This window comes from Cutibacterium modestum (assembly GCF_008326345.1).
Lineage (GTDB): Bacteria > Actinomycetota > Actinomycetes > Propionibacteriales > Propionibacteriaceae > Cutibacterium > Cutibacterium modestum.
Genome location: NZ_BJEN01000002.1, coordinates 173,015 through 403,700, shown reverse-complemented (window position 1 = coordinate 403,700; position 230,686 = coordinate 173,015). Strand labels below are relative to the sequence as shown.

Here is a 230,686-nt window from a genome sequence, read left to right as displayed (position 1 = left end):
CGTTAGCCAGGTCAGCACCTGTCATGCCAGGGGTACGACGGGCAATCGACGCCAGGTCGACATTGTCGGCCATGGGCTTGCCGTGGGCGTGAACCTGGAGGATCTTGAGACGACCATCGAGGTCTGGAGCCTCCACCGCGATCTGGCGGTCGAAGCGCCCAGGACGCAGCAGGGCCGGGTCAAGAACGTCGGGGCGGTTCGTCGCCGCGATAAGAATGACGCCACCGTGAACGTCGAAGCCGTCCATTTCGACGAGCAACTGGTTCAAGGTCTGCTCGCGCTCGTCATGGCCGCCGCCCATGCCGGCTCCACGGTGACGACCGACAGCGTCAATCTCATCAATGAAGATGATGGCCGGAGCGGCCTCCTTGGCCTGTTCGAAGAGGTCGCGCACACGGGAGGCACCGACGCCGACGAACATCTCGACGAAGTCCGAACCCGAGATGGAGAAGAACGGCACTCCAGCCTCCCCGGCCACTGCACGGGCCAGCAGGGTCTTGCCGGTACCAGGAGGGCCATACAGCAGTACTCCTTTGGGGATCTTGGCACCGACCCGTTGGAATTTCGCCGGCTCGGCGAGGAATTCACGGATCTCTTGCAGCTCGTCGATCGCCTCCTGGCAACCCGCGACGTCGGCGAAGGTTGATTTGGGGGTGTCCTTGCTGCCCACCTTGGCCCTGGATTTACCAAATCCCATGACGCCACCGCGGCCACCCATGCCCTGCGACGCATTCATAGCCCACAAGAAAAACAGCAGGATGATGACGAAGGGCAAGAAGTTGATGAGCAGAGCCTTCCAGATGCTCTGCCCGGGGTTTTCTCCCTGCCACGACTTCAGCGTCTTCGCCTTGACCCGTTCGTTGAGCTTGTCAACGAGCTGATCGGACTGGTTGCCGACCCAGTACGAGCGATACTTTTTGTCGTCGTTCTCAGTGATCTTGATGACCTGGTCGCCGTCAGTTAGCGTGACGTTATCCAGCTTCCTGGAGCTATTGATGATGCTGACGGCCTCAGAGGTCGGAATGTCCTTGTAACCGTTCCCCGATTCGGCGAACCGAAGGAACACAATGATCAAGCCGATGCACAACACGATCCAGATAAGAGGACCTTTGAAGATGCGGGACGCGTTTTTCATGGACTACCTAGGGGCACGGTGGGCAGGACTCAGAGCGTCACGATACCAGCGCATGACAACATCACGCCCTCGCAACGTTCCGCGGACAGCTCAGAGCACAAACAGACCACCCGCGCGGTGTCCGGGCTTGGGATCGCATCCTCAGGACTGGTAAACGTGCGGCGCCAACGTCGCAACATCCGTAAGGTTGCGGTACCTATCGGCATAGTCAAGGCCATATCCGACGACAAACTCGTTGGGGATATCGAAGCCGACGTACTTGACGTCCAGCGGGCACGTAACAGCCTCGGGCTTGCGGAACATCGCCATGATCTCAATCGAGTTCGGGTTGCGGCTACGTAAATTCTGCACCAAGTAGCTCAGTGTCAGCCCGGTGTCGATGATGTCCTCAACAATGAGGATGTCGCGACCATCAATGTCCTTAGTGAGGTCCTTGAGGATGCGCACGACACCGCTGGACTTTGTCCCAGCCCCGTAGGACGAAACAGCCATCCAGTCCATAGACATATGGGAGGTCATCGCGCGGCATAGATCCGCCATTGTCATGACAGCACCATTGAGCACCCCGACCATGAGGATCTCTCGTCCGGCGTAGTCAGCGTCGATCTGGGAAGCAACCTCGCGGATACGGGAGGCCACCTGCTCCTCGGTATACAGAACGTGGTCGAAATCTCCAGGAATGTCAGAAACTCGCACATCATCAGCCTACCGACTCATATGCCGTCCCAAGCGCCGGGTGAGATACAGCGTTCCTCGCCTCACCTCGACGCGGCCTCCTGGGACGTCCACCCCTGCACCCCCAGGCCCTTCCAGCAAGCCCAAGACGGAGTCGACATGCACCATCCTCGCCTCCGGCAGCCACTCTTTGACGACCCTGCGCGCCAAGCCGGCCTCAACCCCACACAAACCGGAAAGCTCGTCGGAACTCACCCCGTGCTCATCCGCCCACACCCGCGCGGCGCGAGCGACGACCTGGTCCTCCCCCGCCAACAAGGCCGCACTGCGAGCCAGAGACTCCGCCACCCCTGGGCCCAGCACCTCCGCCATGACCGGCATGAGTTCAGTGCGCACCCGGGAGCGCAGGAATCGTGGGTCACCGTTGTGAGGATCCTGCCACGGCTCGACCTCCCACTCTCGACACGCCTGCACCGTCTGGGCCCGTCGAATTTCTAGCAGTGGGTGCCAAAACTGACCGGAACGCGGACGAATACCTGCCAGTGACGTCGCCCCCGAACCTCTTGCCAGAGAGAGCAGCACCTGCTCAGCCTGGTCGTCAAGGGTGTGACCGAGCAGCACCGGCTCATCTCCAGCGACGTCGAGCAGTGCTGCCCGACGAGCAGTACGGGCCGCGGCCTCGGGTCCGTCGGGGTCTTCGGCGTCGACATCGACACGGCGCACACGTGCATCCATGCCTCGACTCGCCAGCAACTGCCGCGTCCGCTCGGCTACGTCGTCGGACCCCTGCTGCAACCGATGGTCGACAATGACGACCCTTACGTCAGATCTGCACCGCCGCGACGCCCACCTTGACGCCAACGCTAGAGCCAGCGAGTCTGGACCGCCAGAGCACCCAACAACGAACCGATCGACCCCGCGCACCATCCGCTCGACGGCCTGAGCTACTGCCAGGGCTGCTGGCCCTAATTCACGCCGTGCCATTAGCGGGTGCAGCCGCACCCGGCCAGGTTGCTGTAGACAACGTCGAGCCACGACCGGGCTCTGATGTCAGTCTTGTTGAGGATGAAGGAGGCCACCAGAATTCGTCCGTCGGCGTCACGTAGCCACCCTGACATCGAAATGACTCCGTCCAAGGTGCCCGTCTTAGCATGGACGACACCGCGCCCGGCCGCCGTGCTCGGATCGGAAAACCGATTGTGGAGGGTCCCAGAGACCCGCCCCACTGGCACCGCATTCGCGACCGGCTGGAGCTTTGGGGTCGACAGGATTTTCTGCCAGGCGCGGGAAAGCATCGAGGCGGTGATCCGATTGCCCTTTGACAATCCCGATCCGTCCTGAACAACCGCGCCGTCCTGCCAAACACCCAAGTTCTTAAGGTGTTCTTCAAGCGCTTGAGAACCACCAGCAAAGGACCCCGGCTTACCACTAACAAGCGCCATCTGTCGGCTCAAGACCTCGGCGGCAGAGTTGTCCGACTCCTGTAATGTGCGGGTGACGAGGTCCTCCACCGGAAGGGACTGCACCGCCGCAATCTCTTTGGCTGACGCGTCAGCTTTGTGGCGAGTAACCGAGCCATTCACCGTGATCCCGGCGCTACGAAGCGAGCCAATGAAGGTGTTCGTGGCAAGTACAGCGGGCGTCTTGCTGCGATCCCATGGGCTGTTGTTGATCATTCCTTCATCGACCCATAACGAGGTAATCGGCGTGACCTCGTCGAAGTAGTTGTCGACCGGCCAAGCTTTGTTCCAATCCGGTCCAGTAAACAGGGTGTCATCGAAGTTGACGGTGACCGTCGTCGTCCCCGCCTTCTTGAGTGCCGCGGCCGTGCGTTTGGCAAGGTCTTCCACCGACGGGTACTCGGGCTGCTTGGTCGAGGGCTTCGAGCGCAGGTACGGGTCGCCACCACCGATCAGAGTCAATGCGGACCCATTGGCGACGACCTTTGTCGTGTAGCGATGCCCGGCGTCAGTGCAATCCAACAGCGCAATCGCGGTAAGGACTTTGAGGTTTGAAGCTGGAGTCAGGAAGGAATCCTGACCCGACTGGTAGAGGGTCTCGCCGGTCGCCGCGTCCATAATGTCAGCGCCCAGCACGCCCGGGGCCGCGCCTGCAGATTTGACGCGATTGGCGATCGCGGCAGCGACCGGCTTGGCCGACGGCGTCGTCGGCACCGCTGCCGCGACAATCCCTCGACCCGGCACTGCCTGGGCGGTGTTGTCATGGTGATAAGGGAGGATACCTCCTCCGATCTGTCCCGCAGGTGACCCGCTCCGCAGGGAGCTGACGATAACCGCAAAGACGACAATGACGGTCACTGCGACGCCGACAGTAACTGGTACCCATGCCGGCATGCGCCGTCGTGGCGCCGACATGGCTCGTTTCGGCTTAGGTTGGTCTGGGTGTAGCACGAAAATCCCTCCTGCAAACGGATACAGTGTCGATCATCACCGTGTCCAATACAAGAAGAGGGGCCCCTCGTGACCGACGATTTCACCAATCCCTTCCAGGGAGAACAGCCCGAGAGCTTGCACTTTGATGTGACGATCGAGATTCCACGTGGCAACAAGAACAAGTACGAGATGGACCATGAGACTGGCCGCATCCGTCTCGACCGCACTTTGTTCACCTCGACGCAGTACCCGTATGACTACGGGTACATCGAGGGCACTCTTGGCGAAGACGGCGACCCACTAGACGCCCTTGTTTTGCTGCCTGAGCCCACTTTCCCCGGCTGTCTCATCGAGTGCCGTGCATTGGCTATGTTCCAGATGCAGGACGAGATGGGTGGCGACGACAAAGTGCTGTGTGTGCCCGCCGATGACCCCCGCCGTGCCGGCCTCATTGACCTTGATGACGTCGGCAGCATGACCCTCATGGAAATCGAGCATTTCTTCACCGTCTACAAAGACCTGGAGCCTGGAAAGTCGGTCGAGGGCGCCACCTGGACCAGTCGCGACGAGGCTGAGGCTGAGATCAAAGCCTCCTTCGAGCGCGCCAAGGGCACCTCCTATGAGAACTCGCACACCGCCTGAGTCACTACACCCCGGCACTGCCCCGATTCCGGGCCGCGAATCGTGACGTCGCAAGCATTCGGAAACCGCATCGCCGCGGTTGCCGATTGCTGTTCATGACACAATGTCACCCATGTCCGAATCCCTCGTTCTGCTCGCCCCTGCGGCAAATCACGTCTATGCCGGGCAGGCAGGACGGCTGTGCGCCGCAGAGCTGTCCCTCACCTGCCCCAATGCCACGTTAGTTGTTCCGCTGGCCGTGGCCGGGGTCGAGTACCTAGCAGTTCGCAGCGAGGGGCCCCTACAGTCGACAGATCTGGCCGCGGTGGCGCGATCGTCGGCGGCTCTGGCCTGTTTCGAGTACCGCGGCGACCTGCTTGCCCCTATTGAGCTGCCGCAGGTTGACGTCGTGGACGAGGACCTCGTTACCATCCCCAAGTACCGCGGAAAGACCAACGAGCAGTTCACCCGACTACTGCTCAACCTCACTCTCGCCAGCTTGGAGGGTCGCTGTGCAACCCGTCGTGACGAGGGCCAACGGTTGGCTATCTTCGACCCGCTGGCCGGGCGCGGCACTACCTTGGAATGCGCCTGGAGGGCCGGACACAACGGTTTCGGTGTCGAGCAGGATGCCAAGGCCGTCGAGGCGCTTGCTGCCCACATCACCACGTGGCTGCGTCGCAAACGCATCAAGCACAGCTGCGGCACCCATCCAGTGCGTCGTGACGGTCGCTCGCTTGGCAAGCGGTTTGACGCTGAGGCGCGCCTGCCGAAAGTTGAACCGTTGACCATGGGCGTTTTCACTGGCGACGCCATCGATTCAGCAGTGTTGTGGGGACGCAAGACCTTCGACGCCATCGTTACCGACACCCCCTATGGCATCGTGCATAGCTCCCGCAGCGGAACGTCTCGACGCCGCTCCCCTACCGACCTGTTGCGCGAAGCCATCCCGGTATGGGCCGGGCAGCTACGTCGCGGTGGCGCCTTAGGTATGTCGTGGAACACCCTGGGTTTGTCTCGAGAACACCTCGTCGCGATGCTGTCTGCCGCCGGTCTCATGCCCCTTGACGACGACCTGTGGCATCAGTTCAGTCACCGCGTTGATTCCTCAATCCATCGCGACCTCATCGTCGCCGTCAAACCGTGAACGGGCTTAGACTCGTCACGAATACAGCCGAGCTAATACCCCGAGTTGATTTCAGCGCTGGACGTCCTGCCCAGCCGAATGACCGGCAACGGGGTAGACGGCAATCTGGAGGCAACGGAAAGCGTCGGTGAATAGCCGAAGGATCTGACGGTTATTGAGGGGGCACCGCCGTCAGATCGTGGGGAACGCCGGCACAATCACGAGGGTCGGTCCAAAGGGAGTCGAAACCATCGGGTTCGGGGACATTCGGGTGGTATTACGCACCTCGTCAACGCCCATATCCGTCAGCGGCATGCCGAGCATCGTAAGACTGCAGCAACCACGAGGTGCAACGATGGACCCATGCACACCCTGTTCCTCATGAGACACGCACAGCCCGCATCTCACACTCCCGGCGGGGATCGGGAACGTCCGCTCACTGATGTGGGGCGACGTCAGGCCCGCGAGGTCGGCATGCGTTTAGGACTGCGCAATGTTGGACACGCTCTGGTTTCTGACGCCCTACGCACCCGCCAGACCTGGGACTGTCTCCAACTGGATTGTCCGGTCGAATTCATGCGAGCCCTCTACTACTGCGGCACTGACACCATGCGTCAGCGCATCGCAGAAATCGGCGACGAGGTGGACAACCTGCTCGTCATCGCCCATGCCCCGACCATCCCCGGGTTAGCAGCACAGCTTGCCGCCATGAGTGGAGCTGAGGACGAGGTCGGCTGCTGGTATCCGCCCGCAACCCTCACTGAGGTAGAGGTCGACGGCACATGGGCCGACCTCATGGACGAATACTTCGACAAGGTGAGGCTCGTCGGAGTCCAGCGACCGATGTAATTTCAGGGCCCCAACCCCTCAGCGCAGAATATGAACCTCCGCAGCGACGCCACCGGTGCAGATGGTGTAGCTCTTCTGCGTCTTGCACTTCATGGTGTACGTCTTGCCCGTCACTGGGCTGTGTGCCTGCACCTCGTAGTGGTCCTGGGCGCCCGCCGGGATGGCATCAGCCACCTCAAGGGCGAACGGGCACGATGTCGTGCCGACGGCACCAACTGACGAGGAACAGATAGTGTCTCCATCAGGCAGTTTGTCAGTCACCTGGTGGGCGCTCGACGCCGGAGCCGTCGGCGACGGGAATGGACTTGACGATGTTTGACCCGACGGGGCCAGACTCGGTGAGGCGGGCGAGGACGTCAGGAAGCTCGGGGTGGCATCAATCGAGGTAGCACCCCGCTGCGGATCCTCCGAGGCAGACTGTTTAGGCTGTGAACTTGTCGACGGCGTCGCGACCGGGGCAGGCTCGCCACCTGATCGCCCCTTGAGACCGCCCGCGAAGAACAGCACAGCTCCTAGAGCAGCCAGTACCAACAAGCCCACCACTAAACCGATCAGCACCTTGCGGTGACGTGAGAAGTCATCCGCAAGTGGCGGCGAGTACGCCATTGCTGGCGTCGACGGCGGAGGTGGCGGGGTGAAAACGGGATTGTCAGGAACCGTCGCCATCGCCCGGGTGCGCTCAGCCTCCGGGTCACGAAACCAATCGTCGGGCATTTGGGAGCCCCCAGGACCCCGGCGTTGCCCTTGAAGGGGTTGCTGCGGACCCGGCTGGCTGTTGGTGGTCCATTGTTGGGTTGGCGTTGAATCCACAACCTGCCATTGTTGGGTTGGCGTGGAATCTTGCCAGTCCACCGGTTCTGACGGCGTTTGCACCCGCGGGATCTCCCGTGTCGGGGTCTCTCCCTCGCTCACCGAGCTCTGGGCACGCGTCTCGTCATAGGAACCGGGATCGGTCATGCGCACGGCACCGGGCAAGCGCAAATTCAGCCCGCATTGTCGGCAGACTGCGTCGTGCGCACCCACTTGGGTGCCGCATCGCGCACAAAACATTCTCATCTCCATTCATGAGTGGCTGCTCAAGGATATGGCATTTTCCCAAAGTTTCCCGTCACGTTGCAGCTATCGACGTAACACTGTCGTCACACAGCGGCGTGATTTTCACATATCAGTAACGCCGGCCAAACGGTTCCGCAACGTGACCAGTGAACGATTGACACCATGACGCCACTGCTTGAAATTAACGCCGGCGACACCGGGTGCTCGCCAGCGCTTGCCCGGTACTCTCGAAAGCCCACCCCCGCCACGCGGACACTCGCCCCAGGGTGAGCCGGCCCACGCCGCCTACCGCGTCGCCGACAAGGAAAAAGGTTTCGGCATGAAATTCATCGCCGTCATCATCCAGCCGTCAGCCCTCGACACCGTCCGTCTCGAGCTCGTCCAGGCCGGGGCACCGGACTAACGATCCCGGAGAGCGCCGGGTTCGCTCGTCAGAAGGGCCACGTCGTCACGGGCCATCCCGGTCACGTGGCGGCGGATTTGCTCGCCGATGGCCCTCATGTCGTCAATCGCCACCGCGCGCAAATCAGGGCCGCCCTCAAGCCAGTTAGCGGCCACCGCCCAGGAGGCGGCCCCGTTCGGCCCCTGTAGGTGGCCGACATCAATACGGGCCGTCGGGATCGATCCGGTCTTGTGGCGTAAGACCATCCCCTGATATTCAGGTTCGACGTGAGCAAGCGGATCGAGGAGGAAAGCGTCGGAGAGCATTGAGGTGTCGACGTCGGCAGCCAGCCAGGCGCGTACCCACTGCCTCACCCCATCGGTAAGAACCTCGTCGGGGTCATCAGAACCGATCCGGTGGGCGAGCTCGCACAGCTCCGCAGCGCACCCGTACGACGTCGTCTCAGGGTCGTCGGGGCCCCGGTCAGCGCGGATGTAATCAAGCATGAGGGTGTTGGAGAAGCCGAGTCGTTTAGCCACCTCATGTACCGACGACAACCCGACCAAGCGCACCAGGGCATTCGTTGCAAGGTTGTCGCTTACCGCACCGACGAGCAGGGCAGCGTCAGCAACCGGCACGTGTTGGTCGCGCATCCGGTAGAGCAGCCCGGAATCGGCCACCCAGTGGTCGGCAGGGATCTTGATGCGTTGATCAGGGCTGAGCCGGCCGTCGCACAGCTGTGTCGCTACCTCCACCAGTAGGAAAAGCTTCCCGACGCTGGCCGTCAGACAGACCACCTCGGGGGTATGCTCGGCCAGCACCGACCCGTCGGCGTCTGTAATCCGCACCGACCACGTTAGGCGGGGATCCAGGTCTGGAAGCTCAAAATCACGCATCGATTCGTCCTCACGCTGAGGCCAGCGACGGTACTGCCGCCAGCAAGGTACGGGTGTAGTCGTCGGAGGGGTCCAAGAGGACCTTCTCCGTCGCACCGTACTCGACGACTCTCCCTCGGTGCATGACGGCGACGGTGTCAGCGATATTCCATGCCAGGCCGAGATCGTGGGTGATGACAAGTGCTGATACTCCGAGACGATCACGCAGGGACTGCAATAGGGACAGAATTTCCCCGCGCACCGACGAATCAAGGGATGCCACCGGCTCATCGGCGACGATCAATTCCGGATCCAGCGCCAGAGCGCCGGCAATGACAACCCTCTGACGCTGACCGCCTGAAAGCTCCTGGGGAACATCCCCGAAGAATTGCTCGGGTGGGGTGAGCTCGACGTCGCGGAGTGCCTGAGCCACCCTTGCCGACTCGTCGCCCCGATACTTCTGCACCCGCAAACCCTCCGCCACCGACTCATAGACGGTGAGCTTGGGGTTCAATACAGCCGCTGGATCCTGCATCACCAATTGGGCCCTATGGCGGAAATCACGCAGTTCCTTCCCTCTGGTCGGTAGCGGTTTGCCCTCGAAAGTCACCCCGGACCCGTCGTCCATGAGTTGTAGGCCTAGCAGAGCACGCGCCAGGGTCGTCTTTCCTGAACCCGATTGCCCCACCAGGGCAAGGATTTCGCCGCGATGGATCGTCAAGTCGACGTTACGGACGGCACGGACCGTCCGCCTGCCACTGTGACGAGTCACGCTGACCCCTCGTGCGCACAACAGCTCCTCACCCTGGGCCGGGTCAGATGTGGGGCGAAAGGCTTCGCGGGGTTGACGACGACTAGTCGGGCGATACCGGGAAGACTCCTCGCCGATCGTTGGGAAGGCCTCGGCTAGCCGCTGGGTGTACGGGTGTTCGGGAGCCGTACAGATCTGGTGGGCTGGCCCCTCTTCGACGACCTCGCCGTCTTTCATGACCGCGATCCGCTCGCAGGAGGTCCCCAGCACCGACAAATCGTGGCTGATCATAAACAGAGAAATACCCAGCTCGGTCACCAGCTCGGCGATCATGTCGAGGATCTGCTTCTGGACGATGACGTCGAGGGATGTGGTGGGCTCGTCAGCGATGATGACCTCTGGGTCGCAGGCCAAGGCCATAGCAATCATGACTCGCTGACGCTGACCACCGGATAGCTCATGCGGGTAGGCCTTCGCGGTAGGAAGATCGACCAGGTTCAGTAGCTCGGCGACCCGGTCCTGCCGCTCCTGTCCGGTATTCCACGAGTGGCAGGCATGGAGCTTCAGTGCCTCTTCAATCTGCCAACCGACCGTCTTGACCGGGTTGAGCGAGTGCATGGCCCCCTGGAAGATGATCGACGCCTTAGCCCAGCGCACTGCGCGAAGTCGTCCCCACGACAGCTCGGAAATGTCGGTGTCGCCAAGTCTCACTGACCCGGTCAGCGTGGCGTTACTGGGAAGCAAGCGCAGGGCGCTCGAGATTAGAGTTGACTTACCCGAACCGGACTCCCCTGCCACCCCGAGGGTGTGGCCTGACGGCAGGGTAAGGCTGACATGACGCACGGCGTGGACCTCGCTGCGGGCAGTTTCATCGCCAACGCGTCGACCACTCGTTCGGTAGGTGATCGAGACGTCATCAAAAACGAGATCGGTCATCTCAGCGGCTCCTCATGGTGGAATTGGCGATGGACTCGACGGCCCGGCCGACGAGGGTAAAGGCGAGCACGACGACCAGGATCGCCACACCGGGAATGAGCACGTACCACCAGTAACCACTGGTCGCAGCCGAGACGTCCATGGCGTTCTTGAGGATGGTGCCCCACGATTGTTGGGTGGCATCCCCTAGCCCGAGGAAAGACAAGGTGGACTCGGCGATAATGGCCGATCCGACCGTCAAGGTGGTGTTGGCCAGCACCAATGGTATGACGGCGGGGAATAGGTGCTTGACGATGATGTGCCAGTTACCGGCCCCCAAGACCCGCGCGCGTTCCACGTAGTCACGTTGAGATACCGACAGGGTCTGGGAGCGCACCACGCGAGCGGTACCGGCCCACGACGTCAGACCAATGGCGATAACGATGGTCCAGACGCTTCTGGAGAGCACCGCCGAGAGCACGATCGCCAGGATCAAAGAGGGCAGCACGAGGAAGAAGTCGATGATCCTCATGACAAGCCCGCCAACCCAGCCATGGAAGTGACCAGCGCAGATACCCAGGATAGTGCCTATAAGCATGGACATCACGGTGGCAGCGAAACCGACGAGCAAAGATACCCGCGCACCCCACAGCATCCGCACCCATAGTTCACGGCCCTGGTGATCGGTGCCCAAGAGGTGGGCCCCTGACGGTGGGGCGAATCGCGGGTTGTCGAGCAAGGTGGTGACGTCGAGGAGATGAGCCGGAGCGATCACCGGGGCTAGCAGGGCCGCAATGATGATGAGAAGAAGCACCACCAGGCCGGCCATGCCACCACGGTTGGCGCAGAACTGGCGTCGGAAGGCTTTGCTGGCGGCACGACGGCGGGCTCGGGTAACGGACCGGGGAGAGGTCGCAGGGACGGTGGCACTCATGACGTCCTCACTCTCGGGTCGAGTACACGGTAGACGAGGTCTGCTAGCAAATTCATGACGATAATGATCGAGGAGAACACCACGAAGGTGCCTTGCAGCAGCGGCAAATCAGGGCCCTGGATGGCGTCGAAAGTGAGCTTTCCGAGCCCCGGCCAGGAAAACACCGTCTCGACGGTCACAGCTCCCGCGATGAGGCCACCCAGGTGCAAAAAGACCAGGGTCACCGTCGGCAGCAGGGCGTTGGGAACAGCGTGGCGGGACCGCACCAGATCCTCACGCAGACCCTTAGCCCGGGCTGTTGTCAGGTAGTCGCCCCCCATCTCCTCGACCAAGGAAGCCCGCATCACCATGAGGTATTGGGCGTAGACGACAGCGACCATCGTCAGCACCGGTAGCACCATGTGGGCCATAACGTCAAGGATTCGTGCTCCCGTACCATCAGGCGGGTCAGGGCTCATCATGCCGGCTGTCGGGAACCAGTGCAGGATGCCCGCGAAGACCATGAGCAGCAGCAGGGCAAGCCAGAACGTCGGTACCGACCAGAACACCAACGCGATGGCTGAGGAGATGTTGTCGAAGGTGGTGCCGTGCTTCCACCCGGCCCGCGCTCCGAGCCACAGGCCCAAGGCGATGGCAATGACGGCGGCAGTGCCCGTCAGCAGGATGGTGTTCCAGAAGTATTGGCCGATAAGGCTAGCCACCGACTGTTTATAGACGTAGGATTCACCGAGGTTTCCAGTGAAGATATCGGCAAGATAGCGGCAGAACTGGGACCACCACGGCCGGTCCAAGCCGAGCTGGGACCGCATCTGGTCCATCTGGGCTGCCGTCATGGGTCGCTGCTTGGCCATCGCGAGGACAGGGTCGCCGGGCATGATACGGAAGGCAAAGAATCCGAGGATGACCACGAGGACCAGGGAGATGACGGCACCGCCGACTTTTCGGCCAAGGAATGCCCATCCGCTACCTCCGTGGGCCCCGGCTGCAGCCTCCAGATTCGGATCTGTGGCGACGACGACGTCACTCATGCGACCTCCTCACGATTGCGACGGTGCACCAAGTGCACCGCTATCCCTACCACCACGAGCGCCACGAAAAGTTCGCCTGTGACGGCTAGCCCGGTCATCGGAGTGCCATTGGTGGCAGTGCGGGCGCCAGCAGGGGCGACGTCGAGGAATCCCCAATACCCGACCTGCTTGGCGATAATTCCGCCGTCTTTCGGCTGTAGTCCGAAACCACTGAACCGGTCAGACCGGTAAGCCTCCAGAGACTTGGCGTACCACAGCGTCACCTGCGAGGCATCTTGGTAATTGCGTTCCAACATGGTGCGCACGATGGTTTGGCGCTTAGTCGGATCGGTCTCGTCGCGCTGCTGCTGATACAGCTTGTCGAACTCGCGACTGCACCAACCGTCCTGGCTCGTCCCACCCGATCCGTCAGGGTGGGTGGGACGAGTCGCGCAGGTGTTGATCGACAGCTGGTAATCCGGATCGGGGTTGATGCTCCACCCGGAGAAATACATGTCGTAGTCACCCGAGGTGCTGCGCGTGCTGATCGAATCTGAATCCGTGGCATCGATGCTTACAGCGATCCCGACGTTGCGTAGCCATGGCCGTAGGTACTCAGCAGCTGACTGTTGGGATGAGTCGGTGGAGTCGACCATGAGGCGCAAGGCAAGTTTCTTACCGTCCTTGACACGTACCCCGTCGGTGCCGACCTGCCAGCCAGCATCGTCAAGGGTCTTCCGGGCCGCCGCCGGGTCGAACTTCGCGAGTACCGGGTCGTCGGTAGGCAGGGACCACTTCGGAAACGCGTCTGGGATGAAACTCGTCGCCGGGGTTGCCTGGCCGTCCAGCACCTTGTTAGTGAGGGTCTTGATGTCGATGGCTTGCCGGATCGCCCGTCTGACGTTGACGTCTTTAAGGGCCGGGTTGCCAGTACCGAAGGGCTTGCCGGTGACGGTTCGTACGCCGGAATTGAGGACAACCGCGGTATAGCGACGTCCTGTCCCGGCATGGACGGTCACCCCTTTGACCCTTGACAAGGCGTCAAACTGGGATGCTGATAGGCCCGTGACGAAATCGACGTCACCAGACTTGAGGGCCTGAACCTGAGCATCGGAGTTGGTGTAATAGATGTATTGCAGTCCGGAGATTTTCGGTGCTCCTCGCCAATAGTGCGGGTTGGCTCGGAAGGTGATCCGCTGATTGGCCCGGTAGCTGTCGAGGATGTATGGCCCCGAACCGACGGCATTGGAGGAATTCGGGTACTTCCACGGCTCTTTGATTTTGGACCAGACGTGCTTGGGCACCACCGGGATTTCCACACCTGGGTTGGGGGCTTGGGGCTTCTTGAGAATGATGATGACGGTGTGCTCGTCGGGCGCAGTAACTTTTGAGAAATTGGCGACAAGGCTGCCGTTGGCCTGACCCATCTGCGTATTAGTCATCATCTGGGTATAGGTCCACACGACATCCTCGGCGGTAATCGGTTTCCCGTCAGACCATGTAAGCCCGTCTTGCAGACGAAACGTCCAGGTGCGACCATCTTCGGCGGTTGTCCAGCGGTCCGCCAAACCTGTCGTCGGAGAGCCGTCGGTCTGGTCATAGGCGACGAGATTCTCGTACATGTAGCGGAAGGTGCTCGTCGGTAGCAGGTAGATAGACGTGAACGGGTTAAAGGAGTCAACGAACCCAGAGGTGGCAATGCGCAGGGCCGGCCGGGCCGGGGCCGAGGCTGGCCGGGCGTGAGCGGGCCGGGGCACCGCGGTGAGAATTACCAGCAGAGCTGTCACAACGACGGCTCGCACTCTTCGGAATGGCACGAAATCTTCGCCTCCTCAATGATTCGATCGAGGTTCATTACATCCTGGATTCGATTCACGTGAGCGCCAATCTGCCGCGCGGCGCCCGAACCGTTACCAGATTGATACATCGATGCTCTTAAGCTGGACACACGACGAGCGCAGAAAGGAAAACGAGATGGTTGTCTGGCCCAGCGTCGAATATCAGCTAGCCACCCAGGATGGGTGGGACGCGGACCACGCCGTGTGGACGTCCCCTACGGTCGATGCCGGTTTCCGAGCTGACGAGGCCATCATCTCCTGGAATCTTCCCGCCGACGTCACTGCGTCCTGGCAGGTGCGTCCTGGCGATCAGTGGCTCGACCTCGCCATCTGGGACGCCAAGCCCGGTAGCTCCTCCCGCCGCACCAGCTATTCGGCTAGTCACGGCCCATTCCGTGTGAACGTCGACACCATCATCGGGTCAATGAGCAAACTCGAGGTACGTGCGACCTTCTCGCGACCCATCTCTACCGACGAGATCCGGGTGTGGGTGAATTTCAGCGGCCCTGCTTTTACTGCGCCCCTTCCTGATAAGCCTGCTGTTGGGGATAATCTCGTCGGCATCGCAGCCCAGGTAAAGCCGCTGTCTCAACGCGAACTAGCCCACCGCACTGATCTGGGTGGCGGCGGTAAAGCGTGGTGCGCGGCGACCTCTTTGACGATGGTCTGCCTGGCCTATGGCGTTGACATTCCCACTGATTCCCCAGAGCCCCAAGGCGACCCTCGGGTGGCGTGGGTGGCCTCTCGGGTGTGGGATTCCAGCTATGACGGCACCGGGAATTGGGTATTCAACGCTGCCTTGGCTGGGACTTTTGGACTTTCGGCGCGGGTCGTGAGGTTGCGCAGCCTCGACGACATGGCCACGTTCACGTCGGCCGGCACCCCGCTGATTTGCTCGCTGCGCTTTCACAAGGATGAGATGCCAGGGGCCGACTACTCCACTGCTGGCCACCTGCTCGTCGTGCTCGGTTTGACCCCCAATGGTGACGTCCGGGTCGCTGATCCGGCATGCACAACCCCACAGAAAGGCCTACGCACGTATCCTCGAGAGTCGTTTGACCGAGCGTGGCGTCGGTCTCGCCGCAGCGTCATCATCGTCGAAAGGAGCAGCCATGATCGGTGTCATTGACGGCCACAACGACCTCGCCTGGGCCTCCCGCGAGAAGCGTGGCTACCGGGTCGACGGGCTCGATGGCCACCTTGACGGCTTCCACACCGACATTCCACGACTACGTGCCGGCGGGGTCACCGCCCAGTTTTGGAGCCTGTGGGTAGACCCGGTGCTCCAGGGTGCCGAGCAGGTGACGGCAACCTTAGAGCAGATCGACTTCGTGCATCGGTTGGTGGCGGCTTACCCCAGGGACTTCGTCTTTGCCCGTACTGCTCACGATGTCCGCGAGGCGACGGCCTCAGCCCGGATCGGCTGTCTTATGGGGGCTGAGGGTGGCGACCAGATCGACGGGTCCCTAGCCACCCTGCGCAGTTACGCGCGAATGGGCGTGCGCTACATGACGCTGACGTGGTCGCAGACGACGCCGTGGGCCGATTCTGCCACTGATATCCCGCGCCACGGGGGACTAAGCGGGTTTGGGCAGCAGGTCGTCGCGGAGATGAACCGGATCGGCATGGTCGTCGACTTGGCCCACGTCGCCCCCACCACGATGCGTGACGCGCTGGACTGTTCGGCCCTGCCGGTGATGGTCTCCCATTCCTGCGCCAGTGCCTTGTCCAACCATCCGCGCAATGTTCCCGACGACGTCATTTCCCGCATCGGCTCCGATGGTGGGGTCGTCATGGTGGCTTTTGTGCGCGGATTCGTTAGCCAGGATGCCCGCGACTGGTACGGGGACGGCAAACAGGACCCTGCCCCCGCCGTCACCGCTAGCCAGGTAGCCGATCACATGGACCACATCCGCGAGGTAGCCGGGATTGAGGCGGTCGGTATCGGGGCTGATTTCGACGGCACCGACACCGTTCCAGATGATCTTCCCGATGTCTCCCACTACCAGGAGCTGCTCGATGAACTGTCGCGTCGAGGATGGTCCTACGCTGACCTTGAGGCCGCCGCTCATGGCAACGTGCTGCGAGTATTGGAAGCCAATGACGACGCCCATCGTGCTTTCCTGGCCGGGGATGCCCCTGAGCCACCGCGAACTGCCTTGGTGCCCCGCGTCGACGCCAATGACCGTCCCGAATCCCACTGACTCCCGGAGGCCCTCATGAGCGCGGCTGTGCTCGTCATTGTCAATTCACCCACCTCGGGGCCGCGTCGGCTACGTCGTTGGCTATCCGAAGCTGGAATCGAGGTCATCGAAAAACTGGGCCAGGATGGCTTGCCCGAGACCCTCGATGGTGTCAATGGCCTGGTCATGCTGGGCGGGGGGTTCATGCCCGATGACGACTCTCGGGCACCATGGCTGGCTCAGGAACGCGAATTGGCCCGGGAAGCGATCCTTCGTGATCTTCCAACCTTGGGGATTTGCCTAGGGGCCCAAATCCTCACCCATGTCGCGGGTGGCAAGGTGCGCGCGAAATACGGCCCGGCCGAACGAGGAGCAGTCATCATTACTGCCACCGCCGAAGGGCGCCACGACGCGGTGATGGGAAGCCTCGCCAAGGGCGCACCAATGATCGAGAACCACCAGGACCAAATGACTGAACTACCGCCTGATGCCGTGCTGTTGGCTACCTCTGACGCGGTGGCTCACCAAGCCTTTCGGTTAGGCAAACACGTCCGCGCGGTACAGTTCCACCCAGAGGCTAGTTCTCAGGACCTTCGCGCCTGGGACGAAACCGCGCTGGCCGATCAAGGTTTGACTTTGACAGACCTCATCACCGCTGCCGACAACGTCAACGAGGAGAACACCGCTGCGGCCGCTGACCTCGTGCGGCGGTTCGCCGCCGAGGTCGGCGTCTGATCGACTTGGCTGTGAGCGGGCTTAGAGCAGGTCAACGGCCTCCTGAGCAGCGCGGGCTCCAGCACGTAGTGCGCCCTCCATATACCCGTTAAAGGAAGAAGCGTACTCAGCTCCAGCGAAGAGCACCCGGCCTAGCGGCTCAGCCAGGATCGGTCCTGTGGTCGTCCACAGGCTGGGAGCAAAATGAGCTCCGTGGCATCCGCCGGTGTAGGGCTCGGAGAGCCAGTCGCGGTCGAGATACTCGATCGGCGAGCTGGGGGCCTTACCGAAAGCGGACTCGACGACCTCTTCGAAGGCACGTTGGCGCAGGCCGGTGGAAAGCTTCCCGTAGCTAGAGGCCTCGGTGCCCTCGAAGAAGCCCATGAGGATTCCCTTGCCGGTCTCGTCGTCGGAGGTATCGAAAATGACGCGGACAGCGCCTTCGTCAGCACCCATCTGGCCGGAAGCACCAGTGGTGCGCCACCACGGGCTGTCGTAGACAAGATAGGCCTTGATGACATTGCCGGCCGGCACCTTCTCGGCCATCTTGAGACGTTCGGCAGGTAGCGCTGGCTCGAATTCGATGTCCTTAAGTAGCCGCGGTGGCACGGTGACGATGACGCTGCGTCCTTGATACTGCGTGCCGTCGGAAGTGGTGACGGTGACGCCGTCATCGTCACTATGAACGGATCGTACTGGGCTGGAGAGTTTAAGATCGTCGCCGAGGTGCTCGGCGAGGTTGCGGGCAACCTGAGCAACCCCGCCCTTGACACGCTGCTGCTTGAGGCCGCCGTTGACAGCGACAAGGGATTCCAAGTCCACACCGGCGTTAGCTTTGGCCAGACCGTCCAGAAGGGTGGTGTCATCGGAAGACACACCGAAGGCTCGACGGAAAAGACTCGTGATGTAGCCACGACCAGCGTCGGTACGAACGTTCGAGACTGTCCACTGGCTCACCGACTGGTTCAGCCACGTGGCATTGGCAGCCGCCCAGCCCTTGTTATTGGCAACACGATCGGCCAGACGGCGGAACCTCAGCAGCCCTTGGCCGAGGTCAGCCAATTCGAAGGGGCTAAGGGAGTGAGCGGATGGCTTGGACGAATTAGTGACGTGAGAGACCCTGCCCCTGGCCTTGACGACAACGTCGCCGTCGGTGGAATCAACTAGTTCTAGTCCTTGTGAAGAGAGGAGACAATGAAGTTCCTCATGGCCCTCTCCCACCCATTGACCACCCAGTTCAACGACTTGCCCGTCGGACAATTCGGCGTTCTCCACACGGCCGCCTACCCGGGCGCGGGCCTCCAGGGCCACCACCGAGTGTCCTGCGGATGCGAGTTCTTCGGCAGCCGTGAGTCCGGCTAGACCCGCGCCAATGATGATGCTGTCGTACATGTGTCCCCTTGCAATTCCGCTGGACAAACCGAACCTTATGGCCGGACCGTAACCATGAATCGTGGTGAATTGATCGTACCTGGCGCCTCTGACGGGCTAAGCGTCGACCCTGTCCGATCCACAGGTTTGTCCTCTTGAGACGAGCGGTCGCAAATCGAGGTTGAGCGGACTGCTGCGGTACCTTGTCAGCAATGCTTTACCAGTTCAATTCCTGGCTGCCCGAAATCTTTCGCGCCATCGACCTCACCGGTGTACTCCTCAACGGAGTGCTGGGAGGTCGGCTGGCTCGTATGAAGCGTTTTGACGCTGTGGGTTTCTGTGTTTTGGCAATCACCAGTGCTCTGGGTGGTGGGATGGTTCGGGATGTCTTGTTGGGAGCAGCTCCGCCGGTGGCGCTGACCGATCCGCGCTACTTAACGGTCGCTCTCGCTGGGGCGGGTGTGGCGATGTTGTGGAAGTTGGACTCACGTCCGTGGCGCATCGCGTTGATCCTTGCTGATGGCATGGTGCTCGGATGTTGGGCAGCTACCGGCGCACTCAAGACCTTGGTTGCCGGGTTCGGCATTTTGCCAGCCCTGCTGCTGGGGCTCATGACGGCTGTCGGCGGCGGGATGATCCGTGACGTCTGCGCGGGGAATGTGCCGCAAGTCCTCGGTGGAAACCACCTCTACGCGACTCCAGCGCTAGCCTCAGCAATTGTCATGGTTGTAGCGTACAAGTGCGGGTTCCCTTCCCTTGGGATGGTTTTGGCGACTCTTATCGGGTTGGGATTTACAGCATTGGCACATCGTCGTCGGTGGGTACTGCCCCAGAATTCGGAGTGGACGTTGCAGTTATCGTCTTCTCAGGTGCAGAAGATGCTGCGAATGCGGGCAGCGCGACGGGCAGACAAGCTGCGAAACCGGCATGAGAAAAATGCCGAGATGCCACCAGAATGAGAAGAACGGCCCCTAGAGTCCCGGAAAACCTTCGCAGGAGCGTCATGCCCCTCATTCACACTATCGCCCACGCCAAGCCGTCAGAAGATGCCGGTCGCATCGATGACTGGCTGCTGGCCATTCCCGTCCACAACAACCGTCAGCGGGTCAATGACCTGCTCGATCACGCGATCGGAGCAAAAAGGGCTGCACCACTTTGTGGGCGAAGCAAGCATAATCGGTCACTGTGATCGTCTAGCGCTGGTCATCCAACGTATTACAGTGTCCTCACAACCCGGTTCGGGATGCTGTTCTCCCTGCTGGAATGTGCTTCGACCCTCGTGCGGACAATTTTGTGAGTAACTGCGAATCTCGCCTCGGGCTGCAACTCGCCAAATGTGTCCCTGACTTGGACCGTCATGGAGCCAACTACGGGAATCGAACCCGTGACCTACGCTTTACGAGAGCGTCGCTCTACCGACTGAGCTAAGTTGGCACGCCTGCCGTGGCAAGCCTCCAAAACTATACCGGCACGATGACCTCTTCACGAAACCAACACGCTTTTTGCTGGAACATCGCATGCCACGTAGCCGTCGGTGACTCGGTATAGCGTCAGTTGTGTGACCACGAACGATGCACACACCACCCACCAGATGGGATCAGAGGTCGACGAAGCTGCCGACCGCTACTGGGATGCCCTCGTCCAGTCCAGCCCCATGCTCGCCACAGCTCTCGGACTGGACCTCAACCAGGATGAATACGATGACCTGTCCCCCGACGGCCTGGACGCCCAATATCGCCTCACCATGGACGCCCTCGACCGGCTCGACCAGGCTATGCCCGCCGACGGCACTGATCAGATCACTGTCGCCGCGATGCGCTCCAACCTGGGCTTAGAGGCAGAGAGTCATGACAAGGGGTACGACCTGCTGTCTCTCAACGGCATCGCGTCGGGGGCCCACGCGATCCGTGAGGTTTATGACGCCATGCCGGCCGAGACTCCCGCCCAGGTCTCGACGATCGCGCATCGCCTTCATGCGACCGGCCCGGCGCTGGACGGCTGGTTGGAGAGCCAGCGCGCCGCCGTCGACGCCGGGACTTTGCCGGCCATCCGCCAGGTCGACCTCCTCGTCGAACAGATCACCGCATGGGCTTCCGACGGTGGGTTTTTCGATGACTACCTCAAGCGGACCGCCTCCCGTGACCTACCCGACGCTGTGAAGACCGCGCTCGCCGAGGGGATCGACGCTGCCAAGGCTAATTTCCGTCACGCCGCCGAGACTCTCTCGTCTGAAATTGCCCCGCTGGCTACCACTACCGACGCCGTCGGCCTCGACCGCTATCGGCTGGCCTCTCGCCAATTCGTCGGCGCCACCGTTGATCTCGCTGAAACCTACGAATGGGGAAAGCAGGAGCTCGCCCGTATCGAACAGTTGCAGCGCGAGACGGCTGAGCGCATCCGCCCGGGAGCGGGCATCAAGGAGGTCATGGCCATCCTCGACGCTGACCCCGCCTACCAGATCACCGGCACCGAAGCCCTCAAAGCTTGGATGCAGGAGCGCGCAGACGAGGCCATCTCTTCTCTGGACTGTGCCCACTTCGAGGTCCCCGCACAGGCTCGTCGCATCGAGGGAATGATTGCTCCCACCCACGACGGCGGCGTCTATTACACTCCTCCGTCCGATGATTTCTCCCGTCCCGGCCGTATGTGGTGGTCGGTGCCCGACGGCGTCAACACCTTCACCACCTGGCGTGAGCTCACCACCGTCTACCACGAGGGCGCTCCGGGCCACCACCTGCAAACCTCGTCGGCCATCGCGGCCCGCGACGAGCTCAACTCCTGGCGCCGCAACTATTGGACGTCAGGTTATGGGGAAGGTTGGGCCCTCTACGCTGAGTGGCTCATGACCGATTTGGGCTACATGGACGATCCCGGCCACTTCATGGGCTTGCTTGACGGGCAGTCTATGCGCGCCGCCCGCGTCGTGCTCGACATCGGCCTGCACTGCCAGTTCGAAGCCCCAGACGAGGTTGGCGGCGGCGAGTGGAATTGGGATAAAGCGTGGACCTTCTTCAATAATCACGTTTTGATGGAGGAAGGTTCGGCCCGCTTTGAGGTCAACCGTTATTTCGGTTGGCCCGGACAGGCACCATCCTACAAGCTCGGCGAGCGGACCTGGCTGGAGCTACGCGAGGCAGCGAAGGCCACGGATCCGAACTTCGACCTCAAAGAGTTCCACACTAAAGTGCTGCGGATGGGAGCCCTTCCACTGGACGTGCTGCGTCAAGCGGTGCTCTCCTAACTTGTTCCGGCGCATGGGGGAGCCCGGGAATTTTTCCCGGGGTCTGATAGCGTCGCTGTCCCTGTGCGTGTATGTGATCAAGGATTGCGCACACACAAAGCCCCAACGTACCCGGTGTCGTGGCTCAACTCGTGGCGTACCGACACCCGGGTTAATCCCTCGGGGCACTTTGATGAAGGCTTGACAACGTCTTTGACGTACCGGGCGCCATTTTCCTGGCATCCCACCATCGGGACACGCCCGTCGTCAACTCTCGCGCCTACGAGGACGCACCGCCCGTCCACAGCCTTGAGATCGTTCCACGCGTGTGAGCGCCACGCCCATTCCAGCGCGAGCAAAACACCCGCGAGCAGGGCAAGGCCCACAACGCGCATCACGATGCCGATGGCGTGGCGCTGACCCAGAGTCATGAGCAATCCCTCCCCACGACGACAAGGGTAACGACGCCTCCCAAACCTCTCGACGCTCGCGCATGATTCACGCCCCCATCACTCAGGGCAAGCTGCATTTAGCACACCGTGTTGTCCTCGGGGATTTTTCCATCATTAACGTACCCTTCAACAGCCTTCTTGACACATTGGTTACCCAGTTCCCACGCGGAGTGGCCGGATCCTCGCCACGTCAACAACACGCCAGACTTCAGCTGGTCAGCCATCCATTGGGCCTGCTCATAAGGGGTCGCAGGGTCACCGGTAGCACCCAGCACAAGAATCGGAGCTGCACCCCGAGCAGTCAGGTACAGCTGCCGGGCCGGGCGGGCCGTCCATACCTCACAGGTCGGCGTTGCTCCCAAAGCTTTACCTAATGTCGGGGCCTTGGCGACCTCTTTAGACCACTCTTGACGCGCGTGCTTCAGACCAAAATCCGCTTGGTCGAGGCAGGAGATTGCGGGAAACGCCGAAGCGATCGTCTCCCATTGACCGTCTTTTCCGCGGCCGTTGAGGTAATCGGAAGCCGTCAATAGATAGCCGCCATTGCCATCCTTCATGGCTCCGACGAGGGCAGCAGTCAGATACGAGTAGGCCTGCTTGCCCGAATACAGGAACAAAGCGATGCCGGTGGCCGCCAGGCTCTGCGTCAGCTCTCGACCATCAACCTTCAAGGGGTGTGCATCGAGACGGTTTAAGAAATTCAACGTTGCTTTGCGAATCTGCGCCTCGCTCGTTCCCAATGCGCACTGCTTTCCCCGTTTGGCACACCACTTCGCGAAATCACCAAATGCTCGATCGAATCCAACCACCTGGCTGACGGTGTCGTGATTCGTGATGTTCACCGTCGAGTCCAGCACCATGCGTCCGACCCGACCAGGATACAGCTCGGCGTATGTAGCTCCGAGGAATGTGCCATACGAGATGCCGAGGTAATCGAGCTTTTTATCGCCCACCAGATACCTCAAGTAGTCGAGGTCACGAGCGGTGTCGATCGTCGAAACGTGGTCCAGCAGCCGTCCCGAGTGCGCTCGGCAATTACGCGCAAAATTCCTGGTGCCGCGGATAAGCGCATTCCACTCGGCCTCGTCGTCGGGGGATGCATCCAGGTTGAACAGGTTATCCATCGTCTTCGCCGGGCCGCAGTCGACGTGAGTCGACGCCCCCGTACCGCGCAGATCCCACCCAATGACGTCATGGCCGGGGAAGGCTGATGACTGGAAGGAATCCACCATTTCCTGGCCGGAACCCCCCGGGCCTCCAGGATTGATGAAGAGGGTGGCCTTCTTGGCAGCGCCTTTGGCCGATTTGCGCTTGAGTGCCAAGGTGAGTGCTGGACCATCCGGGTCATCCCAGTCCAACGGCACCGGGATGTCTGAGCACTGGAACTCTCCGCACCTGTGCCACGAAATCTTGCGCGACAGGTACCGCTTCATTCCTTTACCCGCAGGTGCCTTACTAAAGAGTTTGTTGTCCCCAGCTGGGTGCATGGTCTGCCGATCAGGGCTCTGCGGGCCCTCCATGAAAGCGTGCGCTTTCGGGTCAAAGAAGGCTACCGGCGGATTGGCATCAGCCTTACCCTGGGCAGGTGCGATCGAAGCTGTCACCGATGGCGAAGCGCTTGGTTTATCCGCCGCAGGCTGCCGACTCGCCGAAGCCGACTGGGTAGGCTCAGCTTCCCCGGCGGTACATGCGGTGACGGCGAACAGGGAGCTAGCAACCAAGGCTGCGGCAATCATCCGTCGTCGCGAATCGTGTCGTGTCATTGAGTCCCTCCCGGGTCAGGCGTCTTAGTGCTCCTGGTGCCGCCTGTGAGAACACGCCGACGCCAGCGGGCATCCCGGGCCATCCGGGACGCTGGCCTCTCCGAGGACAGCCTCGAAGTCAGCGTAATAAGGCGACTCGTAGCGCAGGCAGCACATGAGTTTGCCGCATGCGCCGGTCACTGCCAAGGGGTTAGCAGCCATCCCTTGCTCGCTGACAAGGCGATTAGGCACCAGCAACGGCTCGGGCAGGAAGGTCGAACAGCACAGCGGATGACCGCACACTCCGACACCACCGACGACCCGAGCCGTATCGCGGCCACGAAGCTGACGCAGGTCGATTCTGGCGCGTAGCCGCCGGGCGAGGGGCTCAACGATGGCGGCAAACTCCACTCGGTGTGGGGCACGGAAATACACCGCGATGAGACGGCTATCGCCGGACTCGACAAGGTCGATCGCCAATACCTCCATGTCGACTCCCACATCCTCGACGGTGCGCCGAGCGGTTTCGAAGATCTCAGTTCGGGTGCGTCGATTATGCGCTGCAGCGGCAACCGCGGCATCGTCGGCCGTCCCGGGACACCTCGGTAACGCCCCGTCGAGATCGACTTCTTCAGGACCCCACACGCACCGGCATACCAGTGGCCCGTCTGGGGTGGGATACAGCAACCATGAACCCACCTCGACGTCGAGGGCCCCGACGTCGAGGTGGAAAAGTTGACCGTATTCGCGGAAGGCGACCGCTGCGACTCGGCTCAGTAGCCGACCTCCTCTGCCTTGGCAGCGGCACGGCTACGCCGGTAGGCGGCGTCAATAGACCATCCGCCGCCCCCTAGGAAGAGCAACAGCACGCCGCATCCAGCCAGCAACAGCTCCAGCTCTCCCTTAAAGCCCATTGTCTTGAAGATGGCAAAATTGCCCCAGAAGATGAAGGTCAACGCCAGCACCATGATCGCGATGACGCCGACTCCCGCGACGCGGGTAAACAAGCCAAGGATGATGCACACCGCGGCAATGCACTCGCAGATACCCAACACCCACACGCCGGTCTGGGCGTATCCGCTGGGCAGAGGAAGGGTCTGCACCGCGCGCAAGGTGAGGTCTCGCTGGGTGAGGTGCTGGAATCCGTGAACCCCAAGAATCGCGCCTACGACGAGGCGGAACAGGAACAGGCCTAGGGATGCCACGGCCTTGTCGGTGGTGCGCTTGGGGGCTGGTTCAGCAATCGGCTCCGGATCCGGCTCGGGCGCGGCATGGGCGGCACGACGCTGACGCTCGGCCTCGATGGCCTGACGGTCAGCACGCTCACGGGCACGCTGCTCGGCCAGTTCGCGACGGCGGCGCTCCTCCTCAAACTCGCGATCGTCCACAACGCGAGTCGTCTCGGAGCCAGGACGGAAAACGTTGTCGTCAATGACACTGGTGCGCTCCGAGTCCGCCGAATCACTGGGCTTGATGACTTCAGTGGGGTTGGCATCGGCATCCACGCGGGAGGCCCCCGTCCGGATGACCCGGGTGGTCTCGGCGTCGGTGGAGTCCGCTGCAGTCCTCTTGATCGCCTTGCTCACGCTCAATCCTCACGACTTGGGGACCGCACCGAGGATACGGCACGGCACATTCACACTGTGCCACGAAACTCGCTGCCCCAGCGGCGCAACACACCGTTGTTATTCACTTCGTCATGCCTTGGCAGGGGGATTCACCACCGTGCATGGTCTGCTCCGGTCATGGCAATCAGGAGGGTTTCCATCACGAGCAACGGGGCCACGCCATGTTCCAGGCTCTTGCGCGCCTCCAGGATCGCATCGATTGTGGCAACGGTGTGTTCAGGATTCTGCGAATCTGCGACCCGATGAAGCGACGCCGACCAGCCCGAATTGACAAGGCGAGCTCCTCGTAATGCGTTCTCCTCAAGACGCACCGCTCCGATTTGGATAGCCAACACGTCACGATGGTAGGCCGTCAACTCGGTTAATACGCGGTCCAAGGCGTCGCGCTGTAACCGTTTCAACCGCGCGGATTGCTGTTTTTCAAGGTCCCGGATAGCAGCTTGAGCATTGCGCGGTCGAGCACCAGAGGAACCAAATCCCAAGGCCTTCTCCAGGTCGGCCCGCTCGGCCGCATCAACCTCGGCGGTAGCAGCTGCGGCTTCCTCACGAGCCTGAGTGACGAGGTCTTCGGCTGCTTGCAGACAGTCCCCCAAGCTCCGCAACCGAGTGGGGAGCTCACCGATAGCGTTGCGTCGAGTGCGAGCCTCCTCGTCCCAGGCCAGGCGCCGCGCCCGTCCAATGTGACCTTGACCAGCGCGAACAGCTTCAGCAGCGACTTCCGGGGCAATGCCGTCACGGCAGGTGAGCAAATCTGCCACAGCCTCGTCACGCGGCGTAGCCAAATGGAGGCGCCGACACCTCGACCTGATTGTAACGATGACGTCCTCGGGAGTAGGGGCACACAGCAGCCAGACGGTTTTCGGCGCAGGCTCCTCGATGGCTTTGAGCAGGGCGTCACCCCCGCGTTCAGTGATGCGGTCGGCATCTTCGACGACGACAACCTGGTGACGCCCATGGACCGGATTCATCGCCGCTCGACGGACCAGTTCGCGCACCTCGTCGACGCCGATAGACAGTGCCTCGGTACGCACTAAAGTCACGTCTGGATGGGCTCCCGACAAGGCGGTTCGACACGCATTGCACCGGCCGCATCCGTGGTCGACGCATTGTAGGGCAGCTGCAAAGGACTTCGCGGCATTCGACCGACCCGATCCGGGCGGGCCCGTAATGAGCCATGCGTGACTCATGGCATGGGAGGAGCGCTTCGGCTGTGACTCGACGGCACGACGTAGCACCTCGACAGCCTTCTCTTGGCCCACGAGCTCGGCCCACACGCCGGTCAACACATCACTCACACCATCATCGTTGCAGATCAGCCCGACACTGCAACAAGTTGATTCCTCACCGGTTGAGTAGACCAGCTACCCGGTGACAGATGGCTTCGCTGATCTCCTCGCGAGTCTTCCGCGCGTTGAGCACGAGGTATCGCTGTGGTCGACGCATTGTAGGGCAGCTGCAAAGGACTTCGCGGCATTCGACCGACCCGATCCGGGCGGGCCCGTAATGAGCCATGCGTGACTCATGGCATGGGAGGAGCGCTTCGGCTGTGACTCGACGGCACGACGTAGCACCTCGACAGCCTTCTCTTGGCCCACGAGCTCGGCCCACACGCCGGTCAACACATCACTCACACCATCATCGTTGCAGATCAGCCCGACACTGCAACAAGTTGATTCCTCACCGGTTGAGTAGACCAGCTACCCGGTGACAGATGGCTTCGCTGATCTCCTCGCGAGTCTTCCGCGCGTTGAGCACGAGGTATCGCTGTGGGTGGGCCGCAGCGAGGCTAAGGAAATGCTGACGCACCCGAAGGTGAAACTCGTCACCAGCAGCTTCCAGACGATCCTTGGCGGCGATCTTGGCAGTACCTTCGCAGGGGTCGACGTCGAGCAGAACGGTCACATCAGGTACCAGGCCGACCGTCGCCCAGCTTGCGAGCTGGGCGACCTCGTTAGGGTCGAGGACCCTACCAGCCCCCTGATAGGCGATAGTCGAATCAACGTAACGGTCACAGACGACGACCCTGCCCTCTCGCAGGGCCGGAATGACAACCTCATCAACGTGTTGGGCCTTGTCGGCGTTGTACAGCAACGCCTCGGCGCGCGAGCAGATCGGTCCCGAATCAGGAGAAAGCACTAGTTCGCGGATCCGCTGTCCAAGCCAGGAATCTCCGGGCTCACGAGTCATCAGGTGGGGGACTCCCTCGGCCGTCAACCACTGGTCAAGCAGTCGGGACTGGGTCGTCTTACCAGCACCGTCCCCGCCCTCGAGAACAACGAATACTCCGCCCAGATCACAGCCGGTCATTGTCTGCCGGTCAGTCATGGATAGCCTTAAGAATCTTGCGGCGATGCTGTGGCCAGTCCTCCCTAAACGACTGTCGGGCCACAGACAACGATGCCCAGGCACGTTCTACCTCGCGGCCCGCATCAAAAGCTTCCTGAGGAGACATCTCCGAGACGTCAACAACCTCAGTTACCCTGCGCTTAGTCCGCGCTATCTCCTTGACAACGGGTCGCAGCCGCTTGGCCACCTTACCGGCGCGACCAGTGTCGAGGATTCCGGCGACCGCTGCGGCGTGACGAACTGCAACCTCAGCTGTCGACCATCCCTGCAAACCCTTTACGTCATCACACTTGGCCACTGCATCAGCGACCGACTCTCGAAGCATGCACTTCATGGTAGGACGAGCAGGTTGATCAGGATCAACAGTGAGACGCGGGGACCGCACCGCCGCCGTGACCTCCTCGAGTAACTGGTAATACTCCCGAGAAAGGTTATGAATGCTGACGCGGCTGGGATTCAGATCCATCACCCGCAAGCACAAGTTCTGGGCACGTCCAACCCAGGCCTGATCGAGCAGACCCGACATTGCGTCCAGGGCCTCCAACAGCGTCCGAATCGCCTTCTGAACCGGCCGAATAGATCCGTGATTCCTGTCGTGGATACTGGGGGCTGACGCCGTCACCGGGTCATAGCCCATCCCCACAGGACCAGTGCGATCTGGGGACTCCGGAAGAACACGCGGCTCCGTCCGCTTAGTCTCGGTGAGGCCTAAATCCATCCCCTGGCAACGCGCTGCCAGATCGGCCTCGATAACGTCCCGCAATTGCCCGGCCAGCTGAGCCGATACCCACGTCTGTACCCCGGCATCATCACGAAGAAGCGGACGCGGGTAGTCGGTGAGCGCGCCAGCCCCCGGGCCGAGACGTCGCAAAACTGAAGGATGTCGGGAGACTGGCACAGCCCCAAGAGCCAGGATGCGGAGGGTGAGCCACTCCCGCTGACCCTCAGTGAGACCCTGTCGTGGGATGATCGTCAACTCGCGAACCCGCGATGTTGTCACCCCTGACTGGACGACAGCAATGCGGTCGTCGCGGATGAGGGCAAGTTTAGTGGAGTTAGGGGCTTCCAAGACCGTCTCGTTGCGCTCCCAGGACAGGGCTGCGACAGGGCAGAGGGTCGCCCCGCGCAAGAAGGGACGGGCCAGGCAGGCAAAGTCTTCCGGCAGTTCGCCGGCGGCGTCGAGGGCTACTGACCGGGCCACCGGTAGCCACGGGGACCATTCGGGAGCGTCCATGTACCACTCCCCCAGCCCATCCACGACGCGGTGGGCGACAACGATCCCTGACCTCAGCAGCCGGTGGTCCGACGAGTCCAGCAAGGTAACCTCGCACTCGATGGTCCGACAAGCTCCGACAGTCGCGACGGTAGTGCGTAGATCGACTGGAACCGGCCGAGCAGCCGTCCACGCCAATTCGAAGTACAACGGTTCGGTGCTGCCCGAACGCCCCGCCGTCATCATCTCAGCCTTCCGTCGAGGTTTTTGCGATCGTCTTGGCCTTCTTCGCGGACTTCGAGGTCGCCGTCGACTTCTTGGTGGTGGTCTTGCGAGCGGTCGTCTTCTTCGTCGTTTTCTTCGTGGTTGGGCTCTTAGCCCTCTTCTCGGCCAGCAATTCCTGGGCACGCTCGGGGGTGATGTCCTTGACCGAGTCGCCCTTGCGGAGGGTGGCGTTGGTCTGGCCGTCAGTGACGTAGGGGCCGAAACGCCCATCTTTGACGACGATCGGGCGCCCCGATGTCGGATCCTCACCGAGTTCGCGCAGCGGCGGTTTAGCCGCGGCACGGCCTCGCTGCTTGGGCTGGGCATACACAGCCTCAGCCTGCTCCAGGGTGATGGAGAAGATCTCGTCTTCACTGCTTAAGGAGCGCGAGTCGGTTCCCTTCTTGAGATATGGGCCGTAGCGACCATTCTGGGCCGTGATCTCGGTGCCATCGGCGGCCGTCCCAACCACCCGGGGCAGCGAGAGCAGCTTGAGGGCCTCGTCAAGGGTGACAGTCTCAAGGCTCATCGATCTGAACAAGCTGGCGGTGCGCGGCTTCACCTTGCGCTTGGTGCGACGCTTCTTGCCGTCCTTGGTCGTCGTCTCGACGATCTCAGTGGCCTCGTCGTCGTCAAGGGCCTCAGTGACGTAAGGGCCGAAGCGACCGCTACGGGCCACGATCGGGCGATGGCTGTGCGGATCCAGACCGAGCTCGCGATCCTGGCCGTTCGGGCTTGCCAGCAGCTCCTTGGCGGCCTCGACGGTGAGCTCGTCGGGGGGCAGAGCGTCATCGACGTTGGCCCGGTTGCCCCCGGAATCCTCGACGTAGGTGCCGTAGCGACCCACCCGGACAACGACGCTAGAGTCCTCGAGCGGGAAGGTGCAGATCGTACGCGCGTCGATGTCGCCGAGCTCAGTGACGAGCTGGTGCAGACCCTCGTGGCCCTCCGTGGGGGTTGGGACGTCACCGTCGTCGGATTTCGTCTGACCGAAGTAGAAGGCTGAAAGCACTGCCACCCGATCAGCATTGCCACGGGCTATCTGGTCGAGGGTTTCCTCCATGTCAGCGGTAAACTGGTAGTCGACAAGGTTGGAAAAGTGCTCCTCTAACAACCTTGTGACGGCAAAGGCGAGCCAGGTCGGCACCAAGGCCGAACCTTTCTTAAAGACGTAGTCGCGGCTGGTGATAGTGCGGATGATAGACGCGTAGGTCGACGGGCGGCCGATCTCTAGCTCCTCCAGCTTCGCCACCAAGCTGGGCTCGGTGTAGCGGGCCGGCGGGCGGGTGTCGTGCCCGTTGGCTGCCACCTCGCGCGGATCTACGTCCTGCCCCTGCGATAACTGAGGCAGACGTTTCTGGGCGTCATCGGAGGCTCCTTCGTCGACAGACTCGACGTAAGCGCGCAGGAAGCCGTGGAAGGTGATGGTGCGCCCAGATGCGGTGAAGGTGACGGTGGTGACGTCACCGTCGGGCAGGCTCACCGGCGAGGCCGGAGTGGCGTCGATAATCACTGAAAGAGTCTCGCCCTTGGCATCGGCCATCTGGGAGGCGAGGGTCCGCATCCAGACCAGCTCGTAAAGCTTGAACTCGTCGCCGGTCAGGCCGGTCTCAGCGGGGGTGCGGAAGTGCTCACCGGCAGGACGGATGGCCTCGTGGGCTTCTTGGGCGTTTTTCACCTTCGAGGTGTAGATACGCGGTTTGTCCGGGATGTGGTCGGAACCATAGAGTTCGGCAGCCTGGCTACGGGCAGCATGAATGGCTTCCTGGGACAGGGCCACCGAGTCGGTACGCATGTAAGTGATGTAGCCACCCTCGTAGAGATTCTGGGCCACCGACATGGTGCGCTGGGAAGTGAAGCCAAGCTTGCGACCTGCCTCCTGTTGCAGGGTCGTGGTGCGGAAGGGAGCGTAGGGGCGGCGGGTATACGGCTTGGACTCCACCTTGGTGACGACGAACGGGGCCTTCTCGAGGGCCTTGGCCAAGGTGGTGGTGGTGACCTCATCGAGGCGACGCACCTTGGAGGTGAGGTTGCCGTGGGAGTCGAAGCCGCGGCCGGTCGCGATCTTGGTGCCGTCGAGGGAGACCAAGCGGGCCTGGAACTCGTCCGAGTTGGCGACCAGAGTGGCCTCCATGTCCCAGTAGTTCGCGCTGGTGAAGGCCATCCGCTCGCGCTCACGATCGACGATTAGACGGGTAGCCACCGATTGCACGCGGCCCGCCGACAGTCTCGGCAGCACCTTCTTCCACAACACCGGGGACACCTCGTAACCGTAGAGACGGTCAAGGATGCGTCGGGTCTCTTGGGCGTCAACGAGGTCCGTGTCGAGCTCGCGGGTATGAGCGACAGCCTCATTGATGGCCTTCTCGGTGATCTCGTTGAACACCATGCGGCGCACCGGCACCTTCGGCTTGAGCTCGTCAAGCAGATGCCAGGCGATGGCCTCTCCTTCGCGGTCACCATCGGTGGCGAGCAAGAGCTCATCGGAGTCCTTGAGCAGGCTTTTGAGCTCGCGGATCGTCGACCGCTTTTCGGGGGAGACGACGTAGATCGGGGTGAACTTGTCGTCGACATTGACTCCGGTACGCGCCCATGATTTCCCCTTGTACTTGGCGGGAACCTCAGACGCGCTGGTGGGCAGGTCGCGCACGTGACCCTGGCTGGCTCGCACGGTGTACGTGGGTCCCAGGTGCCCGGCGATCATCGTGGCCTTATGGGGGGACTCGACGATGACGAGGCTCTTGGTCGGTGACATTCCTGCCTTCTCCGTTGACGTGATGTGGACTGCCGGGCCGCCCGAAGTGGACAGTCCGCGGCCCAATGTAGCGGCACCGTCGCCGGTGGTCGCGCGTCAACCGTAACAACAGCCGCCGCATCTGGCACCTCGAACTCGTTCAGGAAGAGAGCAATTCGCCCCCAACATGCCCGACGGGTCTGATACTCCGGGCTAGACTGTACAGTGGCGAGTTAGGGGCGAGGAGGCGTTCACACAAGGCGCGTCCCGCAAGCGTCAGGACTGCTTGGTGAGCTTAATATGCCACTCCTGTGGCCCCTCGGCCAGGTACTCAATGTCGAAGGCGCCGTTGATTTGCTCGAGCTGGCTCAGCAGAGGCAGCGGGTTGTGCGGGGCAATAAGAACCATCGAGGCACCTGGCTGTAGCTGCGCGAAGGCGCCGATGACGGCACCGTGACGGATAGCGTGCGGAATGGTGCGCACATCGAGCTCGGGTAGCCCGGCGTCGCTTTCACCACAGCCGCAGTGGTGGGTCTCGGTGAGCGGGATCTCCTGGTGGCCGGTCATCGGTTCTCCTTTTTAACGATTGCTTCGCCAAAAATAGCGCACTGGTGATCGAAGCGTGGCATCGAGGGTTATGACGGTCAGCGTCCACCCACTCAGGTAGCTTCGAGGATGCCGTGACGCAGACACTCGCGAACCAGCGGCAGCACCTCGGCCAGCAAGGAATCATGGTCGACCTCAAGGATCGCGGACACGGCACCGGTAATCTGGGCCAACGCAAGTTCCCCGTCACAGGCACCCAGCACCCCACCGGAAGCCGTCGTCATCTCGACGGCACGGCACAGCCCGCGACGCTGACGCAGCACGATGTGCTCGGGATCGGTGGCGCCAGGGCGTCCGGTAGTTTCGTTGTCAACGTCGGGAGCGATGCGCCAGCGCCGGGCCAGCAGATCCTCGTCATTGAGACACGCCCAGGTGGCAGCCTGAGAACGCCGCGCCATCGTCTCACCAATGGGTTGTGCCACCTGCCAGGGCCATTGTTCGAAGCAGAGATCGGGATCGTTCCGGCCGGCCTTGGTCAAGGTGATCCATCCCAGGGACACACCAGTAACGTCGAAGGAGTCGAAGTAGGACAGCCACTCGTTGTAGCGGGACCGCCACTGGGCAGACCCATCCAGACCGGCGTCGGTGAGCCAGGTCTCGATGTATTCGTAGACGTCGAGGTGCTCGCGTTGGACCACCCACAGATCGCAGCCGGTCCCCTCGGCCCAGGTGGCGAGCCTCTCGGACCAGGGCTGATCTCCGATGTGGGCCCAGTTGGCAAGAACTTGGAGCACCCCGCCGTCATTGAGGCGGGCAGGGGCGCCACGGACCACGGCCTCCACCAAGCCGTCCCCGGCGAACCCGCCCTCCCGGTAGACCAAACGTTGACCGTCACGGCTAGGCGGGGCCATGACGTAGGGCGGATTGGTGACAATGAGGTCGAAGGTGTCTCCCCGGCAAGGGTCATAGAGGGATCCGTCCCGGATGTCCACGTCGGCGTGGCAGAGACGGCAAGTGAGCCGAGCCATTTCGAGGGCTCGAGGGTTGACATCAGTGGCGACAACATAGTCGGCGTGACGCGACAGGTGCAGCGACTGAACGCCGCACCCGCAACCCATGTCGAGGGCGCGTTCCACGTGGGTAGGGATGGTTATCTGGGTCAGCGACACTGATGCCGGAGACACGCCTAGTACGTAGTCAGGGCGAATTTTGGTGATGGTCTTGTCCAAGCCCGGGGTGAGGTCGCAGACCGTCCATCCTGAGGCTCCGTCATCGGAGGATCCGTAGGGGCGCAGGTCGACCAGGGCGCGCACTGCCGATCCTGCAATGCTCACGATGCCGGCCTCGGTGAGGGCTTGCAGCGGCAACGATGCCAGCTGTTCGACGGGGACGGGCTGCTGCAATAGCCATAGCCGGATAGTGCCAGCCAGGGCATCGGTACGTCCTGCCAAGGCCCGCAAGGCTGGTGTGGTGCTATTTCTGGTCAACCCGAGCTGCCCCGAGTCCCCGATGGCGGCCATGACGGGGTCGGTAAGGTACCCGATATCGGTGAAGGTGTTCCGCAGCTGTTCGATCTCGTCGACGGTGAGGTGTCTGCCCATGGTGGCAATCTTGGCGCGTGGTCGTTCCATCTGTCCTGTCAACTCGCGACGCCGTGTCGCGGCTGTTGGCCAGTCGCCAGGTGGTTTACCTCGATCATCGCGAGGCTGCAACAGGGCGCACCGGTGAGTGGCCGTCGTGGCTTCCCGAGGATTGCCTTCAAGCTGTCGAGACGGCGGGGATCCATCAGCCTTGGGAGCACCAAGCCCGATTTGCCGAGCTGGCAAGGGCGGGCAATCACGCAGCGATTTGCACCGCGACAGCATCAGGTAAGACCCTGGCCTACTTGTTGCCGATCATGGCTGCGACGGCATCAACCACTCCCGTCGTGCCGGAGCCGCCGACTCCTGATCGACCGGCATCTCTGCGGGATTCCCTCCACCGCAACAGCGCCTTGTACCTAGCCCCTACGAAGGCCCTGGCTCACGACCAGGAACGCGTCTGTCGCGAAGTTGGGCCAAGAGATTGGCTGGTCTCCACCCTCGATGGCGACTCCGACGAGGCCGAGCGTCGCTTCGCCCGGGAGCAGGCCCGATACATCCTGACGAACCCGGACATGTTGCACCACACCGTATTGCCATCTCATTCGCGGTGGGCATCCTTGCTGGGGAGTCTGCGATATGTCGTCATTGACGAAGCCCACCGATATCGCGGGGTCTTCGGGGCACATGTAGCTCAGGTAATCCGCCGACTGCGCCGGCTTTGTCGGATGCATGGTGCAGACCCGGTCTTCCTGCTTTCCAGTGCGACCTCAACGAACGCAGCCGAGGCCGGAACCCGTCTGCTCGGAGTAGAGAAGGTAGAGGTCGTTGACGAGGACTGTTCCCCGCACCCGGGCCGTGATGTCGTCTTGTGGCAGCCAGCGGAGTCGGTATCCAGCGATGCCACAGGGCTAGTGGCTAACCTGACCGATGCCGGATTGCAAACGATCTGTTTCGTCTCTTCACGCTCCCTGGCAGAGGTCATCTCTGCCCATGCCCAGGACCGGGTGACCAGCGGGGCCCGGGTCGCCTCGTATCGGGCCGGGTACCTTCCCGAAGACCGACGGCGTATCGAGGCCAGCCTGCAAAACGGTTCAGTGCGGGCTGTCGTCGCGACGAATGCCCTGGAATTGGGCGTAGACATTTCGGGGATGGACGCCGTTATCATCGCTGGGTATCCGGGACGACTGTCAGCCTTGTGGCAGCAGGTTGGCCGCGCCGGACGGTCAGGACGTGACGCGTTGGTGGTGCTCCTGGCCCGGGAGAATCCGCTGGATCAATACCTCTTTGAGCACCCGGAGTTGCTGTTCTCATCATCGGTGGAAGCGACTGTCCTATACCCGGATAACCCGTATGTGCTCGGCCCGCATCTGGCTGCAGCTGCCCAGGAGGCGTACCTTTCCCCTGCCGATCAGGAGTTTTATGGGTCGACCTTCGCCGGAATGTGCGAGATGCTGGCAAGCCAAAACGTACTGCGGCGTCGCGGGAATCAGCTGTTCTGGACTCGTTCGGAGCGGGCTGTCGACGCGATCGACCTGCGATCGGCGGCAAGCAAGGGGGTTGACATCGTCGATGTGTCCACCGGCAGGGTCATCGGGGTAGTTGACGAAGCCGCCGCAGACCGCACTGTGCATCCAGGCGCGGTGTACCTGCATCAGGGGGATCAGTGGCTGGTCGACGAATACAACCCGGTCGAGCACCACGCCCTAGTGCACCAGGACCTGCCGGGATACTGGACTCAACCGCAGTCGGCGTCGACAGTGAGGATCATCCGAGAGGAGAGACGTCGCGATTTTGGGCCCGGGTATGTGGCATGCGGGCAGGTGGAACTGACCGAGCAGGTCGTTGGGTATCTGCGTCGCGACGAAATCACTAATGACGTGTGGGACTCTGTCGCCCTGGAGATGCCCACCCACACTATGATCACCCAGGCGTGCTGGTGGGTTATTCCGGATGCCGTCGTGGATGAGCTAGGGCTGGACGCCGTGCGTCTGGCAGGGGCGGCCCATGGCGCTGAGCACACCGCTATTGGGCTACTGCCAATGTTCTCACCGTGTGATCGATGGGATGTTGGTGGGGTGTCGACGGTGATGCTGCCCGACACTGGAGCCTGCACCATCGTTGTCCATGATGGTCAGAGCGGTGGAGCTGGATTTGCCGAGGCCGGGTTTGAGAAAGCCGAGGAATGGTGGCATGCCACGACGATGCGCCTGGCTCAATGTGCGTGCGAATCTGGATGCCCTGCTTGTGTCGTTTCACCCAAGTGCGGCAACGCCAACCAGATGCTCGACAAGACCGCTGCCGCCACGCTGACGGCAGCAATGGATCAATTAGCCTAAGCGGTCGGTCCATATGATCGAAGTTGTGGCTTCGATATCCCTTTATGGCTCGTCAGGTGCCTGTCAGTCACCACCCTTGCGTTTGCCCCAGGACCATTCCGGGCAGCTCAACACCTCTTAGCCGGCGATTCGCGTCAGTGTCCCCAAACTCGTGGTGGACTCGCGCCCTACCGTCGGTTTCTCCGTGAGTCTCCATTAGCGCCATGTTGTGGGAGACCACCAGGTTCTGGGTACGTTCGGAGGCGACCCGGACTAAGCTGGCTAAGGTTGGGATAACGCAAGCACGCAGGCCCGCCTCGGGCTCGTTGAGGACCAGCAAGGCCGATGGCCTCGGCGAGAGCAGAACCGCAGCCAGCATAATGGCAGGTTGCCGTCGGATATCTCGGCGGTAGCCAGGACAGGCAGTAGACCGTGCTGACCGACAAGTTAGCCAAGGTCGTCAGCCACCAAACCGGTCATGAGACTCACCTGGGCATGTCGACCAGTGATTCCCTGAACCGGTAATGACGGTGATACGCCCTAGCTCCATCATGGGATCCCGAATACTGCTGTACCCGTGCCCGGCCACCTGGCTAATCATGGCCTCGATGCTAGGACGGATCACCGACGTCCTCAGGACCATCCATGTTCGCCCACCGGCAGTTCTGGCCGGAGTTCTCACTCCACTGGGCCAGCCCGAGACGACTTCACCACCGTGGTAGGCATTACCGGCAACTCCCATCCACGGTGAAGCTTCACCCCCACCTCGACGGTCACGGACAACCCCTTCTCCGTGGTGTGCACTACGCATGACGTCAGTTCAGCCCCGTTGGCTCTGGCGGTCCGCTCGGCCACCGGGCAGCCGGGTTCCCCCAACAGCCTGGGCTCCTCCAGCAGCCAGTGCAACGATGTCGGACGTCTCCTCTGCACGGTGAGCAGCTGACCACCATCCGGTGAGCAACAATGACATCCATACTGCCGCAACAAACCCCACTCCGACAGCCGCCAACAGCAGGGTTCCCGAACCTCGTTCCCGTCCCGCCAGACCACCTCGAGGCCGGATGCGGAAACAGTTGAAATCCCTCATGATTGCCCCGGTTCCATCGGAGAACGGGCCTGCCCTCGTAGATGTACCGGGCCGATCTTTCCCAACGACCTGTCAACCTGAACAGTCACGGTCACCCAGCCGCCAGTTGTGGTGGTCAAGATCCTGGCCCCGGTGGGCGCTGTGCTCTCGGCCTGTCGAGCCGACGCCGTATCCCCACGAGCCATCTGACGAGCCACCTGGGCGGCCGTCGTGCGGCAGGCATCTTCGACGACTACCAGCCCCACTACCCACACCAGGGTGGCTGCGATGAGGCTTACCGCCATCTCAACCGTCACCATGCCCCGTGACACACACTGCCGGGATCGCCGCGGGGAGCGACCCGGCGTGGCGGAAGCCCGTGAGCACCCGCCACGACGAGTCAGCTCGGTCACGGCAGCATGCCTCCTGCCTTGCCAATGATGCTGACAACCAGCTTGAGCAGCTTCGCGAACACCTCCTGATGGGTGATGATCTTGAGCAAGACCAGTGCGAGCGCGACCGCGGCAAGCATGCCGACGGCATATTCCGCAGTGGCCATGCCACGATCAACGAACTTGCTGCGTACTGCTCGGTAACGCCCTCGATGAGGGGGTTGTGCCACATCAGTAGCGCCGACCAGGTCAAGAGACCTAGCAGAGATGACGGGTTCTGTCGTTGGATCGGTGTTCTCAGGCACTGTCGCCTCCTGTCTGTTTATCCGGCCGGGCCATTCCCGACCTCTGTGAGGCCCGCGCCTCACACCTTCAGTTGTCGTCTGAACTCCCCAAATCCGTCAGCCAGTTTTGCTTCTGTGGATAACCTCTCTGCGGTCGCCTAAACCCCCTGTGGACAACCGATGCCGGGCAGCACGATGCGGGCCGTGCCCTCATGGCACAGCCCGCATCGTCATAGCACCCCCAACACCATTCCGGCGATAATCGGCACCACCCCGACTAGCAGGAAAGCTGGCAGGTGACAGCACCCCAGCGGACCGATAGCGTCAACTCCCGCCTTGCGCGCTTTCTTCTCGGCCTTTTCGGCGGCTGCGACCTGCAGCTGCGCAGCGTGGGCCGACAGCAGTTCACTAATCCCCTCGCCAGAGTCCACAGCTCGTGAAACGTCCTGAGCAGGATCACGCCACACCGTTACCGCCGCAAGATCGTTCCAAGCCTTTGAGTCCGGCACTCCTGCTGCCAGGGCCGACGCCAATCGGCGCAAATCCTCAGCACATGGCCCTTCCAACGACTCAGCCACCGTCGTTACTGCCGCCCGCAATGGCAGACCAGCCTCCATCGTACTCGAGAGCATCAGGAGGGTCTCAGGCAGTTGCGCCGCCCGGCGCTGTTTCACCCGTCTATGTCCCGAGGACTCAAGTCGACCAGACCCCCACCACACCACCGCTCCCACAAGCACGGATAACCCGGCCGTCACTGGAAGCGGCCACGGCACCCCACGAGAATCGCGCAAGCCGCAACCAGCCCTGCCAGCACCCGCATCTGCGATGCTGGGGGCACCAGGGCGAGGGGCCAGCCAAGGGGAGGTGGTTTCCGATCCTTGATGCGTGTTGACGCTGTCGGCGGGACGACCAACCACACTGCGATCCCTGCCATGATCATCGCCGGAAGGAGGGTTCCTGTCACATCGATGTCGCTCATGGGAGGGCCTCCCTCGCCACTCGATCAGCCAGAGTTTCACTCCACAGCACCCCAGCGCATGCCAACAGGGTCGATCCCAACAAGCAGGCTCTCCCTAGCCATGTAGTGGTGAGGAACACCGTCGGACGCGCCCCGACGACATGGCCCATGAGCAGTCCGACTAGAGGTAGGAGACCCATAATCCGGCCCGAGGCCCGAGCCGCCGCGAGTTCAGAGTCCAGGGTGGCTTCAAGGCGGGCTCGTCGAGCTGTCCCTTCCGCCACGGATCTCGCTGCTGGGGCGAGGGGCGCGCCTGTCGTCGCAGCCAAGTGCCACGCATGGGCTAGCGGCACCAGACCAGCCATCCCTGGTTGCTGGGAGGTCACAATAAGGGCGTCGGAAACGCTTCCGCCCACCGTCTGAGCCCGCCTAGCCAGTGCCAAGACCTCGACGTCACCGGCCACGTGCTCTAAAGCAACCGAGGGGATCTCCCCCACCGACACCCGTCCAGCCAACACCCTTGTCGCCCGGGCAACCTCGCGGCCACCCTTGAGAATCTGGGCTCTTTGACGCTGACGACGCACGACGACGAGCACCGTCTCGCCCACAGCCACCGCCATAACAGCCCACACCACACCGCTCGCACCAAAGACTAACCAGGCCGCCACGAACCCCACCGGGATCCCCAACCATGTTGGTAGATGCCGCCCCTGCTGCCTCCTCGTGGCGGATGGCATCACCATCCATGCTGCTAGACCCATGAGCAGAGCGGCCCCAATGACTCTCATCGCGCCACCCCCATTCCGAGCAGCTGTGACAATCTCCCCGCACCGTCACCAGGGGCCATCACACCGTCGGCATCCCACTTCACGGCAGGGAGAACCACGGCTCGACCTTCGACGTCGGCAAAGACCCCGATCTCCGCCACCCGTCGTTCCCGTTCTCCCCTTTCCACATGGATGACGGCATGGAGGGCTGCGGTGATCTGGGCCGACGCTGCCTCCCGAGATAGCCCACCCAACGCCGCGAGGGCTTCCAGGCGAGCCGGCACCTCAGCTACCCCGTTAGCGTGCACCGTCCCACAACCACCCTCGTGACCGGTATTGAGGGCCATGAGGAGATCTCGCAGTTCCGCCCCTCGCACCTCTCCCAGGACGATCCGGTCAGGCCTCATTCGTAAGCACTGACGGACCAAATCAGTCAGAGTCACCGATCCTTTACCCTCAGAGTTGGCTGCGCGGGCCTCCATCGAAACCCAGTGCGGATGGTCGATCCAGATCTCCCGGGAGTCTTCCACGATGACCAGTCTTTGGTCCGGCGGCAAACTCGTCAGCATCGCTGACAGCAGGGTCGTCTTGCCGGTTCCAGTGCCCCCAGTCACCAAGAAGGCTAACTTCCGGCTCAAGATCGTGTCGATCATCCGTCGACACCCCGGTGCCATCGATCCCCCGGCCACCCAGTCGTCGAGGGAGAGGCAGCGTCGGGACGGCACTCGCAAACTGAGGCAGGTTCCCGGCCTGGCCAGCACATCCAAGACAGCGTGAACCCGGGTGCCGTCAGGCAGCCTGGCATCCACCCATGGATTGCCGTCATCGAACCGACGCCCCACAGCCGCAGCCAGTCGTACTGCGAGAGCCCTCACCTCCTCAGGTCCACTGAAGGTGACGTCGGTCAGTTCCAAACCTTGTCCGCGGTCGATAAACACCTGACCGGGACCGTTGACGAGAACGTCGGTGACCCCGTCCATGACCAGCAGAGAATCCAGTCTCCCGGCCCCCGTGCTGGTGCGGTGCAGCTCTTCGACAACCGCTAGCACGGTTTTGTCGGAAGCCACCCGACCACAGTCGAGAATGGCGTGGGCGACGTCCATCGGCGTCCAGTCTCGTGCGAGGCCAGCCAGTCGGCGCCGCACCTGCTCGACGAGCCCGAGATCCGGCTCCTCCTCGCTCATGAACCCATCACCTGTTCCATGAGCTCTACACACCCGCGACGCCATCGTCGAGAAGCCACCACCCATGGTGCTTCCCCGTCCCCGTGACCACGAGCCAGCCGCCGGTCATCCTTGATCACCAGGTCTGGCCGAACCCCCAACACCGACTCGACGTCCCCGTCAAGCATGGACCGTCCGGGCCCCCGCCGCGCTACGAGGAGGTTCGGGAGGTCCCGTCCTCTGGCCGTCATCACGGATCTAAGGTCAGCAGCTACCACCCCCACCTTGACGTCCACCGTGGCCTCCGGAGCATCAAGACCTCCTGGATCCACGACGACAAGTTCGTGATCGCCAGCCAAAGAATTGACCACAGCTCTACGAGCCGCTGGAGGCACGTCAACCCCCACCCTGCCTGCACTTACCACCTCGACGCCGTCAGGGGAGGGCAAGTGCGACCCCAAATCAGTCGTCACCCCGCGGGCCGACGCCAACTCGGGCCACCGCCACCCGTCCTTTCTCTCGATACCTAACAGCTAACAGCAGGTCGATCCCGCCGACGCTGGGATCAAGTTCAACCAGCCCAACTTTTATCCCCGACCTCGCAGCAGCCCATGCCAGGCCCGCTGCCAAGGTGCTCACCCCGGTTCCGCCTGCGCTGGAACTCACCTGTATCACTGTGGCCCTCGACGTTGTAGCCAATTCGTCATGAAGAATCTCGGTAAGTACCTGGTTGGCTTGTGGCACGACGATGACGCTGGCTGTTAGTCCCGCCGACCAACGTGCCGCCTCCTCAGCGTCGAAACCGACGACATAGCTGCCTGGCCTCGGCGACAGCCCCCATGTCATTACTGAGCCAGCCATATCGGCTCCCACGAGCAACGGGCCATGCTTCGACCACGCCCGCGACACGGCTTCGCGGCTCCCCACGACATCAACACCAACCCCACCGCTGGCAGCCACTGACCCGACGACCTCCGCCAGTCGACCATCCCGGGTCACCAAAGCGACCGCTGTCTCCTCCCGGGTAGCGCTAGGCGCAGGCCGACGCGTCTCAGCGCCCCGTCCCTGTCCACGAATCTTCATACCTTCAGTTATCGTCAGAAGCCGCAAAGTCCGTCATCCAATTTCAGATCTGTGGAAAACCGCGCCAACTCGCCGACGAACCCCTGTGGACAACCCCGACCACAGCGATTCCCCCCTACAATCAGGGCCATGGCAGTCTCCTCTACACCGCATCTCCCCAGCGGCATATTCGAATGGCTGACTGCCGGACGCGTGGATCCAGGTAGTCGAATTATCGTGCTGTGCCCAACCGTCTCCCATTGCCGAGTCGTCGCCTCTCACGGGGCTGATGTCCTGGCCGTTCACCGCGATCTCGACACCGCAGCGAGACTCAACCGCATCCCGGGAGTGATGGCCGTCTGCGGGTCTCCCGAATCGCTGCCTTTCAATCCCTCCAGTTTCGACGCGGTCTTGGTGCACCAGGGCTTTCACGAATTGGCTCCCGGTCTCGTCCTGCCCGAAATCGCCCGTGTCCTGCGCCCGGGCAGCGTTCTCGGCGTCTCCTGGCTCGTACGCGATGACACCGTCCCGTGGGTCAAACGGCTTGCGACGCTACTGCGCACCGTCGACAGGAACGCCATGCGCGGTGACTACGGCACCAAGTCAGTGCATGAACTCATCTCCAGCAAGTACTTTCCGGAGGACGAGCACATCACCAAGCGCCTGTGGGTGCCGGTCGACCGCGACTCTCTCATTGCCATGGCCGCGGCCCGCCCGGCAGTGCGAACCCTCGACTCTGACGCCCGCTCTGACTTGCTCGCGAAAGTTGCCGCACTCGCCGATGATTCCGCCGGGACTAGCGGGTTGCGCCTGCCCTACCAGCTCGAATGCTGGCGGGCCTGGGTCGACCACGATGAGCTCACCACCCCTATTCGTCCCCACGACGACGGCCTGACGATCACTGTCTGAGCCCTCCCAAACTGTGCTTCGACAAGGCCGGCCTACCACGTGAACACCGATCGGTGACGTCACACCCATTTGCTACGCTTCTCAACAGGGTGTGCTGGGAAGTCTGGTCGGCGTGACGCTGTTCCCTATCCCGCCGGGCCCACGCCGCGGTTACCCGAGAGGCATTCATGACGGATTCCCACAAGATCAAGCGGCCTCGCAAGAGCATCCTTCGACCGGTGACAGGCCCAAACGCCCTTCACCTGTCCGGCATCTTTCGAAACGAGACCACTGGCGGCATGCTGATGCTGGCAGCCACCGTCACAGCCCTCTTGTGGGCCAATCTCGGTCACGACTCTTACCACTTTTTCCGTGAGTTAACTCTTGGCCCGCTCACAATTGAGCAGTGGGCGGCCGACGGCCTCTTGACGATCTTCTTCTTCATCGCCGGCCTTGAGCTCAAGCGAGAGTTCGTTGAAGGTTCGCTATCGCGACCGGCTGACGCTTTAGCCCCCATCGTTGCTGCCGTATGCGGAATGGTGTTTCCTGCCGGCATCTACACGCTCTTCAACGTATTAGCCAGCGATGGGCATCCGGCAGGTTGGGCTATCCCGATGGCAACCGACATCGCCTTTGCCCTGGCGGTGCTAGCCATCGTCGGGTCAGGCTTGCCACAGGCAGTGCGAGCCTTCCTGCTCACCTTGGCCATTGCCGATGATCTCGGTTCGATCATTGTGATTGCAGTCTTTTTCTCCGAGGGGCTGGACATCTGGTGGCTCGCCGGCGCGATCGCCTGCATCGCCTTGTGGGGAGTGATGCAGCACTTCCACGTCGATAACGGCTGGTGGTACGTACCGATCTTCATCGCCGGATGGTGGTGCATGCTGCACTCGGGCATCCATGCCACCATCGCCGGCGTTGCTTTTGGCCTCCTGGCCCGCACCGAGGAAGACGTCCTCGACGACCCTGTTGATCGCTGGCAGCACAAAGTGGAGCCATGGTCGGCCGGCGCCGTCGTCCCTTTCTTCGCCTTAATGAGTGCTGGTGTCCAAGTCAGCGGTGAAACCTTCCTAGTCCTGTGGACTCACCCGATTTCACTGGGCATCATCTGTGGTCTCATCCTCGGAAAGGTCATCGGAATCACCCTCGGATCCTGGCTCACCGCCCGATTCACCTCGGCTGAACTCGGTCGCGGTGTCGTGTGGCGTGACATCGTCGCGGTGGCTATGTTGGCGGGCATCGGATTTACCGTCTCGATGCTCATGACCGACCTGTCCTTTCCGAAGAACCACGACTTCGCGGACGAGGCCAAGGCATCCGTGCTTGTGGCATCTTTTTTAGCGGCCATCCTTGGTGGTGGCATGCTGCACCATCGCGGCAAGAGGCATGCCATGTGGGCAGCTAAGCATCCCCATGAGGTGCCGGGAGCTACCGGCACTTCCCCCGACTGAGGCCAGCTCCCCCGGCGACAACTCCACCCGCATACAGCAGATCGAACCTATTCCCGTTAGGCTGAGATCACCACATTCATCACGCGGAGGCATCCCATGGCAGACAAGCTCCCGGTTGGCGACACGATCGACAACCTCAAGACGGACGGCCAAAAGTTCGTCCAGGACTCCAAGGCCTTGGTGACGGCGGAGATCAAGCCTGCCGCCAAGCACGCCGGGATTGGTGCCGGCATGTTCGGAGGCGCTGGTTACTTCGGCATTGTCGGCGCACTGTTGCTGTGGCTGTGCGGCGCCTTTGCCTTCTCCCTCATGTGGCAGCGCATTGGCGACTGGAGCATCCTGCTCTCATTAATCGTCGGTTTTGCGACGATGGCTGTCGTCTTGTTCATCCTGGCTGGCATCCTCGCCCTGATCGGCAAGGGGCAGATCTCTCAGGTCAAGGCCCCGACCGGCGTCGTCGAGGAGGCTAAGTCGACCCTTGAGGCTGTCAAGTCGGCTATCGCCCGCGGCAAGTACAACGCCACCGCCCGCAGCAGCATCGACGCCAACGAAGCTCCTTCCCATGCCGCTCCGGTGGCCCCTGACGCCGCATCCGCTCCTCGCCGCGCTAGCGATGGGGCCACAGCCGCCCGCTGAGCTAAACGTTGCAGCTCTCACAACGCTGTGGGGGCCGTTGCACATTACCTAGCCTCAAAGCGTGCCTCCCAGCAGGCGTTGAGCGCCTAGATATTCCTCTGGGATCTCCACCATGCGCTCCCGATCCCACGACCGAGACCATCCGCCGTAATCCAACAAAGCGTCAAGGACGTGAGCGGTGAATCCCCATACGAATAGGTCGGGCAAGACGAAGGCCGGACCACGATACCCCGAGGGGTGACGCGTGGTGGCACGAGCCGACGGATTTGCCAGATCAGCCAGCCTGACGCGTTGCACCAGGGCCACCTCAGCGGGGTCGACAACTCCGACTGTCCCCGCCCCGCCCCAGGTGGCGACAACGGTGGTGACATCAGAGCTGCTGGCAGCCACGTGGGCAGTCGGCAACGTCCCTCTGACGGTGACGAGACGTTCGTCTAACCCCACTTCCTCGTGAGCCTCCCGCAGGGCGGTATCGACGATCGTCTGGTCGGTGTCCTCAGCCCGACCTCCGGGTAAAGCTACCTGGCCGGCATGGTGACGCAAGGACAGCGGCCGTCGCGTCAGGACGATGTTGTTGCCTGCCTCGCTAACAAGGGCTAACACAGCCGAGGACCGTCCTCCGCCAGGTCGTCGTCCCACGGAGAAATCAGGGTCGTCATGGCCGAGACTTGCGATGAGGGTACTCAGGTGACTCATGGCGTTCTCTCAATGGCCTTGTCAATGGCAGAATTAAGCTCCTGTTGGGAGCGCCACTGGCCACTGTGGCGGGTAACGATGGTTCCGTCGCGCACAATGAAGGTGACGGGAACTCCATTAATCTGCCAAGCGCCTCGGATAGTGCTGTCAGGATCCTGAAGGTGGGGGAACGTCAAACCCGCATCTCCCGCAAACGAGATGGCCTCGGATGCGTCAGATTCGGCATAGTCGATGCCGAGAAAGTGCACCCTGTCGTGGTACCTGCGGTACGCGTCGGCAATGAGTGGAGCCTCACTACGGCATGGTCGACACCATGACGCCCAGATCGTCACGGCGGTCACGCCCTTCAACGTCGCCCGGGACATGGAGATCGTCGGTCCCTCGCCCAGGCATTGCAAGCCGTGATCGGGCATCGGCTGACCCTCCGCGGCCGTGCCGGAACTTTTCGCAATTGGCCCCGACGGCAGATGAGAGCACCCCGGTATCCCCGCATTCTCGCGCTGATTAGCCATGTCCGCATCTTCCCCGCAGCCAGCAAATATGATGGCGGCCATCACTGCGCCGAGAACTTTCATCCCCGTCATCGACGCGGCTCCCGGACGAGTACGGCGGCTTTCTCGGGATCCGTCGGACCTTCCCCGAATGAGGGACACCACTCAGCGACCGGGCACACCCCACAGGCGGGACGGCGGGAATGACAGCTCCGCCGCCCGTGCCAGATCAGGCGGTGGCATAACATCACCCACTCGGAAGGGTCGAAAAGCTCAGCAAGGTCGACTTCCACCTTGGCGGGGGTCGTCGCGTCGGTCCAGCCGAGGCGACGAGATACCCGCATGACATGGGTGTCCGGAGTAATTCCGGGGACGCCGTAGGCATTACCTAACACGACATTGGCGGTTTTACGGCCTACTCCGGGCAGAGTCACGAGCGAGTCAAGATCGTCGGGGACGACGCCATCGAAGTCGTCAACGAGCTGTGTGGCCATCGACACCAGGCGCTCGGCTCGGGTGGGTCCGAATCCCAGCGGGGCCACTACTGCCTCAACCTCACCGACGTCGGCATCAGCGAGTGTCTGGGTGTCAGGCCAACGGTTGAACAACGTGGGGGTGACGGTATTGACCCGCCGATCCGTCGTCTGGGCCGACAACACTGTAGCAACAAGTAATTGGTATGGACCATCGTAATGCAGCTCACAGCAAGCGTCCGGATAGGCTTTGGCAAGGACTGATACCACCTTGTTGGCACAGGCTCGGCAGCCTTCCCGACGAGGTCGTGATGCGGTAAAGGATGCTGCCATGAGCCTAAGCATAGGAGGAGAATCAGGGCCCGGTGTCGTCACAGAATGTGACACCTGCCACAATGTAGGCACATGCTCGGCCATGAATGGCCGAACGATGCAGGTGCTCTTGAGGGGAGATGTTCGGATGGCAAATGTGGTGGCAACGGCGGCGACCCAACCGTTCCTCGCAGCTCTCGGCCCCGCCTCGGCTGCCCGAATCATGGCCATGTGCGAGACCTTGGTCTGCCCGCGAAATACGGTGATCTTCGAGGCCGGAGATCTGGCTGACAACCTGTACCTCGTCGTCGAGGGAAAGGTGAAGCTCACTCGCTCCACAACAGCTGAAGACCTCACTCCTCGCGACTCCCTGTTATGGCTTATGGGCCCCGGTGACATGTTCGGGGAGCTATCACTGGTTGACGGCGGCACCCGTTCCACGACGGCCACCACTCTCACCCGCTGCAGCCTGCTCAAAGCTCCGGGGGCGCAGATGCGCGAGCTCGTTGAAAGCCGTCACGACGTCGCCCTGGCTATGTTGGGACGCCTGTCGGAGCGCCTGCGTCGAGCCGACGACAACACCGCCCATTTCGTCTCCGGTGATGTCCCAAGTCGGCTGGCGTACACCCTGCTCGACCTGGCACGACGCTTCGGCACCGCGAACCCGTCAACGGGACACATCGTAGTGCGTCATGACCTTACTCAGCATGAGCTCGCCCAGGCCGTCGGCTCCTCACGGGAGACCGTCAACAAGGCGCTGACTGACTTCGCCGCTCGCGGATGGCTCGTGGCACGACCCAAGGTCATCACCATCATGGAGCCGGGGAAACTGGCCGCGCGGGCCAACTGAGTTCGCCGCATCTCGTACCCATAAGGCACTCGAACCCGCAAGAACAAGGCCAGGCGTTAACACCTGGCCCACAAGCTCTGTTTTAAATACTTCTGTTTTAAAGGTGGAATCGCATCGTTTTGGAATCGGCGCGATCAGACTTCGACGGTCAACTCGACCTCGACGGCTGATCCGAGCGGCAATGTAGCCACCCCAACGGCGCTGCGAGCGTGATGGCCATGCTCACCAAAAACTTGGCCAAGCAATTGAGAGGCACCGTTAGCAACCCCAGCCTGACCAGTGAAGTCTGGAGCGGAGTTGACGAAGACGACCACCCGGACGACCCGCTTGATGGCATCCAACCCACCGGCAACATCAGCTGCGGCTGCGATGGCATTGAGGGTAGCGGTGCGAGCGGCCTCAGCGGCCTGCTCAGCGGAGATAGCGTCTCCTACCTTGCCGACGGCAGTCAGCTCACCGTCAACAAGCGGTAGCTGTCCGGAGGTAAGAATCTGCGATCCCGCTTGGATGGCTGGCACGTAGTCGGCGACCGGAGCCGCGACCGGAGGAAGAGCAATCCCCAGTTCGGCACACCTCGTTGTGGCACTCATCGGGACTGCTCCTGGTCAGGCAGTGGACGTTTGAAGTAGCCCACTAGCGACTCAGGGTTGGGGCCGGGAACGATCTGGACAAGTTCCCAACCGTCCGCTCCAAAATTGTTGAGGATCTGCTGCGAGGTGTGCACCAGAATCGGTGCCGTGAAGTACTCCCATCGGGTCATGACTTCACCTTAGCCGTTTTCGCCATGGTTCCTTGACCGGCAAGCAGCACGTCACGCCAACTCGTCACGTCTGGACGCTCACGCAGTAGACGTCGCCTCTCACGCTCGGTCATGCCGCCCCAGACGCCCCATTCAAGCCGGTTATCCAGGGCCTCAGCAAGGCATTCCGGGCGGACGCGGCAGTCAGCACAGATGCGCCGAGCTCGGCGTTGCTCTTTCCCGTCCGGGAAGAGGGCATCTGCCATACCGCGGCAATTTGCCTGGAGTGTCCAATCGTCAGCTTCACTGCTTCCCACAAATTTCACGTTACGCGATACAGATGCCTTTCGACAAGGGATGAAACACCCAAACCGGCTGCACAGTGGGCGAAACCGTGGTATCGCTCACAGCTGCACCTAGCGTTATCCCACGGACACCACGGCCACTATCGGTTGGGGAATCGCAGGTGTACTGGACGTATCGCCCACACGGTTCTTGACGACTTCGCACACGTCCCGGCAGCACGCATCTGTGCCATCGCGTCAAGGTCGGCCGCGTGCCGATGCCTTCGCCGATCTGGTTACCCAGAACCTCAATTGCCCCCGCCCGGACGGTCACGATCCGTATGTCGACATGATCGCCAACCCCGCCGTTGACGTCGTTTACGTAGCAACCCCGCACCCTCAGCATCGCCCAATTGCTCTAGCTGCGATCGAGGCCGGAAAAACCTTTTCCGTCGAGAATTCCTTCACCGCAACCTCCCTTGCCACCACCGAAATAGCTGAGGATGCCCGGGCCAAAAGATCTTTGCAATGGAAAAGAGGTGGACCCGCTCCTTACCCGTCGTCACCGAGATGATCGACACCGTCAATGGTGGCGCGATCAGCGAGCAAACAGATGCCCAGGGAGATTTGTTCGCCCTACGCGGGACCCCTAGGACCGTCTCTTCTCCCCCGCGCTAGGTGGTGGAGCGGCCCTCGACTTCGGCGTCTACGCCCTCGACTTCACCATTCATCTCTTTGGAGAGCCCACCGAGGTCATTGCCCGTGGCAACCACTTCCCCAACGGAGTGGACTCCGACGCTTCGATGCTGCTGACCTTCCCCAGGAACAAATTCGCCACACCGGCCATCTCGTTCACCTCCGAAGGTCCGGGACGCATGACCATTCAGGGCACTGACGGCTGGATCGAGGTTGGGCCGAGGTTCCATCACCCCAGCCGTATCCTCTATTCACCGCCGCGGGGGCATCCCGGAGGTCCACAGTACCCTCGCTTTGGGGCGCGGCTACGCTCTACGAACTCATTGAGGTCTGCGAATGTCTGCGAGCCCGACGCACCGAGAGCCTGACGATGCCACTCGACAACACCCTGGCGGTGGCCAGGACGATTTCTCGGGTCCTCGACCAGCTCGGCGTGGAAAATTACGACGACGCTGAGTTTCCCAAGGATTCGGGTGATCTCTGCCTTGACGGTGGCAACCGACAGATATTCCTGCTCGGAAATCTGCGAGTTGGTCAACCCCTGTCCAACGGCCAGGGCCACTGCACGCTCACGCTCGGTGAACTGTTCCAGAAGCCGACGAGCACTGGCCGTTGTTTTGGTAGCACTGTCGGTCCTAGCCGGCACAGCCATTAACGCCTCCGCGACCCTCACCGAGGCCAAGTGGAAGGCACTGCTCGCCTCCACCGCCGCCACCCTCATTTACGTCCTCGTCGGCTTCGCTCTGGGTCTGGCTTTCCTGAACGCACCCGCTGCGATCGTCGTCACGCTGGTCGTCCCGACGACAGTCCTACCCCCGACCGCCCTCGTCAAGCAGCTTCACCCCAACCATCCCGTGGATCAATTACCTGCAAGCAGGGGCGCCACTGACCGCCGGGAGTATTCACGGCGTCGAATGGGGTCGTCTAGCTACCAGCACCGCGCTGTGCGTCGTCCTACCGATCATCATTGGGCTGTGGCGTCAGCACGTGCGCGAGCCGTAAATCAAATACACCCTCGATGTCCAGTCATTTTGACCGAGTACTCACGGTCAAAATGACTGGACTTCAACTCATGCCTTCTCAATCCTCACAGCTAAGCCGAGGTCCGCGTCACGGAACCACTTGTCGTCAGCTTCTCCGCGGCTGACTGTGGTGGCGAGCACCTCGCCGGCGATCTCGTCGAGATGCTCGCCAACGGCCTTGACGAGATCTCCGTCGGCCTGCCAGGACAGGTTAATCCGGTCGGAGACGTCAAGCCCAGCCTTCTTGCGGCTGTCCTGAATAAAACGGATGACCTCACGGGCCTGCCCGGCACGAGCCAACTCGGGGGTGATCTCCAGGTCGAGGGCCACCGTCTCGCCCTGTTCGTTGATGACGCTCCAGCCTTCTCGAGGATGCTCGGAGACGATCACGTCGTCAACGGTCACGACGGCCTTACCTCCCTCGACCTCTGGTACCCCCAACTCGACGGACCCATTGGTGGCCAGTTCAGAGGCAAGCCACTCGGGATCGGCAGCAGCAATAGCGGCTGCTACCTTCGGAGTGGCTTTAGCATACTTCTTGCCGAGGGCCCGGAAGTTACCCTTCGCGCAATGATCGACGAGGTCGCCAGCCGCAGTAAAAGAATCCAGGGCCATGACGTTCAGCTCGGACCGGATCTCAGCCTGCAAATCCTCGTCCAGTTTAGCCAAAGCAGCACCGGAGATGAGGGCACGAGACAAAGGCTGACGGATCTTGACCTTAGCCTCTGCACGGGCACCGCGTCCTAGTTCGACGATGCGTCGGGCCAGGTCCATCGATTCGGACAGGGACTCGTCGATGACCGAGTCGTCGGCCACCGGCCAGCTCGCCAAATGGACCGATTCCGGGCCCTCCGGATCCGTCGTCACGAAGAGGTCCTGCCAGACCCGTTCGGTGATGAACGGAACTACCGGAGCCATCAGCTTAGTAAGGGTCTCGAGGGTCTCGTGGAGGGTCCACAAGGCGTTTTGATCGCCGTCCCAAAAGCGACGACGGGAGCGGCGCACATACCAGTTAGACAGCTCGTCGACGAACTGGGCGATGAGGTTGCCGACACGCTGGGTGTCGAAATTGTTCAATGCCTCGGTGACATCGCGCACCAGCACGTTGGTGGCGCTGACGAGCCAGCGATCCAGCACGTGGCGCTGTGCTACAGCGAGGGGGACAACCCCCCCGGACCCCCTCGAATCCACAGCGGGGGGGACAACCCCCCCGAGCTCCTTCACGGGGACGGCATCACGCTGCAGACCTGTGTCGGGGGACCACCTATTGGCGCGGGCGTACAGGGCCTGGAAGCTCACGGTATTCCAGTACGTCAATAGGACCTTGCGGACCGTCTCCTGAATGGTCTCGTCACCGACGCGCCGCGCACTCCACGGGGATCCGTCGGCGGCCATAAACCAACGCACGGCATCGGCACCGTGCTTGTCCATCAGCGGGATAGGCAACAGGATATTGCCTAGGTGTTTGCTCATCTTGCGCCCATCCTCCGCGAGGATGTGGCCCAGGCACAGCACGTTGCGATACGAGGACTCGTCAAACACCAGGGTTCCGACAGCCATCATGGTGTAAAACCAGCCACGGGTCTGATCGATGGCCTCACAGATGAAGTCACCCGGGTAGTGAGACTCGAATTTCTCCTTCGAGCCTGGCACATGCGGGTATCCCCACTGCGCAAAGGGCATCGAACCCGAATCGAGCCAAGCATCAGCCACCTCGGGTACCCGGTGATAGGTATGGCCATCCCGAGTGAACGTCACCTCGTCAATGAATGGACGGTGCGGATCCATTCCGGTGAGATCACGCCCAGCGTACTGGGACAATTCGGCCAAAGACTCCACACAGATGATGTCGGAGCGGTCGTCGTCGTTGCGCCATAACGGCAACGGAGTACCCCAGTAGCGCGACCGGCTGACGGCCCAGTCGATGTTGTTTTCAAGCCAGTCGCCAAAACGGCCATGCTTGATCGTGTCAGGATACCACGTGGTGCCCTCGTTTTGCTCCAGTAGGCGTTCCTTAACCTTCGTGGTGCGGATGTACCACGAAGGCTGGGCATAGTAAATCAAGTGGGTATCGCATCGCCAGCAGTGCGGGTAGGAGTGCCAGTGCATCTCCAGGCGGAAGAGGACTCCGCGCCTATCGAGGTCCTCGCACAATGGCTTGTCGGCGGTTTTGAAGAACATCCCGCCCACCAGCGGCACGGACTCCTCGAAGGTACCATCGGGGCGAATCGGGTTGACCAACGGCAACCCGTAACGGCGGCAGGTCTGTAGGTCGTCGGCACCGAATGCCGGGGCCTGATGCACCAGCCCGGTGCCATCCTCAACGGTGACATAGTCGGCCAAGATGACGAAGTTAGCGTCGGCCGAGGTGGGACGTCCATCAACCGTCGTCCGCTCAGTTTTCGGCCACTCCAAGAAGTCGTACGGGCGCTCGTAGGTCCAAAATTCCATCTGCGAGCCCATGAAGGACTCGCCGGTAAGGCTCCATCCCTCACCCAGCACTTTTTCGAACAGCGGCTCGGCAATGACGAGGTCCTGGGAGGCCGGATCTGCTGGGGACGCAGTGGCGACGGCGTCGGAGCCCTCCGGAACCGGGTCCTGGTGGACGACGACGTAACGCACCTCGGGGTGGACGGCCACGGCAGTATTCGAGACGAGGGTCCACGGGGTGGTCGTCCACACCAGAAGCTTGGCGCGTCCCGCCAGCGGGCCCGACGTCACCGGGAATCGCACATAGATCGACGGGTCGTGGTCATCCTGGTAACCCTGGGCTAGCTCGTGGTCGGACAAAGTCGTGCCGCAGCGCGGGCAGTACGGGGCCACGCGATGGTCCTCACCGAGCAGCTCCTTCTCCCAGATCCGCTTGAGCCCCCACCACACCGACTCGACGTAGGACGGATCCATCGTCCAATACGCCTCGTCCATGTTGACCCAGTAGCCCATCCGTTCTGTGAGCTCGCTGAAGGCGTCAACGTGACGAGTGACCGACTCGCGGCATTTGGCGTTGAAGGGCTCAACGCCATACTTCTCAATGTCGGGCTTGCCAGAGAACCCTAGCTCTTTCTCGACGGCCAGTTCGACGGGCAGGCCGTGGCAGTCCCAACCGGCCTTGCGGTCGACGTGGAACCCCTGCATGGTCTTGAAGCGGGGAAAGATGTCCTTAAATACCCGGGCCTCGACGTGGTGGGTGCCGGGCTGTCCGTTGGCGGTCGGCGGCCCCTCAAAGAAGGTCCACGGCTGACCATCCTTGGTGGCTTCTAAAGTCTTGTCAAAAGTGTGCCGACGGGCCCATAGATCAATGATCTCGTGGTCCATCGCGGGCAGGTCAATCTGCGGCGGCACGTTGTTGTACTGCCTGCAGCCATCGGGGCGAGCTGGGTTCACATCGGTCATCGCAGTGGGTGGTCCTTCGTCTTGGGTCACCGAGGGACGAGTACACCGGATTCTCCGGAGACCCGCGGTACCACCCTCCTTGCACGACGTCGCCGACGCCGGCCTCTCGGTTCGTCGATCGCTGCCGGTTCTACTGAGGCAGTGTATGCACTCGCCTGTTCTTCCGGCGGCTCCGGGGTGATCGCCCCATCACTGCCTTGCGGTCGCATGCATCCTACTCCAACCGGAGCCAAGTGTGGCGGGCCTAGGAGGCTCTGGCGCGGTGACAACTACGTCGCTGTGCGGCACCGTTGCCACCACTGACGCCACAACTCACCATCACACACCGAAATGCCACACGACTCCACGAGGGACTTCCTACGGCCCACAGACGCTTGGTCGGGGCCCTCCTGTACCACAAGCCCCGGCAGCACTTACTTTCGGAACCGACAACGGACGCCTGGGAATGCCCTCACAACGATAGCCACGTGGAAATTCCGACAGGTCGTGGAGACGGTCCTAGACGCACGCCATAGGACCGTCGGAGCAAAAGACGCCACGCCGTCGCGACCCCACTGGCTTACCCACGACATCGAGAAATGCCTCCTCTGCTGCGCGAGGACATGCCCCACCACGTATCAGGAACTCATCGGTAGGTCCGTCACAGGCAATGCATCCCTTGTCCAGCAAAGAGCAGTACCTCATATATCCCCGCGATCCGCAGATCACCAAGGGGGGCCAATAATGAGGTGAGGCTGTTTATGGCACCACCGGTAGAAGCCACTAACAAGTACACGGCTGAGTATGTGGCCCCCGCCGAAGAGGGGCAACAACTAGATCCTCGACACCGTCATAGGTCATCAGCCCGGACCGGTGTCACACTCGTCAGTCACACTCTTGGACTCCCGAATCGTGCTTCACATTCCTCTCGCCGTAAGCAGCTTCTCGACGACCCGGGCCACTCCGTCGTCGGCATTCGACGGCGCCTGGTGCCGGGCCACTTCAAGCGCCGACGGCACCGCATTAGCCATCGCATAAGAGTCCCCTGCCCAGGCGAGCATCTCGACGTCGTTAGCCCCGTCACCAAAGGCCACCGTGTCCCCTTGGTCGATGCCCAGGTGATCACACAGCATTGACAGACCGGAGTCCTTGGTGACCCCCTTCGCGCTGATCTCCAGCATCGGTTTTCCTGAGGTGGTGACGTGCACCTCGTCAGCCATACCGACACTCGCGGCGCAGGCAGTGAGTTCCTCAATGGGCAAATCTGGATGGCGGGCGACCATCTTGAGGCAGTCCCCGTCAAGCACTTCTCCGAGCTCCAGGGCGGGCATCTCGGATGGCTCGCGGGAATGGTCAGCGAAAGTCGTCAGCTCTGCATAGCCGCGCTGAGAGGCGAAGGCGAAACCGTCGTCCTTGATCGTCAGGAAGCGGATGCCAGGAGCCGCAGCAAGGAGGCGATGAGCAAACTCATTCGCCACGGCTGCCGACATGAGCTGACGAAAAAGCACAGTGTGGGCCTGGAGGTCCCAACAAATAGCGCCGTTAGAGCATAGTGCCCAGCGGCCCAGCCCGTCACGCCATTTCTCAATGCCATAGATTTGCCGCGCAGTGACCGGCACCACCTGTACCCCTGCCTTCTTTGCGGCACGGATGGCATCGTAAGTACGAGGGCTGATGGTGCCATCAGGGGCCAAAAGGGTTCCGTCAAGGTCTGTTGCGATGAGCACACCGCAAGATTATCGAGATGCCAGCAGCTCCTCGACGACAACGGCGAAACCATCCTCGTCACAGGAAGGAGCACATCTGTCCGCGGCGGTGATCGCCTCCGGCTTGGCGCCGCCCATCGCATACGAGGTCCCGGCCCACTGCAACATCTCTACATCATTGGCCCCATCTCCCAAGGCAACGACGTCGGCACGGTCCTCTCCGAGGAGCTGGCAGATGCGTTCTAGACCGCTAGCCTTCGTCACGTCAACCGGTCCAGCCTCCGCCACTGTGAACCCGGCCCACGTGGCGTGAACCCCGGGCACCCGCAAACGCCTGGACAGCTGGTAGATGTCTGGGGCGGGCACCGTCGGGTGCACGATCATGAGCTTGACGGCCTCACTGGAACACAGTTCCTCACGACTGACGAGGACGTGCTCGGCAGGATCATTCTCGGACTCGAAAGCAGGGACGATGTCGTCATACCCCTCCTCAACGAGAAACACCGAGGAATCCCCGACCTCCGCACAGAACACGACCTCCGGAAGCTCGGCAGTGATGTGGTCAACGTAGGACTTCACAGTACGGGCCGACATCGTCTCGGTGAAGAGGGTCTCGCCGGTGGACATGTCTATCCCGACGGCACCGTTGCAAACCAGGGCATGCTGGTGAAAGACCGGCCCGATGATGCGCAGCCCACCAATAGCCCGGCCCGTTACCGGAACGACGCGAATCCCAGCTGCTTCGGCGGCCTCCACGGCAGCCCGGTTCCGGGGAGACACAGTGGCATCGGGGCTGAGGAAAGTTCCGTCGAGATCGGTCGCGATGAGCACCCCGCCACCCTACCGAGAAGTCAGGAATCCGTCCCCGTTTGGGTACCGTCGGTGACGGCGACCACAATAGTCGTGCAGGGCATTCCTGCACGGCGCAAGGAGGGTGTCAGATGGCGGAGAAGAGGCCGGGTGCTCGTGGCGGATCCGCGTCCCGAAACCATCCGCGACTCTGGCGCAACGACGACCCCATCCCACGAACTGCTGACGGCATCGACGCCCGCATTTTTCGTCCCGGCCAGGCTTCCGCCCAACCTGCTACCTCACCTCGACCGGGCGCCACCCCTCCCGAGCCCCCGATCGAGGAGGACGGCCCGACGCGAATGGCCTCGCTGCGCAATGTCTCGACGTCATGGCCCCTGACCCGCACTGGGACGATCTCTCCCCAGAACGGCAAAGCCAAAACCCGCCATTCCAGGCCGCCCAGGGCACACCGAACTCGACGTGTCCCGCTGGAGAAACTTTTTCGGGCCGAGACGCCTGTGGAGCCAACTCTGGCTCTCAACCTGGGCGACTCCGAGATGGCAACCATGCAGGCCCGGCGCGTCGTCGACCTCGTCACCCGGATCGCGGTCATAGCGATCTCGGTAGGAGGGTCAGCCTCTGAGGCCGTCGCGATGGCGCTGCGCATCACCGCAACATACGGGGTCACCGTCCACATCGATATTACGAATACCTCAGTTATCGTCACCCAGCATCGTGGACTGGACGAGGACCCCATCACCGCATTGCGGGTGGTTCGTTCGCGCAGCAACGATTACCAGCGCCTCGGTGAACTGCAACTCCTCGTCGACGACATCTGTGACAAAACCGTCGGGCTTGAGGAGGCCGCGGACCGTCTGGCGGCCATCACGCGCAGCCCCCGTCTATACCGTCAGTGGTTCGTCACAATGAACATGGGTCTCATGGGGGCGGGACTGTCCACCCTGTTCGGCGGTACCGCCTTGGACGGTGTGCTGAGCTTCTTCTCGACGTGCATCGTCGACGCCGCTGTCCAGGCGATGGCGCGCAAGCGAATCACGAATTTCTTCGCCCAGGCAGCCGGTGGCGCCATCGCGACCGCATTCGCCCTCATCGTCATGGTGTACATGGCGGCTTCCGATCACCCTCTGCCCCTGTCCCCATCCCTCATCGTCGCCTCTGGAATCGTTTCTCTGCTAGCCGGTAGCTCCTTCGTCGCGGCCTCCCAGGACGCCCTCGACGGCTACGTCGTCACAAGCTCCGGACGGTTCTTGGAAGGGTTTGTACAAACCGGTGGGATCATTCTCGGCGTCATCACGGCGATGTGGATCGGACTGAGGCTCGGGGTGCCCGGGTACATCTCGCCCTCCCTGAGATTCTCCACCGATCCGATCCTGCAAATGGTCGCTGCCGCAGTCATTGCCGTAACCTTCGGCATCTCCTCCCACGCTGGGTATCGCACCCTGGCCATTTGCGCAGTACTGGGCGCGGCCGCCTGGGCGGGATACCTGCTGGGCATGGAACTGACGAGATCGGTGTCGGCAGCCTCAGGGCTCGGAGCCATGGTGGCGGGCCTCATCGCGGGCCTGGGGGCGAAGCGCTGGAAGGTGCCCCAACTTGGCTTGGTGACGATCGCCATCGTCCCCCTGATGCCCGGCGTCATGATGTATCGGGCCCTATACATGATCGTCAATGCACAGAACGACGCCGGCGGCACCTCGGGCAACGGCTGGGCCCTCTTTCTGGAGGCCCTTTTCGTCGGCGTCGCGCTGGCCGTTGGTGGCAGTTTCGGCGCGCTGTTAGCCCGTCCCTTCACTCTCCCGAAAGATCTGCGGTCCCGGTTGGCAACCCTTGCTTCCTGGGGTGCCGGTCAGGCGGTCCCGCGTGAGCAGCGTCGGCGGCGGTCCCTGCCTCCTGCGGACCCCCACCATCCGGCCCTCAACAACACCGAGACCGACCCGTCTATGACGGGAACGTGGGCGCGGTAGGCTTCAGTCCAGTCGCTGCATCCGCGGTCGCGGCACCGGCACGGCGACCATCATCACCAAGGCCAGCAACACCGGGGGGACCAGCACGATGAGCGCTAACCACAGCAGCGGCATCGGCGCTGGCCGATTGGAGCCGAGCCACGTCATGACGGCAACCGGCACGAATCCCACCAGGAAACCAAGAATCTGACCAAGGCCTGTCGTCACGAGGGTTTGTACTGCCACCATTCGTCTGAGGGTCGCCTTCGACGCCCCCATCGACGCGATAGCAGTACGCGACCCCCTCGAGTCGGACAGGGTCAAGGCCACCACCACGGCGCCGACGCACACCGCCAACACCGTGCCCACCACCGCCGCCCAACGCATCACAGTCCCAGCAGTGTCCGAGTAGCCTTTCTCCCACATGAACCTCGAGGGCGACCCGGTGACGTCCATGAGGGAACGTTGCAGATGCTCCCCCTCCCTCGCGGTCGGAGTGTGTGGCAGCCGCAACCACACCGTCGACGATTGAGTTTTCATCTTGTCGGGGCTTACTCCGAGCACCTTGGCAGCCGTCCTACGGCTGATGAGGTTGGGCACACCGTATCCCAGGGCATGGCGGGGAGCCTGAATAGCTGGAAGCACGGTGGTTCCGGTATTGGGAAGTTCGCCGCTGTTAGAGATGATGGCCTGCGAAACCCGTGTGGCATCAGGCGAGAACAGGACGACTCCGTCGTTGAGGGCCTTCATCACCCTGCCGTCTGCTTTCTCCCCGGTCAGCAGCTTATAGAAGGTACCGTCGTCAATGACCACCGTCGACGACATCGCTCCGTTAGGTATCTTGGGGGCGACTTCGAGACTGCTAGTGCAGTACTTCCCGTCCTGTCCGCACGTCACCGGCATCTCCGGCCGTAGATATTTCACGTGCGGCCCGAAAACCGCAGTGACCCGTTTGATCTCCCCTGCGACACGATCGTCCGAAGCCCTGACCCCATCATCTCGTTCGCCAGCGAGAACCCCAATGTGGTCTCCGAACTCCGGGAGGTAATCAGCCCTGTCCTGGATGGCGACGCTGTCGCAGAGCGTGACGGCGGCGCACGCCAACACGGCGACAGCCATGGATGCGGCAACCCCAGGCACCGCCCTTCCCCGGTTGCGGTTGAGATCGCGCAGCGCAAATCGGACCGGCAGCCGCGACGATTTGCGCCCCGAAGTCTTTTCCACCAACCAGGGCATGGCGCACACGGCGGCCAGGTACAGCACGACGATGGTGATGACCGCACCGATATTAGTCAGACGCACCATCGCGTCGCGCGTCGACCCGCGATGGCCGTACATGACGCCACCGACGCCGACGAGCAGACCGATCACCGCAATGATGATTGCCGATGTCGGTCGTTGCGTGGGCCGCGCCGCAGCTTCAGCATGCTTGACTCCCATGAGGACGTCTTGACGGGCAACGTCACGAGCCGGGAACCAACAAGCGGCCAGCGCCGCGAGGAGACCGACGATGAACCCGGCGGTGGCATATCCCCAATCGGCCCCATAGGCGATGTAACCAGGATTCAACATTCGAATGATGGCCACCGCACCATTGCCCAGGCCCACACCAAGGCCCACGCCGAGCAGCGCTCCAGCCAGGCCTAGCAGCAGTCCCTGATAGATCATCACAGCCATGAGGTCACGTCGAGCAGCCCCGGTGATGCCCAGCAGGGCTAGCATCCGCCGCTGCTGGCGAGCACCAATAGCAAATGCTGCGGCTGCGATGGTGGCCACGACGATGGCCGAGAGCACCCCAGCGGCCAGGGTCAGGGCAAACATGTCCCGTTCGGAGGTGTCGTCTTGATTGACGCTCTCCTCGGCACGGCGGTCGGCGACGCCCAACCCTGACGCGTTGAGCTGCTTGACCTGCTGCTTGGTGAGCGATACGCCATTGACGTAGTAGCTGAGCTCTCCGCCACGGGCCAACGGGCTGTCGGGAGCCACCCAGATGACTGGGCCGGGCCCCGACCATCCTTCCCGAACTACCCCAGTGACGGTGTACCGGTGCCGGTTGACGGTTACTCGGGACCCCACTGACCAGCCGTAATCCTTCGCAGCGCGGGTGGTCACCCAGATGTTGTTGCCGGTAGGCATGGGTCCGCGAGGGAGCTCCATGCGGTGGGGACGCATGGTCGCCAGGTCCATCGCTTTGACCGTGGCTGGCAAGGTGGCGAGCCGCCAGGAGACGCTAGCCTCGATGGTCCTCAAGAGGTGCAATTCATGGCCGGGAAGCTTCAGGTTGGTCAGTGCTTCCTGTTGCAGGGCTCGTTGGTGCGCATCTGGCTCGGCACTGTCGGCGCAGTACGCGTTGGTCAGCCCTTGCTGGGAACAGTGACCATCCCAATTCGACATCGGGCTAATGATCATGTCGGCATCACCGTAGTTGGTGAGAACCTGGTTGGCAGAGATACTGCCATCCGAACGCAGGAGCACCCCTAACCCAGACATGACGGCTACCGGCAGGGCTATGAGCATCACGATGAGCAGGGAGCGCATCTTGTGCCTGCCGATGTCACGCACGGCTAAACGATTGATGACACGGCGGTGGGGTCGTCCACGGGCGATAGCTTCTCCGGAGAGGCGAACCCTACTCGTCGAAGAACTGTCAGGCGTTGCCCGGTTTGGCGTCACCATTGGCCATGCTTCGGGTTGTCGTTAAGCAGCTCCATAGGATCGCTGACGACTTGAGACTCATCGACAAGCCTGCCGTCACGCAGGAAGACCACCCGGTCGGCCCACGCCGCGTGACGGGCCTCGTGGGTCACCAGGATGACGGCAACTCCCTCGTCAGCGAGAGCCCGGACGAGGGCCATGATTTCGTCGCCGGTGGCCGAGTCTAGGGCGCCGGTAGGCTCATCGGCCAGCAAAACACGGCGATCCCCGACGATGCCGCGTGCGATAGCTACCCGTTGACGCTGCCCACCCGACATCTCCTCAATGTGGCGATCAACTAACTCCGGGACGCCGACACGATCAAGGGCGATCTCGGCGGCCTTTCGGGCACGGATAGCCGAGACCCCGTCAAGTTCCAGCGGCAGGGATACGTTCTCGACGGCGGTAAGGGTAGGTACGAGGTTGTAGTCCTGGAAGACGAAGCCGAGCTGACGACGTCGCACCCGCGCTAGGTCGTCGCGAGGCATGCCACCAAGAGGCTCACCGCACACCGACACCGTTCCAGCGGTGGGCTGGTCCAACCCGCCAGCCAGGCCCAGGAGGGTGGACTTACCGGACCCCGACGGCCCCATGACGGCGGCGAAGGCGCCAGGGTTGACACCCAAGCTGACGTCAACGATGGCGTCGACTCGTTGCTCACCCTCACCAAAAGAACGACTCACGTGGTCCAAAGACAACACAGTGCGCCGAGCGGTAGGAGCGATCTGATCAGCGGCGCGCGACGGGCTCGACGCCATCCGATTCAGGCCTCCTGGACGGCCTTAGAACCCTCGGCCATTAGCTCGACGGGCTGATGAGCGCAGGCATGAGAAGCCTGTACCGCCTTGGATTCGCAGTGGTCAAGCCACCGGACTTCTGCCTCTGCGACGAAGATCATCCCGTCAACAAGTAGCTGGCCGGCGAGGTCGTCCTCTGCGACGCCACGGCGGGCCTGACGGAACTCTTGCAATTGGTGTATGGTGGCGTGACGTTGATCCTGGATGAGGGCGGCGACATCAATGTCTTTCGAGGTAGCCGCTAGGGCGATCTTGATGGCCAATTCATTGCGAGGCGGGTTGGCTGGTGCGATCGGAGTAGTGAACCATTGGCGCACCTCCTCCCGACCCTTCGAGCTAATGGTGGCGATAACCCTGCCATCAGGAGTCTCATCACCGCGGTAACACAACCCGTCACGCTCAAGGCGGTCCAACGTCGTGTAAACCTGCCCAATGTTTAAGGGCCAAGTGTGATTTGTGCGTCGATCAAACTCATTTTTGATCTCATACCCATGACGAGGCTTCTCAGCCAGTAACGCGAGGATGGCGAACTTGATGGACATATGGCCTCCAGGTGCCGTGCTTCAATCTCGCTCAATAGTCGCATACGCAATATCCGTCAGTCAAGGAGTTATCCGATCTTTGGCCACTTGGCGAAACACGGCGCTCGTCACGCGCCGACCCCTACATGGAGGCGACCCTCGAAGGCGCGTCCCAGGGTGACCTCGTCGGCGTATTCCAGGTCACCACCGACCGGGAGGCCAGAGGCTAGCCGGGATACCGTCACGCCCATGGGGCCAATGAGGCGGGAAAGATACGTCGCCGTCGCTTCCCCCTCAAGGTTTGGGTTGGTGGCCAGGATCACCTCGGTGACGGTTTCGTCAGCCAGTCGTTGGCACAACTCGCGGATGTGGAGATCGGCTGGGCCTTTTCCATCCAGCGGCGAGATCACTCCACCAAGAACGTGATACAGGCCGCGGAACTGCCGGGTGCGCTCCACAGCAATGACGTCTTTGGATTCCTCGACAACGCAAATCATCGACCGGTCACGACGTGGGTCGCGGCAGTACTGGCACACCTCATCGGAGGACACATTGAAACAAACCTTACAGAATTTAGCCTTCTCCTTGACCTCGCGCAGGGCGTCGGCCAGTTCATTGATCTCCTCGGTGGGAGCGTCAAGGATGTGGAAGGCGATCCGCTGCGCACCCTTCGGCCCGATCCCCGGCAGCCGAGAAAGGGCGTCAATGAGTTCTTGCAACGGACCGTCGTACATCGATTTTCCTGTCTAGTGTGCTGGGGTAGCTCACAGCCCAAGGCCGGGCATCTGCGGCATGAGAGCCTGCTGCATGGTGTGGGCCTGTCCGGTGGCGTCCTTGACAGCAGCCACCACGAGGTCGGCGAGGGTTTCGGCATCGGTGTCTTCGAGGACCTCAGGCGCAATCGTCAGTGCATCGAGTTCACCGGTTCCAGTGACAGTGGCGCGAACGAGACCGCCTCCAGCGGTGCCCTCAAAACTGCTCTCCGCGAGCCGGTTCTGGGCCGCTTCGAGCTGACTCTGAACGGACTGGGCCTGCGCGAGCAAGGCACCCATGTCGAGTCCCCCGAGGTCGAATCCTCCAGTGGTCATAGTGTCTCCCGTATGTGTGGCCCCTGATCCTCACCGGTGGGGCGTGTCGTCACCCACAGTAGCCGTCGGTAACGACGAGATCTTGGGTCGATACGTCCACACGCATTCATCTGGCGGTTGGGTCACCATCAGTGTCGATGACGACCCCACCAAGCTCGCGCATGATGAGGTCAATCGGGCTCTCGGTGGACTCTTCCAAGACGGCGTCGTCCCACCCCCCATCGTCATCCAGTGGCTCCTCGACTTGAGCTGGTCGCGAAGTCGCCTCAAGGGGGCGCACGCTTCCTTTAGCGCGCTCGCTCCAACGGTGAGCGGGTCTACCCCCAGCAGCGGAGGATGCGACCGACGATGGCGCGCCGCCAGAGGTGCTCTGCCGCGGCGACATCCCGTTGGTCTCGGCACGCTCGGCAGCCTCGATGTGACCCTCGCCTGGCATTAGGTCAGGCTCAGGATCGGCTGCTTCACCGCTACCAGAGTCTGGCGCGCCAGCTACTGACCTAGATCCGACGACCTTGTCGCGGACATCTCCGGACTGGTCCGCAGCCGTGGTATCAGAGGTGGAATCGTCATCCGTCGATTCATTGGGATGGGAGCTGGTCACCGGCGGGTTTGGCGCCTCCGGTGAGGCGTCATCAAAACTCGATTGACAGCTACCCGGCCGGCCCTGGGAATCCCGGCCGGGACGAGTAGGGTCCGGCGGGCCGTCACCCCGATTCGGACCTTGATCGTGTGACCCCCGCTCCCAGGGGTCATCGACCGGTGGTTCCTGAGCAACTGGCTCATTATGGGGCTCAGGACGGACGGCGGCCGGAGGTTCCCCAACGACCGCAGTGAAAGCCAGGTCCACACCCAACACCTTCACGACGGCGTCGTGTAAGACCTTGGGATAATTACCGGCAGCGAAGTTTTCCCGGGCCCCGGTATTGGTGAATCCTAGGGTGGCTTGATTGCCGTGGACCTCAAGCACCTGCGCGTACTTGTTGAGAACCATCCACGCGACACGTCCGCCATCCTTGACGGCTTCGAGGACCTGCGGCCACTCGCGACGTAACGTCGTGATGTCTACAGCGCTATCAGGGCGTTCGTTCTGTTGAGTGGAAGGTTGCTGGAGTTGGCCCGGTGAGGAGTCCTGATGATCCCGCTGGGGCGGCTGGTGGCCCTGTGGCTTGGGCTGCTGACGCTGACTAGTTGACGAGCCGCCCTGCTGTCCTGGCCTCTGCGTCACTTGGCCCTGCTCGCCGCGATGGTGCTGGCTGGACGGCGGCTGTTCAACAGGCTGATTGCCGGGCCGGTAATCCTTACGACTGGGACGCGGTCGCCCGGATGGACGCTGCCTTGCCAATGGGGCGTCGTGGTGCTCCGGCTCGGACCGGTTCTCCGGGCCTGAGGGGTGCTCCGCTAGCCAGTGCTGAGGAGGAGCAGCCTGCTGTGGTGTACCCGCATTACGGGAGGCAAGCTGGGCAACGACCGGACGTTCGGCGAGTTCAGCCTCGTCGACGGGGCCAGAGACGCCGATTCTTCTCTCTAAGCGCTCCAGACGTGCATGGATGCCACGACCGTCCGTGTCGGCTCCGGGTAGCAGAATCCGCGAGCACATTAGCTCTAGGTGGAGCCTGGGGGCGGTAGTGCCACGCATATTAGTCAGCCCAGTAGCCAATACCTCGGCAGCACGCGTGAGTTCACCCGCGCCAAAACCGGCCACCTGATGAGTCAGTCGGGTGGCTTGCTCCGGTGAGACATCGATGAGTCCGGTCCGGCAGGCGTCAGGAACCGCCGAGAGGATGACGAGATCCCGCATCCGACGCAGCAGGTCCTCAGCGAAACGGCGAGGATCTTGACCCACTTCAATGACCTTGTCGATCGTGACAAAAACCTGGTGGGCGTCCCCAGCAGCGAAGGCGTCAACGATCTCGTCGAGGAGGGCCTGCGGGGTGTAGCCGAGTAGGGCTGCTGCTTGCTCGTAGCTAACATGGCCGTCAGCGGCACCACCGAGAAGCTGGTCGAGCACCGAAAGACTGTCTCGCACCGACCCACCACCGGCACGCACCACCAGCGGTAGGACGGCATGGTCGACGTCGATCCCCTCCTTGCTGCATAGCCCAGCCAGATATTCGACAAGTACCTTCGGCGGCACAAGGCGGAACGGGTAGTGGTGGGTCCGGGAGCGAATCGTCCCGATGACTTTTTCTGGTTCTGTGGTCGCGAAGATGAATTTGACGTGTGGCGGGGGCTCCTCGACGAGTTTCAGCAAGGCGTTAAAGCCCTGTGGGGTGACCATGTGAGCCTCGTCAATGATGTAAATCTTGTAGCGCGAGTGCACTGGGGCAAAAAAGGCGCGCTCCCGTAAGTCACGGGCATCATCGACTCCACCGTGTGAAGCAGCGTCAATTTCGATGACGTCAATTGATCCGGGGCCGCCACAGGCCAAGTCGCGACAGGACTGACACTTTCCGCAGGGTGTCAGCGTCGGACCCTGATCACAGTTCAGCGCTCGGGCGAGGATGCGGGCGGTCGTCGTCTTACCACAGCCACGCGGCCCTGAGAATAGATACGCGTGGTTGACGCGGTTATTGAGGATGGCGCGCTTAAGAGGCTCAATGACGTGATCCTCACCGATGACCTCGTCGAAGGTCTCCGGACGGTAACGCCGATAGAGGGCCAGTGGAGGCTCTGGGAGATCGTCATCGGGGATGCTGTCAGGATCTTCCACGATGAGCTCCTGAACCCGCTCGATGACGTCGGTGGAATCCTTTTCATCCTCGCCAGTCTCAAGACCGTCAGGCTCCTCAGGGGTCTCGGGACCGTCCAACAGTCCCGGATCGTGCGGATCCGCAAGAAGGTCATCGTCAGGGGTCGCCTCGTCGGGAGGCATGACCGGACGCGGCGGCTCCTCGTCGCCGAAAAGATCCGGACCGCCCTGTTCAAAGCCCCGAGGCTCGACGACCTCGCCCTCCATGCCCGGCTCAGACACCCTCTCATCCACGAAGAGAACCCTAGTTGACGACCGCGACACAGTCTCATCGGCCCGGCGAGCTTCGCACGGAACACACTCGGCCTGGAACTCAGCCAAAAAAGACCAGTAAGAAACTGATCACCGTAACAACGGCAAAGGTGACCCATGCGATCTGGACCGCAGAGCGTACCGGGTGGCCGAGCCGCTTAGCTTTACGGCCACACGACGTGGTCACGAGCGGGGGGATGAAGAAGGCCACAACATCTAGGCCAACGACTGTCCAGGTTAGCCAGGCCGGCACCCCGCTGTCATGAAGCTGGGGGTAACCGAGATTGGCCGGCAACATCGTTTGGGCCATCATTCCGACGATGCCGGCAACAACAAATAGCAGCAGCGAACACCAGGTGATACCTGCCCAGATGGAACCGGCACGGTCGGTCGTGATGATGCGTCGCTGATCGTCCATAGCGACCCTCCTTCCGGGCATTGATCAAAACCTCATAAGGCACGGCTGCCGCGGACATGAAAAGGGGCTCCCCGCGCACCCGGTAGAGCCAACCTACCCTTGCTACCTCTCGGTCCTGGGGGAGTTCAGTCAGGTGCCGCCGCACGGGGAACCGAACTCCAGTGTAACCGACGGACCATTGCGGGAACAACCTGTGGCAGCACTGCGCGAATCACACCTCCTGCTATGGCGCGTAGCTCGCCGTAGCATTACTGACACGTTTTCCACGGCGGAGGAGGCATGATGGCGAGGATCGACGTGTGGCTCTGGTCGGTGCGCGTCTATAAATCCCGATCGTTGGCCACCGCCGCCGTCAGGGGCGGCCACATTCGCCTCAATGGGGACACAGTCAAGCCCTCCCACAACGTGAGGCCCGGCGATATCGTCACCATCCACACCCCCGGATGGGACCGAGTCTTCAAGGTCGTCAACCCGATCGCGAAGAGGATTGGCGCCAAACTCGCAGTCGAGGCCTATGAGGATCTGTCAGCTCCTCGTCCCGCCTACCTGTCCGCTCCCCTTGCCCGCCGCGATCGTGGGGCTGGACGACCCACCAAGAAGGACCGCCGAGAGATCGATCGGCTCCGAGGCCGGGACTCTCACTATTGATGACTCTTCGCCCGGCCTAACACACCACAATTCGCGGCCGAATTGGCGCCACGCACCAAGTCCATGTACTCTGCTCGATGGAGGATTCGCCTAGAGGCCTATGGCGCTCGCTTGGAAAGCGGGTTGGGTTCACGCCCTCACGAGTTCGAATCTCGTATCCTCCGCGGTAAGTCCGTCTTTCGGCCCACCCGGGGTGGACATTTTCATTATGAGTCCACTGCACCTTTTCAGGGACCATCCCGGGGTAGTACCTCGGGTTCTCGACCCGCGCCATTCGCGCACCCCTCAAGGTCGGTGACTATACCCCGGCATAAAGAGCGGGTATATTTCTCGGCGCATAAATCAGACGGCGCAAAGGTGACCCCAGAATGACCAAGAAATTGACGAAAACCTGCTTGCTGGGCATGGTCGGCATCATGACGATCGGCCTTGCAGCGTGCGGGGATAAGACGAACTCGTCATCCGATACCCCTGCAAACCCCTCACCGTCCACCAAGACAGTCAAGCGAATTAGCAAGAATGACTTCACCAAGGCGTTCTCCCACAAGAAGATCGATGGCCACACATTTGTCATCCAGGACAACTCCCAGCTCAAGGCCGTCGTGGACGAGCTCGACAAGATGCTCAGCCAAGCGAGGGTCTCCCCGGCTGGATGCGACGCGGCCCTCAGGCAGTCCTCCATTGGCCTCACTTCACACGAGATCAGCGACACTCTCGTGGCCGTCAGTGACAAACCATCTACACGAATCATCGTCACTACGGCCATGTCCGACCGCCAGAAGAAGGCATACAAATCACAAGAAGAACAGACTTCCAAGTGTGGCCATACCACGTTGTCTACGCAAGGTGTCAACCACAGCCTAGGAATAAACATCAAGGCGTCACCCATCAAAGGATACGAAAATATCTCCAAGCAAGCCGCTCTTTTCGATGTCTCCGTCAAAAGGAGTACCGGAACCTCTGGTCACGGCTATCAGGCATACATCTGGCTCAACAATGATCAGGCGATCCGCATCTTCGGACGAGACGCCGGAATAGTCAAGTCCACGCTGCAGTCAGCCACCAGTGCGCTGGGAATCGTTAAGAAGTGACACAGGGCGTATAGCAGCCTCAAAAGTCTAGTGCCTGCTGACTGCGCTCAGGACATGTCAGCAGGCCGGACAGCGGGGCATCACGCTGCACTTTGCTCAAAGAGCAAAGGATCATTCAGTGGTCGACGCCCATGGTGGCCAGGTTTCGATGACCTATGATTCTTTCGGCAATATGGTGCGTTGCGTCGATCGGGCTGGAAACGTTACCTCACACCGCTATGACCAGCGAGGGAGGCTGACGCACACGGACCTTCCCACTGGGGGCACGATCGACTGTTCGTGGGACGATCTGGATCGGCTTGTGAGCACGACCTTGGCCAATGGCGCCCGCACCACGCTTGACTACGACAGCACTAACCGTGATCCGGTGCGTGTCACGGATCCGTGCGGTGGCGTCACCTGCTTAGAGTGGAAGGATGGGTTGCTCCTGCGCGCCACAAATCCCGTCGGGGTGAGCCTGAGGTTTTCCTATGATCATCACGCGGACCTGGTGTCTATTGAGAATGCCCATGGGGAGGCTTCTCATCTCATCCGTGACGATGCGGGACGTATTGTCGAGACGATCTCACCGGGCGGTGTAACGACGCGGTTCGGCTACGATGACGCTGGTCACCTGGCCACCGTGGTCACGCCGGATGGTGCGACATGGGCACATCGTCATGATGTGGCCGGTCGTCTGATCGAGTTGGTTGCTCCCGATAGCGGGGTCACAAAGTGGGAGTATCGCCCAGACGGTCAGATCGCCAGGGTCATTGATCCTCTCGGGCGCGTCATTGAACGCTCCTACGATGATTTAGGCAATGTGGCAGGCATGCAGCTTCCTGACGGCAGCGCTTGGGGCTTCGCCTATGACGCGCTGTCGCGGTTGACACATGTGATGGCCCCGGATGCGGCCCAGTGGACGTATGCCTATGACGTTGACGGCAACCTTTCCGGCGTCACTGATCCGGCCGGTTTCACCAGACTTTTTACCGATGGCCTCACTGCCAGCATCACCTCGGACGGTCACGGGCGCCAGCTCCACCGCGTAGATGTCGATCCCTACGGTCTTCCTGCTGCCGTCACCGATGTCACCGGCGCCCAGCAGATCGTCACACGCGATTTATGTGGCCGACCGGTTGAGTTCCAGGACGAATCTGGCGCGGTGACCCATGTGGAGCGCGATCTGGCAGGCCGCATTGTGGCCCTCGTCAGCCCCACCGGACTGCGCACGAGTTACAGCTATGATGCGTGTGGGCGAATGGTTGACGTCACCGATCCCGTAGGCCGCGTGACGCGTTATTCCTACACCCCGGATTTCCAGGTGGCAACAGTGACCGATCCAACTGGCGAGACCGCGCGCTATGAGTATGACGTCATGGGACGTGTTGTGCTCAGTCATGTTCCCGGTGCCGGAGTGAGCCAGTACCGATATGACCCATGCGGCAGGCTCGTGTTCAGTTGCGATCTGGTGCACGGACCACGTCACTTCAGTTACGACCGCGCTGGCCAGCTCGTAACAGCGACTAACCCAGCTGGTGGCGTCTCGCGGTACGACTACGATCGGTGTGGCCGACTCGTCACCCGCACCGATCCGACTGGTGGCCTCACCATGTATCGGCATGACGAGTGCGGGCGGATGATTTCCGTCATCGACCCGCTGGGGCGAGTCACCGAATATACCTGGGACAAGACTGGGGACCTGGCCGCCATCACCCGCCCGGATGGCACGGTTGTCAGCCATCGTCTCAGCCCTAAGGGCGTCGAGGAATACATTGATGACCAGCTGGTCAGTCGTACCCTCGTCACGTCGACCACCCGCACGGTCACTATTGATGACTACACCAATCCCACTTCACCGTGGCGCCACCTGTTTGAGTACGACCCTCGTGGGCTGCTCTTGACCCACAACATCGTCCCGGTACCAGGCAACGAATCGATTGTGGATGAGGAGCCAATCACCTCGTCCGAACAATGGTGGTATGACGCCGAGGGCCGTCGTGTACGTCATCTCACGTTGACCGGTGATTCCATCGATTACGCGTACACCAACACCGGTGAATTGGGGTCGATTCGCCATTCTCGATTGGGCGAGGTGAGCTTGGAATGGGACGCGGCCGGTCGTCTCGCGAAGCTGGGCAGTCCTCTGGGCCAGCAGCAGTGGGGGTACACCAACGGTTTCGTCACCAGCCACACCTCCTCCCGCGGGTCCACGACCATCAGTCGTGATGAGATGGGCCGAGTACTCCAGGTGAACGCACCGCACGGTGATTTCCGGTACGGGTATGACGATTCCGGCTCACTCACGTCCGCCGACGGCCCTGATGGATCGAGCCGCCGATGGGTTTATGACACGGCGGGACGGCTCGTCACCACTACGTGTCAGGACGCCGGGACCAGCCAGACCTGTCACTACGACTACGACCTCGCCGGCGAACTCGTCGCCAGGGTGATGCAATTAGAGCCTAGTGACAGCACGGTAGAGACATACTACCGGTACGATCCATGCGGCCGACGAACCGAGGCTGCGTCCTCGGCTGGGATGCGCGAGGAGTTCAGGTGGGATTCACGGGGCTGGCTCGCAGGGGTGCGAATCGTCGATCCCACACGATCCCAGGAATTTATCACTCATGTTGACACTTTCGGATGCCTGACCGACGTATCTAGTCCTACTGGACGAACTCCCATTACTTGGGATCTCGCAGCCGATGAGCCGGGACTAGTGCAGGTTGGCGGCATATCAGCATTGCCGCTTCCCGACGGTGGTGTTCTGACCCCACTGAGTGCAGACAGCGATCAGGCTAGGCCGTGGCGTCAACCGGCCATCAACCCCCTCGACCCGTATACGTTGATCCAGGAACCCCTGACGGCAGACGTCAGTATGGCGGGAGGTCATCTTGGTGTAGCTGATTTGGTATGGATGGGAGCGCGCGTTTACGACTCCGCCACGGCAAGTTTCCTGACCACCGACCCGCTTGCGGCACCACCAGGATCCTTGTGGGAGGCCACCAGTTACGGATATGCCGCCACCAATCCCCTCGCGCTAGCCGATCCACTGGGTCTGCGTCCCGTCACCGATGCCCAGATGCGACAATTCGCCGGCACTATCGACACCCGAAACCTCTGGGACCGCCACATCCGCAACGTGTTCTCGTGGGAGACCCTAGGGGGTGTTGGCCTGGCCACCATCGGAGGAGCCCTGATGTGTTTTGGGGCCGAGGTACCCGGGGCAATGCTGATCGGCGCCGGAGGCAATATGGTTTTCCAGCAGGTCGTACACGGTCACGTCGACTATGGGGAGGTTGCCTTGTCGGGGGCGTTAGCACCTGTGGGAGGCTCGGGACTCAGCGAAATCGCAGGTCTCGGAACTCGAACTCTACTCACCCGCGGCATAGAAGCCGGCGCAACCCAAGTCTACGTGATGGGCAACTACCACTGGGCAACATCACCCGGGCCCCATAACGCCGAAACTTATCTAGAGCAAGTAGGTGGGGAAACACTCAGCGGCGCCGTCTTCGGAGGCATCACCGCCACGATGGGAGGAAAAGCATACGACGCCCTCCCAGACTCAATACCCACCGGACACTTCGGCCCCATAACACAATCCTTGGGGCTAGGAAAGAGCCAACATCCTTCGTCGCACGGTACCATAGAAATGGCCAGTTAAACCTGAATCAGGCAACCTCATTCCGCGGGGCTACATTCACAAGCAAAATCGCCATAAAACCCATCAAGATATATCGTAGCTGGACGAATCCCAAATATAAATTTGGGGGATATGTTTCACGAATCCAACCAGCTGGCCCATTTCAGACTCAACTCGACTTGGCGCTTGCCCCACAATGGGGGAATACAGCCGAAAATGTGACAGAACTCGAAATACCCCGATTCGCGCCGTTCTTTGAGGGTGCGGCCGGAGCGCAGCCTGTAAAGGCCATTGAAGGCTCAGACACCCTGGGCCAGTTGCCCGGTGGCGGAAATTCAGATACTCGTTAACGACAAGCAGGTACTAGACCAATGGAAATCGACGAAATGACACCTCCAATTATGCGAATTGACTTATCAATGGTGGAGCCATTGATTCTAAATAAGATGGTGCAGATACGGCTCGACACCGGATATCTTGGTAGACCGGGCGATCAATTTGTTACGGTATCAACATGCAAGTACACCCCCAACACCAATCTAACTATAGAAATGTCCGACCCTTTCGTTTTAGAGATCGTGAATCCACGATACGCACTCATATCACAATGGCAACTACGAATATATGCCGGGGGTCCGATATCTTATTTTTCCGTCCCCAAAGAAAACGAAAATGATGAAATAATAGGATTATTATATGTCGACATTAGAGATTACACAAAACGAAGCTTCTTTAATATATGGTCCTGGGCCTTCAGCCACGAACCCATCGAACCCAAATGGTGGCACCACCTCGTCCCCCAAAAATGGCTACACTAACCGTAAACCAGACACCAAACAACGGAAAACGGCTCCCTAGCCGAAGAAAAACACTAGAACAGCAAAATCCACCAGAAGATCACAACAGAGCACATCGACGACCAAGAAGCCGCTCTATTGGATCCACTACTACTGGTGGACGAACCCGAACCCAACTCCCCCACGACAGACAAGCCGGCACACCCCAAGAACTCATCGTGAAAGACTCACCATAGACCACACTAGGGCGAGCAACGACCACCTGTGCGCCCTATCTTGGATTGGACTTCTGGTCTGGCGTTGAAACGTTCGTCGAATCCGTACTCCACGGGTCCCCGATGTAACGACCATCCTGCATATAAGGTTAGTTGCCCCCGGAATTCATCGATTCCCCATACTGGTGACCTTCCTGACCCGGAGCCTGCCATTCTTGGGGCTGCGGCTGCCCGTATCCCGGGTACTGCGTGGTCGCGGCTGCCCCGCCAGACTTCGCCCGCTTCTTCTTCGCGCGTCGCTTATTACCAAAGTAGGAGGCGATACCCGCAATGAGGCCAATGATCGCCCCTCTGATGCCATGCCTCCAGAAGCCCTTCCAGAATGACGGACCCGCCGCCGCAGCACCGGTAGGTCGCTCGCCCACAGCCTTCAACCCCGATGCAGAGTCCTTGATATCGGTCCACGTGACAGTATTGCCGTCAACACTGCTTGAACCCGAGTGACTGATCACCTTACCAGGGAACGTCACCGAGACTTTAAAGGCACCTACCGTGATTTTATCAAGCCGAACATCCTTGAAAAACTTCCTACCAATGGACAGTGACACCTTGTCCGCATCAAAAGTCAATCCCAATCCAACGCTCCGCGCGTCATCTGCAGTGGTAGTCACCGTGTATTTGCAGCCAACGTATTCCTTATCCTCGACGAACTCAATTTTTGCGCCGTGTTGCTTGTCGGAGGCAGACACATCAAACGTCTTGTCGCAATTGGAGAAATCTGAGGGCTTCTTCCCTGCCTCCTCTATATCTGCTCTAGAGACACCGTAGACGAACGTCGAGCGGACGTGATTCTCATCTCCAATCTCCATACCATAGTTGAATTTCGCGGCACCCATGACGACAGGAGCAAGCAGAACCACCAAACAGCACCTCACCGGGCGCGGCAGATTGAACATAGCCATATTAAATCATGAACGGGAGACCTGTGCCTTCAGGTTTGAGCGTGGCGCTCATAGCTCGATCTGGCAAGCAGTCGACGGCCACCAGGACAATCCCCTTGTCATCGCAATGATCAGGTGACGGAATCATGGCACTGAGATAAGTGAGCGCCTCAACATGGATATCAAAAATTTCTGATGTTCCGAACACAAACGCTGTCCAGTCGTACTACGGCCTACTTGGGCCTCGTGTTCTCAGTCAACATCAGTGATGGCAGCTTCAGGAGGCGCAAAGCGACGATGACACAACTCCTCGAATATACGAGAGCACGCCAACCCACAGCCAAAGCGAACTCCTCGATAAAACATATCACCACAAACTGGGGCCACGCGCTGTCCTAATCGACTCCGAATCGGCCCGTGGGAACCTTTCCCGAAGACCACAAACTTCACTTTTCAGCAGACGCCGTCACGATCCACCAGCAACAATGGTGATCGGACTTTCCTGTACCTGGTAATTCCCGATCTCTGCACCGATGCTGCACGATGCCGGATGTAAGGCGCTCACGTCGTGGCCATCCGGGGTGATAGACACGGCACCCGAGCAGCGATCCGTCAACCGAACGTTCTCCAATTTGCCGCCGGTGATATCGGTGAGGATACTCGTCGGATTTGAGCTAAAGGGCGTAGTGTAAATTGGCGTCATCTCGTTTTCCCCACCCGGCCAGGTACCCAGGATCGTCACCGGGATCGCCGATCCTTCCTTGACCCGCGAGGGTATCTTGACCCGCATCGTCTGTAACCGTTGCAAGGAGTACGCCGTCGAGGTCGCAGCGTCATTGTAAAGTGCCTTGTCGGTAGCCTGCTGCTGGCTCTGAAGCCACGTCTGCAAGTTCGCCTGATTACTGATCGCCGCTTCCTTCGCAGGGAATGTCGCCGTCACGGTCACCGGCTGCTGCTGTGGGACGGCCTTCAACGAGATCGTCCACCCACACCTGGCATCAATAGAGGTCAGTGCCGGACTGTGCGGCGTAACTTTGACAGTCTCGTCCCATGTAGCATTGGGACAGGAGTGGGCCGAGGTGACCACCTCGAGCACGTCTCCGCTCAGCGGCTGCTTGATAGTGCGATAGGTGAGGGTGTATTTCAGCGTTCCCTTGCTGACCGTCGCCGCCCGAGTAACATTCAGCCCAGACGGATACGTCTGCATCGGCAATGAGGCACTCAGCCCATCAACGACCTCCGGCTCCTGCCCGCCAGCCCCTCGGGACCTACCGCCGATCACTATCCACACGACAACCACTACTGCGATGACGAGAAAGCCAGCAGCACAGACACTGATCCGATGCGTGCGGCTCGACCACCACGACTCCTCGGCTTCCTCCCCCACCGACGGGTCATCTAAGACCTCCACGTCTAGCTCCGGGCCAGCCTTGAGAATAGTGGCCGACGCAGATCTGCCCAAGGCGCGAAGATTTTCCAGGTCGATGGGAACCGGGGCATCGTCGGTCGCCGCGGCCGGCTCCTCGTCGCCCTCAGGCGTCGTCAAGGACGTCGATTGCCGGAGCATGGTCATGGCGTGGGGAACCAATGTCCCCTCGGGCACGGTAAGCGGCGGCTGGCCCTCAACATTGACAATGATGTCACCGGCCAGACTGACCACGTCGTCGTCGGACAGACGATCTGCCGGATCCTTGGAAAGCATTCCCCGGATGAGGCCCCACACCTGATCGTCAAGTCCCGGTATCACCGCCGGCATAGAGTGCAGATGATGCTGCACGACGGCGTACGGATTGTCATCACCCGCACCAAAGGGCAACTGGCCTGACACCATCTGGTACAGCGTCACGCCCAAGGCATACACATCAACACTCGGGCTCAACACGTTGCCACGGACAAGTTCGGGTGCCAGGTAGTGCGCTGTGCCGACCAGGTGTGTAGCCGTCGACGACTCGCCAAGGATCTTCGCGATACCGAAGTCTGCGACCTTCACTCCAGGTTCATCGACATCCCCAGGATTGGTGAGAATGATGTTGTCCGGTTTGATGTCGCGATGTACCACGCCACGCCCATGGGCGTAAGACAAGGCCTCGGCCACCTGTCGCGCCACCGCCAGGGCGGCCGCAGGGGTCATTGCCCCGCTCGTCGCCAGCCGCTCACCGAGAGTAGGCCCGCTCGCCAGCTCCATAACGATTCCGAGCATGCCCTGGTCGACGATGAGGTCACGAACGGTAATAATGCGCGGATGCTCGAGCTCGGTGAGAGTGCGACGCTCGTTGACAAACCGCTGCACCAGTTGCGCGTCATCGTCGAGGTCGGAACGCAAAATCTTAATCGCAACATAGTCCCCACGAACTCGATCGATTCCCTCAAATACGCGCCCAGAAGCACCCTGACCAATTTTACGAATGGCCTGGTAGCTGGACCCGAAATCGAAGGGTAGAGCGATGCTCACCGGTGTCCCTCCGTACTTACCGTGACGCCTTGGATAAGGGTGGCAGCACCATTCTGGCATCCGTACCCGCGCGCCTCACTCATTGTCGCCGCGGGATGTCTCGGCAGACGCACACCCAACAGGTCCCCGTCATAGTCAGCATCCGGCACGAGCAAAACTCCAAGCCGAGACTTGCGGATCTGCCCCGTCCAGTGGCTGTACAGGGTGCGCAGATCGTTGTTGCGACCAGCCACGATAAACATCAAAGGGGTGTCCGGAAGGGTCAGCACTCGTGCCAGGACCTGACTCTCGTCGGCAACCAGGTGCGCATCATCAATCATGACGATGCATGGCTCGGGGGCAGCGCTCTGAGTTTCCACGACGTCCACGAGTTGCTCGGGGGACATGACACCAGGCAGCATCTGGCACAGCGGCGAACGACGCGGAGCACCTACGAGAATCTTGGTGTTCGGGGACTGTTGCACCAGCATTTGGTGAATTGCGGCGAGCATCGTTGACTTGCCACTGCGAGCCGGGCCGCTAACGAGCACGTGCTCTCCCGCGAAAGCCTCCAGAACATACGGAGTGAGGTCAGCCTCATTGATGCCGACTGGTATCTGCCAGGCCTCGTTGCCCGAGGCGAGGTAGCCGGCTACCTGTTCGGGACCCACACGTTTCGGAAATTCCTGCACCAGGGGAGTTAGCCCATCGATTCCCCAGAACTCGTTGATCGCCGTCACGGCAGCGTCGATGTCGTCAGGAAGTCCGACATGACCGTGGTGCGCCCGGCTTGTGGAGACAAACCGTCCAGGCAAATTGGCTGGGTGATTGTCCTTGTCAACGGTCGGGTGATACTCCGAGGTGTCGGCTAGTTGGTACAACCATTTTTGACCGGTCAGGTCGCTGATGGCTGGCGGCAGCGCCTTGAGACGGGTCGTCGTCGCGACGCAGTGAATACCCATTGCCGGACCCTTGGCCCAGGCCTGATAGAAACTCTCAAGTAACGGCGTATCGGCCACATCGCTGTAACCCTCACGCAAGGTGGCAAACCCATCAACAAGGACGAATAGTGGCGGGAAGGCGTCATGAGGACGCGCGCTGCGTCGCTCCAGTTCTGCCGCGATGTAGCGCAACACTCGCTTCTGAAGTTGACGACTCTCGTTGGTGCTGCCCGGTCCGGCATAGCCGCGCACATGGGCAAGCTTCTCTAACCTATCCAGTGACGCTGTAAAGACGTCCAAGATGACGATGTCGGCCTCGCCGGGGGCATAGGTGTCGGCAATCCTCAGCGCTAGTGCAGCCAAGGTGCTGGAGGTACCAGATCCCGGCATACCTGCCAGGACCAGATTCTCGGTGGCGAATCTCCATCCGGAGACGTATTGACGCTGGTGCTCTGGGTCGTCGAAGAGGGCTACGTCAAGGATGGTCGACCCTGAACTTGACGCCACCTGCTGTTCCCGATGCGTGGTGGGACGGCAATGCTCCAGAACGAGTTCGACATGATCGGACAGGGGCTCAGGCCACACCCGACGTGCCGAACCGAATCCGAGTTGTTCATTGGCCTCGGTAATCCATTGGATGAGAACATCCATGTCACTAGCCTCACCGCTACTGGCACGGATAGCGTGCTCCTCAGGAGCGTTCCCCAAAACCATTGGATCGACGTGAAGGTCCTGGGAGCAACCAGACCCGCTGACACCGGTAACCAGTGCCGTCTGGATGGGGGTGATGTCCTCCTCGCCCAACTTGATGTAAGCGCGCCCCTTCTGTTCTCGCCCAATGCTGGCCGCCAAGGGCACCCCAATGACATTGGATGACTGTTCCCGACTCTGGACGCGCAATGCGGTACGCATGTTGGTGTTGGCCAAAATGTCGTCATTGACGACGCCGTCGGGACGCTGGGTGGCCAGGATCATATGGACGCCCAGAGTACGACCAACGGCACCCAACGAGACTAGTCCGGACAGCACATCCGGGTACTCCTTGGCTAACTGGGCAAACTCGTCAATAACCAGAAGCAGACGTGGCATTGGCTCGGCCGGGTTCGTGGCCAGATAGGCGTCGATATTGTCGATACCCTCGCCTGCGTCAGCAAAACACTGCTGACGACGCTTGAGCTCGGCGTTCAGGGCCTGCAGCGCCCGAAACGCCAACGAGGGCTCAAGGTTCGACAAAGTACCGATTGTGTGGGGCAACTGGTCAAGAGTGGTGAATGCAGCACCGCCCTTAAAGTCGATAAGTATGAAAGTGAGATGCTGTGGGTCAACTCGGGCTGCCAATCCCGCGACCAACGACCGCAGCAACTCAGACTTGCCCGAACCGGTGGTTCCCCCGACCAGGCCGTGTGGACCACAGGAAATAGGCCACGGCTTACTCGGTTCTGACGATACACCCCTACCGAAAGCGACTCCCCCCGCCTCTCGGTGGGTGAAGCCTCCTGAGACGAAGCCACGGCAGGCGAACCAGGGGTTGCGTGGGCCTTCCGGGGGTGTCTCGAGCGCGGTTCCGGCGAATCTGACCGGTGGGGCCCGGCTGATTCATGGAGCAAATCGGGGGTTGATGCCCGCGTCGGCGCTGGAAGCACTGTACGAGCACTTCTGCGCGAGTTGCCAGTATGGATCATTGACTGTGGGGGGCTTGTTTGGCCAGTACCAGCGGTGGATGGGCCTCAACGACGCTGATGTGGCGTGGTTAGAGGCAGTATGCTGTGCATTTGCTGCCGCTGGTGGCTCCGGATCGGTGATATTGGCCGATGTGGCCTTGGAGGCCGGACTGCGATCTGCCGGGGTGAGTATGACGCGGGCAGATATTCAGGTGTCCTCGCCCACCTTGAGTGGGATTGATCCTGCCACTGGTTACATCGAGGACCCGGTGAACTCGGCAACCGGGAACTTCGTGCTCCCGGAAACGGATGTGGTCTTTGGCGGGCCGAGCCAAGGGCTGGCGATCTCCCGGATGTATAACTCGACGCTGGCCGCCGCCTACGATGAGCCCGAGACGTGTGGGGTGTTGGGGCCCGGCTGGTCGACCATCCTGGATCAGCGTTTGATCATCGATGATGAGCAAGTGCGTTGGGTGCGCGATGATGGCCGCGAGATCGTTTTCCCTCTCACGGACCACGATGGCGCCAACGGCTCCGCCGCTGCTGAGGGCTGCCATACCGTCGCGGGGCCTTGGCGGGCCATCCAGGACAATGTGTGGATTTCCCGCGGCGATGCCGCTGATCCGGCCGTTCAGGCTGCTGACGTAGCTGGGCCTGTGTGGATCGTTGCCGACAACACTGGTAGCCGGTGGGTTTTCACCACTGAGGGAGCGTGGGTGGCCTCGGGGACCGGTGCTGTGGATCGAACGCCATGATGGCGTGATCACTTCTATGCACTCCGAGTGGGGCCGGTCGGTGGATCTGTTCTACGCGCAGGGCCGTCTGGCTAAGGCCGTGGCCAGTGATGGCCGTAGCGTAAGCTATGCCTACGATTCCCAGGGTCGACTGGTAGAGGTAACCCGTCCTGACGGGGTTCACCACTACCAGTGGGACGGCTGGCTACTCAGCCAGGTTATCGATGCGTCTGGTGTAGCGCAGTGCGTCAACACCTTCGATGCGCTCGGCCGGATCCGCACCCAGCGCGATGCCACAGGACACCTAACACGGTTCACGTATCTTCCTGGTGGGGTAACCGTCGCCGATGACGGGCAGGGTCACCATTCCAATACGTGGATTAGTGATGCCCGGGGCCGTACCGTCGGGATCATTGATGCTGACGGGCAGCGCACTTCTATGCGGTATGACCGCTACGGCAACCTTGTGGGGGCTACTGATCGGGCAGGCAAGGTTATCCGTCACACCTATAACGAGCGGGGACACCGCACCCGCACCACACTGCCCACTGGCGGGGTCATTGATTACGGCTGGGATGAGGCTGACCGGCTCACCACCATCTCAACCGCCGGCACACTCCGGGTGCGCCTGGGCTACGACGGCACGCAACTCACCCCGGTGCGCCTCGCTGATCCCCAGGGCACTACGGTGACGATGTCGTGGGATCGGGGCCTACTACGCCACCTAGCCGACGCTACCGGCGCCAGCATCAGTGTCGACTATGACGAGTATGGCCAGATCGTGGCCATCACAAATGGGGTCGGTGCCACATGGCAGATCAGCCACGATGAGGCCGGACAGATCAGCCAGATCCTCACCCCGCTGGGGTACCGCACCGAAGTGACCCATGACCAGGCAGGCCGCCTGGTCGAGCGTATCGACCCAGACGGGGCCTGTTGGCGCTACAGCTACGACGAGGCCGGACACCTTGAGACAGCCACAGCCCCTGATGGTGGATGCACCCGCTACACCTGGGGCCCTGATGGCCAGATCACCACGATTACCGATCCCACCGGCGCCACGACCACCCTGTCGTATGACGAGGTGGGGGATCTGGCGGGGATCGGTCTACCCGACGGGGCCAGCTGGGGATTCCTGCGTGACGCGATGGCCCGGCTGTGCGGAGTGAAGGACCCGGATGGAGCCCACTGGCGCGCCTCCTACAACATCATCGGAGAACTGACCTCGCTCACCGATCCCACCGGGGTGAGTCTGCACGCCACTACCACCGCCCACCAGGCTCAGGTCACGAACGCCGCGGGTCGGGTGATAGCCGCCAATCAGTTCGATGACTACGGGCGCATCGTCTCACGCACCGATGTTTTCGGTGCCACCAGTAGCATCGACTACAACACAGCCGGTCTGCCAGCCGTGCTTACCGACCCCCTCGGTGCACCCACCCAGTTCGACTATGACCGGGTAGGACACCTGTCCGCCATCACGAGCCCCACCGGGCTGCAAGAGCGCTACTCCTACGACGCAGCTGGGCGCTTGGCTAGCACAACCGATCCGACCGGCGCGGTTACCCGCTACCTTCTTTACGATGCCGATTCCCGACTAACTGGCATCATCGACCCCACCGGGGTTACCACCGAATACAGCTGGGACCCTGTGGGTCGGCTCGTCGAAACGCGTGCCGGTGAGGTCGTCACCTTCACCACTGACTATGACGTGTGCGGACGACCCACGCGCACCTGGGATCCGGTCGCCGGAAACCGGCACTTCCGTTACAACACCGCTGGCCGCCTCGTCAGCGCAGTCGATGCTGCCGGTCAGGTCCACCGCTACACCTGGGACAAGCGTGGACGCCTCGTCACAGCGACCACTGGCACTGACGCTATATCCACCTACCGGTACAACCAGCTCGACCAGATCGTCGAATCCACCGATCCCACTGGCGGAACCCACCGTTACACCTGGAACCCGGCCGGGCGTCTCACCAGCCACACCGGCTCTGATGGCACCACGACCAGCTACGACACGCGCGGCGGGACAGAAACAGTCACCATTGACGGGCAGGTCTCTACCCGCAAGTGGTGGGACCTTGAGGCTCGCCAGCTTCACATCGACGACCACACCGACCCTGCGGCCCCTCTGCACCACACCATCAGTGTCGATGCGCGCGGGCTTGTTTGCGACCACACCACTACTGACCGTGTCGGTAAAGTCATCAGCCGCCACTACTGGGATTGGGATGGTGAGGGTCGTCTGACCCGCGCCGACGATACGCGCTCCACCGTGTCATATACCTACCGGGGCGATGGGCTACCCACCCGTATTACTCATTCCGCCTTAGGCGCGGCGAGTCTGGCGTGGGATAGTGCCGGGCGACTCACCGACGTCACCACCCCCGACCATCACGACCACTGGGATCATGATGGCGGCCTGGTGTGTGGGTATGTCCACGATGGGCACGTCACGCGTGTCGCCCGTGATGCTCAGGGGCGGGTTACCGGGATAGAGGGGCCATCAGGGCGTTGGAGTTACGGCTACAACGAGGCTGGGTCACTCATCAGCGCGACCGGGCCCCGCGCACAACACACCTGGACTCATGACGCCTATGGCCGACTCACCAGCCACGCCACATCCGGAACCGACACCACCTTCACCTGGGATCAGGAAGGCCACCTGACACAAACATGTACGCGTGCGCACGGACATGCCACTGCCACCCAGTATGGCTATGACGCGGCGGGACGGCGTATCAGTGCGACCAGCCCAGACGGCCAGGAGGAGCGTTACTCCTGGGATAGGCGGGGTTGTCTGTCTGGTATCACCACCGACGCCACGACCGTATCGACTCACGTCGATGCATTGGGGTGCGCCAGTCGTATCACCACTAAGGGCCAGCAGGTACTAGTGGACTGGGACCTCGTGACCGGAGCCCCCACCTCGATTGATGGTCATCCTGTGCTTCCCCTGCCCGGAGGACGCATCCTCGGTGCCACACCCATCGGCGATACCAACCTATGGCGTGAGGTCATGCCCACCGACCCTGACAACCCCTACGAGCCAGCTACGGTCACTATTGAGGGCATTCCCGAGACGATCAGGATGGCCGGGAACGCGCTAGTGGTTGATGGTCACCCTTGGTGGGGGGCGCGCCTCTACGACCCAACTACCGCCACCTTCTTGTCTCCTGACCCGTTAACCCCGCCCACCGGCGCACTATGGGCCAACAACCCCTACGACTACGCCAACAACAACCCCCTCACCCTCACCGACCCCCTCGGCACCCACCCCGTTACCGACGACCAACTGGCACTCCTCACCCACCCCATCGGCACACTCGCACACTACGTCGCCAACTCCGTCAGCACACTCGTGCATCACATCACCGATCCGATCAGCCACTGGTGGGCCATCCACAAAGACCGGATCCTGTCTCCAGAATTCATCGGCGGAGCTTTAGCTATCGGTCTCGGTATTGCTGTGTCAGCGACCGGTGTCGGTGGCCCCATTGGGGCTGCAATCATCTCCGGAGCCCTTTTCGGCGCTGGCTCGACGACGGCCATAGAAAAGTGCGCCACCGGTCACGTCAACTGGCGGGACGTCGCAATGTCTGGCCTTGTCGGAGGTTTCACAAACGGCCTTGGTAGCTGGGTGAGTAAAACAGCTCTCTTGACAAAAAATGCGGGACAAACAGTTGCAGGTCTCCGAGCGATGGCTGGTGTCAATGCGTTCACGGGTTCGATAGGATCGACAATCTCCTACACTTTTTCCTCGGGACCAAAGAGTCTGCGTGGGTACGCTGGGGCTCTCATCTCCGGAGGAGCTGCAGGAGGTCTTGACGGTATGGCAGGACCAACCGCGGGATCAATAAGCAGGAATCTATCCAAGGAATCCTCACCGTTTACAGAGAAAGTCATTGAGCATACGATAGGGTTCGGCGCCTCAACAAGTGGATCAGTCATAAATAGCCTCGTCAGCGGAGAACACGTCTCCCTCGCTGATATCGGTAAAACAAGTGTAGTAAACCAGGCGGTATCATCTGCTGGATCCAGGCTTTTCCCGGGCCAGCATGGAGTGGAGTCGATAGAAAGCAGTAGTTTTGGCGTGCGATCATTGCACGGCATCATCAAGCCAACCGGAAAAAACGCACGGCGTCTTTGGGCTGGATCAGCAGGCAGAGCGACCCTTGGGATAGGGGCAAACTATTTATTAGATACGTTCTCCGAAACATCCCAACGTTAGAAATCCACTATCCCGAAAGTCAAATTCGCGTGAATATAAAATTAACTTGGTTCAACGAAAAAAATAGGCTTCGAACCACACTCATCTACACCGCTATTCTTGTTGTCACCCTCTTAGCCATACCAGCGTTCCAAAATGACATGTTACGGCTAAAGTCGTGGGTTATAATCTTACTTGCAGATTTCGCACTGGGCGCCGTTTTGCTCTACGTTCCCGGAGTCTGGTCTTACGAGATTATTATCATGTATATACTTTGTGGCAGGGCGGTTCTCGTGAGATCGGGTAGCCCAGTTTCAGATCTACTGTGGTTAACCATAGTCTGGGCGTTAATTCAACCGTGGTATTACTTCATTGCACGGAGAACAATACGCCGCTGCAACTCTAAGCTAGGGAGACAATGCTGGAAAAGTAAAAATATTTCAGTATGGGAAATTCAAAAATTCTTCATACCATCCTATGTCTGTATTTTGGTCGTCATTGCGATTTTCGGTATAGCTTTTCCTATGTTCGTGGGCGTCTCTCGGCACGAAATTATCCGAGATCTGTGGATAGGGCTACCCTGCGGATTTATCCTTGGCCTACTCCGCTACCACGAATTTCCTCTTATACTCGTTCTTATTTTCGGGCCTCTCATTCTACTGCCATTTACCGGAAACTCTTACTCTCAAAACTCTTTGACCACCATGATGATAGCGTGCGGTAGCTTTATCACTGCATGCCTTCGGGGCTACGCTACGGCGTTTCCTTCGTTCTACGAAAGTCGAATGATCAACAACAGGCTATTCCGCCGGAGGGTATAAGATATACCCTCCGGCGGAATCACATATATGCCCCCACCGCAGTAATGCACCAAGAATATCATACGCCGCGATATCATCGCACAGAAAACGAAGGCCGTGTCATGAGTGTCAAACCCCGCTACCTTTCCCCGAACATGGAGAATCCACCGACTCCCTTGGTAAAGCGTCCATACTCCTGGAAGCAACGTCGACTACGAGCCATGAGTCCGGACCCGACCCAGCCGCGCGTTTTTTCCTACGCACCGCTCAATGCGCCAATATGGCTCCCCTTCGCGGCAATGGCGACGGGGATTATTCTCTGGTTTATCGTCAGCAACACCGGCGGATTCAGAAGCAGCCTTACAGGCTGGCTTATGAGTATCATACTGCTCGCCATATCTTACAGCTGTCTGGCGGGCTGTCTGTGGCACAGATTTGGCGTTGATCAAGACAAGGTATGGACGCAGTTTGGCCATCTCGGCCACCGCGAAATCCGCTTCAACGAGATCACCCATTTCGACGCGGATGCATACAACTTCAAACTGCGGGCAGGAAAACTAAGATCACCGCTAACTACCACTACTTCGATTACGCTTTGCTTTGCTTGCGTCTATTAGAGGAACTCCACCACCGTCGGATACATCTACCGCAAGCCCGTGCGGATGACCCCAACTGGGAGCAAGAAGCACAGAAATGGCGCAACATCCTCGCTGGAACCGTGTGGATGGAGCACCGCGATTTCTACGACAACCACCCTGAGGCCTCGGCACAACTCAACACCCTTATCGCACCACCTACAATGTACCAAGCGTCGTCTGGCTCTTCGTTGGACGATCCATCTTATGGTGCCTTACAACAAGCGCGCGCAGAGCACGACGACAACCGACTCCTGGACTTCAACAGCGCTTCACAAGTTGCACAATCACTTCCGCCACTTCACCTGTCGAACGTACGCGTCAGTGCACAGCCCACTAGCGCTGAGGCTAGGCACCTGTTCCGCGACACCGAGTATGGATACACTTTGAGGATTCGATTTGACACCGCCGATGGCGACAGCGTCGTATTCGACGGTAATGAGTTCGAACCCTTGGACGAACTCCTCATGGACCCAGCACACGTCGTCATTGGGACAGGCCCATACCTTACAGGGACCGACTTCCCCGACACCCCGGCTTCCGAGTTGGCCAAAAAACACCACATTACTGTAGATTGTCTCATACTTTACGACGTAGAAGATTACGCCATGACAGGCCATGATCAACTGATCGCAACCATCAACCCTGATGAAATACCACAGCTACACGCCTGGGTGGATCGATTTCTAGAACTTGTCAAATAATGCTGACAATAACTACCCACAGAATGTCGCACATGGGGCATTTCTACACCACACCAACCATGAATATTTTCCTCCGCCTAAATCGTGATCCCATATATTCCTGACTTTGGGCAGGAATATATGCAGAATTGCGACGACGCTACTCAAGGATCCTGACGGCACATTGGGGAATTTCGGATAAGCCGTCAGCCCAATTCAGCCTTGGCCTATGCCAAGGTCGAGAACTCGGACCTGGCGTTAATCACAACAACACGTGAATCTCGATTTGCGCGCCTATTCCACCACACAAACCTTATCCAGGTCAGCTTGGGGATGCCGAGAGCCTCTAGGCAGAGATGTGGTAGGCGAATGCTGGGCCATTACCGGTGGCGATCGACCGGACCGGCAGGCCGGTACCCTCAACCCAAGGAAGCAAAACCCTCCACGTAATGACTTGAACACTCACACGCTAGAAGGTGTTGCACTTCCCCCTAGAACCTAGGTACCGCCACGATGACCGTGCCGTGAACTATCGTATGGGCCAGGGTCACAAGGAGGCGTCCATGAAACCGTCACGAGTCCGCTGGGATCAGCTACCTGATTCGGTTCACCATCGGGTCGCCGAGATCCTAGGGTCCCCGGTTTCCGTCGATACCGTCCAGACACACGGCACCACCCCTGGCGTGGCATCGCGAGTCGTCACCGCTGACGGCTCCCACGCGTTCGTCAAGGTTGGCCACCCCGCCATTAACGAGGACATCCCCGGCCTCAATCGTCGCGAAACCACCTTGCTGTCCTTCCTCCCCGACACTGCGCCCGCTCCACGCCTACTCGGTCGCATCGACGTCGATGGATGGGTGGGCATGGTCACCTCGGACATCGAGTGGTCTCACCCCAAGCTTCCCTGGTCTGACGACGACATCGACACCACCCTTGCGAGCCTGTCCCGCTTAGCTGAGGTGACGGCTGGTTTTCATGAACCGTGGGAGTCATTCTCAGCACGCCTACAAAACACCCCATCAGTGTGGGAACAGTTCATGGCCGACCCCCCCGCTGACCTCGACCCCTGGCTTATCGAGCGCCTACCCGACCTCGCCGGACGCGTCGAACGGCTCGCCCACCACGCCCCCGGTGACACCGTCATCCATGGCGCAGTCCAATCCGACAACGTACTGTTGCGAACCAGCGGAGCTGTCTTCGTCGATTGGTCCCACGCCGTGATCGGCCCGGCATGGGTAGACGCTGCTGGCCTCATCATTGACATCATCCACACCGATCCGATTGACGCCCCACGGTGGAATCGCGCCGACAACCTAGTCAAGCGCGTCGCGGCGGAGTTCTCCCCCTCCACCCATGGCGAACCAGCCGTCGAACCCATCGTTGACCTTCTCGTCGCCGTATTAGGGCTTTCAGAACGCGAGTGCCGCAAGCCAGACCCCGCTGGAATGCCGCAATTCCGCGAATTCCAACGCGAGAGGGCAAGCCGCCTACGCGCCTGGTTGTGGGCCTCCGAACATCTCGCGTGACCGCCGAACTGACCTCCCGATTCGGAACACAAAAACACGCCAATTTATCTGAGAGCCCCTTTAAGTGGATAATGTGACGACTCCCAAGTCCCCGCCCGCCTCAGCGTACCGTCTTCAGTTCAACGAGGACTTCACTTTCACCAACGCCGTTGTGACGCAACTCCGCGTTGTGGAGACCCGAGACATTCCCGCCCGCGACGCACTACTCACGCCGAGCACGTCGTCATTTATCACGATACCGATGAGCACCCAGATCGGAACCTTCAAGTGGAAAACCGCCGTCTGTCTGCATCGCCTCGAGCAATACACAATAAATCACTCGCCAAAAGCCTAATAAACCCGACGATAGTTGCCATCATTGCCCCTCGATACAGGTCCAGCACAGCCGGAAAACCCCTACGTCGACGGGTTGGATGAACTTCCAAGAAATCTTGAACTCGCGTCGACTCCATGAGCCCTCGTCGCACGGCAGAATAAGCACCATGCACCTCGATCTCGGTCTCGCCAAGACCATCAATCGCGCAACCCACGTCACCCGCGGATTCCGCCGCATTGTCATGGTGACCGCCGCAGGCGATGACTGCCCTAACCGCCTCGTCGCCGATCTCACTGAGGAGTTCTCCCGGCGCGGAATCGAGGTGTCGCAGCTTCCACTTGTGGGAGCCGAGGAGCCCATCTCGTCAATGGCTACCCCGGCACACAAGGTGCTGGCGAAATGGTCGCGGCACCGTCAGGAGAATGCGCGCCACGAACTCGGTGAAAGCCTCGACCACCAGTCCGCAATTATCGTGGCTGATCCCTGTCGTCTCGACGAGGTCGTCGACCTTCGGGGGGCTGACCGGTCAGACCGCCCGGTCGTCGTCCTGCTCGCGACTGATCCTGACAAGGCTCCTGGCGACCGTCCCAAACGAATCGTCCTGCTCGGCCCATACACCGATGAGCAGCTTGCTGACGTCCTCGTCGCCTTCGACCGCGCCTGCCAAGTTGTGCCTGGCTGGTCCTTGGAAGTGTGCCTTGACGACGAGTCAAGGGCCCGTTCGGCAGTAGCGGCCCGTCGCGACGTCGGTATTTACCCGGCTGGGTCCGAGGAAACAATCATGAATCAGAGCGAGCTGGCCCTCGTCGTAACCCGCAAGGAGGATCAGGCCTCCCGAATTCTCGACGCTGCTAGCGCCGGTCTGCCCGCAGTCGCTCACGCCGATACCCCCGCCGCAGCTGACATTTTGTCACGGTGCGGCTATCTCGCCACCGCTGAATTGTCTAGCGCGCTGGCCCAGGGCATGGCTGACGCTCCGCTGCGCCGGATCCAACGGAATCTGTCGCTGAAGTCCTTTCCGATCACGCTAGCGCGAAGACCGGCAATGCATGGCTCGACCTCATGTTCAATGTTGGGCGTAGCCGCCGCTGAGACCCTTCGCAACGGTGCGTGACGTGTCTAAAACACATTCGCTCCCCACCACACACGCCACGCGGAACACGGTCTGCGCGGGGCGTCGTCCAACCTTCTGGGTACACTCGCATGGTGGTCACCTGTGCGAAACGGGTGCCCAACCCGACATGAAGCCGGAAGGAGGAGCCGGGTGGGATTCCTGGACAAGGTCGAGAAATCGATCGGAGGTGCCGTCAGTGGCGTCTTCGCGCGCGCCTTCCGGGGCGAGGTTGAACCAGTTGAGATCGCCGGTCGGCTACAGCGCGAGCTCGACTCCGAGGCACAAATCCTGTCCCGCGACAAGTCACTAGTCCCGAATGACTTCGTCGTCCGGCTGTCGAGCCGTGATTATGAGCGTTTGGTCCCTTATACCAAGACCCTTAACGCCGAGATCATCCCGACCCTACGCGACCACGCCAGTGAACGTCATTACGTGTTCAACGGGCCTATCCACATTCGGTACGACTTGGACGATTCCCTTCCGGTAGGTAAGTTCACTGTCTTGACCGGGGAAAACAACGCGAAGGCCGTCTCAGATCGGCGTGCACCACTCGTGCTGGAAGTCAACGGGGTGCGCCACCCCCTCACCCCTCCAGGGCTGACGATTGGCCGTGGTTCTGACGCCGACATCCGCATCAACGATCCAGGTATCTCTCGTCTCCACGCTCGTATCAACGTCTGGCCCCAGGGCAACGGCATCGGCTTGTCCATTGAGGACCTCAACTCCACTAATGGCGTGACAGTCAATGGCGTCAAGGTCGCCAGCACCGAGCTCGGCGATGGGTCACGTATCGAGATTGGCTCGACGAGGATGCTGGTTCACTCGCCAACGAGGATGTGACCGTGAGCGAATTTCTCGTCATACTATTACGTGTTGCTTATCTGGCGGTGCTGTGGGGCTTCATCCTGCTTGCCACCAATGTCATTCGTACCGATATCTACGGTCACCGGGTTCCTCTCAACACTGGAGCGGCCGTCGTGGAATCCGGACGACGCAGCAAAGGCCGCAAAGCTCGTCGTCGTGAGCCGGCCCCGGCGCCAACCGGCTTGCAGGTCATCTCGGGGAGTCGGGCTGGCACGTATGTTCCGCTGGCCAACGGCGTCACGGTAGGGCGCGGCAACGACTGCACCCTACCGATTGACGACGACTACGCCTCCTCCCACCACGCCGAATTCAGCTCAGGGATCGACGGCGCATGGTTCGTTGAGGATCTGGCTTCGACCAATGGCACCCATGTCAACGGTGAGCGCATCGACGATCCGACGCGCCTGTCGGTGGGGGACGAGGTGCGAATCGGCAGGACCACCATGACTGTCACCGGCGGGCGGTGAGCTATGGTCTTCTCTCTCGATATTCGATGCCATTCCGAAATCGGTCTGGTCCGACGCAACAATCAGGACTCGGGATACGTTTCCCCAAGGATGCTCGTCGTCGCTGACGGCATGGGAGGCGCAGCCGCAGGTGACCTTGCCTCGACCGTCGCGGTGCGTCACGTCGCTAAGGCCGACCGAAGGTTCTACGGCAAAGACTCCCCCGCCTGCCCTCAAGGTGAGGAGATGCTCACCGTGTTGTCTGGTGCGGTAGCCGACGCCAATGACGAGCTGGCCGACCTCGTCGCGTGGGATTCCTCCCTTGAGGGAATGGGAACGACCTTCTGCGGCGCGATGTTCTCTGGCACTCAACTCGGCATCGTTCACATCGGTGACTCCCGTGGTTACTTGCTGCGTCAAGGCCGGATGAAGCGGATGACCCATGACCACTCATGGGTGCAGTCCCTCATTGACGATGGGCGGATTACCCCTGAGGAGGCCGCTGTGCACCCGCACCGCTCCCTCCTGCTCAAGGTGCTCAATGGTCAACCTCAGCACATCCCGGACACCCAAATCGTGGATCTTCGGCTGGGCGACCGCATCCTCTTCTGCTCCGACGGGCTATGCGGTCTCGTCAATGACGACACGATCGCCGAGCACCTCAGCACCACCAATCTCGAAGACGTCGTCGATCTGCTCACAACAGATGCCCACGCTGGCGGCGGGACTGACAACATCACCATCGTTGTTGCCGAGGTCGTCGAGGCTGACCCCACCCTGGACGCTTCCGAACCGCACATCATTGGCGCAGCCACGACTCGCAAGGTACCCGAGCATGAGGCCACCGCCCCGTTGCCCCTCGATCAACCTCCATCCGCGCCGAAGAACGACGGCAAGTCAACCGTGTTGTTTGATTCCGAGGCCGAAGAGTCGATGCGTTATGCCCCGGTTGACTCCACGCACCGTCACCGCCGCCATTGGTTGTGGCCCGTCGTCATCCTGGCCCTCGTCGCTGTGGTGGCCGGAGGTGTCTTCGGCACTCGCGCCTACCTCAACACGCAGTACTACGTCGGTACCTACGACGACACAGTAGCCATCTACCAGGGGTCACCCGACAACCTAGCCTGGATCCGGCTATCCCACGTTGCCGAGAAAACCAACATCAAGACTGCTGATCTTCCCCGCTACTACCGAGACCGCGTCTCGGGAAACATACGGGTCTCTTCTATGGATTCAGCCCATGCCACGGTTGCTGAGCTGCATACTGGGGCCCAGCAGTGCAAGGCGATTAGGGAAGCGGCTACCGCTGCGCCGACTCCTGCTAAACCCTCAACGGCCCCCCCGGTACCCCGGCCTTCTGCCAACGGGCCCGCTGCGAGCGCTTATCGCACGACCCAGCCGTCTGCTGTACCAACGCCGGCTATACCGACGCCGACTTCCGCGATGCCCTCGCCAAGCGCATCAGATCATGAGGTCGACCTCCCGGCCGTCAACTCAGGGGATTGCCAATGAGCATCGGACAGGAATTTGATGATGGCACCGTCGTCGTCCAGGCCAAGAGGCGCTGGACAGAACTCTTCATGCTCCTTATCGCCTGGTCTATCGGCTTTGGCGGTTGGGTTCTCACCGAACTCAACATCAACCACGTTCTGCCAGTTACCTGGACGATCGTCGGTGGTGTGTGGTTAGCAGTTGCAGTCATCGCGCACATCTTCGTGAGGATTGTCATCCCCTATGCCGACCCGGTAGTCCTGCCCATCGTCTTCGCTCTCAATGGGCTCGGGCTAGCGATGATTCATCGCATCGACTACATCCCTAACCCGCACCATCACCGCATGGAAACCCAGGCTTTGTGGACGGCCATGGGCATTATCCTCTTCGTGGCGACGTTGCTCATCCTGCGTGACCATCGCAACTTGCAGCGATACCCGTACGTGTTGTTCATCATTGGTCTCGCTTTCCTCATGTTACCCCTGGTACCAGGCCTGGGCATGGAGAAATTGGGATCACGGGTATGGATCCACGTTAGTTCCTATACCTTCCAACCAGCCGAGGTTTCCAAGGTCGTGCTAGCTATCGCATTTGCTGGCTACCTCGTCGATAATCGTGACGTCCTGTCCCGCGCCGGGCACAAGATCGTCGGAATTACTCTGCCGAGAGCCCGCGACCTTGGGCCGATTGCCGTCATGTGGGTAGCGACGATGCTCGTCATCGTCTACCAAAACGACCTGGGCACTGGAATGCTGTTCTACGGCATGTTCGTCGTGATGCTCTACATCACCACCGAGCGAGTTGGATGGGCCATTCTGGGAGCGGTGAGCTTCTTCGGCGGGGCTGTTCTGGCCTATGCCTTCTTCGGCCACGTACGAATTCGCTTCGACTCATGGCTACATCCCTTCACCAATTACGGCCAGAACTACCAGATCATCCAGGCACAATTCGGGCTCGCCTGGGGAGGGCTAGCCGGGCGTGGCTGGGGGTTGGGGCGTCCCGGTATGGTTCCGCTGGCGTGGAGTGACTTCATTGCTACGTCCATAGGCGAGGAACTCGGGGTCACGGGTCTCATGGCTGTCATCGTGCTCTTCTTCATCCTCACCGCTCGCGGAATGCGTACCAGCCTCGGTTGCCGTGATGACTTCGGCAAACTCATGGTTGCTGGCTTGTCCTTCACCCTCGCCCTACAGGTCTTCGCCATCATCGGTGGTGTCACTCGTCTCCTGCCGTTGACCGGCCTAACAACGCCATTTATGAGCCAAGGTGGTTCCTCGTTGATCGCAAACTGGGTCATCGTCGCAATCATCATGATTGTCTCGCACCGGAACCGAAAGCCTGCCGACGATTTTGTCGCCACCATCCCGGCATCTGATCCGCCACAAGCAATCACCTCGAATGGAGACACACGATGAATAAGCAGATTCGCGCAGTCTCTTTGCTTGCCGGGCTGATGTTCCTGGCCCTCATGGTTAACCTCACGGGTTCGGCTATGTTCCGCCAGGCCGGTCTCAACAACGATCCCCGCAACGTTCGGGTGCGTGATGCGGAGTTTTCCCAAAACCGCGGAAATATCCTCGTCGGCTCGATGCCGATCGCCACCACAACGTCAAGCAATGGCAAGTTCGCCTATCAACGCGTGTACCCTTCGGGGCCGAAGTACGCCCCGATCACTGGGTATTACTCCTACTACTACGGACGCTCCATGCTGGAGCAAACTCAAAACGCCCAGCTCACCGGAACTTCCGACGCCCAGTGGCTCTCCCGCATCACGGGTACCTTATCTGGTCACAAGCCTGAGGGCGGCTCCATCACTACGACGATTAACGCTAAAGCGCAGGATGCCGCGTGGAGCGGGCTCAAGGGTAAGAAGGGCGCCGTTGTTGCGATGGACTACACCACCGGCGCAGTGCTGGCTATGGCGTCTTCCCCCTCTTATAATCCCAACGACCTTGCCTCCCACTATCTCGATGACACCACCCGGGCCTGGAAGGACCTCGTCGCGGATAAGTCGTCTCCATTGTCGAACCGGGCGACCCGAGAGATCTACGCTCCGGGCTCGACATTTAAGCTAGTGACGGCCGCAGCAGCTCTCCAGAACGGGTATAACCCGAATTCCAAAGTCGACGCACCGGAAAACTGGATTCTGCCGGGCACTCGCACCCCGCTGACGAACGACTCCAACTGCGGGGGCAGCCAGATCACCCTGACCCATGCCCTCGATGTCTCGTGCAATACCGCCTTCGGCAAGCTCGGTGTACGTCTGGGTCAGGACAAGGTTCGGGATCAAGCTGAGCGATTTGGGTTTGGCAAGACGGTCGGCTCCGATATTTCGTCAGTCGCATCGAAGTTCCCCCAGGACCTCACCGATGCCCAGTTGGCGCAAAGTTCCATCGGTCAGTTTGACGTCGCGGCCTCTCCGCTGCAGATGGCGATGGTGACTGCCGGCATTGCCAATAACGGCAAACTCATGACCCCCTACCTCACCGCACAAGTACGAGCATCGAACTTGCAAGTAGTCTCTGAGCATCACCCGAAACAGATGTCTCAGCCGATGACGAAGGAGTCGGCCGAGCAGTTGAAGTCGATGATGGTCTCAGTGGTCAACAACGGCACTGGCAAGAGGGCACGCATTGACGGCGTCAACGTCGGCGGCAAGACCGGTACCGCTCAGACGGTGAAAGGTAAGGCCCCGTACGCGTGGTTCGTCGGGTGGTCGGACAACCCACACGTCGCAGTAGCGGTCTTTATTCAGTCTTCAGACACCGACATCGACGAAGTCTCAGGAGGCCGACTCGCGGCTCCCGTCGCCAGAGATGTCATCGAGGCGATGAGATGACGAGCAGACAAACACCCAGCACCCACTACGTCAACACAAAGGAGATCCCTCAATGAGCGCTGAGAGTTGGCTCTCCGGGCGTTACGAACTGCAAAACCTCATCGGTCGTGGCGGCATGGCCGATGTCTGGAAGGCCCGCGACCACCGTCTCGGCCGCGACGTCGCGGTCAAAAAGCTGCGCACCGACCTCGCCAGTGACGACACCTTCCAGGCGAGGTTTCAGCGCGAGGCGCAGTCGGCTGCGCGGCTCAATCACCCCAATATCGTCGCCGTGTACGACACCGGTGAAACAAAGGACCCGACCACCCGCCTGCAGGTGCCGTATATCGTCATGGAGCTCATTGACGGTCATACCCTGCGCGACGTGCTGCGTGACGGTCGCAAGATCCTCCCCCGTCGCGCCCTGGAATTCACTCAAGGTGTGCTCGATGCACTGAGCTACTCCCACGCGGCCGGCATCGTCCATCGCGACATTAAACCAGCCAACGTCATGCTCACCCGCGAAGGCTACGTCAAGGTGATGGACTTCGGTATCGCACGAGCGGTAGCTGATACCTCCGCCACCATGACCCAAACGGCCGCTGTCATTGGCACCGCCCAGTACCTCTCCCCTGAGCAGGCTCGCGGCGAGACCGTCGATAATCGCGCTGATATTTATGCCACCGGCTGTCTGCTCTACGAGCTACTGGTGGGGCGCCCGCCGTTCGTCGGTGACTCTCCGGTTTCGGTAGCCTATCAGCACGTTCGCGAGGTTCCAGCCCCGCCATCCTCTCTGGACACCGAGATCACTTCTCAGATGGATGCCATCACGCTCAAAGCGCTCGCCAAAGATCCGGCGGATCGCTACCAGACTGCCAAGCAGATGCGTGACGACATCGATCGCCTGCTTTCGGGGCGCGAGCCGTTTGCGATGCAGGCTAACGCCGATCCTGAAGCTGATACCGAGGAGCAGACTCACCTCATTCCGACCGCTACGGCGGCTGCCGCTGCAACCCGTCCCGTCCCTGCCACTGCTGATCAGCAAGACCAGGCCAGCCCCGCTCGCGCTGACAGCCCCCAGGAGCCTGAGGAGCCGCGTCGTAGACGTTGGCCAGTTGTGGTCGTAACGATCGTGGTCGTGGTGTTGCTTGCCCTGCTCGGATTCGGGTTACACAAAATGTTTAATTCGTCCTCGGAGCCGTCTGCACCTCCCACGCCGTCCCGCGCGGTGAAGATGGTCAACGTTCCGGCCGTCACCGGTTTGAGCCAGCAAGGAGCAACCTCAACCCTGGAAAATGCCGGTCTGAAGGTCAAGGTCAACCACGTTCAAAGAGACGAGTCAACCGCCAACCAGGTTGTCTCGCAGAGTCCCGCTGCTAATCAAAAGGTTCCTGCGGGCAGCAACGTGACGATCACGGTTAACGATGGCCCGAAGCAGCTAACGATCCCGCAAGGTATCATCGGCTCGTCTAAAGGCGACGCCATTAAAGCCCTCAAGGATGCCGGGTTCTCAGACGGCCAGATCAAGATGACCAACGACGACCCCAAGACTGAGTCGAGTTCAGCGAAGGCTGGAACCGTCGACGCTGTCAGCCCAGGGGCCGGAACGTCGCTGACCCCGGATCAGCAGGTCACCTTGACGATCGCTACCGGCAAGTCCGTGGTGCCGAACCTCAAGGGCATGAGCGTCGAAGAGGCTAATTCAGCCGCCGAATCGAGTGGATTCTCCATCTCGGTGGAGCGGGAGAGGACGTCCTCTGCCGCTCCGGGCACGGTCTTTAGTCAGGATCCGGATTACGGGGCTATCGCCAACAGATCGACGGCCATCAAGGTACTCGTTGCCGTGGCGCCGCCAGAACCGACTCGCGAGCCTCCGACGAGCTCTATCCCGTCCAAAGAACCGACCTCGTCGTCAATCGCTCCGGTTCCGACGACCTCGGTGCCCTCGACGACCGTAATGCCCACGGCTAGCCCGTCGTCGAGCCGCTAAAGCCCGGCGCGCTCATCAGCGGGCTCATCTGACTGGCGCGCGCCGGGGCCTCAACATCTCCACATTCCACCAGCCAGGTGGCGAGCATCTGGTGACCGTGCTGGGACAGAACCGACTCGGGATGGAATTGCACTCCCTCGACCGGCAGGCCGCGGTGACGCAACCCCATGATGACGCCGGTATCCGTACGTGCCGTCACCTCCAACTCGGCGGGAACCTCATCCACTGCCAGGGCCATGGCCTGCATTCCAAGACACACGCCGAAGATAGGATGGCAGGCACCGCGCAGGATGCCGACGCATACCCCAGCGTCCTCTGGATGCCCCGGCCCGGGTGACAGCAGGATGCCATCAAAGGGTTGCTACCACTGCGGATCTTCGAAGAGGGGGTCATCATTACGAACGACCGTAGTGCCGGCACCGATCTGACCTAGATAGGAGACAAGGTTCCACACGAAAGAGTCATAGTTGTCGACGACGAGGATCCTGGCTGTCGTGGGGTCATTGTGGCGCAAGTTGACGTCGAGACTCCATCATTCCCGCGTTGCGCCTGCGTGCGGTGCCCCGGCTCAACGCGGCGTGGCGTGGTTCATGACAAGAGTACCGGTGTAGGCGGGCATGGTAACTTCGCCAGCCCTCTCGACCGACCACCCAAGCTGATAGGCTCCCACATACTCTTTGTAAATGCGCACCGCCTCCGAGGTGTCGAGAGTCTTCTGCACGGCATCGGGGTCGCCAATTGCCTCGATGACGTAGGGCGGGGCGTAGGCCACACCATGCAGGACGATAGTGTTGCCGACGCACTTTACAGCTGTGGTAGAAACGACACGCTGCCCCTGGATGGTCATGGCTTCTGCTCCCCCAGACCACAAAGTGTTGACAACCATCTGGATGTCCTGCTGGTGGACAACCAACATGTTGGCGTCGACTCCGTCTAGATTCTCGCTGAGGGGTGCGTCGTCGAGGGTAACGCGCAAGGCTTTCCCGCTGACAGCTCCCAAGCCAACGGACGGCGCTAAGGCCGACGCTGACGAGACGGTCGAGGAGGTGACGCCCGGGGTCTGATCGGCCTTAGAAAGGTTGTCTACCCGGGCTCGCAGACCGGCTGCCTCTTTCTGTAAGGCTGCGTTGTGGCTGGCCTGGGAGCGCACCAGGGTGGCCATGTCGGTGTCACGCTCGGGCCGGAGATCGCGACCGCGTGAATTGATAGCAGCTGTCGTCATCATGAGCCCAGCTAGGGCCATAACAATCACGGTGGCGAGTCTAGCCAGACGGGGGTGACGCGAATCCGACCGGATGTTCTGAATAGAGGGGTCTGTCGTAGCCTGCACTTCGTCGGTATCGAAGGAGGCGTCGTCAGGGTCGTTATCGTCGCTCATCGTCCCTCCTGGCAGGCTGACCCGTGTCGCCGGAATTGGCGAACGTCCTCTAGGCTAGTCAAGCAAGACTTGTCCCATCACGCTCGGTGGGCGTGTCCTCGAACCCCAGGAGTAGTCACCGTGCCCGAATCGAAGGTCAGACCGCAAGCTAAGAAGAAGGCCCAGGCCAAGAACCGGGCCACAATGGCCGAGCACCGGGCCGAGAAGAAGACTGCCTCGGTAGATCGGGCCTGGGTTCCGAAAGTCTTCGTCCCTCTCTTTCTGCTCGGAGTGCTGTGGCTGATCGTCTACTACATCGCGGGTAATCAGATCCCCGGCATAAGCGACCTGGGCGATTGGAACGTTCTCATCGGCATGGGCCTCATGGCCGCCGGATTTGGCATCGCCACCTTGTGGAAGTAAACGGGCCAACCATCGGCGCCTTCATCCGTACCTAGACGCATCCACACATCAGCTACAAACACAAAGTTGTGCCGGTTGTGTCACAGGCCCGACACAACCGGCACAGGCACCTGGGCGACAAGAAGCAAGGAGTCTACCGGAGTCCCGGCGGACCTTCGAGTCAGTGTTCTGGTTTGAGCAGCGGGAAGAGGATCGTCTCGCGGATACCCGCGTTGGTAAAGAGCATCACCAGCCGGTCAACACCAAGTCCCAGACCGCCCATAGGTGGGCAGCCGAATTCCAGGGCCTCAAGAAAATCCTCATCAAGCTGCATGGCCTCAAGGTCACCTGCGGCAGCAGCGAGGGACTGCTTGGTCAGCACCTCGCGCTGAATGACCGGGTCGACGAGCTCGGAGAACCCGGTACCGCGCTCCATGCCGCCAATGATGAGGTCCCAGGCCTCAACCATACGGGGATCGTCGCGGTGTGGGCGGGCCAGCGGCTGGGCGATGGCCGGGTAGTCACAGACGAAGGTGGGATTGATGAGGTCAGGCTCGACGAGTTCGCCGAACAGCTCCATGACGACCTTGCCGGCTTCCCAAGACGGGTCTATTTCGATCTCGTGCTCAGCCGCGATGGCCTGAAGCTCCTCCAACGGGGTGTCGAGGGTGACCTCGCGTCCCAGCTTCTCGGATAGGCCTGGGTAAACGCTCACCCAACGCCACTCGCCGTCGAGATTAATAGTGCCCTTGGGGGCCTCAATCTGGTGGATGTCAAGAGCGTCAGCCACCGCCATGATGATGTCCTTGATTACCTCGGCAATGGTGAACTGGTTACCCCAGCTCATGTAAGCCTCAAGCATGGAAAACTCGGCCGAGTGGCTGGAGTCGATGCCTTCGTTGCGAAAGACCCGACCCATCTCGTAGACCCGATCAGTACCACCGACCATCGCCCGCTTGAGATAAAGCTCAAGGGCGATGCGCAAGCTCATGTCAAGGTCGAAGGCGTTGAGGTGGGTGTTGAAGGGGCGGGCCGCGGCACCGCCATGGACCAGCTGCAGAATCGGAGTTTCGATCTCAAGGAAACCACGCTCATCGAGGGCGCGACGCACCGCGCGGGTGATGGCGGCACGGGTGCGTACCATCTGACGGGACTCCTCCCGAACCACGAGGTCCACGTAACGACGGCGCACTCGGGTCTCCTCCGAGAGCTCTTTATGCAGAGTCGGCAGCGGACGCAGCGCCTTAGCGGCCATTCGCCACTCAGCAGCCATGATGGACAGCTCGCCGCGACGCGAGACAACGACCCGGCCGCGCACCCAGACATGATCTCCGAGGTCAACGTCGGACTTCCACGCAGCCAGGGACTCATCGCCCACCTCAGCCTTGGAAAGCATGACCTGCAGCCGCTCACCATTGGACGTTTCAGTAAACCCGTCTTGCAAACTGGCGAAGCAGAGCTTGCCGGTGTTGCGAACGAAGACGACGCGCCCGCCGACAGTGACCTCATCGGCGGTTTCCTCGCCGGGGGCCAAGATCAGCTTGCCGTTACCATCGGTGTATTTCTGACGGATCTGCGCCAGGGTGTGGTCGCGCAGCAAGTCGACCGGATAGGCCTGACCACCATCAGCGATGATCCGGGCTCGCTTGTCGAGGCGAACCTGCATCTGCTCGGAGACGTCAGGAGACTGGCTGGATGCGGTGTCAGAATTCACCGGGGAATTCTATCGAAAAAGCGGAGAAGCGACGAGATCAGATAGACCAGGAGCCACGGACATCCGAGGCCACACCTTGACGGAACCGTCAGAGCTGAGATGAGTCAACCGGGACGAAATTTGCGCGCAAACAGCTGTGATTGCTAGCAGAGTCCCCGCCACCAGAAGGGCCGACTTCGGTCTCATATCTCCTCGCAACAGCCCCGCTTCCTGCGGCGCATAGTCTACCGGCCTGTCAGGCCACGCAGGAGACCGACCTCGAACTCCACTAGGGTGAAGGTCGTGTCGTTTACGCTCCGTCGGCAAACTGGTGGCGGTTGCGCACGTCCCCGTCTGAGGAGCACTCGTGCTGACAAAACTCGTGGCCCGACACCTGAGGGCCTACCGACTGCAGGTAGCGATCATCATCGTCACGCAAGTCTGTGCCCAAATCGCGGCCCTGACCTTGCCTACCATCAACGCAGACATCATCAATAAGGGTGTCGTGAAGGTGGACACCAGCTATGTCACCTCCCATTCCCTTCTCATGCTGGCAGTTGCTTTAGGACAGACTATCTGCCAGGTCAGTGCAGTCTTCCTCGCCGCTCAGGTAGCGATGGGAATGGGCCGTGACATCCGCGACGCCGTATTTACCCGCACTCTTGACTTCTCGGCCCGAGAGATCAACACATTCGGAGCACCATCACTCATCACCCGGACGACCAACGACGTCCAGCAGGTGCAGATGCTGGTCTTCATGACTCTGGCGGTGCTCATCGGGGCGCCGATCATGATGGTGGTCGGGGTCATTATGGCAGTACGTGCCGAGATCGCCCTGTCGTGGATCATTGTGGCAGCGGTCATCCTACTGGCCATTAGCGCGGGGTTGATCGTCTCCCGGATGGGGCCACTTTTCAAGCGTCAACAAAAACGCATTGACGACCTCAACCGGGTAGTGCGTGAGCAAGTCACCGGCATCCGCGTCGTGCGGGCCTTCGCCCGGGAACGCCACGAAGCAGTCCGCTTCGACGCCACCAACTCTTCCCTGCGTGACGTCCAGGTGAGCGTCGGACGCACTATGGCGGCGATGTTCCCCCTCGTCATGCTCATCATGAACCTGTCCCAGATCGCGGTGTTCTGGTTTGCGGCTACGCGGATCGATAACGGACAGACCGAAGTCGGCGTTTTAGCCTCATTCACCACATACCTCATGCAGATTCTCATCAGCGTCATGATGGCGGTTGTACTTGTCGTCATGTGGCCACGAGCCTCGGTATGCGCGAACCGCATCGAGGAAGTGTTGCACACCTCCTCGTCTCTCACCATTGATCCCGAACCCGTGACGGCCTTGCCCGATGATCCCACCCTGCTGGAATTCCACGACGTGACATTCAGCTACCCCGGCGCTTCTGAACCGGTCCTCCACAACATCTCCTTCACCTTGGCCCGTGGCACGACGACAGCCATCATCGGATCCACTGGGTCGGGGAAATCCACCCTGGTTAACCTCATCCCCAGGCTTGTTGACGTCACTGGCGGACAAGTACTCGTCAGGGGAACTGACGTCCGCCGCTATGATCCCGAAACCCTGTGGAACTGCATCGGCCTGGTGCCGCAGCGACCCTATCTCTTCAGTGGCACGGTGGCGTCGAACCTGCGTGACGGCCGCTCTGACGCTACCGACGAGGAGCTCTGGGACGCCCTGCGCGTCGCACAATCTGACGATTTCGTCTCCCAGATGAACGGAGACATTGGTGCCACCATCACCCAAGGTGGCACCAATGTCTCCGGCGGTCAACGGCAACGCCTATCCATCGCCCGTGCTTTGGTCAAAGACCCCCAAATTTATATTTTTGACGACTCCTTCAGCGCCCTTGACGTGGCCACCGATTCCCGACTCAGAGCCGCTCTCGAAGCCAACTGCGGTGACGCCGCGATGCTCATCGTCGCCCAGCGGGTCTCGACGATCCGCAATGCCGATCAGATCCTGGTCCTCGACGCCGGACGCATCGTTGGTAAGGGAACTCACGACGAGCTTATTAGGTCATGCCCCACCTATATCGAGATTGTCGACTCCCAGCTATCGATCGAGGAGGCGGCATGACCGGCAAAGGCTCCCCACAGGCACCAACCAGGAACGAACACGCCGAGATCGCCCGAGCCTCGTCACGACGAGGCCACAGTGGTGGTCGGGTTGCCGAAAAACCCATTTCCTTTGGGCCCTCCCTCAAACGACTGCTCGGCCAACTCAAACCCCATCGCGTCACCCTGACGCTCGTCGTTATCATGGCAGCGGTTTCAGTGGCCTTCAATGTCATTGGTCCGAAGATCCTGGGACGCGCCACCGACGTCATTTTCGGTGGCATCGTCGGAAAGCAACTGGGCAGGCACGTTCCCGAGGCCCGGGGCATGACAGCTGCCGAATTCATCAACAAGCTCGGACAGGCCGGCCAAGGTGGGGATCGAGGGAAGATCATCACCCTATTGCAGCAATACCCTGACGTCGTCATCGGTTCCGGCGTCGATTTCCACCGACTCGGCGTCATCATGGGTTGGGCTCTGGGCCTGTACGCCTGCGCAGCCTTCTTAATGTTCCTGCAAGGGTTCCTGCTCAACACCGCCATCCAACGATCCATGTACGACCTGCGCCGTCAGGTCAGTGCCAAGTTGGAAAAGCTGCCGCTGTCCTACTTTGACGGCCAGCCCCACGGCGAACTCATGAGCCGCATGACCAACGACATCGACAATGTCTCCCAAGCCTTGTTGCAAACCTTGCAGCAGCTTCTCAACGCCCTGCTGACGGTCATCGGCGTGTTGATCATGATGTTCTGGATCTCACCGCTGCTAGCCGTCATTTCCCTAGTTGTGATCCCGATCGCCGGGGTCGTCGCGGGACTCATCGGTAAAAAAGCCCAGGGGCAATTTGCCCAGATGTGGAAGGCCACCGGCGAGCTCAACGCCCGGGTGGAGGAGGCGTACTCCGGCTATGCCCTCGTCAAGACTTTCGGCCGCAGCCGGGCCGTTGCCCAGGAATTCCACGAGCGGAACGAAGAATTGCGTCGGGCGACCGCCAAAGCCCAATTTGTCTCCGGTCTCATCCACCCGGTGATGTTCCTGCTCGGCAACGCCAACTACGCCATCATCGTCCTCATCGGATGCCTACGGGTGGCGAAGGGCCAAATGCCGCTAGGCAATGTGCAGGCCTTCATCCAATATTCCCGAATGTTCACCCAGCCGATCACCCAGATCGCATCCATGGCAAATCTGCTGCAGTCCGGGGTTGCCTCCGCAGAACGGGTGTTCCAGGTCCTTGACGCCGACGAATTATCCGCCGAGGCCAACGGGAGCCTCCCAGCCACCAGGGGACGCGTCGTCTTCGACCGCGTTCACTTCTCCTACAACCCGAACAATCCCCTCATCACCGACCTATCCCTGGTCGCAGAACCGGGGCAGACGATTGCAATCGTCGGACCCACCGGGGCCGGCAAGACAACGCTAGTTAATCTCCTCATGAGGTTTTACGAGATTGACGGCGGAGCCATCACCCTCGACGGCGTCGATATTTCCACCGTCCCTCGCGCCGAACTGCGCTCCCGACTCGGCATGGTGCTACAAGACACCTGGCTATTCAGCGGAACGATCCACGACAACATCGCCTACGGCTGCCCTGACGCCCCCGAAGACGACATCCTTGACGCCGCTCGGGCCGCCCACGTCGACCACTTCGTCCACACCTTGCCCGACGGTTATGACACCGTTATTGATGAGGACGGATCCAATGTTTCGGTGGGTCAAAAGCAGCTCATCACCATCGCTAGGGCCTTCCTAACGGCCCCGGACCTACTCATCCTTGACGAAGCCACGAGTTCGGTGGACACCCGAACTGAAATGCTCGTCCAAGAGGCCATGGCAAACCTGCGCAAGGGACGCACCAGCTTCGTCATCGCACATCGCCTCTCCACGATCCGGGACGCCGATCTCATCCTCGTCATGGAGCACGGCAACATTGTCGAGCAGGGAAGCCATAGTCAGTTGCTGGAACGCAAGGGTCACTACTACGAGCTCTACCAAGCGCAGTTCGACGCGGCGAGTCACGAATGAGACACTGCACCCGTTGTCAGCGCCAAGCTCTAAGGTGAGTTGGGTGTCCACCAGGGCACAGCGCCCGGCCAGCCCCCAGCCGGTCGTTCTCATCGACGAAAGAGACCCATGGCCGAGGTCAAGAATTTCCAGCTCACTGCCCACAACGACACCGACATGGCGAAGGACCAGACGAAGGTCCTACAACGCACCCTCAACCGATTCGACATCGTCTTCCTCATCGTCTCGGCGGTGGTCGGGTTGGAGATGCTGGGATCGGTTTCAGCTGAAGGCCCTGAAACCTTCACCTGGCTGGTCTTCCTCATCATCGTCTTCCTCATCCCCTATTCCCTGATCTTTGCCGAGACCGGCTCGGCTTTCGTCGGAGAGGGAGGGGTGTACCTATGGACCCGACGTGCCTTTGGGCGACCGGCTGCCGCTATCACCAGCATCTTCACCTGGATCACCCAACCGGTGTGGGTGGGCGGCTCGATGGCCTTCCTCAACGCAGAAGCTGCCCGCAACCACCTCGTCCACTTTTCCCCAGGATCTGCCGGTGACTACCTGTTTAAGCTGGCCTTCATCTGGTTGACGGTGTTCGCCGCTATCCTTTCCCTGGCTAAGGCCAAGTGGATTCCGACCGCTGGTGCTTTCTTTAAGATTTCTTTCCTGTGCCTGTTCTTAGTCACTGCAACCGTGTATGCGGTCCAACACGGCGTCCAACCCCTCGGACTTGGCAGCTTCTCTCCCACCCTGAGTGGATTCATCACCCTGACGCCTTTGCTACTCTTCGCTTTCCTTGGTTTTGAGGGCGGATCAAGCGCGTCGGGAGAGATGCACAACGCCCAGCACGACGTTTCGGTCTCAATACTCCGCTCAGCCACTATGGCAGGCGTCTTTTACCTGCTTCCGGTAGCGACAATTCTGCTCGTCCTGCCTCCCTCCGATATTGACGGAGTCTCCGGATTGCTAAACGCCGTCAACACCGTCTTCTCGGTATATGGCCCGGCGGCAGAGCCGATGATGGTGCTAGCCGTCGTCATGTTCACCTTGGCGAATATCGGTCAAGGCGCGGCGTGGATGATCATGTCCGATCGTATGCAAGCCATGGCCGCTGCTGACGGTTCCTTCTTCGGTGGATTCTTCGGGAAGTTCCACCCCCGGCTCGGGACGCCGGTACACGTCAATCTGCTATCAGGTATCGTTTCTACCTTTTTCATGCTCGCCGCGATGGAGCTGACGGGTTCCAGTGCTGACCTCTTTAATGTCGTCCTTGGGGTGGCGGTGACGACTTACTTGTTCAGCTATCTGCTTATCATTCCTTCCGCGGCCAAATTGCGGCTAAGCGAGCCCGATGTCGAACGGCCTTTCCGAGCCGGGCCGAACTGGTTCTTCATCCTCATGTGCGTAGTGACGACGGCATTTGTCGCCTTGGGGTCATGGGTGAGCATCTTTCCAGGCACCCTGGAAGCCCTTGTCGGAATGCCGCACGACTTCTCTCAGGCTCAGGGGGTCTCCTATGCCTCCTTCGAAGCACTGACGCTCGGCACCCTGGCGTTCATCGTCGTCATGGCACTACTCGGCTACTGGCGTGGAGCTCCACTACGTCAAGCGCATATCCCCACCGAGCCGTGATCGGGGCGTGAACCGATATACCGTCAAGTGCCTCCGATGTCCTTACGGTTGCGATCCGACCACCACTCGCTACTCGACATCGCAACTGGACTATTGGACAGTTTTCACTCAACACCCCTTATTCCAACCAAACTGGGGACGCCAGATAGTATGGTGCGCGTCATGGATGCCCAACTGATCGCCCGATGGCAATTCGGGATCACGACGGTCTACCACTTCTTCTTCGTCCCGATCACGATCGCATTGTCGATGCTCGTGGCAGTGATGGAGACGGTGTGGCTTAAGACCCGCAACGACCGCTACCTCCGTCTCACCAAGTTCTACGGCAAGCTCTTCCTCATCAACTTCGCTCTCGGCCTCGTCACCGGAATCGTGCAGGAATTCCAGTTCGGCATGAACTGGTCCGAGTACTCGCGATTCGTCGGCGACATCTTCGGCGCTCCACTGGCCCTCGAGGCCTTGGTAGCTTTCTTCATGGAGTCGACCTTCATCGGCCTGTGGATCTTCGGCTGGGAGAAGCTACCCAAGGGAGTACATCTGGCCTGCATCTACCTGACTGCGATCGGCACGATGATCTCCGCGGTATTCATCCTTGCGGCCAATTCGTGGATGCAAAACCCCGTCGGTGCTACGTACAACCCCACAACCCACCGGGCCGAGTTGACCGACTTCGGTGCTGTTCTCACCAATCCGGTCTTCAAGGCGACCTTCCTACACCAGATCTCCTCCTCCTACATGGTGGCCGGAGCCCTCATTGCTGCGATCGCGTTCTGGCATTTGGCCAAGGTCGCACGGGGACGCTCCACCTCACAGATCTCCGACGCCGAAGAGGTCGAGGGCGTGCGCACCTGGCGCTGGGCTTCGAAGTTCGGCGCCTGGGTGCTCATTGTCGCCTGTGTCGGCGTCGTACTGAGTGGCGACTACCAAGGCAAGGTCATGACCGACGCGCAGCCCATGAAGATGGCCGCCGCCGAGGGCGCCTACCATAAGACGTCGGATCTTTCGGTGCTGACTATTGGCAACAAGGAAGGCACGGAAGAGGTGTGGGCCCTCAAGATCCCCGGTATGCTCGGTTTCCTTGGAAACGGCAAGTGGGGCTCGCAAATCGCGGGCATCAACGAGCTCAAGAACTACCAGGTTCACGAGTACATCTACCACCGCAAGGACGGCTCGCAAACCTCCCTGCAATCCTCTTACCAGAATGTGCTGCGCCAGAAGATCGACGCCAACGGCATCAAGCTCGAACCGAACGTCCCGCTGTCCTATTGGACCTTCCGCATCATGATCGCCTTCGGCATGATCGGCGCCGTCATCGGCATCATCATGCTCATCGCGATGCGTGGTGGCCGCAACCCGAAACCGCACGGCTGGTTGACCTTCTCTATGATCGTCCTGCCCCTGCTGCCACTGTTCGGCATTTCTTTCGGCTGGATCTTTACAGAGATGGGACGCCAGCCTTGGATCGTCGCGGGTGTGTTGCCCACTACGGCAGCCGTATCCCCCGGTGTCTCAGCCGGGAGCGTGCTTTTCTCGACCATCGCCTACACGGTGATTTACGGCATCCTAGCTGTCGTTGAGGTGGGCCTGTTCTGGAAGGCCCTCAAGGCAGGACTGCCCGAGCTCCCCACCGGTAGCCAACCTGTTATCGAGGGCGAGGACACTCCGTTGTCCTTCGCGTACTGAGGAGGTCATCGACATGCTTCCCATTCTTGAAACCGCTGCTCACTCGCCGCTGACAATCGTCTGGTTCATCCTCATCACCGTCCTGTGGGTTGGGTTCTTCTTCTTGGAGGGCTTCGACTTCGGCGTCGCCATGCTGCTTCCCTTCCTGGGACGTGACGACAAGGACCGTCGCCTCATGGTCAACACCATCGGCCCGACCTGGGACGGCAACGAGGTGTGGCTGCTGACCGCCGGTGGTGCCACCTTCGCCGCCTTCCCCGGCTGGTACGCAACGATGTTCTCGGGTCTTTATCTGCCGCTGCTGCTCGTACTACTCGGCCTCATCATTCGTGGTGTCTCCTTCGAGTACCGCTCGAAGCACCCGTCCTCCTCGTGGCGTAACACCTTCGACTGGATGGCCACCATCGGATCCTTCCTACCCACCCTCGTGCTTGGCGTCGGCTTCGCGAACTTCGTCCGCGGCTTGGCCGTCGGCCCACATCTGACCCCTGACGGCAGCACCGCACCGCTGGTGACAACCTCCTTCTGGGGCCTCTTCACCCCGTTCGCCCTCATCGGCGGCGTCCTGTTCGTGGTGCTCTTCTGCGCACACGGCGCTAACTTCATCGCGCTCAAGACGATGGGCGCCATGCACGATCGCGCTCGCAAGACCTCGGCCAGGCTAGGTTGGACCGCCACCGTCATCGCCCTCGTGTGGGCTTTGATGTTTAACATCATGTACGTCACCGATGACGGGCGTCAGGCGCTTACCTGGGCCTTCTGCCTGCTCGTCGTCGTGCTACTGGCCGCCGGCTCGGCAGTCGTTGACAAGGGACGCGAGGGCTTGGCCTTCCTGTGCACGGGTTTGGGTATCGCCCTCATGATCGTGGCGTGCATGGTCGCCATGTACGGCAATCTGGGGTACCGCCCGTCGGGGATCCCCTTCGACATGTGGATCGCCGCCGCAACCCCCATGACACTGAAGATCATGACGATCAGCGCATGCGTCTTCGTGCCGATCGTGCTGGCCTACCAGATCTGGAGCTACTGGGTGTTCCGCAAGCGCCTCACCCGGGAGGCCATCCCGGACACTGCGGTGGCTGCTTGATCCGTGGCAGCTCCACTTGACCCGCGCCTGGTTCGCCGGGCGCGGGTCACTCTTCCCTTCCTCGTAGGTCTGTGTGTGGTGGGTGTGGCTGTAGCCTTGCTTATCCTCGCACAGGCCTGGTTGTTGTCCTGTGGCATCTCGTCGGTCTTCGCCACCCATCGTCTCGCCGGTGTGGCGATCTGGTGCGGGCTGCTTGCAGCAGTATTCTGTGGCCGAGCCTGCCTCACCTGGTTGCAGGACTCCCTGGCACATCGGGCTTCAGCGTCAGTCAAGTCACAGTTGCGACGCGACATCCTGCAAGCCAGGTTGTCGCGTCCCACTGACGCCACTATGCCGTCGGGAACCCTCATTAGCTTGGTGACAACGGGCCTGGACGCCCTCGACGGTTATTACTCGAAATACCTTCCCCAACTTGTGCTTGCCGTCATCGTGCCAGTGGTGCTGGCCACCGCGATTGGCTTGAGCAATCTCACCAGCCTCGTCATCGTTGTCGTGACGATCCCGCTCATCCCTATCTTCATGGCACTCATCGGCTGGCGGACCGAGGCGGCAGTGACGAAGCGATTCAAGGTGGCCACCCGACTGGCCAATCACTTCGCCGATCTGGTCGCTGGACTGCCAACATTGCAGGTCTTCGGACGAGCTCGCGCCCAACTTGAGGGGCTGCGCCGCACCGAGGCAGCCAACCGATCCGAGACAATGCGCACCCTGCGCATTAGCTTCCTGTCCTCTTTCGTGCTCGAACTGCTGGCGACCCTCTCGGTGGCCCTGGTGGCCGTGACCGTCGGTTTCCGGGTAGCTGCCGGCGAGATGAACCTGCGGACCTCTCTGTTCGTCCTCATCCTCGCCCCCGAGGTTTTCCTGCCAGTGCGACAGGTGGGAGTGCTCTTCCACGATGCCGCTGACGGAATGGCCGCCGCAGAGGTCTCCTTCGAGCTTATTGAGTCCGGACGGGCGGCAGCCTCCAGCACCGACGTCAAGATCGCCTCGCCTCGCGAGGTGCCGGTGGTCGTCAATGGGTTGACGCACACCTATGAGGACGCCGATCGTCCCGCCCCCGACGGGTTATCCCTACGCATCGACCCCGGGAGCCTCGTCGCTCTCGTCGGGCACTCCGGTGGCGGCAAGACCACCGCCCTGTCTTGCTTGCTCGGGTTCATCGACCCCGATTCCGGGTCGATCCTCGTCGGCGATCGCGAACTCATCGGGGCCGACGAGTCGGTGTGGCAGGCGTGGCGGCGTCAGTTAGCGTACGTACCCCAAGTGCCTGCGATGATGGCCGGGACGGTGGCCGAGAACATTCGTCTGGGGTGCCCGGACGCACCCGACTCCGTGCTGCGCGACGCCTTGGACCGCTGTGGGGCCGCATCAATCTCGTTGGGTAAACGAGTCGACGACGACGCCGAGGGTCTGTCCGCCGGGGAGCGTCGTCGTGTAGCTTTGGCGCGCGCTCTGGTGCGGGTGGGACAAACCAAAGCTGGTCTGCTGGTCCTTGATGAGCCGACCGCAGGCCTTGATGCCAGCACCGAGGCGGTCGTGTTGGAGGCAGTACGTGCGTTAGGTGCATCGGTGCTCGTCGTGACCCATCGTCGCAATGTCATCGACGCGGCCGACGTGGTCGTCGACCTGGAGGTGATGGCATGAACGCGCGAGCCACCCAGTTGCTCAGGACTCTGTTGCGGGATGTCCCGCGCGGCCGCTGGCTGCTGGTCATCTCAACCCTGCTCGCTGCGTGTGCGTCTGGGGCGTCGGTAGCCCTCATGGGTGTGTCAGCCTGGTTACTGTCACGAGCAGCAGAGATGCCACCGGTGCTGTACCTGGAGGCCGCGGCCGTCGGGGTGCGATTCTTCGGTATCTCCCGCGGTGTCTTTCGCTACGCCGAGCGTCTGGTCGGCCATAACCTGGCGCTGCGGATGCAGGGGGCATTGCGGATGCGGGTCTACGATCGGCTGTCCCGCACCACCCTACTGGGACATCGCCGCGGTGACCTGCTAGTACGGGTTACCGCCGACGTCGACGCGGTGCTGGACATGGTCGTGCGGGTAATCGTTCCAGCGTGTGCGTCGAGCCTCGTCATCATCGGGACGACGGCCCTGCTCGCCCGGTTCTCATTGGCCTCGGCTGCAATCCTGCTGTTATCGGCCCTGCTGGCGGCCGTCGTCATGCCGGCAATCACTCAACGCTTATCCCGGACTGCCGACTCTTCTTTAGTGCCACTGCGTGGTGAGCTGGCCGACCGCACCCGCGAGCTGGCCCATTGCGCGCCGGATCTGGTGGCCTACGGTGCTCAGGATGCGATCCTGGCCGATGTACTGGACGTCGACGCCCGGCTTCGTACCGCAGAACGCAAGGCGGCTTGGGGGCGCGGCCTCGGTACTGCAGGTCAGATTCTGGCGGCCGGGTTAGCAGTCGTCTCGGCCCTGTGGATCGGCGGCAATGCTGTTGCCGACGGCCGGATCGGCGGGCGAATACTGGCTGTGTTGGTGCTCACCCCGCTGGCCCTCCACGAGGTCTTCGGAGCATTCACTGGGGCCGCCCAGACTCACACCCGGGCCAAGGCTGCCCTGTTACGGGTGGCAGAGGTGTTGGATGCTCCACAAATCGGGGTGGGGGACTCCCCCACGGCCGGTGGTTCTCAGGAAGAACCGTCCTTGGTTATCGAGAAGTTGGTTGTCGGATGGCCAGGTGGTAAACTGGTGCTGTCCGAGGTGAGTCTGAGTGTGGCAGCTGGGGAATCGGTGGCCATCGTCGGGCGGTCAGGTATCGGGAAGACAACCTTGGCCGCAACCGTCATGGGGCTCATCCCACCGCTAGGTGGCACGGTGAAGACGACCGGACGGGTGAGGTATCTGGCCCAGAACGCCCACGTCTTCGCGACGTCAATCAGCGAAAACGTGCGGATCGGCTGCAAGGAGGCCACCGAGTCGGAGGTGCTCGCGGCCCTGGATCGGGCCGGACTCTCCATGCCCCCGGGGCGAGTTATTGCCGAGGACGGTGGGACATTGTCCGGCGGGGAGGCTCAGCGCCTCGCCCTGGCCCGGGTACTCGTCAGCCACGACGCCACTGTCGATCCAGCGGCGCACGACCTACTCATCCTCGACGAACCCACCGAACACCTCGACGTCGAGACCTCCGAGGCCCTCATGGACGACCTGTGGGCGACAACGACCAATGCAGCAAAAGTCGTCATCACCCACGATCCCCTCGTCATGGCACGCTGCGACCGGGTATGGCGAATCGGGTAAGAATCGTAAGGATCATTTAACCCGTGCCGTAGTGCACCACTCCACGAACCGCCTGTCACCACTGAATCACCTGCCCCAGACGTGGTAATCCGGTGTGGAAGACCGATCACTACCATCCTCCGTAGCCACAGAACCGAAAAGCCACCAACCCAATCCACCCCACAACCGCCAAACCACCGAAAACCAGCCAATACAACCACGCACCCTCAGCCACATTGACTACTCTTCAACGACTCTTCCCCGAGCACACCTAACACACACCCACCTGCAAACCAACAGCCACCTCGACCGCAGAGCAACAGGAACCGCTATTCTGCATCCATGCTCTGATCCCGCGGAGCACGAAGTCATAGGCCGCTGAGTTACTGCGACACGTCCCCGCAGTCGAGCTAGAAGGAGCCCGCCAAGTCGGTAAATCCACTCTCGCGTTCATGGTGGCGCAGGATTATCCCGATGCCGACCACTACTCCTTCGATGACGCGCAGACGCGACATACGGCCCTCACCGATTCCATCGCCTTCCTGGATCAACATGGCGACGGCTTGATGGTTATCGACGAATTTCAGCGCGCTCCGGATTTCATCCTGCCGCCCAAAGCCGAGGTCGACACGCATCGGGGCACGGGCCGTTTCCTGTCCACGAGAAGGTCCCGCACCGCCACCGGAAACGCATCGCCAGACAACCTGGCCGGACGAATCGTCGGCTGCTGGGTCCGAGGTTTGAGCCAAAAGGAACTGGCAGGAGTCCGGGAGGCTTCGTCCACCCGGTATTAGAAGGTCCGCGTCCGGCAGCCGTCACCTCGCCCCCTCACCCGCGCCGGTTACGTCGACATACTGGTCACCGGCTCGATGCCCGAAGTACGGCGGTACCCGAGCGGATCCGCAAGGCGTGGTTCACATCCTACCTGGATCGCAGACCACCAAGGATGTGCAAGAACTCAGCTGAGTGTGGGGCACCGGACGCATGGGCTGAAGTCCCGACGAGAAATCGACTTGGCTGTGGAACTCGACGATCAGCGGGTAATCGCCACCGAAGTCAAGGCAGCCGCGTCAATGCAACTAGCCGATGCGAAGCACCTGATCTGATTGCGCAACATCGTAGGGGAAAGGTTCATCGCTGGAATCGTGCTTACTTGGGCAGAACGGGGCCAGCTCATCGGCACCCGGGTGATGGCCCCGTGCCGACCCTGTGGCGGCCTTGAGCCTTCTCAACCTTAATACGACTCAGTTCAGTTTCCTCCCGCTCGAGTCGGAATTGCCAAGGCCAGCATACCAAGGCTCATTGAAGCAATGACCCACCCTCGGCTCACCACTCCCGATGGCTTGGCGACTGGCCAGTTCCACCACGCCTCCCCGTCGTAGGCACGCCCAGCCAGAATACCGACAAAGAAAAATGCGATCGACGGCAACGCGGCAAGGTTCCGCGGCATCCAACGCGCCGCAACCATTGTGATTCCCAAGAAGACCGGCACGTCGCGAACAACACTGGAATTACCCGGCCCACCCAACAACCCCAGCAGCATAATCACCGAGATGGCCACCCCCAAGGCGGCATCGAGGATTCCGGTATGGCGTAGCGATCTGTCCTCCACACCCAAGTTTGCCCGCGACAAACCAACGGCATAGATGATTGCCAGCACCAGTCCGAACAGGTTGTTGAACACCACCAAAGAGCCGATGCTGCCGAAGATGGCGGGCACTGACAAGCCCCCAGGATCGGTAAGAGCGCACACCCCGGAAAACAGACATGCCGCCGCCACCTGCATCCATACCAGCCGATTGCGTACCCAATACCTCATCGAGGACAACCTTGCAGGTATTCCTGCATCTTCCTGATCTCGACGGTCTGCGCCGCCGCACCTTTAGTGCGTGTCTGCCTGGCCCATGTGGCGTCCTCGCCAGTCACTCCTTCCCCAGTGACCTTGATCCCGCCGGCGCGGGTCACCTCCCGCAACCAGGCGTCAATACGCCCGCCGTACTGCATGATCTCTGCCGGCTGCGTCCTATCGTTCGAAGCCGGACAAAAATGATTACCCGTGGCAGCAGCGAGCCGTGCGGTGGCCAGCGACTCCCCTGACATCCCTGGGGCGACGCTCAGCGCAGCAACGTCCCTCCGCCCGGGAAGGGCCTGCTCGGAATACCACCTCGGCACATCAACCCCTGCACGTTTCCAGATCGGAAGCACCCGTTTTGCGGTCGAATCCAGCAATGCCCGCTCCGACTCGTGTTCGGGAAGTAGACATAGCTGAGTGCCTCGACCTACAACCGCATGACATTCCACGACCATACCCCGCGGAATAGTCGAAAACGCGTCAAGATGCCGAACCTGCGCGACACCCGCAATGGATCCCGCAATCAAGGGGAGGGTAGCCACGGACAACATCGTCCGGCGCCGATGCGGTGTGGTACGGGCGGAGACCGCAATGATGGCTGCTGCTAGCAGGCCGAGCTGGACGGCCAAAGTGCCAGTGATAACAACGGGGTTGAGCGTGTCGGTGATGACACAACAGTCAACCCAGGTCCCAGTGAGGTGACGCAACCAGTAGATCGACATTCCGGGCGGAAAAATCATCCACACCATTGGCGCCGCCAAAGCCAACGGTGCCGCCACAGCCACGTGTAACCACAAACCCAACGTAACCCCGGTGATGGTCCACGACCATACGGACAACAGGGTGACGCCAAGAATGGCCCATCCCAAGGGGTACGAGGCAAATCCATGCCTCGCCATGAAGACCATCGTCAACACTGTGGCTGCCGCAGCCGATGCCACCACAGGACCGAGGAGGACGCACCCCCACGCTCTGACACGATTACATGTCAAGACCGCCTTGAGTCGTCGGCCCTCGAGGACTCCGGCAAGGGCACATAAGGCATTGGCGACCATGGTCTTGGCAGTGTCGCCCACAACCTGGGAAAGCCAATACGGCTCGCTGGAAGCGTTCTGGTCGACCATCACGAAAATCACGGCAACCAAAGGCGCAAGCCACACGCCCGGCGCAGTCCGGAGTCGAGTCGTGAACCTCATTCGTCGACCATCAGACTCAGGTAGGCCGCCTCTGCGCGGTGCGGTGCATCCTCCGGGGCAAGGTCGAGGAACTCCTCGGGAGAGCCATCGAAGACGATTCGCCCAGCCGACAGCACGATCACTCTGTCGTATCCATCGGTGAGATCATCGACCTGGTGGGTGGATACGACGGTGACCCGGTTGTCGGGAATCCGCTCGAGCACCTCCCGGAAACGCATTCTCTGAGCAGGGTCGAGACCGGCGGTCGGCTCGTCGAGCAGCAATACCTCCGGCTGTCCGATGAGTACCTGGGCCAGCCCCACCCGGCGCAACTGACCACCAGAAATCCGCGAGGCTCGGTCATCGGCCTTGTCGGCCAGATCGACGTCCGCGATCATCTTATCTGCTCTGGCTACAGCTTCACGGGTGCTCAGTCCCATCAGCCATCCGCAATAGGCGACCTGCTCGCGCACCGTCAACCCAGCCATAGCTCGGACAGTCTGAGCCATGAGCCCCACCCGGCGACGCAATGTCCGCGGTGACGCCTCGGCCGTCCCCAGTATGATCCTCCCTGATCTCGGAGCAGAGGCTCCCGAACATAGTGAGAACAGGGTGGACTTTCCGGCTCCATTGGGGCCCAACAAAGCGGTCTTGCCCAGAGCAAACTCAATACTCACCCCGTGTAAGACCTCATGGTGCCGTCGATAGGAATACGCGACATTCTCAATAATCATGGTGTGGCTAGTTGTCAGTAGTCGATTCGGAAGTCGTTCACCGACACCGACGGCCTTCCGCCAATACCCCGAATGACCACGTGGTAACCGCCTTCAACCTGACGCCCCCAATATACGGAACCTCTCTTCGAACAAGAAAGCGTCAGGGTACCCAACTTGACGTCCGGACGCCACGAATACTCGTGCATAAGCTCATAGCTAACCGACTTGGCATTGCACTTCGAGTAATGTGAAACGCTCGTTGAGGTTCTATCGGAGTCGTTATCCCGCCAACTCCGAGTTTCAAACCCTACCCTCCCATTCGATATATGAGAGTCGATCTTACCCTCGGCTAACACGGGAACGGCCATCGATGCAGTTAAAACAAGACCGGCAGCAGCGGCCACCATTATCGTCCTGAAATTTTTATGAGAGAACACAGTACACCATCGTCGTATCAGGGATTTCTATATGGCACCATATCATCAATAAATATCGGAGATATGATGTCATGCTATCTTGTTGGACTTATAATGGGAGGTATAAATCCTTCGCAAAGGCTGGAGTTATACCCGCGCGTGAAAGTTTAGCATAACCTGACGATGCACAATACGCCAACCGCCTATCACCACTGAAACCTGCCCCAGACGTGGTAATCCGGTGTGGAAGACCGATCACTACCATCCTCCGTAGCCACAGAACCGAAAAGCCACCAAATCACCACAGACCCAATCCACCCCACAACCGCCAAACCACCGAAAACCAGCCAATACAACCACGCACCCTCAGCCACATTGACTACTCTTCAACGACTCTTCCCCGAGCACACCTAACACACACCCACCTGCAACCCGACGACGAAGCCAGCTTCGCGGAGTTCCGGTAATCGTCCTGGACGCCGACGTCGAACTCCCTGGGGACAGGAGTAATGGTGGTGAACCTGCAGCAACCGTGACTCATTCCGCACCCTATCCATGCCGCCGCCACTAAAAACTAGTCATAGAAACATTGCCATCGCCGACTTCGGCTGTTTTGGCAACTACGAACGAGCGGGTAGGCAGGCCTTATAACGCGACCAGGCGGCCCCGGAGAACCCGGAACCGCCTAGCTTGGACGCTTGGCGCTCCTTATCGCGCCGCAATGGACTTCACTGGTCGTCAACAACGACGACGTAGAGCTGACGGGGCCCATGGACGCCATCGACACGTGCCAACTCAATGTCGGAGGTAGCCGAACCACCGGAGATGAAGGTCAATGGGTGACCGTCATGCACCGCCGGTTTGACGATCTGAATGGCCTCCGGGACGTCGGAGACCACCTGGTTAGCGTTCATGACGCAGACATGGCGATCGGGAACGAGGGTAATAGCCCTGCGCCCCTGGTCCTCGACGTGGGTCAGGACGATCGACCCGGTGTCGGCAATGCCGCACGCTGCCGCGGTGACGACGGCGTCGGTGCCGTTGAGCTCCTCCTTGGACAGCTGAGGATCGTCAACGCGGACGTCAATACCGGCACCCTTGATCGCCTCGACCCAGGACTTATCCAGACCGACCGGCACGACGACACTGTGCTCGGCCCCGGTGGCCTTGAGTCCCTCAGCGACGGCATTGGGAACGTCAGCCCCCTTGACTCGCACAACGGTAGCCTTGTAGTCGATAACCTTCTCGACGAAGGTTCCGACGACGTCGTCCATCTCGATACCGGTGCCGTACTCCCACTCGATCGGCACATCCGCGACCGGGTCAGAAGTGGTGATGTCCGAGCTGGCGCGACGAATCCGGGCAAGGATTTCGGTACGCGCCACCGGATCAGTGCTGATGGTGGTCATCGCTTCTCCTCCCTGTTCTTCTTCCACCAGGTGCGGAACGTGTCGGTCGGCGGCGCATCGACGTCGCGGTACTTCAGCCACCGCTCAGCCACCGGCACCGGGACCGGTCCCATCTTCTTGCCACGCAGGACACGTCCCACACCCCGTGAGCCAACCTGGATCGCCTCGAAGTGCTTGTGGTCGCTAAACGCCCACGAGGCTGTCTTCATAAGGCCCATCTCACCGGCCACTTCGTAGTCTTGCGGGATGCGGTCGGCTTTCTCGGACTCGACCACCTTGTTGCGCAGCTTGAGGAGGATATCGGTGAAGGGGATCTTCACCGGGCATACCTCGTTGCAGGCACCGCATAGTGAACACGCATAGGGCAGGCCACGATCGACGGGATGCTCAACCCCCCGTAACTGTGGATTGAGGACAGCTCCAATCGGCCCGGGATACACCGAACCGTAGGCGTGGCCACCGGCACGCTCGTAAACCGGGCAAATGTTGATACACGAAGCGCACCGGATGCACCGTAGTACCTCGCGGCCGAGCGTATCGGCTAGGACATCGGTACGACCGTTGTCGAGGAAGATGACGTGCTGCTCCTGCGGCCCGTCGCCATCGGTCACACCGCTCCACACCGAGTTGTACGGGTTCATCCGCTCGCCAGTCGCGGAGCGTGGCAGCAGTTTGAGAAAGACCTCGAGGTCGTCGAAGCTCGGCAGTACCTTCTCGACGCCGACGATCGACACCAGGGTGTCCGGCAGGGTCAGGCACATCCGGCCATTGCCCTCAGACTCGACGATCACCAGGGACCCGGTGTCGGCGAGCACGAAGTTACCACCCGAGACAGCCATCTCGGCACGCAGGAACTTCTCACGCAGGTGCAGACGAGCCGCGTTAGCCAGCTCCGGCGGGTTCTCTGAGATATCCTCGGGAGCCGCCCGGCCGTAGTTCTTCATCTCGTGGAGAAAGATCTCGCGGACCTCGGAGCGGTTGCGATGGATGGCCGGCACGACGATGTGCGAGGGGCGGTCGTGGCCTAGTTGCACGATGAGCTCGGCCAGATCGGTCTCCCATGCCGCGATGCCCTGTTCTTCGAGGTACTCGTTAAGGTCGGTCTCCTGACTGGTGATCGACTTGATCTTGACGACCTCATCAACCCCTTTGTCCTTGGCGATCTGGGCAACGATGTGGTTAGCCTCCTCGCCATCGCGGGCCCAGTGAACGTTAACGCCGTTCGCAGTGAGGTTCTTCTCCGCCTCAACTAGATAGTGGTCGAGGTGGCGGCCGACGCGACTCTTGATGGATTCGGCAGCATTGCGCAGTTCCTGCCAATCCGGTGACTCAGAGACCCGCATGGCGCGCTTGTTACGAATCGTCATGGTGGCATTGCGCATGTTCTTGCGCTGCACCGACAGGTTCAACTCACTTTTGACGGCCTTCGAAAACTTCGGCATGCCCATGTACGGGCCGGGCTTGTCGGGAGCTGGGGTCAGCCGGGCGACGCCGTGATTTCCGTATGTGACGCGACGCAGTTCGGTACTCATGGGTCAGTCCTCCTCAGTGTTAGCGAGGATTTCGGCGATGTGGATCGGCTTAACGCCCGAGTTCTGACGCGACAACACACCGCCAATATTCATGAGGCACGAGTTGTCGCCGGCGATGACATACTCGGCCTCGGTCTCGCGCACGTGACGGGCCTTGTCATTAGCCATCGCCGCGCTCATATCGGGGTTCTTGATGCAGAAGGTGCCGCCGAAGCCACAGCATTGCTCGGCCATCGGCAGGTCGACCAACGTCATGCCCTTGACGTGCTTGAGCAACTCGTAAGGACGATCGCCAAGGTGGAGCAGCCGCTTGCCGTGGCAGGACGGGTGGTACGTCACCCGGTGCGGGAAGTATGCGCCGACGTCTGTGACGCCGAGAATGTCGATGAGGAATTCCGGCAGGTCGTAAGTGCGTCGGCTAGTGTGCTCGACCTCCTTGGCCAGACCGGAGTCTCCGGCGTGCTCGGCGAGCATCGGGTGCTGATCACGCACCGCGGCGACACAGGAGCCCGACGGGGCAACGATGTAGTCGTAGCCCCCAAAAGCTCGCACGTATTGGCGGACGGTGGGAATACCCTCATCAAAGTATCCGGTGTTGGTCGTCATCTGGCCGCAACAGGTTTGCTCTCGCGGGAACTCGACCTTGCAACCCAGTCGCTCCAACAGGGTGGTGACGGCCACGCCCGTCTGGGGGAACATCACGTCATTGATGCACGTGATGAACAGCCCAACGGTCATGCCCACCCCCGGCAAGCCGGGCGAGGCGGCCCTGGTGCCAAAGCTCGTAGTGGTTGTCATGGTGACCTCCATCGATGATGAACGGATGCCAAGCGGTGTCAACCGTCAGCAGATTCAGGGGACCATCCATCCGAGCACCGGGGTCGACATGAGGCCGACGATGATGCACATCAGGACGAGAAGGACGATCGAGAACTTGAAAACTTTGCGCAGAATAACCGACTCGCCGCCAGCCAGACCGATGGCAGTAGCCGCGATAGTCAGCGATTGCGGGGAGATCATCTTGCCGACGACACCACCGGATGCGCCCGCACCAACCAACAAGTGCCGCATGCCGTCAACGGCAAGATACGACCCGGCACCGACTTGCTGTCCGACGCTGCTCTGCAGGCTGGAAAACAGGATGTTGGCGGAGGTATCGGATCCGGTGACGTAAGTGCCGATCCAGCCGAGGATCGGAGCCAGGAACGGGTAGACCGCCCCCGCCCCAGCAATGAACATACCAAGAGCAAGGGTCTGACCGGAATCACCCATCACATAGGCCAGGGCGACGACCAACCCGATGGTCAGCATCGAAAACTTCATCTTCTTGGCGTTGACCCACAGTTCCTTGAAGACGTCGGAGAGGGATACCCGATAGATGAGGCCAACGAGAATTGCGACGATAGCGAGCAGGAAGCCCGGCTGAGACAACCACTGCCAGGTGTAGGCCTGGTGGGCAGCAGCCTTACCACTGGTGGCCATGAGTCCGGACAGACCAGGCCAGGTCATCTTGACATCAGCAGCCTTCACACCCTCCTTGACAGCGGGGATAGCAGCGATACCGAAGACTATGATGACCAGGATGTAGGGAACCAGGGCCATAAATATGCGGTTGCCAGAAAGGTCAGAAGTGTCGACTTCCTGAGCCTCGACCCACTCGGTCTCAACGGCCGGATCCATCGGGATGCCAATGCGCTCGGCAGCTTCGCGGCCGCCTTCGGGCTTCCACATTTTGAGAAAGAGCAGGGAGAGGGCGACGGTGACAACAGCGGCGAAAATCTCGGTGAGGTTGTAGACCGGGGTGCCACCGATGATGACTTTCGTCACACCGAAGACAACGCCGACAAACAGACCGAAGGGCCAGCATTCGCGAACACCTTTACGGCCGTCCATGATCGCCAGCATGAGGAAGGGGACCACGAGGCAGAGCACCGCGCAGACGCGGGCGGTGACCGGGGCCACCATAGCGACGTCCAGGCCACCAGTCTTGGCGGCCATAAGGACCGGAAGACCGACGGCACCGAAGGCCACCGGGACGGTATTAGCGACCAGAGCTGTGACGGCACCGCGTAGCTTGCCGAAACCAATGGCGATCAACATCGCGGCGGCGATAGCGACGGGAGCGCCGAAACCGGCCAGGGCCTCCAACAGACCGCCGAAGCAGAACGCAATGAGGATGCCCAGCACACGTGGGTCGTCACTGATGAGGAAGAAGGTGCGACGCAGGTCGTCGAAACGGCCGGAAATGACGGTCACCTGGTACATCCAGATGGCACCCAGCAGGATCCACGAGATCGGGAAGAGGCCGTACAGGAAGCCTTGGACACTTGAGGAGAACGCCATGCCGATCGGCATATGGAAGGCGGTGATCGCCACGATAAGGGCGACACCCCACGAAACGAGGCCGGCCAGGTGAGCCTTCCAACGCAGCGCGCCAAGGATAATGAGCATGGCCAGCACCGGCAAGACGGCCAAGAGAGCCGACAGCCACTGCGCCCCCAGCGGATTGGCCGATGGGGTGAAGGTCTGGAGAAGAACCATCGAAGAACTCCGTTGTTCAACTACTGCCTACGGTCGGCTAACCGCTGGCGAGATCGAACCGATTTGGTCCGACCAATAATACGGTAGGCCCGTTTTAGGTGTCCGTCAAGCACTTCCGTTCAATTCGTAGCTAATTTCACAATCATTTGTGCATAAATTGAGGTTTACCTAACCTCTTTATGTCTTTATAGGTATTCTCATCGTTTCCCTGGAACCCATCCGCCGACTCACAGGCACGTCGTGGTGTGCGCCCCACCCCCGGAACTGAAACACCATCAGATCTCCTCCGGAGAACCCACGAGGCGGGCATAAAATGGTCGCTTGGCCCCTATACATCAACTCACTGACGAGGACCCCAGCCATGACACAGACCCGCGACGCCGGCTCCGGTCGGTCGGACTCACATGCTGGACATCGGGCATTAGCGGCGCAGTCGAGTGCCGCCTCGAAATCGGGAGGGTTCTCGGTCGCCATACGCCACATTGACGACGAGATCCTCACGGGACGGTGGGTTAACGGTTCTCGCCTTCCCCCCGAGCGCGAACTCGCGACTTCCCTCGGCGTCAGTCGAGGGGCGGTCCGGGAAGCCATTCGGGCTCTGGAGGCCCAAGGGATCTTGTCCTCAGGCACCGGACGTGGCAATGGAACCCGCGTCGATGCCCGCCCCTCAGACGCCATCGGACGCATTCTGCGGCTGCGATTGGCCCTTAACGTCGTCTCGTTCGCCGATCTCACCGAAACTCGTGTGGCGCTCGAAAGAGCAGCCTGCGCTGCAGCCGCGAAGGTACGTGCCTCTGGGCCCTTAGCCCGAGCGACAGACCTCCTCACTCAAATGCACGACGCAATGCAGCCTGATTCTTTTAACGCCCTCGACACCGCCTTCCACGTCGCTTTAGCCGAGGCCGGAGACAATCGCCTCATGAGCAACCTGACGGTGGCCATTCGCGAGGCGGTACACCTACCCATCCTGGAGGCAGAGCATTCTCTTATCGGGTGGAAAGTCTGGCGTGACGGTCTCGTCCGCGATCATAAGGAAATGCTCGCTGCGATCGAGAAGGGCGATGCCGAGCGAGCTGCCGAGGTCACCGAAGCGCACATCCGCAATACTTACAAAACCCTGCTCGTCGGCAGAGATTGAACAGCTTTCCTTCCGTCTTGGCAATGCACGCTCTGGTCAGCCTCCAACCGAGTCACCCAGGTCTCCATCGTCCACGCGCTGGCTCGCCCGAGGGTGACGTCATCAGGACTCATGAGCCACTATTTGCAGCCCATCCATAACAGCGACGATCGCGTTTGCCGTGTCTACCACGGCTTTTTCGTCGGCGTTCGGGGCGACAACCTCTATATCCTCGACCCATCTACTGCGGGCGCTCTCGGTAACGGTGAGCAGACCATCGAGTCCCCGTTTCGACTCATCGGCCCCAGCGGCCACTCTGCCCTGGGCCCCGCCACGAGCCAGCCGGACGCGTGCGACTACTTCCCCGCTCTCATGAGCGAGGCCCACGCAATCCACCAGGACGTCCGGATCGGCCTTGAGCCAGAATTTCTCTCAACTTGCACTGAGCCTCCGAAGTTACGATCTTGCTAGCGCGCCTGGTTTAGGGTGAAGGAATCCCTACTTCATCAACCACCAGCGCTATGTATGTGGTGTTTTGTTTATAGCGATGACAGTACACCATTAACGAGATGGATATCGCGTGTATACGAAAAGGTCATCAACACCCTTGCGTTCAGTATTTATCTGTCAAAGACAGGCAGCCTAGACACCCAATAGGCGGAGCTTTCATCCACCATTCCAATACACATAGACTTGCCATCAGAAAAACTACAGACAAGTGATATCGATCTCCTGAATCACATCACCAAAATTGATGTGGAATATGCATCTGTCTAAGGATTACATTTCCTTGTATTCACTGCGGATAGAGACCCCTCAGGGCAGATCGCGGCTTACCGAATAAATACTGCTACACGAGCCCATACGAAACATAAACAGATGGCGATCTATTCGGATATTCATGCGTGCAGCACATGGGGCTGGGCTAGGCGCGCTACCTAATTTGCAGCATTTGTTGTGAGTTCGTTCACTAGAAAGGCAGGAGTCGTGGCCGTCAAGACGGTGATCATCGTAAAGGGGCGTGGCAGTAAAAGGGCCATTGATATCCTCAAAATGTCGTAGCCTGAGGGGCGCCGAGGCGAAGGATGCAGCAGAATCGGTTGCAGCGATCGTTGGTCTCGACTTCTTGAAGCCCTGCAAAGCAGTCATGGGACTTTGATTCTTCATACGACTCATCAATCTCTGATAAGCAATCCGGAAACAAAATATGCGCATTATTTCCAAGACTTTAACACGGCTACCCGCCGCTGTCGCCATTGGGATACCTATCCTCGAATGGGTTATCACAGGACGCATGATCCAGTCTACCTACTGGGATCATTACTTTTAGGACTTCTGGCACCTATACTCGCTTTCCTCGGCATCAAGAATCTCTTCCGCGAATTCAGTAGTTTCCGAAAAATAAACACATCGAGAGCGCAGGTGAATAATACGCCCGGATTCCGCCGTGCGGAGGTAATTCCGGAGGCCAGCAGTAGCCGTGCTACCGTTCGCGTTCTTCCCGTTCTTTATGAGCGCGAGCGGTGCTCCGTAGCTAGCTGAAGGTGAGAGCCGATCGGCCGGCCCGGGCAAGCAGTGTTGCGCACCTTCTCAATGCGGCCGCGCCCGGCCGGCGGCTGGGGCAGGTGAGGTGTTCGGTTTGCACGTGCCCCACATCGCCACATCATCCCTGGCCACCTACCACGAAATATTTTGCCGCGAAATAGCCCCTACAACCTAGCGCTCGTCATCAACTACTAAACCACCTACAAATTCACAGAAGTCATGAGAGGCGCCCGTCTTAAATGTGGTGATGCACGACGCCCATCCCTCTCCCTCTGCTTCAGGAGCAAGATGACATCAGGTACCGGCCATTTCGGGAACGAAGTCGCATGCCGCCACAGAAAGCGGGGCCAAGGTGGCTAAGGCATCGATAGCACGGCAAGCGACCCCCGGCTTCAACCCTGCTGCTTGTCCAACTCCCCCTGGAGCCGCTCCAGCTTAGCGGTCATCTCACTAGTATGCCCGGGACGAATATCGGCCTTGAGCACCAGTGACACTCGGGTGCCATACTGCGCAACCGCTTCAGTGGCCCGTTTGACGACGTCCATGACCTCATCCCATGAGCCTTCAATCTCGGTGAACATCGACGAAGTGTGGTTGGGCAGCCCGGAATCGCGAATCACCCTTACGGCAGCGGCAACGGCGTCGGCGACGCCACCGTCCTCCCGTGAAGCTCGACCACCACTGGGAACAAGACTGAAGGCAACAATCATGGTTCCAGTCTTGCACCATCAGCTAGCAACCCCGCGGGGTCCAGCGCCGGGGAACGCACCATCATATTTCGATAACAAAATGGTTCATAATTCCAGAATCTCGGACGAGGTTTAGACAAATATTCCTGCACCAAATTTCATCCCCCATACCCTCCCCTGCACGCTCTTTCAGATGTGGTCTAACATCGGTTCCAGGTTCGCTTGTGGACCCCACATTCGCAATCTAAAATGCCGCATTTCCAACAGGAAGAGCTAGGTATGAGCGCCGAGACTACGACGAGTGACACCACCGACCTAAATGGGTACGTCATCAGGGAAAACCAGGACATTACTGCACGTCCTGATCTAGCCCGCACTACCGGTCGCGTCACCCCCACCCGTACCCGCAGACCCGTCTACCTCGACATGCTCCCTCCCTGTAATGCTGGGTGTCCGGCCGGCGAAAACATTCAGGAATGGCTGCGCCTCATCAAGGCCCACGAAGAAGAGAAGGCATGGCGTCAACTGACCGCCGACAACCCCTTCCCTGCCATCCACGGCCGCGTCTGTTACCACCCCTGCGAAGTCGCCTGTAACCGCGCCGACCTCGATGGTGCCGTGTCCATCCACTCCGTCGAGCGCTACCTCGGTGACCTCGGCATTGAAAAGGGTTGGAAGTTCACCAAACCCACCGAGCCCTCCGGACATCGCGTCCTCGTCATCGGTGCTGGCCCGGCAGGCTTGTCCGCTGCCTATCACCTGGCGATGCTTGGCCATGACGTCGAGATCCATGACGCGGGCGACAAAGTTGGCGGCATGATGCGCTACGGCATCCCCGAGTATCGGCTACCGCGCGAGGTCCTCGACGCAGAGGTGGCACGCCTCACCGACCTCGGCATCAAAATCGTCCTCAACCACCCCGTCAACGACCTCATGGAAGAGAAGGCCAAGGGACGTTTTGACGCCGTCTTCGTGGCCATCGGTGCCCATCTGTCCAAGCGCGTCGACATTCCGACCGTCGATGCCTCCCGAATGGTCGACGCCGTCAGTTTCTTGCACAATGTCGCTGCCGGCGAGAAACCGATCATTGGACGACGCGTCGCTGTTTATGGTGGCGGTAACACCGCCATGGACGCCGCCCGCGTGGCCAAGCGTCTGGGCGCCGAGGAGTCCATCGTCGTATACCGGCGCACCGCCGAACAGATGCCGGCCCATGCCGAGGAGCGCAAGGAAGCCGAGCGTGAGGGCGTTCAGATGAACTGGCTACGCACCATTACTGACGTCGGTGACGACCTCACTGTCGAGGTCATGGAGCTCGACGAGGACGGCAAGCCGCACGGTACCGGACGCTACGAGAAACTCGAGGCTGACACCGTCATCCTCGCCGTCGGCCAGGACGCCGACACTAGCTTCCTGCACAAGATGCCCGGTATGAGGTTCCGCAACGACGTCGTCGACGTCAACCCCTCAACCCTCATGACCGATGTCCCCGGTATCTTCGCCGGTGGCGACACCGTTCCCTCCGAGCGCACTGTGACGATCGGCGTTGGCCACGGCAAGCGCGCCGCCCGCCAGATCGACCTGTGGCTGAACCGTCAGTCCGGCTACCCCGCCGCTAAGAACACCACGGTGAGCTTCAACGACCTCAACCTCTGGTACTTCGGGGACCACCTGCGTCGTCACCAGCCCGAACTCGACCCAACCCAGCGCGTCGGATTCGACGAGGTCGTCGGTGGACTTACCGACGAACAGGCCCACTTCGAGGCTGGACGATGCCTGTCCTGCGGTAACTGCTTCGAGTGTGATGGTTGCTACGGATCTTGCCCCGAGGACGCCATCATCAAGCTCGGTAAAGGCCACCGCTACGAATTCAACTACGACAAATGCATCGGATGCGCCACCTGCTTCGACCAGTGCCCAGTTCATGCCATCGAGATGATCCCCGAAGGCGTGGATCCAGCCACCGTTCCAGGATCCGGTAACCCCACACCCGGCTGGGCGGTGCGTCCTGAACCCAATCCACAACGGTCAGCTTCGCTGAAGTTCACCGTCGACTCCGAGAACTGAGAAGGAGGATTGACCATGGCGAATAGCTCTAACTCCCGCGTCCGCACCATTGCCGACGGTAACACCGCCGCTGCCTCGGTCGCCTACCGCTGTAACGAACTGTGCTCGATCTATCCGATCACCCCGTCCTCCCCCATGGCTGAGACCGCCGACGAGTGGTCTGCCGCCGGACGCAAGAACATCTGGGGAGACATCCCCACAGTCATGGAAATGCAGTCCGAGGGTGGAGCCGCCGGGGCCATGCACGGCGCTCTGCAAGGTGGCGCCTTGAGCACCACCTTCACCGCCTCCCAAGGCCTGCTGCTCATGATCCCGAATATGTACAAGATCGCTGGTGAACTCACCAGCACGGTCTTCCATGTGGCCGCCCGTTCGCTGGCCGCCCAAGGCCTATCCATCTTCGGCGATCACCAGGACGTCATGGCCTGCCGTCAGACCGGCTTCGCCATGTTGTGCTCGTCGACGGTGCAGGAATGTCACGACTTGGCCCTCATCAGCCAGGCCGCGACGATGCACTCCCGCGTACCCTTTATGCACTTTTTTGAGGGCTTCCGCACCTCCCACGAACTCAACGTGCTTGAGATGCTCTCAGACGACGACATCCGTCACTTCATCACCGACGACCTTGTCCACGCCCACCGGGATCGTGCCTTGTCTCCGGCTCACCCATTCATTCGCGGCACCGCCCAGAACCCGGACACTCATTTCCAGGCTCGTGAGGCCGCAAACAAGTACTACGCGAAGGTGCCGGGCATCGTCCAGTCCCTTATGGACGAGTTCGCCCAGGTCGTCGGACGCCAGTACCACCTCGTCGAGTACCACGGTGATCCCGAGGCCACCGAGGTTATGGTCTGCATGGGCTCCGGCGCCCGCACTATCGAGCACACCATCGACCACCTCAACGCCCAGGGACACAAGCTCGGCCTCGTCGAGTTGCACCTGTTTCGCCCCTTCCCGGCCGTCGAGGTCGTCAAGGCCATCCCGGAGACGGCTCGCACCGTCGCCATTCTGGACCGCACCAAGGAGCCCGGTTCGAGCGGCGAGCCTCTCTTCCTCGACGTGCTGGCCGCCCTTTCCGAGGCGCATTCCCGCGGTACCCGTAACTCCATGCCGATCGTCTCGGGTGGTCGCTACGGCATTTCATCGAAGGAGTTCACCCCCGGCATGGTGGCCGGGATCGCCGCCGAACTCGAGTTGGAAAGCCCGCGTCCCCGCTTCACCATCGGCATCGACGACGACATCACCGGCATATCCTTGCCATGGGAGCCCCTCGACATCGAGGATCCCAAGACGATCCGCGCGGTGTTCTACGGTATGGGTTCCGACGGCACCGTCGGCGCCAACAAAAACACCATCAAGATCCTCGGATCGGACCCCGACACCTATGCCCAGGGCTACTTCGTCTACGACTCCAAGAAGTCCGGGTCAAGGACCACCTCCCACCTGCGTTTCGGCCCCAAGCCGATCGAGGCCCCTTATCTGGTCAGCCAGGCCGGATTCATCGGCATTCATGCTTGGGGGATTCTGGAGTCCATCGACGTTCTAACGATGGCTCGCGAGGGCACCACAGTGCTGCTGAACTCTCCCTACAACGCCTACGAGGTGTGGGACAAGCTGCCCGACACCATGCAACGTCAGGTCCTCGACAAGCACCTCGACCTGTGGACCATCGACGCCCTGTCCGTTGCCCGCAAGGTGGGTTTGCGTAACCGCACCAACACCATCCTGCAGACGTGCTTCTTCGCGATCTCTGGGGTGCTGCCCAAGGATGAGGCCATCGCGAAGATCAAGGACTCGATCCAGAAGACATACGGCAAGAAGTCTCAGAAGATCGTCGAGATGAACCACGCGGCCGTCGATGCCTCCCTAGAGCATCTGCACCAGGTCAAGGTTCCTGACCAGATGACTGCCAACCACAGCCTCATCCCAGCGGTGCGCAAGGACTCCCCTGAGTTCGTCAAGAATGTCACCGCTCGGATGATCGAAGGCTTCGGCGACCTGCTGCCCGTCTCGGCCCTGCCTGACGACGGCACCTACCCCGCCGGGACTACAAAGTACGAGCAGCGGACGCTGTCGGACGTCATTGCCACTTGGGAGCCCAACGCCTGCATCCAGTGCGGCAACTGCGCCTTCGTCTGCCCGCACGGCGTTATCCGCGCCAAATACTACCCGCAGTCTCAGCTCGAGGGTGCCCCGGAATCCTTCCAGTCCGCAGAGCTCAATGCCGCCGGCTTGCCAGAGTCCTGCTACACCCTGCAGATCGTCCCCGACCAGTGCACCGGCTGCGGACTGTGCGTCGAGGCTTGCCCGGCGCACCCGATCGGCGAGCCTGACCGCAAGGCCATCAACCTTGAGGAACACCTTGACAAGACCGTCCAGCGCGAGAACGTGAAGTTCTTCGAGACGATTCCCGTTAACGATCGCTCCCGCGTCGACTTCGCCACCGTGCGCGGCACCCAGTTCCTGGAGCCCCTCTTCGAGTTCTCCGGGGCCTGCTCGGGATGTGGCGAGACGCCGTACGTCAAGCTCATTACCCAGCTCTTCGGCGACCGCGCCGAAGTTGCCAATGCCACCGGCTGCTCCTCTATCTACGGCGGCAACCTACCGACGACACCGTGGGGCAAGAATGCGTCGGGACGTGGCCCGGCATGGTCGAACTCACTATTCGAGGACAACGCCGAGTTTGGCCTGGGCATGCGGATGGCCGCCAACGTCCAGACCGACCTGGCCAAACGTCGCCTCCAGGAGGTCTCCAGTCAGCTCGACCCGGAACTCGTCAAGGATCTGCTACACGCCCCGCAGCTGACCGAGCACGACCTGCAGAGCCAGCAGCACCGCGTCAAAGAGCTGCAAGCCAAGCTCGCCGATATGGAGCAGACCCCGGCAGTGCGCGACCTCATGAGTGTCGCCGACCACTTGCTACGCCGGTCGGTGTGGATCATCGGCGGTGACGGTTGGGCCTACGACATTGGTTCCGGCGGCGTCGACCACGTGCTTGCCTCCGGCCGCGACGTCAACGTCCTGGTCCTCGATACCGAGGTGTACTCCAATACCGGTGGTCAGGCGTCGAAGTCGACACCGCTAGGCGCCGTCGCCAAATTCGCCTCGGCTGGCAAGCCCACCGCCAAGAAGGATATCGCTCTGCAAGCCATCGCCTACGGGTCGGTATATGTCGCCCGCGTGGCCCTGGGCGCCGATCCACAGCAAACCCTGCGAGCCTTCCGCGAGGCCGAGGCCTACCCTGGCCCGAGCCTCATCATCGCCTACAGCCACTGCATCGCCCACGGCTACGATCTGCGCAACGGCCTGGACCAGCAGTACAAGGCGGTCCACTGTGGGCACTGGCCGCTGATGCGTTACAACCCGGTGCTAGCCGACGAAGGACGCAACCCATTCCTGCTCGACTCCCCGAAGCCCGACGAGACGTGGCGGGAGTACACCAAGCTCGAGCTGCGCTACCGGATGCTCCAGAAGGCTCATCCGGAAGAGGCCGAACGTATGCTGGACCTGGGCCAGCGCCAGGTAGAGCGCCGCTACGCCGAGTATGCCGAGATGGCATCTCGCGCCGCCGAGGACTTTGCTGTCGATGCCCGTATGTCCGAATTCGCCGCTTCATCCAACCGCGCCTGACAGCCACGAAGGAATGACGTGTCATGAGTGATCTTCACACCAACTACATGGGGCTAAGCCTGAGGTCGCCACTGGTTGCCTCCGCTGGCCCCATCCAGCAGAAAGTCGACGGGGTCAAGGCCCTCGCCGACGCCGGGGTCGGAGCCATCGTCATGTACTCCCTGTTCGAGGAGCAGGTGAGGCACGAGGAGGCCCGGCAGGCAGAGATCGAGCTCGAGTACATGGACTCGTTCGCCGAGTCGCTGAGCTTCTTCCCGATCGTGGCCAGCAACCAGGGTGGTATCACCGAGCGCTACCTCGCCCATCTGGAGGCCAGCGCCAATGCCGTTGACATCCCCGTCATTGCATCCCTCAACGGGGCGACGAACGGCGGATGGGTCAATACTGCCAAACGCATGGAAAGGGCCGGCGCGGCAGGCATCGAGTGCAACGTCTACATGGTGCCCGGTGATCTTGAACAATCGGCTGAGGAGGTCGAGGACCGACATGTCGAGATCGTCCAGGCCGTCAAGGACGCTGTGAGTGTGCCGGTTGCCGTCAAGCTCTCGCCGTTCTTCTCGGCCCTGGGTAATATGGCCACCCGTCTGGATGCCGCCGGTGCCGACGCCCTGGTAATGTTCAACCGGTTTCTGCAGCCCGACATCAACGTCGAGACGATGCAGGTGGAGCCCGGAGTGTGGCTGTCGTCTCCGGCTGACGCTCGGCTGCCATTGACGTGGATTGCTGCACTGTCGGGCCGCATTAACGCCTCGCTGGCCGCGTCCTCGGGTGTTGAGAGCTCCGACGAAGTCGTCAAGTATCTCCTCGCCGGAGCCGACGTCGTCATGACCACGTCGGCGTTAGTGCGTCACGGCACGGGGTACGCGATCGAGCTACAGAAGGGGCTGGAATCCTACCTGCAGCGCAAGGAGGTCAACCTCGACACGTTACGTGGCATGCTCGCCGTCCCGAATGATGCGTCAACCGCCGAGTACGAGCGCAACGGTTACGTCGCGGCTCTTGAGAAGGCCAAAACGACCTACGGATCCTGATCCTCGAATTCGCAGAGGGGCCGGTGGCGATCGTCACCGGCCCCTTACCGTGTCTGTCACATATCGCTGGTCGAGGAGCACACCGGCTGGAAAGCGACGCGATCCGTCCGGAAGAACATTTCCTCTCTGTCTTTCTTCAAGCATGATCTCCCCAACCCCACGCTCTTCCCAGCTTTCCCCAACCGCGTGTGGTAATCGAGGTGACGATGATGTCCGGTGCCACCTCAGGTTGCTCACTCGTTGATCACCGACCGAATTGCCACAGCAACATCTCGAGCCCGCGTCTCAGGCAAACAGCCGTATCCAATGACCAGACCGCTCGCTGTTGCGGACAGGCAGCTGTCGCTGACCGGATCCACCTGATAACCACGGCCAACAAGCTTCTGGGCCACCCGGCGATCATCCGGAAGGTCAACCCGCACGTGAAGGCCGGCATCAATCCCGCCGACCACCACCCGGGGCATTGTGCGTCGCAATGCAGCAATGAGGGCGATGCGACGAGCCGAATAGGTCCGTGCGGCACGGGCAAGGTGCCGGTCAAGGCAACCCGTGGAGACGAAGTGGGCAAGGGCCGTCGCGGTCATAGTTGCAACCCCAGATCGACGCAGAGCTAGCTCATGACGCAACGAATCGGCGATGGCTGCCGGAGAAATGATCCAGGCGGCCTGAAGAGATGGAGTGAGGATTTTAGAGGAAGTGCCGACGTATGTGACAACGTCGGCAGCCCCGGGCAGAGAACGCAGAGCCGGCAGAGGGGCAACGCCATATCGGAACTCGCCGTCGTAATCGTCTTCAATGAGTTGAGACCCAGTGTCGTGAGCCCATTCAATAATCCGCTGACGCCGAGGAAGACTCATACGAGTCCCCATCGGAAACTGATGGGCAGGACTCAGGTACACTACACAGGCGTGGTCCGGCAGGGGGTCAACGCACAGGCCATCATCGTCGACGGGGCAGGGAAGCGGTGGCGAACCGGCTAGTTGAAAGGCGTCTCGGGCACGACGGTAGCCGGGGTCTTCGATGACGGCGGGAAGGCCAGTGGCAGCTCCCATCGTCGTAATTGCTGCGCTCGTTCCAGCAGCCAGCAACACCCGGTCGGTGACAATTCCACGGTGGCGTCGTACGTGGTCGATGATGGCCGACTCCAAAGCGGTACTAGGGCACTCCCAGGACGTGTCACCCGAGATGGGTTGTCGGGCGGCAAATCGCCAAGATCGCCTCCAGTCTGCCGAGTTGATGAGAGTGGCGTCGGGCCTGCCAGCGCGCAAAGGAAAGGGGTCGTCAAGACCCTGAATGGCGGTACTAGGGGTCGCTGATTCCGTGGGGGTGACACGGGTGGCGATCCGCTCACGTGCGGCCGAAGTGGCCCCAGGAGCTACCACCGTCCGCGAGCCCGCGACGGCAACCGCGTAACCGGCAGCAGCCAGCTCGTCGTACGCGGCTACAGTCGTGGTACGCGAACACCCCAGTTGAGCTGCAAGCCCACGAGTGCTGGGCAAGGGGTCGGACTCCGCCAGACGACCGTCGGAGATCGCGGCCACAATGGCATCCACAATCCCAGGGATCGTGACGGCGTCAGGGGTGAGGACGAGGTCAGAAACCGGGTGCCGCACGACATCAGGTTACTGGACTCGTGATTTCTCCAGGTTCTGGATCTTCTTAGCAGGCCGGTATCGCGCAAGGGTCGTCGCATGATCGCCACTATTCGACGTCATCCTGAACGAGCAAGCCACGACCGCGATCTCCTCAACGGTCTACTGGAAACCCAATCTTGTGGTGTCTTATCCAGCATCTCTGACAACGGCGAACCTTGGGCTGTCCCCATACTCCATGCCCTCGACGGGGATCGCATTCTCTTCCACGGATCGACCGGAGCCGGATTGCTCTCCCACCTGGTTGCCGGAGCACCAACGGTGTACACGGTCTTCGTCCTTGACGGCTGGGTCGTGGGCCACACCCGGTTCCACTCCAGCGCCATGTACCGCTCAGCAACCGTCCACGGCAGCCTCGCCGACCTGGGCGGTCATGAGAAAGAGGACGCTCTTACCGCATTCCTCGAAAGCATCTTCCCGGGCCGGAGCACGGAAGTAAGGCACCACTCTCGCAAAGAGTTCGCCGCCACCCGCATCTGCGCGTTACCAATCACCTCCGATAACTGGTTGTACAAGGCACGCAGCCACGGCGCGAACGAACCTCAGGAGGAGACTGACGCCTGGGCTGGATTGATCCCGGTCAACCACACCCTCGGGGAACCGGTCCGGGCGCCATGGTCGAATGCGCCGCTACCGGACTCGGTCAAACGACTAATCGGGGGTCTTGATGACCAGCCGTGGTAAACGGGTTCCAGATCGGGTCTCGCGCTACCTTAACTGGCCCCGTGGCGATAAGGAACCAGGATTTCCACGAGTTATCATCGATTGGGTACCACTTCCAGTCGTCAGGAGGATCGATGTCCCACCCATCACACTTCACCACTCCTTCGCCGTCAAAGCGCCACCCGCTGCGCACCCTGAGCCGCCTCGGCGTGGGCGGTCTACTGGCCTACGCCGGTGTCGGTCACCTCACCTTCGTCCGTGAAGAGTTCCAAGCTCAGGTACCCGATTGGGTACCCATGGACGACGATACGGTTGTCCTGCTGTCTGGCGTCGCCGAGATCGTCCTCGGGGCCGCCTTGTTGTCGGGCCGTCACAAGAAATTCTGGGGACGTGGCGCAGCCGCTTTCTTCGCCGCGATTTTCCCTGGCAACGTCGCCCAGTTCGTCGAGCACAAGGACGGATTCGGCCTCAACGATGACCACAAACGCGCGATTCGCTTGCTCTTCCAGCCCATCCTGGTGGGTCTGGCCCTGGAGGGCACCCGCGAGGACTGATCTTCCGCGGGCTGCGGCTCTGGTCGCGGCACTGCCCACGGACAGCAGCCGTGCCCGGTAAGGTTGGTTTGCGCCCAAACCCAGGAGGAAAGATGCCGCAACGCAAGGTCAGCGTTATCAACCACTACGCCTTTCCACCGGGATCGGGTGGCATCACCCGTAATTTCGACATGTTTTCCCGGCTGCACGGCTGGCAGCCCCATTTCTACGCCGCCAACATCAATCACACCTCCGGTGAGCGTATGACGGTCGACGACCCGCGCTACACCCTCGTTCCGATCCCGGAGTACAAGGGCAACGGGGGCAAGCGGGTCCTCGGCTGGATCGCCTTCGCCGCTGGTGCCGGAGCGCGCGCCCTAGTCCGCCCAGCCGACGTCATTTTCGCTTCCTCCCCACAGATTTTGGCTCCCGCCGCCGGAATGGTCGTCGCCGCTCTACGTCGCAAGCCATTCGTCGTTGAAGTCCGCGACCTGTGGCCGGAATCTTTGGTATCAGGCGGCGCCCTCAAGGAAGGGTCAGCCCTGCATAAGGTGCTGCAGGGGTTGGAGAAAACCATTTACGCCCACGCTCGCCAGATCGTCGTCGTGACGAAGGGCTGGGAGGACCACTTCCGCGAACTCGGCATCAACGTCGACAAGGTCACCGTCGTCCCAAATGGTGCCGACCTGACCGAATATGAGGTCGAAGAGTCTCGCGAGGAACTGCGCAAGGAGTACGGCATTTCCGGATTCACCGCGGTATTCTCAGGGACCCACGCCAACTACGTCGGGCTGGACCTCATCATTGACGCCGCCCGTCGCCTGCCCGACGTCAACTTTCTGCTGGTCGGAGCCGGGGCGCGTAAGCAGTGGGCCATCGACGAAGTCGCCAGGCTAGGCCTGACCAACGTCACCTTCCACAACCAAGTGCCGAAGTCAGAGTTGGTGCGCATCCTGTCGGCCTGCGACGTGGGCCTGCACACGGTGTCTCCGCAGTCGGTCTTTGACAAGGGCATGAGCCCCAACAAGCTCTACGACTACATGGCTGCCGGGCTAGCCGTCGTCTCCAACGCTAAGGTACCGATTCGCGATGTCATCAGCGACGACGAGGTGGGCGCCTGCGTCAATCCGACCGATCTGGTCGCCGGCATTGAGCGGGTACGTGACGCCGATGAGGCCACCATGAAGCGCTGGCACGACCGGGCCCGCGAGCTCATGACGAACAGGTTTTCCCTTCAGGCATCCGTCGACAAGCTGGCGACGGTGCTGGAGAAAGCATTGTATCGCTGAGTGCGTGAACGGCCGGGAGAGATCGCCACCTGGCGGGGAGGCCACAAACACGTTCAGCCGAGCAGCGCGGCCGCCAAGGCTGGAACCGCAACGACGAAGGCTGCAAGCCCCGCTCCCCACAGGTCACGGGCACGCCAACGCGACTCTACCGCGTAGGTTCGGCGGGTTGCCGTCGCAAATCCGCGGGAATCCATCGCCCGACTCAGGACTTCCGAGGACCTCATGGCATACAGCATCATCGCGAAGGTCATTGACGACAAGTACTTGATCCGCGAAGTCAGGGACCGCTTGGGGCCCAACCCACGCAGGTTGCGTACATCAGACTGGATGCGCCACTGGTCACCGAGGTGTCCCATCCGCACTACACCAGCCACCGAGGCCACCACCGGACGTTGCGGCAGGTGAGTTTGCTGGGCCAACGCGTCACCCAACCGAGTGGGGTCGACGGCCGCTGAGGCCAGTGCGCCCGGCAGAACGAAGACCAGGATCCTCAACCCCTGACGGGTCGCTTCGCTCCACGCTGCTGGGTCGGTAAACCCGCTGTGCAATAGCAGCGTCGTCCACACCAGCATCACCGCAGCGATGAGAACGGGCACTGTCCGCACCACGAGGGGTTTGATGTGGCGGGAGCACATCGGGGCCATCACGGCGGCAGGGACCAGACTAATAGCCCCAATAAGAGGGGAGCGCACCAAAAGGGACCCAAAAATGCCAGCAATGGCAATGAGAAGGGCAACAAGGGGGTTGATCGTCGCCATGAAGGCTGGTTTTTCCTCCGGATGCTCTTCCGGAGGGAGATCCGGGACGCGGTAGGAGGCGACGTTGACGACCTCGTCGGCCATGTCGATGACCTGACGATCGTGAGAGGAAACGACGACGGCGACACCCGAATCGGCCGCAGCACGGATCGCTGATAGCACGCTCGCGCCGCGGTCGTCGTCGAGGCCGACAGTCGGCTCATCGACGAGGAGAAGGTCGGGGCGCTGGGCCAGGGCTGCCGCAATGGCAAGTCGCCGCTTCTCACCCCCGGAGCATGTCATGGGGTGCGAGTTCAGAATCGGCTTGAGCCCGAAGGTCCTCACCAGGTCCCTGAGATCGGCATCTTCAGGGACCATGGGCGAGGCAAACAATTCATCGGCAACCGTCCGGGCGACCAGGTAGTTCTCTGGGTTCTGCGGTACCCAGGCGGCCTGACCCGGCAGAGTGAGTTCGCCGGATGCGGGGGCGTCAAGGCCGGCGAGCAGCCTCAGTAGGGTGGATTTGCCGACCCCACTTGGGCCCGACAGGACGGTGATGTGACCGCGCCGGGCAGACATAGTGACGCCGCGCAGCAGCACGTCGTCGGACTGGGGACGGTGAGCATCAAGAGCGCTGACCCAGGCAACCGTCTCGCCGGCGGTAGAGGTGTGCGGCGGCAACGACGTTGCCTCACGCGAATCCAGGAAGTCCTCAAAATCCCAGATCTTCTTAAGGGTGCCATGATCGGTCAGCTCAACAACTTGGTCGAGGACGCCCCGCCATCGGTTGGGATGGTGATCGACGACGAGCACCGTCCGGTCGTGGACCATTCTGGCAACCTCGTCACGGATTGCCGTAGCTGACTCGTCGTCGAGCATGGAGACAGGCTCGTCGAGCAGCAACAGGCCAGGATTGGTAGCGAGAATCCCCGCGATAGCCAGACGCTGCATTTGTCCTCCGGACATCTTTGTAGTCGAGTGGTCCTTGAGCATGGTGAACCGGGCTCGTCGCCGGGAATCCTCGACAATCGGCCAGATGTCCTCTCGCGGGACACGATGGTTTTCTGGGCCAAAAGCGATGTCTCGTCCGCATGTGGCAGCGACGACGGAGTGGATCGGCTCCTGCTGCAGCAGGCCGACGTTCACGTCACTAGACCACGTGTTCACCCGTCCGGCCAGGTCGTGGCTCTCTTCCTCGAGTAAGCCGCCGATAGCGTGCAGCAGAGTCGTTTTACCAGCCCCCGACGGTCCAGCAACAAGTACTCGGGCCCCCGCCGCCAAATAAAGGTTGATGGGGCCAAGGATAGGTTCGTCACGATCGGGGACGCCGACCATCAACCCCTCGACATCCACTGGCACCGCCTGGTGGCCGGAGACCTCGTCAGCCTGCTCTGCACGGGTCAAGACATCAGTCATGACAGGTTCCGAGCTGATGTTGTACTCCGGGTTGACTTCCCACCTCGCAGCTCGCGAGAAACCGCGAAGGGGTTGAGGGCGCCAGCAGCCGCGAGGCCGCGGACGATGCCTGACGCCACTAAGCCGCCGAGCAGCGCCCCAGAAGCGACCATGAAAATGAAGTAGACGATGGTGTCGCCGAAGCGGAACATTGGGTAGTAGGAGATGCGCTCGTAGATACCTTCGGCGACACCGGTGAGAGCTCCGGCCACCATGGCGAGCTTTGGACCGGCCTTGCGGTAGGCGACGACTAATAAGCACAGTTCCATCGGCAGACCTTGAATGACACCGGAGATGATGGTGCCAGCTCCCCACTGGCCGCCAAGAGCCGCCTCGATGGAGGCTGCCAGAATCTCGGAGAGTAAGGCTGCGCCGGGTTTACGGACGATGAGTCCGGCAAGAAGTGCTGGCAGAAACCAGATGCCGGAAAGGATGCCCTCGACGGGTAGATATACCGAGGTGAGCGGCTTGAGGAAGCTATATACCGCTCCGTAGCCGAGGAAGATGACGCCAAATGCCACGGCAATCATCACCGGGGTGACGATGTCGATGGTGCGGTACCGCACGGCGAGGTTATTATTGGTCATGGAAGTCCTTCCGCTCATTCGGAAGGGGCGCGAAAGCGCGAAGAGCCCGACTCCCTACGCCGGTCCTAACCGGTTCAGGTTCGAGGGTCTGGGCGGTGCCCACTCTCAGCATCCAACGATGCTCCCCTGTCGTTGTCCCCGATCATAGCCACGGGGTCGGGAGTCCACCACCCGCGTCGAACCACCGCCCGAAGGCACTCGATGTCCTCGGACCATCTGTGGCAATCATGGTCATGAACTACCTGAGAACCTCTCCAGGTGGTTGTTCATGACATCGAAAACCAATTCACCACACGCGCCCAGCCCCAAACGACGCCACGTCAGTCCACCTACAAAGAACGGTTGGTGCGCTTGGTAGGGATCGCCGTCATGGGGTCCTCCGGCCAGGGGTGTTTGGAGTAGCGTCCACGGTTCTCAGCTCTCACCGTGGGATACACATTGGCCCAGAAACTCGCCAGGTCGTCAGTGACGGCCAATGGTCGCCGAGCTGGAGATAGCAGATGGAGGACCACCCTCACCTGGCCATCACAAACCGTCGGGCCGTCGGTCCAGCCAAAACACTCCTGGAGTTTGACTGCAAGAACCGGGAAGGTGTCGCTGTCAGGCTCGGGGTAGTCGACGCGGATCCGCGATCCGCTCGGGACAGTGATGGTCTCGGGGTCGACCTCGTCGAAACGCGCGGACTCTTGCCAACCCAGCAGCCCCCGCAAACCCGAAGTTGCGTCACTTCCCCGTCCTGCCGCCAGCGCGTCGAAGTCAAGCCACTCCTCGGCGCGCGCTAGCAGGGCCTCCTCACTGACATCGGGCCAGGGATCGCCAAGTATCCGATGGGCGAGGGCGAGACGGCGTCGCAGAGCTTCACCGTTCTTCGTCCATCCCACCGCATCGAGCCCCCGCGACTGCACCGCATCTAGGACCGCGTGGCGTGCCTGCACCGGGTCCGGGCGAACTGGGGTCGACGATAACTCGATGGCACCGAGCCGCGACACCCGCCTACCCCGTACTTCCCGACCGTCCCAGGTCACCGTCGTGTCGTTCGTCAGCATCGTCGCACCGGAATCCAGGGCAGCCGACTCCGAGAGCGGGGCAGCGGCCCGAATGAGGGCACCGTTGGTAACGCGAGAGGTACGTGCCACCGCTAGCCACGACTGGTCAAGCAACTCTGGCGGGCAATGACGAGGCAGTTCTACCCCCGTGCCGCAGGCCAGCAAATATGACGTGGCGCCCTCCCCTCGGCTGCGAGCGATCCATCCCGGGCGGGCGAGGGAGATGACGGTGGCGACAGCATCGTCATCGGTAATGCCGGTAGGGGAACTTCGCCAATAAGTCGAGCCAGCCGATCAGCTTCGCGGCGCCACATCGTGGCCTGTGGGTGTCGCTCGGACCGCAACTGACGCCATTGCCCGACGAGGTCGACCTGACCGTCATCCAGACCAAGCATGGCGGCTATCTCAGCACAGCGGCGCGAACCGACGATGGCGGCACTGTCGGTCAAAGCCCTTGCCAGACGCGGATCCAGGGGAAACGTGGCAAGATAACGTCCCCTGGCCGTGATTCGCCCCTCCGCGTCGACGGCCCCCCAGATCTCGCAATTCTGCTTCGGCCGCCGCCACCCGATCTTGTGGCAATGGTGTTGGCAGTGCCATCCCCTCGCCACGAGGAGAGCCCCACATCGCTAAGGACAGCAGGGGTGCCACAAGGTCGGCGTGGTCGACCTCGGGAGCAGGGTCGGCGTCCATAGCCGCCCAGTCCTGGGCACACAGGCAGCGCACTGCCACCCCCGGGCCCAGACGAGCTGCACGTCCGGCCCGCTGCACCGCTGAGGCGCGGGATTCCCGGACCGTCACTAGACCCGTCATGTCTCGACCACGATCAAGTCTCGGTTCCCGGGACAGCCCGGAATCGACGACAAGCCTCACGCCAGGTACCGTCAAGGAAGATTCCGCGGCAGCCGTCGAGACGATGACGCGACGCACGTTCCCCGGATCTGACAAGGCGTGGTCCTGTTCTCGTGTCGACATCGACCCGGACAACCCGACCACCTCGATGCACGTCTCAGAGAGGCGGGAACGCAGATCCGTAACAACGTGGTCGACCTCGCGAGCACCCGGAACAAAAACAAGTGCCGAGCCTTCGGTGTGGTGATTAAGCGCGTTAACGGTCACGGTGCCAAGATGGCCGAGAAATTCGCGACTCACTCCCCAAGATTCCACAGCGGTACCAGCCGCCGGTGCCCACTCCACCTCGAGTTCGTGCAAAGCGGAGGCCACCTCGACGACTGGGGCTGGCTCAGCGCCACCGAGAAGGGTCGCCCACCCAGAACTGTCAACGGTCGCCGACATCGCGACAATGATCAGATCGTCGCGCAATTGGGCGACCTCGCACACCATTGCCACGACAAGGTCAGCGTCGAGGTGACGCTCGTGGATCTCGTCGAGGATGACGGCATCCACCCCAGTCAGGTCGGGGTCGTTAAGTAGGCGGCGCAGCAACACCCCGGTGGTGACGAACTCTACCTTGGTGTCGCGGGTCATCGTCGACTCGCCGCGCACGGTGTGTGAGGCGAATTCTCCAGGGTGGGTTCCGGTCAGTGTGGCAAGTCGGCGAGCAGCGGCCCTCGCTGCCACTCGGCGTGGCTGGGTGACGATAACCCGGCCAGAACACCTCGAGGCCACCAGGGGTGGGACGAATGTTGTCTTACCGGTGCCCGGCGGCGCAATGATGATCGCTCGTCCACGGTGTAAAACCGTGGTGATCTCGTCACGGTATGCGGCAACCGGATGGCCAGCCCCCACTCTTGCAAGGTCTGGGCTACAGTCCCACGTCACTGAGCGGTCCCCCACCCCAGCGTCTCCCTGTCATCGAGGGGATCAGGGGCGGTGGCCTCGGCAACGGAACGATCGGTCATCGCCTCAGCGGGAGCGTCAGCCAGTGACCACTGCGTCGCAGGAATCTGCAGCCACGAGTCAGCCACCCTCTCAACGATCATCGTCATGATCATGACAGCGTCAGGTTCGGCGCCCGGAAGCGTGGCAAATTCGTCTGGGCTGACCCATTGCAGCTCCTGAGACTCCCCTGGACGCGGTTTCTCCGCCGGATCACCATAGGCGACCATAGCCATGACAATGTCGGAGTGGAAATGGCCCGGATAAGGGCTATGGGTGTTGAGGAGCACCGGGGTGGGGTGCATGAGGTCGTGCACACCATCGGGCAGCCGGTTCCAGGGCTGCAAAACACTCAATTGGTCGACGTGGTAGCCCGTCTCCTCATGGAGTTCGTGTGTCAGAGCCTGCCAGGGATTCTCGGTATGTTCGATGTGTCCCCCCGGCTGAATCCACAGGTTCATCTTGCGGTGCTTGTGCACTAGTGCTTTCCACTGCCGACGATGCGGGCCGTCAGACGGAAATTGTCTGAGAATCCATGCACTGATCGTCACGTCATGTCCGTGCGGCTGAATGTGGAGGTGTGGCATGACCCCAGCCTGTCACGCTGGAAGCGGAAGTGCCCCTTCCATACCCTTTAATGAGACCTAATTCATTGCGAGTTACCACACATCTTTGGGAGGATTGTCACATTACAACATCATTCGGAGGATCAGATGGACATCAATGCTCTGTTGTCGGACATCGGTCTGCCGGGACTGGGTCGCAAACCGGTTCTGGCAGACTCCAAGCCTCGGGTAGTCATCGTCGGCGCCGGATTCGGCGGTTTGGCTGCTGCTGAGAAGACTGCCGAAGCAGGGTGCGACGTCACCCTCATCGACCGCAACCCTTACACCACATTCCAGCCGCTGCTGTACCAGGTTGCAACCGGTGGTCTCAACCCTGGTGATGTCACCTACCGACTTCGCTCCTTTGCTGCCCAAAACGGTCCTGGCACCCACTTCCGTCGTGCTTCCGTGACTGGCATCGACACCGAAAACCGGATTGTCGAGGTCGACAACGGCGACCCGCTCCCCTACGACTACCTCGTCCTATCTCAAGGTGTGGGGGCCAACTTCTTCGGGACCCCTGGCGCCGCCGAGAATTCGTACACCATCTACACCCGTGCCTCCTCGCTGCGCGCTCGCGACGCCATCTTCACCTATCTTGAGGATCTCGACACCCAGCGTGACAAGACCGTCGATGTCATCATCGTTGGTGGCGGTCCGACCGGCGTTGAGATGGCCGGCACTCTCGCCGAGATGAAGTCCATCGGCATCCCGGCGATCTTCCCGAATGTGTCCACCGACCGAGTCCACGTGACCCTCGTCGAAATGGCCGACCACCTCCTTATGCCTTTCGACCCGGCGCTGCGCCACTACACTCGCCGTCAGCTACAGAAGCGCGGCGTGGACGTGCGCACCAAAACCGCTATCGCCGAAGTACGCGACGACTCCGTGCTCCTCAAGGATGGCCAGACCCTCCCGGCCGACATGGTCATCTGGGCCGCCGGCGTCGGCGCCCACGAGTCCGTTGCGAATTGGGGATTTGAGCAGGGCCACGGTGGCCGCATCGCCACCAACGGCACCCTCCTCGTCAACGGCCAGGATCGCGTCTTCGCTGTTGGCGACGGTGCCATCAACACCGAGGATCCCACGCCCCAGCTCGCCCAGCCCGCCATCCAGGGTGGTGAGTGCGTTGCTCGCCAGATCATTCACCTCGAACTCGGCGAGCCGCTGGAGAAGTTCGAGTACAACGACAAGGGCACCATGGCGACGATCGGCCGCAACTCAGCCGTAGTCCAGCTGTCCGAGAAACTCAAGTTCACCGGGATAGGTGCATGGCTGACGTGGGTCACTGTGCACATCTACACCCTGCTAGGCGGACGCAACCGTCTGCAGGCCATGATTAACCTCGGCGCCCGCTACATCGCCTTCCACCGCGAGGCCGGAGCCATCGTTGGCGATGTCCTCACCGAGGAGGGTAAAGAGGACATGAACAAGAATGCCCTTCGCGACGATGATGAGAAGGGCGCCAAGCCCATCGACGGGAAGAAGTGAGGAGCATGAGAAGAACCGAAACCAACCCTGAAGAGATCGACAAGGGCACCTTGATTGCCGTCACGGTGGCCGTTGTCGCCATGGTCGGGATCGCGCTAGTGGCTCTGCGCAAGGGCCCGAAAGACAAGAAGACGGGTTCTCAAGATCCGTCCTTGTTCGAGAATCTCGCTCAGCGCAAACCCTCCGGAGGCCGAGTGACCCAACGCCGCGATCCGCGAGCTGATGGCCACGCGACCCCGATGGGTGGCACCGGGCGAGTGTCAACAGCTCCGGATTTCTACTCCTACAAGTGACAATTCGCTATCAGTGACGATTCGGTGGGCTGATGCGAGAGTGTCGCCCCACCGTTCACCGTAGTGAGACGTGACCGGGGGAGCAGCACAATCATCGATTCACGGTGGCGCCACCCGTCGGGGCTCCCGGAAAGGGGCCAGACCCCACCGCTTCCTGGTTTGACCTAGCTGGCTCTGCGCTATTCTCCCCGAGATCTTCTCATGTCCTGTGGCAATCGGGTATCTGTATGTCGGCCATGCTTCGTGAAGTTGCAGCTGGGTTGATCATCACCCTGATTTCCACAGCAGGTCAGGGGGAATACAGAGGACAGGCCAGAGTCAGGTCTTGTTCCAACACGTAAATCATGTGTTAGGCGGCGCCCCTCAAACTGAGGCGCCGTTCATGATCCATCGCAGAACGGACTCGGTGAACATTGTTTTGGGTCGATGACGCCGGTGAAGGTGGGAAGCAAGCCAGTCCAGGACAAACCTCGGGTTCTCACGGAGCATCGTTGGGGTGACGTGAAGCACCTTCCAACCGTGACGATCCAAATGCGCTGAGCGCATCATAGTCGCCTCAAACCCGTCGATAGTCCCATGTACTGATCCGCCATCGATTTCCAAAGCAACCTTCTCAGCCTCGAAAGCCTGGTCCAGGTAGTAGTAGTGCTCACCCACACGAACCTTGTGATTCGGTTTGTGCCCCGTGATCCCAGTAGCACGCAGCACCCTACCCATCTCTAGCTCTGGAATCGACCACGCGGCCAGACAAATATCCGCCACAGCAGCATCAACCTTGGCCTTGGGATACCGGCCTGTAAGGCTCTTACGAGTTTGTCGGCATGACTCGGGCGTCACGACTCGTTGCCGGAGGGCCTCACACACCCATTCCCACTCGCCCTGAATGGCCAGTATGAGAACCGACACTTCAGCAGCGGCGATGCGGACTTGCTCCCGCTCGGTAATAAACGGGTGAGGCATATGCCACCGATGCACCCGAATTCTCGGACGAGTGAGACGACGAGTTGTGGAGAAAGCTTCCACCTCGTTAACGCCATGGAAGTCCATGGGCCGGTGTGTACCCGGGGCTTTCATCCCGAGCATGATGAGGGCAGCCTTTCCGACTAGCACAACGTCACGGTGCCACAGCAATAACGCCCGGATAATGATCCTCGGGTCTCGGGCCAGAGCGGTCACGACGACAACCCCCGGCAGGATGCGGACGGCGTCCCCTCGAGTTACCGCCCGGTCAGCCTGGCCTCGGACAAAGCTGTGCCGGTGGATACGGGCAACGCCGCGTCGGTCGAGTTGTTCTCCAAGATTCCTCATGCCAAAAGTTGTCGTCGGAAGAGCTGATTTCCGCCAACTATTTTCGGTTCTGTGGATAACCCCAGTCACGGTACTCAACCAGCCTGTGGAAAATCATCTCGTGACCCCGGCACCTACCACCGGGAATGGCTCTGGGACCGATTATTATCCCGATCACCACACGGAAGCTGGAGAAAGGGGAGGCTGTGTATCGAGTGGAAAGTGGTAGCAGAGTACTAAGTCAAGAGGGGAAGCTATGTGTAAAGAAGCTGGGGCTAGACGCACGGAGGATGCTGGTAACGATGGCAAGCAAAAGCCGGGAAGGTCAGCGGCGGGGATGCCACCAGTCGTTGGCCCAGGTCCGAAACCGGCAATCAGCCCGCGAGCAGACCGGCTACCAGATCAGTCAAGGCCTTAGCCTGAGACTCGAAGTTGAGCCCCGACTCAATCGCCCGCCGCCCGGCACTGCCCATCTCCCGGCACCGCTGCGGGTCAGCCAACAGCTCGCTCAGGGTATTCGCCGTAGCGGCAGTGTCCTCGGTATCCACAAAGACCCCAGCCCCGTAACCGTCGAACATCTCGCGCCAGGCCGGAAAGTCTGAGGCCGCAAACGGCACTCGGGAAGCCATATACTCGAACAGCTTCGTCGGCAACGACGCCACATAATTCGGCAGCGGTTTGAGGAAAACCAGCCCCACCTCCGCGCTAGCTAACACCTGCGGCACCTCAGTAGGAGCCACCAGCCCGAGATGTTCCACGAACCCTTCCACCACAGCACGCTCTACTGTCTCTTGACAGCGCGGCAACACCCGTCCTGCAAGCACCAAATGCGCTTGTGGCACCTGCTGGCGGACCTTGCGCGTCACCTCGATCATGAAGGAAAGCTTGCGCTCCTCTGACAGGTCCCCAACGTACGCCAGACGCCCGGACACCGGGGTCGGCGCTGCATCGTAGTTGCCCAGCCACGGGTAATTGCGCACTACGGCCACCTGGGCGTGGTGAAACCTCTCTGCCACGGTCGGCGTGGCAGCAACGACGGCGTCGGCGCTACGCTCGGCCAACCCCACGAGCCCGCGAGCGGCCATTCTGGCCAGCGGCCGCGTCACCACGCCCAGGTATGGCTTAGTGTCGACCTGGCCGATGAGGTCCTCGTGAGCATCGTAAATCACCTTACAGTGGTGTCGCCGACGCCACGCCAGTGCTAGCGGAATGAGTTCCGGGTCGTGAATATGCAACACCTCCGGCTGGAGGGCTTGCAGGTGACGCCATGCCTCCCACTGACTGACGGCAAGTCGGCGGATCCGGCCTTCCTCGCGGTGCAGAGCGATGACAGGGACCCCTTGGTCAATCCCGTCATGATCGGCGGAAATGACGAGGTGGTAGTCATGACCGGCCGCAACAAGCGCCTTGGCTTCCTTGTTGAAGACCCGGTTGTCGTGGCCGTGATGAACTGTCGAAAGGGAGACGACCCTGCCGGTCCGGGAGGAATTCGCCATCAGGAGCGGTCTCGCTCGCCGGCTTTCAACAACACTGCGGCGACGCTGCGAGCGGCCTTGCCGTCACCGTAAGGATGCCCCGGATCGCCCTTAGGCTGTGGACGCGTGGCGTACTCGCCCAGGCGCTCGGCGTCAGGATCGAGTACGTTCCAGCCGTTCTCGACGGTCTCCACCCACTCGGTCTCGGTACGCACCGTCGTGCAGATGGTGCCGAGTAAGAAGGCTTCTTTCTGCAAGCCACCCGAGTCGGTGACGACGCCAGCGGCGTTGATGACGGCGTTGACCATGTCGGGGTAGGCCAACGGGTCGATGGTAGTGAGGTTGCCTCGGGCGATGGTGATGCCGTCGGCCTCGGCACGGGCGCGCAGACGCGGATGCACCGGCAAGATGACCTTGCAATCCAGGCTCCCGAGGGCGTCAAGGATGTGGGCCAGGCGCTCGGGGTCGTCAGTGTTGTCGGCACGGTGGATCGTCGCCATGACGTACCCCTCACCCTCCTCGACTCCGGGCACCGGGCGCGGATTGGCGAGGACGGAATCGCGCACCTGCAGGCACACGTCGGTCATGACGTCCCCGACGAGAACCGTACGGGAGGCCAGCCCCTCCTCGGCAAGATGATCCATGGCCACCTTGGTTGGGGCAAGACACAGGTCGGCAGCGTGGTCCGTGAGGACGCGGTTATGCTCCTCGGGCATGCGGCGGTTGAAGGAGCGTAAACCAGCCTCCAAATGGGCCACAGGCAGGTGCATCTTGACCGCCGAGAGCGTGCCAGCAATGGTCGAGTTGGTGTCGCCATAAACAAGCACCCAATCTGGGTCCATCTCCTCAAACACCGGATCGAGCTGCTCAAGCATCCGACCAGTCATCACGCCGTGGGAGCCACCACCTACACCGAGATGCAGGTCCGGGTTCGGGATCCCGAGTTCGATGAAAAAAGAGTCAGACATGTTGACGTCGTAGTGCTGCCCGGTGTGGATGATCTTGTGGTCGATCCCCTCGGCCGAGAAAGCTTTGGCCACCGGGGCCAACTTCACGAACTGGGGACGAGCCCCGACGATGCTCACGACGCGCACGACGCAATCCTCTCGATGAGATGGTCAGCCTCTCCCCGAGGCCACATGACAGCGCCCGAATCGGGGACTGGGCGCACCGCTGGCACTCTACCTTCCGCTACCCGCCGTGACGACCCGAACGACGCTGGCGCGCCGCATCATCGATGGTCTCTCGATACGCCTGCTCCATGAGATCGAGGCTATGCCCCCACGAATACGTCTCGACGACGTGGTCGCGACCAGCCCCGCCCATGCGCCGACGCAACTCGGCATCATCAACCAACCGCATCAGTGCAGCAGCGCTGGTAATGACGTCACCACGGGGGACGATCAGGCCGGTAACACCGTTCTCGACAACCTCCGCCGGACCATCCACATCGCTGACAACTACTGGGAGCCCACAAGCCCCCGCCTCAATGATCGCCACCCCGAAGGACTCCGAGTCCAGGGTCGACAATGCGGCAAAGATGTCCGAACTCCCCAAAGCATCTCTGACGCCAGAGTGATCAATGGCCCCACAGAATTCCACTGAGTTATCCGGGACGAGGCGGCGAGCCAAGACTTTGAGGGGGTTCTCGTCTGGGCCATCACCCCAGATACGAAGGACGGTATTGGGCCGCTCGTCATGAACCCGACTGAAAGCGCGGATGAGTTCGCCGATCCCGTACTTGGAGTGGAGGGCCTTGATAGTCCCGATTTGCACCACTCCGTCACCATCATTCGCGTCACGCCGCTCATCAGGGGGCGTGAGGGTTTCCGTATCGACGCCGAAGGGGGTGATGGATATGGGTTTGTCCGTCAGACCACGGGTGACACGCGCCATGCAGTGGCTTGTTGACGCGATCCGAGTAGCCGAGGCCAGATTGGATTGGACTATGTGACACATAAAGGGGTTTGCGCGGGGGGAATCGTAGACGTCACTTCCCCACACCGAAAGCAGAGTCGGAGCACCGATATGGGCGAGACGAGTAAGCAGACCATAACCGGTCGCATAGTGCACGTTGACGATGTCAGGTTGCACCTTGACCGCCACCGAGCGCAGCCAGCCGGCATTGACGACGTATTTTGCCTTTCCGCTATGGGGGGCCAAATGGATCTGAACTCGGGGATCAATGGAGTGACGACCCACCGGGTGAACTGAAGCCAGGTGAACCTCGTGACCTCGCTTGACCAGTCCATTGACCCATCGAACGGTGTGGATGGACAATGCCGCACTGACGATAAGTACTCGCACACCTCCCCCTTTCATACCGCGCTGCACACGGATACCCATTTCCCCCTCAAGGCGCCGGTATCCCTCCACTCTACCGTGACCCACATCGCGACCGGCGGGGATTAGTCAACTACGACGCGTTTCCTGACGGGACAAACTCGCTACTAGGACACACACTAGCCACCCAAGCTGGCTCACCGACTGTACCAAGTAGGTACTATTGGCCAAGGAGAGCAGCGGCATCGCAGTAATGAAAGCCGCCCCCCACCATCGTCGTAACCGCCAGCATCGACCAATGGCCACGCACCAACAAACTGCCAAGAGGGCAGTGACGACTAAACCGTATTGGGAGGCGATCTCCAGGACTCCATTATGGGGATCGGTCTTGCCATGCGGAAACCATCGCCGTGGCATAGCCAGGATACTGGCCCGGTACCCTCCCGGACCTGCCCCTAGCAGAGGGTGGTCCACGACGAGCGCAAGACCCCAAGCCAACAACGTAGTCCTCACCGCGAAGGAGGATGGGCCCTCGTTGTTGTGGTGAGTCACCACACCGATGAACCTGTGCCATGTCAACTCAGCTTGGGGGAGGTGTGTCACCACGATTACCACAGCGCCGCCCACGACCACACCAAGTAGCACCCATCGCCATCGTCGAACCGCCCACAACCGCACCAAGACAGCCAACAGCAGCGCCGCGTAGACCACGCGACCGTCTGTCGCAAATAACAGACCCAAACCGACCGCTGTCGTGACCACGGCTGCGATCCGCACCCACCGGGCAGCGCTTCGTACGCCAATCACACCGACCCACAGGGAGCCTACGGCCAGGAATACCGCGTAGAGGTTGGGGTTAGTGAGCCATGTTGCCGGCTGACGGTAAAGCCCCAAATGGTTCCGCCATGCCCCATCGGTATAAGTGCCCAAGTGTCGGGCGGTCAGGATTTCCCAGACGGCCAGCGGCACCCCCATCCAGACCGCAACTGCCCACCCGATCGCAACGCCGCGCAGAGCACGCTCACGGCGCAGGTATCCGTCTGACATGAGTCTCGCCACCGACCATGCCCCCGCCAAGGCTAGACCGGCCCCCATCAGGCTCGAGAGATCCCGAGACGTGCCCAACCGAATGGCGCCTACCGTGCCGATCACGGCCCACGCCACCGCAATAATCACGATGGCGCAGGCTGCGCAGCTGAATCGTCGCACCTGCACGGGGCGAATCCATCCCGTCAATGCGCACCCGGCTAGCAGCACCACCAGGATGCGGTAGCCAAATACGCCCCCAACGCCAACCCAGGGGCCCAAAAGGGCTGCTGAGGGTAACAGCACCAGCAGCCCCTCGACAGTCCTGCTGAGGAAGCTGCCGGGGTGCTCAGGCCTCTCCGTCACCAACGACGATGACCTCGACGTCTCCCCACGCGGCCGGATTGACGACGTGACGACCATCGACGAGCACCTTAATACCTGGCAGGTCGGCCGGGGCCAGTTCGGCGTACTCAGGGTGGTCTGCCTGAAGCAGGGCGCCGTCGACAGGCTCGCCCATGTGATACGCCTTGAAGCCGAACTTGCCGAGCTCCTCGTCGGTGAACATCGGATCGTGGACGCTGACGTCGGCGCCAGCCTTGGCAAGGATGTCAACAGTCTGGAAGACACCGGAGAAAGCAGTTTCCTGAACCTTGCCTCGGTAGGACGCGCCGAGGACGACAACCTTCTTGCCGGACAGGTCACCGAGTACCGAGGCAGCCTGATCGACGCAGTACTGCGGCATCGTCATGTTGGCTTCACGAGCGGTGCGAACGATAGTGGCGTCCGGGTCGGTCCACAGGTAGAGGCGCGGGTAGACGGGGATGCAGTGACCGCCAACGGCGATACCAGGCCGGTGGATGTGGGAGTAAGGCTGCGAGTTGCAGGCGTCAATAACCTTGTAAACGTCAATACCGTTGGCCGCAGCGTACTTACCAAACTGGTTGGCCAGGCCGATGTTGACGTCACGGTAGGTGGTCTCGGCGAGCTTGGCCATCTCGGCAGCCTCGGCGGTGCCCATGTCCCAGACGCCGTTGGCGCGTGGAAGGTCGTCGCGGTCGTCGAAGTCGAGAACCTGTTGGTAGAACTCGATGCCTTTGGCAGTGCCCTCGTCATTCAAGCCACCGACGAGCTTTGGGTAACGGCGCAGGTCAGCGAAGACGCGACCAGTGAGAACGCGTTCCGGAGAAAAGACTAGGTGGAAGTCCTTGCCCTCGGTCAAGCCGGAGATCTCCTCGATCATGGGCTTCCAGCGATTGCGGGTGGTGCCGACCGGCAGAGTGGTCTCGTAGGAAATGAGGGTATCGGGGGTTAGATGCTCGGCCAGCGACTTGGTGGCGTCTTCCATCCAGCCAAAGTCCGGCTCCCAGGTCTCGTCGTTAACGAAGAGCGGGACGACGAGAACAATCGCGTCTGCGCCGGGGATGGCCTTGGAGTAATCGGTGGTGGCGGTGAGCCTGCCTGCCGGGACGAGCTTTTTCAACTTCTCGTCGAGAAAAGCCTCACCGGGGAAGGGCTCGTTACCCTTGTTGATCTCGTCCACGACGCGCTGTTGCACGTCGACGCCGATGACGTCATGGCCCTTCTCGGCGAACTGCACGGCCAGGGGAAGCCCGATCTTACCCATGGCGACGACGGCAATTTTCATTCCTGAACTCCTTGGAATACGCGGATACCCCGTCAGTCTATCCGGGCACGGCACCCAGACGAGTCCGTGTTATGCTCACGCCATCGCAAAGATGCTCACACTAGGCCCCGACAAGGCCTTCCGCAGTCTGCGGTTGCGTCGATATGGAATTCTCCAAGGAGGGCCCATGTATCCCGCTGAAAGACACAAGTGGCTGATCGATATTGCCCGCGAGACTGGTCGGATATCGGTCGCCGAGGCATCTACTGCGCTGGGAGTCGTCCCCGAGACCATCCGCCGTGACCTCGACCAGTTGTGCAATCAAAAGATGCTGCGGCGAGTGCATGGTGGCGCCATCCCGATCGAGTTCGACTTGCTGGGCGACCAGCCCCTCGACACTCGGGACTCCTCAGCCGTGACACAGAAGGAACAAATCGCTCGGGCCGCGCTAGCCCATCTACCTAGCGACATGGGGTCAATCATCCTCGACGCCGGGTCGACGACCGGTCGGTTAGCGTCAATCATGCCATCTGCAAGGCGATTCACTGTTTTTACGAACTCATCACCTATCGCCAGTACGGTGGCTACCCACAGCAACTGTGACGTCCACCTGCTAGGAGGACGGCTGCGCCCCACCACCCAGGCCACCGTCGGTAACGTCGACGCCATTTCACGACTCCGCGTCGACGTCGCGTTCATGGGCACCAACGGCATTTCCCCGGCGCACGGCCTATCCACTCCCGACGCCGACGAGGTTGCAACCAAAGCGGCAATGATAGCGAGTGCCCATCACGTCGTGGTTCTGGCCGACTCCCGGAAGATGGGCGCGGAATCGACAATGAGGTTCGCAGAACTAAGCGACGTTGATGTCATCATCACCGACTCTGGGGTGACCTCTCACCAAGTCGAGATGCTGCACAAAACCGGCATCGAAATCGTTATCGCCTGATATCGATCGCGGCTCGCCGGCGTCACAGGCCCGTTTGCCACCACGGGGCAGCCCCACACCGGACCCCGTGAACATCGCCTCGAGAGGTTCCATCGCACAGTGTGGAAATCTGGGTGACAACCGCACCAACAACCACCGTCCATGGCAGGGGCGACCGTCATAACCCGGATTACCACACCGATGTCTGAGTCACCCGCGCCAGCCCTCATCCAGAGGAACCCACACCATAAATGTCTGAATTAGTGTGTTCATGTCTTTTCCCCTGTACTTGTGGTCTAAAGTGTCACACAGTCCAACACCGATGGTGCTCTCAAACCCGCAAGACCGTTGGGCAACGCGACGAAGGAGTCCACGTGATCGTCACCGTCACGCTCAACCCGAGCATCGACCGCACAGCGCCCATAGCTGAGCCGCTGCAGCGCGGCCAGGTGAACCGATTAGGCAGTTCCAATGAGGTTGCCGCCGGTAAAGGGGTCAACATCTCCCGAGTCCTTCAAGGTGCCGGAATTGACACCTGCGCCATAGTGCCAGCCGGAGCTGAGGATCGCCTTACTCTCGGCCTAAACCACGACGATATCCCGCACCTAGCTGTGCCCATTGCAGCGGCGGTAAGGGCCAACCTCACCATCACCGAGCCCGACGGCACCACAACCAAGATCAACCAGCCCGGGGCCTACCTCAACCCCGAGGAGCTGAATGCCGTCGAGAAGGCCGCCATCGAGAGGTCATCCGGCGCGCAGTGGGTCGTCCTGTCAGGATCTCTGCCCCCGGGCGTACCCACACATTGGTATGCCACCATGACCGGCCGTCTCCATGACGCCGGCCGCAAGGTCGCCGTCGACACCTCCGATCAGCCCCTCAAGGAACTGGCAGCTCGCCTCCCCGACCTTGCCCCCGACCTCGTCAAGCCGAACTCCGTCGAGCTCGGCCAGCTCTGCGGAGCCGACGGCGACTCCCTCGAGTCTGCCGCCAAGCAGGGACAATTCGACGATATTGTCGCCGCCGCCCGGGGTCTGCACGGCATCGGCGAGGTGATCGTCACTTTGGGCGGGGCTGGCGCTCTGCTCATCACCGAACACGACGCCTGGCACGCGTGGCCAGAACCGGTCGAAGTGAAATCGACTGTCGGCGCCGGAGACTCCTCCCTCGCGGGATTCCTGCTGGCGCGCACTCGCGGCGACCAGCCCAAGAACTGTCTGCGCGCCGCCGTTGCCTGGGGCACAGCAGCCGCAGCCCTTCCAGGATCAACTATGCCAGTCCCGTCTCAGGCCGACGCCATCCGCGTCAGCCTCACCCACCTATAAGGAGAACCGATGAACGCCCCTCTCATCACCCCAGAACTGGTATCACTTGACGCCAACCTCGGCTCGACCAAGGCCGAGGTCATCTCCTCGGTCGCCAGAATCATTGCCGCCGCTGGACGCGCCGACGCTGACGGCCTCACCCATGACGCGCTGGACCGCGAGTCCAAGAGCCCAACCGGTATGCCTGGAGGGTTCGCTATCCCCCATTGCCGCTCAGCCGCAGTGTCCCAGCCCTCGCTGGGATTCGCTCGGCTATCCCCCGCCGTCGACTTCAATGGACCTGACGGCCCAGCTGACCTGGTCTTTATGATTGCAGCCTCCGAAGATGGGGGCGCCGACCATATGAAGCTTCTTACCAAGCTGGCTCGCGCCCTCGTCAAGCCTGAATTCGTCGAGCAGTTGCGTCAAGCCCCCGACGCTCAGACCGTCGTCGACCTCATCAGCGGGGTCGTCGAGTCAGAGAAAAAGGCTACCTCGACCGCGTCTGCAACCACCGCCCCTGCTCCGCCGCATACCGGGGTGACCAACGCTGCCACCGACACGACCCACATCGTCGCCATCACGGCCTGTCCCACCGGCATCGCCCACACCTACATGGCAGCTGACTATCTGACAGCCGCTGGAAAGAAGATGGGTATTGACGTCAAAGTCGAGGCCCAAGGATCCACCACCACCGAACCCCTCAGCGCCGCCGACATCGAGACTGCCGACGCTGTTATCTTTGCCACCGACGTCGGCGTCAAGGGCCGGGAGCGTTTCACCGGCAAGCCGCTCATTGAATCCGGGGTTAAGCGGGCCGTCAACGAGCCCGAGAAGATGGTCTCTGAGGCCGTCGCGGCCTCGAAGGACCCGCACGCTCATCGGGTCCCCGCTGGCCACAGTGAACAGCAGGAGCCCGAGCAGGCCGAATCTCACCTTGGTTGGGGTAAGCGCATCCAACAGGCCCTTATGACGGGCGTGTCCTACATGATCCCGTTCGTCGCCGCAGGTGGTCTGCTCATCGCCCTAGGATTCCTCTTCGGCGGCTATGAGATCGCCAAGAACGGCATGGACATCGCCCTGCACAACACCTTCAGCAACCTGCCGTCACCAACCGCCCACGCTCTAGGTGGATCAGCCACCATGACCTACATCGGCGCGGTCCTTTTCGCCGTCGGGCAGGCCGCCTTCGGCTTCCTGCTACCTGCCCTCGCTGGGTACATCGGTTTCGGCCTGGCGGACCGACCCGGCATCGCCCCCGGTTTCGTAGCGGGTGCTGTCGCCGGGATAACCGGGGCGGGCTTTATCGGCGCCATCGTCGGTGGTCTGCTCGGCGGACTCGTCGCCTACTGGTTCACCCGCCTCAACCCGCCACGCTGGCTGCGTGGCCTCATGCCGGTCGTCATCATCCCGCTCATCGGGTCCTTGGTCGCCGGTGGATTGATGTACGTCGTGCTAGGACGTCCGCTGGCAGCCCTGACGAACGCCCTCAACAACTGGCTCGGCGGCATGAGCGGAGCCTCGGCCGTCATCCTCGGAATCATCCTGGGACTCATGATGTGCTCTGACCTTGGTGGCCCCATCAACAAGGCGGCTTACCTTTTCGCGACGACGAACCTCGCCGTCACCAACGTCGGATCCCTCAAAGTGATGGCCGCCGTCATGGCTGCCGGGATGGTTCCCCCGCTGGCCATGGCACTATCGACGACCCTGCGTCCAAAGCTCTACCAGCCTGCCGAGCGTGAGAACGGCACTGCTGCCTGGCTGCTGGGAGCCTCCTTCATCTCCGAGGGGGCCATCCCGTTTGCGGCTGCGGATCCACTACGAGTGATCCCCTCAATGATGGTCGGAGGTGCGACCACGGGTGCTCTATCAATGGCTCTGGGTGCCGCTTCTAAGGCTCCCCACGGCGGAATCTTCATCTTCTTTGCCATTGACCGAGTTTGGGCCTTCATTCTGGCTATTGTCGTCGGCACCCTTGTGGCAGCCTTGCTTGTAACCGCTCTTAAGGCCTCAGCCCGGCGTAAAGCCGCATCTGCCGCCTGAAATCCACACCACCACCCCGAAAGGCACGCCATCATGACTAGCAGAACCGTCAAGGTCGGATCCTCCGTCGGACTCCATGCCCGTCCCGCCGCTGTCATCTCGCAGGAGGCTGCCACGCTCGGCTCAACCGTCACCCTCGCTATCGAGGGAGGCGAGCCAATCGATGCCAAGTCCGTGCTGCTCATCATGACCCTCGGCGCCAGCGCCGGTGACCTGGTGACGGTCACCGGCGATAACGAGGTCGACGTCAACACGATTGCCGACTTGGTCGCTTCTGACCTCGACGCCTAGCCAAACTTCCGCGATGGGGCCGCTGTCATCACGACAACGCCCCCATTGATCTTGACCAACCTCAGAAGGTCGCCACCGACCCAGAGTCGACGCGGTAGTTCGATCCATTAACGAAGGAGGCCTTGTCCGAGCAGAGGAAGGCGATGACGGCAGCCACCTCCTCAGGCTCGCCACGACGCTTAAGCTCCATATAAGGGCGCTCCTCGTCAAGGAAGGACTCGATGGCCTCGTCAAAGCTGACGCCAAACTCCTTAGACCGTTTATTCATCATGGCGTCAGTCATCGGAGTATGGATAAAGGCCGGAGAGACGGCGTTGACGAGTAGCCCCTCGCGGGCGTAGGTCCGCGACAGCCCCTTGGCTAGGGCCAATACTCCAGCCTTGGCGGCACAGTAGGGGATCTCGTCATCGTAAGGCTGGACGCCATCCTCTGAGGCCAGCAGCACGACGCGACCCCAGCCGCCCCTGCGCAACTCGTCGAGGAACTCGAGCAATACTCGCACCGGGCCCATGAGGTCAATGTCGAGGGTGGAACGCCAGCCCTCCTCATCGATCTCGTGGAACTTGCCCTGGGCCCCGGTTACACCGGCCGACTGGACGAGAATGTCGATCGGTCCGAGCGCGTCCTTCACCTGTTGGTGCAGCTTCGCTAGGGAATCGGCGTCGGTAACGTCGGCTGGGAAGGCGATGAGACGGCCGTCGGGGGCCTCGAGAGACCGTGCAGCCTGAGTGAGCTCGTCACGGTCGAGGTCGGTGATGGCGACTTTGGCCCCCTCGGCGAGAAGGAGTTTCGCGGTGTGCCAGCCGATACCTGAATCGGCGCCGGTGATGAGCGCGATGCGCCCGTTGAGTCCGAGATCCATGGGTTGCTCCTAGTGGTTAGTTGATGGCGGTTGAGAGATCTTCGGGCGGATCGGCTAACACTGTGACGGCCTCGTCAGTGCGGCCGGGAAGGTTCCACAGCAATATGCCGACCGGCTTGCCATCGGACAGGTAGTAAACAACCTGCCCATCACCGACTTTCACCGAGGTGGTCTCGAGACTGGAGTCGAGGGTGCCGACGGCTTCCCAACGCACTCCGAAAACTTGTGAATACATCATCGGGGTATGGGTGTAGGGCTCTTCTGATCCCGCCATAGAGCGGCCGGCCACCTTGCCCATCGTGATGGCGTTGTCCACATGCTCGACGCGGATGCGGCCCAGCACCGAGTCCGGGTAGTTGGCGATGTCCCCCGCGGCCCAGATGGCCGGATCGCTGGTACGCAACTGCTCATCAACGACGACCCCGTCATCAACGGTAAGACCGGCTTCCTCAGCCAGGTTGGTGACCGGGGACGCCCCCAGGCCCGCGATGACATCGTCAGCCTGGAGGATGGTGCCGTCATCGAGGGTGACCTCGGCGACCTCATGCTTGCTCACCGAGGACACGTGTTTCCCAGTGACTAAGTGCACCCCAGCATCGGCGAAAAGCTTCTGATACTCAGACGCTACCTGGGCCGGGAACTGTGAACCACCCAGCGTCGGATCAGGCGTCACGAGGCTAACCTTGCAACCCTGCTGGACGAGACCTGCGGCAAGCTCGGCACCGATGTACCCGCCTCCGACCACCACGAACCGGTGACCGGGCTGAGCCAGGGCACGCAGTTTCTGGTAGTCGCGAGCGGATCGGAAGTAAAGGACGGCATCGCCGTCATCATCAATGCGCGAGGGGGTAAGGCCGGTAACGAGCAATAGCTTTTGGTAGCCGAATACTTGGCCGGAGGTAGCCAGGACGGTCTTGGCGTCGCGGTCGATGCTAAGCACCTCGGTGCCAAGCCGCAGTTCTGCTCCGGTGTCAGTAACGGTGCCGAGGTCGGTCTGGTCCCAGGTGAACTCAGGGTCGGTCCACAGCTTCTTACTCAGCGCTGGCCGAGGATATGGAGCGTCGACGTCGGCGCTGAAAATGGCGATCGACCCTTCCTTGTCGATGTCACGGATACCGCGGGCGGCAGCATCAGCGGCCATCCCGCCACCGACGATAAGGTACTGGTACGTCGTCATATGTGCTCCCAAGGTGGGGTTTATCGCCGAAATGATGCGACACAAACCACGGTAACCAGCCAATCCCGATTCTTCGAGAGTTCCGGCGAGCTTTCGCACTGGGCCAAGTTGTGGCATATCGGCGTACAACGGCACGCCATGCCACGTGGGTGGCACCCGTCGACACCAGAAACCCGATTACCACACCGCCGGGAAAGCCCCTGACAAGACACGAGGCCCGCCCGCGGACGGACCTCGCAATAGGGTGAGAGGTGGGTCAGGCGCCACCCTCCTCGGCAACCGAGTCGACATCCTTCATTTTTGCCTGGGTCCACGGGGCAATCACGAAAAGCACCACCGCTACGAGAATCGTCACGATTCCTAAACCGGAGTAGAACACCACATCGCCTAGGTTCTTGGTGCGCTCGATCATCACCGAGGCGAGGCCCTGGCCACAGGCTGAGGCGAGCAACCACAAGGTCATGTTCTGGGATGCGAACTTCTTCGGGGCCAGTTTAGTCGCGGTCGACAGACCGATCGGATTCATGAACAGCTCGGCAACGGTCTGAATGACGAAGACCACCGCCAGGAACCACCACGGTGCGAGCTTGTTCCCGCCTGGCCAACTCTGGAAACCGAACCCCATTATGAGGGCGGTTACACCGATGATGAACACCGAGATGGCGAACTTCTGTGGGGTATTGGGGAACTTCCCCTCCCTGCGCCGGAACCACATGCCTAGCAGGCCGGCCAGGACCAAGACTGCGGCCGGGTTGATCGTCTGGTACTGCTCGGGCTCCACTGACCACGACCCGAAGATGCGTCCGTCGGTGTTGTCCTTGGCAAAGGTAGCCATCTTGCCAGCCGCCTGCTCGAAGATCATGGTGAAGAGCACTTGGCCAATCCACAACGGTACAAATGCCCACAAATGGCCACGCTCACGATTCGTGACCTTCGAGGAGCGAAACATTGTCACGAAGTAACCCAATGCCGTTACCGAGGCAAAGGCGAACAGGGCGTAGGCGATGGCCGAGGTCCACTCCCCCAGCAGGGCTTTGAACCCGATGGCAAGGACGGCACCGATGACGGCAATGCCCAGCGCGCGGAGCACCATCCGGCGGCCTTCGCCGGGGGCCAGCGGATTAGGGATATCGAAGGCGAACTCACGCAATTTGGAACGCCCGTGGAAGAATGCGATCAGGCCCAAGGCCATGCCGATGGCAGCGGCGATGAAGCCTACGTGGTAGCCGTAACGATCCTTGAGCAGTCCGGTAACGACCGGCGCGAACAGGGATCCAATATTGATCGACATGTAGAAGTACAGGAATCCCTGATCACGGCGGGGGTCGCCGTCATCGTAAAGACCGCCTACCACCGTGGATAAATTCGGCTTGATAAAGCCCGTGCCAATGGCGATGCAGATGAGGCCGATCCACGACGTCACCACCTGCGGAATGGTCAGGATGACGTGACCCGTCATGATGATGAGGCCACCGCACAGGGTGGACATCCACGGTCCAAGGATGCGGTCGGCAAAGACCCCGCCAGGAATCGTCATCAACAACACTGCGGCACCATACGAAGCCATTACAACCTGGCCGGCGTTGATCGGCAATCCCAGCCCACCGTGGGCCAAGGTGTCGGTAATGAAGTAGACGAGGATAGCCCGCATACCATACCACGAGAACCGCTCCCACATTTCGACCTGGAGCATCCACGGCAAACCTCCGGGGTGGCCCAGGAATGACTTGTCGTCACGCGACGATCCTGTCACCAGATGCTTAGGCCGAAAGCCTCGTGCTTTGGTGATGGCGGCGACGCCTTCTGCGTCGGCATCAAGCGGTTCAAGGGACATTTTCCCTTCCTTTCCGATGGTTTAGGCGCTACGAAGCCCTCCAAGGCAATGGATTCGGAGCTCCCCTGGGGAAATGCCCAACCTGTGCCCAAGTGGTCGCACCTGTGTTCATCGCATCGCAACAGCGTCGTCACAAGTGTGAATTAATGACGGGGATAGGCTAGTACTGAGTACTACTCGCGCGCGACCAGGGGCTATTTATCATCCGGCACGCTTGTCCTCGTGGTGGCCCGAATCACCCCCGATGACCGCCCTACCGGTTGTCACCAGCCGGCAGAGCGCCAAGGTGAAAATCCACCAGAACAGCGCCACAGGGAAGTTTTTGATGAGGTAGGTGTCCATGAGGAACGCCGGCATCGTCGCCAGCACGCCCAAGGACAAGACGGGATATCCCCCATGAATTCCCCTAACACATATCGCGATGACAGTCCCCAGACAGACCAAGAGCAGGGCAAGCCCGATGACACCAAGCTCACCGACAACCTGGACGACGAGGTTGTGGGCGTGTGGAAGGCTGTAACCATAAAGAGTCAGGCGCATCCCGTGAGATGATTCAGGCATAAACGTGGACTCGACAGCGAACCATGGCCAAATTGTTCCGTAGCCGGTCCCCACCAGGAAATGGCTCGGCGAATCCAAAACGACGTGTCCAGCCAATGCCCAGGTTCGCGCACGCGCCGGATCAACGAGAGACCCTGTGCGGACCGTCGACACCAACCATATGGCCACCCCTGATGCCACAATTGCCGACGTTGCGATGATGGCACACTGTTTCCGCGTCCGATGGGAGCGCCCGAAAAGCACCAGCCCGACGATAAATAACGCCAGACTGATGATTCCGGCACGAGACCCCGATGCCGCCAAGCAGGCAAGATGACTGACGGCAGCCATACTGGAGACGATCCGGTGGCGGTTTCGTATCGCAGCATCCACGACCACGGCCAGGGCCAAGATGAGAAGGACGTGCCCGATCGCGGCGCCACCGAGTCTGGTAGCTACCCGCCACCCGGTGGTATTGCCTTCGACGTACTCGCGAACGAGATCAATCGGGTTGGCGATGGCCATCAGCATCGACAGCCGCCACAGCGCACTTCCTAGGTTTCCCACTGCGATCAACCGGCACGCGAAAATGGCCACAAGCAGGGTCACGGTCGCCTCCGCCAAGGGCATCACTAAGGCATATAGCGGAAGATCCCGGATAATTCCCATGGAATCGTCGTAGATGACATGGTCGTGGAACGGGAGTGAGGCCGCAGCCCATGCCAACAGGGCCAGGAAACTGCATGTCACGAGGGTGAGGGATCGGGACCACTCGCGCGGCGCTGGTACCCCTCTCAGATCCCGCAGGATGCACAATAGTTCGAGCACCAGGGCCGCTACAGCAAAGAGCGGGAGCATCAGCTGACATGCACCATTGTCGAAGACGGGCTGGGCCACCGTTATGAAAGTGCAGGTGATGAAAAGGCATGCGACGACCGCCTCGGCCGCCCCGCTGAACCACTGAGCGGGGGCAACTGAGCGCCATGACGTTACGGCCGGCGAGCCGTCAGGGGAATCGTGGAAACGAAAGATGGACGTCATTCTATCTGTGGGGCAGCTGGCCACTCCAGGGCCTAGGGAAACCGACCGGAGGTGAACACGAGTCGGGCCGGACCTTAGCGGCCCGGCCCGACGATGACCGTTACATCAGGAGATCTTGACGAACTCGCTGGTAGCGGCGGAGGTGATCATCGCCTCGCACACCTGGACGACCTTGGCGCCCTGAGCCATCGTCACGATGTCGGACTCCTTACCCAGAACGGCATCACGGAAGTTCTCGTGCTCGGTACGCAGCGGCTCGGGCTTCGGGATCGCGAACCTGGTGACGTCACCCTCGGCGACACCGCGGAAATTGGCGATGTCGTCCCAAACCGTCGCAACCTTGGCGTTGGAGTAGAAGGTGAGGTCGGCGGTTAGGGTGTCCGCGACGAACATGCCCTTCTCGCCGGTCACGAAGGTGCGACGCTCCTTGGTCGGGGTCAGCCAGTTGACGAGGTGGTTGCTCATGAGCCCACCGGAGAGCTGGCAAGTCGCCGAAACCATGTCCTCGTAATCACGTCCGGCCTTGAACATGGTGCGGGCAGCGACCAGCTCGAACTCACGCTGGGTGACCCAAGCAGTGAGGTCAATGTCGTGGCTAGCGAGGTCCTTGACGACACCGACATCAGCGATACGGGCTGGGAACGGTCCCTGGCGGCGGGTGGCCACCTGGTAGAGGTCACCGAGGTCACCATTCTCCAGACGCTTGCGCAGCGACTGCAAAGCTGGGTTGTACCGCTCGATGTGTCCGACCGCGCCAACCAGACCTTTACTCTCGAAAGCCTCGGCCAGACGCGTCGCAGCCGCAGTGTCGTAGGCCAGCGGCTTTTCGATGAGGGCGTGGACTCCTGCCTCGGCCAGCTTGAGGCCGATTTCCTCGTGGAATTTCGTCGGGGCGGCAACGACGCAGTAGTCGACACCCGCCTCGATGACTGCATCGACGTCGGGAAGGACGGGCAGGCCACCGGAGACCCCAAACGGGTCCTTGCCGGAGGCATCCGCGATCGCGACCAGATCGACGCCGTCAATGGCGCGCAGGTTGCGGACGTGATTCTTACCCATCGATCCGATGCCGACCATGCCGGCGCGCAAATTCGCCATCAGGCACCTGCCTTCGCACAGGCGTTGACGCCGGCGATGATGCGCTCGAGGTCAGCCTGGGACAGCGAGGGGTGAACCGGCAGCGAGACACACTCCGCAGCGACCTTCTCAGTGTTCGGCAGCTCCAGGCCCGGGGCGTAGGGGGCCAGCGACGGCAGACGGTGGTTCGGAATCGGGTAGTAGACACCCGAGCCAACCTGATGCTCCTCCTTGAGGGCGGTGACGAAGCGGTCACGCTCCTCGCCGGTGGCTCCCTCAAGACGGATCGTGTACTGGTGATACACGTGCACGTAACCCTCCGGCACGGCAGGGGTGACGACCTCAGTAATGTTCTGGGACAGGAATACCGCGTTCTCCTGGCGGGTCTTCGTCCAGCCGGCCAGCTTGGTCAGCTGTACCCGACCGATGGCGGCGTGGATATCGGTCATGCGGTTGTTAAGACCGACGTACTCGTTAGCGTAACGCTTCTCCATGCCCTGGTTGCGGAGCATGGCGGCCTTGCGGGCGACCTCCGGGTCGGAGGTGGTGATCATGCCGCCTTCACCCGAAGTCATGTTCTTGGTCGGGTAGAAGGAGAAGGCTCCGAAGGTGCCAAAGGTGCCAACGTGTTTACCGTCGATGTTGGCAGCGTGGGCCTGAGCGCAGTCCTCGAAGATTTTGAGGTCGTGCCTGTCGGCGATCGCGCGGATCTCCGACATATTGGCTGGCAGGCCGTAGAGGTGCACCGGCATGATCGCGGCGGTCTTGTCAGTGATGGAAGCCTCAATGGAAGCCGGGTCAAGAGTGAACGTGACCGGGTCAACGTCAGCGAAGACTGGTTTGGCGCCGGAGAGGGCCACCGAGTTGCCGGTAGCGGCGAAGGTGAAGGAAGGGACGATGACCTCGTCACCCTCACCAATGCCCGAGGCCAGCAGGCCGATATGAAGGGCCGAGGTCCCCGAGTTGACGGCGACGCAGTGAACCCCGTCGACGACCTGGGAGGAGAACTCGTCCTCGAAGGCGTGGACCTGGGGGCCTTGGGCAACCATGCCGGAGGCAATGACCTCGTCGACGGCCTTGCGCTCGTCGTCGCCGAGAATCGGCTTGGCGGGAGGAATGAACTGGGCGGTCATGTGAAAGCTCCTAACTGTTCGGACGGGGGTCCGGTCTGTGGGCACCGCGGCGCCCACGAAGGGGGTACTTGGGGGACGACGGCCTCAGGCCTGCCCGCCCTCGCTAACCAGGGTCAGCGTATCGGTAGCAGGATCCTCGACGAACCGGTCTCCGGTGCGCGAGTCGATCCACTTATTCTCGCCGTCGGGATCCAGAGGGAACCCAGAACGGCCCACCCACTTAATGCGACGAGCCGGAACACCAGCCACTAGAGCATATGCCGGGACATCCTTAGTGACGACGGAACCGGCAGCCACCGTGGCCCACTCACCAATTGTGACGGGCGCAATGCACACCGAGCGGGCGCCAACCGAGCAACCACGCTTGCAGGTCACACCCACCTGCTCCCAGTCGTCGACAGATTTGAGGGAGCCGTCAGGATTGATAGCGCGTGGGAAATGGTCGTTGGTCAGCACCACCGCTGGGCCGATGAAGACACCGTCTTCCAGCTTCGCGGGCTCGTAGACCAGTGCGTAGTTCTGGATCTTGCAGTTGCCGCCAACGTGAACACCCTCGCCGATGTAGGCACCACGGCCCACGACGACGTTCTGCCCGAGGACGGCCTCGCTACGAACTTGGGAAAGATGCCAGATCGACGAACCGTCGCCGATGGTCACACCGTCATCTAGGTCGGCGGTGTCGATGATCCGTGGTTCACCCATGTGGGACGCCTTTCATGCCGGTTACATCAGGGCCAGACTACTCGCGCGGACACCTAAGGCCCGCCACCCCCACGCGGCAATGGCGAAAAAACCGCTGCGGTCGCGCACCTTTCAACCAATTCAACACGCGGGTATCACCGGTCTACCTAGCTGCGCTGTGTAGCATGCACTGACGTGAACAGCCTTCCCTCCGAATCTACCGTCGCGCAATCTGGGTCTTCCGCCATTGAGCGGGGGGCCACTGCGGATTCCTCTCACCAGCCAACGAGCCCACACGACCCTGGCCAGCCGATCGATCTACTCGGATTCTTTAAGGGATTGGGGCGCCACTGGCTCGCTGGCCTCATAACCTTAATTGTCACCGCCGGGCTTCTCGTCGGCTATTCCCTCCTCATGGCACCCAAGGACACCGTCGGAACGGTCGCCGCCCACGCCCATGTAATGGTCACGCTGCCCGAACCACGCACCGAAGCCCAGGCCACCGTCGAATCGGCTACCGTCGGCCAGATCATGAGCAACTACGTCGCTCTCACGACCCCTGACCCCATCGTCAACACCGCCGTGAAGTATCTCCACGACGGAACAACCGCAGACGACCTTAAGGCGTCCGCCTCGCTGTACTGGGGTGGAGGCGGCACCGTCATTGCCGTCTACTCGATGGGAACAAACCAGGAGCAGGCGACCGAGCGCGCCAACGCCTACGCCCGCGCGTTCACCGAAAAGGCGAACGATCTGGTCCCCACTTCCCTCGACGGTCTTCCACAGCCGAAGCTAACCATCGTTCAGCAAGCCTTTCCTTCCGATCCCAACCCACACGCTCCTGTCACTACCACGAGCAGCAACAAGCTCCTGTCCCCGGCGGTGGGGGTACTCGTCGGTCTAGTTCTCGGACTTGTTGTCATGGGCGTCCTGGAGTATCGCTCCTCACGCCGCTCCATGGCCTCCCACTGACCGCTCGACGTGCGCCGCAGCATACGGGGCACATGCCGCTGCGGGACATCCGACACGGTTCGCTGCGACAGTTTCTGCAGTAATGCAGCTAGCGGCAACAAGGTAGAGCCAGGTCACGTGATACCGCAGAGTTGATGACGGAACGACCCCGAGCACAGGGAAGAGCATCACAACGGTGAGTCCAAAGGCTGCCTGCCAATCGGCCACGGGTCGACGCGGCAAGAACCCACGGACCAGAATCCACAGCCAACAGGCTACGAAAAGGATCATCGCGATCACTCCGTAGCGCAGGATGATCTCCAACAACAGGTTGTGCGGGTCCATGAGGACGTTGCCGAACAGAGCCGACGCCCGGGCTTGGTACTCCGACAGCGAGCCGTATCCGAGGAACAGCGCCACTGGATCGGACAGCGTCATTGATAATGCGTTGGCCATGATGGTGCCACGCTCCGCGGTGGAGTGGTCTTGCACATAGGGGCTCATCCACAGCCCGGCGCCCAGCACGAGGACGAGTGCTCCCCCCCAGAAGAAGGCACGCACCCCCATAGCTGCGGTGTGGAGACGGCGGACATTAAGCACGAACAACAGGATGACGGCACAGATGCAACCAAACAGGGCACCTCGAGACCCGCCAATGAGGACCATCGCCAGACACGTCGCCAGGATAAACAACCGACCGAGACGAACCGCACCACCCTTCGGGTTAAACCACAACCGGGCCAACACAGCAGTAAAAAGCATCGCCATAACGACGCCGTAGTCGTTGTAGTTCGGGTAGGTCGCAGTGACAATCCATCGACTCTTCGACACCGCACCCAGCGTATTGGCCCCCGGATAGAGCAACGGCAGCAGCTTAACGCCGGTCGCGATCTCCCCCATTCCAATGAGCCAGACGAGGATCGCACCCCAATACAGGCCGTTAAGGACCTGGCGAGCCACCCTCCCCGGATTAGCCGACCGGAACACCACGAGGGTCACACCGATCACTGCGAGCATGATGGAGGCGCTGTTGCCAGTGTCAGCTATCACCCCGAGGTGGAACAGCACCACGGCAACCCCGGAAGCCACCACGCAGCACGCCTCGACCGCGACGAGAGGGGTCACCCTGAGACGAGAGGGAAACCGCGTCTGCGCCATCAGGATGATCCACGGCGCGATGAGCAAGAATAGGAAGCTCATAGGCAGACGCATTACCAGCAACGCGGCAACCACCCCCAGCCAGACCCCCGCGGTGGACCGGCTCGCCACCACTTGACAGTCCAACGGCGTTCCTGCCTCCGCGACACTCATCGTCGATCCACCGCAGCAAGGGCCGTGGCCAATTCCTCCACCCGGGCTGACCAGGTGTGCTGGTCACGTGCAGCCATGACCCTGTCAAAGGCTGCATCGACCTGCTCGGGATGCCGGGTGAGCTGCTCAAGGAGAGTGGCGAACTCATCCACCGACGCCTTCACCGTCCATCCAAGTTTGTCGTGCGTCACGACATCCCCGACGAATGTGCCTTCGGTGGCGATGATCGGCTTACCGTTGCCGATGTACTCGAAGAGTTTGAGAGGAGCTGCAAAGCCTCGGTACTCGTGCGGGGCCATCGCCAGGACCGCCACATTGGCTGCCGCGAAGTAGGGCTCCAACTCCTTCTTGCCGTTGGCGTGAACAACCTTGATGTTGTCCCCCATAAGCGGCCCGTAGTCTTTGCGGGCCTGTTCCCACTCCTTGGGCCGGGTACAGATCGTCAAAGATGTCTCGGGGACACTGGCCACTGCCTCGCAGAAGTCACTCAGGTCGTAGAGGGAACCCAGTCCACCGACGTAGAACATCGACAGCGGCGATGACGGGGGTGCCGTCGGGGTCTCGTCAATATCGTGGCCGGGGGGTAGGGCAACCTTCTTCACCCGATCACCGACGTCAACCCACTCTCCCATACGCAGTGAAGGCAAGAACAAGACGTCGAGGCACTGCCGGTAAGCGAGCAGGTCGTAACGGTACATCGTCTGGGCCACAAGCTGTTTGGCCTTCGGGACGCCTTCACCGTAGAGCGGGAACTTCCAGTACACGTCACGATAGAACAGGCCTACCGGAATGCCATGCCGACGCAGACGGGTCAGGAAGGCGAAGTCTTGTACGGGGTGAGTCGGCAGGTGGTGAGGCTCGGTAAGAGTCGTGGGCATCGTCGAGGACTCGGAATAGCAAAACTCGAACCGGGTACCAGCCCTGACGGCATCCATCACGACCTTCATCCGACGGCGTCGCTGGTTCGCATTTCCCGCAACTAACCATACTTCTCCCCACTCGACTAAGGCCTTGAACATCGCCACTGCTCGCTTCTGCCCTCCGAACGTCGTGTTCGGGTCGAGCGGGTAGGGAACGTGGTAGATGCAGCGTCGGACCTCGCGGGCTGGTCCGGTTTGTGACATGGCTTGTCCTCCGATTCGCCGAGCTATTCACCGTAACCGTACCCGAGGCCTAGGACTGCTTCAGGCGTGCAACAGCGCAATCCCCCAACCGCTGTGGCAATCACGTTAGGGAACCGCCGCCTAGCGATCCTGGATAGCATGGACCCCCTGTGCCAACCGTATTGCCACACGTGGTCGACCTGGGCACTACTCCGCACCCTCGCGAGGACGACGAACCTGACAGGTTAGGATCACCACATGGCACATCGAGAGTCGACGTTGATCCTCCTGACGAATACCTATCCGCTGTCGCGCGGAGAAGAGTTCCTCGAGAATGAGATCGACCATGTGGGACGTGCTTTCGACCGAGTGGTGGTCATCCCAATCCAGGCCGGTCCGGACGATGCACAGACACGGGTCATCCCGAGCAACGCCGAGGTAATGCGAATTGCCCGGACTACGCCCCGGAGCCTCGACCGGACCCTCACTACCGCCAAGGGGTTGTTTCTGCTGCCACCCACCGGAGTGGACTGGGCAGAAACTCGACGCCACCCGCGCCTGCTCATCTCTGACGCCCACTTCGAGGGTCGCGCCCAAACAGCTCTTGACGGCATCCTTGCCAAAATCCCGAACCTCAGGCTGACCCCGGAGACCCACGTCACGATCTACTCCTTCTGGCTCCACCTTACGGCCCGCACCGCAACCCTGTTGGCTGACCAGTTGCGCGCTCAAGGAGTCACCGTGGACCGCGTGGTCTCCCGCGCCCATCGCTACGATCTTTACCCCAACATCGCCCCTCGTAATCACATCCCAGAACGTCGCCTTCTACTACAGTCTCTTGACGAGATCTGCCCGGTCTCGGAACAGGGGACTCGGGAACTACAGACAACGTGGCCGCAGTTCGCCGATAAAATCGAAACCCGTTACCTGGGAACCGCTGACCCCGGTCCGACAGCCCAATGTTGGCGCTCACCCTTCACCATCGTCAGCTGCGCCCACCTGAGTGCCGTCAAGAGGATGACCCGAATGCCGGCGATCCTCGCCAGGGTGCGGGCAACTGGCATCGACGCCAGGTGGACTCACCTAGGCGACGGCCCAGAGATGGACGCCCTGCGCCAGGAGGTCGCCGCTCACGGCGTCAAGGAAGCCGTCACCCTGCTCGGCCACGTCGACAACACCCAGGTCATGGCGACCCAGCGTGATCTCAAACCATCGGTCTTCATCAACCTGTCAGCCTCCGAGGGGCTACCCGTCTCCATGATGGAAGTAGCCTCCCTCGGCATCCCGATCGTGGCCACCGACGTCGGTGGGGTGGGCGAGATCGTCTCGTCCGACAACGGTCATCTACTACCCGCCGAATTCACCGACGCCCAGGCGTCCGACGCCTTGGTGCAGCTGGCACATCTGTCCGACGACGAATATTCACAGGTGTGTCAGGCATCACGCCAAGTATGGGAGGACCGGTTCCGCGCTTCCGTGGTCTACCCCGAATTCTGTCGCGAGGTGCTGGGCGGACGCTGATCGCTCCACACTACGACTGACAAAGCCACCGCCCACCACCACATGCTCACGCCAAAGTTCTTAATGAGATAGGTGTCAAGAAGGAAAGCCGGCAGCGTAGCAACGACCGCCCACCGCAATACGACCTCCGCAGAAGAGCAAATACCGTCAAGCAGATGGCGAACCAACTCCACCACGGGAACTAGCAGAACCGGGATAAGCAGGACAAGCCCCAGCAAACCAAGCTCCACGAGGACCGCCAACACGGTGGAGTGCGCGCTGGTGAGGGTGGGCCCCCACTCCGTCATCATCAACCCACGCCAAGGCTCGCGTCGAGCATGAGAGTCGTAGAGATACCATGGCCACAAACGCCCCGACCCGAATCCGAAAAATACATGGTTGAGGTCGCTCGACCACACCTCTATCCCGGTTCGCAACGTGCGGGACCTCATCGGATCGGACGGATTCAACATGCGCCGAAGCCCGGGGACCAAGACCACCATGCCGACGACGACTACAGCCAGTGCTGCGAGTCCCCCCCAGACTACTCGCCCATGACCCGCCCCTCTCGCTACCCAGGAGCGGCGCCATACCACCGAGCCGATCGCGCATCCGAGCACGAACAGGGTTGCACAAGCCAGCCCGGCTCGCGAACCTGTCAATATCACAGCGACAAGGGCGCCAACAGCCAGCACCCCACTTGCGACACGCTGGTAACCGGCCAGCGCAGCCGCCACCAACACACCACAGGCCAGCAACAACGCAACGTGGAGTACCGCAGAACCACCCATACCAGTCGCGAGTCGGGCGGATCCGTGCACCTTCATGGCACGAGGCCACTGCAGATAGGACGCGCACGTCATGACCACGGCAGGCCACCACAGTCGCTCGATGACCACCCGTTGGGATGACCCGATCGTCAGCCCCGCGGCCACTGACAGGCCAGCGAGGAGAGTCACAACCGCAGTAAGGGGAGCCATAACTAGTAAGGACCTGGTCACCGGCTCCATCCCGAGACGAGGTAGCGGACACATGGACGCCGAGGCGATAGCCCACATCATGAGGCCCAAAGCCCCGCCAAGAATCCACCGTCCCGCCGGTCCAAGCTCATGACGACGCAGCCACAACGCCGGTCCACAAGCCAGGATGACCAAAACATCAACGATGAGGTAGCTACTGACGATCCATGGCGGCGAAGTGAGCCCATGCCGGAAATCAGCGAAAGCCTCGACGACCACGAGTATCGACAGTCCCCAGGAGGTCAGCGGACCGATATCCCGCCGGTAGCGTTCCAGCCCGATTAAGGTCACATGACTCAACTGGCCCACCCCCCGGTAAAGAATCGCCAGCCCCACCACACCATGACAGCGAGATCAACAGCGACAATGATGCCCATAATTCCCCGCCACAGCAGCACCAGACCGGGCGGCTTAGACGGGCCGCGACTCGCCTCACCAAGGGCGACGAAGAGCGGAAACCACAACAAGGTGGCACGATTAACACTCATATACCAGTAGCCGATCGAAAAGGCCACTACTTGAATGCCCACCCAGGATGCCGAGGCCCAACGACATCGGATAAGGCAGTAGAGGAACACCAGGATGCCCACCGCCACCGAAACCAACTCGAGCCGAAACATGATCGCTACGCCCATAGCCCCAGCGCCATAGGTGGACTGCCAAGCCTCGGCGTGGGTAGCCGGCAAGGTGTGTCTCAGAGTCTCTACCGGAGTCGTGAAACCACGCCCCCAACCCTTCGTCTGTGCCCTGGACCATGCGGTCCACGACCCTGTCAGCCGATGTAGCCACACCACGAACGCCGCCAACACAGCGGTGGGCACCAGCAAAATGGACAATCGATTGACGACATCTGTGATGCGACTCCGTCGGGCAGCCCGGCTCGTCGGACGACGCTTATCCCCATCACCGACAACTGCCAAAACTGCCAGCGCTCCTATTAGAAAGAGGCCAGAAACTCGGAACGTGCATGCCACACCGGCAAGGAAGGCTGCCGGCCACCACCGCCCAGCACGAGCGCGCTCCCAGGCCCAGAAAGCGGCAGCGCAGAAAGGTGCCTCAGTGTAACCGACAACGGTGAATACGGCTGTCGGAGCGATGAGCCACAGACAGGCAGGAAGCATCCCGCCAATCCGGAAGAGAGCCCAGGCGGCCAGGGCCGAACCAATCAGACCGAGAAGTACCCCGGTGACCTCCATGGGAATACCAAGAAGGTTGCCACCTTTCAGCAAGGCCGGAAGCCCGGGAAAGAACGCCATTTCAAGAGGCTCAGCGTACCCGTTGCGCGCGATCGACATGTAGTGCTGTACGTCCCAGTTCCCCGTCACCTGAGACAAAGTGCGGTGGTACCCGGCCATAACGACCACGGCGACAACCAACAGGATCGCACGGCTTCCCAACCAGGTCTGGGCCACCAGGCGTCCGTCAGCATTAGGAGCGAACCGCCTAACCGCCGAGCATCCGGCGCGCGTCATCGAGCAGCCTCCGCGCGGGCACCCTCAACAGGTTCAGGAGCCGGATCCGGGGCGTGATCGAGGACACCACCGGTGGGATCGTCGGTATACCTCACCCTGACGACGTCATTCCAGGGCCGTCGGATATCATCCACAACACCCCACGCGAACCACATTTCGCAGGCCAGCCGCAACACTATCGACGCCCAATACACGACGTCAGCGTCAGAGCCACCAGGCAGCGAGAGCCCACCCAGATGGGCCCACACAGCTAAGGAGTAGAAGCACTCCCCCACCATGAGCACAGCCCAGTCCCGCAGGTCGGGGCGGGCCAGGGCCGCCAGCGGGACAAGAAGGAGTATCCACTGCGGTGAATAGACCTTGTTGGTGATGAACAGAATCAACAGGGCCACGCAGGCCACTTGAGCGATGCGTGGGCGCCTCGGCACCGTCATCGACAGCCACGCCAGGCCGAGCAAACCGCCGACCGTCAAGGTGCCCGTAATCCAACCAACACCCGGAATTGTGCCACCGGAAGAGTCCTGAATGACGTACCAGATCGTTCCCAAACCAGTACCTGACCAGAAAGCTGAGCGCAAATAAGTCCACCAGGTAGTAAGGCTCAGACAGGCCGCGATGAGGTGACACACCATCAGCACCAAAAACCCTGACAGAAGGCACCGACCCAATTCCGGCAACCGCGTCGCACGCAAACAACACACCAAGACAGCGAAGGCCACCACGGCCGCCTGGAGGCTCCCCGCGCACGCCAGGCCCATAAGAATTCCAGCCAGCCACGGGCGACGACGAGCCCAGGCCAGCATGGACGTCGTCGCTAGGGCAACCGGGACCATGGAGAAGTCGATGAGACCGGCGAGGTACACCACCGGGCACAGCACCACCCAGAAAACGTCCCAGGATCGCCGCCGGGCCTGAGTCGGATGATCCTTATCATCGACCGGAAGGTTCGTGTCCGATCCGCGCCCCAGCAGCATGACTGAGATGACGACCGCCAGAAAAGCCACGAAGAGCACAACCTGGGCCACCCCCCAGTAGGCATTGGCGGCGTCCAGGACTTGCTGATCCGTGGCCTTCGGGGAGACTTCTGCACCAAAAGCCCACACCATTCGACGGCAGAACGCCATGAAAACGGTTATAAGGGGGGTCTGGGCAATACCAGGGTTCGCGAACAACGACCCGCCGTGACCCATCCCTGAGGAGCGATATATCGTCGGGATATCCGAGTAGCACTGCCGCTGATACGGATCGACGATTTTAGTTACGTTGTACTGCACACACGGGGTAACGCGATAGATCGTCAATAACCAAACCACGATAGCGCTCATGATGGCCCAGGGCCCCGGATCAAAGAAGATGCCACGCGGCCAGGCATGTCGGCCCATACGCCCACCGATACGACGGTCCAGTCCCAGTTGAGACACCCAGGATCCTCTCGGTGCATCAAGGGCGCGGCGAGCCACGTAACCCGTGGATCCGTCATTTGGGTATACGTCAACACGCCTCCCAGCAGCGAGGGCGTCGTCGTTTGGATCGGGGATAGTCACGTGGTCAGGCTACCTATTGTGTGCCCGGCCACTTGGTTGGCTCCCACCGCGCGTCGTCTCACCCGAGGTGGGACGAGAGGTGTGCGTGGATGTATGGGTCGGCATGGGAGTGTGCCTGTGTGTCAGTATGGAGGTCGGCGTGGGCGTACGGTCCGGCGCGGTCCCCGTTGAGGAGGGCTTGGAGGACCTAGAAGGTGCCGATGATGGCTCTGGACTAGAAGTCCGAGTAGAAGTCGGTTTTGGCGGCTCGTCCGACGACTCTGGGTCGTCCTGGCTCGATCGGTCCGAATCGCTACGGGAATCATCCTCGACCGACACCTGCGGACGCTTCGTGGAGCCATAGTGTTTGCCTGACAGATTCACCCAGTCTGGATCGGCGAAGGGCTCGTTGGGCATCCCCCTCATCGCCGTCTGCATGTAGTCAAGCCAGGTGAGAGCCGGGTAATCACCACCGTGGAAACCGGTTGCCCCTTCACGGGCGTAGGGATCGAGGTTCTCATTGCCGCTATCGCCGGCCACGAACATGACAGCCGTCGAGATCTGCTTGGTGTAGGCGACGAACCACGCCGCTGTCACCCCGTCGCCGACTCCCGACGTACCCGTTTTTCCAGCCACCTGGTGGTCGAAATCGGCAACAATTCGCCCAGTGCCCTCATCAACCACGGATTGCAAGGCGTAACTGACGTCATGGCTGATATCGGCCTCAATGGCTTGCTTCGACGGCGCAGGAGCGTGGTAGACGACCTTGCCGGACTGGTCAACAACCTTCTCCACAATGTGTGGGATGACCAATTTGCCGTCATTGGCAATCGTCGCATAGCCACCCGCCTGGGCCAGTGGACTCACCTCAGCAGTGCCCAAAGCGATGCGGTTGTTCAAATCCCATCCATTCCCCTTAGGCAAACCAGCGTCAGTGGCAGCCTGAACAACAGCCTTCGGACCATTCTTCGTCCGCGACACCATGTCAACGAAAGCGGTGTTGATCGACTTCGCAATGGCCCGACGCAAACTGACGGTGCCGTAGTTTGCGTCGCTATCGTTATGAACCTCAGTGCTGTCACCGTCAGGTGTGAAAGCGTTGCCGTCCAGCCGAGAGCGCAAGCTGAATCCATGGCGCATTCCTGCTACGACCGCATAGGTCTTGAAGGTGGACGCCGCCGGACGCGCAGTACGCGCCCAATTGCGGGTGTTGGAGATATAGTCGTCGCCACCGTAAAGGGCCACGATGCCACCGGAACTAACGTCGACTGAGGCGAGCGCAGGGTGCAGATTCTTGGCTCCCTTAGGACCAGCGTTGCGGCCCGCGATCTTCTTGTACTTCTGACCTGCAGCCACAGCAGCTTTCTGGTCTTTAGGATCCAGGGTGGTCGTCACCTTGAGGCCACCACCCTTGATCTGTTCATCAGAGAACCCTCTAGCGATGAGCTCGTCGTGAACCATCTTCATGAGGTAACCGTCGGTTCCCGCCCATCGGTTGTAGTCGGGAACCTTAGGGAATCTCGGCAGCTGCCGATAAGCCTCATCGTGCTGGGCCTGAGTGATATTGCCAGCCTCCCGCATGCCGTCGAGGACGTACCGGTACCGCTGGAGCAACCTCTATCGAGCGGCCACACCACCACTAGGATCGAAGTTCGATGGGCTGTTGAGCACCGCGGCCAACACCGCCGACTGAGACAGGGTGAGCTTAGAGGCATCAGTGTAGAAGAAAGCCTTAGCGGCGGCCTGGACCCCGTAAGCTCCCCGGCCAAAGTAAATGGTGTTGAGGTATCCGGCGAGAATGTCCTCTTTAGAGACCTCCTTGCCCATCTTCATGGCCAGGAGGAGTTCCTTGAACTTGCGGCCCATAGTGCGTTCTTGTGACAGGTACAACACCTTGATGTACTGCTGGGTAATCGTCAAACCGCCCTGCATCTCCCCGCCGCGTGCGATCGCCCACGCGGCGCGCGTCATGCCCTTGACTGAGATACCCGGATCGGACCAGAAAGTGCGATTCTCCGCCGAGACGACGGCATCACGCAGGGTCTTCGGCATCGCCTTGTAAGGAATCGATTGACGGTTCTGCACCGAGAAAGACCCGAGGCGGCTGCCGTCCCGGTAGTAGATGAACGAGGTGTTCGTTTGGAAGTCGCGGTTGGGGTCGGGGAGCTCCGTGCGCTGATAGGCGACAAAGATCCCGATGACGGCGATGATCGTCAACGACAGGAGCGCGATTAGCAGGCCCCGGAGGAACTTTCCCAGCCTAGGTGACGGCGGGGCTTTCTGGCGGCCCGACGAGCCCTTCTGGCGCCGCCTCCAGTCGCGGGGTCCTGGCGCCTCGGTAATCTCCGGGCGGGTTTGTGCTCAGCCATAAATGTCCTCCACGGTCGGCTGATGGCGAGGTGGGCGACGGCGTCGACCGTCACCCAGGACGTAGTCGACGAGGATGTGGTTCCACAGACAGTCGGGGCAGACCTCGACCTCGTAGACGTGGAATTCGCCGAACTGGTGCTCCATCTCCTCTAGTTCGTCAAGGGTGCGGATGCGTCCCGAATATTGGCCCAGTTGGTGGCCGAGCAGGGCTAGCCGGGGGGACTCGCAGACCGGGCACTTGTGGTCGAGGGGCTCGCCATGGTGCATGGCGGTGCGCATCAGCATGGGGTCGGCATCGCACGCCGTCGGGGCGTTGAGGTCGACCTGGGGGCTGCGCAACGCCTCCAGGGTGTGACGGCGTTGCAGGGCGTGAGAGACCACGTTTCGCTGCGTCTGCATGCCTTCTAGAGTACGGCGTAGCTCAGACGACTCCGCAGCACCAGTGTTCGACGGCGCGTTCTCGAAGAGTCCATCGCACCTGCTTCGAGCCCCGTATGGCAATCGGGTTGGGAAGGGTGGGTACCATCCCTACTGGCACCAAACCCCGTCCTCAGCACATTCACCACACCGGTCTCGTGGAAGGTTCGTGGAGGTGCACCACACCGGTCTCGTGGAGGAGCCCGAGCCACTACCCCTATGCTCGGACCTATGTCCGAAGCCCTCCAGTTACACCGCGCAACCCTCGATAACGGGATGCGCGTGGTCGTCAACCCCGACACCACCTCCCCCGGAGTTGCCGTCAATATGTGGTACCGGGTGGGGTCGGCCGACGAAGGGGTCGGCCATTTTGGGTTCGCCCACCTCTTTGAGCACCTGATGTTCTCAGGCACGACGAGCGGCATCGCATCGAGCGAACATCTAGCGACGATCGAGTCGGTAGGCGGTTCAGCGAATGCGTCTACCAGCTTCGACCGCACCAACTACTTCGAAACGGTGCCAGCCGGGGCGCTGGAACTGGCACTGTGGTTGGAGGCTGAGCGGCAAGCGCACTTGGCCGTCACCGATCAGAACCTCGCGACCCAGCGCGAGGTCGTCAAGGAGGAGAAGCGGCAACGCTACGACAACACTCCTTATGGAGATCTGCTCGACCTACTCCTTGACGGAAGGTTTGGGGACGAGCATCCCTACGGCCACCCGACCATCGGTTCAGTACCCGACCTCGACGCCGCCCGCCTCGACGACGTCACCACCTTTCATTCCACCTGGTATCGGCCTGACAACGCTGTTCTCGTCATCTCCGGGTGCGTCGAGGCCGACAAAGGGTTGACCCTGGCCAATAAGCACTTCGGGGCGGTTCCCGCTGCCACCGGAGACGTCCCCGAGCGCATTCAGGGACCAGTTCGCCACGACAATCCTCGGGTAGTCATGGTGCGTCCCGTCCCGCGGACCGCAGTGACCCGGGCGTGGGTCACCCCGCCCATCACCGACCCCGACAATCTCGCCGTTGCGATGGCCGTCGACGTCCTCGGGTCGGGGATGAGCTCCCGACTTATTCGCAGCTTGGAACGAGAGCGCCACCTCGTCGACGGGGTGGGTATGAACGACTTCGGTCTGGCGCGAGGAACGTCGGCGGCGCTAGTGTCGGCGCATCTCAAACCGGGGGTCTCTGAGGAGGAGCTGACCGGGGCCGTCGACGAGATTATCACTGAACTCGCCGCCAACGGTCCGAGCCAAGCGGAGTTAGAGCGGGTGCGCGCCCAAGTGGAACGGGGTTGGTTGGAGTCACTGTCCGTCGTTGACGAGCGAGCTGACATACTTAATATGCACGAGTCGCTGTTGGGAGACGCCACCCTCGTCAATACTCACCTCGACCGGGTCCGGGCCATCACCGCAGACCACATCGCCGAAGCTACAAGACGGTGGCTATCTCCCCATCAGGCGTCGACCGTCGTCCACCAGGAGGCGTGATGAACATTCGCAAAGATCGTCCTCTCACCGATCGGCCCATCGTGCGCCCCGGTTCGCCGTGGTCGTTCCCGCAGTGCATCGTCGAGACCCTGCCGACCGGCCTTACGGTGGTACGCGTCCCGATGCCCGGCCAGCGGATTGTCACTATGGAAATCGGGTTGCAAGCGCCACTGGATGCCGAGCCTGCTGGCTTCGAGGGTCTTGCTGGACTCGTTGTCCGCACGGCCGACGAATCCACCGGCCCCCACCCCGGTGCAACCTTCGCTGAGGCCATGGAATCGATCGGGGCCAGTTACGACGGCTCGGCCGGGTTGGCCGGAAGTCATGTCGGCGTTGATGTGCCCGTAACGAGGTTCGACGCTGCCGCCCAACTCTTCGTCGAATTATTAACGGCCACCAGCCTCACTGAGGAAGACGTCGCTCGTCAGATCGACGTGGCGCGAGCCTCCCTGGCTCAGACCAGCCAGCACGGATCAGCCCTGGCCGGGATCGCGGCAGCACGGGCGTTATGGCCGGTGGGGTCACGGTCATCCCTGCCCACGATCGGTACCCTCCCATCAGTAGAAAACCTGAGTGCCACAGCCGCGCGGGAGTTCTGGGCCGCACACTGGACGATCTGCGGCGCCGTGCTGGTGGTGGCCGGAGAGGGAGTCGAGGGCCTCGATCTATCAATCTTCGAGGGGTGGACAGCCAGCGGTTCCCCCACGCAGGTAGCTCCATCCCAGCCGCGCCTCGATGGACCGCGGGTGATCCTTATTGATCGCCCCGACGCCGTGCAGGCCGATGTGCAGATCCAGCAAGCCACTGTTGGACGCGCCCACCCAGGTTGGCCAGCCCTCAAAGTCGCATGCGGCGCTCTCGGCGGAACGTTCGGGTCGCGCCTCAACCAAGTGTTGCGCGAAGCCAAAGGGTGGTCTTATGGGGTCGGAATGTCGGCCCGGCCACTCTCCGATAGCGGCCTAGCGACCGTCGCGGGATCCTTCCGCACCGAGGTCGGAGCCGACGCTGTGGCCGAGACACTACGCATCCTTACCTCCAACGACGACCTGCGAGCCGACGAAGTGGATGCCGCCCGCGACCACTCAGTTGGCATCGCCCCATTGCAGTACGACACTGCCGGTGCGGTAGCCCATCAAGTGGCTGCTCTGGTCGGGGTCGGCCTGGAACCGAATTGGGTCGACAATCACCTCGCCGCGGTGGCGTCGACGAGGGCGAATACAGGGAAATGGTCGGTAAACCGGGCCTGGCGGGAGCTGCTAAACCCCGACAGTTGGCGAGTCGGGATCTGCGGTCGAGCCGAGGAATTGACTCCCGCACTGGCTGAGCGTGGGCTCGAGGCCGTCATCATCAGCCCCGCCGAGGCGCTGTCGTAGCCGGAAGTACAGTCGGTTCCTGCCAAAAACTGCCCCGAATACGCGATGGCACCGTCACGATCTCGATTTTTGGCAGGAACCGACGGCGCTATGGGGATTCAACTCGCGGAAGTCGCCGCACGTCCTCTACACTATGAAGGTCCACGGGGCATTGGCGCAGTTGGTAGCGCGGCTGCTTTGCAAGCAGTAGGTCAGGGGTTCGAGTCCCCTATGCTCCACTGATCGGCGACGAAATCCCTCTGATAAGCGCAAACAGCCGGACGTGATAGTCGACAGATAGATATCCACTATTTCTCACGCTGCCCCTTTAACTGCTTAGGTGCTAAATATCCAGAACCTCACAGGGTGCGACGCGCAGCACCGAGTCGACCCGTTCTGCAAGTTCATCATCGGCTGCTCGCAACTCACCCAAAATCGCAAAAACTGTAAGCATACGATCTCCGACCATCCAGAATTCCTTGTCCCACGTTTCTGGATGTGACCAAAGATCTTCCTTGGCTTCGGCCCAGCTTGGCAGAACACGATGTACCTTCGACGCCACGGCAAACTGCTTCCTGACAGTTGCGTAGACAGTATCGATACGACAGCCCTGTTCGTGGTCACATTTCACCTTGACCAATCGACGCCCCATGAACGACACACGGTGGCCGATCCCATCAGTACGCAGATCTACCTCGACCTGCTCGGCCCCTCCCCTCATCAACTTGCGGCGTTTCACGTAACCGCGCAGAGCTTCGCTCACTGCAGGCGAAAATCCTCCTGCAAGCTCGGCTGCTTCTTGGAACAGCTTTGGTCTTCGCCGGAAACATACACGTTTCTAGTGGGCACGTGCGTTATTACATGCACATATCAGGAGTCAAGCACCAAGCGGTACCCCATTCCGGCGTCGGTGATGAGATACCGCGGATTGCTCGGTTCGGGCTCCAACTTCTTTCGCAGCTGCGAGATGTACAGCCTCAAGTATCCGGTGTCGGTGACGTGCTCGGACCCCCATACCTGATTCAGCAGCGTCTGGCGGGTCACTAACCGACCCTCGTTGTGAATAAGCAGCTCAAGCACACGCCACTCCGTCGGTGTCAACCTCACATTGGCCCCATCGCGAGTCACCGTGTGCGAGGTCAGGTCGACTCGCACCGTCCCGAATGCGATCACCGGCTCCGCACCGGACCTGTCGTGACTGATCCTCCTCGTCAGCACACGGATCCGAGCCAACAACTCATCCATCGAGAACGGCTTGGTGACGTAGTCGTCGGCCCCGGCATCGAGGGCCTCCACCTTTTCCGCTGACCCCGAGCGACCCGAGATGACGAGAATCGGTGCCTGGGACCAGCCTCGCACCGCCTCAATAACCTGCACCCCATCCAGACGCGGCATGCCCAGATCAAGCAGAAGAACGTCAGGCTTGTGGTCAACGGCCATCTCCAAGGCGTGCTCACCGTCCCGGGCGAGCAGGATCTCGTAGCCACGTGCCCCCAAAGTGATGCGCAAGGCACGCAGGATCTGCGGGTCGTCGTCGGCGATGAGAATCCTCATGCTCGCTCCTCCTCGCTCGGTTCCTGCCCACCCGTCCCGGGCCCAGTGGACGCCGGGGCAGGTTGCGACCGCTCGACGCCAACCTGCGGAAGTGAGATGACCATGGTCAATCCTCCCCCCGGGGTGGCCTCAGGCTCCACGGTACCGTCCATACCCTCAACGAACCCCTTCGACAGCGCCAGGCCCAGCCCGAGCCCGGTCGTCGGATCAGTGTCCCCGAGCCGCTGGAAGGGCACGAAGATCTCCTCGAACCGCTCGGGCGGCACCCCTTGCCCGTGGTCGACGACGCGGATCTCGACCCGGTGAGCGAAGGCCGACGTCGTCAACCGCACCCGTCTGCCAGCCGGCTCGAAACGTAGGGCATTGGCCATGAGATTGACGACCACCCGCTGTAGTAAAACCGGGTCGGCCAGTGCATCGGACACGTCGTGTCCTAGGTCCAGCTCGACGGCATCGGGCCCCAACCCCAGCTCGTCGATCGCTTCGAGGATAACGTCGGCCAAGTCGACCGGCATCGTCGAAACGGCCAGCACCCCCGACTGCAACCGGGAAACGTCGAGGAGGTCGCGCACGAGCACCGACAGCGTCTCCAGGGACTCGTCCGCCGTCGCGAGCAGCTCGCGCCAATCATCCTCGGACAACTTCGACCCCTCGCTGCGTAGCCCGGACACCGCAGCTCGGGCAGCTGCCAGGGGTTGACGTAGGTCGTGGCCTACCGCCGACAACAGCGCCGTACGTACCCGGTCAGTAGCCGCCAACGGCTCCACTGCCTTCGCCGTCTCCTCCAGCTGACGCTGCTCCATGGCCGTCCCCACCTGAGCGGCAATAACCAACATCAGCCGACGCTCCGAGGCGTCCGGCTCCGGGCCGTGGAATTCCAGCACGGTGTGGTCGTCAATGCGATGCTCCGTAACCTGATCGCTCGTTGTACCCCAATTTGCCACAACCCTTCCGTCGCTCATCAATCGCGCCCCAGACAACCCGAATGCCTCAGTAGCCTTGGACAACAGCGACTCAACGGCGTCCTCACCATGCAGTACCGACCCGGCCACCGATTCCAGCAGACCTGACTCGGCTGCAGCCCGTCGCGCCACTCGAGTCTTGCGAGCGGCGCGATCGACGACGACACTCACTAAGGCGGCGGTGAGCAGGTACAACAGCAGTGCCATCAAGTGCAACGGTTCATTGACGGTGACGGTGTAAAAGGGCTTAGTAAAGAAATAATCCAGCGCAATACCCGAAGCCAAGGCCGCAATGAGCGACGGGAGCGCCCCACCCACCAGAGCCACCACAACGGCCAGCAACTCGTAAGCCAGCACATCTGTCGTCAACGCCTCCGGGCTGCGCAACGACACCAACAACCACGTCAGGAGCGGTCCAAACACCGCCAGCGCGGCAAAACCGGCGATCCGACGCCGCGTCGACAACGACCCACCCATCCGTGGCAGACGCAGCGCCTTCGCCTGGGCGTCATGGCTGACGATATGGACGTCGATCGCGCCGGAAGCCCAGATGATGTCAGCCTCAACGTCATGTCCGGTCAGCAGCCGCGAAAGCTTCCCCCGCCGACTCGCCCCAATGACGAGCTGGGTGGCGTTGACCGACTTCGCGAACTCGATGAGGGTCTCGGGGATGTCATCACCGACGAGCTGGTGAAAGGACCCTCCTAACTTGTCCACCAACGCCCGCTGACGAGCCAGTTCACCCGGGTGCGGGGAGCGCAGCCCGTCCTCGGTGGTGACATGCACCGCCAGCAACTCTCCGCCACCGGCTCGAACCGCTATCCGGGCGCCGCGTCGCAGCAGGGTTTCGCCTTCACGACCCCCGGTCAGCGCCACGACCACTCGTTCGCGGGCCTCCCAGCGGGAGTCAATGCCATGCTCGCTGCGATAGTCAGCTAGGGCATGGTCGACCTCGTCAGCCACCCACAGCAGAGCCAGCTCGCGCAAGGCAGTGAGGTTTCCGAGCCGGAAGTAGTTTGACAAGGCCGCATCGATCCGTTCAGCCGGGTACACCTTGCCACTCGACAACCGGTCGCGCAGGGCTTGCGGGGCGAGGTCGACGACCTCCACCTGGTTAGCCCTGCGCAGCACGGTGTCCGGGATGGTCTCGCGCTGCGGGACACCGGTGATCTGCTCGACGACGTCATTGAGGGATTCGATGTGCTGGATGTTGACCGTCGAGATGACGTCGATACCGGCACTCAGAAGCTCCTCGACGTCCTGCCAACGCTTCTCGTTACGGGACCCGGAAGCGTTGGTGTGGGCCAGTTCGTCGACGAGGGCGACATCAGGGTGTCGGCCCAGCACCCCGTCGAGATCCATCTCGGGCAGTTCAATGCCGCGATGCTCGACGTCGTGCCGCGGGATGACCTCCAACCCCTTGGCCATGGCTGCGGTAGCTGCCCGACCGTGAGTTTCGACGATGGCGATGACGACGTCGGACCCACTGGCGCGAAGGTGTTTACCCTCGTCGAGCATGGCGTAGGTCTTGCCCACCCCGGGAGCCGCGCCGAGCAGCACCCGCAACCGTCCCGTGGCAGCCACCTCGTCCTCCTCGATCATCCGGCCGCCAGCACGGTCAATGCTGGCGATCCAGTTCGGCATTAAGTGTCACGACATTGACCCTAGTCTCACCGAGGAACCCAAGCTGGCGGCCCTCGGTACTGTCGTCGACGATCTTGCGCACGACGCGCTCGTCGAGATGCCGGGCCTTCGCCACACGTGCCACCTGGATGCCGGCGTACTCGGGGCTGATATGTGGGTCCAGACCCGACGACGACGCCGTCAGAGCATCAGCAGGTACCCGGGCAGCATCGACGTGGTTAAAGGCCGCCACCTGGCCGCGACGCTCCTTGATGGCCTTGGCCAGGTCTGGGTTTTCCGGCCCCAGGTTGGAACCGCCCGAGGAAGCGGCATCGTAACCGTCGTCACCAGCCGCCGAGGGACGCGGCTGGAAGTACTTCGGCAGCGGCTTTCCATCCTTGTCGGTGAAGGACTGGCCGATGAGCGTCGAGCCAACCACCCTGCCGTTGACCTCCAATTGCGAGCCGTTGGCCTGGTGATTAAACATCAGCTGCCCCAACCCAGTCACCACACCGGTGTACCCGACGCCGACGATCACGGTGAACAGCAGAATCGTACGCAATCCGACGAGAAGGGTACGAGCCCTGGAGGAAATGATCACGATGAACTCCGATCAGAATCCGGGAATGAGACGGATAAGAAGGTCGATGAGCCAGATGCCGATAAATGGCGCGACGACACCACCTAGCCCATAGATGCGCAGGTTCCGGGCGAGGATCTTCGACGCCCCGGCGGGCTTGTAGGCCACACCCTTGAGGGCCAGCGGCACCAGGATGACGATGATGATGGCGTTGAAGATGATCGCCGAGAGTACCGCCGAGGCCGGCGAGTGCAGACCCATGATGTTGAGGGCCGACAACCCCGGGTAGGTCGTCATGAAGATCGCGGGGATGATCGCGAAGTACTTGGCAATGTCGTTTGCGATCGAGAAGGTCGTCAAGGCACCGCGCGTAATAAGCAACTGCTTGCCAATTCCGACAATGCTGATGAGCTTAGTCGGGTCGGAGTCGAGGTCGACCATGTTGCCAGCCTCCTTGGCGGCCGAGGTGCCGGTGTTCATTGCGACGCCGACGTCTGCTTGCGCCAGGGCCGGGGCGTCGTTGGTGCCGTCACCGGTCATCGCAACCATCCGACCACCCTCCTGCTCCTTGCGAATGTAAGCGAGCTTGTCCTCCGGGGTGGCCTCGGCCAGGAAGTCGTCGACACCGGCTTCCTTGGCGATGGCAGCTGCGGTCAGCGGGTTGTCGCCAGTGACCATAACGGTACGAATGCCCATTCGCCGCAGCTCAGCAAACCGGTCGGTCAGACCCTCCTTGACAATGTCCTTGAGGTGGACGACGCCGAGCACCTTTCCCGAGTGGTCCGGGGTGCGCACCGCCACGACGAGCGGAGTGCCACCAGACTGAGAGACCGAATCCACCCGACGATCCATACGGGCCAAGGTGTCGATGTCCATGTCGACCTGGGCCTGCGTCAGCCAATCCCTCACCGCCGAGCCGGCACCTTTGCGGATCTGGGTGCCGTCGGGAAGATCGATGCCCGACATCCTGGTTTGGGCGGTGAAGGGGACAATCTTCCCCTGCTCACCAAAGGCGTCCGGATCGAAACCCTGCTCGCGAGCCAGATCGACGATCGAGGTGCCCTCCGGGGTCGGATCGGCTAGAGAAGACCGAGCGGCCGCGTCGCGGATTTCCGCGTCGCTCACACCCGGCATGGCGATGAACTCGCTCGCACGACGGTTGCCATAGGTGATCGTGCCAGTCTTATCAAGCAGCAGGGTGGTGACGTCCCCGGCAGCCTCCACGGCACGTCCGGACATCGCCAACACGTTGTGCTGCACTAAGCGGTCCATACCCGCAATACCGATGGCCGACAGCAGAGCTCCGATCGTCGTCGGTATGAGGCAAACCAGCAGGGCCACCAATACCGTGATGCTCACCGGTGTGGCAGCCAGGGATGCGATCGGGTTGAGAGTCAGGGTAACGAGGACGAAAACGATCGAGAGGCTCGCCAGCAAAATATTAAGGGCGATCTCGTTGGGAGTCTTCTGACGCCCGGACCCTTCAACCAAGGCAATCATGCGGTCGACGAAACTTTGCCCGGGCTTCGAGGTGATCTTGACGATGATGCGGTCCGAAAGCACCGTCGTGCCACCGGTGACAGCAGACCGGTCTCCACCAGACTCACGTACCACGGGGGCTGACTCGCCGGTGATGGCCGATTCGTCGACCGAGGCGATGCCCCAAACGATGTCGCCGTCGCCCGGGATCGTCTGGCCCACCGCCACGACGACCACGTCGCCATACTTGAGTTCCGAGGAAACGACTTCGGTTGTCGTAGTGTGCTCGACGGACGGATCGTTCCGCTCGTCCCAGCCGTCGACGCGAATCGCGCTGGTGGCGGTGCGGGTTTTGCGCAGCGTCTCGGCCTGAGCCTTGCCGCGGCCCTCGGCGATCGACTCGGCGAGATTGGCGAAGATGACGGTCAGCCACAGCCACACCGCGATGACCGTGGAAAAACCGGTCGAGACGCCGACATTGCCAGTAAGCAGCTCCAAGACGGCGACGATGGTTGTCAAGGCTGCGCCAGCCCACACCAGGAACATGACCGGGTTGTGCCATTGGGAACGCGGGTCGAGCTTGCGGATGGCGCCAGGCAGGGCTTGACGCACCTGGGCCCCGGTGAGGCCACGGGATCGCGAATTCGTAGTGGTGATGGTCATGATCAGATCAATCCTTCGGCCAACGGTCCCAGCGTGAGGACCGGGAAGAAGACAAGCGCCGTGACGAGGACCGCCGTGAACACGATAAGGGTGATGGACAGAGCGTTGTGGGTGGGAAGGGTCCCTGCGGTAACGGGCACCGGTTGACGTTCGGCCAGGGCTCCGGCGAGGGCCAAGACCAGGATGATGGGCACGAAACGCCCGAGCAGCATTACCACGCCAAGAGCGGCGCACAGCCAGTTCGTCGACGCGTCTAAACCGGCAAAGGCCGAACCGTTGTTGTTGGCGGCCGAGGTGAAGGCGTAAACCAGCTCGGACAACCCGTGCTCACCCAGGTTAGCGATCGAGGTATTGACGACACTACTGCGTAGGCCCGGAGCGGCCAGGCTCAGAGCCACGCCGCACAGCACTAAGGCCGGCATGACAAGGATGTACAAGGCCGACAGTTTCATCTCGCGTGGACCGATCTTCTTGCCGAGGTATTCAGGCGTACGACCGACCAGCAAGCCAGCGATGAAGACCGCGATGACGGCGATAACAAGCATGCCGTAGAGACCACTTCCCACACCGCCCGGGCTGATCTCCCCAAGCATCATGTTTAGCATGGTGAACATGCCTCCAATGGCGGTGAAGGAATCGTGCATCGAGTCGACTGCGCCGGTGGAGGTCATCGTCGTCGAGTTAGCGAAAAGGACCGACTGGGCCAATCCGAAACGCTGCTCCTTGCCCTCCATTGCGGCTCCCGCAAGGCGCGCGGCAGAGCCGTGACCAGAGAACTCAGCAGCAGCCATGGCAAATAGGTTGACGGTGAACAAAACGACCATCGCAGCGAGTATCGCCCTGCCTTGCCGCACATCTTCCACAATCTTCCCGAAGGCGCGAGGCAACGAGAACGGGATGAGCAGGATGAGGAAGATCTCTAACATGTTTGTCCACGGCTGCGGATTCTCGAAGGGATGGGACGAGTTGCCATTAAAGAAGCCACCGCCGTTGGTGCCAAGTTCCTTGATGGCCTCCTGCGATGCGACGGGGCCGCCCGGGAGGACCTGACTGCCACCGGCAACCCCGGTGATATGCATGAACCCGGTAAAGTTTTGAATCACTCCGCCTGCGATGAGCAGAAAGGCTGCCACAGCTGCGATCGGCATGAGGATGCGCAGGATGCCACGAGTGAGGTCCACCCAGAAGTTGCCGATGGTGTGTTCACCGCGGCCGACAAATCCACGCACCAGCGCAACCGCCACGGCGATTCCAGTGGCGGCGGAAACGAAGTTCTGCACACACAGGCCGGCAAGCTGGACAAAGTACCCGAGGGTCGCCTCCGGTGAGTAAGCCTGCCAATTGGTGTTCGTAACGAAAGAGATAGCAGTGTTGAAGGAGACCGCCGGATTTACCGATCCCTTGTCCAAGGACCATGGCAGCCACGACTGGCAACGCTGCAGGGCGTAAAGGAGGGTGACCCCGCACAAGCTAAAGGCAAGCACTGCACGGGCATACGATTTCCACGTCTGACCAGCGCGGGGATCGACACCTATCACGCGGTAACACCAGGACTCGATTTTGGTGTCCTGGTCAGAGGCGAAGACACGGGCTATGTAGTCGCCCAGATAATGCTGGACGAAACCGAGTGCGATGGCAAGTAGAGCCAAGCTCGCCAGGAAAGAGAGCCACGTCGTTAGAAACGCTCCGGGCGGATGAGGGCGATTACGAGGTACACAACGGCGGCGATACCGAGAGTGACGGCCACCAGATTGAGGATGGTCATAGCGCATCGACCCCCTTCACACACAGGGCAAGCAGGATGAATAGGGCGATGACACCGAGCAGCCAGATGACGTCGAGCATGACAGGCTCCTTGACGATAACCCGGGATTTCCGGGGTGCCGGTTGTGGCACCACCACCCATCGAAATCGCGTGAGCAGGCCGTTGTCGCGCTTCCCTACGGATCCCATATGGGGGGTGCGCAGGATCCTGACGTTTTCCTAACATCCCCGGTCCGAGGCGGTTCCGGGAGCTGAGCCCCCGATGAGCCGCCACCCACCACACGGGTGTCAAGTCCCCCTCCCCCTGGCCTCGTTGAGGCTTCACCTTTTACGGCATGCCCCTCGTCACGGTGCCTCCCCCGAATACCTTTGCCATGGCGCCCTTTCCTCGCCGCAGTACCCCTGCTCCCCGGCATCGTCGCCACGACCCCTCCACCTCCTCCAGCCCGGGGGTGGCGATCAGGGTTATAACCGCCCGTAGTGCCATCCCACATGGTTGGGGTAAGGATGGACGGCAAGTTTTCCACAGCCGGATCGGGCGACCTGGCTGGGGTTGTCCACAGGTTTGGAAAAACATGGCGAACCTGAAACCCTGCGCCGATAACTGTGGACATGAGGGAAAGTCTTGAACTGGAACTGCGTGGCAGCGGTGGGGTAGCGCGCATTGTCCGTGACAGCCCGCTGCGAGGTCAGGCTGACCGAGCGGTCGCCCGTGGCGATGCAATACGTATCCTGCCGGGAGTGGTGGCCGCCACCAGTGTTGCCCACCGCATCGCCACGATGATCCAGGCGCTAAAGGTGTGGCACCGCGACGCGACGCTGGTCGGCATGGCCGCCCTGGTATTGCTCGGATTAGAGAATCCAGTCACTCAGCAACGCTGGGACTACACCGGTATCAAGGCCATCGAGGCGTTCTCGCCCACCCGCCGCCTAACGCGACCCCGCATCTGGGTGCATCGCTGGCATGTGCCTCACCACTTCACCATCGAAAAAGCAGGAGTACGAGTCGCGATCCCGGAAGTATCGGTAATCACCCTAGCAATTCAAGGTCAATGGGACTGGGTGTGCCAAGCTCTTCGCCAACACCTGGTGACCCCGACTTCGTGTCGGGCCGCCCGCAAAGCCCTCACGGGCCGGTACTCGAAGGCTGAGGTCGACCGTGGACTCGCCGATATCGACCTCAACCCCTGGTCGATCCCGGAGCTGGAATTGGCGCGGATCTTGCGGGCAGCCGGAATCACTGGTCACAGGCCAAACCATGAAGTGTGGGTTGGTGAGGGGAATTACCACTATTTCCTGGACCAAGCGTTTCAGGCCGAGATGGTGGATGTGGAGATGGAGGGCCGCTCGGTCCACGGCACCCTAGAAGGGTATGAGGCAATGATGCTGCGTTCGGCGCGCCTGGAGCAGGCTGGGTGGAGGATCCTGCACACTACCCCGACGATGCTGCGGCGCGATCCGAAGTTCGTGTTGGACTGGATTATCAATCACCTGCACAAACGCCACCGCCCGAAGACCACGTTCACCAACCAGGCTCTGCGCCAGATCATGAATGGCGCCATACCGGCATAGATCTCGCTAACCTCACCAACCAAGCGGCGGGTAATCGTGCCCGGTTGTGGAAATCAGGGTTACGAACCCACGGTCTGCAACCCCACCAAGCATCCCCGATGATCACGACCCATATCGCCACACGGAGGCGGGGGCAACGAGCAGAGGCGGAGCGGGCAGAAGAAGCGAAGATTGAAAAAGGAGGCGCAGCCGCCGGTAGGACACATACCTCCCGCTGGAGACACAGTGATAGCCCAGGAAGGCGGAGCTGCCGCCTCGATGGTCTACGACAGGGGTAACAACGTCAGTCCAGGAAACCGACCACGAGCCTTAGCTGATCTAGACCCTGTCGAAGGCCTGTATAACCTGTCGCACCACCGCGGCAGGGTCATCGGACGCCATGATAGCGCGCACCATCGCGACACCGGCCACACCGGTAGCCGCTAAAGCAGGGACATCGGCCACCTGAACGTCACCGATGGCGACAACCGGCAGACTGCTTGCCGCCACTAACTCCGGGTACCCCTGAACGCCGAGCGGGACGCGACCCGAATCCTTGGTCGGGGTAGGCCGAAAGGGCCCAGCCCCCACATAATCGAGTGCATCGGCAAACGGCTCAACTGATCTCACCAGGTCCAAGGTTCCGGTCGTGTACCCGACGATCGCGTCAGGCCCCAATATCGCCCGCGCATCACGCACCGGCAGATCCGCGGATCCAACATGCACCCCGTGGACGTTCCCGTGCGCCCGCATGGCCGCCCAAGCGACATCGGCGCGATCATCCACAACCACCCGGGTCGCAGAGTTCGCCCGACGAACCGCCTCGCCCACCTGCAAAACCAGTCCAAGCGAGTCACGAGTCGACACGTCCTTCGCCCGCACCTGCACCATTCCAGCGCCCGCTGCCGCGGCCGAGGCGGCCGTCTCGACAGTGCGGTGATCCGTCCCCGACGTCACCAAATAGCACCGCAGGTCCAAAGTCATCTCGTCTCCTCTATTCCGGTTCTCGAAACCTCGTCGAGGGCGTCAAGCAACTGCACACGAAAACTGCCAGGTCCGCCAGCACGCGCCGCAGCAACCTCCCCGGCCACGTCGAACCACGTCACGGCTGCCACCGCGGCCTCCACCGAATCGTCGGCCGCCACAAGGCACCCCGCAGTCAAAGCACCTAGCAGGCAACCGGTCCCCGTCACCCGCACCATCATCGGGTACCCGCGCACGATCCTCGCGGCAACCCCCTTAGCAGTTACGACAACATCTGTCGGTCCCGAAACCACGACGACTCCCCCGGTTCGGCACGCCACCTCAATGGCCGCATCGACGGCGTGTTCTGGGGCGTCAGCAGCATCGGCCCCGCGTCCACCCGGTCCGCCAACAAGGGCGAGGATCTCTGAGGCGTTCCCCTTAACGACGTCGGGCGCAGCATCGAGAAACTCCCGAGCCATCCGGGTACGCACCGGGGCCAGCCCGATAGCCGTCGGGTCAAGCACCCACGGGATCCCTTCTGGTCGCGCAGCAACAGTGGCCGGAATACCCATCATTCCATCGGTCGATAGGGTTCCCAGGTTCACCAACAACGCGTCAGCAGCCGTGACGACAACCGGCGCCTCCTCCAGCGTCTCGGTCATCATGGGACGCAACCCTGCCGCCAACAAACCATCGGCCACAAGCGACATACTGACCGTGGCCGTGAGGCAATGGACCATCGGGGCCCGACGACACACCGCCGCAACCACCTCGTTAACCGTCATGTCACCCTCGCCACATCGTCGATGTCAGTGTCAATGTCACTCGCCGATAACCGCGGGCCAAGGGCCGCACCCAACACCACAAGCAGCCCACCGAGGATAACAAGCACCAACACCGCACCAAGACGCCCGAACACTGCCTCCATACCCGGCAGGTAGAACGGGTACAGCGCAGGAAAAATGAGCGACAAGCTATACCCCATGCCATACCCGGTTGACCGCACCTCTGTTGGAAACCTCTCGGATAGGTAGGCTGAGATAGGATCGTAGGCGGATACCGTCGCAACCTGCAGTACGACCGCAAAAAGGGCAGCCCTGCCTGCCGACGAGGAACTCATCGCACCCCACCACAGCAGTGGACCCAACAGCGCCGCGCTCACACCCCACCAGGCCAACAGGCGACGTCGCCCCACCTTAGTCGACCAATGCCCCGCCAGAGCCATGAAGATCGCCTGGCCAACCGAGGAGACGCCCATCACCCAGGAGGTCGCGGTGGCAGTCAAGCCGGCGTCGGTACGCAGCCGCGCGGTGAGGATCAGCACTGTGGCGTCGGTAAGTAGCCACAACCCGGTCATGAGGGTAAAGACCTGCCGAAAGGCCGGCGCCCACGTCCCAGCGATCACCTCGCGTACTCCCGGTGCCGTGGCCCTCCACACCCCACGCGTGGCACCAACGCGATGGAAGAGCGGGGCATCACAGACCCGGCGGCTGTAGTAAACGATCATCCCGATGCTCATTGCGGCGCCGATGATGAACAGGACCCGCCATCCCCACGCAGCGTAGCGGCCCGGACCGAGGGCGGCGAGCATCACCGCGACGGCAAAGGCGATCGACGCCTGGGCCCACGGGGCCATCGACAGAATTACTCCAGAAGCCAGCCCCCGTATCCTCGGCGAAGACCACTCCATGGCCAGGGGGATGGCGGCCGAGTACTCACCAGCGACAAAGACCCCACCCAGGAAGCGCAGTAGCAGGATGAGCCCAATCGTCCAGCCTCCAATGAGTTTGTGGGTAGGCATAACGGCAATGAGCCCGGCACAGGTCGCGGTACCGGCGATTGCCAGCCGGGTGGTGCGGGTGCGTCCCAGACGATCCGAGATGCGCCCGAAGATCATCCCCCCAAGGGGACGTCCCAACAACATCGCGATGATGACGAGAGCCCCCACGCTGGCACCAGCCGAAGGCCCCGCAACTATCGCCATTGCTGGCACCAGAGCCGTCAGGGGAAGGAAAACGTGGATGTTGTCGATCCAGTTCCCGACGACACCGGCACGCAGGGCAGCGCGCCCTTCGGACGGCATCGACGCTCCGGCCGAGGCCCGGGCCACAGCAGGCACAGGTGCAGTCATGTGGAGTTAGTCAGACCCGCAGGGCCTGGTCGAAGAATTCCAACTCGTGACGGCAGGCCGTCAGGTAGGCATGGGCAGCGCGGGCCCGATTGGCCGGGGAGGCATTCTCGAAGGCTTTCTCGACCAAACCGATGGTGTGCGACGCGCCGTCAACGAACTCTGGATCTCCGTAGGTCTGCAGCCATGATGCATACGGGTGGACCTCGGGAACGTGCGGAACCTTGGCACCCAGGTGTGCGTAAAGCCAGAAACAGGGCAGCACCGCAGCCGTACCGACGACGTAGTCGTCACCCAACGTCTGCGCCAGCAGGAAGTCGGTGTACGCCAACGTCACCGGCCCTGCAACCACGTCGACGCGTTCCCCTAGCCAGGAGCGGTGCAGCTCTGCCTCCTCAACGAGACACGCCTGGGAGGACTGCGCCCACCACACCGACTCGTCTTGATCAACAGCACGAGCCGCCAAGACAGCTAGGGCTCGTGAGTACTGAGTGAGATACTGGGCGTCCTGTCCCAAGTAGAAGTCGAAGGCTGGCTTCGACAAGGTGCCGTCAACGAGGGCGGCAACGAAATCGGAGTTCTCAATGCGACGCGCGATGTCTCCGCTTGCTCGCCACAGCGCCGTCGTCCATGGTCCAACTGGGGCGACCGCTGCCTCCGGTGCAGGCTCAGCCGAGCCAGCCAACTTTTCTGGCGATTCTAACGGGTCGATCGGCGCGAACCATGCCACCGCTGAGGCATCCTCAGCTAGTCGACGTGCCCGATGAGAGTGATCTACCGGGCCGTGCCCCTGACCGACGTTCAACGCCGACCCGTACTGGATCGCTTCGTGCAGCCAGTCGGTGACCCACACCAACGCATCCGCCGGGGCAATCCCGGCGCCCAATCGCGTCGCCAGGGCCGAGGACAGTGAGCATCCGGTGCCGTGAGTATTGGTCGTCTCCACCCGGGCCGCCGGGGCCGTGTACATTGTCCCCTCCGGCGTCACCCACACGTTATCGACCCGCTGCGAATCCAAATGCCCGGTCTTGACGACGACGGCCACCCCGGTCTCAGACGCCCACCGACGAGCCTGCTCCACGGCCTGCTTTGGCGTCATCGCCGGATCGCTTTGGCACAGCACCGCAAGCTCCGGAATGTTCGGGGTTATAACGGTCGCGCGTCGACAGAACTCGCGCACAGCAGCCTCCGCGTCGGGGGCAAGAAGGCGGTCCCCGCTGGTGGCGACCATGACCGGATCGACGACGACCACCGGCGGTCGGTGCTCGTCAAGGAAAGCTGCAACCGCGTCAACGATCTCAACAGTGCCAAGCATCCCGGTCTTGACGGCATCGATCGTCACATCGTCGCTGAGGGCGGCCAATTGCTGAGCCAGGAAGTTAATCGGCGGGGTGTGGATGGCGCGCACCCCCTGGGTGTTCTGGGCCACCAAAGAGGTGACGACAGCCATCGCATATCCACCTGCTGCGGTGATCGACTTGATGTCGGCCGCGGTGCCGGCGCCCCCAGACGGGTCGGTTCCTGCGATCGACAGCACGCGGGGAATTGACCCCCGCTCGGCAAGCGCGTCAATAGTAGTCATCCCGGACATCCCTTCGCCAGTACGAACTAGATCAGGTTCCACGGGTGTGATCTCAGCGCCATCGAGGCGCACCCCGTGTCCAAGGATCAGTATGGCACCCCACCGCAAAGGACTTGTGCTCTGCCGCTGAAAACTGACGGAGCACCCGTAAAACTCCTACAAAAGTCGTTGTCAACGGTTCATCACGTTGTCGCCGCGCTATCGTGGGAAACGGTCGAAGTTCACTGGAGAACTTCCGGCGAAGTCGCATGAGGAGCACATCATGACGAACTTCCAACACAATTATCAGCGCAGCTACCCGGTGAGCTCGGATGGCACACCTTTCGTGCAGAACGACCTCGGCCGCTACACCCAAAACCACCCCTGCTCCACCCGATGACGTCGTTGAGCGCAAGGCATACCTGGTCGGCTCGGGGATCGCCTCACTCTTTGCCGCTGCCTACTTGATTCGTGACGCCCGAATGCCTGGGGAGAGCATCACCGTCCTCGAGGAATTGTCAGAACTCGACGGCGCGTTCGATGGATCAGGGGATGCGGAAAAGGGATTCAGGTGGCCGTGAGATGGGACAGCATTTCGAGTGTTTCTGGGACATCATGAAAGACATCCCAGCCTTGGAGATGCCCAAGCCCTACAGCATTTTGGATGAATTCCGGATCGTGAACGAAAACGACCCCAACATCAGCCCCTGTCGTATCATCAACAATTGCGGTCACAAGCGCAACGCCTCGAAAATGGGGCTCAACAGGAAGGGTCAGCTCGACGTCGTGAAGCTCTTGCTGGCCAAGGAGTCGAACACCTACTACACGTTGATCGAGGACTGGTTCAGGACTTCCTGCAATCCACCTTCTACACGCTGTGGAAGACAATGTCCACCTTCGAGCAGTGGCAGTCCCTCACCGAGTTCAAGCAATACATGCACCGCTTCCTGCAATATTTTCCCGGCTTCTCGAACCTGTCCTTCCTGCGGTTCAGCCGCTACAACCAGCACGACTCATTCGTGGTCCCATTGGTGAAGTGGCTCACCGATAAGGGAGCGAAATTCCAGTACGACACTGTCGTCTACGACGTCGACCTGGAGATCACCGCTCACTGCAACATTGCTCGCGGCATCCTCCACCACGACAGGGACGGCGGCGAGCATCGCATTGACATGTCCGCCAAGGACCTGGTGTTCGTAACCAACGGTTCACTCACCGAATGCACTCGGTCCGGCGACATGAACACCCCCGCTCTTTACCACAAGGACATGCCAGCGGGATGGGAGTTGTGGCGCAACCTGGTTCGCCGCTCCCCCGCGTTTGGACGTCTCGATGTCTTCTGCAGCGACGCTAACAAAACGGTGTGGCAGTCGATCAGCTTCAACTTCATTGACCGCGATCACCCTGCGCAAGATCAAGGAGTTGACGGGTAACGACCCGCTATCAGGACGCACCGTCACCGGCGGTATCGTCACCGCCGAGGACTCGTCGTAGTGCATCTCGCTGACATTGAAGAGCACCTACTTCCAGGACATCCTGCCGTGACGTTCTGACGATGCGCGTTGGGGGCAACCGCGGTTGAATGGCATCGTGACCGCCCAGAACCATGTCCGCTCCCCACACCTGCCCGTCACCCGGTTACGCGATCTGCTACTGGCCGACGTTCCGGCCTCCCGTCTGGTCGTCGCCTGCGACACGGTCGGCGGGATCGGGCCGCGTCCCGGCGATTCCTACCCGGCCGACCCGGTATGGTGCGCGCACCTGGGAGCGCGGGTGCCGCTGCTGGAGGTGCTGTGCGCTGGCGCGCGTCCGCTCATCTTTGTCGACACGCTGTGCCAGGACAGCGCCTCCGCCCAGCCCATGATCGACGAGTTCCGGCGCTGTGCGGTCGCCGCCGGGATCAGCCCGGATGCGGTGACAGGGTCAACGGAGGACAACGTCGTCACCACCCAGACAGGCATCGGAGTGACGATTATCGGCGTCATACCCGACGGGGATTTGCCGAAGGCCCTAGACGGTGACATCGTAGTGTGCGTCGGCGCCCCGATCTCGGCTCCTGACGACGACGTCACCCCTGATCGTCCTGAGATTGTCACCCTCGATGAGGTGCGAGCGCTCATGGCTTCAGGGAAGGTGCATGACTGCGTCCCGGTCGGGTCTCACGGGGTGGCGTGGGAGGCCGAATAGCTGTCCTCCACTGCGGGGCTGCGCATCGAATCCCAGCACACCGATGTCAACCTGACCCGCTCCGGCGGGCCATCGACCTGCCTCGTACTGGCGTGCGCCTCCGGCAACGTTGAGGAATTGTGTGGTTTGGTGGCTCCGGAGCGGCCGTGGGCGGTCATTGGGCATCTCAGTTCGGTGGTGTGAGAAACAGGACACTTGCACTTTTTAGCGACATCCACATCCCAACCCCCGCGACGAGTCCCATGTGCATGGTGTTAGTGTGCGATTGCCTCGAATCGGACTCGATCCGGGGCCCTCCACAGTGAGCGAAGTCGGTGTAAATCCGACACTGTCGCGCAACGGTGATGCCTTTGAGGCTCAGTCCGGTCGACTCTCTGAGGAGTGACAGTTGTCGACTCTCGCCGTAGGAGTCTGCCGGACGCATCATGCGTGCCCCCGCAAGCCCTGCGACATGACGATAGGGGAAACCGCGTGAGCATTCCGAAGACGCTGCCGAGGAGGATCTCGGCCCTCATCACCCTTATCGTCACCCCCAGCATCGCCTTGGCGGGCTGCTCGAATTCGAATGACACGTCCGCCTCCGGGAGCACGCCGGCCATCACGGTGTCAACAGGAGCCGGCGGCAACATGTCCGGGTGCATTCCTTCGGAATCCTTCAACAAACACAGGGATTACCTCCCAGACAAGGCCATCTTCGCCATGGCCAAGAACGTCCACATCAGCTACCACAAGTCCTACAAGATCATGACCCTCGGCAGGCAGGGAAAGCCGGCGCAGACCCTGGTGCTGCTGCAGTGCGGAGCCCCCAAACCCACACTGACCGGTGACCTTGCCAAGGCCCAGGTCATTAACGTGCCAGTTAAACGTGTCGCCGCCTCATCAACGACCCAGATCCCGGTCTTTCACGCCTTGGGGTCCTTAAACACGATCGTCGGTGTCAACCAGCTCGATCAAATTTACCGCGGCCCTGCTCGTGACGCCCTCGAGGCCCGGCACGTCCCTAGCTACGGGCCGGGCCGGATGCAAATCGACCCGGAAAGAATCATCGCTCTCAAGCCCGACGTCGTGCTGGCAGCCAGCTCAGAGGTGGGCGAGTTCGAGCAGGTGCAGTCCTCCGGCATCCCTGTGCTGAAGGACCTTGACTACCTCGAGCCCACCCCGCTCGCCCGAGCAGAGTGGATGAAGACCTATGGGGTCCTCCTCAATATGGAGGGCGCCACCAGGAAGGATTTCAACAGGATCGTCAAGCGCTACGACGAGGTTACGAAGAAGGCTAGGCACGTCATCAACAAACCCAGCGTTCTCGTTGGCCAGGAGACCAAGGGGCAGTGGTACGTACCGGGTGCCGACTCCTATATGACCAAGTTCATGACCGACGCCGGAGCCTCCAATGTCATGGACCAGGCCGTCAAGGGCATGGGATCCGCCCCGACCGACTCCGAGGTGATCTTCAAGTACGGGTCCAAGGCCGACTTCTGGCTCAACGGCAACTATATGTCTATGACGACGTAGCACAACAAAAATGACGCTCTCAAACAAAATCCGCGATACGCCAACCTATCAGCCTTCCAGAACGGCAAGGTCTGGAACCCCACCAAACGCACCGCCCCCGACACCGGAAATGACTTCTGGCAGTCCGGTGCCGTCCAACCCGACGTCGTCCTGGCGGACCTCACATACATCTTCCACCCAAACCTCATGCCCGGATACACCCCGTAACTACTACAAGAAGCTCGGCTAACTCTCCGGCCGCAGCAATGATCGCTGCGGCCCCATACCACTGGAGAAAAACATGCCCATCACTCGTCTGATCGCGGGTCTGGCCGCCACCACCCTGACCGTCGCTACCCTTACCGGATGCTCACACTCCGAGCACTCCGATTTCTCGACCGACAAGTCGTCCAGCCCGCCCTTCCGACAGGGCTGCATTAAAAACTTCGATTCTTCGAAGGATTACTTCCCCGACAAGACTACCTTCAGTGACGCCCGCGACATCACCGTGTCGTACCACAGGTCTTACAAGGTGGTGACGCTCAAACATCCGTCGAACGCCGCCACGGAACCGGTCCAGTACGTTCTGGTGCAGTGCGGCGCCCCCGACCCGCACCTGGACGGGGACCTCGCCAGGGCACAGCACATCACCATTCCCACTACCAGGGTGGCGCTGGGGTCATCTACCCTGCCCATGCAGTTCCAGATGCTGGGAAAGTTGGACGCGGTGGCTGGCATCGTCAACATAGATAGAGTCGGGAACCCGAACATCCGCCGGGCTCTCACGGACCACAAGGTCGCCAGTTTCGCAGCAGGGGACAACACCACCGAAATCAACACCGAGAAACTGGCGGCCTTGCATCCGGACCTGTTCATCTTCAACCTCGTCAGCGGTAGCGACAACACCAGCAAGGTGGACAAAATCAAGGAGATGGGCATCCCGATCGTCGCCGAACCCAACTTCCTCGAAAGTACCCCACTAGGGCGTGCCGAATGAATCAAGTACGACTCCCTATTTGTCAACGCTGAGAGGACCGCGAACCAGAAGTACGACGAGATCGCCAAGAAGCACCACATGACTGCCAAACGCACCGCGAAGGTGAGGGCGCGGCCGAGCGTCCTCTACGGTTCCGAGTACAAGGGCATTTGGTACATCAAACCTAACGAGAACTACTCCATCCAGTTCCTGCGTGACGCCGGCGGCGAATATGTGTTCAAGGACATCCACGGGGTAGCCTCGAAGAAACTAGACACCGAGGCCGTTCTCAAGCAGGGCCATGACGCCGAGTTCTGGATCGATGGGCCGGAGAAATCGTCCGTCCCGGAAATCCTCAAATCCGACCCACGCCTGAAATCACTTAAGGCCATGAACAATGGCAATGTGTGGGACTCCACCCTGCGCGCCGATCCAAAGCACGGCAATGACTACTGGCAGACTGGCGTCGTGCGTCCTGACCTCGTACTGGCGGACTTGGCCACGATCCTGCACCCTGAGCTCAACGCTGACCACCAGTTCTACTTCTACCGGAAAGCCGCCGCGCAGTGACCGCAACCCGGCGCACCACGCAGACCCAGAGGACGCAACAGGGACAACCGACGGATCAAACCCCACAGGAGACGCAAGAATCTCGGGAAACACTGAGGCGACGCAGAATGCCGTTGCCGATCCGTTTCACGATCCTCGGGGTGATCTTCGTCACCATCGCCCTGGCGGGCCTAGCACTAGGCTCGGTGAACGTCCCGCTGGGTGACGTCATGACCGTCATCACCGGGGGCACCAACATCGATCCGGTGTCCTTGACGATCATCCATGACGTCCGCGAGCCCCGCACCATTACCGCCCTACTCGTCGGAGCGGCGCTGGGAATGTCCGGGCTGGAGATGCAGACCCTGTTTCGCAACCCGCTGGCCGACCCCTACGTGCTAGGCATCTCGTCGGGTGCCAGTCTCGGCGTCGCCTTGGTGGTCCTTTCGACCTCGGCATCGGCTGGGGCAGCGAGTTTCGCTTCCGGGCTGGGACTCGGGCCAGATCTGCTGGTCATGGTCGCTGCGGCGCTGGGAGCGGCCGTCGTACTGCTCATCGTCATGCTGGCCGGACGGTTCATCCACTCCTCGACGATCCTGCTGCTGCTCGGCGTCATGATCGGGTACTTTGTGTCGTCGGGGGCCACCGTGCTGCTGTCGCGGGCCAGCCCGGAGCTCATCACCCAGTACACCCGCTGGCAGTTCGGCAGCTACCACGGGGTGACATGGGAGAACTTGCGGGTCATAGTGCCTGTCATGGTCGTCATGATCCTAGCCAGCCTGCTGCTCGCCAAACCGCTCAACGCCCTGCTGTTGGGGGAGCGCTACGCCCAGACGATGGGGACGAACCTCAAAGTGGTACGCACCCTGCTGGTGGCGAGCACCGCTATTCTCGCCGGTACTGCGACCGCGTTCTGCGGACCGATCAGCTTTCTGGGCATCGCGATCCCCCACCTGACACGTGGCGTACTGGGGACGACCGATCACCGTCACCTGCTGACCGGATGCATCCTCATGGGCGGTTCGCTCGCTTTGCTGGCCGACATCCTGGCACAGCTACCCGGTGACGACGTCCTGCCCGTCAACGCCGTCAATGCAGTGTTCGGTGCGCCGGTCGTCATGGCCATCCTGATCCGCTGGTACCGAGAAGCGGAGGCGACGTGACGAGCCTTGCGTTGTCGAATCTGGCGGTCGGGTACCGATTTGGCCGCCACGTCACCACCGTGCTGTCAGGGGTGACGGCATCGGTGGACTCCGGTCACAGTTGGGCTGGTCGGCCCCAATGGTGCCGGCAAGTCGACCCTGCTGCGCTCGGTCGCTGGTCTGCAGCCAAGCCTCGGCGGCGAGGTGGAACTTCATGGCACTCCGACGTCGCGGATGTCACGTCGCCAAATCGCCCGGATCCTTTCGACCGTCCTCACCGACCGGGTGGCGGTGGCCCGTCTTACCTGCCGCGACGTCGTTTCGCTGGGACGCCATCCATATTCGGGCATTGTCGGGCGGCTGCGGCCCCGCGACTATGCCGTCATCGACGAGTCCCTGGCCGCGGTGGGGGCTGGTAGCCTCGCCGAAGCCTTCATCGGTGAACTGTCATGGTAGCCCGCGCTCTGGCCCAGGAACCGTCCATCCTGCTGCTCGACGAGCCGACGTCCTTTCTCGACCCACCGGGCCGGATCGCCCTGCTCGGCATGCTGCGCGAGGTGTGCATGGCACGTGACATCGCGGTGGTGGTGTGCAGCCACGATATCGAGGCAGTGATGCGCTACACCGACATCCTGTGGGTAGCCGGGCGTGGCACTGACGTGACGATCGGGGCGCCGGAGGACTTGGCTCGCAACGGTTGCCTCGAGGAGGCTTTCCTCACCGAGGGAATCAACTTCGACCTGCACACCCTCACCTTTTGGGAGTCCGGCGAAGGGCGTCCGGCGGCGACGGTCATCGGGGCAGGAGTGGACGCCGACCTCGCCCGCCACACCTTGACCCGGTCTGGATACCGGGCAGTGGACGAGCCAGGCGACGCCGTGTTGTCGATCGGCGTCACTGATGGGGGCTGGACGGTCGATGACCGAGTACTGCCCACCCTGTCCCAGTTACACGATCACCTCGTTGCCCGCCATGGGCAGGACGGACACCGAGCATGAGCGTCCGTTACCTCGTGTTATGGCCTACTGCCGCCTGCGATCTCGCCTGCCCCTACTGCTACCGCCGCAACCGCCGAGGCGGCCGGATGCCTACCAAGGTGGCCGACGCCGCGGTCGACCTTGTTGCTGAGGGCGTGTATGCCACAAATCGGCCCGCACACGTTCAACTAGCCGGCGGCGAGCCGACCTTGGTGCCTTCCCTCATCGAGCACGTCGCCGAACGTGTTGTGGCAATCCGGTGTGGAAGGATCACCTGCGGCATCCAGACCAATGCGACGCACCTCGACGAGGACATGATCGCCATGCTGGCACGCCACCAAGTGCAGGTCGGAGTTAGCGTTGACGGGCCGCCGCAGGTGCAGGAGAGATCACGCGGATCAGCTGCGCAGACCTTTCGGGGACTGCTGGCTCTGGCTCGAGCCGACGTGCCAGTGCGGGTGACGACGGTGCTCTCGGCCCGTAATGTCGACCACCTCGACGAGCTGGCGGTCACCCTAGCTGGGCTACCTAACGTCACCGGATTCGGGCTCGACCCTTTGGTGCCGATTGGGAGCGCAGCAGGTCAGAAAGATCTGATGCCCTCCGAGGATGCCGTAGTCGACGGGATCACCACACTCCATCGGCGGCTACCACAGATCAACGCGCTGCGCGCCACACCCCTGCGCTGGCGGGAATTAGAGACCGTCCGCGCTGCCCTGCGGCGGGCCCCCGTACCCGCCGCGCCGGCCGTTGACTCCTCGGATCGCACCCTCCTGCCACTCTCAGTGTCGAACCGGCCCTACTGCCATGCGGCGGTCGAAGAGTCGATGGCGGTAGCACCGGACGGCGGCGTCTACCCCTGTTCCCAAGCCGTCGGGGACCCGACATCTCGGGCCGGAAACATCCATAACGTCGACTGGGAGGCCTTGCGGCGGCGTTTCTCACAGGATGCCCACACCCTGCGCGGGCCTTGTCACCGCTGTGCCCTGGCCGGACGCTGCCCCGGCGACTGCCCATCCCGGGTAGAAGCCAACGCCCTTGCCGACCCAGAACAACGCCGGACTCCACTCACCTGCCTCATTGACGACACCCTCGCCCGTCTGGAGACTGCACCATGACCACCCTGTGCTTCTTCTCATCCACCGGCGGCGAACTCACCCTCGTCAGCCAAGCCCTGCCACGGCTGTGCGCCGACGGTCTCGACGTCACCCTCTCCGGGCGCACCAAGGAGCAGGTCGCCGACCCGGACATGGCCCGCGCTTTCGCCCAGGCTGCCGCCCGAAGTGATGCCGTCGTGCTCAGCTTCCACGGCGGCACCACATCCTGCCCGGCATGGCCTGCACTGGTCGAGGCGTGGAAGGACCGTCGCGAATCCGGTCTACCGCTGCCCTGGATCCACATCCAACCCACCTCCGGCGACAGCGACGGCATGCTCGCCGCCCAGGATTGGGCCAGCGGACTCGACGACGGCACCTGGAAGGGTCTCATCGAGCTGCTGGAGATGGGCGGCCTGGACAACGTCGAAGCGGCACTGCGAATCCTCATCGACCGAGTGGCGGGAGGATCGGCGCCCATCCCCGACGTCGTCCCCGCCCCCACCGAAGGGATCTGGCACCCACGTCACGGCCTGTTCACCAGCCTCGCCGAGTACCGGCACCACCTCGATCCGGACCGCCCCACCATCGGGATCACCTTCCCGCGCAGCTACTGGTTGGAGCACAACACGGCCCACATCGAGGCCCTCGTCAAGGCCATCGAGGCGCTGGACGCCAACACCTTGCCGTTCTTCTGCCTGCGGCTCCCAGACTCCCGGCGGGGCAACCCTGGAATGGCCCAGATACTGGACACCCTGCTCCATAACGAGAATGGCCGCTGCGTCATCGACACGCTCATCGACGTACACGGGATGCCCATGACCGCCGGTATGCCGCAAAACGAGCAGGCCTACCCGAAGTTGGGGGTGAGCGTTCTACACGCGCTCACCTCGTACGGACCACATGCGGCCTGGAAATCCACCGCCCAAGGGATGGGGTCGATGGACATCGCCACCCAGGCGGCCCAACCGGAGTTCGACGGCGCCCTCATCACGAAGCTCCTCGCCACTCGAGAAGCCGATACCATCGACAACCTTACCGGGGCCATCGTGCCGCGGATGGTGCCGGTTCCAGGACGGCCCGAGGCCATGGCAGAGCTGGCGCTGTCGTGGGCCCGCTTGTCCCGTACCCCAGCAGGCCAACGCAAGGTGGCTATCGTCTTTCACCACCACCCACCGCGCAATGACCGCATCGGCTGCGCCACGGGGCTTGACACCTTTGAGTCGGTGCGCCAACTGCTCATCCGGATGGCTGAAGAGGGCTACGACGTCCCCGAGCAGTTCGAAACCGGCGACGACAGCGCTCAGCTGTTGCTGTCGATGCTCACTTGCGATCAGCGCTGGCTCACCCCCGAGCAAATGCACGACCGCGCTGAGGCCCACGCCGACTTGCCAACCTCACGACCTTGGTACTGGGCATTTCCCAAATCGGTCCGCGAGTCCATGGACCGCAACTGGGGACCGCACCCAGGCACGTTCTTCGTCCACGACGACGAGTTCTCCTTCGCCGGCCACATCGACGGCAATATTCTGCTGACGATTCAACCCCCACGCGGAAACTTCGAGGCCACTACGGATTCCGTCATCCACGATCCAGTGCTGCCGCCTCCCCACCACTACCTTGCCCAGTACCGTTGGATCCGCGACATCTTCAAAGCGGACGCCGTCATCCACGATCCAGTGCTGCCGCCTCCCCACCACTACCTTGCCCAGTACCGTTGGATCCGCGACATCTTCAAAGCGGACGCCGTCATCCACGTCGGCACCCATGGCAGTCTGGAATGGCTTCCGGGCAAGGGATTAGGCCTGTCCGAGGAGTGCTACCCGGAACTTGCCCTGGACCGGATGGTCAACATCTACCCGTATATCATCAACAATCCTGGTGAGGGCACCCAGGCGAAGCGACGCAGCGCTGCGGTCCTCGTCGACCACCTCACCCCGCCGATGCGGCAGGCCGGGTTGTACGATTCCACCGCCGAACTCGACCGGATCCTGCGCGAACACGCCGGCGCGGCGTCGCAGAGCCCCCAACGTGCCACACTCGTTGCCGAAAAAGTATGGGATACCGTCGTCAAGGCCGGCCTGGACACCGATCTGGGACTGACGGTCGATGACGTCAACACTGATCCTGTCGAGATACTCAACAAAGTCCACCACCATCTCCTCGATCTGCAAGACCGCGAAATCTCGGATGGTCTGCACGTGCTTGGGCAGCTCATCGCCGGTCAGGACGATCCTGACACGGCGGAGGTCGAGTACGTCGCGCAGCTCACCCGTCAACCCAACGGGTCGATACCTTCCCTACGTGAGGCCGTGCTGAATTCCTGGGGCACCAGCCTTGACGAGGTCGGCGCCAAGGCCGGGGAGCCGGTGACTATCACCACCGACCTGTCCGAAGGACTGACCGGACGTGAGATCATGGAAAAGGCCGATCGCCGCTGTCTAGAGTTACTGACCCCGGTCGTTGCCTGCCACCGCAGCGGAGGTTTAGACGCCGGAAAAGCTCATGCCCTGGCCACCCAGCTGTGCCAGGAACAACTCGGCGCCGAACGCGGGGACGTCATTGAAACCCTCACCTGGGTCCTCACTGATCTGATGCCGCGTCTTGACTCCACCAGCGACGAGATCGAGGCCATCCTGAGGGCCCTTGACGGCGGATTCATCCCGCCCGGGCCGTCGGGGGCGCCCAGCCGCGGCAACGCTCACATCCTGCCCTCCGGCCGGAACTTCTTCTCCCTGGACCCTCAGACGATGCCCACCCCGACAGGTTGGCGTGAAGGTGTCCAGCTTGCCGAACAGCTGCTGTCCTGCTATGCCGAGGCACACCCCGGCCAACCGTACCCACGCACTGTCGGAGTCGTGGTGTGGGGCACCCCAAACATGCGCAGCGGCGGAGCCGATATCGCCGAAATCCTGTACCTGATGGGGGTGCGACCACTGTGGGAGACATCGGGGCTCATCAGCGGGCTCCAGATCATTGACCCCGTCGAGTTGGGACGCCCCCGCATTGATGTCTCCCCGCGCATTTCAGGCCTGTTCCGCGACGCCTTCCCCAACCTCGTCGAGATGGTCGATCGTGCGGTACGGATGGTCGCCGCCCTACCCGAGCCCGACAACGTGCTGCGCACTCACGTCGAGGCCGATGCCGCAGACCTCGTCGCCCGCGGGGTCGACATCGAGCAGGCCCGCAGGAAGGCCACACTACGGGTCTTCGGTTGCCCGCCCGGCGGATACGGCGCCGGGGTGGAAGAGCTCATCGAGACCAAGGCGTGGCAGGACAAGGCCGATCTGGGACGGGCCTACATCGCCGCCTCATCCCACGCCTACGGCGAGGGGATTTTCGGAGACGTGGAGCCCGAGCGATTTACCGCAGCCTTGTCGCGAATGGACGTTACCGTCAAAAACGAGGACACCCGCGAGTACGACATGCTCAGCTGCACCGACTTCTACAACTATTACGGCGGTCTCATTGCCGCTGCGACCACGGTGCGAGGCGAGGCACCGGAATCGTTCGTAGGTGACTCCTCGGATCCGTCCCGGATCGCCACACGCACCACTACTGAGGAGGCCCGACTCATCCTGCGGTCCCGGATACTCAACCCATCGTGGATCGAGGGTCTGCAACGTCACGGCTACAAAGGAGCCGGAGACCTGTCCGCGGTGCTCGACATCCTCATTGGCTGGGACGCCACCGCGGACGTCGTCGATGACGGTCTGTGGGAGAGTGTTGCGCGCCGTTATGCCCTCGATCCCACCGTGCAGGAATGGTTCCGTGAGGTCAACCCGCACAATATCGTGGACAAGCTGCTCGACGCCGCCCAGCGCAAGGTGTGGAATGCTGATCCAGGCACCGTCGAGGAGTTGGAGGACACCTACACCGACATCGAGGGAACCATTGAGGAAGTCTCCGACAACCCGCAGCCGGATACCCCTACCTCCACCGCTGATGGTGGACTCGATCTTAGCTCGCTGGGGTTGACCTGATGACCTACCCCTTCGCCGCCATCGTCGGCCAGGAAGAGACAAAACTCGCCCTGTTAATGTGCGCAATCAACCCGCGCATCAGCGGGGTTCTGCTCAGCGGGGAGAAGGGGACCGCCAAGTCGACGGTGGTCCGTGGCTTGGCCGAACTCTTACCGGACCAGGTGATGCGCACCCTGGCTCTGGGAACCACCGAGGATCGTCTCGTCGGCGGGTTGGATCTTGAGACTACGTTGGCGTCCGGACGGCCAGCACTCCAGCCAGGTCTCCTAAGCGAGGTCGACGGCGGCGTGCTCTACGTCGACGAAGTCAACCTCCTCGACGACCATCTCGTCGATCTCGTTATCGACGCCTGTACTGGAATGGTGCGAGTCGAGCGAGAGGGGTTGACAGTCTCGCTGGCCAGCCGTTTCGTGCTGGTGGGAACCATGAACCCCGAGGAAGGGGCGCTCCGGCCCCAACTGCTCGACCGATTCGGGCTGTGCGTCGAAGTGCATGGTGAGACTGACCCGAGCGTCCGAGCTGAAATCATTCGTCGTCGTCTCGACCACGACGCAGATCCAACTCGGTTCCTTCAGCATTGGCAACAGGACCAGGACCACCAGGCGGCAGTAATCGCGCGAGCTCAAAGGATGGTCGACGGGGTGCGCCTCGACGAGGTCACCACCGAACTCATATCGTCGCTGTGTCGTCACAACCATGTCGCCGGGCATCGTGCCGATATCGTCTTGGCCGAGACCACCCGAGCTCACGCTGCCCTGGCTGGCCGAGGCATCGCCACCGAGGATGATGTGCTGGCGGTCAGCGAGATGGCGCTGCGGCATCGTCGGCGCGACGAGACCCCTTCCGGCCCTCCCCCGTCGCCCAGGCAACAGCTTGATCAGCACAACCAGCTCAAGGAACCTTCCCAGCAATCGGATCCACCAGACCTACCCGCTCCACCCCAGCGGACCGACCAAGGCCCCAACGGAGCTGTGGAAAATCGGTCGGGGAGCGAAGATCGTGCCACCCCATATGGCACCGACGGCCACAGCAAGCATGATCACCACAGCGATCCCGACAACCAGTCCGATACCCATTCCGCAGAACAAACAGCCACCATCGGTGAGCCCTTCGCCGTCCGCCTCCTAGAACCCAATCAGGATCATCTGGCCCGTCATAGCACCGGAAGACGTCTTCGCACCCGCAGCAGCGACCGACGAGGCCGTTACATATCTGCACGCCCCACCACCGTCCCCGACGATCTTGCCCTCGATGTCACCCTCCGTGCCGCCGCGGTGCATCAGAAGTCACGCCGGGCCGATCCGAATCGTCCCCCGATGGTGGTTCATATCGAGCCGAGCGACTGGCATGCCAAGGTGAGAACCAGGCGATCGCCTTCTTGCGTGATCTTCGTCGTCGACGCCTCGGGGTCGATGGGGTCACGGGGCCGGATGACCGCATCAAAGGGCGCTGTCCTCAGCCTCCTACTTGACGCCTACGTCAAGCGCGACCGGGTCTGCCTCATCGGTTTCCGCCGAGACCGGGCGGAGGTGCTCGTGCCGGTGACCTCCTCGGTGGAGGTGGCACAGCGAGGTTTGGCAGAACTGCCCACCGGCGGACGTACCCCACTATCGGCGGGGCTGGTCAAGGCCTGCGAGGTCGTACGACCCTTGTTGCTTAAAGACCCCGGTCTGCGACCCCTATTGGTGCTCGTCACCGACGGACGCGGCAACGTTGACCTGAACGGCCATCCCAACTCCCGGGCCACTGATGAGGCGATCCGAGTGGCCACCGAGATCGGCTCTGACACACGTCTCAGTTGGGTCGTCATCGACACCGAGGATCCTCGCGGCATCCGACTATCTCGGGCCCGCAACATCGCGACGGCCCTCGGCGGCCCCTGTCTGCGCATCGACGACCTGCGGACCGACGATCTCGTCAACGTCGTGTCTCACCTTGATCCCTCAGCAATCACCTCGAAAGGACCGCTGACATGGCACAACGCCCCGTCTACCCCTTCTGCGCCATCGTCGGGCAAGAGGAGATGAAGCTGGCCCTCATCCTCGCCACCATCAGCCCCGACCTGTCTGGGGTACTCATCCGCGGCGAAAAGGGCACTGCCAAGTCTACTGCGGTGCGCGGACTCGCCGCCCTGCTGCCCAAGCACTGGGAGGTTCCGGGGACCTATCATCTCTCCCCCAAGGAATACTCGGAGTATTCCGGGCAGCTGGGCCTGCCCGAGACCATGCCTGAGCCACATACCGTTCGGGTGCCGGTGGTCGAGCTGCCGGTGGGGGCCACCGAGGATCGGGTTACCGGCACCCTCGACATGGAGACTGCCCTTCGTGAGGGACGCCGCCGCTTCGAGCCGGGTCTACTGGCGGCCGCCCACCGCGCGATCCTCTACGTTGACGAGGTCAACCTGCTCGACGATCACGTCGTCGACCTGCTGCTGGACTCGGCCGCCATGGGCGTCAACACAGTCGAGCGGGAAGGAGTCAGCGTCTCCCATCCGGCCCGATTCACCCTGGTTGGCACCATGAATCCCGAGGAGGGAGAGTTGCGCCCCCAGCTGCTCGATCGGTTCGGGCTGTGCGTGACCGTCGGTGGGGAGGATAGCCCCGACAGACGCGTCGAGGTAATCCGACGTCGGCTAGCCTTTGAAGACGACCCCGTTGGCTTCTCGCGGAGATGGGAACAGAATGGCCACGAGATCAGTGAGAAGATCAAACGTGCCACCGAGCTCGTCAAACAAGTCACCATTGCCGACGAGACCCTCACGAGAGTGGCTCACGTATGCATTAACGCCCACGTCGACGGCCACCGCGCCGACATCATGATGGTTCGAGCGGCACGCACCCTGGCAGCCTGGGATGGTCGCATCGAGATCACCGCGGACGATCTCACCCAAGCCGCCCGACTCGTCCTGCCCCACCGAATGAGGAGACACCCGCTCGAGTCCGTTGGCGGTCCGGAGGTAGCGTGATCCGAGCCCCACGGCGGGACTGGCAGTCGAGAGTGGGCTGGCTGCCACGCATCCCCCGGCAGACCCCGCCACCGGTTGACGCCCCTCTGATCGACGTCACCCAAGCCCACGACGGGCGGGCAGTGGTGCGCCAGATGACCCACGATGGGCGGCGTTGGCTACTGCCCGGGTCGATCGCCTCGGCCTTTGTCAGCCTGGTGAACATTGGGGTGCCGATGGCCCTAGGACGCGCTATCGACGACGGGGTGGTGGCCGCCGATGCCGCGGCACTGACCGGGTGGCTGGCTTTGGTCGCGTTGGCCTACGTGGTGCGCGCAGTAGCCCAAACGGTGCGGATGCAGACCAATGTCGGCGCTGGTCTAGCCGAACACGACCTCCGGGTGCAGGCCCTCGACTGGATCACCGCTCCGGAGGGGGTCGGTGGGCGCTCACGGCTCCCCGGCGACCTGCTCGCAGTCCTCGTCACCGACGTGCGGGCGGTCTCGCGAGCCTTCATCGCACTGACGTCTATCCTCGGCAACATCGTCACCCTGCTCGGTGCCCTCATCTCGATGGCTCTCATCAATGGCTGGCTGGTACTCGCGACGACATGCATTGTCCCGTTGCTCATCCTGCTGTCGGTGAAAGGAGTGGCGCCCGTCAAACGGAGCACTCACCGCGAGCGCCGTGCCGAGGCCGCGGTCGCCGGGTCGGCCGCCGACCTCACCAGTGGGCTTCGGGTCATCCAGGGGTTATCAGCGCAACGTCGAGCCACCGCAAGGTTCCGGGTCGCCAGCCGCGAGGGCCTCAATGCCACCTTGCGCACCCGGCGCGTCAAGGGGGTCTACACCGGCACCATCAATGCCTCGGTGGGGGTGTTTATCACGGTGCTGACGGTCTTGGCCGGGTGGCTCACCCTGGGCGGGCATATCAGCGCCGGTGAGCTCGTCACGGTAGTCGGCCTGGCACAGACCCTGGGTCCACCACTGCGGGCGCTGGGCGTTGACACTGCGACGATGCTAGCCAGCGCCCACGCCTCCGGGGATCGGTTCTGTGAGCTGCGTGACAGCCCGGTGGCCTGGGCAGTCCATCCCGACGACGGCGCCCGCACCACGCCGGGGGATGGACCGGTGGAATTGCACGTTCCGGTCGGGGATTCCCAGCTTGACGTCCCCGGCGGCAGCCATCTGGGGGTTGTGGCGCCGCAAAAGGTGTGTGACGCCCTGGCCGAGGCGATTGACCACGGCTCCGAGACCGTCCTGAATGGGGTCCCCGCCAGTCATCTCAACCCTGCCCAACGGCGTCGTCTGGTGCTAGTGGCGCCCCGTTCACCGGAGTTGTTCGATGACACGGCACACGCCAACATCGTGCTCGACGGCCAAACGACTGTCGCCAGGCTGAGTGCCGTCACTGACGCAGCTGCCCTAGACACCGTCGCTGCGGTACTGCCGCGTGGATTGGAGACCGAGGTCGGAGAAGGTGGTCGCTACGTGTCCGGAGGCCAACGTCAGCGTCTGGCCCTGGCCCGTGCCCTGCTGCATTCCCCCGACGGCCTGATGCTGGTCGACCCCACGACAAGCATTGACGCTGCCACGATCGCCACCATCGCGGAACGGCTGCACAAGTTGCGGGAGGGACGCACCACCATCATTGCCACGACATCCCCGGCCATACTGGACCAGATGGACGAGGTGGTGCTATTCGACGTCGACGGCCGCGAGGTCGCCCGCGCACCACACCGCGACCTGCTGAGTCGCGATGACTACCGGGGGATGCTGTCATGAGCACACCACGTTGGTTGCCACTCGCCACTACTGCCCAAGTCCGCCAGGAAGTCCATCAGGCAGCGCGCGGAGTGCGTGGTTACTTCGTCGGGGCAATCGTGGTGATCACGGCCGCGTCCCTGCTCGATCTGGCGACCCCAATGGCGACTGGGTGGATCATCGATACCGCACGAGCTCATGGCTCGCCCTCGGCCCTGCTCACCCCTGCGCTAGTAATGGCGACCGCTGTGATCGGGTCGGGGATCTGCAACGGTGCCGCACAATCCCTCACGCCGTCTTTTTTCACAACCATCGTCACCCGGTTGCGGGAGTCAATGATCGCAGCCGGGTTGGGCCTGGACCAGCAACGGGTGGAGCGGGCCGGTACCGCAGATCTCGTCTCTCGGGCATCCGACGATGTCACGGCTGTCCGCGATGCCGCCAACGGCGCCCTCCCGCGCCTTGTCAACACCATGATCATGGTGGTTGTGTCGGTCGGGGCGCTGGCCAGCCTGCACCCGCTCTTCTTCATCCCGGTCACCCTCGCCGCGCTGCTCTACGGGTTGGCGATCCGAGAATTCTTGCGCACCGCCCCACCGGTGTACCGGGTGGAGAGAAGAGCCTCGACGACCCAGTCCCAACACATCCTCTCGACGATTCACGGGCTGGACGTCGTGCGGGCCTTTGGCCTGGAAAACCTGCGCATCCGAACGGTGGCCAACGGATCGTGGCAGGCAATCCGGTGGAACCTACGCGGACGATTCCTCGGCAACACCCTCGTTGTGCGGCTGCTAGCGGGCGAGGCGATGGCAACCATCGGCGTCGCCTGGACGGGATACCTGCTTGTCACGACCGACAGACTGAGCGTCGGCGCGGCCGCGTCGGCAGTACTGGTGCTGTTAAGGCTGTTCTCCCCGGTCCGCTTCCTATTGATGTTCCTCAATAACCTGCAGGCAGCTTGGGTGTGTTTACAGCGGGTAGTGGGCGTCATCCGGGCACACCACGGGGAGCCGACCATCGCGGAGCGGAGCCTGCCTGGACCGGCGGCGATCCACGTGGATCGAGTAAGTTTCGGCTATCGGAACGGACCCGATGTGCTGCACAAGGTGAGTCTGGACATTCCATCGGGACACACCATGGTCCTCGTCGGAGAGTCTGGAGCGGGCAAGTCAACCTTGGCGTCCTTGGTAGCGGGGTTACTAGAACCCCGGCAGGGAAGCATCGCCATCACACCGGGCCAGGCCCGAACCGTGCTCATCAGCCAGGAAATCCACACCTTCTCCGGCACCCTTCTCGACGACGTCGCACTCGGCCTCTCCGCTGACACTGAGCACTGGCCCGACGAACGCGTCCGCGACGCCGTCCTCGCCGCACTGAGACGGGTCGGGGCCGAATGGGTCGAGCACCTCCCCCACGGCGTCGACACCGTGGTGGGACGGTTGGGAACCCGTCTCTCACCTGCCCAAGCGCAACAGGTCGCCCTGGCGCGCGCATTGTTGGCGGACCCTCCTGTCATCATCCTCGATGAAGCGACGGCAGAGGCCGGCAGCTCCGGTGCTGCTGCTCTTGACCGTGCCGCGGCCGAGGTTGTCAGGGGACGGACCGCCCTCGTGGTGGCACACCGTTTGTCCCAGGTGGCGATGGCCGACGAGGTAGCGGTGATGGACGACGGTCGGATCGTCGAGGTAGGACCGCCGAAGCAGTTGCGTCACAACGGCGGCCCGTTCGCCACACTGTGGCGAGTGTGGTCGACCCAGCACTGAACTGTGGGGCAGCCCAGCGCCGGGTCGACACGTTAGGCTGGAATAGGCACGTTAGATTCTGCCCTCGATTGCCTCGGCGACACCGGCGTCGATATTGCGCCAATACGACAACGTGTTGCCGATGACCGGTTCCTCCATGTCGAAGTTGGTCATCAGGTCGACCAGGGTCTCGACGAGCTCGTCGCGCTCGGCGACGGAGAAAACGTCATGCACCAGGGTGTGGGCCTGCCCGAAGTCGTCATCTTGGGCATGCAGGGTTTGGGCAGCGCGGATGAGCTCGCCGTCGGTCTCCCAGGTTGCCTCTGCCCCGGCTCGATAGCCGGTGGCAAAATCGCGACCGTAGGAGTTCGGGGCGTAGGTGGGCGCCGCTCCGGAGTGTTCGAAGGCCATCTGGCCGTCGAAGGTGTATTGGTTCGTAGGCGTCGTCGGACGGTTCACGGGGAGTTGCTCGTAGTTGACACCCAAGCGATTGCGGGCGGCGTCGTTGTAGGCGAACGCCCGGCTCAGCAGCATGCGGTCGGGGGACAACCCCGTGCCCCCGACGGTGTTGGACGGCGAGAAGGCCGCCTGCTCAATCTGAGCGAAGAAGTTCTCCGGGTTGCGGTCCAGAGTGAACTTGCCGATGGTGTGCAGCGGGTAGTCTCTGTGCGGCCACACCTTAGTGATGTCGAACGGGTTGAACCGGTAGTCCTTGGCCGCGTCGTAGGGCATGAGCTGCACTTTGACTGTCCAGGACGGGTAGTCGCCGTCAGCGATATGGTTGAAGAGGTCCTCGCGATGAATGTCAGGGTGGTCCCCGACGATTGCCTTAGCCTGGTCAGCAGTCATGTTGTGGACGCCCTGGTCGCTGATGAAATGGTACTTCACCCAGGTGATCTGACCGTCGGCGTTGGTCCAGGAGTAGGTGTGCGAGGAGTAGCCGTTCATGGTGCGATAGCTGAGCGGAATACCGCGCGGTCCCATGAGGTACGCGACCTGGTGGGCCGATTCGGGGGAGAGCGACCAATAGTCGTACATCATGTTCGGGCTGCGCAGGCCGGAACTCGGCAACCGTTTCTGAGAGCGGATAAAGTGCGGGAACTTCATCGGGTCACGCATAAAGAATACTGGGGTGTTATTACCGACCAAGTCGAAGTTGCCCTCGTCGGTGTAGAACTTTAGCGAGAATCCACGCACGTCACGCCAGGTGTCGGGGCTTCCGAGCTCACCGGCGACTGTGGAGAATCGGGCCAGCATCGGGGTGTCGCGCCCCTTTTGCAGAAAGGACGCCTTGGTGTATTCCGAGACGTCGGCGGTGATCTCGAGGTGACCGAAAGCACCCGAGCCTTTGGCGTGGGGCTTGCGCTCGGGGATGTTCTCACGGTTGAAGTGGGCCAGGGTGTCGACGAGATGCGCGTCGTGAAGCACTACCGGGCCGTCAGCGCCGACGGTCAGGGAGTATTCGTCGCTGGGCGCTGGTGACCCATTGGTGTTCGTTGACGTTCTACTGGGATCAATGGGCATGATTCCTCCGTTCGTTCTGGTACGTTCCAGCCTGCCGCTATTCAGGGTCACCTCCAAGCAGATCCAGCCGAATCCTCGCGGACCCCACGGGCCTCATGGCAAACGTGTGTAGCAATGACTCCGCCGCTACTGTCGATAGCACTAACCCCGGCTCCGAACCAGATCGCCACAGCTACCAACTGCACCAACATTGGGGTTACCGAGAAACAATGGAGCTATGACAACTGTCACCAAAAACAACCAGCAATCACGCTACGAGGCTTATATTGACGGTGAACTAGCTGGGTTCGCTAAATTTCGACACGAGGGGAGCGTTATCGTCATGCCTCACACCGAAGTGCTCGACGCCTTCGGTGGTAAAGGGGTCGGCAGCGCTCTAGCACGCTTCGCCCTTGACGACATCGCCTCCCAGGATCTGGCAGTGCACCCGGAGTGCTCCTTCATCCGGGGTTGGTTGGACAAGCATCCCGACCACCCGGTGAAGGTGGTCTAAGGCCTTGCTCGCCTCGCACGCGCGAATCGGGCCCAACCCATTGAGGCCAGGCCCGATTCGGCATCATTCGCGGTGAGAGTCACCCGACGAGGAGCATCACCCCGTAGGAAACCGGACAGGCAACCAATATCGAGACGATGCCAGGCACCAGGAACGAATGGTTGAAGATGTACTTGCCAATCTTCGTCGATCCAGTGTCGTCCATCTCGACCGCAGCAACCACGGTGGGATAGATAGGCAGCAGAAACAGCGCCGAGGCCGCGGCGAAGCATCCGACTAGCACTGATGCCGGGATCCCGAGGGCTGCGGCGACCGGCATAAACGTAACCGTGGTTGCGGCTTGCGAGTAGAGCAACGACGCCGCCAGGAACAACACGACGAACAACAGCCACGGTGCCGAGTGGATGACCCCTGATCCAGCAGTCTTGATCGTGGCGATATTGGAACTTACGAAGGTGTTCCCCAGCCAAGCCACCCCCATCACGCAGATGGCAGCAGACGTGCCGCTCTTATAGGTCGCCTGAGAGGTGATCTCCTTAAGAGGCACCTTGCACAGGGCAGCAATGATGAGGGCGGCGGTCATCATGAAGGTCATGATGGCGGCGCCACGTGGCAACGGGGGTTTATCTACGGCAGTGATGCTAGCGGCATAGACCATCACCACGACCAGGGACGCCACGAAGATCACCAGCGAGCGTTTTGCGTAGGGCTTGATGTCATAGCTGCCTTTTCCCCGATGCAAGACTTGGCCCTTTTCCAGCCGCTCCAGATAAACCGGGTCAAGTTCCAACTCACATCCGAGTTTCGAGGAGACGATGGCACCGATCATCGATCCCGCGAATCCCCCAACAATCGAAACCAGGACCAGCTTCGGATATGAGACGCCCAGCGGACCAACGATGGCGGCCATAGCCACCATTGCAGCCGATATGGGCGAGGCACAGATGCCGATCTGTGAGGCGACCGCCGCGATGGATAGTGGGCGTGAGGGTCTCACCTTCTGTTCCTTGGCCACTTCCGCGATGACAGGGAGAGTGGCGAATGCGACATGCCCGGTACCACACAGAACAGTCATGAAGAACGTCACTGTGGGCGCCAAGAAGGTGATTCTCTTCGGATTGCGACGCAGTACCCGTTCGCTGAGCATCACCAGCAATTCCAGGCCTCCGGCCACTTCCATGGCCGCCACGCAGGAGATCACCGCGATGATGACCCCGATGACATCCCACGGAATGCCAGTGTTTGGGTCGACCTTGCAACCGAGTACCCCCAGAACGATGACACCGGCAGCCCCGGCATAGGCAATGCCAAGTCCACCCTTGCGTGCTCCCAGGAAGATGAATAGGAGGACAACGACAAGTTGAATGAAGAACATCGTCAGGCGTCAGTTGTCGTCCTGGGATCCTCTGGAAGACCGCGCTCCCCGGGCTCATAGGTACGCCCGGAGTACCGAGGATGTAGGAAGTTTTGGGTAGACATGATCTCATCCAGCCTTTTCTCTGGGATCAAGCCGCGCTCAAGGACGACCTCGCGAACAGACTTTCCGGTGCGAGCAGCCTCCTCGCCGATGAGGTCACCCTGGTGATGGCCAATCACATCGTTCAGGTATGTCACGATGCCAATTGAATTGGTGACGTAACTCCGGCACCGCTCCGCATTGGCAGTAATCCCATCGATGCACTTACTGCGCAGAGTGTCGCACGCATTTGTCAGCAAATGGATGGACTCGAACATCGCCTGCGACAGGGCCGGCTCCATCACGTTAAGTTCCAGCTGGCCTGCTTCAGCGGCAAAACAGACCGTAACGTCATTCCCGAACACCTTGAAACAGATCTGGTTGACAACTTCAGGAATCACCGGATTCACCTTGGCCGGCATAATGGAAGATCCAGCCTGCATCTCTGGAAGGTTAATTTCATTGAGCCCAGCCCTGGGGCCAGACGACAGCAATCGTAGATCATTACAGATTTTGGATACCTTCGCAGCCAACCGCTTGATAATGGAATGGACGGCAATGTAGGCACCGTTGTCGTAGGAAGATTCCATGAGGTTGGTAGAGGGGCGAATCGGGTAACCAGTCACCTCGGCCAACTTTTCGGCCGCCAGCTCGGCGTACCCGTCCGGGGTATTGATTCGGGTACCGATGGCCGTGCCACCCAAATTGACCTCCACAAGCAGGTCACTACCCACGTCGAGTCGGTCCAGTTCGGCACGGATGTTGTGCGCATACCCGTCGAATTCTTCCCCGAGGGTCATGGGAACGGCGTCCTGAAGCTGGGTACGCCCCATCTTCAACACGTCGGCAAATTCTCTAGCCTTGGCATCGAAACTGTCGGCGAGGTCGGCGACGGCCCGCTTCAATCCCTCAAGCAGGGCATAGACCCCGAGACGAAATCCGGTAGGGTAGGCATCGTTAGTCGACTGGGATTTGTTGACGTCGTCATTGGGATGAATGACGTCATATGTACCCTTCGGATACCCCAATATCTCAAGAGCCAGATTGGCAACAACCTCGTTGGTGTTCATGTTGATCGACGTTCCTGCCCCACCTTGGAAGGAATCAGTCGGGAATTGATCCATACAGCGCCCATCATCCAAGATCACGTCGCATGCCGCAATGATGGCGTCGGCAACATCTCCAGGCAAAACCCTCAGTTGCTTGTTCGTCAAGGCAGTCGCCTTCTTCACCTGAACCATTCCCCGAATAAAGTCAGGCTCATCATTCATGCATCCACGCGATATCTGAAAGTTCTCCAGCGCACGTAAAGTATGGATTCCATAGTAGTGTTCGTTCGAAATTTCTCTCTTTCCGAGAAGATCTTCTTCGATCCGATTCTCACTCATCACCATTCCTAGCCCATAGAAACCGGTTACTGCAAGCCAAACATCCGAACGCTCATCCTTGAGCCCACATGTAGGAGTGGGACGCCGAGAGTGAAATATTGGACATTCACGCTTACCAAGACTTAATATCTTGTAAACAAGAACCATAGCCCTGACCACAAAGAGAGCACAACCGCAACCCTCGAAATTTGTGCGGGATGAATGACGCCGAGCCCGGCCCTTTGTGAACATCGCACATCCGTGACGGGGCGCGCCAATCCACGTATGTTCAACGACCCAACCTGGGTCCTCGATATGAGTCGCAAATGATATCGCAGCCACGACAAGGAGGAGCTGAATGGCCTGCAGCCACTGCCGGCGAGCAGGGATGGTGGAAACGTTCACCACCGGCATAGTATTTTGATGATCTGATAGCCGAAAAAGGATCCCCCATGCCCCACTCCCCCGCCAGTTCAGGCCGCTCCTGGCTCATGGTCGGAGCTGGAATCTCCCTATTGGCTGGCCTCGACGGCGCCTTACTGCTCCTCGGCGTGTGGTCCCCCGTGATGACGTCGCGACTGTCCCACTGGCACGGTCCCCTCATGGTGCTCGGGTTCGTCGGCACCGTCATCTGTCTGGAACGAGCTGTGGCCCTCGGGACACGTTTTGGGTACTGTGTCCCAGCCATTTCAGGACTTGGAGTCATCGTCCTGCTGGCACCCGGCCCCGCTTGTGCCGGATTGGCTCTACTGGCCCTGGCACAATTGGGTTTGTTGGGTATTTACATTCCGCTGTGGAGACGCAGCCACGACGACGCTACCGTCATCCAAGCCACCGGGGCGTTTTGCGCAGCCGGTGCTGCCACCCTACTCACCTCAGAAGTGAGCGTTCCTGAGGTCGTCGGATGGCTTGCCTGCTACCTCATCCTGACGATCTGCGGTGAGAGGCTCGAACTCTCCCGGATGACGATGGCCCACAATCGCACCCTTCCGACGCTCTGTCTGGCGGTCGTGGCAGCCCTGCTTGTCTGCGTAGTGAGTCCAATAATCGGGTATCGGCTGTTGGGAGCCGTCCTCGTTGGTCTAGCAGCGTGGCTGTGCCGAAACGACGTCGCCCGTGGTGGGTTGCGACGCGGCGGGCAGGCCGCCTACATCGGCATTCTGCTCATGATCGGCTACCTGTGGCTCGGGCTAGCCGGTCTTATCTGGATGACCAATGGCCCCCTCGCCTCCGGGAGAGCCTATGACGCCGTCGTCCACTCGATCTTCCTCGGATTCACCATGGGGATGATCCTCGGCCACGCCCCGATCATCCTGCCTGCGGTACTACGCGCACGACTCGACTGGACGACGTGGTTCTGGCTACCCGCTTTTCTACTGGAGGCCTCTTTGCTGGCACGTATCGGGATCGGTGACGGGTTGGGTCGGCCCGCCGCCGTGCAAGTTGGTGGGGTCGTCAATGTACTCAGCCTGTTGGCCCTAGTGGCCGTCGTCGCCGCTCATGTCCGGCCCCGCAACACAGCCAGAACGCACCCGCAATACAGCCCACACTCCCGGTCAGGAGGGGACCATGCCTGAGATCACGCCCGTCGGCCGTAAGCCCAACACAAATAAGCGCAGCTGGCACCGTAAGGCGTCGCGTCCGGTTTCCGGGTGGCTGGCAGCTTTGCTCATCGTGGCGATCGTGAGCCCGTGGATATCACAGTCGCGCTGGCTGCTGGTGCACATGGTCACACTGGGCGTCGCAACGACGTCGATCATGGTGTGGGGTCAGTACTTCACCGAGGCGATCTTGCACAACAACCTCACTGACGCCGACCGCCGTCGTCAGGTATTGCGCATCAGACTGCTCACGGCCGGCATCGTCGTCACCTTCGTTGGCATAGTGGCGACCCAGCCGTGGGTGACCGTCGTCGGTGCCGCCATCGTCGGATCGATGCTGACGTGGTACGCCTTCGCCTTGGCCCACCAAGCTCGCCACGCTTTGCCGGGACGGTTCGATTCGACGGTGTGGTTTTATTGCGCAGCCGCCTGTCTGTTGCCATTGGGAGCGACCCTCGGTGCGATCATGGCCTTCTCCCCCATCGAGCCGTGGCGAACCCGTCTGTTAGTGGCCCACCAGGCGCTCAACCTGCTCGGCTTCGTCGGTCTAACCGTCATCGGCACACTCATGACTTTGTGGCCGACCGTGCTGCGCACCAAGATGCAACCCGCCCAGGATCGCCACGGCAAGGTCTCCCTATACGTCATGCTCATCGCGGTGGTGGTGACGACCATCGGGGCGCTGTGTGGGCTGTGGTGGCTGGCTGCCCTCGGTGTGACGGCCCACATCGTCGGAATCTGTATTGTGCTGGGCGATCTGGTGGCCTGTGCCGTCAACAAGCCACCGCGCGACTTCCCCGGCTTCACCATGGGAGCCGCCATCTGCTGGATGCTGGTGTGGCTCGTCTGGCTGGCGTGGAAGCTGGCCGCCAAAGGTAACGGACTGCTCGCCGACGACATCTTCACCCTGTCAGTACCTGTCATCGTCGGGTTCCTGCTCCAACTCCTCATCGGCGCTATGAGCTACCTCATGCCAATGGTTATGGGCGGCGGGCCAAAAATCGTCCGCGCTACCAATGCCAAAATGCACGCCTTCGGAGCACTGCGTGCCACGATTACCAACGCCGGCCTGGTGCTGTGGGTGCTCGCAATGGGCAGCTGGACCCGTCGCATCGGCATGGTGATGGCCGTCATCGGGTTGGCCACCTTCTTACCAGCGACTGTGGCGATGGTGCGCACCGCAGTGCCCATGCTCAAGGAGAGGGGACGCCAGATGGCGGCTCAGAAGGTTGCTTCCAAGGAGGGCGATAACCCCGATTCCGGCAAGGGGCCCACCCCAACTGTTCCCTCAGACCGTTCCGCTGTGGCCGGGACCACCAGCCAGTCCGTCGAACCTGCTCCCACCGCTCCCCCAGATCGCCGTTCCTTTGTCGGGGCCTTCGCAGGTCTGGCTACTGCCCTGACCGCAGCCGCGGTCGGCCATCGGCTCGATCAGAACGCTCCCAGGGACGACGCCAAGGGTCCGACAGCAGTCGTCGGCAACGTCGCCCCCACCGGTCACACCACGACGGTCGCCGTCATTGCCAAGGGGATGAGGTACCACCCCGGCACCATCACCGTCCCAGCCGGTGACCAACTCATCGTCGAGATCACCAATAAGGACCCCAATCAAGTCCACGACCTCCAATTTGCCAACGGGGCCCACTCGCCGCGCCTTGCCCCCGGAGCCCACGCCACCGTCGAAGCCGGGGTCATCACCGGACCAACCGAGGGCTGGTGCACCATCGTTGGACACAAATCGATGGGAATGGTGCTTAACGTCAAGGTCAATGACATGTCAGGCACCGATAACCCCGATCACCACAGCGAGCCCGTTAATCCCCGTCGCAAGATCGACCTCACCAAGGCTCCAGGCAAGGGTTTTAAAACCCGCGACGCTGTCTTACCCCCGCTACCGGCCGGGCGGGTCCACACGATCACGCTCACCACCGAGGACTCCGTGCAGGAAATCGCACCGGAAACCACCATCAACGCCATGACCTACAACGGTCGCTACATGGCCCCGGTCATCCACGCCCGGATCGGCGACCAGATGCGCGTACACCTCGTCAACAAGGCAACGATGGGTCACTCCCTGGACTTCCACGCCGGCACCGTCTCTCCTAACGAGGTGATGCGTACCATCGCCCCGGGACAGGAGTTGGACTACAACTTCACCTTGCACCGTGCCGGGATCTGGCTCTACCACTGCTCCACCATGCCGATGTCGGCTCACATTGCAGCAGGCATGTTTGGGGCCGTTATCGTACCGCCGCACGACCTACCTCGAGCCGACCGGGAGTACTACCTAGTGCAGTCGGAGACCTACCTCAGCGAGCACAACGGGGCAGAAATCAACACCGCCAAGATTGCCAACGAAACCCCTGATCTAACGATGTTCAACGGGCACGCCAACCAGTACGTCTTCGAGCCCCTCAAAGCCAAAGTCGGCGAGCGGGTACGCATCTGGGTGCTCGCGGCTGGTCCGAGCCGGGGGTGTTCTTTCCACGTCGTCGGAACCCAATTTGACACCGTTTTTAAGGAGGGCGCCTACACCCTCAAACGTGGCAATCCGGAGGGCGGTGGCTCCCAGGCCCTTGACCTAACAAGTGCCCAAGGTGGTTTCGTCGAGATGGTTTTTGAGGAGCCGGGACGCTACACCTTTGTTAACCATTCCTTCGTGGAGATGGAGCGTGGCGCCAAGGGATTCATTGAGGTGACGGCATGAGCACACGTCACGATGACACCGCAAGCCTGGTCGATCCGGGGTCACAGAAGCGTATCGACGAGGTCGCCGATGCCCTGAGACGACGTGGCGGTTCAGCGACGAGCGCCGAGCTGGCCTCCGACCTGAGAATTCACCCCTCGACGGCGCGATTCCATCTCGACCGTCTCGTCGAGCAGGGACGGGCGGAGATGACGCGTCAGCACCGGGCCACCCGGGGGCGTCCCCACACCGTCTTCACCCTCATCAGCGACGAAGGACCACGGGCCTATCGGTTGCTAGCCCAGATGTTCGTTGAGGAGGTTGCCTCCAGTAACGACCCGACAGCCACCGCCATGCGCATCGGTCAGCGCTGGGGGCGGCATCGCCACGGCGACCTCATCGCAGTACTCGATGACATGGGCTTCTCCCCAGCCGCAGATGAGGATGGCATCGTGCTACGCCACTGCCCCTTCCTCGACCTGGCCCGCGATCACCCCCAAGTGGTGTGTTCCCTGCACTGTGGAGTCGTTGAGGGTGTGACGGGGCAGGCCGCAACCATCGATGCCAACCCCGGGGTCCGGTGCGTGGTACACACCGCCGCCTAAGCGGCGGATGCCTTCGACTGGGGCCTCAGTCGCCTAAACCGGTTCCGACCTGACGCGCCGCCTTCACCCAAGGATGATCGGCAGGCACGTATTTGACCTTGCCAGCGACGTCTTTCAACGCAACAGTCGTGGCGTCTCCGCCCTGAGCGGCGACCATGATGCCGAACTCACCCTCGTCAACGAGCTTGGCACCCATGGTTCCCAGCCGGGTCGCGAGCAGACGGTCGTGAGCGCACGGGATACCACCGCGCTGCACATAGCCGAGGATCGAGACTCGCGATTCCAGCCCGGTGGCCTCCTCAAGCTGAGTAGCCAATTTGAGGGTGTTGTCGCGCATGGAATGCTCAAGGTCCTTCTTGGCCTTCTTGGCAGCCGCCTTTGTCTCAGGGGTCTTGGAAGCGTCAACGAGGGCCTGAGCTCCGGCCATCGCTGCCGAATCAGCCTCATCGCGAGCTCCCTCAGCCACCGCGATGACCGAGAAGTTCAACCCCTGCTTCTGCCGGTTTTCTACCGCTTGGACGATGGAGCCCAGCTTGTAGGGCACCTCGGGCAGCAAGATGACGTCAGCACCACCAGCGATGCCCGAGCCGAGGGCCAGCCACCCGGCACGGTGACCCATGATCTCAGCAAGGATGATGCGGTGATGAGAATGAGCTGTGGAGTGCAGCCGGTCGATGGCCTCCGTGGCAATCTCCAGTGCTGTCGAAAACCCGAAGGAGTCATCGGTACCGACGATGTCGTTGTCGATCGTCTTGGGTAGATGCAAGACGTTGAGCCCGGCCTTAGCGAGCTTGCACGCGTTCTTGGCGGTGCCGCCCCCACCCAAGGTCACCAGAGCATCAAGTCCGAGCTTCTCGTAGTTCTCGACGATGGTGGAGACCATATCTCGTTCCTCGCCGTTGATAATCATGCGATTAACCTTGTCACGGCTGGTTCCGAGGACGGTTCCGCCTACCGTCAGGATACCCGAGAGGGCACGTTGGTCGAGGGTGGTGGTGCGACTCTGCGCCAACCCAAGGAAACCGTCCTGAATACCGATGAGTTCCATGTCATGCTGACGGATAGCAGCCTTGCCAAAACCACGAATCGCGGCGTTGAGGCCGGGACAGTCACCGCCTGCGGTAAGGATGCCGACCTTTTTCTTTTTGGACATGACAACTCCTGCTCTGTGTCGGGTGGTACCCATCCTTCCATGAATGACGCCAACGACGCTGCGGTCCACTGTGGCAATCATGTGCGTCACTGGACGACTGCCATTCGTTATGACAACTGGCGCCCTCCTCAGCAGGATTGCCACAGCGTCGGTGGGACGAGGCCTCGGTCAGATAACCCGCTGGGTGGAGGAGCCACTCGTCGTCGGCTTACGGAGTACCGATAAGGCGGAGCGCATGAGTGGCGACGCAAGAGGGGGACGCGGCGTCCACCTCGGCCAGTACCATCCTTGGCCATAAACTCACCGCCTTCGCGTTAGTAACAAAACGTCCGAGTTCGAGGCCGGGGGTACGTGGCCGATGTTTGGCTTTGCAAAAGATTTCAGCCATACATACACGCATTGGGTAGAACTAATTTCCGGTTTCGCGACCGCATCAGGGGCTCTGCTCTTTACTATTGGAGTTGCCCCAGCCAACACACCATTATGAATAGCGCCCACAGCTGGACAAACCTTAAGGTGAAACTTTGAAAGGTAGTTCAGCACACACCGCCACGTCGATACTTTAACCCATGTCACTACCCCTCCACTTGAGACTGGATCTTTTCCGGACGCATAGTTTGCAAGATTACGCGCAACTCCTCAAATCGATTTTCAAGAGCCCCGACGAGATCAGGAAAATCCAAATTCTTGTAGCCTCCTGAGGACCCAGCACACACTGTCGAGCAGGCAGTCACACGTCCTAAATAGGCAACTCGGTCGAGATCCCACTTACCGTGATATCCACTGATCTCGTGGAACTGGCCGTAATTCCACTTATACGGGATCGGGAAACCGATATTACCTGAGAAGCCGGTGGACATATCGGACCCAAACGCGCTACTGGCATAGCCTGCATTGATGGAGCTCGCACATAGGCTCGCACGCCGTAACCGCCGCCCAGACTCTGAGCCACCGGCTTGAAGTAGGGAAAGATTGTGCTTGTGATTTCCGGATCGGTTGCGTCATATCCACAACGAAATAGATTACTGTAGGTGGCGCTCCGAGACGCTGGGCTGCCGCTTGTGCCTCCTGAGCATGGCGGTGCCCGTTGTCAATACTGAAATGTTCTATTTTGGTCGAGTATTCTTGGAAGATCGGGAAATATTTAACCCATGGTTGATAATCCGCTCCAATCGGGCAACCTGGGCGAGACGACGCTTCTCAGCGGATCGGCGTGGGATCCAGCCTCCACACCTGCTCGGCGTAGTCACGGATAGTGCGATCCGAGGAGAACCGGCCAGACTTGGTGATATTCACCCACGTCTTGCGCGCCCAACCATGGGCGTCGGCATGATCGGCGGCCATCTTGTCCTTGACATCCCGGTACGACTCGAAGTCGCCCAGCACATAGTAGACATCCGGCCCCTCCCAGCCAGGCTCCATAAGGCTTTGACGCAAGTCGTGGAACCAGCCGGAACCATTGTCGTCGAGGGTGCCGTCGGTCAGCGCATCAATAACCCGCTTAAGTCCCGACACATTCTCGTAATGCCAGCGCGGGTCATAATCCTGCTTGAGGGAGGTCAACTGCTCCTCGGTGGCACCAAAAATGTAGGCGTTATCGTCACCGACGGCGTCGCGGATCTCGACGTTGGCCCCGTCCAAGGTACCCAGGGTGAGAGCGCCATTCATCATGAACTTCATATTTGAGGTACCCGAGGCCTCCTTGCCAGCCATCGAGATCTGCTCGGAAACATCAGCCGCCGGGATGATGTGCTCGGCCGGGGAAACGTTGTAATTATGGACGAAGACGACCTTGATCCGGTCGTCAATGCCCTCGTCGTTATTGACCAGGCGCGCCACCTCGCTGATGAACTTGATGATCGCTTTAGCGCGGATGTAGCCGGGAGCGGCCTTAGCGCCGAAGACGAAAACCCGCTTCGGAACGTCGAGGGTCGGGTCGCCCTTAATGCGGAAATACAGGTCAAGGATGTAGAAGGCATTGAGTAACTGGCGCTTGTACTCGTGCAGGCGCTTGATCTGAACGTCAAAAATGGCATCCGGATCAATCTCGACACCCTCACGCTCGGCCACCCAGGCCGCAAAGTCAGCCTTGTTGGCATGCTTGATCTCGTTAAGGCGATCGTAAACCGAATCGTCCACAGAATCGGTGTAGTCAGCGAGCACTGAAAGGTCCTTGACCCAGGCGTCAGAGCTGGTGACCTCGGTTAGCAGGGACGCCAATCGCGGGTTGCACTGGTTGAGCCAGCGACGCGGGGTGACGCCGTTAGTCTTATTGTTAAACCGTTCCGGCCAGATAGCGTGCCACTCCCTGAGGGTCTCGCGCTTGATGATCTCCGTGTGTAAGGCGGCGACACCGTTAATGGAGTAGGAGGCGTAGCAGGCGATCCACGCCATCCGCACCTGATTGCCACTCACCGGAGCCATGTACTCGATGGTCTGGCCGTCCAGACCGCGCTTGTTCATGTCCTCGCGGAAACGACGGTCAATCTCACGGACGATTTCGGAAATGCGCGGGAACAGTCGATCGAAAATCTGCATTTCCCACTTCTCGAGGGCCTCAGCCAGCACGGTGTGGTTGGTGTAGGCGAAGGTATGAGTGACGACCTCCCACGCCTCGTCCCAACCCATGCCATGCTCGTCGAGGAGAATGCGCATGAGCTCGGGGATGGACAGCACCGGGTGGGTGTCGTTGAGCTGAATCGAGTTGTATCTGGCGAAGTTGGTGAGATCCTCGCCGTGGTGCTCGATGTAGTTGTCGACGATCTCCTGTAGGGATGCCGAGCAGAAAAAATACTGCTGACGCACCCGCAACACCTTGCCCTCAAAGGTGGTGTCGTTGGGGTAAAGAACGCGCGAGATATCGGAGGTGCGCTCCCGCTCGACAATGGCGTCAGTGAAGTGCTGAGAGTTGAAGGCTTGGTAGTCGAACTGCTCCATCGGCTCAGCCTTCCACAGCCGCAACGTGCCGACGTTGCAAGTCCCATAACCAGTGATCGGCATGTCATGGGGGATGGCACGCACCCACATGTCGGCGTAGCGGACGATGCGCTGCTGCTCTTCGCGGCGAATGACGAAGGGGTAGCCCTCCTCCATCCATGGGTCGGGATGCTCGGTCTGGAAGCCGTTGTCGAAGAGCTGCTTGAACAGGCCGTAACGGTAGAGGATTCCGTAACCAGTGACAGGCAATTCCAGGGTGGCGCAGGAGTCGAGGAAACAGGCAGCCAGACGTCCGAGACCACCGTTACCGAGAGCGGCGTCGGGCTCCCGCTCAAGCACCTGGGACAGATCGATGCCGAAACTGGCGAGGGCGCCACGGGCCTCATCGACCAGTCCGAGGTTCGACAAGTTATTGAGCAGGGCTCGTCCCATCAGGAATTCAGCGGAGAAATAGTGCTCCTGACGTCCGGCTTTGTAAGCTGCGTCAGTGGCCTGCCAGTCATCTGCGATACGGCCTACGACGGAGGCCGACAGCCCCTGCCACACCTCCATGGGGGTCGACGCGGTGACGGAACGTCCTGAGGTCGATCGCACCTGGAATGCGATTACTGAAGCCAGGTCCTGACTCATGTGCCTTCCTTGGATATGGGGGGTGCCGCACGGCGGCTGGTACGCCCAAGTCAGACTATCGCGAATCTGATGTATTCCCCGGAGCGCGACCGATCCCGCCGTGGATCCCCAGTCCCCGTTTGTCGATGAGGACGAAGCCAGCCCACCCCAGCAGAACCGCCACGACAACGACCGGAATGCCCAGTGCCCCGGCACGGGTCAACTCCAGGGCGAAGGCGGCCGCGAACAGCGGCGCGCGCTGTGTCATGGACAGCACACAACCGGCTCCCACGATGGCCATCATTGCGGCTTGGGAAAGGGACTCAATTCCCGCCGCTGCCGCAATGAGGGTGCCGACGAGGGCACCGGACGCCAGGGACGGGGTGAGCAGACCACCGGCTGCTCCCGACCTCAGAGCCACCGTGGTGGCGAGGACTTTCCCGACGAGCAGAATCGCCAACGTAACCGGGGCGACGGGGTGAGCCAGCACCAGATTGACGATGACCTGACCGTTCCCGACCACCTGAGGAGCCATCAGGGCGATGACAGTTACTCCGACTGATCCGAGCGGCACCGTCCACCACAGTCGAGAGGTCACCGAAACGCGACGTTTCATCTGCCCAAAGAGCACCCCCACCCCGGCTCCCACCAGGGTGGACACCGCGACGACAAGAACCACCCAGCCAAGGCCGGCACCCGTCACTGTGACGGCCGGCGAGGAGTAAATGGGCCGATCATGGTTAAACAACCATGCCGTCACCGTTGATAGGGCCGAGATGATGACGGCGATTCCCACCTGTCCCCAGCCCCGCTTGGTGTGAAGGTTGGGGCGGACCGTCAGTTCCAGGGCGTACAGCGCGCCAGCAGCGGGCACGTTGTAGACCGAGGCCAGGCCGGCCCCGGCAGCACTGGCCAGCAGAACCCGCCGGGTGGCGGCATCGACGTCGAAGGTCTCAGACAGTCCCTGGGCAGCCAACGCGGCCATCTGGCGCGGTGCCGCCTCTCGGCCTAGGGAGCTTCCGGAGCCGACGACGACGAGCTGGGCAAGAGCGTCAGCGATCGTCTCGCTTGGGCGTAGCCGCGTCGCGGAGTCGACGGCTTGTCGCACTGAGGTAATCGACCCAGACGGGCGAGGACGCAGCCACCACCACGTCAAACCCGCGATGAGAGCGCCCACGATCGGCGCGGCAAGTCGTCGCCACATGACGACCTTTCCGACACCCGTCGTCGACGAAGAGAAAGGTGTGCCAAAGGCGCAGGACTCAAGGAGGTGGGACACTTCACTCGTAAGGCCACCAATAAGCCCCGATGCCAATCCCGTCAGTACGACGGCGGCGATGCATCGGAGACGTGAGGTGCCCACCTGACAGACGCTACCGTCCCACCCTCGAGATCACGTCCGTTGACTCACGCCTGAAAAGCAACGTAGATCGTCTCCAGGAATTCCTCAATGCCCTGGTAGGAGCCTTCTCGACCCAGACCAGACTCCTTGACGCCGCCAAATGGGGCAGCTGCGTTGGAAAAGACACCGAGATTGGCACCGATCATGCCGGTCTCCAGCTCCTGACCCATCCGCAGGATTCGCGCGGTGTCGCCGGTGAAAACGTAACCGGCCAGTCCGACGGGGACGGAGTTGGCGATGGCCAGAGCCTCTTCCTCGGTGCTGAAGGTGGTGATCGGGGCGACCGGTCCGAAGATCTCGGTCTGCATGATCTCGGCATCGGCGGGCACACCGGAGAGCACCGTCGGTGGGTAGAACCAACCCTTACCCTCAGGAATCTCACCGCCACACCGCGCAGTAGCACCGGCCTCAACAGCCAAACGCACCAGGCCGTCAACCTTCTCACGGTCACGCTCGGTGATCATGGGCCCAACTTCGGACCTTTCATCCAACCCGTCCCCGACGACCAGACCGGACATCATCTCCACCATCTTGTCGGTGAACTCCTCGGCCACCGACTCGTGAACGATAAAGCGGTTCGCAGCAATGCAGGCCTCGCCCATATTGCGCATCTTGGCGCCCTTGGCCCCAACGATGGCCTGATCAAGGTCAGCGTCGTCAAAAACGATAAAAGAAAGGGGCATTGCCACCGAGCTCCATCGAGGTGCGCAACACATGCTTAGCAGCCTTACCCAGCAGGTTTGCACCCACCCCAGTAGACCCGGTGAAGGAGAGCTTACGCAGTCGAGGGTCCTCCAGGATGGCGTCGGTGACGGCGTGGTCACGACCGGTGATGACGTTGACAACTCCGGCGGGCAGACCGGCGTCGACGAGGGTCTTAGCGAAGAGCAGGGTGGTCAGCGGGGTGGCCGAGGCCGGGCGGATGACCACGGTACAGCCGGCAGCGAGGGCTGGGGCAATCTTGCGGGTGGCCATGGCCAGTGGGAAGTTCCATGGCGTAATAAACAGGCACGGACCGACGGGACGCTTGGTGACCAACTGGCGGATCTTGCCCTCCGGCAGCAGACCGTAATCACCACGGATGCGCACCGCCTCCTCCGAGAACCAGCGCAGAAACTCGGAGCCATAAGTGACCTCTCCGTAGGACTCGGCCAGCGGCTTGCCCATCTCGAGGGTGATGAGTTTGGCGAAGTCGTCCTTGCGCTCGGTGACGAGCTCGAAAGCCTTGCGCAGGATCTCACCACGCTCCCGCGGGGCGGTATTGGCCCAGGACCGCTGGGCACGAACAGCAGCGTCAAGGGCATCGGTGCCTTGGTCAACAGAAGCATCGGCGACGGCGACAAGGGGTTTCTCGGTAGCGGGATCGATGACGTCGAAGGTGCGGGACGCCTCAGCGCCCACCCATTCCCCGTCAATGAGCAACTGGGTTGGAAGATCGGGGGAGCGAACGGTCGTTGGTCGTCATAAATCAACCCTACGACGTGGTCTCGACGCTTTGAGGGAGTTCGATGTTCACGGGGAGGGGAACACGGCCGGCACCACCGACAATCA

At 61.3% G+C, this 230,686-nt stretch carries 169 protein-coding genes, 3 tRNA genes, 1 other RNA gene, 22 pseudogenes and 2 riboswitches (2 of these 197 cut by a window edge); of the genes and pseudogenes, 80 read left to right on the top strand and 115 right to left on the bottom strand.

Annotation, left to right across the window (positions count from 1 at the left end):
• The 4 genes from ftsH to dacB form a co-directional block, all read right to left on the bottom strand.
• Positions 1-1,135 carry the 5' portion of an ATP-dependent zinc metalloprotease FtsH gene (gene ftsH, locus F1563_RS06430; RefSeq protein WP_002529071.1) on the bottom strand. 1,025 nt of this gene lie to the left of the window's left edge, so only the first 1,135 of its 2,160 coding nucleotides appear in the window; the start codon lies at positions 1,133-1,135; its stop codon lies off the left edge, out of view.
• 141 nt (positions 1,136-1,276) lie between these two features.
• Positions 1,277-1,831: a hypoxanthine phosphoribosyltransferase gene (gene hpt / locus F1563_RS06425; protein WP_002529072.1), complete on the bottom strand. Its 555-nt coding sequence runs from the start codon at positions 1,829-1,831 to the stop codon at positions 1,277-1,279.
• Between the two features lie 9 nt (positions 1,832-1,840).
• Positions 1,841-2,794: a tRNA lysidine(34) synthetase TilS gene (gene tilS, locus F1563_RS06420; RefSeq protein WP_002529073.1), complete on the bottom strand. Its 954-nt coding sequence runs from the start codon at positions 2,792-2,794 to the stop codon at positions 1,841-1,843.
• Entirely contained in the window at positions 2,794-4,164 is a 1,371-nt protein-coding gene (gene dacB, locus F1563_RS06415) for a D-alanyl-D-alanine carboxypeptidase/D-alanyl-D-alanine endopeptidase (RefSeq protein ID WP_002529074.1), read from the bottom strand. The genes tilS and dacB overlap by 1 nt, the downstream gene beginning before the upstream one ends.
• A 126-nt stretch (positions 4,165-4,290) precedes the next feature.
• On the opposite strand from dacB, the gene F1563_RS06410 reads away from it, so the two are divergent.
• On the top strand, positions 4,291-4,845 hold the full coding sequence (locus tag F1563_RS06410; RefSeq protein WP_002529075.1) for an inorganic diphosphatase: 555 nt from the start codon (positions 4,291-4,293) through the stop codon (positions 4,843-4,845).
• A 112-nt stretch (positions 4,846-4,957) separates the two neighbouring features.
• Positions 4,958-5,971 (top strand): TRM11 family methyltransferase, encoded by a 1,014-nt coding sequence (locus F1563_RS06405; RefSeq protein ID WP_002529076.1) that lies wholly within the window; start codon positions 4,958-4,960, stop codon positions 5,969-5,971.
• A gap of 160 nt (positions 5,972-6,131) precedes the next feature.
• Here the strand turns inward: F1563_RS06405 and F1563_RS13825 are convergent.
• Positions 6,132-6,265 (bottom strand): annotated as a pseudogene (locus F1563_RS13825) (acetylxylan esterase); the annotation flags it as partial.
• 48 nt (positions 6,266-6,313) lie between these two features.
• Between F1563_RS13825 and F1563_RS06400 the strand changes: the two are divergent.
• Positions 6,314-6,799 (top strand): SixA phosphatase family protein, encoded by a 486-nt coding sequence (locus F1563_RS06400; RefSeq protein ID WP_002529078.1) that lies wholly within the window; start codon positions 6,314-6,316, stop codon positions 6,797-6,799.
• A gap of 18 nt (positions 6,800-6,817) precedes the next feature.
• Here F1563_RS06400 and F1563_RS06395 read toward each other — a convergent pair whose 3' ends face one another.
• Positions 6,818-7,756 (bottom strand): hypothetical protein, encoded by a 939-nt coding sequence (locus F1563_RS06395; RefSeq protein ID WP_036974082.1) that lies wholly within the window; start codon positions 7,754-7,756, stop codon positions 6,818-6,820.
• A gap of 313 nt (positions 7,757-8,069) precedes the next feature.
• On the opposite strand from F1563_RS06395, the gene F1563_RS14145 reads away from it, so the two are divergent.
• Positions 8,070-8,258, top strand: a complete 189-nt coding sequence (locus F1563_RS14145) for a hypothetical protein (protein WP_007433268.1) — start codon at positions 8,070-8,072, stop codon at positions 8,256-8,258.
• Here the strand turns inward: F1563_RS14145 and F1563_RS06380 are convergent.
• The 5 genes from F1563_RS06380 to F1563_RS06360 are packed head-to-tail and all read right to left on the bottom strand — an operon-like array spanning position 8,255 to position 14,536.
• On the bottom strand, positions 8,255-9,133 hold the full coding sequence (locus tag F1563_RS06380) for a serine hydrolase (protein ID WP_002529081.1): 879 nt from the start codon (positions 9,131-9,133) through the stop codon (positions 8,255-8,257). The two genes, F1563_RS14145 and F1563_RS06380, sit on opposite strands and share 4 nt — an antisense overlap.
• A gap of 10 nt (positions 9,134-9,143) precedes the next feature.
• Positions 9,144-10,799 (bottom strand): ATP-binding cassette domain-containing protein, encoded by a 1,656-nt coding sequence (locus F1563_RS06375; RefSeq protein ID WP_002529082.1) that lies wholly within the window; start codon positions 10,797-10,799, stop codon positions 9,144-9,146.
• A 1-nt stretch (position 10,800) separates the two neighbouring features.
• On the bottom strand, positions 10,801-11,712 hold the full coding sequence (locus F1563_RS06370; RefSeq protein WP_007433267.1) for an ABC transporter permease: 912 nt from the start codon (positions 11,710-11,712) through the stop codon (positions 10,801-10,803).
• The gene (locus F1563_RS06365; RefSeq protein WP_002529084.1) at positions 11,709-12,740 is read right to left on the bottom strand and encodes an ABC transporter permease; all 1,032 of its coding nucleotides are present in this window, start codon (positions 12,738-12,740) and stop codon (positions 11,709-11,711) included. Before F1563_RS06365 ends, F1563_RS06370 begins: the two co-directional genes overlap by 4 nt.
• Positions 12,737-14,536 carry an ABC transporter substrate-binding protein gene (locus F1563_RS06360; protein WP_007433266.1) on the bottom strand — a complete coding sequence of 600 codons (1,800 nt, stop codon included), beginning with the start codon at positions 14,534-14,536 and terminating at the stop codon, positions 12,737-12,739. Before F1563_RS06360 ends, F1563_RS06365 begins: the two co-directional genes overlap by 4 nt.
• A 157-nt stretch (positions 14,537-14,693) precedes the next feature.
• Between F1563_RS06360 and F1563_RS06355 the strand changes: the two genes are divergently transcribed.
• From F1563_RS06355 to F1563_RS06345, 3 genes are read left to right on the top strand one after another with little or no spacing between them, the layout of a single operon-like run.
• A complete protein-coding gene (locus F1563_RS06355; protein WP_007433265.1) occupies positions 14,694-15,686 on the top strand; it encodes a C39 family peptidase in 993 nt (330 codons plus the stop codon).
• Positions 15,670-16,761, top strand: coding sequence for a dipeptidase (locus F1563_RS06350; RefSeq protein ID WP_002529089.1), 1,092 nt, complete (start codon positions 15,670-15,672; stop codon positions 16,759-16,761). Before F1563_RS06355 ends, F1563_RS06350 begins: the two co-directional genes overlap by 17 nt.
• Before the next feature lie 15 nt (positions 16,762-16,776).
• Positions 16,777-17,475 (top strand): type 1 glutamine amidotransferase, encoded by a 699-nt coding sequence (locus F1563_RS06345; RefSeq protein ID WP_002529090.1) that lies wholly within the window; start codon positions 16,777-16,779, stop codon positions 17,473-17,475.
• A gap of 21 nt (positions 17,476-17,496) precedes the next feature.
• On the opposite strand, the gene F1563_RS06340 is transcribed toward F1563_RS06345, so the two are convergent.
• Positions 17,497-18,846 carry a flavin monoamine oxidase family protein gene (locus F1563_RS06340; protein WP_002529091.1) on the bottom strand — a complete coding sequence of 450 codons (1,350 nt, stop codon included), beginning with the start codon at positions 18,844-18,846 and terminating at the stop codon, positions 17,497-17,499.
• Positions 18,847-19,037: 191 nt separating this feature from the next.
• Here F1563_RS06340 and F1563_RS06335 point away from each other — a divergent pair, with 191 nt between their 5' ends.
• Both F1563_RS06335 and F1563_RS06330 read left to right on the top strand, forming a co-directional pair.
• Complete coding sequence (locus F1563_RS06335) at positions 19,038-19,784, top strand: trimeric intracellular cation channel family protein (RefSeq protein ID WP_002529092.1); 747 nt, start codon at positions 19,038-19,040, stop codon at positions 19,782-19,784.
• A 44-nt stretch (positions 19,785-19,828) separates the two neighbouring features.
• On the top strand, positions 19,829-20,014 hold the full coding sequence (locus F1563_RS06330; protein WP_002529093.1) for a hypothetical protein: 186 nt from the start codon (positions 19,829-19,831) through the stop codon (positions 20,012-20,014).
• A 169-nt stretch (positions 20,015-20,183) separates the two neighbouring features.
• Here F1563_RS06330 and F1563_RS06325 read toward each other — a convergent pair.
• Positions 20,184-20,259, bottom strand: a tRNA-Thr gene (locus F1563_RS06325).
• A gap of 157 nt (positions 20,260-20,416) precedes the next feature.
• Between F1563_RS06325 and F1563_RS06320 the strand changes: the two genes are divergently transcribed.
• Positions 20,417-22,066 (top strand): DUF885 domain-containing protein, encoded by a 1,650-nt coding sequence (locus F1563_RS06320; protein WP_002529094.1) that lies wholly within the window; start codon positions 20,417-20,419, stop codon positions 22,064-22,066.
• 77 nt (positions 22,067-22,143) lie between these two features.
• Here the strand turns inward: F1563_RS06320 and F1563_RS06315 are convergent, their stop codons facing one another.
• The 11 genes and pseudogenes from F1563_RS06315 to F1563_RS06260 all read right to left on the bottom strand — a co-directional run bounded on the left by F1563_RS06315 (position 22,144) and on the right by F1563_RS06260 (position 34,601).
• Positions 22,144-22,476: a hypothetical protein gene (locus F1563_RS06315; protein ID WP_002529095.1), complete on the bottom strand. Its 333-nt coding sequence runs from the start codon at positions 22,474-22,476 to the stop codon at positions 22,144-22,146.
• 98 nt (positions 22,477-22,574) lie between these two features.
• Positions 22,575-24,017, bottom strand: coding sequence for an alpha/beta hydrolase (locus tag F1563_RS06310; protein WP_172623638.1), 1,443 nt, complete (start codon positions 24,015-24,017; stop codon positions 22,575-22,577).
• A gap of 267 nt (positions 24,018-24,284) precedes the next feature.
• Positions 24,285-24,938: a regulatory iron-sulfur-containing complex subunit RicT gene (ricT, locus tag F1563_RS06305; protein WP_172623609.1), complete on the bottom strand. Its 654-nt coding sequence runs from the start codon at positions 24,936-24,938 to the stop codon at positions 24,285-24,287.
• A 74-nt stretch (positions 24,939-25,012) separates the two neighbouring features.
• The gene (locus F1563_RS06300) at positions 25,013-25,825 is read right to left on the bottom strand and encodes a DoxX family protein (protein ID WP_002546696.1); all 813 of its coding nucleotides are present in this window, start codon (positions 25,823-25,825) and stop codon (positions 25,013-25,015) included.
• 131 nt (positions 25,826-25,956) lie between these two features.
• Positions 25,957-27,162, bottom strand: a complete 1,206-nt coding sequence (locus F1563_RS06295; RefSeq protein WP_002529099.1) for a DNA polymerase III subunit delta' — start codon at positions 27,160-27,162, stop codon at positions 25,957-25,959.
• A gap of 46 nt (positions 27,163-27,208) precedes the next feature.
• Positions 27,209-27,301, bottom strand: a pseudogene (locus tag F1563_RS14140) (dTMP kinase); the annotation flags it as partial.
• A gap of 243 nt (positions 27,302-27,544) precedes the next feature.
• The gene (gene tmk / locus F1563_RS06280) at positions 27,545-28,192 is read right to left on the bottom strand and encodes a dTMP kinase (RefSeq protein WP_002529100.1); all 648 of its coding nucleotides are present in this window, start codon (positions 28,190-28,192) and stop codon (positions 27,545-27,547) included.
• Complete coding sequence (locus F1563_RS06275; RefSeq protein WP_002529101.1) at positions 28,185-29,672, bottom strand: hypothetical protein; 1,488 nt, start codon at positions 29,670-29,672, stop codon at positions 28,185-28,187. Before F1563_RS06275 ends, tmk begins: the two co-directional genes overlap by 8 nt.
• Position 29,673: 1 nt before the next feature.
• Positions 29,674-32,445, bottom strand: coding sequence for a type I DNA topoisomerase (gene topA, locus F1563_RS06270; protein WP_002529102.1), 2,772 nt, complete (start codon positions 32,443-32,445; stop codon positions 29,674-29,676).
• Between the two features lie 255 nt (positions 32,446-32,700).
• On the bottom strand, positions 32,701-32,991 hold the full coding sequence (locus tag F1563_RS06265; RefSeq protein WP_002529103.1) for a DUF2249 domain-containing protein: 291 nt from the start codon (positions 32,989-32,991) through the stop codon (positions 32,701-32,703).
• A 92-nt stretch (positions 32,992-33,083) separates the two neighbouring features.
• Entirely contained in the window at positions 33,084-34,601 is a 1,518-nt protein-coding gene (locus F1563_RS06260; RefSeq protein ID WP_002529104.1) for a DUF7059 domain-containing protein, read from the bottom strand.
• Between F1563_RS06260 and F1563_RS06255 the strand changes: the two genes are divergently transcribed.
• Positions 34,589-36,889: a DEAD/DEAH box helicase gene (locus F1563_RS06255; RefSeq protein ID WP_007433953.1), complete on the top strand. Its 2,301-nt coding sequence runs from the start codon at positions 34,589-34,591 to the stop codon at positions 36,887-36,889. The genes F1563_RS06260 and F1563_RS06255 overlap by 13 nt on opposite strands.
• Positions 36,890-36,956: 67 nt before the next feature.
• On the opposite strand, the gene F1563_RS06250 is transcribed toward F1563_RS06255, so the two are convergent.
• From F1563_RS06250 to ssd, 10 genes and pseudogenes are all read right to left on the bottom strand, one after another.
• Complete coding sequence (locus tag F1563_RS06250; protein ID WP_002529106.1) at positions 36,957-37,247, bottom strand: hypothetical protein; 291 nt, start codon at positions 37,245-37,247, stop codon at positions 36,957-36,959.
• Between the two features lie 81 nt (positions 37,248-37,328).
• Complete coding sequence (locus tag F1563_RS06245; protein ID WP_002529107.1) at positions 37,329-37,493, bottom strand: hypothetical protein; 165 nt, start codon at positions 37,491-37,493, stop codon at positions 37,329-37,331.
• A 53-nt stretch (positions 37,494-37,546) separates the two neighbouring features.
• Positions 37,547-37,955 (bottom strand): annotated as a pseudogene (locus F1563_RS06240) (Rv3654c family TadE-like protein).
• Positions 37,952-38,254 (bottom strand): TadE family type IV pilus minor pilin, encoded by a 303-nt coding sequence (locus F1563_RS06235; RefSeq protein WP_002529109.1) that lies wholly within the window; start codon positions 38,252-38,254, stop codon positions 37,952-37,954. The pseudogene F1563_RS06240 and the gene F1563_RS06235 overlap by 4 nt, the downstream one beginning before the upstream one ends.
• Positions 38,255-38,343: 89 nt before the next feature.
• On the bottom strand, positions 38,344-38,631 hold the full coding sequence (locus F1563_RS06230) for a DUF4244 domain-containing protein (protein ID WP_007433950.1): 288 nt from the start codon (positions 38,629-38,631) through the stop codon (positions 38,344-38,346).
• 209 nt (positions 38,632-38,840) lie between these two features.
• A complete protein-coding gene (locus F1563_RS06225; RefSeq protein WP_002529111.1) occupies positions 38,841-39,284 on the bottom strand; it encodes a type II secretion system F family protein in 444 nt (147 codons plus the stop codon).
• Between the two features lie 77 nt (positions 39,285-39,361).
• Entirely contained in the window at positions 39,362-39,589 is a 228-nt protein-coding gene (locus F1563_RS06220) for a hypothetical protein (RefSeq protein ID WP_002529112.1), read from the bottom strand.
• Positions 39,586-40,356 (bottom strand): type II secretion system F family protein, encoded by a 771-nt coding sequence (locus tag F1563_RS06215; protein ID WP_002529113.1) that lies wholly within the window; start codon positions 40,354-40,356, stop codon positions 39,586-39,588. The genes F1563_RS06220 and F1563_RS06215 overlap by 4 nt, the downstream gene beginning before the upstream one ends.
• Positions 40,353-41,519, bottom strand: coding sequence for a TadA family conjugal transfer-associated ATPase (locus tag F1563_RS06210; RefSeq protein WP_002529114.1), 1,167 nt, complete (start codon positions 41,517-41,519; stop codon positions 40,353-40,355). Before F1563_RS06210 ends, F1563_RS06215 begins: the two co-directional genes overlap by 4 nt.
• Positions 41,516-42,581 (bottom strand): annotated as a pseudogene (gene ssd, locus F1563_RS14135) (septum site-determining protein Ssd). The gene F1563_RS06210 and the pseudogene ssd overlap by 4 nt, the downstream one beginning before the upstream one ends.
• A gap of 129 nt (positions 42,582-42,710) precedes the next feature.
• Here ssd and F1563_RS06195 point away from each other — a divergent pair.
• The 3 genes from F1563_RS06195 (at position 42,711) to F1563_RS06185 (ending at position 45,535) form a co-directional block, all read left to right on the top strand.
• Entirely contained in the window at positions 42,711-43,469 is a 759-nt protein-coding gene (locus F1563_RS06195; RefSeq protein ID WP_007433946.1) for a class I SAM-dependent methyltransferase, read from the top strand.
• A 167-nt stretch (positions 43,470-43,636) separates the two neighbouring features.
• Positions 43,637-44,899, top strand: coding sequence for a Na+/H+ antiporter NhaA (nhaA, locus tag F1563_RS06190; protein ID WP_002529118.1), 1,263 nt, complete (start codon positions 43,637-43,639; stop codon positions 44,897-44,899).
• A 96-nt stretch (positions 44,900-44,995) separates the two neighbouring features.
• Positions 44,996-45,535: a phage holin family protein gene (locus tag F1563_RS06185; protein WP_002529119.1), complete on the top strand. Its 540-nt coding sequence runs from the start codon at positions 44,996-44,998 to the stop codon at positions 45,533-45,535.
• 54 nt (positions 45,536-45,589) lie between these two features.
• Here the strand turns inward: F1563_RS06185 and F1563_RS06180 are convergent, their stop codons facing one another.
• The 3 genes from F1563_RS06180 to nth all read right to left on the bottom strand — a co-directional run bounded on the left by F1563_RS06180 (position 45,590) and on the right by nth (position 47,540).
• The gene (locus tag F1563_RS06180; RefSeq protein ID WP_172623637.1) at positions 45,590-46,138 is read right to left on the bottom strand and encodes an NUDIX hydrolase; all 549 of its coding nucleotides are present in this window, start codon (positions 46,136-46,138) and stop codon (positions 45,590-45,592) included.
• Positions 46,139-46,227: 89 nt separating this feature from the next.
• The gene (locus F1563_RS06175; protein WP_149302604.1) at positions 46,228-46,815 is read right to left on the bottom strand and encodes a TlpA family protein disulfide reductase; all 588 of its coding nucleotides are present in this window, start codon (positions 46,813-46,815) and stop codon (positions 46,228-46,230) included.
• The gene (gene nth / locus F1563_RS06170) at positions 46,812-47,540 is read right to left on the bottom strand and encodes an endonuclease III (RefSeq protein WP_081414921.1); all 729 of its coding nucleotides are present in this window, start codon (positions 47,538-47,540) and stop codon (positions 46,812-46,814) included. Before nth ends, F1563_RS06175 begins: the two co-directional genes overlap by 4 nt.
• A gap of 85 nt (positions 47,541-47,625) precedes the next feature.
• Here nth and F1563_RS06165 point away from each other — a divergent pair, with 85 nt between their 5' ends.
• Positions 47,626-48,357, top strand: a complete 732-nt coding sequence (locus F1563_RS06165; RefSeq protein WP_172623636.1) for a Crp/Fnr family transcriptional regulator — start codon at positions 47,626-47,628, stop codon at positions 48,355-48,357.
• A gap of 134 nt (positions 48,358-48,491) precedes the next feature.
• On the opposite strand, the gene F1563_RS06160 is transcribed toward F1563_RS06165, so the two are convergent.
• Genes F1563_RS06160 through F1563_RS06150 form a run of 3 tightly spaced genes read right to left on the bottom strand, consistent with a single transcriptional unit; the run spans position 48,492 to position 49,413 of the window.
• Positions 48,492-48,947 carry a RidA family protein gene (locus F1563_RS06160; RefSeq protein ID WP_002529124.1) on the bottom strand — a complete coding sequence of 152 codons (456 nt, stop codon included), beginning with the start codon at positions 48,945-48,947 and terminating at the stop codon, positions 48,492-48,494.
• Entirely contained in the window at positions 48,944-49,117 is a 174-nt protein-coding gene (gene sp36 / locus F1563_RS06155; RefSeq protein ID WP_002529125.1) for a Sp36 family protein, read from the bottom strand. The genes F1563_RS06160 and sp36 overlap by 4 nt, the downstream gene beginning before the upstream one ends.
• On the bottom strand, positions 49,114-49,413 hold the full coding sequence (locus F1563_RS06150) for a WhiB family transcriptional regulator (protein ID WP_081414922.1): 300 nt from the start codon (positions 49,411-49,413) through the stop codon (positions 49,114-49,116). The genes sp36 and F1563_RS06150 overlap by 4 nt, the downstream gene beginning before the upstream one ends.
• A gap of 130 nt (positions 49,414-49,543) precedes the next feature.
• Here F1563_RS06150 and F1563_RS13585 point away from each other — a divergent pair.
• Positions 49,544-50,533: pseudogene (locus tag F1563_RS13585) on the top strand (Gfo/Idh/MocA family protein); the annotation flags it as partial.
• A 51-nt stretch (positions 50,534-50,584) separates the two neighbouring features.
• On the opposite strand, the pseudogene F1563_RS14130 reads toward F1563_RS13585, so the two are convergent.
• Positions 50,585-50,638 (bottom strand): annotated as a pseudogene (locus F1563_RS14130) (helix-turn-helix domain-containing protein); the annotation flags it as partial.
• Positions 50,639-50,654: 16 nt separating this feature from the next.
• Here F1563_RS14130 and F1563_RS14125 point away from each other — a divergent pair.
• Positions 50,655-51,134, top strand: a complete 480-nt coding sequence (locus tag F1563_RS14125; protein WP_227432004.1) for a hypothetical protein — start codon at positions 50,655-50,657, stop codon at positions 51,132-51,134.
• A 12-nt stretch (positions 51,135-51,146) separates the two neighbouring features.
• On the opposite strand, the gene ileS is transcribed toward F1563_RS14125, so the two are convergent.
• From ileS to F1563_RS06115, 3 genes are all read right to left on the bottom strand, one after another.
• Positions 51,147-54,491: an isoleucine--tRNA ligase gene (gene ileS, locus F1563_RS06130; RefSeq protein ID WP_002529130.1), complete on the bottom strand. Its 3,345-nt coding sequence runs from the start codon at positions 54,489-54,491 to the stop codon at positions 51,147-51,149.
• A gap of 896 nt (positions 54,492-55,387) precedes the next feature.
• Positions 55,388-56,197: a Cof-type HAD-IIB family hydrolase gene (locus F1563_RS06120; RefSeq protein WP_002529132.1), complete on the bottom strand. Its 810-nt coding sequence runs from the start codon at positions 56,195-56,197 to the stop codon at positions 55,388-55,390.
• Positions 56,198-56,206: 9 nt separating this feature from the next.
• On the bottom strand, positions 56,207-57,007 hold the full coding sequence (locus tag F1563_RS06115) for an HAD-IIB family hydrolase (protein WP_002546706.1): 801 nt from the start codon (positions 57,005-57,007) through the stop codon (positions 56,207-56,209).
• A 479-nt stretch (positions 57,008-57,486) separates the two neighbouring features.
• Here F1563_RS06115 and F1563_RS06110 point away from each other — a divergent pair, with 479 nt between their 5' ends.
• Positions 57,487-58,953: a threonine/serine exporter family protein gene (locus F1563_RS06110; RefSeq protein WP_149302637.1), complete on the top strand. Its 1,467-nt coding sequence runs from the start codon at positions 57,487-57,489 to the stop codon at positions 58,951-58,953.
• A gap of 3 nt (positions 58,954-58,956) precedes the next feature.
• On the opposite strand, the gene F1563_RS06105 is transcribed toward F1563_RS06110, so the two are convergent.
• From F1563_RS06105 to ffs, 8 genes are all read right to left on the bottom strand, one after another.
• The gene (locus tag F1563_RS06105; protein WP_172623608.1) at positions 58,957-61,608 is read right to left on the bottom strand and encodes an FtsX-like permease family protein; all 2,652 of its coding nucleotides are present in this window, start codon (positions 61,606-61,608) and stop codon (positions 58,957-58,959) included.
• The gene (locus F1563_RS06100; protein WP_002529137.1) at positions 61,602-62,384 is read right to left on the bottom strand and encodes an ABC transporter ATP-binding protein; all 783 of its coding nucleotides are present in this window, start codon (positions 62,382-62,384) and stop codon (positions 61,602-61,604) included. The genes F1563_RS06105 and F1563_RS06100 overlap by 7 nt, the downstream gene beginning before the upstream one ends.
• Positions 62,385-62,389: 5 nt before the next feature.
• Entirely contained in the window at positions 62,390-62,965 is a 576-nt protein-coding gene (locus F1563_RS06095; protein ID WP_002529138.1) for a PadR family transcriptional regulator, read from the bottom strand.
• Between the two features lie 107 nt (positions 62,966-63,072).
• On the bottom strand, positions 63,073-63,678 hold the full coding sequence (gene recR / locus F1563_RS06090; RefSeq protein WP_002529139.1) for a recombination mediator RecR: 606 nt from the start codon (positions 63,676-63,678) through the stop codon (positions 63,073-63,075).
• Between the two features lie 30 nt (positions 63,679-63,708).
• Complete coding sequence (locus F1563_RS06085; RefSeq protein ID WP_002529140.1) at positions 63,709-64,032, bottom strand: YbaB/EbfC family nucleoid-associated protein; 324 nt, start codon at positions 64,030-64,032, stop codon at positions 63,709-63,711.
• Positions 64,033-64,138: 106 nt separating this feature from the next.
• Positions 64,139-66,988 (bottom strand): DNA polymerase III subunit gamma and tau, encoded by a 2,850-nt coding sequence (locus F1563_RS06080; protein WP_081414932.1) that lies wholly within the window; start codon positions 66,986-66,988, stop codon positions 64,139-64,141.
• 106 nt (positions 66,989-67,094) lie between these two features.
• The gene (locus F1563_RS06075; protein ID WP_002529143.1) at positions 67,095-67,472 is read right to left on the bottom strand and encodes a hypothetical protein; all 378 of its coding nucleotides are present in this window, start codon (positions 67,470-67,472) and stop codon (positions 67,095-67,097) included.
• A 38-nt stretch (positions 67,473-67,510) separates the two neighbouring features.
• An RNA gene (gene ffs, locus F1563_RS06070) (signal recognition particle sRNA small type) lies at positions 67,511-67,607 on the bottom strand.
• Between the two features lie 126 nt (positions 67,608-67,733).
• Here ffs and F1563_RS06065 point away from each other — a divergent pair.
• From F1563_RS06065 to F1563_RS15025, 4 genes and pseudogenes are all read left to right on the top strand, one after another.
• A complete protein-coding gene (locus F1563_RS06065) occupies positions 67,734-68,099 on the top strand; it encodes an RNA-binding S4 domain-containing protein (protein WP_007433936.1) in 366 nt (121 codons plus the stop codon).
• Between the two features lie 79 nt (positions 68,100-68,178).
• Positions 68,179-68,263, top strand: a tRNA-Ser gene (locus F1563_RS06060).
• A 204-nt stretch (positions 68,264-68,467) separates the two neighbouring features.
• Positions 68,468-69,190, top strand: a complete 723-nt coding sequence (locus tag F1563_RS06055) for a hypothetical protein (RefSeq protein WP_002529145.1) — start codon at positions 68,468-68,470, stop codon at positions 69,188-69,190.
• A gap of 118 nt (positions 69,191-69,308) precedes the next feature.
• Positions 69,309-73,205, top strand: a pseudogene (locus tag F1563_RS15025) (DUF6531 domain-containing protein); the annotation flags it as partial.
• A 771-nt stretch (positions 73,206-73,976) separates the two neighbouring features.
• On the opposite strand, the gene F1563_RS06030 reads toward F1563_RS15025, so the two are convergent.
• The 4 genes and pseudogenes from F1563_RS06030 to F1563_RS06015 all read right to left on the bottom strand — a co-directional run bounded on the left by F1563_RS06030 (position 73,977) and on the right by F1563_RS06015 (position 79,559).
• Positions 73,977-74,783 carry an LppM family (lipo)protein gene (locus F1563_RS06030; protein ID WP_413772835.1) on the bottom strand — a complete coding sequence of 269 codons (807 nt, stop codon included), beginning with the start codon at positions 74,781-74,783 and terminating at the stop codon, positions 73,977-73,979.
• A 451-nt stretch (positions 74,784-75,234) separates the two neighbouring features.
• Entirely contained in the window at positions 75,235-75,975 is a 741-nt protein-coding gene (locus tag F1563_RS14120; protein WP_227431996.1) for a hypothetical protein, read from the bottom strand.
• A 459-nt stretch (positions 75,976-76,434) separates the two neighbouring features.
• Positions 76,435-77,280 (bottom strand): annotated as a pseudogene (locus F1563_RS14115) (serine/threonine-protein kinase); the annotation flags it as partial.
• A complete protein-coding gene (locus F1563_RS06015) occupies positions 77,217-79,559 on the bottom strand; it encodes an FtsK/SpoIIIE domain-containing protein (RefSeq protein ID WP_081414923.1) in 2,343 nt (780 codons plus the stop codon). The gene F1563_RS06015 and the pseudogene F1563_RS14115, both read right to left, overlap by 64 nt.
• Positions 79,560-79,758: 199 nt before the next feature.
• Between F1563_RS06015 and F1563_RS06010 the strand changes: the two are divergent.
• From F1563_RS06010 to pknB, 13 genes and pseudogenes are all read left to right on the top strand, one after another.
• Positions 79,759-83,726: pseudogene (locus F1563_RS06010) on the top strand (DUF6531 domain-containing protein).
• Positions 83,681-84,769: pseudogene (locus F1563_RS14100) on the top strand (RHS repeat-associated core domain-containing protein); the annotation flags it as partial. The pseudogenes F1563_RS06010 and F1563_RS14100, both read left to right, overlap by 46 nt.
• A gap of 29 nt (positions 84,770-84,798) precedes the next feature.
• A complete protein-coding gene (locus F1563_RS14760) occupies positions 84,799-85,569 on the top strand; it encodes a hypothetical protein (RefSeq protein WP_002533947.1) in 771 nt (256 codons plus the stop codon).
• Positions 85,570-85,769: 200 nt separating this feature from the next.
• Positions 85,770-86,165, top strand: coding sequence for a hypothetical protein (locus F1563_RS06000; protein WP_002529155.1), 396 nt, complete (start codon positions 85,770-85,772; stop codon positions 86,163-86,165).
• 107 nt (positions 86,166-86,272) lie between these two features.
• Positions 86,273-86,887 (top strand): hypothetical protein, encoded by a 615-nt coding sequence (locus F1563_RS05995; protein WP_002529156.1) that lies wholly within the window; start codon positions 86,273-86,275, stop codon positions 86,885-86,887.
• 542 nt (positions 86,888-87,429) lie between these two features.
• Positions 87,430-88,392 carry a phosphotransferase gene (locus F1563_RS05990; protein WP_036958486.1) on the top strand — a complete coding sequence of 321 codons (963 nt, stop codon included), beginning with the start codon at positions 87,430-87,432 and terminating at the stop codon, positions 88,390-88,392.
• A 482-nt stretch (positions 88,393-88,874) separates the two neighbouring features.
• Positions 88,875-89,800 (top strand): annotated as a pseudogene (locus tag F1563_RS05980) (glycosyltransferase).
• Positions 89,801-89,972: 172 nt separating this feature from the next.
• On the top strand, positions 89,973-90,662 hold the full coding sequence (locus F1563_RS05975; RefSeq protein ID WP_002529162.1) for an FHA domain-containing protein: 690 nt from the start codon (positions 89,973-89,975) through the stop codon (positions 90,660-90,662).
• A 2-nt stretch (positions 90,663-90,664) separates the two neighbouring features.
• Positions 90,665-91,153, top strand: a complete 489-nt coding sequence (locus F1563_RS05970; protein ID WP_036958504.1) for an FHA domain-containing protein FhaB/FipA — start codon at positions 90,665-90,667, stop codon at positions 91,151-91,153.
• 3 nt (positions 91,154-91,156) lie between these two features.
• On the top strand, positions 91,157-92,644 hold the full coding sequence (locus F1563_RS05965; protein ID WP_149302600.1) for a protein phosphatase 2C domain-containing protein: 1,488 nt from the start codon (positions 91,157-91,159) through the stop codon (positions 92,642-92,644).
• The gene (locus F1563_RS05960) at positions 92,641-94,038 is read left to right on the top strand and encodes an FtsW/RodA/SpoVE family cell cycle protein (protein WP_002529165.1); all 1,398 of its coding nucleotides are present in this window, start codon (positions 92,641-92,643) and stop codon (positions 94,036-94,038) included. Before F1563_RS05965 ends, F1563_RS05960 begins: the two co-directional genes overlap by 4 nt.
• On the top strand, positions 94,035-95,462 hold the full coding sequence (locus F1563_RS05955) for a peptidoglycan D,D-transpeptidase FtsI family protein (RefSeq protein WP_002529166.1): 1,428 nt from the start codon (positions 94,035-94,037) through the stop codon (positions 95,460-95,462). The genes F1563_RS05960 and F1563_RS05955 overlap by 4 nt, the downstream gene beginning before the upstream one ends.
• A 52-nt stretch (positions 95,463-95,514) precedes the next feature.
• A complete protein-coding gene (gene pknB, locus F1563_RS05950; RefSeq protein ID WP_002546717.1) occupies positions 95,515-97,431 on the top strand; it encodes a Stk1 family PASTA domain-containing Ser/Thr kinase in 1,917 nt (638 codons plus the stop codon).
• Here the strand turns inward: pknB and F1563_RS05945 are convergent.
• A pseudogene (locus F1563_RS05945) lies at positions 97,409-97,945 on the bottom strand (glutamine amidotransferase-related protein). The gene pknB and the pseudogene F1563_RS05945 overlap by 23 nt on opposite strands.
• Positions 97,946-97,999: 54 nt before the next feature.
• Complete coding sequence (locus F1563_RS05940; protein ID WP_002529171.1) at positions 98,000-98,809, bottom strand: DUF881 domain-containing protein; 810 nt, start codon at positions 98,807-98,809, stop codon at positions 98,000-98,002.
• A 120-nt stretch (positions 98,810-98,929) separates the two neighbouring features.
• Here F1563_RS05940 and F1563_RS05935 point away from each other — a divergent pair, with 120 nt between their 5' ends.
• Positions 98,930-99,211, top strand: a complete 282-nt coding sequence (locus F1563_RS05935) for a cell division protein CrgA (protein WP_002546718.1) — start codon at positions 98,930-98,932, stop codon at positions 99,209-99,211.
• Between the two features lie 160 nt (positions 99,212-99,371).
• Here the strand turns inward: F1563_RS05935 and lysS are convergent, their stop codons facing one another.
• Positions 99,372-100,904 carry a lysine--tRNA ligase gene (lysS, locus tag F1563_RS05930; RefSeq protein WP_007433923.1) on the bottom strand — a complete coding sequence of 511 codons (1,533 nt, stop codon included), beginning with the start codon at positions 100,902-100,904 and terminating at the stop codon, positions 99,372-99,374.
• Between the two features lie 346 nt (positions 100,905-101,250).
• Between lysS and F1563_RS05925 the strand changes: the two genes are divergently transcribed.
• The 8 genes from F1563_RS05925 (at position 101,251) to F1563_RS05890 (ending at position 113,386) form a co-directional block, all read left to right on the top strand.
• The gene (locus F1563_RS05925) at positions 101,251-102,987 is read left to right on the top strand and encodes an ABC transporter ATP-binding protein (protein ID WP_002529175.1); all 1,737 of its coding nucleotides are present in this window, start codon (positions 101,251-101,253) and stop codon (positions 102,985-102,987) included.
• Positions 102,984-104,984 carry an ABC transporter ATP-binding protein gene (locus F1563_RS05920; RefSeq protein ID WP_007434362.1) on the top strand — a complete coding sequence of 667 codons (2,001 nt, stop codon included), beginning with the start codon at positions 102,984-102,986 and terminating at the stop codon, positions 104,982-104,984. The genes F1563_RS05925 and F1563_RS05920 overlap by 4 nt, the downstream gene beginning before the upstream one ends.
• Before the next feature lie 108 nt (positions 104,985-105,092).
• Positions 105,093-106,598: an APC family permease gene (locus F1563_RS05915; RefSeq protein WP_002529177.1), complete on the top strand. Its 1,506-nt coding sequence runs from the start codon at positions 105,093-105,095 to the stop codon at positions 106,596-106,598.
• Between the two features lie 162 nt (positions 106,599-106,760).
• A complete protein-coding gene (locus F1563_RS05910; protein ID WP_036974071.1) occupies positions 106,761-108,281 on the top strand; it encodes a cytochrome ubiquinol oxidase subunit I in 1,521 nt (506 codons plus the stop codon).
• Positions 108,282-108,294: 13 nt separating this feature from the next.
• On the top strand, positions 108,295-109,368 hold the full coding sequence (cydB, locus tag F1563_RS05905) for a cytochrome d ubiquinol oxidase subunit II (RefSeq protein ID WP_002529179.1): 1,074 nt from the start codon (positions 108,295-108,297) through the stop codon (positions 109,366-109,368).
• A gap of 75 nt (positions 109,369-109,443) precedes the next feature.
• Positions 109,444-111,012 carry a thiol reductant ABC exporter subunit CydD gene (cydD, locus tag F1563_RS05900; protein ID WP_036958491.1) on the top strand — a complete coding sequence of 523 codons (1,569 nt, stop codon included), beginning with the start codon at positions 109,444-109,446 and terminating at the stop codon, positions 111,010-111,012.
• Entirely contained in the window at positions 111,009-112,613 is a 1,605-nt protein-coding gene (gene cydC, locus F1563_RS05895; RefSeq protein ID WP_002529181.1) for a thiol reductant ABC exporter subunit CydC, read from the top strand. The genes cydD and cydC overlap by 4 nt, the downstream gene beginning before the upstream one ends.
• Before the next feature lie 365 nt (positions 112,614-112,978).
• Positions 112,979-113,386 (top strand): AAA family ATPase, encoded by a 408-nt coding sequence (locus F1563_RS05890; RefSeq protein ID WP_227431995.1) that lies wholly within the window; start codon positions 112,979-112,981, stop codon positions 113,384-113,386.
• 455 nt (positions 113,387-113,841) lie between these two features.
• Here F1563_RS05890 and F1563_RS05885 read toward each other — a convergent pair whose 3' ends face one another.
• The 7 genes from F1563_RS05885 to F1563_RS05850 all read right to left on the bottom strand — a co-directional run bounded on the left by F1563_RS05885 (position 113,842) and on the right by F1563_RS05850 (position 122,233).
• Positions 113,842-114,411: a hypothetical protein gene (locus tag F1563_RS05885; RefSeq protein ID WP_002529185.1), complete on the bottom strand. Its 570-nt coding sequence runs from the start codon at positions 114,409-114,411 to the stop codon at positions 113,842-113,844.
• The gene (locus F1563_RS05880) at positions 114,408-115,640 is read right to left on the bottom strand and encodes a DUF7224 domain-containing protein (protein ID WP_002529186.1); all 1,233 of its coding nucleotides are present in this window, start codon (positions 115,638-115,640) and stop codon (positions 114,408-114,410) included. The genes F1563_RS05885 and F1563_RS05880 overlap by 4 nt, the downstream gene beginning before the upstream one ends.
• Complete coding sequence (locus F1563_RS05875) at positions 115,637-116,353, bottom strand: ATP-binding cassette domain-containing protein (protein ID WP_002529187.1); 717 nt, start codon at positions 116,351-116,353, stop codon at positions 115,637-115,639. The genes F1563_RS05880 and F1563_RS05875 overlap by 4 nt, the downstream gene beginning before the upstream one ends.
• 1,126 nt (positions 116,354-117,479) lie before the next feature.
• The gene (locus F1563_RS05865; RefSeq protein WP_002529191.1) at positions 117,480-118,160 is read right to left on the bottom strand and encodes a LutC/YkgG family protein; all 681 of its coding nucleotides are present in this window, start codon (positions 118,158-118,160) and stop codon (positions 117,480-117,482) included.
• Positions 118,157-119,692 carry a LutB/LldF family L-lactate oxidation iron-sulfur protein gene (locus tag F1563_RS05860; RefSeq protein ID WP_002529192.1) on the bottom strand — a complete coding sequence of 512 codons (1,536 nt, stop codon included), beginning with the start codon at positions 119,690-119,692 and terminating at the stop codon, positions 118,157-118,159. Before F1563_RS05860 ends, F1563_RS05865 begins: the two co-directional genes overlap by 4 nt.
• A 3-nt stretch (positions 119,693-119,695) precedes the next feature.
• Positions 119,696-120,502: a (Fe-S)-binding protein gene (locus F1563_RS05855; RefSeq protein WP_002529193.1), complete on the bottom strand. Its 807-nt coding sequence runs from the start codon at positions 120,500-120,502 to the stop codon at positions 119,696-119,698.
• Between the two features lie 42 nt (positions 120,503-120,544).
• Entirely contained in the window at positions 120,545-122,233 is a 1,689-nt protein-coding gene (locus F1563_RS05850) for an L-lactate permease (RefSeq protein WP_002529194.1), read from the bottom strand.
• A 472-nt stretch (positions 122,234-122,705) separates the two neighbouring features.
• Here F1563_RS05850 and F1563_RS05845 point away from each other — a divergent pair, with 472 nt between their 5' ends.
• Positions 122,706-123,371, top strand: a complete 666-nt coding sequence (locus F1563_RS05845; RefSeq protein ID WP_172623634.1) for a FadR/GntR family transcriptional regulator — start codon at positions 122,706-122,708, stop codon at positions 123,369-123,371.
• 102 nt (positions 123,372-123,473) lie between these two features.
• On the opposite strand, the gene F1563_RS13565 is transcribed toward F1563_RS05845, so the two are convergent.
• Together F1563_RS13565 and F1563_RS05835 are read right to left on the bottom strand one after the other, a co-directional pair.
• Positions 123,474-123,737: a hypothetical protein gene (locus F1563_RS13565; protein WP_036958492.1), complete on the bottom strand. Its 264-nt coding sequence runs from the start codon at positions 123,735-123,737 to the stop codon at positions 123,474-123,476.
• A 1,550-nt stretch (positions 123,738-125,287) separates the two neighbouring features.
• Positions 125,288-125,605 carry a thiamine-binding protein gene (locus tag F1563_RS05835; RefSeq protein WP_002529200.1) on the bottom strand — a complete coding sequence of 106 codons (318 nt, stop codon included), beginning with the start codon at positions 125,603-125,605 and terminating at the stop codon, positions 125,288-125,290.
• A gap of 228 nt (positions 125,606-125,833) precedes the next feature.
• Between F1563_RS05835 and F1563_RS05830 the strand changes: the two genes are divergently transcribed.
• Genes F1563_RS05830 through F1563_RS05820 form a run of 3 tightly spaced genes read left to right on the top strand, consistent with a single transcriptional unit; the run spans position 125,834 to position 132,312 of the window.
• Positions 125,834-127,651 carry an NAD(P)-binding protein gene (locus tag F1563_RS05830; RefSeq protein WP_002529202.1) on the top strand — a complete coding sequence of 606 codons (1,818 nt, stop codon included), beginning with the start codon at positions 125,834-125,836 and terminating at the stop codon, positions 127,649-127,651.
• 15 nt (positions 127,652-127,666) lie between these two features.
• Entirely contained in the window at positions 127,667-131,281 is a 3,615-nt protein-coding gene (gene nifJ, locus F1563_RS05825) for a pyruvate:ferredoxin (flavodoxin) oxidoreductase (RefSeq protein WP_002529203.1), read from the top strand.
• 23 nt (positions 131,282-131,304) lie between these two features.
• Positions 131,305-132,312 carry a dihydroorotate dehydrogenase-like protein gene (locus tag F1563_RS05820; protein WP_002529204.1) on the top strand — a complete coding sequence of 336 codons (1,008 nt, stop codon included), beginning with the start codon at positions 131,305-131,307 and terminating at the stop codon, positions 132,310-132,312.
• 233 nt (positions 132,313-132,545) lie between these two features.
• Here the strand turns inward: F1563_RS05820 and F1563_RS05815 are convergent, their stop codons facing one another.
• Positions 132,546-133,925: an aminotransferase-like domain-containing protein gene (locus tag F1563_RS05815; protein WP_002529206.1), complete on the bottom strand. Its 1,380-nt coding sequence runs from the start codon at positions 133,923-133,925 to the stop codon at positions 132,546-132,548.
• A gap of 78 nt (positions 133,926-134,003) precedes the next feature.
• On the opposite strand from F1563_RS05815, the gene F1563_RS05810 reads away from it, so the two are divergent.
• The 3 genes from F1563_RS05810 to F1563_RS05800 all read left to right on the top strand — a co-directional run bounded on the left by F1563_RS05810 (position 134,004) and on the right by F1563_RS05800 (position 136,449).
• On the top strand, positions 134,004-134,648 hold the full coding sequence (locus tag F1563_RS05810) for a pyridoxamine 5'-phosphate oxidase family protein (protein WP_002529207.1): 645 nt from the start codon (positions 134,004-134,006) through the stop codon (positions 134,646-134,648).
• Positions 134,649-134,761: 113 nt separating this feature from the next.
• On the top strand, positions 134,762-135,181 hold the full coding sequence (locus F1563_RS05805; RefSeq protein WP_007434353.1) for a DoxX family protein: 420 nt from the start codon (positions 134,762-134,764) through the stop codon (positions 135,179-135,181).
• Positions 135,182-135,273: 92 nt separating this feature from the next.
• Positions 135,274-136,449 (top strand): glycosyltransferase family 4 protein, encoded by a 1,176-nt coding sequence (locus tag F1563_RS05800; RefSeq protein ID WP_002529209.1) that lies wholly within the window; start codon positions 135,274-135,276, stop codon positions 136,447-136,449.
• Between the two features lie 53 nt (positions 136,450-136,502).
• Here F1563_RS05800 and F1563_RS05795 read toward each other — a convergent pair whose 3' ends face one another.
• The 4 genes and pseudogenes from F1563_RS05795 to F1563_RS05770 all read right to left on the bottom strand — a co-directional run bounded on the left by F1563_RS05795 (position 136,503) and on the right by F1563_RS05770 (position 142,700).
• Positions 136,503-138,602, bottom strand: coding sequence for an ATP-binding cassette domain-containing protein (locus F1563_RS05795; RefSeq protein ID WP_002546725.1), 2,100 nt, complete (start codon positions 138,600-138,602; stop codon positions 136,503-136,505).
• On the bottom strand, positions 138,599-139,228 hold the full coding sequence (locus F1563_RS05790; protein WP_002529211.1) for an ECF transporter S component: 630 nt from the start codon (positions 139,226-139,228) through the stop codon (positions 138,599-138,601). The genes F1563_RS05795 and F1563_RS05790 overlap by 4 nt, the downstream gene beginning before the upstream one ends.
• 34 nt (positions 139,229-139,262) lie before the next feature.
• Positions 139,263-139,366, bottom strand: a riboswitch (TPP riboswitch).
• A gap of 191 nt (positions 139,367-139,557) precedes the next feature.
• Positions 139,558-142,071, bottom strand: a pseudogene (gene hrpB, locus F1563_RS14095) (ATP-dependent helicase HrpB).
• On the bottom strand, positions 142,053-142,700 hold the full coding sequence (locus F1563_RS05770) for an NUDIX hydrolase (RefSeq protein ID WP_002529215.1): 648 nt from the start codon (positions 142,698-142,700) through the stop codon (positions 142,053-142,055). The pseudogene hrpB and the gene F1563_RS05770 overlap by 19 nt, the downstream one beginning before the upstream one ends.
• Positions 142,701-142,826: 126 nt before the next feature.
• Here F1563_RS05770 and F1563_RS05765 point away from each other — a divergent pair, with 126 nt between their 5' ends.
• Together F1563_RS05765 and F1563_RS05760 are read left to right on the top strand one after the other, a co-directional pair.
• Positions 142,827-144,209 carry an NAD(P)/FAD-dependent oxidoreductase gene (locus F1563_RS05765; protein ID WP_002529216.1) on the top strand — a complete coding sequence of 461 codons (1,383 nt, stop codon included), beginning with the start codon at positions 142,827-142,829 and terminating at the stop codon, positions 144,207-144,209.
• A 5-nt stretch (positions 144,210-144,214) separates the two neighbouring features.
• Positions 144,215-144,502, top strand: coding sequence for a hypothetical protein (locus F1563_RS05760; RefSeq protein WP_002529217.1), 288 nt, complete (start codon positions 144,215-144,217; stop codon positions 144,500-144,502).
• Positions 144,503-144,865: 363 nt separating this feature from the next.
• Here the strand turns inward: F1563_RS05760 and F1563_RS05755 are convergent, their stop codons facing one another.
• From F1563_RS05755 to F1563_RS05725, 6 genes are all read right to left on the bottom strand, one after another.
• Positions 144,866-145,810: an endonuclease domain-containing protein gene (locus F1563_RS05755; RefSeq protein WP_002529218.1), complete on the bottom strand. Its 945-nt coding sequence runs from the start codon at positions 145,808-145,810 to the stop codon at positions 144,866-144,868.
• Positions 145,811-146,163: 353 nt separating this feature from the next.
• Positions 146,164-147,285: a glycosyltransferase family 4 protein gene (locus F1563_RS05745; RefSeq protein ID WP_002529219.1), complete on the bottom strand. Its 1,122-nt coding sequence runs from the start codon at positions 147,283-147,285 to the stop codon at positions 146,164-146,166.
• Positions 147,285-148,358, bottom strand: a complete 1,074-nt coding sequence (gene wecB / locus F1563_RS05740; protein WP_002529220.1) for a non-hydrolyzing UDP-N-acetylglucosamine 2-epimerase — start codon at positions 148,356-148,358, stop codon at positions 147,285-147,287. Before wecB ends, F1563_RS05745 begins: the two co-directional genes overlap by 1 nt.
• 97 nt (positions 148,359-148,455) lie before the next feature.
• A complete protein-coding gene (locus F1563_RS05735) occupies positions 148,456-149,571 on the bottom strand; it encodes a glycosyltransferase (protein WP_172623606.1) in 1,116 nt (371 codons plus the stop codon).
• 105 nt (positions 149,572-149,676) lie between these two features.
• A complete protein-coding gene (locus F1563_RS05730; RefSeq protein ID WP_002529224.1) occupies positions 149,677-150,939 on the bottom strand; it encodes an O-antigen ligase family protein in 1,263 nt (420 codons plus the stop codon).
• On the bottom strand, positions 150,923-152,221 hold the full coding sequence (locus F1563_RS05725) for a nucleotide sugar dehydrogenase (protein WP_002529225.1): 1,299 nt from the start codon (positions 152,219-152,221) through the stop codon (positions 150,923-150,925). Before F1563_RS05725 ends, F1563_RS05730 begins: the two co-directional genes overlap by 17 nt.
• A 166-nt stretch (positions 152,222-152,387) precedes the next feature.
• Between F1563_RS05725 and F1563_RS05720 the strand changes: the two genes are divergently transcribed.
• The 4 genes from F1563_RS05720 (at position 152,388) to F1563_RS05705 (ending at position 156,769) form a co-directional block, all read left to right on the top strand.
• Positions 152,388-153,149 carry a DeoR/GlpR family DNA-binding transcription regulator gene (locus F1563_RS05720; RefSeq protein ID WP_007434346.1) on the top strand — a complete coding sequence of 254 codons (762 nt, stop codon included), beginning with the start codon at positions 152,388-152,390 and terminating at the stop codon, positions 153,147-153,149.
• A 353-nt stretch (positions 153,150-153,502) separates the two neighbouring features.
• Positions 153,503-154,453, top strand: a complete 951-nt coding sequence (locus F1563_RS05715) for a 1-phosphofructokinase family hexose kinase (protein ID WP_002529227.1) — start codon at positions 153,503-153,505, stop codon at positions 154,451-154,453.
• Between the two features lie 9 nt (positions 154,454-154,462).
• Complete coding sequence (locus F1563_RS05710) at positions 154,463-156,478, top strand: PTS fructose transporter subunit IIABC (protein WP_002529228.1); 2,016 nt, start codon at positions 154,463-154,465, stop codon at positions 156,476-156,478.
• A 33-nt stretch (positions 156,479-156,511) separates the two neighbouring features.
• A complete protein-coding gene (locus F1563_RS05705) occupies positions 156,512-156,769 on the top strand; it encodes an HPr family phosphocarrier protein (protein WP_002529229.1) in 258 nt (85 codons plus the stop codon).
• A gap of 61 nt (positions 156,770-156,830) precedes the next feature.
• Here F1563_RS05705 and F1563_RS05700 read toward each other — a convergent pair whose 3' ends face one another.
• The 7 genes from F1563_RS05700 to F1563_RS05670 form a co-directional block, all read right to left on the bottom strand.
• A complete protein-coding gene (locus F1563_RS05700; protein ID WP_002529230.1) occupies positions 156,831-157,631 on the bottom strand; it encodes an SDR family NAD(P)-dependent oxidoreductase in 801 nt (266 codons plus the stop codon).
• A 16-nt stretch (positions 157,632-157,647) separates the two neighbouring features.
• Positions 157,648-158,943: an NAD(P)/FAD-dependent oxidoreductase gene (locus F1563_RS05695; protein ID WP_371863507.1), complete on the bottom strand. Its 1,296-nt coding sequence runs from the start codon at positions 158,941-158,943 to the stop codon at positions 157,648-157,650.
• Positions 158,944-159,064: 121 nt separating this feature from the next.
• Positions 159,065-160,642 carry a peptide MFS transporter gene (locus F1563_RS05690; protein WP_002529232.1) on the bottom strand — a complete coding sequence of 526 codons (1,578 nt, stop codon included), beginning with the start codon at positions 160,640-160,642 and terminating at the stop codon, positions 159,065-159,067.
• 201 nt (positions 160,643-160,843) lie between these two features.
• Positions 160,844-162,223 (bottom strand): O-antigen ligase family protein, encoded by a 1,380-nt coding sequence (locus F1563_RS05685; protein ID WP_002529233.1) that lies wholly within the window; start codon positions 162,221-162,223, stop codon positions 160,844-160,846.
• A gap of 105 nt (positions 162,224-162,328) precedes the next feature.
• A complete protein-coding gene (locus F1563_RS05680; RefSeq protein ID WP_002529234.1) occupies positions 162,329-163,321 on the bottom strand; it encodes a Gfo/Idh/MocA family protein in 993 nt (330 codons plus the stop codon).
• Positions 163,321-164,433, bottom strand: a complete 1,113-nt coding sequence (locus F1563_RS05675) for a DegT/DnrJ/EryC1/StrS family aminotransferase (protein WP_002529235.1) — start codon at positions 164,431-164,433, stop codon at positions 163,321-163,323. The genes F1563_RS05680 and F1563_RS05675 overlap by 1 nt, the downstream gene beginning before the upstream one ends.
• Before the next feature lie 84 nt (positions 164,434-164,517).
• Entirely contained in the window at positions 164,518-165,135 is a 618-nt protein-coding gene (locus tag F1563_RS05670) for an acyltransferase (protein ID WP_002529236.1), read from the bottom strand.
• Positions 165,136-165,309: 174 nt separating this feature from the next.
• Here F1563_RS05670 and F1563_RS05665 point away from each other — a divergent pair, with 174 nt between their 5' ends.
• Positions 165,310-166,086: a YveK family protein gene (locus tag F1563_RS05665; protein WP_002529237.1), complete on the top strand. Its 777-nt coding sequence runs from the start codon at positions 165,310-165,312 to the stop codon at positions 166,084-166,086.
• Here F1563_RS05665 and F1563_RS05660 read toward each other — a convergent pair.
• Positions 166,060-167,376, bottom strand: a complete 1,317-nt coding sequence (locus tag F1563_RS05660; RefSeq protein ID WP_002529238.1) for an O-antigen ligase family protein — start codon at positions 167,374-167,376, stop codon at positions 166,060-166,062. The two genes, F1563_RS05665 and F1563_RS05660, sit on opposite strands and share 27 nt — an antisense overlap.
• A complete protein-coding gene (locus F1563_RS05655; RefSeq protein WP_149302594.1) occupies positions 167,373-168,500 on the bottom strand; it encodes a glycosyltransferase in 1,128 nt (375 codons plus the stop codon). The genes F1563_RS05660 and F1563_RS05655 overlap by 4 nt, the downstream gene beginning before the upstream one ends.
• Before the next feature lie 237 nt (positions 168,501-168,737).
• On the opposite strand from F1563_RS05655, the gene F1563_RS05645 reads away from it, so the two are divergent.
• The gene (locus F1563_RS05645) at positions 168,738-170,000 is read left to right on the top strand and encodes a glycosyltransferase (RefSeq protein WP_002529240.1); all 1,263 of its coding nucleotides are present in this window, start codon (positions 168,738-168,740) and stop codon (positions 169,998-170,000) included.
• Here F1563_RS05645 and F1563_RS05640 read toward each other — a convergent pair.
• The 5 genes and pseudogenes from F1563_RS05640 to F1563_RS05615 form a co-directional block, all read right to left on the bottom strand.
• Entirely contained in the window at positions 169,961-171,298 is a 1,338-nt protein-coding gene (locus tag F1563_RS05640) for an O-antigen ligase family protein (protein WP_172623604.1), read from the bottom strand. The two genes, F1563_RS05645 and F1563_RS05640, sit on opposite strands and share 40 nt — an antisense overlap.
• On the bottom strand, positions 171,295-172,470 hold the full coding sequence (locus F1563_RS05635; RefSeq protein ID WP_002529242.1) for a putative hexosyltransferase: 1,176 nt from the start codon (positions 172,468-172,470) through the stop codon (positions 171,295-171,297). The genes F1563_RS05640 and F1563_RS05635 overlap by 4 nt, the downstream gene beginning before the upstream one ends.
• Entirely contained in the window at positions 172,467-173,852 is a 1,386-nt protein-coding gene (locus F1563_RS05630; protein ID WP_002529243.1) for a glycosyltransferase family protein, read from the bottom strand. The genes F1563_RS05635 and F1563_RS05630 overlap by 4 nt, the downstream gene beginning before the upstream one ends.
• 171 nt (positions 173,853-174,023) lie before the next feature.
• Positions 174,024-176,362, bottom strand: a pseudogene (locus F1563_RS05625) (transglycosylase domain-containing protein).
• On the bottom strand, positions 176,355-176,762 hold the full coding sequence (locus tag F1563_RS05615; protein WP_002529246.1) for a DUF5318 family protein: 408 nt from the start codon (positions 176,760-176,762) through the stop codon (positions 176,355-176,357). Before F1563_RS05615 ends, F1563_RS05625 begins: the two are co-directional and overlap by 8 nt.
• A 237-nt stretch (positions 176,763-176,999) precedes the next feature.
• On the opposite strand from F1563_RS05615, the gene F1563_RS05610 reads away from it, so the two are divergent.
• The 3 genes from F1563_RS05610 (at position 177,000) to F1563_RS05600 (ending at position 179,862) form a co-directional block, all read left to right on the top strand.
• A complete protein-coding gene (locus F1563_RS05610) occupies positions 177,000-178,271 on the top strand; it encodes a M16 family metallopeptidase (protein WP_002529247.1) in 1,272 nt (423 codons plus the stop codon).
• A 122-nt stretch (positions 178,272-178,393) separates the two neighbouring features.
• Entirely contained in the window at positions 178,394-179,644 is a 1,251-nt protein-coding gene (locus F1563_RS05605) for a M16 family metallopeptidase (RefSeq protein ID WP_172623632.1), read from the top strand.
• Positions 179,645-179,789: 145 nt separating this feature from the next.
• A tRNA-Ala gene (locus F1563_RS05600) sits at positions 179,790-179,862 on the top strand.
• A gap of 104 nt (positions 179,863-179,966) precedes the next feature.
• Here F1563_RS05600 and F1563_RS05595 read toward each other — a convergent pair.
• The 8 genes and pseudogenes from F1563_RS05595 to F1563_RS05560 all read right to left on the bottom strand — a co-directional run bounded on the left by F1563_RS05595 (position 179,967) and on the right by F1563_RS05560 (position 188,437).
• A pseudogene (locus F1563_RS05595) lies at positions 179,967-180,490 on the bottom strand (EXLDI protein).
• A gap of 3 nt (positions 180,491-180,493) precedes the next feature.
• On the bottom strand, positions 180,494-181,177 hold the full coding sequence (locus F1563_RS05590; protein WP_002529250.1) for a response regulator transcription factor: 684 nt from the start codon (positions 181,175-181,177) through the stop codon (positions 180,494-180,496).
• Positions 181,174-183,741 (bottom strand): sensor histidine kinase, encoded by a 2,568-nt coding sequence (locus tag F1563_RS05585; protein WP_268869505.1) that lies wholly within the window; start codon positions 183,739-183,741, stop codon positions 181,174-181,176. Before F1563_RS05585 ends, F1563_RS05590 begins: the two co-directional genes overlap by 4 nt.
• 16 nt (positions 183,742-183,757) lie before the next feature.
• A complete protein-coding gene (gene kdpC / locus F1563_RS05580) occupies positions 183,758-184,363 on the bottom strand; it encodes a potassium-transporting ATPase subunit KdpC (RefSeq protein WP_002529252.1) in 606 nt (201 codons plus the stop codon).
• A 12-nt stretch (positions 184,364-184,375) separates the two neighbouring features.
• Positions 184,376-186,484 carry a potassium-transporting ATPase subunit KdpB gene (gene kdpB / locus F1563_RS05575; protein WP_002529253.1) on the bottom strand — a complete coding sequence of 703 codons (2,109 nt, stop codon included), beginning with the start codon at positions 186,482-186,484 and terminating at the stop codon, positions 184,376-184,378.
• Between the two features lie 2 nt (positions 186,485-186,486).
• Positions 186,487-188,142: a potassium-transporting ATPase subunit KdpA gene (gene kdpA, locus F1563_RS05570; RefSeq protein ID WP_149302634.1), complete on the bottom strand. Its 1,656-nt coding sequence runs from the start codon at positions 188,140-188,142 to the stop codon at positions 186,487-186,489.
• Between the two features lie 17 nt (positions 188,143-188,159).
• Positions 188,160-188,249, bottom strand: coding sequence for a potassium-transporting ATPase subunit F (locus tag F1563_RS05565; RefSeq protein ID WP_002529255.1), 90 nt, complete (start codon positions 188,247-188,249; stop codon positions 188,160-188,162).
• A complete protein-coding gene (locus tag F1563_RS05560) occupies positions 188,246-188,437 on the bottom strand; it encodes a hypothetical protein (protein ID WP_002529256.1) in 192 nt (63 codons plus the stop codon). Before F1563_RS05560 ends, F1563_RS05565 begins: the two co-directional genes overlap by 4 nt.
• A gap of 423 nt (positions 188,438-188,860) precedes the next feature.
• Here F1563_RS05560 and F1563_RS05555 point away from each other — a divergent pair, with 423 nt between their 5' ends.
• Entirely contained in the window at positions 188,861-189,820 is a 960-nt protein-coding gene (locus F1563_RS05555; RefSeq protein ID WP_002546733.1) for an endonuclease domain-containing protein, read from the top strand.
• A 318-nt stretch (positions 189,821-190,138) separates the two neighbouring features.
• Here F1563_RS05555 and F1563_RS05545 read toward each other — a convergent pair whose 3' ends face one another.
• The 4 genes from F1563_RS05545 to F1563_RS05530 form a co-directional block, all read right to left on the bottom strand.
• Complete coding sequence (locus F1563_RS05545) at positions 190,139-190,783, bottom strand: thiamine phosphate synthase (RefSeq protein ID WP_002529258.1); 645 nt, start codon at positions 190,781-190,783, stop codon at positions 190,139-190,141.
• Positions 190,780-191,550: a hydroxyethylthiazole kinase gene (gene thiM / locus F1563_RS05540; RefSeq protein WP_002529259.1), complete on the bottom strand. Its 771-nt coding sequence runs from the start codon at positions 191,548-191,550 to the stop codon at positions 190,780-190,782. The genes F1563_RS05545 and thiM overlap by 4 nt, the downstream gene beginning before the upstream one ends.
• Positions 191,547-192,896 carry an MFS transporter gene (locus F1563_RS05535; RefSeq protein WP_227432006.1) on the bottom strand — a complete coding sequence of 450 codons (1,350 nt, stop codon included), beginning with the start codon at positions 192,894-192,896 and terminating at the stop codon, positions 191,547-191,549. Before F1563_RS05535 ends, thiM begins: the two co-directional genes overlap by 4 nt.
• 10 nt (positions 192,897-192,906) lie before the next feature.
• Positions 192,907-194,475, bottom strand: coding sequence for a bifunctional hydroxymethylpyrimidine kinase/phosphomethylpyrimidine kinase (locus F1563_RS05530; protein WP_069181724.1), 1,569 nt, complete (start codon positions 194,473-194,475; stop codon positions 192,907-192,909).
• Positions 194,467-194,561: riboswitch (TPP riboswitch) on the bottom strand. Its footprint overlaps the gene before it by 9 nt.
• A gap of 176 nt (positions 194,562-194,737) precedes the next feature.
• Between F1563_RS05530 and F1563_RS13560 the strand changes: the two are divergent.
• The 12 genes and pseudogenes from F1563_RS13560 to F1563_RS05450 form a co-directional block, all read left to right on the top strand.
• Positions 194,738-195,945, top strand: a pseudogene (locus F1563_RS13560) (oleate hydratase); the annotation flags it as partial.
• Between the two features lie 99 nt (positions 195,946-196,044).
• Positions 196,045-196,824, top strand: a pseudogene (locus F1563_RS05510) (transcriptional regulator).
• A gap of 444 nt (positions 196,825-197,268) precedes the next feature.
• Positions 197,269-198,382 (top strand): annotated as a pseudogene (locus F1563_RS05500) (ABC transporter substrate-binding protein).
• 51 nt (positions 198,383-198,433) lie between these two features.
• Positions 198,434-199,678 (top strand): annotated as a pseudogene (locus F1563_RS13555) (ABC transporter substrate-binding protein).
• A 113-nt stretch (positions 199,679-199,791) separates the two neighbouring features.
• Complete coding sequence (locus tag F1563_RS05485; RefSeq protein WP_172623631.1) at positions 199,792-200,820, top strand: FecCD family ABC transporter permease; 1,029 nt, start codon at positions 199,792-199,794, stop codon at positions 200,818-200,820.
• Positions 200,817-201,797, top strand: a pseudogene (locus F1563_RS05480) (ABC transporter ATP-binding protein). Before F1563_RS05485 ends, F1563_RS05480 begins: the two are co-directional and overlap by 4 nt.
• Positions 201,794-202,894 carry a radical SAM/SPASM domain-containing protein gene (locus tag F1563_RS05475; RefSeq protein ID WP_081414951.1) on the top strand — a complete coding sequence of 367 codons (1,101 nt, stop codon included), beginning with the start codon at positions 201,794-201,796 and terminating at the stop codon, positions 202,892-202,894. Before F1563_RS05480 ends, F1563_RS05475 begins: the two are co-directional and overlap by 4 nt.
• A complete protein-coding gene (locus tag F1563_RS05470) occupies positions 202,891-206,853 on the top strand; it encodes a cobaltochelatase subunit CobN (RefSeq protein ID WP_149302590.1) in 3,963 nt (1,320 codons plus the stop codon). The genes F1563_RS05475 and F1563_RS05470 overlap by 4 nt, the downstream gene beginning before the upstream one ends.
• Positions 206,853-208,824 (top strand): annotated as a pseudogene (locus F1563_RS05465) (magnesium chelatase subunit D family protein). Before F1563_RS05470 ends, F1563_RS05465 begins: the two are co-directional and overlap by 1 nt.
• A gap of 1 nt (position 208,825) precedes the next feature.
• Positions 208,826-209,818, top strand: a complete 993-nt coding sequence (locus F1563_RS05460; protein WP_002529280.1) for a magnesium chelatase ATPase subunit I — start codon at positions 208,826-208,828, stop codon at positions 209,816-209,818.
• Positions 209,819-209,952: 134 nt separating this feature from the next.
• On the top strand, positions 209,953-211,581 hold the full coding sequence (locus F1563_RS05455) for an ABC transporter transmembrane domain-containing protein (RefSeq protein ID WP_172623630.1): 1,629 nt from the start codon (positions 209,953-209,955) through the stop codon (positions 211,579-211,581).
• Complete coding sequence (locus F1563_RS05450) at positions 211,578-213,323, top strand: ABC transporter ATP-binding protein (protein ID WP_002529282.1); 1,746 nt, start codon at positions 211,578-211,580, stop codon at positions 213,321-213,323. Before F1563_RS05455 ends, F1563_RS05450 begins: the two co-directional genes overlap by 4 nt.
• Positions 213,324-213,374: 51 nt before the next feature.
• Here F1563_RS05450 and F1563_RS05445 read toward each other — a convergent pair whose 3' ends face one another.
• Entirely contained in the window at positions 213,375-214,826 is a 1,452-nt protein-coding gene (locus F1563_RS05445) for a catalase (protein ID WP_002529283.1), read from the bottom strand.
• A 217-nt stretch (positions 214,827-215,043) separates the two neighbouring features.
• Here F1563_RS05445 and F1563_RS05440 point away from each other — a divergent pair, with 217 nt between their 5' ends.
• The gene (locus F1563_RS05440; protein WP_002529285.1) at positions 215,044-215,319 is read left to right on the top strand and encodes a GNAT family N-acetyltransferase; all 276 of its coding nucleotides are present in this window, start codon (positions 215,044-215,046) and stop codon (positions 215,317-215,319) included.
• 79 nt (positions 215,320-215,398) lie between these two features.
• Here F1563_RS05440 and F1563_RS05435 read toward each other — a convergent pair whose 3' ends face one another.
• Both F1563_RS05435 and aspA read right to left on the bottom strand, forming a co-directional pair.
• Entirely contained in the window at positions 215,399-216,694 is a 1,296-nt protein-coding gene (locus tag F1563_RS05435; protein WP_002529286.1) for an anaerobic C4-dicarboxylate transporter, read from the bottom strand.
• 2 nt (positions 216,695-216,696) lie between these two features.
• Entirely contained in the window at positions 216,697-218,163 is a 1,467-nt protein-coding gene (gene aspA, locus F1563_RS05430; RefSeq protein ID WP_172623603.1) for an aspartate ammonia-lyase, read from the bottom strand.
• Positions 218,164-218,594: 431 nt separating this feature from the next.
• On the opposite strand from aspA, the gene F1563_RS05425 reads away from it, so the two are divergent.
• From F1563_RS05425 to F1563_RS05415, 3 genes are read left to right on the top strand one after another with little or no spacing between them, the layout of a single operon-like run.
• Entirely contained in the window at positions 218,595-219,719 is a 1,125-nt protein-coding gene (locus tag F1563_RS05425; RefSeq protein ID WP_503826438.1) for a DUF8744 domain-containing protein, read from the top strand.
• Positions 219,712-222,450: a multicopper oxidase domain-containing protein gene (locus F1563_RS05420; protein WP_002529289.1), complete on the top strand. Its 2,739-nt coding sequence runs from the start codon at positions 219,712-219,714 to the stop codon at positions 222,448-222,450. The genes F1563_RS05425 and F1563_RS05420 overlap by 8 nt, the downstream gene beginning before the upstream one ends.
• Positions 222,447-223,034, top strand: a complete 588-nt coding sequence (locus F1563_RS05415; protein ID WP_002529290.1) for a helix-turn-helix transcriptional regulator — start codon at positions 222,447-222,449, stop codon at positions 223,032-223,034. The genes F1563_RS05420 and F1563_RS05415 overlap by 4 nt, the downstream gene beginning before the upstream one ends.
• A 25-nt stretch (positions 223,035-223,059) precedes the next feature.
• On the opposite strand, the gene F1563_RS05410 is transcribed toward F1563_RS05415, so the two are convergent.
• Positions 223,060-224,268: a 6-phosphofructokinase gene (locus F1563_RS05410; protein WP_002546738.1), complete on the bottom strand. Its 1,209-nt coding sequence runs from the start codon at positions 224,266-224,268 to the stop codon at positions 223,060-223,062.
• Positions 224,269-224,296: 28 nt separating this feature from the next.
• On the opposite strand from F1563_RS05410, the gene F1563_RS05405 reads away from it, so the two are divergent.
• On the top strand, positions 224,297-224,485 hold the full coding sequence (locus F1563_RS05405; RefSeq protein ID WP_002546739.1) for a hypothetical protein: 189 nt from the start codon (positions 224,297-224,299) through the stop codon (positions 224,483-224,485).
• 277 nt (positions 224,486-224,762) lie between these two features.
• Here the strand turns inward: F1563_RS05405 and F1563_RS14090 are convergent, their stop codons facing one another.
• From F1563_RS14090 to F1563_RS05370, 6 genes and pseudogenes are all read right to left on the bottom strand, one after another.
• Positions 224,763-225,047: a hypothetical protein gene (locus tag F1563_RS14090; RefSeq protein ID WP_002529293.1), complete on the bottom strand. Its 285-nt coding sequence runs from the start codon at positions 225,045-225,047 to the stop codon at positions 224,763-224,765.
• A 16-nt stretch (positions 225,048-225,063) separates the two neighbouring features.
• Positions 225,064-225,282 carry a hypothetical protein gene (locus F1563_RS14085; protein ID WP_230845090.1) on the bottom strand — a complete coding sequence of 73 codons (219 nt, stop codon included), beginning with the start codon at positions 225,280-225,282 and terminating at the stop codon, positions 225,064-225,066.
• 105 nt (positions 225,283-225,387) lie between these two features.
• Positions 225,388-227,754: a glycogen/starch/alpha-glucan phosphorylase gene (locus F1563_RS05390; RefSeq protein WP_007434317.1), complete on the bottom strand. Its 2,367-nt coding sequence runs from the start codon at positions 227,752-227,754 to the stop codon at positions 225,388-225,390.
• Between the two features lie 55 nt (positions 227,755-227,809).
• On the bottom strand, positions 227,810-229,096 hold the full coding sequence (locus F1563_RS05385) for a chloride channel protein (RefSeq protein ID WP_036958496.1): 1,287 nt from the start codon (positions 229,094-229,096) through the stop codon (positions 227,810-227,812).
• Positions 229,097-229,140: 44 nt separating this feature from the next.
• Positions 229,141-230,600: pseudogene (locus F1563_RS05380) on the bottom strand (NAD-dependent succinate-semialdehyde dehydrogenase).
• Positions 230,601-230,683: 83 nt separating this feature from the next.
• Positions 230,684-230,686 carry the 3' end of an ABC transporter ATP-binding protein gene (locus F1563_RS05370; protein ID WP_002529299.1) on the bottom strand. 768 nt of this gene lie beyond the right edge of the window, so only the last 3 of its 771 coding nucleotides appear in the window; its start codon lies off the right edge, out of view; it ends in the stop codon at positions 230,684-230,686.

Coding starts and splice junctions, on each gene's coding strand:
- tilS (WP_002529073.1), bottom strand. CDS start 2,794: ATGGCACGGCGTGAATTAGGGCCAGCAGCCCTGGCAGTAGCTCAGGCC.
- dacB (WP_002529074.1), bottom strand. CDS start 4,164: ATGCCGGCATGGGTACCAGTTACTGTCGGCGTCGCAGTGACCGTCATT.
- F1563_RS06405 (WP_002529076.1), top strand. CDS start 4,958: ATGTCCGAATCCCTCGTTCTGCTCGCCCCTGCGGCAAATCACGTCTAT.
- F1563_RS06400 (WP_002529078.1), top strand. CDS start 6,314: ATGCACACCCTGTTCCTCATGAGACACGCACAGCCCGCATCTCACACT.
- F1563_RS06395 (WP_036974082.1), bottom strand. CDS start 7,756: ATGACCGATCCCGGTTCCTATGACGAGACGCGTGCCCAGAGCTCGGTG.
- F1563_RS06380 (WP_002529081.1), bottom strand. CDS start 9,133: ATGCGTGATTTTGAGCTTCCAGACCTGGATCCCCGCCTAACGTGGTCG.
- F1563_RS06375 (WP_002529082.1), bottom strand. CDS start 10,799: ATGACCGATCTCGTTTTTGATGACGTCTCGATCACCTACCGAACGAGT.
- F1563_RS06370 (WP_007433267.1), bottom strand. CDS start 11,712: ATGAGTGCCACCGTCCCTGCGACCTCTCCCCGGTCCGTTACCCGAGCC.
- F1563_RS06365 (WP_002529084.1), bottom strand. CDS start 12,740: ATGAGTGACGTCGTCGTCGCCACAGATCCGAATCTGGAGGCTGCAGCC.
- F1563_RS06355 (WP_007433265.1), top strand. CDS start 14,694: ATGGTTGTCTGGCCCAGCGTCGAATATCAGCTAGCCACCCAGGATGGG.
- F1563_RS06350 (WP_002529089.1), top strand. CDS start 15,670: ATGATCGGTGTCATTGACGGCCACAACGACCTCGCCTGGGCCTCCCGC.
- F1563_RS06345 (WP_002529090.1), top strand. CDS start 16,777: ATGAGCGCGGCTGTGCTCGTCATTGTCAATTCACCCACCTCGGGGCCG.
- F1563_RS06340 (WP_002529091.1), bottom strand. CDS start 18,846: ATGTACGACAGCATCATCATTGGCGCGGGTCTAGCCGGACTCACGGCT.
- F1563_RS06335 (WP_002529092.1), top strand. CDS start 19,038: ATGCTTTACCAGTTCAATTCCTGGCTGCCCGAAATCTTTCGCGCCATC.
- F1563_RS06330 (WP_002529093.1), top strand. CDS start 19,829: ATGCCCCTCATTCACACTATCGCCCACGCCAAGCCGTCAGAAGATGCC.
- F1563_RS06320 (WP_002529094.1), top strand. CDS start 20,417: ATGGGATCAGAGGTCGACGAAGCTGCCGACCGCTACTGGGATGCCCTC.
- F1563_RS06315 (WP_002529095.1), bottom strand. CDS start 22,476: ATGACTCTGGGTCAGCGCCACGCCATCGGCATCGTGATGCGCGTTGTG.
- F1563_RS06310 (WP_172623638.1), bottom strand. CDS start 24,017: ATGGAGGGCCCGCAGAGCCCTGATCGGCAGACCATGCACCCAGCTGGG.
- tmk (WP_002529100.1), bottom strand. CDS start 28,192: ATGACTGACCGGCAGACAATGACCGGCTGTGATCTGGGCGGAGTATTC.
- F1563_RS06275 (WP_002529101.1), bottom strand. CDS start 29,672: ATGATGACGGCGGGGCGTTCGGGCAGCACCGAACCGTTGTACTTCGAA.
- topA (WP_002529102.1), bottom strand. CDS start 32,445: ATGTCACCGACCAAGAGCCTCGTCATCGTCGAGTCCCCCCATAAGGCC.
- F1563_RS06265 (WP_002529103.1), bottom strand. CDS start 32,991: ATGACCGGCCACCAGGAGATCCCGCTCACCGAGACCCACCACTGCGGC.
- F1563_RS06260 (WP_002529104.1), bottom strand. CDS start 34,601: ATGGAACGACCACGCGCCAAGATTGCCACCATGGGCAGACACCTCACC.
- F1563_RS06250 (WP_002529106.1), bottom strand. CDS start 37,247: ATGCTGGCTGCGGTTCTGCTCTCGCCGAGGCCATCGGCCTTGCTGGTC.
- F1563_RS06235 (WP_002529109.1), bottom strand. CDS start 38,254: ATGGTGACGGTTGAGATGGCGGTAAGCCTCATCGCAGCCACCCTGGTG.
- F1563_RS06220 (WP_002529112.1), bottom strand. CDS start 39,589: ATGAGCGACATCGATGTGACAGGAACCCTCCTTCCGGCGATGATCATG.
- F1563_RS06215 (WP_002529113.1), bottom strand. CDS start 40,356: ATGAGAGTCATTGGGGCCGCTCTGCTCATGGGTCTAGCAGCATGGATG.
- F1563_RS06210 (WP_002529114.1), bottom strand. CDS start 41,519: ATGAGCGAGGAGGAGCCGGATCTCGGGCTCGTCGAGCAGGTGCGGCGC.
- F1563_RS06195 (WP_007433946.1), top strand. CDS start 42,711: ATGGCAGTCTCCTCTACACCGCATCTCCCCAGCGGCATATTCGAATGG.
- nhaA (WP_002529118.1), top strand. CDS start 43,637: ATGACGGATTCCCACAAGATCAAGCGGCCTCGCAAGAGCATCCTTCGA.
- F1563_RS06185 (WP_002529119.1), top strand. CDS start 44,996: ATGGCAGACAAGCTCCCGGTTGGCGACACGATCGACAACCTCAAGACG.
- F1563_RS06175 (WP_149302604.1), bottom strand. CDS start 46,815: ATGACGGGGATGAAAGTTCTCGGCGCAGTGATGGCCGCCATCATATTT.
- nth (WP_081414921.1), bottom strand. CDS start 47,540: ATGCTTAGGCTCATGGCAGCATCCTTTACCGCATCACGACCTCGTCGG.
- F1563_RS06165 (WP_172623636.1), top strand. CDS start 47,626: ATGCAGGTGCTCTTGAGGGGAGATGTTCGGATGGCAAATGTGGTGGCA.
- F1563_RS06160 (WP_002529124.1), bottom strand. CDS start 48,947: ATGAGTGCCACAACGAGGTGTGCCGAACTGGGGATTGCTCTTCCTCCG.
- sp36 (WP_002529125.1), bottom strand. CDS start 49,117: ATGACCCGATGGGAGTACTTCACGGCACCGATTCTGGTGCACACCTCG.
- ileS (WP_002529130.1), bottom strand. CDS start 54,491: ATGACCGATGTGAACCCAGCTCGCCCCGATGGCTGCAGGCAGTACAAC.
- F1563_RS06105 (WP_172623608.1), bottom strand. CDS start 61,608: ATGGTGACGCCAAACCGGGCAACGCCTGACAGTTCTTCGACGAGTAGG.
- F1563_RS06100 (WP_002529137.1), bottom strand. CDS start 62,384: ATGGCGTCGAGCCCGTCGCGCGCCGCTGATCAGATCGCTCCTACCGCT.
- F1563_RS06095 (WP_002529138.1), bottom strand. CDS start 62,965: ATGTCCATCAAGTTCGCCATCCTCGCGTTACTGGCTGAGAAGCCTCGT.
- recR (WP_002529139.1), bottom strand. CDS start 63,678: ATGTACGACGGTCCGTTGCAAGAACTCATTGACGCCCTTTCTCGGCTG.
- F1563_RS06085 (WP_002529140.1), bottom strand. CDS start 64,032: ATGACCACTGGAGGATTCGACCTCGGGGGACTCGACATGGGTGCCTTG.
- F1563_RS06080 (WP_081414932.1), bottom strand. CDS start 66,988: ATGGAGGGCGAGGTCGTCGAGCCTCGGGGCTTTGAACAGGGCGGTCCG.
- F1563_RS06075 (WP_002529143.1), bottom strand. CDS start 67,472: ATGCCCGGAAGGAGGGTCGCTATGGACGATCAGCGACGCATCATCACG.
- F1563_RS06065 (WP_007433936.1), top strand. CDS start 67,734: ATGGCGAGGATCGACGTGTGGCTCTGGTCGGTGCGCGTCTATAAATCC.
- F1563_RS06055 (WP_002529145.1), top strand. CDS start 68,468: ATGACCAAGAAATTGACGAAAACCTGCTTGCTGGGCATGGTCGGCATC.
- F1563_RS06030 (WP_413772835.1), bottom strand. CDS start 74,783: ATGTTCAATCTGCCGCGCCCGGTGAGGTGCTGTTTGGTGGTTCTGCTT.
- F1563_RS14120 (WP_227431996.1), bottom strand. CDS start 75,975: ATGCAGACGTATCCGTCTGGGCTGAATGTTACTCGGGCGGCGACGGTC.
- F1563_RS06000 (WP_002529155.1), top strand. CDS start 85,770: ATGAGTCCGGACCCGACCCAGCCGCGCGTTTTTTCCTACGCACCGCTC.
- F1563_RS05995 (WP_002529156.1), top strand. CDS start 86,273: ATGGAGCACCGCGATTTCTACGACAACCACCCTGAGGCCTCGGCACAA.
- F1563_RS05990 (WP_036958486.1), top strand. CDS start 87,430: ATGAAACCGTCACGAGTCCGCTGGGATCAGCTACCTGATTCGGTTCAC.
- F1563_RS05965 (WP_149302600.1), top strand. CDS start 91,157: ATGGTCTTCTCTCTCGATATTCGATGCCATTCCGAAATCGGTCTGGTC.
- F1563_RS05960 (WP_002529165.1), top strand. CDS start 92,641: ATGAGCATCGGACAGGAATTTGATGATGGCACCGTCGTCGTCCAGGCC.
- F1563_RS05955 (WP_002529166.1), top strand. CDS start 94,035: ATGAATAAGCAGATTCGCGCAGTCTCTTTGCTTGCCGGGCTGATGTTC.
- pknB (WP_002546717.1), top strand. CDS start 95,515: ATGAGCGCTGAGAGTTGGCTCTCCGGGCGTTACGAACTGCAAAACCTC.
- F1563_RS05940 (WP_002529171.1), bottom strand. CDS start 98,809: ATGAGCGACGATAACGACCCTGACGACGCCTCCTTCGATACCGACGAA.
- F1563_RS05920 (WP_007434362.1), top strand. CDS start 102,984: ATGACCGGCAAAGGCTCCCCACAGGCACCAACCAGGAACGAACACGCC.
- F1563_RS05915 (WP_002529177.1), top strand. CDS start 105,093: ATGGCCGAGGTCAAGAATTTCCAGCTCACTGCCCACAACGACACCGAC.
- F1563_RS05910 (WP_036974071.1), top strand. CDS start 106,761: ATGGATGCCCAACTGATCGCCCGATGGCAATTCGGGATCACGACGGTC.
- cydB (WP_002529179.1), top strand. CDS start 108,295: ATGCTTCCCATTCTTGAAACCGCTGCTCACTCGCCGCTGACAATCGTC.
- cydC (WP_002529181.1), top strand. CDS start 111,009: ATGAACGCGCGAGCCACCCAGTTGCTCAGGACTCTGTTGCGGGATGTC.
- F1563_RS05885 (WP_002529185.1), bottom strand. CDS start 114,411: ATGAGGTATTGGGTACGCAATCGGCTGGTATGGATGCAGGTGGCGGCG.
- F1563_RS05880 (WP_002529186.1), bottom strand. CDS start 115,640: ATGAGGTTCACGACTCGACTCCGGACTGCGCCGGGCGTGTGGCTTGCG.
- F1563_RS05875 (WP_002529187.1), bottom strand. CDS start 116,353: ATGATTATTGAGAATGTCGCGTATTCCTATCGACGGCACCATGAGGTC.
- F1563_RS05865 (WP_002529191.1), bottom strand. CDS start 118,160: ATGACCACCATCAGCACTGATCCGGTGGCGCGTACCGAAATCCTTGCC.
- F1563_RS05860 (WP_002529192.1), bottom strand. CDS start 119,692: ATGAGTACCGAACTGCGTCGCGTCACATACGGAAATCACGGCGTCGCC.
- F1563_RS05855 (WP_002529193.1), bottom strand. CDS start 120,502: ATGGAGGTCACCATGACAACCACTACGAGCTTTGGCACCAGGGCCGCC.
- F1563_RS05850 (WP_002529194.1), bottom strand. CDS start 122,233: ATGGTTCTTCTCCAGACCTTCACCCCATCGGCCAATCCGCTGGGGGCG.
- F1563_RS05835 (WP_002529200.1), bottom strand. CDS start 125,605: ATGATTGTTGCCTTCAGTCTTGTTCCCAGTGGTGGTCGAGCTTCACGG.
- F1563_RS05830 (WP_002529202.1), top strand. CDS start 125,834: ATGCCGCATTTCCAACAGGAAGAGCTAGGTATGAGCGCCGAGACTACG.
- nifJ (WP_002529203.1), top strand. CDS start 127,667: ATGGCGAATAGCTCTAACTCCCGCGTCCGCACCATTGCCGACGGTAAC.
- F1563_RS05820 (WP_002529204.1), top strand. CDS start 131,305: ATGAGTGATCTTCACACCAACTACATGGGGCTAAGCCTGAGGTCGCCA.
- F1563_RS05810 (WP_002529207.1), top strand. CDS start 134,004: ATGATCGCCACTATTCGACGTCATCCTGAACGAGCAAGCCACGACCGC.
- F1563_RS05805 (WP_007434353.1), top strand. CDS start 134,762: ATGTCCCACCCATCACACTTCACCACTCCTTCGCCGTCAAAGCGCCAC.
- F1563_RS05800 (WP_002529209.1), top strand. CDS start 135,274: ATGCCGCAACGCAAGGTCAGCGTTATCAACCACTACGCCTTTCCACCG.
- F1563_RS05795 (WP_002546725.1), bottom strand. CDS start 138,602: ATGACTGATGTCTTGACCCGTGCAGAGCAGGCTGACGAGGTCTCCGGC.
- F1563_RS05790 (WP_002529211.1), bottom strand. CDS start 139,228: ATGACCAATAATAACCTCGCCGTGCGGTACCGCACCATCGACATCGTC.
- F1563_RS05770 (WP_002529215.1), bottom strand. CDS start 142,700: ATGCCACACCTCCACATTCAGCCGCACGGACATGACGTGACGATCAGT.
- F1563_RS05765 (WP_002529216.1), top strand. CDS start 142,827: ATGGACATCAATGCTCTGTTGTCGGACATCGGTCTGCCGGGACTGGGT.
- F1563_RS05760 (WP_002529217.1), top strand. CDS start 144,215: ATGAGAAGAACCGAAACCAACCCTGAAGAGATCGACAAGGGCACCTTG.
- F1563_RS05755 (WP_002529218.1), bottom strand. CDS start 145,810: ATGAGGAATCTTGGAGAACAACTCGACCGACGCGGCGTTGCCCGTATC.
- F1563_RS05745 (WP_002529219.1), bottom strand. CDS start 147,285: ATGGCGAATTCCTCCCGGACCGGCAGGGTCGTCTCCCTTTCGACAGTT.
- F1563_RS05725 (WP_002529225.1), bottom strand. CDS start 152,221: ATGAAAATTGCCGTCGTCGCCATGGGTAAGATCGGGCTTCCCCTGGCC.
- F1563_RS05720 (WP_007434346.1), top strand. CDS start 152,388: ATGTATCCCGCTGAAAGACACAAGTGGCTGATCGATATTGCCCGCGAG.
- F1563_RS05710 (WP_002529228.1), top strand. CDS start 154,463: ATGAACGCCCCTCTCATCACCCCAGAACTGGTATCACTTGACGCCAAC.
- F1563_RS05705 (WP_002529229.1), top strand. CDS start 156,512: ATGACTAGCAGAACCGTCAAGGTCGGATCCTCCGTCGGACTCCATGCC.
- F1563_RS05700 (WP_002529230.1), bottom strand. CDS start 157,631: ATGGATCTCGGACTCAACGGGCGCATCGCGCTCATCACCGGCGCCGAT.
- F1563_RS05690 (WP_002529232.1), bottom strand. CDS start 160,642: ATGTCCCTTGAACCGCTTGATGCCGACGCAGAAGGCGTCGCCGCCATC.
- F1563_RS05685 (WP_002529233.1), bottom strand. CDS start 162,223: ATGACGTCCATCTTTCGTTTCCACGATTCCCCTGACGGCTCGCCGGCC.
- F1563_RS05680 (WP_002529234.1), bottom strand. CDS start 163,321: ATGGCGAATTTGCGCGCCGGCATGGTCGGCATCGGATCGATGGGTAAG.
- F1563_RS05675 (WP_002529235.1), bottom strand. CDS start 164,433: ATGACCGCCCAGTTCATTCCTCCCGCCAAGCCGATTCTCGGCGACGAC.
- F1563_RS05670 (WP_002529236.1), bottom strand. CDS start 165,135: ATGGGTGAACCACGGATCATCGACACCGCCGACCTAGATGACGGTGTG.
- F1563_RS05660 (WP_002529238.1), bottom strand. CDS start 167,376: ATGAGTGTCGCGGAGGCAGGAACGCCGTTGGACTGTCAAGTGGTGGCG.
- F1563_RS05655 (WP_149302594.1), bottom strand. CDS start 168,500: ATGTCACAAACCGGACCAGCCCGCGAGGTCCGACGCTGCATCTACCAC.
- F1563_RS05645 (WP_002529240.1), top strand. CDS start 168,738: ATGGCACATCGAGAGTCGACGTTGATCCTCCTGACGAATACCTATCCG.
- F1563_RS05635 (WP_002529242.1), bottom strand. CDS start 172,470: ATGACGCGCGCCGGATGCTCGGCGGTTAGGCGGTTCGCTCCTAATGCT.
- F1563_RS05630 (WP_002529243.1), bottom strand. CDS start 173,852: ATGGGCCGACATGCCTGGCCGCGTGGCATCTTCTTTGATCCGGGGCCC.
- F1563_RS05615 (WP_002529246.1), bottom strand. CDS start 176,762: ATGCAGACGCAGCGAAACGTGGTCTCTCACGCCCTGCAACGCCGTCAC.
- F1563_RS05610 (WP_002529247.1), top strand. CDS start 177,000: ATGCTCGGACCTATGTCCGAAGCCCTCCAGTTACACCGCGCAACCCTC.
- F1563_RS05605 (WP_172623632.1), top strand. CDS start 178,394: ATGCCCGGCCAGCGGATTGTCACTATGGAAATCGGGTTGCAAGCGCCA.
- F1563_RS05590 (WP_002529250.1), bottom strand. CDS start 181,177: ATGAGGATTCTCATCGCCGACGACGACCCGCAGATCCTGCGTGCCTTG.
- F1563_RS05585 (WP_268869505.1), bottom strand. CDS start 183,741: ATGATCGAGGAGGACGAGGTGGCTGCCACGGGACGGTTGCGGGTGCTG.
- kdpB (WP_002529253.1), bottom strand. CDS start 186,484: ATGACCATCACCACTACGAATTCGCGATCCCGTGGCCTCACCGGGGCC.
- F1563_RS05565 (WP_002529255.1), bottom strand. CDS start 188,249: ATGACCATCCTCAATCTGGTGGCCGTCACTCTCGGTATCGCCGCCGTT.
- F1563_RS05560 (WP_002529256.1), bottom strand. CDS start 188,437: ATGGGATCCGTAGGGAAGCGCGACAACGGCCTGCTCACGCGATTTCGA.
- F1563_RS05555 (WP_002546733.1), top strand. CDS start 188,861: ATGAGGGAAAGTCTTGAACTGGAACTGCGTGGCAGCGGTGGGGTAGCG.
- F1563_RS05545 (WP_002529258.1), bottom strand. CDS start 190,783: ATGACTTTGGACCTGCGGTGCTATTTGGTGACGTCGGGGACGGATCAC.
- thiM (WP_002529259.1), bottom strand. CDS start 191,550: ATGACGGTTAACGAGGTGGTTGCGGCGGTGTGTCGTCGGGCCCCGATG.
- F1563_RS05535 (WP_227432006.1), bottom strand. CDS start 192,896: ATGACTGCACCTGTGCCTGCTGTGGCCCGGGCCTCGGCCGGAGCGTCG.
- F1563_RS05530 (WP_069181724.1), bottom strand. CDS start 194,475: ATGACTACTATTGACGCGCTTGCCGAGCGGGGGTCAATTCCCCGCGTG.
- F1563_RS05475 (WP_081414951.1), top strand. CDS start 201,794: ATGAGCGTCCGTTACCTCGTGTTATGGCCTACTGCCGCCTGCGATCTC.
- F1563_RS05470 (WP_149302590.1), top strand. CDS start 202,891: ATGACCACCCTGTGCTTCTTCTCATCCACCGGCGGCGAACTCACCCTC.
- F1563_RS05460 (WP_002529280.1), top strand. CDS start 208,826: ATGGCACAACGCCCCGTCTACCCCTTCTGCGCCATCGTCGGGCAAGAG.
- F1563_RS05455 (WP_172623630.1), top strand. CDS start 209,953: ATGACCCACGATGGGCGGCGTTGGCTACTGCCCGGGTCGATCGCCTCG.
- F1563_RS05450 (WP_002529282.1), top strand. CDS start 211,578: ATGAGCACACCACGTTGGTTGCCACTCGCCACTACTGCCCAAGTCCGC.
- F1563_RS05445 (WP_002529283.1), bottom strand. CDS start 214,826: ATGCCCATTGATCCCAGTAGAACGTCAACGAACACCAATGGGTCACCA.
- F1563_RS05440 (WP_002529285.1), top strand. CDS start 215,044: ATGACAACTGTCACCAAAAACAACCAGCAATCACGCTACGAGGCTTAT.
- F1563_RS05435 (WP_002529286.1), bottom strand. CDS start 216,694: ATGTTCTTCATTCAACTTGTCGTTGTCCTCCTATTCATCTTCCTGGGA.
- aspA (WP_172623603.1), bottom strand. CDS start 218,163: ATGAGTGAGAATCGGATCGAAGAAGATCTTCTCGGAAAGAGAGAAATT.
- F1563_RS05425 (WP_503826438.1), top strand. CDS start 218,595: ATGCCCCACTCCCCCGCCAGTTCAGGCCGCTCCTGGCTCATGGTCGGA.
- F1563_RS05420 (WP_002529289.1), top strand. CDS start 219,712: ATGCCTGAGATCACGCCCGTCGGCCGTAAGCCCAACACAAATAAGCGC.
- F1563_RS05415 (WP_002529290.1), top strand. CDS start 222,447: ATGAGCACACGTCACGATGACACCGCAAGCCTGGTCGATCCGGGGTCA.
- F1563_RS05410 (WP_002546738.1), bottom strand. CDS start 224,268: ATGATTGCCACAGTGGACCGCAGCGTCGTTGGCGTCATTCATGGAAGG.
- F1563_RS05405 (WP_002546739.1), top strand. CDS start 224,297: ATGACAACTGGCGCCCTCCTCAGCAGGATTGCCACAGCGTCGGTGGGA.
- F1563_RS14090 (WP_002529293.1), bottom strand. CDS start 225,047: ATGTCCACCGGCTTCTCAGGTAATATCGGTTTCCCGATCCCGTATAAG.
- F1563_RS05390 (WP_007434317.1), bottom strand. CDS start 227,754: ATGAGTCAGGACCTGGCTTCAGTAATCGCATTCCAGGTGCGATCGACC.